We start from the raw sequence: 223,159 nt of genomic DNA, 5'->3' as shown, positions 1-223,159 counted from the left end.
AGATCATCTGCTTTTCGCGGCGGCGGCCGGTTTCTTCCATCGCGCGCTTCATCGAGCCGGTGACCTGGTCGGCATAGAGGATGACCTTGCCGTCGACGTTACGCGCGGCGCGGCCGATCGTCTGGATCAGCGATGTCTCGGATCGCAGGAAACCTTCCTTGTCGGCGTCGAGGATGGCAACGAAGCCGCATTCGGGAATGTCGAGGCCCTCGCGCAGCAAGTTGATGCCGACGAGCACGTCGAAGGCGCCGAGGCGGAGGTCGCGGAGGATCTCTATGCGCTCCAACGTGTCGATGTCGGAGTGCATGTAGCGGACGCGCACGCCCTGCTCATGCAGATATTCTGTGAGGTCTTCGGCCATGCGCTTAGTCAGCACGGTGCACAGCGTGCGATAGCCCTTGGCGGCGGTTTCGCGGATCTCGCCGAGCACGTCGTCGACCTGGGTGCGGGCTGAGCGGACCTCGACCGGCGGGTCGATCAGGCCCGTAGGCCGGATCACCTGTTCGGCGAAGACGCCGCCGGACTGTTCCATCTCCCAGCTGCCGGGGGTGGCCGAAACGGCGATGGTGTCGGGGCGCATGGCGTCCCATTCCTCGAAGCGCAGCGGCCGGTTGTCCATGCAGGAGGGCAGGCGGAAGCCGTATTCGGCCAGCGTCGCCTTACGCCGGAAGTCGCCGCGGTACATGCCGCCGATCTGCGGCACGGTGACATGGCTTTCGTCGATGAAGACGAGGGCGTTGTCGGGGATATATTCGAACAGCGTCGGCGGCGGATCGCCGGGGTCGCGGCCGGTGAGATAACGAGAATAGTTCTCAATGCCCTGGCAGGAGCCGGTGGCTTCGAGCATTTCGATATCGTAGCGCGTGCGCTGCTCCAGGCGCTGGGCTTCCAGCAGGCGGCCGGCCTTCTCAAGCTCGGCAAGGCGAAGCCTGAGCTCCTCCTTGATCGACTTGATGGCGCCATTCAGCGTCGGGCGCGGCGTGACATAGTGCGAATTGGCGTAGATCTTCACCGATTTCAGATCGCCGACCTTCTGGCCGGTGAGCGGATCGAACTCGGTGATGGCGTCGATCTCGTCGCCGAACATCGAGATGCGCCAGGCGGCATCTTCAAGGTGGGCGGGGAAGAGTTCGATCGTGTCGCCGCGCACCCGGAAGCTGCCGCGGGTGAAATCCATGTCGCGGCGCTTATATTGCTGGGCGACGAGGTCGGCCAGCAGCTGGCGCTGGTCCAGCCGGTCACCGACCGACATCTGGAAGGTCATCGCGGTATAGGTCTCGACCGAGCCGATACCGTAGATGCAGGAGACCGAGGCGACGATAATGCAATCGTCGCGTTCGAGCAGCGAGCGCGTCGCCGAGTGGCGCATGCGGTCGATCTGCTCGTTGATCGAACTTTCCTTCTCGATATAGGTGTCGGAGCGCGGCACATAGGCTTCCGGCTGGTAATAATCGTAGTAGGAAACGAAATATTCCACCGCGTTGTCGGGGAAGAAATTCTTGAATTCCGAATAGAGCTGGGCGGCCAGCGTCTTGTTCGGCGCCAGGATGACGGCCGGGCGCTGCGTCGCCTCGATCACCTTGGCCATGGTGAAGGTCTTGCCGGAGCCGGTGACGCCGAGCAGCACCTGGCTGCGGTCGCCATTCTCCAGCCCTTCGACGAGATCGCGGATAGCTGTGGGTTGATCGCCGGCCGGCTCGTAATCCGACTTCATCAGGATGCGGATGCCGCCTTCCGACTTGTCCGGCCGGGCCGGGCGGTGCGGCGTCCAGATCTTGCCGTTCTTATGCAGCGGGTTGCCGCTCTCGATCAGCGCCGACAGCGCCTCGACGGTGGCAGTGACGGCGGTGCCGGCCTGCAGCGACGAGGCTTCCTCCAGCGTCGTATTCATGCCCGCTACGGGGTTGAGGCCTGCGGCCGCGCGCGTCTTCGGGTCGGTCGAGCCGCCCATCGAAGTGCCACGCGCCGATTTCGAAGCCGCGATTTCCACCTTCTTGCGGTGCTTGCCGGCCTTTGAGGCGATCTGGCGCTGGGTCTCGACGCCCGACGCTTCGGCATCAGCCTCCAGCTGCTTGACCCAGTCGGCCACGGAGCCGGACACGGGAGCGCCCTCGAAGGACGACTGCGGGGCTTCCTCGAAGCCATTCGGGGCGGGGGATTTCTTCGGAGATTTGGCCATGGCGGGAATATGGAGAGAGTCAGCGCGAAAGGGAAGAGGGAAAGAGTACAAAAGGGAAACGAATGAATCGTTCGGATTGGCGAATAATGTTCGGCGCGGAATGTCGGCAAAGAGTCTGCAATGCGGTTTCCGGAGTGAATCAATAAAAGTCTGTGGTTGAAAGACGGATCATCTCCCGCGATGAGGGCGGCAATGTTACAGCTATTGCGGGAATTGGGGACCATTCATGAAAAAGATCATTATCGCATTTGCGGCGACGGCGGCACTCGCCGGCTGCGCCAAACGTCCTGACGCTATTGTGCAGGTCGACATTCCAATGGCGGCTTATACGAACCTTAGCTGCGAAGCTCTCGCCGCCGAACTGAAAAAGGAGAGAGCCAAGCTGGACGACTTGTCGAAGCAGCAGATCAGCGCGGCGAACGGCGATGCCTTCGGCGTCTTTCTTGTCGGCGTCCCCATCGGCAGCGTTGCCGGGGGAGACAAGGAAGGCGAAATTGCTGCATCAAAGGGTAAGGTCTCCGCCATGCAGTCCGCCGGCATGAGCAAGGGCTGCAAGCTGCCCGCCTGAAAGGGCGGCGGCGCTCAGGATGAGGCTTTCTTGGGTTCCGACGATCATCTCAAGGTCTCTCTTGAGCGCTGGCGCGGCATTCCCGCCGATCCTCATCCTGAAGGCGCACGCCCAATCGGGCGGAGCCTCAAAAGACGCGCCGCAACGCTTCTCCTTGCATCCTTCCCATGTCGGCGTATCGCCCCTTCCAATAGTGATACCATCCGGACCCACACTGGAACCGAGATCGGGCTTCCGCAGTTATTCCTGGTCAATTCACCTTCAGGTGCTACTGCCATTAGCGATCATTCCGCGTTCTGGAAAAAAACGATCTCGATCGATCTTGATGCCGGCGAACGGCTGGTTCTCCGCTCACCGCAGGACGCGCTTTATGCACTCGTCTCCGACTGGCCGATCCATGACGGCGTTCATCAGCAAAGAGCCATCGATTTCTGTCGTGCCTGGCTTGCCGGGCGGATGCCGGCCGAGACGGTGCGGCAGGCTTTTATCCTCGCAGCGTTGGAAGCGGGCGTGCCAATCGCCGATGATGAGAACGGGGCCGCAAGTTCCGTTTCAAACCCTCCGGTATAAGTCGAGCGACGCAGCCATATCCACTGTCATGCAGTCACATGCGCAGGTTCAATAATATTCATTTTCGCGTATTGCAAATATTGTTCCCGCTGTGTTTGTAAGAATGCGCAGCGTTTATTACGCTCCGATTCTTGGAGATCCAACTGAATGAAAATAAAAGTCCTTGCTTGCGCTGCCTTCCTGATGCTCGCCGGCTGCAATGCCCAGGTGTCGCAATCCGTTGCCGATTCCCAGCGGCCTCCCTCGAATGACGTCCGGCAGAACTTCATCAACCTCATCTTCAAGAGAAGTTATAGACACGAAGCGGGAGAAGTCGTCTGGGCCCGGATTTCGAGCGTTGTGCTGCTTGATCCCGAGAAGAAGATCTATGCCTACTGTGTCCGCGTGGTGCCCAAACGCAGCTGGGGAGACTGGGCCTATCTCGGCATCTCTTTCACGGATAGCCAAATCCTAGGCGGGACCGCGAACGATAATCGCTGCAAAGACAAGCGGCTGCGCTACTACCCGTTTCCCGAGCTGACCGGCATGAAGACCTGACCCAGGACGAGGGCTCGGGTTGAGTCGCCGTTCCAGGCATTGTTGAGTGGCGGCGCGATTTGCCCCAGCGTTGTGCGAGCGCTGTCCATCCGGAAAGTTCAGTCCATCGATTTTCGTAGAGGAAGATCCAGCCGAATGAAAAGCAAATTCCTTGTCTGCGCTGCCCTGCTGGCGCTGGCTGGCTGCCAGGCGCCGGTTCCGCAATCCGTTGCAGATTCCCAGCGGCCGCCTTCCAGCGTAATTCGGCGCGAGCACGTCGATGTGCTGCAGGGAACCATTAAGCCGGGGAACTTCGTAAAGGCCGAGATTTCGAGCGTGGTTCTGCTGAATCCGGAAAAGCAGATATATGCTTATTGCACGCGCACGACGGAACGCAGCAATCCGAATTGGTCCTATATCGGCCTGAGCTTGCAACACGACTTGATAGTGGACTTGAAAAAGAACGACTATCGCTGCCATGACAAGCGGCTGCGTTACTATGATTTTCCTGAATTACGGAACATGAAGTACTGAGGCAGAGGCGGGCTTTTGCCAACCGCGCCGGTCCCCTTCGGGATGCCGTCAGAAGCGGACCGCACCCCGCAGTCCGCGTAACGACGATGACCGGTGCCTCGGACCCGCTCAACCCGCGAGGACCATTCTCACACCTTGCTCACGCGAACACGGCTTCCCTGGAATCATCCATTGTCGACGCCCTGCAGTACCATACGAGCACGACGACCGACCCAATGGGAACTAATAGTGCAAGAAGCTGCCACCATCCGCTTCGGTTGATGTCGTGAAGGCGTCGGGCGGCCACGGCGATCCACGGAAGAAACGTGGCCAGCGACCAGATCCGGTTCAAGGTTTGGCTCCGATCCACGACAAGCAAAGCGATGGCGACGAGAGAGACAAAGAGTGCCGAATACCAGAATTCCGATCGGCTCGCTCTGCCGTTGAAGTTCACATAGTTCTTGAAATAGCTTCCAATCGCCTGGCCGAAACCCATGGCCGGCGGCCGGCCGCCGAAGCGGTTCGGCCCAACCAGCGGTTTTCTGAAAACGAAGAACAATGGCACGCCGAACAGGATCAAGACGATCAACCAGTGAAACAGAGAAAAACTGCCCATGAGAAACCCCAGCTGTTAAACGGCTTAGAGATAAGCGATGTTTGTTTCCGGAGGATTAACCGGCTGGTAATCGAATATGTTTCGCAATCACAGCGTGAGAAACTGCAGCCGCCATGTCGGCGGCGGGATGATGCTTTGAGCGGGCCGCAATCGCCGTCGCTCAGTGCTTGGCCAGCACACGTGCCTGCACCGGCTGCTCGATGCCCTTCAGGGCCAACATGCGGGTTTCGGCGCCTGCCGCGAGGTCGGGGGCCTTCGCGGCCGTTTCTGCCGAGATCAGGATCTCGCCGGCGGCGGCATGGGATTCGAGCCTGGCGGCTTGGTTGACGACGCCGCCGATGGCGGTGAAATCGCTGCGGAAGGTCGAGAATTCGCCGATCTGCACCTCGCCGGAATGGATGCCGACGCCGACGCCGAGGGTGCGGCCGGGTAGGGCCTCGAGCGCCAGGCCATTCAGCGCCGCGGCGCAGTTGCGCTGGATCTCCTGGGCAGCCAGGATCGCGGCGCTGGCGTGATTTTTGCTGACAATGGGAAAATTGAAGATCGCCATCAGGCCGTCGCCCATCTGCTTGTTGACGATGCCGTCATGCGCCCAGATCGCCTGGGCGCAGCGATCCTGGAACAGGCTGACGATCTCGCTCAGCTGCACCGCCTCGATGCGCTCCGACAGGTCCGTGAATCCCCTGATATCGGCAAACAGGATGGTGGCGTCGACGGTGATCTGGCGCTGCTTCTTGACGTACTGGAAAGAGCGTTCGCAGATCGTGCAGATATCGGGGTTCATCTTGCTGCGGGTGATGCCGAAGGCGCGGAAAGGAAGCGCGAGCGGGCCGCCGATCGGGATCGGCATATGCATCTGATCCCAGCAGCCGCGGCAGATCCTGGCGGTGCCGTGCCTGGCCGGCTCACTGGAAGAGGCTGTCGTCATATCGAACAATCCGTCGCCTGATAGCCAAAAAACGAGCTTCCGATACTCGCCTGCTTTTGGCAACTCTCTCCCGATCAAACCGGCTGCGATGGTTTGAAGTATTTCGGCGGGCGCGATTCTGGTCGCCCAGATCGCTGCCAAGCCGAATGTCATCGGTTACAGTCGATTGAGCCAGATCGAAGAAAAGGGCACGCGCGTTTTCAGCCGGACTGACGAAACGCTGCCTCATTAAGGCTATTACCGGCGGGAAGCGATCTGCAGCGCCATATGAAACAAGATTTTGCCAATCGATGCGCGCCGGCTGGGCTGGTCGCGCTGCGAGGGTGGCTTGCGCTAACGCTAGCCAATCACTTCGTTGCCGGCGGCCGGATCGGCGGCGCCGACCGGGGGAATTACGGTCACACTTGTTACTCCCACTGTCCGATCTCCGATGCGAAACTATCTCCGATCAATGCGCGATGAACCGGTTTCGCCAACGGAGCGCGGGAATTCGCCTCAAAGAGGAGATCGACGCAATGACTGCAACAACGGAGAATGGAAAAGGTGGGCAGGCGATGCACAAGCCCGCGGTCGTCTCGCAGCAGGCCTGGGAAGTGGCTCGTAGGGAACTTCTGGTGAAGGAGAAGGCCCATACCCGCGCTCGCGATGCGCTTGCCGCCGAGCGGCGGCGCATGCCCTGGGTGGTCGTGGAAGAGAATTATGTCTTCGAAGGGACTGAGGGAAGGGTAAGCCTGCTCGATCTGTTTGCAGGCCGGCACCAGTTGATCGTCTACCGCGCTTTCTACGAGCCAGGCGTCTTCGGTTGGCCCGAGCACGCCTGCCGAGGCTGCTCGATGGTGGCCGATCAGGTCGCCCACGTCGCCCATCTCAACGCCCGCGACACGACGCTGGTTTTCGCCTCACGCGCACCGCAGGCCGATATTGCCCGGCTGAAAGCGCGGATGGGCTGGACGATGCCGTGGGTGACGATCGCAGACAGTTTCGACAAGGATTTCGGCGTCGACGAGTGGCACGGCACCAACGTGTTCTACCGCGACGGCGAGCGCATCTTCCGCACCTATTTCATCAACAACCGCGGCGACGAGCAGATGGGCGGCACCTGGAACTATCTCGACATCACGCCGCTCGGCCGCCAGGAAGTCTGGGAGGATTCGCCGGAGGGTTATCCCCAGACAGCGACCTACAAGTGGTGGAACTGGAACGACGCTTATGTCGCCGACGCCGAGCCCGACAAGAAGTGGGTCGAGGTCTCCGATGCCGGCGAGGCGGCTTTCCGGGCCGAGGGTGCAAACGAGAAATCGTGACGAGAGGGCAATTGCCTTGCCGGCCTTGGATAGCAGCCGGCAAGGCGGGGGCTGATGACCGGATTTCAACCGGCTCGGCCGAAGTTCGACCGGGCGGCGTCCGAGGTCTTGAAGGAAATTCAATGCAGAGTGGAAACATTCTGGAACCAGCCGCGTTGTAGCCGTTGCCGGCGGTGTGCCCCCGCGGCCGGATAAGGAGGCTTATTCATGAAGGTCATGATCGTTGAAGATGAGAATATTATCGCTCTGGAGCTGGAACGCATTGCGCAAGAGGCTGGACACCAGACTGTCGGGCCGCTTTCGACGGTGGAGCAAGCTCTAGCCTACGCTCCGAGAAGCGATGTAGCGCTCGTCGATCTCAGCCTTTCCGACGGGCTGAGCGGCGCCCAGCTTGCGCGCCGGCTGATCGATCGCTTCGGCGTGGACGTTATTTTCGTGACCGGTAGTCCCGAGAGTGTCGGCAACGGTATCGCTGGAGCGCTCGACGTGATCTCCAAGCCTTTCACCGACGAAAGGATTGTCAGCGCGCTCTCGCGAGCAGAGGCGGCCCGACGCAAAGATTTTGACAGCAGCAGGGCAGCGATCTGATAAAAAGGAGATTGACGTCGTGCACGTCGCTGGACCCTTCCAGGGAGATCATCCGGATGAGGCACATACTCCTTGCCATTCTCTTCACCCTCACGGCCTGCGCCAACGCGGAAGGCCCTCAACCTCTTTCGGGTAGCCTGACCTCTGGCGGAAAGGTCGTTCACTCACCCTATCGACCGGGGACTGTGGTCAAAAATACCTTTCTCGGCCAATTCGGTTATCGTGTATTCGAGACCTATGTGGTTCAACCGGATGGCACACTCAAGCTTACGTCGCAGAGCACAGGCCCGGATTTCCTCTGGCAATGAAGGGGGCCTCGGCTGCGGTCGCGCAGCGAAGGAGCACCTCGGCGACGAGTTTCATCGTGGCGTCCGGCGTGATCTCAAGCGGCGCGCTCAGGCTGTTATCAATTCGCTCGCCGCTTTCGCTTTCATTCCTGCACATTTGAATGTTGCACTGCGACAAAATTTTCGTCTATACCCCAGGCATTCACCACGGACCCGGTGAGACCCCGGGTGGCTCTTCTGGCCGCCGATCCGCCAGACAACGCAAACCTGCACGCCATCACGCGACCGCTCGGCAGAGCGTGTCGGGCCATGCTTTGCGAGACTCCATCCCATGCTGCTTTCCTCTATCCGTCGCGATTGGGCCGCCAATCCCATGCGCGAAATGCTTGCCGGGGCGGTGGCGACCTTCGCCCTGATCCCCGAGGTCATCGCCTTTTCATTCGTGGCGGGGGTCGATCCAGAAGTCGGCCTGTTCGCCTCCTTCGTCATCGGCATCGTCATTGCGTTTACCGGCGGGCGCCCGGCGATGATTTCAGCGGCGGCCGGGTCGGTCGCACTGGTGGCGGCACCGCTGGTGCACGCCCATGGACTGCCCTATCTGTTCGCGGCCGGGCTGCTGGCGGGGCTGCTGCAGATCGGGTTCGGCCTGCTGCGGCTCGGCGTGCTGATGCGCTTCGTCTCCAAATCCGTGCGCACCGGTTTCGTCAATGCGCTTGCCATCCTGATCTTTGCCGCGCAGATGCCGCACATTATCGGCGCCGGCTGGATGGAATATGCCGTGCTGGGCGCCGGGCTTGCGATCATCTATCTGACGCCGCGGATCACTACGGCGATCCCGTCGCCGCTGATCTGCGTCCTGATCCTGACCGTCGCCTCGGTGTCTTCAGGGCTTCCCGTTCTCACCGTCGCCGATCTCGGCAGGCTGCCGGATTCGCTTCCGGTGTTCGCCTTGCCGGCGGTGCCGCTGACGCTGGAAACCCTGCGGATCATCGCCGGCCCCGCACTGGCCATCGCCATGGTCGGGCTGCTGGAATCGATGATGACCGCGAGCGTCGTCGACGATCTGACGGATACGCCGAGTTCGAAAAACCGCGAATGCACCGGTCTCGGTCTCGCCAATGCGGCCGCGAGCCTGTTCGGCGGCATCGCCGGCTGCGGCATGATCGGCCAGACGGTGAGCAACGTGAAATATGGCGGGCGCGGCCGGCTCTCGACGCTGTTTGCCGGCGCGTTCCTGCTGATCCTGATGGTGCTCCTGAAGCCATGGGTTTCCGAGGTTCCGGTCGCGGCGCTGGTGGCGATCATGGTGATGGTCTCGATCGACACCTTCGACTGGTCGTCGCTCCGGGCCGTGGTGGTCCATCCTCGGATGTCGAGCGCCGTCATGGTGGCGACCGTCGTGGTCACCGTCTTCACCGCCAATCTGGCGCTGGGCGTGACGGTCGGGGTACTGCTCAGCGGCGTGTTCTTCACCTTCAAGGTCGCCCGCCTGCTGCGCATCGATGTCGCGCCCGATCAATCCGCCGGACGGCGCGCCTATCGCGTGTCGGGCCAAGTGTTTTTTGCCTCCGCCGATGTCTTCGTCGACGCCTTCGACGTTCAGGACGCGATCGGCAAGACCGTGCTGATCGACGTCTCCGAGGCGCATTTCTGGGATATCACCGCCGTCGCAGCGCTCGACAAGGTCGTGCAGCGATTCAAGGCACATGGCATCGCCGTTGAGGTCGCAGGCCTCAATCAGGCGAGTGCAACCTTGATAGAAAGCCTCGACGGCAAGGTGGTGCTGAAGGAAGTGTAACGGGGCTACCGCTATATGATGGCGAAGTCGTCGCTGCCATCGGCTCCCGCGTTCAACCGTCTGGCGGCGAGTTCGATAAAGGTCTTGACCAGAGGCGGCAGGTGCCGGCTGCTCGGATAGACGACGTGCAGGCCGCCGACTGGGGTCGTGTAGCCGTCGAGAACGCGGCACAGCCGCCCATCCCTGATATAGGCGTTTGCGACCCCATGGGGCAGTCGGGCGATGCCGTAACCGGCGATCGCCGCGGCCATGACCGCCTGCATTTCATTGGCGGCGAAGCGCCCCGAGACCGGGATCGTTTCCTGTCCGTGCGGGCCTTCGAGCAGCCATTGCGCATGGGTGGATTGGCCGGCGATAACGCAGTCGTGGCGGACGAGATCTGCCGGGCGATCGGGCGCGCCGCAGCGGGCGAGATAGTCGGGGCTCGCGCAGAGCAAGCGATGGGTAGAGCCGAGCTTGCGGGCGATCAGCGTCGAATCCTCCAGAATGCCGGTGCGGAAGGCGAGGTCTATGCCGTTTTCGACGAGATTCAGCCTGTCGTCGGTCAGCCGCAATTCGACCCTCGACTTCGGGTAGGTCGTCAGAAGGTCGAAGATCGCGTCCTGCAGGAAGTGGCCGCCGAAGCCGACCGGCGCCGATATGCGGATCGTGCCGGCGGGCTCCGCCCTTGCCTCCGCAAGACGCAGGTTGGCGCCTTCGATCGTGCGGAGCGCCTGGCTGCTTTCCTCGTAATAGAGGCGGCCGGCATCCGTCGGGCTGAGGCTGCGGGTCGTGCGCTGCAGCAGGCGCAGGCCGAGTTCGCGCTCGAGAGCGGCAATGCGTCGGCTGACTGTTGTCTTCGGCATGCCGAGCAGGCGCGCCGCGGCGGTGAAGCTGCCGGCCTCGATGACGCGGGCGAAGATCATGATATCGTTGAGGTCGAGCATTGTAGCCTGATATGGTACGATGTTTCCCAATTATAGGCCATTATGGTCCAATGCAACAGGCCCTAACTTTGCTCCATCAGTCACAAGCAAGGAGCAGACAGATGAACAACACACGAAACGTTCTGGTTGCCGGCGCCACCGGCCAGCAGGGCGGCGCGGTCGTTCGCGCCCTGATCGCGCGGGGACACCGTGTCAAGGCGATCTCACGCAAGCCGGACAGCGATGGCGCAAAGCGGCTGGCCGCGGCTGGGGTCGAGGTCGTCGCCGGCGATCTCAACGATGGCGCATCCGTGGCGAGGGCGGTTGAGGGCGTCGATACGATGTTCCTGATGGGCGATAGCTACGAGGCCGGGACGGAGGCGGAAACGCGCCAGGGCATCACCGTGGCCGATGCGGCAAAGGCCGCCGGCATCGGTCACCTGATCTATTCCTCCGTTGGCGATGCGGACAAGAAAACCGGCATTCCGCATTTCGACAGCAAGTACCTCGTCGAAAAGCATATCGCAGGCCTCGGCATTCCCTATACGATCAGCGCGCCCGTCGCCTTCATGGAAAATACGGTGGCGCCCTGGGCGATCGACGGGTTGCGCCAGGGCGTCTACGCCGCTGCCCTGCCGCCGACCCGCCCGCTGCAGCAGATCACCATCAAGGACATCGGCGCTTTCGTTGCAGCACTGGCCGAGCGGCGCGAACAGGTGTTCGGCAAGCGTTTCGATATTGCCGGTGACGAATTGTCTGGCGAGCAGCAGGCGAAGATCCTGTCCGAGACGCTCGATCGGCCGATACGCTACCAGGAGTTGCCGATCGCCGCCATGCGGCAGCAGAGCGAGGACGCGGCGCTGATGTTCGAATGGTTCGACCGCACCGGCTACGACGCCGACATCGCTGCCCTGCGCCGCGATTTCCCTGATGTCGGCTGGCACAGCTATGCCGATTGGGCGCGGGGCTTCGACTGGAGCGTTCTCGGCAAGGCATCCGCCTGATACACTCCCCGTCGTCCCCGGCCTGAACCGGGGACGACGGGGAGCCCGACCCGCCTTGCGCAAGGCGACGGATCGCTCGGCTCCAAGGCGATAGACCATCGTTGTTGAAGAGGGAGGTTTCGATGCCGTCGAGTTTCAATGTCGAAAGTGCGGATGGTTATGAGCGGCTGATGGGGCGCTGGAGCAAGAGGCTGGCGCCGCTGCTGATCGATTTCGCCGGATTGGCGGACGGGGATCGCGTGCTGGATGTCGGCTGCGGCACAGGCAGCCTGACTTTTGCGCTGGCGGGAAGACCGGGCTTGAAGGAGATCGCCGCGATCGATTATTCGCCGGTTTTTGTCGAGGCGGCGACACGGCGCAATACCGATCCGCGGATCGCGATCCGGCAGGCGGATGCCTGCGCGCTGCCCTTTGAGGATAACCGCTTCGACCGGGCGATCTCGTTGCTCGTGCTGCATTTCGTGCCGGAGGCGGGCAAGGCTGTTTCGGAAATGGCCCGTGTCGTGCGCCCGGGCGGTGTGGTTGCCGCCGCCGTCTGGGACCATTACGGTGGCATGCCGATCATGCGGATGATGTGGGACACGGCTGTCATGCTCGACGAGGACGCGCTGCCGCTGCGTCGCAAATACTGCTTCCAGCCGATGATGCGGCCGGGGGAGATGAAGCAGAGTTTTGTCAGTCAAGGCCTCGTCGACGTCGAGGAGACGTCGCTGCTGATCCGGATGGAATACGGCTCCTTCGAGGACTATTGGGGGCCGATCGCCGCTGGCGAGGGGCCGCTCGGCAAATATGTCGCCGGGCTGGACCCGGCCAAGCGAAAGGCAGTCGATGCGGCCGTCAGGGCGGCATATGAAGCCGGCGAGCCGGATGGGCCGCGGTCGTTTGCGTCGGTGGCGTGGGCGTGCCGGGGCAGGGTTGTTTGAGTGACGTTGCGGATGCTCCGAGGCTCCTCATCCGAAGGGCGAGACGGGTGCTCCGGCGGCTGATGGATGCAAGAAGCAATGTTGCGGCGCGTACTTCGAGGCTCCGCCCTGTCGGGCTGCGGACCTCAGCATGAGGGGGATTGGTGGGTGCCGCCCCGCGGACAAGGAGCGCCGGGAGGTGCTCCCGCCACCGGACCGCCGCTCTTAATCACGACAAACGTGATGGAACTCGGTCAGCATCGCTGCCGTTGTTTCCGCTGTCTCCGATTGCGAATGTGCTTTCCCGCAACCGCAGCCCTGACAGCCGCAACCCGCCCGTTTTGGGCACCCCTTCCGACGGCATCCGGAATTGCCCGCCTCGCCGCCGCTTTCGGACGGAGGAATATCAGATGTCCGCTTTGGAAAGCCTGCGCCGGCTGACGCCGCAGCAGCGTAACACCGTCATCGCCAGCTATCTCGGCTGGACGCTCGACGCCTTCGATTTCTTCATTCTCGTCTTCGTTCTTAAATATATCGCCGAGGAATTCCATACCGACGTCCCCGCCGTCTCGGTGGCGATCTTCCTGACGCTCGCCATGCGGGCGCTCGGCGCACTGATCTTCGGACTGGCGGCCGATCGATACGGCCGGCGCATCACGCTGATGGCCGACGTGCTGCTCTATTCGCTGTTCGAATTCCTCACCGGCTTTTCCACCGGCCTCACCATGTTCCTGGTTCTCCGAGCACTCTATGGCATTGCTATGGGCGGTGAGTGGGGCGTCGGCGCCTCGCTGGTCATGGAGACGGTGCCGGAGGAAAGCCGCGGCATCGTCTCAGGCATCCTGCAGGCGGGTTATCCCTCGGGCTATCTGATCGCCTCGATCGTGTTTTTCCTGCTCTTTCCCGTCATCGGCTGGCGCGGCATGTTCTTCATCGGCGCGGCTCCGGCGCTGCTCGTGCTCTACATCCGGCGGAATGTCGAGGAGAGTCCCGCCTTTCTGAGACGGCAGGCCGAGGGGCGCCCGCCGTTCCTGACAGTGCTGCGCGAAAATATCCCGCTGTTCATCTGGGCGGTGCTCTTGATGACGGCGTTCAACTTTTTCAGCCACGGCACGCAGGATATCTACCCGACCTTCCTCGAAAGCCAGCGCAACTATTCGAGCTATACGGTTGGCGCCATTGCCATCGTCTACAATATCGGCGCGATCTGCGGCGGCCTGTTCTTCGGGGCGCTGTCGCAGCGGATCGGCCGCAAGCGGGCGATCGTCACTGCCGCGCTGATCGCCGTGCCGGTGGCCCCGCTCTGGGCCTATGCGCCGGGGCCGGTGCTGCTCGCCATCGGTGCTTTCCTCATGCAGTTCTTCGTGCAGGGCGCCTGGGGCATCGTGCCGGTGCATCTGAACGAGCTGTCGCCGGACGAGGTGCGCGGCACCTTCCCGGGCTTCGCCTATCAGCTTGGCAACCTGCTGGCCTCCGGCAATGCGACGCTGCAGGCGGGCCTCGCCGCCCGCTGGGATGGCGATTACGCCTATGCGCTGCTGATCGTCGCGGCGGTGGTGGCGCTCGCCGTCGCCCTGCTCGCCGGCTTTGGCTACGAGAAAAAGGATGTGCGCTTCGGCATGGAGGAAGCCAAGGAGCCGCATGGCGCGATGCGAATCTAGCGCTGCCGGCGGTTACAGAGGCCGGCGGCTGATGTCGCCGGTCTTTGCTCATGGCCTACCGGCCATGGCCAGTGCTGGAAAACGTGCCGGCTATCCGCCTCGTCTCTGCCGCATGAGACGATCGGTCCGAGCCTCGGGGGCTTGCCGTCGAATGGCGGCGTGCTAGGTAGAGCTCGCCGGTATCGAACCGGATCGACCGTTTCCTCCACAGCCCGAGTTACTCCATGTCCTTTTCTCCCGCCGCCCTTTGGCCTGTCATCATGCTGTTTGCCTCCAACATCTTCATGACCTTTGCCTGGTATGGCCATCTCAAGCACAAGAGCAGCGCCATCTTCCTTGCCATCCTCGTCAGCTGGGGCATCGCCTTCTTCGAATATTGCCTGGCAGTGCCGGCCAACCGTATCGGCTCGGCGGTCTATACGACGGCGCAGTTGAAGACGATGCAGGAGGTGATCACGCTGTTGGTCTTTGCCGGCTTTTCGATCTTTTGGCTCGGCGAGAACCTGACCTGGAATCACGCGATCGGCTTTGCGCTTATCGCAATTGGAGCATCCTTCATCTTTCGGGCGTAAATTGTAGTTTTTTCAACAGATTACAAATCGTCCATGTCTGGATATCGCCACATTTCCTACAGATTGCCGTCGCAATCGGCTGGCAGCCTGTCACTCTTTATTGATCAGGAGTTGACCGGCCATGAGCCTCTCTTTCCCGACGATGGCTGCGATCCGGTTCGGCTATGGGTTCCGGCCGGGCGAGACGCCGCCGCAGAACAAGGACGAGCTGATCGGTCAGCTTGGCAAGGGCGTGGCGGCGACGCCGGACTTTCCGCTCGGCGGTCCCGACATGCGCCATCGCGCGATCCTCAGCCTGCAGGAGCAGCTGAGGCAGATCCGCGAGGACGCCAAGACGGTGACCGACGACCCAGCGCGGCGCGAGATGCGAAAGGGCGTGCAGCACCAGGCGCAGCAGCAGTTCCAGCATGATGCGAACCTGCGGCTGATGCAGGCGGTGCTGTCGCCCTACGGCTTCTACGAGCGGCTTTCGACCTTCTGGAACGATCATTTCTCCACCAGCGCCAATAAGAGCCTGCCGATGCGCCTCATCGTGCCGCTCTATGAGACCGAGGCGATCCGGCCGTTTATCGCAGGCAAGTTCGGTGATCTGTTGCGCAGCGCCACGGCCCATCCGGCCATGCTGATCTATCTCGACCAGGCGGATTCGCTCGGGCCGGATTCGGCCGGCGGTATCAAGCGCAACAAGGGGCTGAACGAAAATCTCGGCCGCGAACTGCTGGAGTTGCACACGCTCGGCGCCGGCAGCGGCTACAGCCAGGCCGATGTGACGGCGGCGGCCATGGTGCTAACGGGGCTCACCATCGACCGCAAGGAGATGGACATCGCCTTTCGGCCGAATATTTCCGAGCCCGGCCTGCATGAGGTGCTCGGCGTCAGCTATGGCGGGCGCAAGCGCTCGCGAGACGATTATCTCGATATGCTCGACGATCTTTCCGTCCATCCGAAGACGGCGGCGCATATCAGCCGCAAGCTGGCAGTGCATTTCGTCTCCGACCAGCCCGACGAGGGCATGGTGTCCAACATGGCGACCGTCTGGAAGAAGACGGATGGCGATCTCACCGCCGTCTACACCGCCATGCTCGACCATCCCGCCGCCTGGCAGAACGAGGGCGCCAAGGCGCGACAGCCCTTCGACTACGTCGTTGCGGGTCTCAGGGCGCTGAATGCGGGGCCGGTCAACGGCGTCGTCGGCAGCTTCCTGGCGGCAAACCAGCAGGGCACTGAGGAGGGTGACATGGCGACCAATACGCCCGGCATGGTGGGATCGCCTGTGACCACGGATCCTGCCGGCGAGGCGAGGGACAAGCGTCTCAAGGCCTTCCGGACGGCGCGGGCGCTGGGGCAGGGGGCGCTGAAGCGCATGGGACAGCCGACCTGGCTGCCGCCGAGCCCAGCCGGCTTCGAGGAAGGTTTTTCCGCCTGGATCACAGGCAGCCAGCTCGCCGAGCGACTGGCTTGGGCAAGACGCGCTTCTGCACAGTTCGGCCGCGACAAGGATCCGCGCGAATTCCTGAAGTCGACGCTTGCCGATGCTGCGCGCGACGAGACGATCCGCGTGGTGTCGCAGGCGCCGAACAAGATCAGCGGCCTGACGCTGGTGCTGGCATCGCCTGAATTCAACCGCCGATAGGAGACTTTCGCCATGACGCTGTCGATGAACCGGATCTCGCTTTCCCGCCGCGGTTTTCTGACCTCAGCCTGCTGTCTCGCTGCCGCTCCCGTCTTCACCCCGGTCACCTTCGCGGCGATGCCCGGTGACAACCGCTTCGTCACTATCGTGCTGCGCGGTGCAATGGACGGGCTGGATCTGGTGCAGCCCTATGGCGATGCCGGCTTTGCCGCGCTCCGGCCGACCTTGGCGCTGACGCCCGATACAGGGCTTCTCGACCTCGATGGACATTTCGGTCTTAATCCCGCCGCCGCCGATCTGATGCCGCTGTGGAAGGGCCGGGAACTCGCCTTCGTGCAGGCGGTGTCGACGCCCTATCGCGACCAGCGCAGCCATTTCGACGGTCAGGATATGCTGGAATCGGGCGGTGAACATGTCGCCGAGGAAAAGACCGGCTGGCTGAACCGGGCACTCGCGGTCATTCCGCGCTCGGATGCGCGCAAGGCGATCGACGTCAACACCTCGACCGAGCTGATCCTCTCCGGGCCGAACGACGTCGATGTCTGGGCGTCGGATTCCAATCTGGCGCCGGCGCGCGACGAGATGCAGTTCCTGGCGCGGCTCTATGCCGGCGATCCGCCGTTTGCCGCGGCACTTGCCGAGGCGACGCGGGCCGACGCCGCGTCGATGATGGTCGAGCCGGATGGCCAGCGCGGCGAGAAGGTTGCCGATGTGGCGGCGCTCGCCGCCAACATGCTGAAGGGCGATTACCGCATCGCCAGTTTCTCGATCACCGGCTGGGATACGCATATCGGCCAGGCCAGCCAGTTCAAGCGGCCGGCACAGGATCTCGCCCAGGCGATCAACACGTTGAAGACGACGCTCGGGCCTGTGATCTGGTCAAAGACCGTGGTGCTCGCCATGACAGAATTCGGACGCACCGCCCGCCAGAACGGCTCCGCCGGCACCGACCACGGTACCGGTGGCTGTGCGCTGCTGGCGGGCGGCGCGATCAACGGCGGCCGCATTCTCGGCAAGTGGCCCGGCATCGGCGACGGCCAGCTGCTCGACGACCGGGACCTGATGCCGACCGCCGACGTGCGCGAGGTGGCGGCGGCGATGCTCTATCGGCAGTTCGATGTCGGCGTGGACGATCTGACGGGGAAGATCTTTCCGGGTTTGGGGTTTGATAAGGGATCGCAGTTTTTGAGAGGGTGAATGGGCTGCTCTCTGTTCTCCCCAGCGGGGAGAAGGTGGCCCGAAGGGTCGGATGAGGGGGCCGCGCGGTACACCATTCATTGCCCTTCGCTTGCGCTCCGGGCATTCGCGGCCTTGCCGCTCACCCCCTCATCTGGCCTGATGGGCATCTTCTTCTCGCTGGGGAGAAGAGGGAGCAAGCCGCTGCCCGGCCCTTCGCTTGGGCTCAGGGCGTTCGTCGCTGCAATCGATTCACTGGATCGATTGCTCGGGCTGCGCCCGATCGCTCCTCACCCCAGCACATCATAGAGCCGGAAGATGAAACTGACCTGATAGACCAGGTTGGCGATGATGAAGCCGGTGTGGAAGCGGCGGTTGGGTGTCCAGGCGGCGAGGACGCACAGCAGGATGTAGACGATGTTGCGGGCGGGATATTCCCAGCCGAGCGAGAGGATGCGTTCCGGCCCCTTGATCGCCGTGTCGAGGATATCGACGGCATAGATCAGGCCGAGGATGCCGAAGAACCATTTGCGCCGGGAAATGAAATACTCCTCGTAGCCGCCATATTCATCGAGGCTCGCCGGGAAGAGCAGGGCGCAGAGCAGGAAGAACAGGCTGCAGAAGCAGACGAGGAACAGATAGATGCCGAAGCCGATCGCAGGCACGGCCTGCAGGCGATATTCCCACCACCAGATGTGAATGATGAAGAGGAAAAGGGAGAGCGCCCAGCCGAGATGGACGGCATAGACTTTCGCCTTGCCGGGATGCTGGACGATGCCGGCAACGCCGGTCAGCAGCCTGGCAAGCGAAAGGCTGATGACCATGCCCATCACCACCTTGATGTGAAGGAAGACTTCCGGCGAGGTGACCGTTTCCATGCCTTATCCCTCGGTTTCGAGAGTGTTACTCCTCGGGGACGGCCTTCGGTTTGCCCTCTTCGTCGAGCGCCACCATGATGAATGTGGCGGCGGTAACCTTCTCCATCTTGGCGTAACGGGCACGATGCGCCCAAGCTTCGACGATCAGCGTGATCGAGGTGCGGCCGACGCGCTCGATGTCGGTGTAGACCGACAGCGTGTCGCCGATCTTGACGGGCAGTTCGAAGGCCATCTCCTTGACGGCGGCGGTGACGACGCGGCCCCTGGCGCGCTCGGCGGCGCGGATACCCGATGCAAGGTCCATCTGCGCCATGACCCAGCCGCCGAAGATATCGCCGGCGGGGTTGGCATCACCCGGCATGGCGAGCGTGCGCAGCGTCAGTTCGCCTCTCGGCTTGGCGGCATCGGTCATCAAAAGTTCTCCATCTGGTGCGGGTCATAGACCGGCGATTCACTGATGAGTACCCTAGTGCAAAGGCTGGAGGCTGTAAAAGACTGCCGGACCAGGTCCTTGGGGTAGACGGCGGCCGAAAGATGCCGAACCGGGCACAGATCAAAATTCCATTCAATTTCAATTGGTTGAATATTAAAGCCAATACCTCCCTTACGTTATTTAATTGTCTTCTAATCAAACTTTACGCTCCAGTAATTCTGATGGGCCAGTATGTGAACGATTTCACATAGAAGACTCGCCGGGAACCTCATGCGCAACATCAAGATTTCCACACGCCTTTACTGCCTCGTCGGCTTCACGCTTGCCGTGCTCGCAGCAACGATGGTGTTCTTTCTGAACTATTCCTATTCCGAGCTTCAAGCGGAGCGGAAGGCGGGGTTGGAGAAGATGGAGGCGACGGCGATCGGCATCTTCGACAAATATTACAAGATGGAGCAGGCGGGCACGATGACCCGCGAGCAGGCTCAGGCGGCAGCCAAGGACGTGATCGGCGCGATGCGCTACGGCGCCGACGGCTATTTCTGGATCAACGACATGCATCCCACCATGGTGATGCATCCGATCAAGCCGGCACTGAATGGCACCGACATTTCGCAGATGAAGGATCCGAACGGCAAGTTCCTGTTCGTCGAATTCGTCAACAAGGTGAAGAAGGACGGCAAGGGCTTCGTCGATTATTACTGGCCGAAGCCGGGCGCCGACGAGCCGGTGCTGAAATATTCCTATGTCGCCGGCTTCGAGCCCTGGGGCTGGATCGTCGGCACCGGCGTCTATGCCGACGACCTTGCCGCCCTCTATCGCCAGAATGCGATCTGGGCGGCGGTGCTCTGCCTGCTCGGTGCAGCCGCCACGATTGCCATCGCCTATGCCATCGTGCGCAGCGTCACCGTGCCGATCGCCCGGCTGAAGACGGCAATGAATGCGATCGCCGCCGAGGAAGCATCGGTGGAGATCGCCGGCAGCGATCGTCGCGACGAAATCGGCCAGATGGCCAAGGCGCTGCTGGTGCTGCGCGATTCCGTCGACGAGCGCAGCGCGCTGCGCGGCCGGGAAGACGAAAGGCAGCGGCAGATCGAGGACGAGCGCCGCGGCAACGAGGCGAGCCTGCGTTCGGCTTCCGAGCGGCAGACACTCGCGATGCAGGCGCTCGGCGTCGGCCTGGAAAAGCTTGCGGGCGGCGACCTGACGGTTGCGATCGGCGATATCGGCGAGGATTACGCCAAGCTGAGGGGTGACTTCAACGCCGCCGTCGATGCGCTGAACGGCGTCATCCACGCGATCGCCGAATCGAGCCGCGTCGTCAACGACAGCGCTTCCGATATCAGCGAAGCAACCGGCAACCTGTCGAAGCGGACGGAACAGCAGGCGGCGGCCCTTGAAGAGACGGCGGCAGCGCTCGACGAGATCACCGCCACGGTCAAGACGGCATCCGAGCGGGCGAACGAGGCGCGCGAGATGGTGGCCGAGACCAAGGCGAGCGCCGGACGCTCCGGCGAGATCGTCCGCAATGCGGTAACGGCGATGGGCCGGATCGAGGAATCTTCGAGCCGGATCAACCAGATCATCTCGGTTATCGACGAGATCGCCTTTCAAACGAACCTGCTGGCGCTCAATGCCGGCGTCGAGGCGGCGCGGGCAGGCGAGGCGGGCCGCGGCTTTGCCGTCGTCGCGCAGGAAGTGCGCGAACTCGCCCAGCGTTCGGCCAATGCGGCTAAGGAGATCAAGGAACTGATCAGCCGGTCGGCGACGGAGGTCGAGGGCGGGGTGGCACTGGTGCGCTCGACGGGCGAGGCGCTGCTGGAGATCGAGTCGCTGGTCAACAAGGTCAACGACCACGTCGCGTCGATCGCTACGGCGGCACGCGAGCAGTCGACCGGGCTGAACGAGATCAACGGCTCCGTCAACCATATGGATCAGATGACGCAGCAGAATGCCGCAATGGTCGAGGAGACGACGGCGGCAAGCCGCACGCTGGCCGACGAAAGTACCCAGCTGAAGACGCTTCTTTCGAATTTCCGGCTGCGCGGAGCAGGGCAATCGCCTGGAGCCCGGTACACACGGGCAGCGTGAGTTAAACGACAGATCAAAGGCCCCGAAAGCGGCCTTTTTCATCTCCGTCGCGTTCAGATTGTGCCGGTAAGTTTTCATTCACCGTTTTTAATTAAAATTGGAGTGAGTTTTTTCTGTCACTGCCCAGTCGGCCTGCGGAAGCGATAAGAGTATGGCGTTTGTTTCCTTTCCTCGGCGATCCCTTTTGCCCCTGCTGCTCTCGGCGACGCTGACGACCTGTTCGATCAGCGACGGGCTGGTGCCGCCGGCCAATGTCGACAGCGGCACCAGAGTCAGCTCGATCTCGCCCGCACGGGCGCCGGCGGCACGCATGGCGCCCTCGGTGCGCATGGCGCCGGTGGAAAGTCAGGCCTCCTATCCCGTTTCCAATGCGCCGGTCGGCAATAGCCAGGGCTCGGTCGATTACCTCAATACGCCGAACCTTGCCGGCACCGGTCATGCCGCGCCCTCCCAACCGGCGGCGCGCGGGGGGCGGCTGCCGATGATCGACAGCGATGAGGCGCTGGCGGCGGGCCAGCCGAGCGGCAACTGGGGCGGCACGCAGAACCTTGCGATCCCTTCCGGTGGCGTCAATATGGATGACGAACTTGGAGCAGAGCCGGTCGTCGGGTTGGCGCAGGAACAACAGCAGCAGATCGCCGAGGGCAATGCGACCGAGCCCGTCGTTGACGGCATCGGCACCGATAGTCCTAAGCAGGTGAACCAGCCGCTACGCCAGCCCGCACCGCAGCCGATGCCGCAGCCGGCGGCACAGGCACAGATGAGCCGGGCGCCTGCCTGGAACGACGGCAGCCCTGTGGTGGCGCCGGCACGCGTTCCGGAAGAGGACGAAAGCGAAGAGGTCGCGATGTTGCGGCCGAACAATCCGATGATGAGCGAACCGGCCGCACCCGTCGATCCCAGCGTCATGCCGACCTCCGAGCTTGCCTGCCGGCGCGAGCTGAAGCGCATGGGCGTGCTCTTCGACGAGAAGCCGCCGATCTCGAACGGGCCGGCCTGCCAGGTGCCCTATCCGGTATCGCTGAAGGGGCTTTCCGGCAGTATCGGTGTCAAGCCGGCGGTAACGCTGAACTGTCAGGTGACGCTCGCCTTCGCCAAATGGGTGAAGAACGAGTTGGCGCCGTCAGCCCGCTACCGCTACTGGAGCGGCATCAGGACGATCCAGCCTCTTGGCGGCTATTCCTGCCGCCGCATGAACAACAGCCGGCAGCGATACAATCCGATGTCTGAACACGCCCGCGGCAATGCCATCGACGTCGGCAAGTTCGTGCTGAAGAACGGCCATGAGATCGATGTGCGCAAAAAGGGCCTGTTCTCGCTGCGCGAGGGTCGGCTCTTGAAGGCGGTGCGCACTGACAGCTGCCGCTATTTCAACACCGTGCTCGGGCCCGGCAGCAACCCGGAGCACTGGAACCACTTCCACTTCGACCTTCGTTCCCGCAAGAGCGGCAAGGTCTATTGCGACTAATATCTGTCCCCTTGAACCGTGCGGCGCGGGTGCGGCTGTGGTCGCGGCAAATAGGCCTGCTGGCAGAAAATGGTTCATCCTGGCCGCCCGGCGCGCTATAGATTGCCGGGCGGATTGCCGTTTGAGAGTTAGATCCATGAGCTATGATTTCCATGTCGGCCAGAAGGTCGTGTGCATCAATGATACCTTCAAACACGTCAGCATCGACCAGCTCATCCGCAAAGGCGAGATCTATACGATCCGCTGGGTGGGGGAATATACCCATTATGTCGACGGCACATTCATCGGGGTGAAGCTCGCGGAAATCCATCGCGGCAATGACGACGGGCCGGAAGGTTACGGCGCGGCCGACATGCCTTATCGCGCGACGCGCTTCCGGCCGCTGGTGAAGGACAAGATCGCATCACTGCGCAAGCTGCTCGCCCCGACGCCCGATGCACCGGCGGAGCCAGAGGAAAAGGTCAGGAATAAAGAGAAGGCCTGAGGGCCGCTCCTGTACCGGCCTGTCGCCATCTTGAAAGGTGGTGATCCGATCAGACTGGCTTCCTGCTGAGGAACAGGCCGGTCTCCCTGCTGACATCGAGTGCGCCGCTGCCTTGCCTGAAGGCATCGGCGATCGCTTGGCGGAAGCGGGTGAGTTGAGGCTCGCCGGCGCCTTCGCCGGGCGGATAGGAGGTGAGGGCCAGGAAGACATCTTCGGACTCGGTAATCCGCATGCTTGCCGGATACTGCAACATGGCGACGTTTCCGAATTGCGTCCGCATCATTTGCTCGGCTGCGTCATATCCAAAGGCTACGGCGGCCGGATCGGTCGGCGCGCTGCCGAAGACGGTCGTCAGGCGATAGATCTCGCGCATATTGCCGATGCCGTTGGTGGTGACCGCGAGAAAGCCGCCCGGTTTCAAGACCCTTGCCATCTCCGCGATGCCGGCGGCCGGGTCGGGCAGGTGATAGAGCATATGCATGGCGATCACCAGATCGAAGGCGCCGTCTTCGAAGGGAAGTGCGGCGGCATCGGCCCGGCAGCCTCGAACGGAGCTGAAGGGCAGCGCGCTGCAGCGCGCCACTGCCTCATCGACCATGCCTGACGAAAGGTCGGTCAGCGTCACAAGCAGATCCTCCGGCAGCAGACTTGCCGTTGCCGCCCAGAACCATGCCGGCCCGCAGCCGACGTCGAGTACGCGATCTCCAGGTTTCAGGGGCAACTGCCCGGCAACCCACGGAAACCAGCCGGTTTTGGCGATGGTATATTCGGTATGGAGTCTGGCGCGGGCGGCGAGCTTGCGGCTGTCGCCATACTGCACGGCATTGCCTTCGGCTATGGAGGACATCTCAATTCTCCGTCTTCCTCGTCAAGTCCCGGGGCCTTAAGGCAGAGCCTATAGAGGGCTTCATTCCCGGACAAGACGCGACTATGCGCCGCTTGGGCCTGCCTGCACGGCAGGCTCAAGCCCTATGGGGAGATAATAAATCGCATCCGATTAAATCGGAATGGTGTTGACATCAAAATCGGCTCGGCGTATTGGAGCGCATCCGATTAAATCGGATGCGCTAAAAATATCAAACCGGAAGGATACGACAATGACTGAGAAGCTTCTTTTCGCCGGCAGGACCCATATCGCCGGCGGCCGCAACGGCTATGCACGCAGCAGCGACGGCACGCTCGACATCAAGCTGCCGCAGCCGCATCCGGCGGCCGAAAACCTGTTCGGCGCCGCCTGGTCGGCCTGCTATATTGGCGCCATCGAACTCGCCGCCGCGCAGCGGAAGATCACCTTGCCAGCCGGTCCCGAGGTCGATGCAGAGATCACGCTCAACGGCGATAACGGCTCGTACTTCCTGCGCGCACGGCTCAATGTCAGCCTGGCAGACATCGATCGCGGGATCGCGCAGGAGTTGATCGAGGCGGCCCACGGCATCTGCCCTTATTCCAAGGCGGTCCACGGCAATATCGACGTCGAAACCAGGCTCGTCTGAACGGGAAGGGCCGGCTTCGCGCCGTCACCTTCAAGCGGGGGTCTGCCGATTGGCGGCAGACCCGTTTCTGAGCCAGCAGTCCAACCTGCCGATCCGGAGGATGCGCCATGATCAACAGCCAGGCCGAGCCGCACCAAGCCTATGACGAGTTTTCGCTTGTGCTCGATCCCGATGTCTACGAGCCGTTGCCTGACGATTGGCTGATCGGCATCACCGACGTCGTCAGCTCGACCGCGGCAATCCGATCGGGGCGCTATGAAGACGTCAACTATGCCGGCGCATCGATCATCGCCGCTCTCGGCAATGCCTGGGGTTCGTTCGATTTTCCCTTTGTGTTTCGCGGAGACGGAGCAGCCTTCGCCTTGCCGGAAAACGGCATCATGGCCGCGACATCGGCCTTGCGTGATGTCGCGGGCTTTGCCAAAGCCGAGCTTCATCTCGACCTGCGTGTCGGGCTCGTCACCGTCGGCGAAATCCGCGCGAACGGGCGCGACGTCAGGATCGCGCGCTATGCCGCTTCCGAGAGTGCGACCTATGCGATGTTTGCCGGAGGCGGGCTCAAATGGGCGGAACAGCAGCTCAAGAAGGGACGCCTTCTGGTCAAGCCCGGCCGTTATGCGATGAAGCCTGACCTGACGGGCTTGAGCTGCGACTGGGCACCGTTCCCGAGCCAGCGCGGCGAGATACTATCGTTGTTGGTCGAGCCGCGCGACCAGACGCGCCCGGAAGTCTTTGCGGCGCTGGCGAAACGCGTACTCGCGGTTTTCGACGCCGCGCCGCGCCGGTCTCATCCGCTGTCCGGAGGGACGAATATGGCAAGAGAAAAGCAGGTCAGCGCGAAACGCTGGTCGGACGTTGCCTCCAATTCGGATTTCCGCAAGTTCGACGACGGCCTGCGCCTGACGCTGGACTGCGCGCCGGAGCAGATCGACAGTGTCGAAGCCATGCTCATTGCGGCCCGGGCACGCGGCGAGATTGATTTCGGTCTGCACCGCCAGTCTCACGCGCTGATGACCTGCCTCGTGCCATCGGGCCGGCCGGATTCGCATCTGCATTTCCTCGATGGAATGGGCGGCGGTTACGCGAAAGCGGCCGAGATGATGGAGGAGGGCGCACTTGCGGAGGTGGCGCGGTCGTGCCCGTTGTAGGCTGGGGTTCGCACTACTTGTCCTCCTTCATTCCGGTGCTTGTCATAGGAATCCAGTGCGCCCAAGTCCTTGGGCGCGGGAGAATATTAAAGGTAAAAAGGAGTCGTTCACCGCGCGGACGCGCGGTGGCTGGATTCCTGTGACGAGCACAGGAATAAGGAGGGTGGGAATGCACTCTCCTTCATCGTGTCTTGCGGGTCACTCCCGCCTGAGCAGCTTTAGGAGCATTTCACCAAGCTGAGGCGGCGCCAGTTCCGCTTCGCATTCTATCTCCGCGGCGGTAAACCATCTGAGCGCCGTGTGTTCATCGCCGATAAGTCGCGGAGAGCCCTGCCATCGGTCGACGTGATAGACATGGAAGATGGCGGATGCCCCAGGCGGGCTTTCCGAAACGAACTTTCCGGCAAACAGCCAGCGCTGCGGCGTCACGCCGATTTCTTCCAGCAATTCGCGGCGCAGTGCGGTCTCGGCATCTTCGCCGTCTTCGACGTGACCGCCCGGCAGGCTCCACCGATCCGGGTGCGTCCTGCGCTCCGAACTTCGCCTGGCGAGAAGAACGCTGCCATTCCCGATCAATGCGCCGATCGCGATCTCGGGCATGTCACCGAATGTCGACATGTGTCGCGATCATGGTTTTTGCGCCCGCGCCCGCAGCAGGTTGTCGCGCAGCCGCGTCACCGATTTCTGCACGATGGGGAAATCGTCGCCGAGGCCGACGGCGTCGATCAGGACAGAGCCGGGATCGGTGTCGAGAAGATCGCGCCCCGCCGGCGTCAGGCTGACACGCACTTGGCGTTCGTCGGCGGGGTCGCGATGACGGGTGATAAAGCCCGAGGACTCCAGCTTCTTGAGAATGGGCGTCAGCGTGTTGGATTCGAGGAACAGTTTTTCCCCCAGCATACTCACCGTCTGATCGTCATCCTCCGAGAGGGCCACCATGGCGATATATTGGGTATAGGTCAGGCCCAGTGCGTCCAGGACCGGCTTGTAGGCGCGGCCGAAGGCGAGATTGGCCGAATAGATCGCGAAGCACAGGAAAGTCGAAAGCTTACGGCGGTCCGCACCTGGGGCGGCGGGTGCAGGCATCTCGGGCTTTTTCGCGGTTTTGGTGGTGGGCATAGGAATCCTATCGACGCTCTGGTTGCTTACGAATACATATATATCGCATCCGATTAAATCGCAATGTATATCCGGCTGCTTTTCTGACAGTATATCCGGCCGTCGCCCCGGCTTCCGGAGCGGCGGCCAGCGTCGGCGTCCTACGGGTTAACTGAACTTCTCCGTCGTATCGGCCTTGCCGAATACCCAATAGCCGGATGCCTTGATCCAGCTCAGCGGGTAGCCCCGTTCCAGCAGATGGGCGCGGATCTCGCGTGTCACCGAGGCTTCCGCCGCGACCCAGACGAAGGTTTCCGGCTTGATGTCGATCATGCTCAACAGTTTAAGCAGTGCCGCGGCATCGGTTGCCTCGGAGAGAGGCCGGTGCGCCCAATGGATATCAAGGTCCGCTCGGGTCTCGAAGCTCTGCTCTTCCAGCGGGCCGGTGACGGCGGCGATCGCGGTGATGGCAGTTTCGGCCGCACTCTCCTCGATCCGGCGGCCGATCGCCGGCAGCGCGGTCTCGTCGCCGATCAGCAACCATCGCGTCACCGCCTTCGAAACCACGGCGGAGCCCCTTGGCCCGCCGATCTCGAGCCGGTCGCCTGGGCGTGCGCCGATCGCCCATTGCGTGACCGGACCTCCCTCGTGCAAGGCGAAGTCAATGGTCAATCTGCGCGCGGCATTGTCATAGCGGCGCGGCGTGTAATCCCGGCGCTCTTCTCCGCCATCGGCGGCGGGAACAAAGATCTTGATGTGGTCGTCGGGCGCAAGGCTGGTGAAATCGGCGAGATCGTCGCCGCTCAATGCGATGCGGCGCATGCCGGGGGTGATGTCGATGACGCTTTCGACCGTTAGGGTGCGCCGCCGCGTGTCGTGACGCACCCGCTCGATGCCGGGGGCCGGTGAAGTCTGCTCTTTGAATTGATTGTTATCCATGTGTCCTCATGAGCTTTTGAAACTCGATCCGCAGGACACAGTCGCGCAGATCGAAGCCGCAAAGCCGTTCGATCATACGCGTTGAGTGACGTTAACGCTTACGTGGCTGGGTGACCCGGCCATTGACGGGTTTGATGTAGCGGAGCGCGGCGGCATGTGCAACCGCAGCGAGGCCGCAAAACCCGATGATTGCCGAACTTTAACTTTTCGCAGCCCGTTCGGTCGGGCAATGTCGGCCAACAATCGAGACAGAAGGGCGGGCCGATGGACAACAGGATCGAGGAAGTGCTCGATATCTATCACAGCATGATCGAGACGGAGCGCAACAGCCCGCGCGAGCTGCCTCCCGGCGGCCGCGACGGAGGGCAGGACCAGCGGCTGCGCGCGGTCGGGCCGGAGACCGGGCAGTTCATCAACATCCTCGCCAGGAGCCTCAGGGCGCCGACCATTCTCGAACTTGGCACCTCCTTCGGCTATTCGGGGATATGGCTGGCGGAAGCCGCCCGCGCTTCAGGCGGCCGGCTGATCACCATGGAAATGCACGATTACAAGTCGGCCTATGCGCGCGATATGGCCGTCAAGGCGGGCCTTGCCGACCATGTCGAGTTCAAAGTCGGCGACGCCGTCCAGATGATCGACGCGCTTTCTGAGGGCATCGACTTCGTGCTCGTGGATCTCTGGAAGGATCTCTACCTTCCCTGCCTCGAGGCCTTCTATCCCAAGCTCAATTCGGGCGCGATCATCGTCGCCGACAATATGATCCGGCCCGGGGGCGAGGATGTAAGGCGCTACGGCGAAGCCATCCGCGCCAGGCCGGGAATCTCAAGCGTGCTGCTGCCGGTTGGCAGCGGACTTGAGGTCAGCCGTTTCGACCGCGGTTGAAGGCGGGCGATCACGAGAATCCGGTGCATCCAACTCCTTAGGCGAGGGCGTATCGTGGGATTGCACCGTGTTTTGTCGACCTCGTAACCGCACACATATTGCCGCTCATTGCTACTTTTGAATGCGGCACAAAAGATGACACGTTTGAAGCTCATTTCCGACATTTTCCCGATCGAAGCTCCGCGCCATTGAGACTTGGGGAGATGTGATGTCGGGCATTCTTATCGCCACCCTGTTGGCAACGGTTTCAGCAAAGATTCCCGCCGGATTATCTGGCGGTGACGTTCTCTATTCTGATTGCAGCGGGTCCCGGCAGTTTGTCGTCGGGTATGTTGCCGGCTGGTTGGACAAATGGAATAGTGACGAGTATCTCGCCCGTCGCATTTTTACCGAGGCCGCTCCCACACCCAGCAGGATGGTGAACTCGGCGCATTTTGCAATCGCCGTTGGAGTTAACGTCTGCATTCCAACCGGGGCCACGGCGGAAGCGATCGGCAATGCGCTATGCACGTTCCTCGAAGAAAATCCCGGCATACGCGAGGCGACGGGCGACGAGCTGATGATGACCTTGGCTCACTATAAATACCACTGCCCGATCCCTTAGGGGAATTCACATCGGCTTATTGGCCTGCGGGCGCATGAGCGCTGCTGGTGAGAGCGGGTGGGCAAGTGCCGCCACATCGTCTTGCGCGCCGGGCGCTTTCACGCGACAAAGTCCGGATGAGCATTCCCATAACCCATCCCTTCTCCTTCGATCCGACCTACGGCATGCGGCTCGAGGAACTCCTTGCGGTCGAGCCGCCGGAGGAGCCTCATGGTTTCGACGCATTCTGGAAGGCACGCTATCAAAAGGCGCTGACGGTCGATCCGCAGCCGGTTCTTTCCCGGAGCCAGCTCACCCATCCCGATTGGCACGTGCTCGACCTCGTCTATCTCTCTACGAATGCGTTCCGGATCGGCGGCTGGCTGCTCCTGCCGCGCGGCGGGCAGGTGCGGCGCGGTCTCGTCGTCGGCCATGGTTACGGCGGGCGCGACCGGCCGGATTTCGACCTGCCGGTCGAGGAAACGGCGCTGATCTTTCCCTGCTGCCGCGGGCTGTCGCTCAGCGCCCATCCGCCGATTTCGCAGAATCCTTCCTGGCACGTGCTGCACGAAATCGACAAGAAGGACTCCTATATCATCGGCGGCTGCGTCGAGGATATCTGGCTTGCCGTCTCGACGCTCGCAGCTCTCTATCCCTGGCTCTCGGGGCATATCGGTTATAGCGGCATCAGCTTCGGCGGCGGTATCGGAGCGATGGCGATCGCTTATGATCCGCGCATCGACCGCGGGCATCTCGCACTTCCAAGCTTCGGGCACCAGCCGCTGCGCCTCGAACTGCCGAGCGTCGGCAGTGCGCAAGGAGTGCAGGAATATCAGGCGGAACATGAAAACGTGCTGGAGACGCTGCGCTTCTTCGATGCGGCGACGGCCGCGCGGCGGATCAGGGTGCCGATGCTGACGGCGGTGGCGCTTTTCGATCCTTCGGTCGCGCCGCCCTGCCAGTTCGCTGTCGCCAATTCGATACCGAAATTCAATGAAATCTTCATCCTGGACGCCGGGCATTTCGACTACCCTGGAAGTGCTGAGCAAGAAGCGGTGCTCCGCGACGAGATCGGACAGTTCTTCAGGGTGCCATGAACCGCGAATATCTGCGCTGGTACAGTCAGCGTCTGCATCGAGACATGGAGATGCTGGTGTTCGGCCATGCCGGCGCAAAGGTGCCGGTCTTTCCGACGCGGGAAGGGCGCTTTTTCGAATATGAACAGCTCGGTCTGGTCGCAAGCCTTGCAGACAAGCTGCAGGCCGGTCATCTCCAGCTTTATTGCATCGAGGGACTGGCAACCGAGAGCCTTTACGGCTTCTACCGCCATCCGGCCGATCGCATCCGCCGGCATGCCGCTTTGGAGGATTATATCCTCAACGAGGTGCTGCCGCTGATGGCGGCGAAGAACCCGCATGACTGGACCATCGTGCAGCACGGATGCAGCCTCGGCGCCTTCCAGGCGGCAAGCCTCGTCTTCCGCCACCCGCATCTCTTCCGCAAGCTTGTCGCCTTTTCCGGGCGCTACGATCTGACGATGAAGGTAGAATCCTTCCGCGACCTGTTTGATGTCTATTACGACGTCGGCGTCTATTTCCACACGCCGATGCATTTCCTGCCCGGTCTCGGCGGCGACTGGCGGCTCGACAGGCTGCGCGACGCGACATCGTTCTCACCATCGGCGATGCTGATCCTTTTCTCGACAACAACCGGCATCTCAGTCGGCTGCTCGCGGACAAGAATGTCGGTCATCAGCTGCATGTGTGGGATGGTCGCGCCCACCGTGCCGGCGCATGGCGGAAGATGGCAGCGCTTTACCTCTGACGCCTGGGGAACTTTTACGGCCAATTTAGAGCTGCGGTCGCCACCGGGGCATCCCACAGCGCGATCTCCTCGTTGGTCAGGAGGGCGAGGGTGATGGACAGGCCCTGCATGTCGAGCGAAGTGACATAGGTTCCCACAAGCGAGCGCTCGATCGAGATGCCTCTTTCCTCGATAAAGCGGCGGGCGCCGTTGTAGGCCAGGTAGAGTTCGGCCGGCGGCGTGCCGCCGAGGCCGTTGACGAAGAGCAGTGCCCTTGCGTGAGGCGCTGCCGCGATGTCGCCGGCGATCGTCTCGCAGAGATGGCCGATGATGGCGTCGGAGGCTGCGAAGGGCTGCCTGGCATGGCCGGGCTCGCCATGGATGCCGACGCCCATTTCCATCTCGCCAGGCCCGAGCGCAAACGTCGTGCGCTCGGTCTGCGGCACCGTCACGCCGTTCAGCGCCACACCCATCGAGCGGATGCGGGTATTCAACCCCTCGCCAAGCTGCTTCAACTCGGCCAGCGGCATGCCGCGCTCGGCCGCTGCACCCAAGAGCTTTTCGACGATCAGTGTTCCGGCGACGCCGCGTCGGCCTCTGCCTTCGCCGATCCGCGACGTTTCGATGTCGTCGCTGACGACGACCATGTCGATGTTGTGGCGGTCGCCGGCCATCTCGATCGCCATTTCGAAATTCATCAGATCGCCGTCATAGTTCTTGACCACGAGCAGGCAGCCGGCGCCGGTATCGGCCTCTTCGATGGCGGCGATGATCTGGCTCGGTGTCGGAGAGGTGAAGATATGGCCGACGCACGCGGCATCCAGCATGCCTTGGCCGACGAAGCCGATATGCATCGGCTCATGGCCGGCGCCGCCGCCTGATATGAGAGCCACCTTGCCAGGGGTGAGATGGCGGCGGCGGATGCATCTGCGCTCATGCCCGAACACCACGAAGGCCTCATGGGCGCGCACGAAGCCTTCGACGCTTTCGGCGACCATGGATTCCGCAGTGTTCATGAACTTCTTCATCAAGCCCCTCCCAAGGCCAAAGGCATTACGTTACGTCAACCTGCTCACCACTACTCACTCGCCCCTGAAATCGCGACGATCTTCTGCACCAGATCGGAGATCGCCTCTTCCAGCAGCCGATTCTTCCTGTCGTCACCGAAGTCGGGCACCATTAGCGACAGGTGTCGCAATTTCTCGGAATGGCCGAGATCCGGCAACTTGCCGGGATGGGCGGCCTGATAGGCTTCGAGAAAGCGCTCCTCTTCGGCAGCGCTAAAATGGCAGACGCGGACGATGGTCGCGAGATGGCGCGCCGGCAGCGGCGTTGCATAGGTCGGGCTGGTGATCTGGGTGACGAAGCTGCGATGTTTTCCAAGCGCCGTCGCCAGGCGCTGACGCGTGCCCGATGGCCTGTTGTCGATGATCTGCGCCAGAATGGACTTGTAGGCGATAATGGCGTCTTCGGTGTCTTCGCGCGCCATCCTATTCTCCGGCTGCCTTTGTGCCATCGGCGTTGAGGCCGATGATCGCCGATCTTATCGCGGGACGCCGGGCCGGCGCCACGGAAAAATGCCGAAGGCCGGCGGCGAGCAGCCCTGGCAGATAGCTGGGATTGCCGGCCATGTCGCCGCAGATACTGGTGGGCTTGCCGGCGGCAAGCTTCACAGCCTGAGCAATCAGCCGGAGCACGGCGGGTGCGGTCTTGCCGGCATCGGCATCGATGTCGTCGCGCGTGGAGGCGGCAAGATACTGCGTGAGATCGTTGGTTCCGAACGAGAAGAACGCCGCCGCGCCGAACGTGTCGAGCATCAATGCGGCTGATGGCACCTCCACCATCATGCCGATCGGCGGCATCCGGTGGGGAAGCGCACGGCGGCCAAGCTTTTCGGCTTCCTCGCGGAATAGCTCGCGCATCCTGTCGACCTCATCAGGGAAGGTCACCATCGGCAGCATCACCGACAGCCTGCCGAAGACGGCGGCGCGCAGTAGGGCGCGGGCCTGGACGCGGGCAATTTCCGGCTGGGCAAGCAGCAGCCGGATACCACGCAGACCCGAGGCGGCGAGAGCCGGCAGGTCTTCCGAGCCGGCGAGCGGCTTGTCGCCGCCGATATCGAGCATGCGGATCGTTACCGGCTTTTCGCCCGCCTGCTCCAGCACGCGGCGATAGATTGCCAGCTGTCGTTCCTCGTTGGCGGCATCGGCGACCGAGGCAACTGAAAACTCCGAGCGCATCAGACCGACGCCTGCCGTTGCCGGATCGAGCGCGCCGATCTCGGCAGGATCGTTGATGTTGATGGAGAGCAGGATCGGGACGCCATCCGCCGTGCGTAGCTCGCCGCTTGCTGTTTGCGTGTCGGTGGCAGGAGTTCGTGCGGGCGCCGGCAAGGGGATCAGCATGCCGCCGGCCTTCAGGACGACCGTGCCGGCATCGCCATCCACGCGAACGGGATCTCCATCTGCTGCCGAAAAGCGGCCCGTGCCGACCACCATCGGCACTGATTTCGCCCTGGCAAGCAGGGCGACGTGGCCGGCGGTGCTGCCTGCAAACAGCGCGATGCCGCCGCCTTTCGACCAGTCATGGGCGAGAAAGCGGCTCGGCTCCATATCCTTCCCAACGAAGACCGAGCCGGGCGGGAAATCGGCGATCGGGGTGCCGGCGAGCGCCCCGAGCACGCGGTTCTTGATGTCGAGAATATCGACGGCGCGTGCCCGCATTTGTTCTTCGTCGGCCGCTTCGAGTTCACCGATATAGGCGTCGAGGGTGGCGACCCAGGCGAAGACGACATTCTCGTCGGCCTCCATGCGCGCGCCCGTCGCTTCCGCGATCGTCGGATCGCGCAGCACCTCGATCTGGAAATCGATGATATCCCGGCTTTCGGCATCGGCTCCATCGGCAAGGTGCTCGAGTTCGCCGATCGAGATGTCGATCGCCTTCTCCAGCGCGCTGTATCCACCGACGGCTCGGGATGCAGGGGCGGCGTCCGGCCGCTCGGCAGCGGAAGGAGCCCTCGGCTCCTCCGCGAGAAAGGCCGGGCCGGATGCGATGCCCGGGGATGCGCTCTTCGCTTTCAGTCTAAGCGGTTCGGCCATGCTTCTTTTCCTCATCGAAGTTGCGCTCGATGAGTTCCTTCAGCGCGCGGATCGCCTCTTCGGCGAGAATGCCGTCGGCGCGGATCCTGAGGATCGAACCTTTACGGATTCTCGCGCCCATGATCTTGATGATGCTCTTGCCGTTCAGCCAGATATCGCTGCCGTTGACGGCGACCTCGATCGAACAGGGGAAGGACTTGGCAAGCCGCGTGAAGGTGACGGAGGGGCGGGCGTGCAGCCCGACACCGTGCTTGACTTCCACCTCCGTCTGGCAATTCACGTGCAATGGATCGGGCTCCTGTTTTTCACTACGCAATCCTGGTGTCATCAGGGGGACAGTTCCTCGGCTGTGGCGACGACCTTGGCCAGCGACGCGCCCCCCGACGCCTCGGCAGCAGCGATGACGGCGCCTTCGACGAGCGGCGCGTTGCATATGGAGACGAGGGCCGAGCGGGGAAGGCCTAGCATTTCGATCGCCATCTCGCTGTTGGTTTCGGCGCCGCCGAGGTCGACGAAGACGGCGACGCCGGCCTCGGACCAGGCGGCCTCGATCGCTCTCAGGATGCCGCCGGCATCGGTCCCGAGATCGCCATGGACATTGCCGCCGGACCAAGAGAGCGGCACGCTGTCGCCCACCATCTGCCTGACCATGTCGGCGATACCCCTTGCCACCAGCGGCGAGTGGGAGACGATCACGATACCCACATTTGCGGTCTTTCCATTCATTGCGGACGATGCTCCCCGAGATAGCGGCAGATTGCCGTGGTCAGCAGCGCGCAGCTCGACGCGCCGGGATCGACATGGCCGATCGAGCGGTCACCGAGATAGGCGGCGCGCCCGCGCATCGCCTTCATCGCGGCGGTTCTGTTGGCCGAGCGTTCGGCCTTGCGGGCGACGTCACCGAGTGGAGACCTCTTCGCTAACGCGGCATGCACGGGATAGAGCACGTCGAGCAGGGTCTTGTCGCCGGCATGCGCCCGACCGCGTCCCGCGACGGCGTCGATAGCCTGCTTCAGCACCAGCGAAAAATCGGCCGTCTCGTCGCTTTTGCGAAGCTCGCGACCGATCTCCATCAGCAGCGTGCCGTAGAGCGGCCCGGCCGCTCCGCCGACATTCATCACCAGCGTCAGGCCGATCTTTTCCATGGCGTCGGGGAAGGGCAGGCTGGACAGGCTTTCGCCTTCGGCGCTGACTGCCTCGCAGCCGCGCCGCATATTGGTTCCGTGATCGCCATCGCCGATGGCGCGATCGAGCGCGCAGAGGTGATCGCTGTTTGCCGCGATCGTCGCGCGGCACACCTCGATCAATCCTGCCACAAGCACCGGTTCCGCCTGCACTGTCATCCTCCCTGTCGCCGCATCTCCCGTGCGGCTCTCAAACTTTACTCAGGTCAGGCGAGGCTGGCCACCACCCCGAACGCGCCGGCAACCGCGACGGCGCCGGGATCGGCGACGCCCGCCAGATCTCTTTCGCCGATATAGGAGGCGCGCCCGGCTCTCGCCTTCGTCATCGTCTTCGTCGACTCGGCGCCTGATGCCGCAGCCTTTGCCGCCGCAGCGACATCGCCCGACGCGAGCGCCTGCAGGGCGGGCGACAGCGCATCGACCATCGTCCGGTCGCCGACTCCGGCGCCCCCATAGAACGTCATCCTGTCGAGCCCTGCAAGGAGAGCGGCGGCGAATTCGGCCTTGTCAGCCATCGCCTTTGCCGCCGCGGTGAAGAAGATCGATAGCAGCACGCCGCTCGACCCGCCCATGCTGGTGCCGAGGATATCGCCGAGCGAGGCGAGCGTTGCCGCCGGACGATCTAGCGGCAGCGTGTCGAGGCGGGCAAGCACGCTGCGGGCGCCCGCCGACACTGTCGAGCCGGTATCGCCGTCGCCGACGCGGCCGTCCAGCCTGTTGAGTTCGCTTTCCTGCGAGATCAGATGCTCGCAGAGCGCCGTGATCAAGCGACGGTTGCGCGTGTTTTCCCCGGCTGCGGCCGCGCCATTCATGCCGGCCGGCGTTCTCGGTGCGGCGATGATGTTGATCTCGTGGCGTTCGACGGCAGGCATCCAGGCATGCGGTTCCACCGCCGCCGTCAGCGCAGCCTCGCGAACGTCATCCAGCCGGATCAGCGACAGCGAGAAGCCGTTCATATTGAGCGCGGTCATCATCGGCGCCGGCCCGATGATCAGTCGGACGTGACGGCCAAGCCGCGAGGACAGCACGGCATTTGCGATGACCGCCATTTCGAGCGGCGGCACGGCGCCGAGATTGTTGACGAGGAGGGCGTGGCTTACCCCTTCGCGCAACGTCGGCGACAGGCGGGCCACCATGGTGGCGACGATATCGGCGACCGGCTGCAGCGTGATGCGCTCGATGCCAGGTTCGCCGTGGATGCCGAGGCCGAGTTCGCCCTCGTCGGCTCCGAGACGGTCCTCATGCGCCTGGCCGGGCACGCTGCAAGTGGAGAGCGACATGCCAAGCGAAATGATGTCGCCTGCGGCACTAGCGGCATAGGTTGCGACCGTCTTCAGGTCCTCGCCCCTTTCGGCGTGATAGCCTGCGATCTTGTGGACGAATAGCGTGCCGGCCACGCCGCGCGGCTGGTTGATGCCGGGGATAGCGATGTCGTCGGCGACGATGACCATCTCGACATCGAAGCCTTCGGCGCGCGCCTTTTCGGCGGCGAGGCCGAAATTCAGGCGGTCGCCGGTATAGTTTTTGACGATCAGCAGGGCGCCCTTTTCGCCGGCGACGGCGCGGATCGCCGTCAGCACGGCATCGACACTCGGCGAGGCGAAGATTTCGCCGGAGACGGCAGCCGTTAGCATGCCCTTACCGACGAAGCCGGCATGGGAGGGCTCATGACCGGCGCCGCCGCCTGATATGATCGCCACCTTCGACTTGTCCCAGTCGGCGCGCAGGATCACCTTGATGTCGGGATAGCTGTCGAGGCGGGCAAGACGGCCAGCACCGCTCGTCAGAAGCAGACCGTCCAAGGCTTCGGTGACGATGTTTTCCCTGCGGTTGAAGAAATGTTTCATCGATTGACACCCGTCTGTTTGTTTTTCATGCCATCACCACGTCTGTTTGCCGGTCAGGAAAGGCGCTGTCCACTCGCGTCGAAATAAAGCGGATCGCGCAGCGTCAGGCTGATCCGGTCGCCCGGTGCGATCGCCAGATATGGATCTGCAAGTGTGACGAGCTTGTGATCCCGCGCAGGCTGTTTGGGATCGGCAACCCTGATGTGCAGGTGGTTCTGGTCGCCGAGATGCTCGATCCAGTCGATCTCGGCATTGGCATCCTTGCCGACGATTATGTCGAGATGTTCGGTGCGGGCGCCGACTGTCTTCGTGCCGGCCGGCGGCCGGCCGCCCGGCAGGAGGTCCGCCGGCAGAAGGTTGATGTGCGGCTGGCCGAGGCGGGCGGCGACGTGCAGATTGGCGGGATTGCCATAGATCTCGCGCGGTGTTCCGACTTGCATCAGCCGGCCCTCGGCGACGATGCCGATCCGGTCGGCCATGGTCATGGCTTCCACCTGGTCATGGGTGACATAGAGCAGCGTCGAGCCGAGTTCCTTCTGGATGCGCTTCAGTTCCAGGCGCAGTTCGGCGCGCAGCTTCGCATCGAGCGAGGACAAGGGTTCATCCATCAGATAGATCGCCGGCCGGCGCACCAATGCCCGTCCGATCGCGACACGCTGCATCTCGCCGCCGGAAAGCCTGGTCGAGCGGTTCTCCAGCTTGTGGTCGATCCTGACCATGCGGGCGACCTCGCGGACGCGCCGGTCGATCTCCATCGCACTCAGCTTGCGGACCGGCGCCTTCAGCGGGAAGGCGAGGTTCTCGTAAACCGTCATGTGCGGATAGAGCGAATATTGCTGGAAGACGAAGGCAACGTCACGCTCGGCGGGTGCTTCCGCGGCGACATCGCGGCCGCCGATCTCGATGCGGCCGCTATCCGGCCTTTCCAGGCCGGCGATCAGCCGTAGCGTCGTGGTCTTGCCGGCGCCTGTAGGACCGAGCAGCACGACGAATTCGCCGTCGCGGATCGACAGATCGAGATCCGATAGAGCCTGGGTGTCGCCGAAGCGCTTGTTAAGTTTTCTGAGGACGACATCAGCCATGCCGGGTCTCCTGATAGAGCTGGGACGGCACCGCGCGGCCCGACGTGCAATCGAAGAGCGCGAGTTTCAACGGGTTGAATTCGAGGCCGACTGTCTCGCCGATCCGGAAGCTGCGATTGGCGGGAACGCGGGCCTTGATCAGGCCGCCCTGGGTTTCCACGGCCACGACCTGGTTGGTGCCGAGATATTCGCTGCCGTAGATGGCGCCGCGGAGCGCCGAGGCGTCGCTGAATCGGATATGCTCCGGCCGCACGCCGAGCGCGAGCTCGCTTTGGGCCATGTCCTGATGGATCTCCGGAACGGCGACATCGACGCCGTCGAGCAGGATGGAGCGGTCACCGCTTTTCAGTCCCGAGGTGAAGCGCATGAAGTTCATCGGCGGTGAGCCGATGAAATCGGCGACATACATGGTCGCGGGCTTGGCGTAGATTTCCTGCGGCGTGCCGAACTGCTCGATGATGCCATGGTTCATGACGGCAATCTTGTCGGCCATCGCCATCGCCTCGTGCTGGTCGTGAGTGACGTAGACGGTCGTGGCATGGATGCGGTTGTGCAGTTCGCGTAGCTCGTGGACCATGATTTCGCGGAACTCGGCGTCGAGCGTGCCGAGCGGCTCGTCCATCAGGAAGCATTTCGGGCGCCGGACGATGGCGCGGCCGAGCGCCACGCGCTGCCGGTCGCCGCCGGCGAGACCGGAGACCGAGCGGTTGAGAATATGGTCGATCTGCAGCAGGCGAGCGGTCTCTTCGACGCGCTGGCGGATTTCGGCCTTGGGCATGCCCTGCGACAGCAAGGGGAAGCCGATATTCTTGCGCACGTTCATATGCGGGTAGAGTGCGAAGAGCTGGAAGACGAAGGCGATGTCACGGGCGCTGGCGCGGTTGAACGTAACATCCTCGCCGTCGAGATAGATCTTGCCACTGCTCGGCAGCTCGAGGCCGGCGATCATGCGAAGCGTCGTCGTTTTGCCGCAGCCTGATGGACCGAGCAGCGCCAGGAATTCACCGTCATGAACGGTGAAGCTCGAATCCTGCACGGCGACGAAACTGCCGAACTCCTTGCGGAGATTTTCGATCCGGATATCCGCCATGATTTACTCCGGGAATTTCGAGACGATGATGAACATGACGGTGCCCGCAAGGAGGGTGACCAGCGAATAGGTGTAAAGCACCAGCAGGAAGGGCTGGAACAGCATCAGGAAGCCGAGCCCGATCAGAACGGTTGCGATGCTCTCCATCGGGCCGCGGCGCAGGAAGAATGGTCGTTTCGAGCGGGCAGGGGTGCGTGTTTCGATCAGGTGGGTCATTTGCGGACGGCTCCGAAGGTGATGCCGCGCAGCAGCTGCTTGCGCAATAAAATGGTGAAGACGAGGATCGGGATCAGGAAGATCGTCGTGCCGGCGGCGACGGCCGGCCAGTCCTGCCCGCCTTCGCCGATTATCGTCGGGATGAAGGGCGGTGCGGTCTGGGCCTCGCCCGAGGTCAGCAGGGCGGCGAAGGCATATTCGTTCCAGGCAAAGATCAGGCAGAAGATCGCGGTCGCGGCGATGCCGGTGGTTGCCTGCGGCAGCACGACCTTGCGGAAGGCCTGCAGCCTCGTATAGCCGTCGATCATCGCCGCTTCCTCGTATTCGCGCGGGATCTCGTCGATAAAACCCTTGAGCAGCCAGACGGCGAGCGAGACGTTGACGGCGGTATAGAGCAGGATCATGCCCACGGCCGTGTCCGACAAGCCGAGTTCGCGATACATCAGGTAGATCGGGATGGCGACGGCAATCGGCGGCATCATGCGCGTCGACAGGATGAAGAACAACAGGTCGTCGGCAAGCGGGACCTTGAAGCGCGAGAAGCCATAGGCGGCAAGCGTTCCGAGTAAGACCGCCAGGAAGGTGGAGCCGAAGGCGATCACCAGCGAATTGATGAAGCGCGGCAGGAAATTCGACGGACCTGCGATCACCATGTTGCGCTTGCGGGTCACCTCATCACAGGTGCCGACCGGCGCCGGCAGCGAGGCGATATAGTCGGGCGTCTGCCGCGTACGCGTGGTGAACAGGTTGCAATAACCTTCGAGCGATGGCGTGAAGACGATCTTCGGCGGATAGCTGATCGAATCCGGCGGAGACTTGATGCTGGTCAGGAAGATCCAGACGAGCGGAATGAGGGTGATCAGCGCATAGAGGACGACAATCGTGCCGGCGATACGCTTGCTTGAACGGCTCGGTGCGACGACCGAATGGGCTGAGTTGGCGGCGCTCATCGTTGCTTCACCCTATTCAATGCCTTGACATAGATGTTGGCGAGCCCGAACACCGCGACGAAGAGGATGATGGCGAAGGCCGAGGCCCGGCCGGTCGCCCAGCTTTCGAAGGCAGCGCGCTTCAGCGTGATCGAGGCGACTTCGGTGACCGAGCCCGGCCCGCCACCGGTGAGCAGCGTCACCATGTCGAACATCTTGAAATTCTCGATGCCGCGGAAGAGCACGGCGAGCATGATGAAGGGCAGCGCCATCGGCACGGTGATCGACCAGAACTGGCGCCACGGCGAGGCGCGGTCGACCTCGGCCGCCTCGTAGATATAGTCGGGAATCGAGCGCAGGCCGGCGAGGCAGATCAGCATCACATAAGGCGTCCACATCCAGGTATCGACGATGATGATCGCCCAGGGCGCCAGAGTGACATTGCCAAGCATCTGGATATCGGAGGTCGGAATGCCTGATACCAGCGAGACGGCATAGGCGAAGAGACCGATTTGCGGCTCGTAGAGAAAGCGCCAGAAATTGCCGACGACGGCGGGCGACAGCATCATCGGGATCAGGATGATCGTTGTCCAGAAGGCATGGCCGCGGAACTTGCGGTCGATCAGATAGGCAAGGCTGAAGCCGATCACCGTTTGCAGGAGGATGGTCCAGAAGACGAAATGCGCGGTGGTCTGCATCGCCTGCCAGATATCGGGGTCGTTCAGCACGCGCTGGTAATTTCCAAAGCCAACACCCTGGACCGGCGCATTCGGCCGGTTGGCGCGGTAATTGGTGAAGGAGAGATAGATTGCCCAGATCAGCGGGAAGATGTTGATCGCCAGCAGTAGGATGATGGCAGGCGCGATGAACAGCCAGGCGATGGCCCTGTCGGAGAGGCCGCGGACGCGCCGGGCGACCGAGACCGGCGTTGCCCTTGCTGTCGCATCGACTGCATTCTCGACGATGGAGGAATGGGAAATGGTCAATTTTTCACCCGGTCTATTGGGATATGGAAGATCTGGCGGCCCGGCTCGTCTGCCGATCCGGGCCGCCACCCTGGTGAGGATGGCGCGCAGAGGGGTGCCGCCTGTTCCTTCGTCCGGCACTAGATCTTGCCGTCGTCCTTAAAGACGTCGCTCCAGTCCTTCACCAAGCCGTCGAGCGCTTCCTTGGCGGTGCCGTTGCCGGCAACCACGTAGTTATGGACGCGCTTCTGCATAGCTTGCAGCAGCGAGGCGTAGCTCGGCTCGGCCCAGAAGTCCTTGACGATCGCCATCGAGTCCAGGAAGGCCTGGGCATAGGGCTGGCTCTTGGCAAAATCCGGCGCATTGACCACGGAGTTCAGGCAGGAGAACCCGCCGAGCTCCCACCATTTGGCTTGCACATCGGGCTGTGCGAACCACTTGATGTATTGCAGGGCGGCGTCGCGTTTGTCGGAGTAAGAGACCACCGAGATTCCCTGGCCGCCAAGCTGGGCGAAATGCGCCTTTTCAGCAGGATTGGGGAAGAAGCCGATCCTGTCGCCGCCGACCTTCTCGTCCTTGTAGAGGCCGGGCCAGGTGAAGGCGAAGTTCATCTGCATGGCGACTTGGCCGGATTTGAAGGCGTCGGCGGATTCGACCATGTAGACGTTGGAGCTGCCGGGCGGTGTGCAGCAATCATAGAGCGACTTGTAGAATTCGAGACCCTTGACCGCGTCGGCCGAGTTTACAAAGCCCTCCATGTCATAAGGCTTCTTCGGGTTCTCGTACTGGAAGCCCCAGTCGTAAAGGACGTTGGTCACGCCCATGGTGATGCCTTCGGAGCCGCGCTCGGTATAGATCGAGGCGCCGTAGACGGTCTTGCCGTCGATCTCACGCTTCTGGAAGAACTCGGCGATCTGCTTCAGTTCGTCGTAGGTCTTCGGAGCTGCGAGATCGCGACCGTATTTCGCTTTGAATTCCTTCTGCAGTTCCGGCTTCTCGAACCAGTCCTTGCGGTAGGTCCAGCCGACGACATCGCCCATGGCAGGCAGTGCCCAGTAGTTCGGCGTGTTCTTCGGCCATTCCGAATAGCCGACGACCGTCGCCGGCACGAAGTCATCCATCTTGATGCCTTCCTTGTCGAAGAAGTCGTTGAGCTTGACGTAGTGGCCGTTCTCGGCCGAGCCGCCAATCCACTGGCTGTCGCCGATGATGAGGTCGCAGAGCTTGCCATGGGAATTCAGCTCGTTGAGGAAGCGGTCGGCATAACTCGTCCAGGGAACGAATTCGAACTTCATCTGCGTGCCAGTCTTGGCGGTGAAGTCCTTCGACAGCTCGACCAGCGCATTTGCGGGGTCCCAGGCGGCCCAGCACAGCGTCAGTTCCTCAGCTTTGGCGAGATTGGGCAATGCCGACGACATGACGAGTGCCGCAGCCAGCCCCAAAAGGGCTTTCGATGTTTTCTGCATAAGTTCCTCCCAGAACCAATGCCGGCTCCCCGCCGGCGTCGCATGTTCACCCATTTTAGAGAATGCTCACATGAACTCCTCAATCATCATGTTTAGCAATATGTTTAGTGATAGCACTTTATATAAACATTGCAAGCGCCAATCGTTGCTGCACCCAACAGGCCGCTCGCCAAGTGGGTAACGACTTCGCGGACTAATCTCGGCGCTTCCCCGAATTTGGTTTGCGAGAGTACCGATACGGAGAAATCTGACCTCGATGCGAGATGGGCCGCAGGATATGGACCTCGGTGCCGTTCCTGTTTTCCCGGGAGCGGTTCAAACTTGGCCTCGCTCCGGCGGGGCCTTTTTCTTAAAGTCGCGCCGCCCGCCGCGTCGGGAATATTCCCGCGCAGTGCGAGATTTAGCCTTTCCGGCCGCGCGCAACGAGCGTATGCAGCCATTGCGCGGCGCTTTTCCGCGTTCTCTCGCGCGGCAGATCTCCGATCGGCTTCCTTCCCGTTTTCCTGCCGCGGTATCCAAACTTTCATTGGCAGATCGATGACGACGGCAGAGACGAGCGAGAACGGGCAGGAGGCGGCAAGCGGCCGCCAGGCGAAGATCGTGGCGCTTGTCGTTGCCGTTTCCTTCTTCATGCAGATCCTCGACGGCACGATCGTCGCCACCTCGCTGCCGCAGATGGCGGCAAGCTTTAATGTCCAGCCGGTGTCGATGAGCATCGGCATCACCGTTTACATGCTGACGATGGCCGCCTTCATTCCATTGTCGGGCTGGCTCGGCGACAGGTTCGGTGCGCGCCGTATCTTCCTGATGTCGATCGCCGTCTTTACCGCCGCCTCTCTGTTTTGCGGTCTGTCCGGCAGTCTTACGGAATTTGTGCTGTGGCGGGCCCTCCAAGGCGCGGGCAGCGCGCTGATGACGCCGGTCGGGCGCATCATCGTGCTCAAGAACGCCCGCAAATCCGAACTCGTCCAGGCGATTGCGCTGATCACCTGGCCGGCGCTGACCGCACCCGTGATCGGCCCGGTGCTCGGCGGCTTCATCACCACCTATGCCAGCTGGCACTGGAACTTCCTCATCAACATCCCGGTCGGCATTCTCGGCATGGCGCTGGTGCTGCGCTTCGTGCCGGAGCAGCGCGAGACAGATCCCGGCCGGTTGGATTTCGCCGGCTTCGTTCTGAGTGCTGCAGGGTTGACCTTCCTGCTTGCCGCCCTGGAGCTTTCGGTCAAATGGGACGGCGGGCTTTTCCCCGTCATATCAATGCTCGCCGCCGGCATCGTGCTGTCTGTGATGGCGACCCGGCATTTCCTCGCTGTCGACAATCCGCTGCTCGACCTTTCAGCCTTCCGCGTCCAGACCTTCTCGATGTCGACGCTGTCGGCTGGCACGGCCTGCAGGGTGGCGATCAACGCGACGCCGTTCCTGCTGCCGCTCCTGTTCCAGCTCGGTTTCGGGCTGAGTTCGATTGCTGCCGGCACCTATCTGCTCGTCTATTTCCTCGGCAATCTCGGCATGAAGACGGTGACGACACCGCTGCTGCGATTCTTCGGCTTCCGCGTCGTGCTGGTGTTCAACGGGCTGATTGCGGCACTTTCAATCGCCGCCTGCGGTTTCCTCACGCCGGGTACACCGCAGTTTTTCATCCATGCGCTGCTTTTTCTTGCCGGCCTGTCGCGGTCGATGGAATTCACCGCGCTGAACACACTGGCCTTTGCCGATATCGGTCCGGCGCAGCGAAGCTCGGCCTCGACGCTGTCGAGCATGCTGCAGCAGGTGTCGATGCTGCTCGGCGTCGCCGTTGCGGCGGCCGTGCTGAATATCACCTCGGCCCTCAGGGGCGCCGATAATCCCGTTCTTGCCGATTTCCGCTGGGCCTTCGTCGTGGTCGGCGCGATCGGCGTCATGTCGTCGCTGCGCTTCCTGCAATTGCCGGCGGAGGCAGGCGCCGAAGTGTCCGGCCATCGGAAATTCCAGAGGAATTAGCCCGCCGGCGGAACCAATCGGGCCGCTCGGCGTTTCAGCGTTTCATTTCAGGTTTTCCGTTTCCAATCTCCTTGAACGGCTCCATGGGAACCTCCTCCAGGTCAGGTCGTGTTCTGAAAATGCCGGCTTCCAGCCATCCTCCTTCCGCGCCGCCTGCAAGAAGGGCGAGGGATAGCCGCTGTTTACCGCAGGCGGCCGATGCAATACCACATTGCTACGCGGACGACTCGGACGCTTGCGGGCGGTCGTCGCTGCGAGAGAAAGCCGGGAGATGGAATGAGCACTTCTAGCGGCGATGCGGATGCCCTGATCCGCATCCTCTATATCGATGACGACGAGGGACTCGCCCTCTTGATGCAGAAGAACCTCGGCCGGCGCGGCTTTTCGGTCGAATGGGCCGAGAGCGGTGCTGCCGGCCTTGCGAGACTCGGCAAAGGCGGCATCGACGCCGTGGTGCTCGATCATGTTCTGGCCGGCGAGACCGGACTCGACATACTGCCCTGCATCACGGCGCTGCCGGATCATCCGCCGGTCATCTATGCGACGGGTTCGGATGATACCAGCATCGCCGTCGCGGCGCTGAAAGCCGGCGCCGACGATTATATGCTCAAGGGGATCTCGGCCGATTATTTCGACCTGCTCGCCGCTGCCCTCGAACAGGCGCTGGAGCGGGCGCGCTTTCGCCGCGAGACGGCGCAGGCGCAGGAGGTGATCCGCCAGCAGCGCGACCTTGCCGAGATGCTGCTTGCCGAGGTCAATCACCGCATCGCCAACAGTCTCGGCCTTGTCGGCGCGCTGATCCGCATGCAATCCTCGATGACCAAGGACCAGGTGGCGATCGATGCGCTGCACGAAACCCAGATGCGCATCAACGCCATCGCCAGCGTGCACCGCCGGCTCTATACCAACCGGCAGGTCGGCTCGGTGCAGGTGGATGAATATCTGAACAGCCTGCTCACCGAACTCGAAGCCTCGGTGCGCGATGACAAACGGCCGCACCGCATCGTGCTCACCGCTGGGCCCGTCAATCTGGCGACCGACAAGGTGATCACGCTCGGCCTGATCGTCAGCGAGCTCGTCACCAATGCCTTCAAATACGCCTATCCCGACGGCGTGCCGGGCGAAATCCGCGTCGTTGTCGATCAGACGGATGAGGCGTTGAGGGTCATCGTCGAAGACGATGGGGCGGGATTCGATCCGGAGAGCCCGGCGAGGGGAACCGGGCTCGGCACGCGGATATTGACGGCCATGGCTGCGAGCTTGAAATCGGATTTTGCCTATGACCCCGGGCATGATGGGACAAAGGCGACGCTGGTGTTTTCGTTGAGTGAGGGGAAGTAGATAGACGTGGGTGGCTGGAAGTAGGAAGGTCTGCTGTATGGATCATGCCGCACACTATGATCCCTTCTCTGCAATGGCTTACCGACGCCGCATTATCGAACATAACGCTAGGTGAAGCGAACATGACGACGATCCGTACGCCGAGGGAAGTCTATGATTTCTGGTTCGTCCGATGCGGCCGGGAGCTGTGGTTTCGCCCGCCGCCGGAGCTCGACGTCGAGATCCGCGAAGGCTTCCGAGAGACGCATCTGACTCTTGCCGCGGGCATCAGTGATGAATGGCGGGCGGATGCCGAGAGCCGGCTCGCGGCCGTCATCGTGCTCGACCAGTTTCCCCGCAATATTTATCGCGGCACGCCTCTCGCCTTCGCAACCGACGGGCTGGCGCTTCGGGAGGCCAAGCTCGCCCTTGCCGTCGGCGCCGACCAGGTGGTCGAGACCGCCTGCCGCACCTTCTTCTATCTGCCGTTAGAACATGCCGAAGACCTTGGTGAGCAGCAACGTTCGGTGGCATTGTTCGCCGCGCTCGGCGATGAGGAATATCTGGATTATGCGATCCGCCATCGCGACATAATCGCCGCCTATGGCCGCTTTCCGCACCGCAATGCCATGCTCGGACGGGAATCGACGGCTGGGGAACGCGATTATCTCTCCAAGCCCGGGGCCGGCTTCTAAACCTTTCCAGGAGCTTCCGCCTTTCTGTCGCCTTTCTTTGCTAGGAAAAGCTGGAACTCCATCCCGACGACAACCTTTCCGGAGGCGCTTTTGCGGCTGAGGTCCATCCTGCTTCGCACCATTCTTCTCGTGACGCTGGCGCTCGCCGGCGCGCATTTCAAGGGTGCCGCAGCCTTCGCGCAGGAAGCGCAGACGCAGGCGGCCGTGCCGGCGCCTGTCGATACGCCGTTCGACCAGGCGGCGAAAGAGATCGACAAGGCGAAGGTCCAACTGACGGCGCTTCAGGACGGCGTCAAGCAGAATGCCGACAATGACGATGCGCTGGTTGGGCTCGCGACCAAGGCCGACGAGCTCAGCCGCGCCGTCATCACCATATCGGTCAATCTCAGGCCGCGTTTCGACCAGATAAAGAACCGGCTTGCCGAGATCGGCGATCCGCCGAAGGACGGGCAGCCTCCCGAAGCCGAGATCGTCACCCAGGAGCGCAATACGCTCGCTGCCGAGCGGGCGCAGATCAATGCGGTGACAGGCGACGCCGAAAACCTGTCGATCGCGGTGACGAAGCTCGTCAACCAGATCATCGAGATGCGGCGGCAGCTGTTTGCCGATACGCTTTTCAAGCGGACCGAGGTCTCCGCTTCGGTGATCGACGATGCGGCTGGCGCCTTCGTGCACGAGATCAGCGAATTCTCGCAGGCTCTGTCGAGCTGGGCCGTCTTCGTCTGGAAATTCAAGCGTTTTCCGATGTTTGCCGCGATCTTCCTGTCGCTCGCCTCAGCGCTCATCCTGCTTTCCGGCAGCTACCGGCTGTTCGGCGCGTATCTACGCCGCGATGAGGCGGTCGAGGAGCCATCCTATATCGGCCGGTTGTCGATCGCCTTCTGGTCGACCCTGATCCGTACGCTGGCGCTCTCGGTGCTGCTCGTCACCTCGTTCTTCTTCCTGAACGGCTTCAACGTGCTGAGGCCGGATATCGCGCCGGTCATCGGCGCGCTGTTCGGGACAATCGGGCTCGTCTATTTCGTCGGCCGCTTCGTCAACGCCATCTTCGCGCCGCGTGAGCCGCGCTGGCGGCTTGTGCGGCTTTCCAATCTCGGCGCCCGCTCGATCGGCTATTGCCTGCTGGCGATGGCTGTGGTCAACGGGCTCGACTATCTGTTCGGCACCGTCAGCGAGGCGATGGGCTCGCCGCTGGTGCTGACCGTGATCAGAAGCCTGTTTGCGGCGCTGATCATCGGCATGATCCTGATCACGGTCTCCTTCGGCAAGCCGATGCTGGCGAGGAACGGCGATCCCGACGCGCCGGGAAGGCATTGGCCGCGCGGCATGGCGATCATCCTGCGGGTCGTCGGCGCCAGTCTCATCATCGCCGCGCTGACAGGGTATGTCGGGCTCGCGCGCTTCGTCGCCACGCAGCTCATCATCACCGGTGCTGTTGTCGCCACCATGTATGTCGGCCTGCTTTCCGGCAAGGCGATTTCAAGGCAGGAAAGCTTTGGCGATACCTTCTTTGCCCGCTTCCTGACACGCCGCTTCAATCTGGGGCCGGTGGCGATTGACCAGGCCGGCCTGCTCGTCGGCCTTGCCATCTATGCCGTGGCGCTGATCGTCGGCGTCCCGCTGATCCTGCTGCTCTGGGGCTTTCATGTGCAGGATCTGCAGATCATCGCCTATAGGCTGTTTACCGAGGTCAGGCTCGGCGGCATCAGCATCTCCCTGCTCGGCATCTGCACCGGCATCCTGCTGTTTGCCGGCGTCTACCTGCTGACACGCTGGCTGCAGCGCTGGCTCGACGGAAATGTGATGGCAAGAAGCCATGTCGATCTCGGCGTGCGCAATTCGGTCAAGACGGGCATCGGCTATCTCGGCGTCGGCATCGCCGCGATCATCGGCGTCTCGGCCGCCGGCATCGATCTGTCGAGCTTCGCGCTCGTCGCCTCGGCGCTCTCTGTCGGTATCGGTTTCGGCCTGCAGAACATCGTTTCCAACTTCGTCTCCGGCCTGATCCTGCTCGTCGAGCGGCCGTTCAAGGTCGGCGACCACGTCGTCTCGGGCACGGCCGAAGGCATCGTCAAGCGCATCTCGGTGCGCGCCACCGAGATCGAGACTTTCCGCAAGCAGTCGATCATCGTGCCGAATTCGGAGCTGATCAACGGCCTGGTCGGCAACTGGACGCATCGTAACAAGATCGGCCGCTCGGAAATTCCGGTTTCCGTCAGCTACAATGCCGATCCGCAGCAGGTGATGGATATACTGCTGGAACTGACGGCGAAGATACCGCTGGTCATGCGCAATCCCGAGCCGCACGTCGAATTCCTGCGCTTCGGACCCTATTCGCTTGATTTCGAGTTGCGCTTCTTCCTCGCCGACATGGGCGACGGCATGACGGTGCGCAACAATCTCAGGATCGAGATTCTCCGGCGTTTCAAGGCCGAAGGCATCGAGATCCCGCTGCCGCAGAGCGACCTCACCATCCATCGCGATGCTCCGCCTGTCCTTGCCAATGCCGTCAAGGAGCGGACGGACGGCCGGGACACTCCAAAGAACAAGCCCATCGAGGAAGAGGAGCGGCCGGTGCGGCAGCTGCGCGGGCGGACGGCGGATGGCAGCTTGAAGAGCTGAACGGCTCATTCAGCCATCATTCACAGGTCTATGTGCATGATCTCCACCATCGGGATCGCTGCCGAGGGCAGCACCGGTCGTTCGAGGGGAGGGCGCGCCCGCGCCGCCGCACATGATGGCAAGGTTTGCCGCCGTTTTGCTTGTCCCGCTGCTTGCCGCGCCCGCGGTTCAGGCGGCATCCATCACCAACACCGATCCGGCTGCAGTGGTGCTTGTCATCACCGAGAGCGGCCAGCGCGTCGAGGTCGTGGTCGATGCCGGTGCTTCGGAGAACCTCTGCGCTTCCGGCTGTTTCATGACGACGCCCGACGGCGACCGCATCGGGCTTGACGGCGGCGAGACGATCGACATTGTCAAGGGCTCGGCCGTGGTGAAGTAAGCGGGATCAGACGATCCGCTTGCCCTTGGCGTCGAGCACTTTCTCGCCGTCTTCCTTGGTGAAGGCGCCTTTGTGCGTCTCAGGCAGGATTTCCAGTACCAGCTCGGAGGGGCGCGACAGGTGGCGCTTAAGCAGAAATTCCTCACCAGACCGGCGCGCCTCCCGGCATTGCGGCGTGCCGCCAGTCGATCTCTCGAATTCCAGCAGGCCTTCCAGCACATTGATGGTGCTGGCGAAAGGGGAGCGGTAGGAGCCGTCGACCCGCAAGCAGTTCCAGCCGCCGTCGTCGAGACGCTCGCCGGTCAGCCTGTCGACAATTGGCGAGACATCGATGCCGAAATAAGCGCCGTCGGCGATCGTGCGGCGGTTGATGCATTCTTCGACTTCGCCCTGCCAATAGGGCTGGCCGTCTTCTTCCCAACGGGCGTTGGTGCCGATCAATTCGACGCTGCGCCTGGCCTGCCCGCAGGCGGGATCGAGACCGAATTCCCTGAGTTGCGACAGCGAAAAGCTCGTGGCCGTCCATGGCTGGCCGTGCTCGCGCCATTCCTGGGGATCGAAACCGGCGGCAGGAAGGCGCCGCCCGCCCATTGCCCGTCCTCGTCCCGGCAGGCAAGCAGCCTGGCGCCCCAGCCCTCGGTCTCCACCTGGCCCGCTCGGCCATCCATTCCCGCTCCGGGGCGTCCAGCAGGCCGCGCATCACCTGCCACCGGATCGACGGGTCGGAATCGATCAGCCATTCGATCACCGGGTCGGATTGGGTCATGGGCAAGCCTCGTCGGCGGGTCGGTCGTAACCCTGTTTAAAAATGCTTCGGCGGCGCGCTGCCAGCCGATGGGCGCGCGTAAGTGGCGTCTTACCCGCGTGATCGGCCCGTCCTTCGAGGCTGCAGCCTCCGTTTCGCGGCTGATTTCTTAATCATATCTGCAAGAAGTCGGAGGTGGCCCTATCAGGCCGCTTCTTCGTTTCACATCCGGACGCGCCGATTAATAATTACTCAAATCAATTGATGTACCAAATTGATCCGGGGACAGATTTTACATCAAAGGTTTGCTATGGCGTTTCTAGGTATTTCGGGGATGCAATATTCCGGGGAAATGTTTGCTGGTGCGCGTATTATTGTCGCGGAAGATTCCAACGTATTCACCTCGATGATCAGCAAACGCCTCAAGGAGCTGTTCGACATTGACGTCGAGATCTGCCGCAGCTTCGAGGATCTGCAGTTTTCCTACGACAAGTCTTCCGATCCGATCACGCTGGCAATCTCGAACATCAACCTGCCCGGCGCCGAAAACGGCGAAGCGCTTGAATATCTGGTCGATCTTTCCATCCCGACCATCGTCTTTACCGGCACCTTCCACGACGGCATGCGCGACAAGCTGATGGCCAAGGACATTGTCGACTATATCCTCAAGGACAATATCTTCGCCGTCGACCTTCTGGCGGAATCGATTTGCCGGTTCCTGACCAATCATCGTCACCACGTGCTGATCGTCGACGACAGCGCCACGGCCCGCGCGCTGCTGTCGAGCCGGCTGAAACGCTATAATTTCCGCGTCAGCACCGCCGAGAACGGCGCCAAGGCATTGGAGATCCTGAAGGCCAACCGCGATATCGGCCTGATGATCACCGATTACAACATGCCCGACATCGACGGCTTCGAGCTGACGCGGCGCATCCGCTCGAATATCGGCTCGCATGAGTTGCGCATCATCGGCGTTTCCTCCTCCTCGAACCGGTTGCTTTCCGCGCGTTTCCTGAAGGCCGGTGGCAATGATTTCATGCTGCGCCCCTTCATCGACGAGGAGTTCTATTGCCGCGTCAACCAGAACCTCGATACGCTGTTGCAAATCCAGTCGATGCGCAGGGAGCGGGCGGTTGCCTGACGGCCCTTCCAGTATCGATATCGCCAGCGAGGCGGAGATGATGGTCGCAGACCGTCATCGAATTTCTGCAATTACAAGTAACGCCGTCATTTGTCCCCTTCACGCGCGCAGGCCCCTCGGTTATCGTCCGCCGCGCCGGGGAGAGGGCCGAGTCGAGGCCATCGGACGCATGGGGGATTAGCGGCTGTGGCTTTTCAAGCGGATTTTCAGCGAGATGGCATCGGGCTCCGCTCAGGCGGGCTCAAAATACTTCTGGTTGAAGATTCCCGGATGTTTTCCGCTGTGCTCTGCCATCGGTTCCAGACGGAGCTCGGCCTTGCAGTCAAGTCCTGCCCGTCGTTGAAGGCTCTTCGCGAGGAACTTGCCGAGGACGGTCACGGCTATACCATGGCCGTCGTCGATCTAAACCTGCCGGATTCGCCCTATGGCGAAGCGCTTGACTGCACGATCGAGCACGATATCCCGGCGATCGTCTTCACCGCGACATTCGATCTCAACACGCGCAACAGGATCATGGAGCGCAATGTCATCGATTACGTGCTGAAGGACAATGAATTCGCGCTCGACAATCTGGTTGCCACCGTCCGGCGGGCGATCTCCAACCGCAAGACGCGGGTGCTCGTTGTCGATGATGTCGTCTCGGCGCGGCAGGTGCTGGTCGACCTGCTGAAGGCGCAGCAATATCTCGTCGTCGAGGCAAATTCGGGGCTCGAGGCACTGGCAGCACTCGAGGCTTACAGCGATATCGAGCTCGTCGTCACCGACCACCATATGCCCGACATGAGCGGCTACGAGCTGACGCGGCGTATCCGCCACCGCTTCGGATCGGACAGGCTGCGCGTCATCGGTGTTTCCGCCTCCAATGACCGCATGCTGTCTGCCAGTTTCCTCAAGGCCGGCGCCAGCGATTTCGTCTACCGGCCCTTCGTCGCCGAGGAATTGCAGTGCCGCATCGCCAACAATGCGGAAACGCTGGCGCAGATGCGGCAGCTGAGGGCGGCGGCGGCGTGCGACTACCTGACCGGCCTCTACAACCGCCGCTATTTCTACGACAACGGCCCGAAGCTGGTGAATGAGTGTCTGCGGCTGAAAGTGCCGAGTTCCGTGGCCATTCTCGATATCGACCATTTCAAGCGGCTGAACGATACCTACGGCCACGAGATCGGTGACAAGGTGCTGAAGGCTGTCGCGAACAGGCTGTTCACGATCTTCGACGGCAGCGACAATCTGCTCTCGCGGCTTGGCGGCGAGGAATTCGCCATCCTTTTCCCACAGATGGATTCCCTTGCCGCGACCAAGCTTTGCGACGAGATCCGCTCGGACATTTCCCGGCTGAAGGTCACCGCCGACGACGAGGAACTCGGCGTCACGATTTCGATCGGCATTGCCGAAATCGAAGGCTACGAAACTTTCGAGAACTACCTCAACGCCGCCGACCAGTTCCTCTATATGGCCAAGCACAGAGGCCGCAACCAGGTCTATTCCGACGCCAGGATGACGGAAGAAGCGGCGCAATAAGCTATTCAGGCGAAGCGCCGCCCTAATGTCAGGCGGCGCGCTCTTTCAAACTCTCAGGCAGCGACCGCCTGCTGGCGCGCGGTCGCCATGGTCATCTTGCGCTCGGCGCGCTCCTGCTGCGGCGAGCGATGGTAGAGTTCGCGATAACACTTGGAGAAATGCGAGGCCGAGACGAAACCGCAGGCAACCGCGACCTCGACGACGGGCATCGAGGATTGCACCAGAAGATGGCGGGCGCGATCGAGGCGGATTTCGAGATAGTAGCGGGCCGGCGAGCGGCCCATCTCCTGGCGGAACAGCCGTTCGATCTGGCGGCGGGAGAGGCCGGCACCATCGGCGATCTCGATCAGCGACAGCGGCTCGGCCAGATTGCCTTCCATCAGCTCGATGATCGACAGTACCTTGGCGTTCTGCACGCCGAGGCGGGCGCGCAGCGGCAGGCGCTGGCGGTCGTGCGGGTTGCGCACGCGGTCGGTCAGGTGCTGTTCGCAGATACGGTTGACGAGGCTTTCGCCGAAATCCTCGCCGACGAGGTTCAGCATCATGTCGAGCGAGGCGGTGCCGCCGGCGCAGGTATAGAGATTGCCGTCGATCTCGTAGAGATCGGCATAGACTTCAGCCTGCGGAAAGGCTTCCGAAAAGCCCGGCAGGTTTTCCCAGTGAATGGCGCAGCGCTTGCCGTTCAGAAGGCCGGCCTGGGCCAGCACATGCGCGCCCGTACAGAGGCTGCCGACGGCAACGCCGCGATTGTAGCACTCACGCAGCCAGGCATTGACCGACTTGTTGTTGAACTGCTCGACATCGATGCCGGAACAGACAAGCACCATGCCCGGCCGGTTTTCGCCGCCGAGATGGCGGCGCTCTTCGGCGAGCGAGGAATTGGCCTCGACGCCGATGCCGCAGGAGGAATAGACCTTCTCCCCGTCGAGGGAGGCGAGCCGCCAGGTATAGGCCTGGTAGCCGAGCATGCGATTGGCGATGCGCAAGGTGTCCACGGCCGCCGAAAAGGGCAGCATGGTGAATTGCGGTACCATAAAGAAGACCAGCGAACGCTTCTTGATCTGCATCCTGTTCATAGCGAAATCCATGCTCGAGGGGCGATGATACATTCGTTGCGCGGAATGCGTCGCGCCGATGTCCTGAAAGCGACACTGGCATGGAAAAATGCGGCCGGGAAGAGCAAATATGCGACATTGGTCGCGATCTAGTCAGTCAAACCGCCCGGAGGGCTGAGGATGGGACAAAGATCGGGCTGACGGGCGACTGACATTCAAGCCTGAAAACGGCCTGGGAATGGGCGGTCAGGCCGCGAAAAAGGCGGCGTTGCGTGATGCAGACGCCGCCCTCATCTTGAGAGGAATGTCGCATTCATTACATGGTCCGGTGTTTGTTGTCGTCCGTGCTCGGCCAGCCAATATCCTTGCGAATGTCGAAGGGCATCGCTTCGATTTCACGGGCGGTCCGCCAGCGGGTCCAGGCAAGCACGAGCTTGCGAGCATAATTTGCCAGATCGAAGCGGCCTGCGCCGGAGGTGAAGGGCTTGCCGCCACCGCGATAGGTGAGCGTGGTCATTTTCCGGTTCCTTTCTTAGGTCAGGGACATGGTCATCGATGGGAGGTTCGTCCATGTCCATGATGCCAATATGGCCTCTGGGAACCCATCATTCAAACGAATAGAGTTTATGGATAACATCAGAGATATTGAATGATCATTGCGCCGCTGCCGGGTTTTCTTGAGTCGCTGGATTGATCCCGGCCAGCATAATTCCGGCTGCGGCAAGACGCATCGGAACCATGTCCGCTCCACGTCGTTGCCGCTTCGTAGCAATGACGCAAAGGAGGAAACGATGATTTCCGCAGACCAGATCCGAGAACATATGGAAGTGCGGGCTGCCGACGGCACCCATATGGGGACGGTCGATCATCTCGACGGTCCCACCCGCATCAAGCTGACGAAGACCGACTCGGAAGACGGCAAACACCACCTGATCCCGATCGATTGGGTCGATCACGTCGACGCACATGTTCACCTGTCGAAGAATGCCAGGGATGTCCGCAGCCAGTGGGCCACCATCAACTGACGAGCAATCGGCTGCGGCTTCGGCCGCAGCCCCATATCAAGGGAACACATATGTCCAAACAATTGAAAAAGGGCGACGAAGTAAGCTGGGATACCAGCCAGGGAGAGACCGAAGGCAAGGTGGTGAAGAAGCAGACCAGCCCCACGAAGATCAAAAGTCACCAGGTGAAGGCATCGGCGGCGGAGCCGCAATATATCGTCGAGAGCGATAAATCGGGAAAACGCGCCGCGCACAAGCCAGACCAACTGAGGAAGCTTTAAAGGGCTGCTGATCCCAACGAGAAGGAGATCGATATGCCAGCCAAGTCCAAGGCCCAGCAGAAGGCGGCGGGTGCCGCACTCTCGGCCAAGCGCGGCGATACGCCCAAGAAAGAGCTCAAGGGTGCCTCGAAGCAGATGGAGGAATCCATGAGCGAGAAGCAGCTGGAGGAGTTCGCCTCCACCAAAAGAAAGGGTAAACCGGAGCACGCCTCCAAATAGGTCGAAGAACAGCGGCAGCGATGGCGGGGGTCGTCCTGTTCACGTCGTCGTCGAATGCATCGAGAAATTCGCGACCTCGTGCGTCTCGGAGACGGCGAAAAGGATTGCGCGTGCTGATGCATCCGGATCTTTCGCCAGCCAGCGCAATTCGAACGTCACGCCGATGCGGCCGTCTTCGGCCTGTCCCAGCGAAACGAACAATGCGCTGCACTCAACAGAGTCCAGCACAGCTGACAGGTCGGGAATATTGGAGCTCGAGCCATAGACGACGAGTGTCGCCTTGCGTTCGCAGCGCAGCCAACTGTCCAGGCGTTTCAGTGGCGACAGCACGATGAAGGCAACGACCGTCGCCACTGTGCCGGTGACGACCTGGCCGCCGCCGAAACAGAGGCCGACGACCGTCATGAACCACAAGGTTGCCGCCGTGGTGACGCCGGTCATCATGTCGCCGCGCCTGAGGATTGCTCCGCCGCCGATAAAGCCAACGCCTGTGAGGACGCCGAGCGGAAAACGCAGCACGTCCATCTGCGTGAAGAAACTCAGGGTTTTTCCGTAGGTCGAGAGTAGCAGGTTCGCCTGGACCATTGCGATGCAGGCGGCAAGCGCCACCAGGATCGTGGTCCTGAAGCCTGCGGCGTGGCCGCCGCGCTCGCGATCGAGGCCGATAAGGCCGGCGGCAATCACCGTCAGCATGATGCGCGCGGCGATATCCCACCAGCTCGGCGTCAGCGGCATGGCGTCGGTCAGGAGCGAAGGCATGCCGGGCTCCAGGCTTCGTCTCGCCCTTTACGCTGCTCGTCGGGCATTCGATCCTCCTCAGCCTCGATGCATCAGGGTCTAAACGCCATACGGCGCAGGACGTTTCCGTTGCGCCGCGGCCGCCAGGTCGAGATTGGCGGTTCGGTGGCAGCCGGTGTATGTATGGTTTCAAATATGGGCAGTTCGCCCGTCAACCAAAGGGCGTTGCGCCCAAAACGGAGTATAGAATTGGCTGTCGCCTTCACCAAGGAAGAGAGTTTCGAAACCGCTTCGGAAACCCTGCTGCCCGATCGTCCGGTTTCGCCGCATCTGAACCTGGTCACGGAGGCCGGGCTCACGGCTCTGGAATGGCAGTTCCGGCAAGCTCGCGAGGCTTATGATGCAGCGAGCACAATCGATGACGTGAACGAACGGCGGCGGCAGGCTGCAGGTCCCTTGCGCGACCTGCGCTACCTCGCGGTAAGGCTACGCACCGCCCAACTTATGGCCGATCCTGCGTCAACCGACACTGTTGCCTTTGGCAGCACGGTGACCTTCAGCCGTGACGACGGGCGCGTGCAGACCTATCGGATCGTCGGCGAGGATGAGGCCGATCCCAAGGCCGGATCGATTTCCTATGTCTCGCCGGTGGCGCGGTTGCTGATGGGCCGGGCTGTCGGCGACGTGGTGGAAACGGGCGGCCAGGAACTTGAGATCATCACTATCGCATAGGACGCGATCTCTAAGTGGTGTCGGATTCAGCGACACGCAATTATTGTTATAAAAATGGTACTGCTTGGTACTTTATTTATGAGGCATTTACCAATCGTGACTTAGAAGGTGACATTCCATCATCGAAAGTCATGCTTATGGTCAGCGCAATTTCCAGTTCTGCATCCACCATTCTGAGTTCAGCCGCTTCAACCTCGTCTTCCAGTTCATCGAATCAACTTGCTTCTCTCGAGGCGCAGCTTGCCGAAAAGCAGGCAGCCCTGTCGCAGACAAAGGACGAGAAAGAGAAAGCCACAATCGAAAAATCCATCGAGACGCTGGAAGCCAAGATTGCCAAGCTCGAAGCGTCCGAGAGCAGCAAGGCCGAGGCGTCTGCCGGATCGAAGCCCGCCGCCGAGGCTCCGCAGGAGCTTGCCGGCGAAAGCGACCGTATCGGCACGAAGAATTTCGACGAGACCAGCGAGTTCGGCAGCCGCACCGCTTACGTTTGATCGCAATAGAGGCGGCGCTTCGCCACAGTGACGACTTCGCGCGTCAGCTCCGCCAGGCGGTCGGCGGCGAGGCGGTTGATCTGCCAATAGAGTGGAATATCCAGCGGTGTACCGGGAACGAGTTCCACAAGCCGACCTGAGGCGAAATGTTCGCGGGTCAGCTGAATCGGGTTCATCCCCCAGCCCATACCCGAAAGGGCGGCCTCGACGAAGCTTTGCGTCGAGGGCAGCCAGTGGGTGGGGTGATCGAGATCCTGTCCGAAGGTCTGCCTTATCCAGCCGCTCTGCAACCTGTCCTTCTGATTGAAGGTCAGCGTCGGCGCATTGCGGATCGCCTCGGCGGTAACGCCATCAGGAAAGTGGCGCGCAACGAAATCGGGGCTCGCCGTGGCGTGATAGCGGAGAATGCCGAGTTCGAAGCGACGGCATCCCCTGATCGGCTTTTCCAGACTGGTGACGGCGGCGATCACCCGTCCGCGCTCAAGCCATTCGGCGGTGTGATCCTGGTCGTCGACGGCGATGTTCAGGAGGTAGGACGCGTTCTTCGCGAAATTCGCCATGGCCTCGACGAACCACGTTCCGAGACTATCGGCATTGGTGGCGATCTGAAGGGTGACCCGCTGGCGCGGCTCGTCGGGATCAAAGAGCGCCGGCAACTGCCCGAGGAGTTCGGCCTCCAACATGCCGACATTCTCCATGTGACGACAGAGCCATTCTCCTTTTTCCGTTGCCGTGCAGGGCGTGCCTCTGACGATGAGCACGGTGCCAAGACGCTCTTCGAGTTGCTTCACGCGCTGCGAAATCGCCGATGGCGTGACGTTGAGGATGGTCGCGGCGCGTTCAAAGCTGCCGGTCTGGACAACGCTTGCGACCGCGCGCAGGGCGGGATAATCGAGCATGGATTAGTTTTTCTTAATTGGGATAAGTTGGATTAATTAGTCTAATTCGCGGAATGGCGATAGCCCACCGTTACCGAAGTGAGGGTGTTCGCCGAAGCAATGAATTTTTCGATCTATGCCACCGGCCTGATGATGGGCCTCAGCTTGATTGTCGCAATCGGTGCGCAGAACGCTTTCATCCTGCGCCAGGGTCTGCGCAATGAACATGTTTTCGCCGTCTGTCTCGCCTGCGCGCTCTCAGATGCCGTGCTGATCGTGCTCGGCGTGACCAGCCTGCAGCAGATCGCCCGGTTCATGCCTTGGCTCGATCCGGTCATGCGTTATGGAGGGGCGGCGTTTCTCGCCTGGTATGGCACGAAAAGCCTCTATTCCGCCTTTCGGTCATCCGCTACCCTCTCGGCGGCAGAAGCCAAGACTTCAAGCTTTCGCCAGACGCTCGCAACCTGCCTCGCGCTCACCTGGCTGAATCCGCACGTCTATCTCGATACGGTCGTGCTGCTCGGCACGATCTCGACGCGTTACCCCGAACAGCAGGCTTCGTTTGCCGCGGGAGCGGTAACGGGTTCCTTCCTGTTCTTCTTCTCTCTCGGATATGGCGCGACATGGCTGCGGCCGATTTTCTCGAAACCGTCGTCCTGGCGGATGGTGGAAACAGTCGTCGCTTTCACCATGTGGATCATCGCCTTCAAGCTGCTCGGCGGGATGTAGACGACTCAACGGTCGGCTTTACGCACGGTGACGAATTGGCGAGCCGTCCTTGCGGTTCCTGTTCAGCAGACCCGTGCGCAGACCAAGTCAGAACCTGCGACAAATTGCAAGCTCTGCGCGTCTGAAAAAAGCGGCGCTGGCGGCGCGCCTTATGCGCGGCTCGGTGATTCTACGATCCTCAGCGCCCGCTTCGGCCGAGCGGCCCTGTTCACAAGCGGCGGCTCCATTTCACGCTGACAATCGGCCATCAGGTGCGACGGAAATCGCTTCAATTCCCGCAACGCATGCTCGTGGTTCGCATCTCTGCGCCGGCGCGACTTGAATGCGGAAAGAGCCTGTACGATATTCCATGTGCTTGATTGTGCCATGTTCGGCCTCCTTTGCTTGCTTTAGCCTCCGATACCCAGAATATGAGTGCCGATTGACATTCAATCAAACAAAATGATATGGGGTTATAAATCAGAAAAATTGAAAGATGCGACGATGAGCCTTCCCTTTCGCCGTCCCATTCCTTTGCTTGACAACGATGTACTGCGAACCTTCGTGGCCATCGCCGAGACAGGCAATTTTTCGACTGCCGCTGAGGCGGTCTTCCGTACGCCTTCGGCGGTGTCGATGCAGATCAAGAAGCTCGAGGAACAGCTGGGCGCAACACTGTTTTTGCGTGACGCGCGCTCGGTATCGCTGACGCGCCACGGCGAGATGCTGCTGTCTTACGCCCGCAACATCCTGGCACTGTCGAACGAGGCGGTGTCGCGCTTCATCATGCCGGAGCTCAGCGGTGTCGTCAGGCTCGGCGCGCCGGAGGATATCGGTGAGCGGCTGCTCCCGAGCATCCTGAAGAGTTTCGCTGAAAGTTATCCCGGCATCATGGTCGATGTGACGATTGACATGAGCATTGGGCTGAAAAAGCGCATGGAGGAGCAGCGGCTCGACCTGGCCTTGATCAACTGTGCGACGCGGCCGTTCCCGACAGGTGGCGAGGTGGTGTTCCGCGAGCGGCTGGTCTGGGCCGGCGCCAGGTGCGGTTCGGCGCATCGCCGCGATCCACTGCCGATCTCGATCTGGGAGGACGGCTGCATCTGGCGCCAGGAGGCGCTCTCCCAACTCGAACGCAATAAACGGCACTATCGCGTCGCCTATCTCAGCGGCCACACCATGGCACAACGCGCCGCCGTGCTCTCCGATCTGGCCATTGCGCCGCTGCCGCTATCCTATGTCAATGAAGACATGGCGATCCTGGGCCCGCAGGAAGGCCTGCCGGAACTCGGCGCTTTCGATATCCGCCTGCTGACCGCCTCGCAAGTATCAGGGCCGATCGAGACGGTAGCCGACAGCATTCGTGGCGCCTTTGCCGAGAGAGCGAAGGCGGTTGCTGCCTGACGATCTCTTTCCAGCGTTGAACCTTTTGTCCCCTTGTGCGTTATCGGCGCGAACGGCATAAGTCCCGTTCGGGGTTGATTTCAAACAAGGATATTCGAAATGACGACAACGGCCAAAATCGCCGCAGCCTTGATGGTTCTTCTGGCGCTCTCCTCCTGCGGCAACACGATCCGCGGCATAGGAAAAGATACCGCAAACACCGTGAACGCCACGCAGGACGCCGGCCGCTCGGTTGACCGCGCTGCGAAGAAATAACGGCCGTTCGATTCCTGCGGGAATCGGCCGATCAAGTCCTGCCCGGGAACCGGATCAAATGTTGACCGGGCCGGATCAAGAGTTGACCGGGGGATAAGCCTTTTCCAGGCCGCCGGATCGGTCAAGACCGGTCCGGAAGGCTTGGTAGGCCGGATGCTGGCTGGAGCGGGCGGTTTCCATCAGCCGGATCTGCAGCCGATCCGGTGCTTGAGTTCCGAGCCACAGGCCGAGATTTTCGAGCTTCAGCGAGTTTAGAAAACGCGAACCGGCGGCGAGATCGAGATGGCGGCGCAGGCCGTCAAGCAGGTTGTCGTCCTGAGCGACATTTTCCATGAGCAGCGTCAGATATGACTTATCCGTTTCCGACAGCGCGGCGAGCTTTTCCGCAACGGTATCGCGGTCGGGAAAGGGAACATTGCCATTCATGTCGAATCGTCCGGTCGTTGATCGTCTCCTGCCGTTATAAGCTCGCCTTGACCTTCTCGGCTACATCGGCCGGAACCCATTTCATCCACAGACCCTCGTAATTGCGAAGGAAATGGATGGCGGCATCCTCGTTGCTTTCGTGGTTTTCGTCTTGCCAGGCGAGAACCTGGTTGATCGTCTGATTGTCCCATTTGCGGGTTTTGAGATAGGTGGTGACAGGTCCGGAGCGGCTGGCAAAAGACCTGGTCATCAAGGTGAAGGCGCGCGAGACCGGGTAGGAATTGACTTCCGGCCTCAAGCAGCCGGCAACCGCCGTGCAGCGGTCCCACTCTGTCTTGTTGTGGCCGACGCCGAAGCTCAGCCGCGTCATGTCGTATTTACCGAGGACGGCCGTTGGCGCCCAATAGTATCCGAGCCAGCCGACCTTGTTTTCGAAGGCGCGAGCAATCGAGGCATCGAGCCGTTCGGGGCTGCCGGTTTCGACGAGTTCGAAGCTCTTCTTGTCCGCGGCAAGCGCCTTGAACAGGTTGGTGGTCGATATCTGGCAGCTCCAGTCGGCGGGACAATTGTAGACCGCGCCCTTCGACACATCGTCCTCGGCGGGGAACAGTTCGGGATGTTTCAGCGCATCTTCGACCGACCGGATGTCGGGATTGGCGTCGGCAATGAATTTCGGGATCCACCAGCCCTCGACCGCACCGTCGGCCAGGATCTCGGCTCCCTGCACCAGCCGTCCGGCGTTGACGGCCTGATCAAGCAAGGCTCTGACGGAATTGATCCAATATTCAGAGGCGATGTCCGGAGTGCCTTTCTCGTTCATCGAGGCGAAGGTCGGCAGCGTGTCGCCGTCGACGATGGTGACCGAGCAGCCGTAGCCCTTTTCCAGGATGATCTTGTCGAAATTCGCCGCAATACCGGCTGAGGCCCATTTCATCTCGGCGATCGAAACCTTGCCGCACTCTGCGGCTTCGGCCGGCGCAACGGTAGAAAGAGCCGCGGCAAAGACGGCTGGAATCAGAATCGTCTTCATCGTCATTCCCCGAATTCTTCTTTACAGCGCCGCGTCTTTTCAGACGCGCTAAGGATGCTGGGAGACATCTACCGATGCGCAGCCGGGGGCGGAAATCAGCGACAAGTTTCTCCGGCGCCCAAAAGGAAATGCCGCGATCCCGCGACAAACGTTTTCCGCTTCATGGGCGCCTTCGTCCTTGCGGCTCCGGCAGCTTATCGCAGGTCATGGCTCGAAAATGGCGTTTTTGGGAAGCCTACGCGTTCGCTCGCAGAAATCAACCGTCTTCTGCTGATGGTTGCGGGACTAAATGATTGAATTCGATGAATTTATCTCAATATCCCGAAAATGGCGCCTTTAAGCAGTTTGCACGCCCTTGGCGATCGCCGGTGGGGCTTCGGCAGAAATTTCGGCGAGAAAGTCAAAAAAAGTCAAAATTAACATTTGCGTAAGGCTTCAATAACTCTCCGGTAAGAATGTGCCGTTATCAGTTGGGTCGTGGCGGCAATGACCGCCGCTTCCCCGGTTCAGGTAGTGCGTACCGGGGAAAGCGAGCTTCGCCGTGTAGGGGCGAAGACGCCTGAGTTTTCGGCAAACCGCGCAGAGCCAAGGCCATGCGCGGTTTTCGCGTTTCTGCGGGACGCTTGAGCAGGGTCAAGTCCTGACTCAGAACACGTCTTGACCGAGGGCACGCCTTGACCCGGGATCGTCGCCCATTGTAGGCCTCGCCTCAGCGAAAGGCGGCCAGTATGGCAAGAGCGATCATGCTGCAGGGAACCGGCTCGGATGTCGGCAAGACGGTGCTGGTCGCCGGCCTTTGCCGGCTGGCGGCCAATCGCGGGCTTGCCGTCCGGCCATTCAAGCCGCAGAACATGTCGAACAATGCGGCGGTTGCCGATGACGGCGGCGAAATCGGCCGGGCGCAGTGGCTGCAATCGCTGGCGGCGCGCACGCAGTCCTCGGTGCACATGAACCCGGTGCTGCTCAAGCCGCAATCGGAGAATGGCAGTCAGATCATCGTGCAGGGCAGGGTGTTCGGACAGGCGAAAGGGCGGGATTATCAGCGGCTGAAGCCGCAGCTGCTCGGCGCAGTGCTCGAAAGCTTCGAAAAAGTCGCTGCGGGCGCCGATCTCGTCATCGTCGAGGGTGCCGGATCGCCGGCCGAGATCAATCTCAGGGCCGGCGATATCGCCAATATGGGTTTTGCGACCCGGGCCGGCGTGCCTGTCGTGCTCGTCGGCGATATCGACCGCGGCGGCGTCATCGCCTCGTTGGTCGGCACGCATGCGATTCTCGATCACGGGGACCGGGCGATGATCGCGGGCTATATCATCAACAAGTTCCGCGGCGACATCTCGCTGTTCGACGACGGCATCTGCGCTATCGAAGGCTTTACCGGCTGGCCGTGTTTCGGCGTCGTGCCGTGGCTGCCGGGTGCGGCGCGCCTGCCGGCCGAAGATTCGGTCGTGCTCGAACGGCTGGCGAAGGGCAGGGCCGGGGCGCTGAAGATCGCCGTGCCGGTGCTGCCGCGCATCGCCAATTTCGACGATCTCGACCCGCTGCGGGCCGAGGCGGACGTCGAACTGGTCTTCGTGCGATCGGGCGAACGGCTGCCTGCCGATGCGAGCCTCGTCATTCTTCCCGGCTCGAAAGCGACGATATCGGATCTCGCCGATTTCAGGGCTGAAGGCTGGGACCGCGATCTCCATATGCATGTCAGACGCGGCGGCCGAGTGATCGGCATTTGCGGCGGCTACCAGATGCTCGGACGCACGGTGCACGATCCGCTCGGTCTCGAGGGCGGGACACTCGAGACGCCGGGGCTTGCGCTGCTCGACGTCGAGACCGAGATGGCGCCTGAAAAAACCGTGCGCAACAGCCATGCCCGCTCGACTGAATACGACGTGCCGCTTGCCGGCTACCAGATCCACCTCGGCATCACCCACGGCCCGGATTGCGACCGGCCTTCGGCGATTATCGACGGCGCACCCGACGGGGCGCTTTCGGCCGATGGCCGGATCATGGGCACCTATCTGCACGGGCTCTTCGGCAGCGACGCCTATCGCGCCCTGCTGCTTCAAAGCTTTGGGCTCTCGGGGGAGCAGAGGAATTACCGCGAGAGCGTCGAGCGGGCGCTGGATGAAATCGCGAGTGACCTGGAGAAGCATCTCGATGCGCGCTGGCTTGCGGGGTTGCTGGGGTAGGGATGGATGTGCGCTAGGCGGGGGATTGCCGCGCTGCCTTGCTCCCGCTGGGAGCACGTCCCCTACCGTATGTTCGGATGATCTGTGGTGCTTAACCTCTCCTCCTTCATTCCTGTGACAAGCGCAGGAATGAAGGAGGATGAGAGTTGGGGCGCTATCGAAATGCTCAAGCAGCGACCTGCGCCCCACCGTCTGCCACTCCACTCTTGCCAAATTAGTTGACTGAGTCCATTAATTCTCTCCCCACGAGAATTCGGTCGAGAGCATAAACCATGAGCGTAATGGATAGATTTTCACTGGCTGGTCAGGTGGCGCTCGTGACCGGGGGCGGCCGCGGTCTGGGCTTCGAGATGGCGCGCGTGCTTGCCGAGGCCGGCGCGCATGTCATCATCACCGGACGGACGGCGGCGACGCTGGACCAGGCCGTAAGAACGCTGCGTGCGGCGGGCGGCTCGGCGGAGGCTGCCGTGTTCGACATCGCCGACCGCGAGGCCCAGCGTTCTGTGATGGCCGATATCGAAAAAGTCCACGGCCGTCTCGATATTCTGATCAACAATGTCGGCGCCCGCGACAGGCGGCCGCTGACCGAATTCGACGATGAGGCCATCATCGAGCTGCTGCACACCGATCTGGCCGCGGCAATGATGCTTTCGCGCGATGCCGCGGTGCTGATGAAGCGGCGCAATTATGGCCGCCTGATCGCGGTGACCTCGATCAGCGGTCATGTCGTCATGCCCGGCGACTGCGTCTATCCGGCTGCCAAGCAGGGTCTGACCGGACTGATGCGCGGCATGGCGGTCGAATTCGGCCCTTACGGCATCACCAGCAACGCGATCGCACCCGGCTGGTTCGCCACGGAGACGAACGCGGCAATGGCCGCGAATGAGGAATTGATGCCCTTCGTGCGCCAGCGCATCCCGGTCCAACGCTGGGGACGCCCGGACGAGATCGCCGGTGCAGCACTGTTTCTTGCAAGCGGCGCCGCCTCCTTTGTCAACGGCCACGTATTGACCGTCGACGGCGGCATGACGGTCCGGATGTGAGGACGATACCCGCCGGTGTTGTGCCGGCTTCGGATGAAATGACTTGCCGTTGATAACGGCTGGAAATATCGGTTTGGCGCGACTATCAATTGATAGGGCGGCAGCCGGTTCGGCATCGCCGCCCATTTGCCCGATTTGCCGTCATAAGGTTGCGCCGGCTTATGTGGAGGTTCGGAAATTAACGGTCATATTCAGTGGATTATAGAGCAGGGAATCACCAGCGAGCATATTGGCGACCTCGTTTCCGGCCTGTGTAAGCGGCTGATCGCGGACGGGTTTCCGATCTGGCGGGCGAGTATCAGAATGCCGTCCCTGCATCCGATGTATCGCGGCGTCGCGGCCAATTTCATGCGGGGCGGTGAGACCGTCCTTGAAAATGCCGAGCACGGCAGTGCGACGGAGCGTGACTTCGAGAAGACGCCGATCTTTTACCTTTTGAGCCGCGGCGAAAGAACGGGGCGATGGAATTTGGCGAGGGGCGAGGGTCTCGATTATACCGAGCTCAACGAATTCGCGCTTTCCGGGGGCACGGATCACGTGATTAGCCTGTTCGAATTCCCGAAGGAAGTCGCGTTGCGCGGGCTCGGTTTCTCGCTGACGAGCGATGCGCCGGGCGGATTTTCCGATGATCAACTGGCGATCGTCGCAGCGCTATTCCCGGCACTCGGACTGGCGGCCTACCGCGTGGCGGTTTCGAAGACGGCGAGCGATATCCTCGCGGTCTATACCGGCGCTAGGACGAGTGCGCGCATCCTTGCCGGCGAAACCCGCAGAGGAATGGGCGGTTCCATCGATGCCGCCATCCTACTGGCCGACCTTCGCAATTTCACGGCCTTGACCGAGGTCTATCAGCCCGCGGAGATCGTCGGGTTTCTCAACGAGCATTTCGAGCTGATCGACCGGCATGTCGAGGAAAATTCCGGCGAGATCCTCAAGTTCATGGGCGACAGTGTACTGGCGATCTTTCCGACTGAGGCGGAGGATCCGCAAAAGGCCTGCAGGGCAGCGTTGGCTTCGGCTCAGAATCTGCTGAAGGCCAACGAAGAGCTTAATCGCGAGCGGACACGCAACGGAGGCCCCGATATCGGCATCGATGTCGTGCTGCATCTCGGCGAGGTTTTCTACGGAAATGTCGGCGCCCACGGCCGGCTCGACTTCACGGTGATCGGCAGGGCTGTCAACGAAGCCTCGCGGCTGGAAAAGCTCTGCGGAATGCTCGAGCAGCACCTGCTGCTGTCGGAGAGCTTCGCGGCGACCTCAGCCGTCCCCTGCGAGTATCTCGGCTCTTTCGAATTGCGGGGCGTTTCGAAGAAGGCCGACGTCTTCCGGCTGGCCGGCGTCGCGTCATAACACCCCTTCAGATTTCGCCGGAGACTTCGCGACGGCGGCGGTCCAGTTCTTCGCTGTAGCGGCGCAGCGTATAGCTTTCGCTGAGCTGGCCGATCACCTTGCGCTCGATCAAATTGTTGACGACGGCGAGTGCTTCGCTTTCGCTCTTATCGAAGATCGCCGCCGCCTGCCTTGCGTTCATCTGTGGCTGCAGGAAATCGTTGCGGTAGTGGATGAAATCGGCAAGCGTCTTGCCCTCGTCCTGGGTGTCGGTCGGGTTGGCGTAGATCTCCGGCACCAGCACGAGGCCGACATATTTGTCGCTCTCCTCGACAAGGATGACACGCTGGGTCGAGCCGATTGGGAAGGCCTGCTTGAATTCCTCCAGCGAGATGCCAGCCCTTGCCGTCTTGACGTCCGCGCGCATCAGCTTGTCCACCGTCAGGTTGCGGATCCAGCCGACGTCATGGGCGCTGCGGATGCTTTCGCCGCGCAGGTGGAAGCGCCATGTGGCGAAGGAGTAGCCGAAGGTCGAGCGCACGACGAGCGAGGAGGTGATGACGGCGGCGAGCACCAGCGCGGTGATCGGGAAGTCGCCGGTGATTTCGAGCGCCAGGAAGGTCATCGTCAGCGGCCCGCCGATGACGGCGACGGCAAGCGAACTCATGCCGACCACGGCATAAATGACGGGCGTCAGCGTCGCATCGGCAAAATAGGGGCCGCAATAAGCAAAGAGCTTGCCGAGCAGGGCGCCCATGAACAGCGAGGCGAAGAACAGGCCGCCCCTGAAGCCCGAGCCGATCGAGATCGCCGAAGCCAAGGATTTCAACAGGAAGAGGCCGATCAGCGCCGGGATGGCGACGTCGCGGGAGAGGTTCAGATGCAACGCGCCATGGCCGGCCGAAAGCACCTGCGGCGAGATCATCGCCAGCAGCCCGACGATGATGCCGCCGAGGGCCGGGCGGAAGGGCGGGGCGATCGCGCTCTTGCGCGCCAGTTCTTCGACAAAGGCGACACCCTGCATGATCAGGATGCCGACGCCGGCTGAGACCGCGCCGAGCAGCAGCGCCGGGATATAATCGGCCGGCACGACCGCGCCGAAGCCGCCGATATCGATGGTGAAATCGCCGTGGGTGAGCAGCCTTGCGATCAGGGTGGAAACGAGGGCCGAAACCACCACAGGGGTCAGCGAGACGATCGTATAAGTGCCGATGATCAGTTCGAAGGCATAGAAGGCGCCGGTCAGCGGCGCGTTGAAGGCGGCGGCGATGGCGCCGGCTGCGCCGCAGCCGACGAGGACGCGGAGATCCGAGCGGCGAAGCTGCAGCTTCAGGCCGAGTTTCGAGGCGAGCCCTGCGGCAAGCTGGGTATAGCCGGCCTCCAGGCCGACGGAGGCGCCGAACCCGTTGGAGATCAGGTTCTGCACGGCGACGATAATGCTGTCAGTCAAGGACAGGCGGCCGCCATGCAGCGCATTGGCCTCGATCGGGTCGACCATCGGCTTCTTGCGGCGTTTGGCCAAAATGAAGAGCAACAGGCCGAGCAGGATGCCGCCGATGATCGGGGCGGTGAGCAGCAGCAGCTTGTCGTCGATCACCGACGAGCTCAACCTTTCGCTGTCGGCGATACCGAAGACCAACTGATGCAGTTCATTGGAGACGAAGCTCATGCCGGTCACGGCAAGACCGGAGGCAATGCCGACGACAGCGCCCGCCAGAGATAGACCGACTTCGCTGCGGCGGGTCAGCGCCCGCAGCCGCCCCGGATCGAAGAAAACACGCAGCGCTCGGAACCGGCGCCGATCCAATTTCATAAGCATGGCAAGACAACTAGGCAGGAAGAGGCCCGGTCAAGGGCGATGGCGAAGTCCGCTTGCAGCGCAATTGCGGCGAAAAGTCGGCGGGCGCGTCAAATATTTATGACGTAAGCCTCTGATAAATGACGATATTCCTGGTCGAGTAAGTCGTGTTCGGATGAGCGTGCCTGCCTTGCCGCCCACGGCCGACCGCCAAGGCCGGTTGACTTCACTCCTGAGCTTGCCTAACCATCCCTCAACGGATGGTCGCCAGACCATCCCACGCGGATGGTCATCTGATCATCCGCGGATATAACGGATGGTTCCGGATCGGCGTTACGCCTTCCGGATGAAAAGGGAATGTGACGGGGCGGACCCACACCGGGCGCCTTCATCACAGCCGACCCCGCGACTGTAGAGCGGTCAGGGTCTTCCATCCGGCATCGAGCCCTTCCTGCCCGCTTGCAATCGCGCAGGCGGGCGTGACGGGCGACATGCCGGAAAAGCCACTGGACATGCATGGTGATCAACCGGGGTCGGACGCCTCTATTTCTACGAATCGTCCACCTCTTCACCAATGCAGCCGGGAAGGCGAGGCAGATCCGCTGGCACGATCAGGGGCGACCGGTTTCCGGTCCGCCCCGATCGCGGCCGACAACCGCGAGCCAGGAGACCTGCCATTCGTGCCGGGCGAAAAGCCCAATCCTGGGCAAGAGACCCGCTGCCAGCACGGAGGTTGTTTTGGCTGAACGATTGAATTCGGCGTTGCCTCGTGGGGTACTGGAGCGCATTTCCCTCTCCTCCCTCATTCCTGTGCCCGTCACAGGAATCCAGTGCGACCAAGTCCTTGGGCGCGAGAGACTTACTTCCCGAATGAGAGTCATTTACGGCGCGGACGCGCCGTGGCTGGGTTCCTGTGACAGGCAAAGGAATGAGGGAGCGTGGTGGGGTGTCGCATTCTCCCAGCAGGCCGTCTGCGCATGACGACCGCTCTCTCCAATACCATTTTCATCCTCGGCGGCGCACGCTCCGGCAAATCCCGGTTTGCCGAAAACCTCGTCGTTGCAACCGGCCTCGATCGTCACTACGTCGCGACCGGCCGGGCGTGGGACGAGGAGATGCAGTCGCGGATTGCCCAGCACAGAGCCGATCGCGGCCCGTCATGGACGACGCATGAGGAACCGCTCGATCTCGTCGGCAGGCTCGCCGCCATCGACGGCGAGGGCCGGGTCGTGCTGATCGACTGCCTGACGCTCTGGGTCACCAATCTGATGATGGAGGAGCGCGATATGGCGGCGGATTTTTTGGCGCTCGCCGATTATTTGCCGCGGGCAAAGGCGCGGCTCGTTTTCGTGTCAAACGAGATCGGCCTCGGCATCGTGCCGGACAATCGTATGGCGCGGGATTTTCGCGATCATGCCGGCCGTCTCCACCAGATGATCGCGGCAAAGGCCGCCGAAGTCTATTTCATCGCGGCAGGCCTGCCGCTGAAAATGAAGGGTTAAATCCATGAACCAACAGAAGATTCCCGCAACCGTCATCACCGGTTTCCTCGGCGCCGGCAAGACGACGATGATCCGCAACCTGCTTACCAATGCCGGCGGTAAAAAGATCGCGCTGATCATCAATGAATTCGGCGATCTCGGTGTCGACGGCGAGGTGCTGAAGGGCTGCGGTGCGGAGAACTGCAGCGAGGACGATATCATCGAGCTCACCAATGGCTGCATCTGCTGCACCGTTGCCGACGATTTCATTCCGACGATGACGAAGCTCTTGGAACGTGAGCAGCGGCCCGACCATATCGTCATTGAAACCTCGGGCCTCGCTCTGCCGCAGCCGCTGGTCGCCGCCTTCAACTGGCCTGACATTCGCACCCAGGTGACCGTCGACGGCGTCATCACGGTGGTCGACAGTGCGGCTGTTGCCGCCGGCCGGTTCGCCGACGACCACGATGCCGTCGAGGCGGCGCGCAGCGAGGATGAATCGCTCGATCACGAGAGCCCGATCGAGGAACTGTTCGAGGATCAGCTCACCTGCGCCGATCTCATCGTGCTCAACAAGACCGACCTGATCGACGTGGCCGGCCTCGGCCGGGTGCGCGACGAGGTCGCCGCCCGCACCTCGCGCAAGCCGGTGATGATCGAGGCGAAAAACGGCGAGGTGCCGGCCGGCATCCTGCTTGGCCTCGGCATCGGCACGGAGGACGATATCGCCAACCGCAAGTCCCATCACGAACTGGAGCATGAGGACGGCACGCCGCACGATCATGACGAATTCGACAGCTTCGTCGTCGATCTCGGCCCGGTCGCCGATCCGGCCGGCTTCATCGAGGCGCTGAAGAGCATCATATCGGCCCATGACGTGCTGCGCCTCAAGGGCTTCGTCGATGTTTCGGGCAAGCCGATGCGCCTGCAGCTCCAGGCAGTCGGCAGCCGCATCGACCACTATTTCGATCGCGCCTGGGCGCCTGGGGAAAACCGCGGCACGCGCCTCGTCGTCATTGGTCTGCATGAGATGGATCAGGGTGCGGTGAGAGCGGCGATCGAGGCGCTGGCGTAGGCCCATGCATCTGCTTCTGGCCCAGCAGGGAACGATCAGCGACGGCGAAGAGGCGATCGATCTCGGTCAGACGCCGGGCGATATCCTGTTTCTGTCGGCCGCCGACAGCGAGCTTGCGGCGATCGCGGCCGCCCATCGCGCCTGCGGTGGGCCGCATTCGCTGCGGCTTGCCAGCCTGATGAGCCTCAAGCACCCGATGTCGGTCGATACCTATGTCGAGCGCACGGCGCGGCACGCCAGGCTCATCATCGTCCGTGCGCTCGGCGGCGCCAGCTATTTCCGCTATGCGCTGGAGGCGCTGCATGCTGCAGCGTCCCGCGCCGGCGCGCAGATTGCGGTGCTGCCGGGTGATGCCAGGTCGGATGCGGGGCTGGTACCCTTCTCGAACATCGAGGTCGACGATCTCGATGCGCTCTGGGCCTATCTCATCGAGGGCGGCGAGGCCAATGGGCGCGCCTTTCTCGATTATGCCGCGGCGATGCTGTCGGGCGCGGAGAAGCCCGCGCCGGCGGTACCGTTGATGAAGGCGGGGATCTGGTGGCCGGGGCGAGGGCTGATCGGGGTCGAGGAGTGGCGGCGGGTGACAGAGAAGGTGGCGGTGGAGCCAATCGTCGCCATCAGCTTCTACCGAGCGCTCGTGCAGAGCGGCGAGACCAAGCCGATCGAAGCGCTGATCGAAGCCTTGCAGGCGCACGGTCTCCGGCCGCTGCCGGTCTTTGCCTATAGCCTCAAGGACCCCGTTTCGACCGGCATTATCGAGAGCGTGTTCTCAGTACTGAAACCCGATGTCGTGATCAACACGACCGGCTTTGCCGTCTCCGCGCCTGGTGCCGACCGGCAGCCGACGGTGCTGGAGGCGAATGGGGCGGTGGTGCTGCAGGCGATCTTGTCTGCGTCCTCCAAGGAAGCGTGGGCGGCCTCCTCGCAAGGCCTGTCGGCGCGCGATCTCGGCATGAACGTGGCGCTGCCCGAAGTCGACGGCCGGGTGCTGGCGCGGGCGGTCTCCTTCAAGACGGCGGCGCGTTACGATGCAGCCGTCGAGACCAACATTGTCGCCAGCGAACCGGATGCCGGCCGGGTGCGCTATACGGCGGAACTGGCCGCCAATTGGGCGCGGCTGCGCGCTACTCCGGCTCGCGACCGGCGCATCGCGCTCGTGATGGCGAACTATCCGAATCGCGACGGCCGGCTCGGCAACGGGGTTGGCCTGGATACGCCGGCCGGCAGCATCGAGGTGCTTCGGGCGATGGCGGCAGCGGGTTATCCGCTCGCCGATATTCCGGCCGATGGCGACGCGCTGATCCGGCATCTGATGCAAGGGCCGACCAATTCAGGTCATGACGGCAGGGTCATTCGCGAGACCCTTTCCCTGAGTCTCTACAACGGCTTCCTGGATACTCTTCCTAATAAGATTCAGGATGAGGTGAGGGCCCGCTGGGGCGATCCCGAGAACGATCCGTATTTTCTCGACGGCGTCTTCGCCCTGCCTTTCGCCCGCTTCGGTAGCGTCCTCGTCGGCATTCAGCCGGCGCGCGGTTATAATATCGATCCGAAGGAGAGCTATCATTCGCCGGATCTCGTGCCGCCGCACGGTTATCTTGCCTTCTATGCTTTCCTGCGGCGCGCGTTCGGCGCCGATGCCGTCATCCACATGGGCAAACACGGCAATCTCGAATGGCTGCCGGGCAAGGCGCTGGCGCTATCGGAGGAGTGTTATCCCGAGGCGATCCTCGGGCCGCTGCCGCATCTCTATCCCTTCATCGTCAACGACCCGGGCGAGGGCACGCAGGCCAAGCGCCGGACTGCCGCCGTCATCATCGATCATCTGACGCCGCCTTTGACGCGGGCCGAGAGCTATGGGCCACTCAAGGATCTGGAAGCGCTGGTCGACGAATATTACGAGGCCTCCGGCAGTGATCCCCGCCGCATTCGCCTGCTCAGCCGGCAGATCCTCGATCTGGTGACCGATATCGGCCTCGACCGGGATGCCGGTATAAAGAGCGGCGAAAGCGAAGGCGAAGCGCTGAAGAAGCTCGACGCCTATCTCTGCGACCTCAAGGAAATGCAGATTCGGGATGGGCTGCATGTGTTCGGGGTGTCGCCGGAGGGGCGGTTGCTGACAGATCTCACCGTGGCGCTGGCGCGGGTGCCGCGCGGGCTGGGCGAGGGCGGTGATGCGAGCTTGCAGCGGGTGATCGCGGCGGATGCGGGGATGGGCAATGTGCCTGGGGCACCCCCCTCTGTCCTGCCGGACATCTCCCCCACAAGGGGGGAGATTGAATCGGAGCGCCGGCCTCCCCAAACAATCGATATAGAGCGATTGTCTTACTCCTTGCCGATCTCCCCCCTTGTGGGGAAGATGTCCGGCAGGACAGAGAGGGGTAACTCCACGTTCGACCCTCTCGACTGCGACATGGCCACCCCCTGGACCAGAACACGTCCCGCCATCCTCGCCGACGTTCTCGATGCACCCTGGCGCACCAATGGCGACGCCGTCGAGCGCGTCGAACTGCTGGCAGCGAAGTTCGTTTCCGGCGAAATGGAGTGCCCAGCAGAGTGGAAGGCTACGCAGGCTGTACTCTCCGAGATCGAAACCCGCCTCAAGCCCTCCATCCTCGCCTGCGGCCCCGCCGAAATTCACGGTCTACTCAACGGGCTCGACGGTCGCTTCGTCGCACCTGGCCCATCCGGCGCGCCAACACGCGGGCGGCCCGACGTGCTGCCCACGGGCCGAAATTTCTATTCGGTCGACAGCCGCGCAGTGCCGACACCGGCCGCTTACGAACTCGGCAAGAAATCCGCCGAGCTGCTGGTGCGCCGCTATGTGCAGGATCACGGCGAATGGCCTGTTTCCCTGGGGCTGACGGCATGGGGAACGTCGAATATGCGCACCGGCGGCGACGATATCGCCCAGGCGCTGGCGCTGATTGGCGTCAAGCCGCTCTGGGACATGAGTTCTCGCCGCGTTACCGGCTATGAAATCATACCGCAAGCCATGCTCGGGCGGCCGCGTGTCGACGTGACACTCCGCATCTCCGGCTTCTTCCGCGACGCTTTTCCCGAGCAGATCGCTCTGTTCGACAAGGCGGTCCGCGCCGTCGGCGCGCTTGAAGAGGACGAGGCCGACAATCCGATCGCAACGCGCATGCGCGGCGAGGCGGCAAGGCTTGCGGCTGCCGGCCTCGACGCCGCCGCGGCGAAACGTCGGGCGGGCTACCGGATTTTCGGCTCGAAGCCCGGCGCCTACGGCGCCGGATTGCAGGCGCTGATCGACGAAAAGGGTTGGGAGCGACGCGCCGATCTCGCCGAGGCCTATCTCGTCTGGGGCAGTTATGCCTATGGCGCCGGTGAGGAGGGCAAGGCCGAACGCGGCCTGTTCGAGGAGCGGCTGCGCTCGGTGCAGGCCGTCGTTCAGAACCAGGACAATCGCGAGCACGACCTGCTCGACAGCGATGACTACTACCAGTTCGAGGGCGGCATGGCGGCGGCGGCCGAGGCGCTCAGCGGCGCGCGCCCCTCGATCTACCACAATGATCATTCGAGGCCGGAGCGGCCGGTGATCCGTTCGCTGGAGGAAGAGATCGGTCGCGTCGTGCGCGGACGCGTCGTCAATCCCAAATGGATATCCGGCGTCATGCGCCACGGCTACAAGGGTGCGGCCGAAATTGCCGCCACCGTCGACTATCTCTTCGCCTTCGCGGCGACGACGGGCGCGGTCGGTGCGCATCATTTCGAGGCAGTCTACCAGGCTTTCGTCACCGATCCGGCTGTGCGTAGCTTCATGACGGAAAAGAACCCGGCGGCATTCGACGAGATGACAGCGCGGCTGCGCGAGGCGATCGACCGCAGCCTCTGGACGCCGCGCAGCAATTCGGCCCGGTTCGACCTGGCCAAACCACAGAATGAGGTGAACCGATGAGTGACGAAATCCCGGACAACGAAACGGGCAAGGATGATGCGCGCCACGCCGAGAAGATGGCGAAGAAGAAGGCCGCGCGCGACAAGATCATGGCGACCAAGACCGACGGCAAGGGGCTGATCATCGTCCATACCGGCAAGGGCAAGGGCAAATCATCCGCCGCCTTCGGCATGATCTTTCGCCACATCGCCCATGGTAAACCCTCGGCCGTCGTGCAGTTCATCAAGGGCGCGATGTGGACCGGCGAGCGCGATCTGATCGAGAAGCATTTCTCCGATCTCTGCCAGTTCCACACCATGGGTGAGGGGTTCACCTGGGAAACGCAGGACCGCGCCCGCGACGTTGCCGCCGCCTCGGCTGCCTGGGAAAAGGCCAAGGAACTGATCCGCGACGAGCGCAATTCCATGGTGCTGCTCGACGAGATCAACATCGCGCTGCGCTACGACTATCTCGACATCAACGAAGTCGTCGCCTTCCTGACGACCGAGAAGCCCGCCATGACGCATGTGGTGCTGACGGGGCGCAACGCTAGGGAAGAACTGATCGAGATCGCGGATCTGGTGACCGAGATGGAGCTTGTCAAACATCCTTTCCGCTCCGGCATCAAGGGGCAGCCGGGGGTAGAATTCTAGGCATCAGTTGAGGGAAAGGCCGCGCAGGATCGCGGCTGTTTCCTCATCCGCCGGGAAGAAGGATTCCACGGCCAGTTCCGACAGAGTGATGTCGACGGGCGTGCCGAAGACTGTGGTCGTCGAGATCAGGGATAGCGGGCCGGCCTTGGTCGAAAGCTTCAGCGGAACGGCGATGCCGGCGTGGTCGCTATGCGCGTCGTTCGCCGCTTCGGGCACCGGATAGGACAGCAGTTCTTTCAGCAGCCTTTCCAATACCGGATCGCCCGAGGCCGATATTTGCTGGCGCAGCCGGTCGATAAGGTGGGCGCGCCATTCCGGGAGGTTTGCAATGCGGGGCGCCAGTCCTTGCGGGTGCAGGCTGAGGCGCAGCACATTGACCGGCGGTTCCAGCAGGGACGGATCGGCAATGCCCGAGATGAGCGGCGCCAGCGCCGCGTTGGCGGCAATCAGCGTCCAGTGGCGGTCGATCGCGAGCGCCGGGAAAGGCTGATGGGCTTTCAACACCATGTCGATGGCGCGGCGCGCCGGTTCCAAGGCGGGATCGTCGAGTGCGCGCTCGATAAAGACGGGAGCGAAACCCGCTGCGAGCAGCAGCGGGTTCCGGTCGCGGAGCGGCACGCCGAGGCGTTCGGCAAGATGCAGCAGCATGTCGCGGCTCGGCGTCGAGCGCCCGCTCTCGATGAAGCTCAGATGCCGCTGCGAGATATCGGCCTCCAGCGCCAGGTCGAGCTGGCTCATCCGGCGGCGCTGGCGCCATTCGCGCAAATGATCGCCAAGAGAGCGGGCGGTCGGCGCCATCAGGCGGCTTCCGGCAACTGGTCGATGAAGCCGCGGACGGATTTCAGCTTGCCACCCTCAAGCTCGGCAAAATCCGTGCCCTTGATCAGTGCTTCGCCATTGGCAGGCCCGAGGCCCCAGGAGAAACGCAGATTGTCGCCATAGCCGTCAGCCGTGCCGATCAGTTCGAAACGAAAACCGGGAAAGCGGTTCTGCACGGCCTCCACCAGCGAATTGATCTGCTCGTGGCCTTCGCCGCACATCAGCGGATCGACGTAGGTTGCGGCTTCCACCCAGCTCTCGGCGATGAGAGCGCGGCGGTGAGCCGCATCCGTCTCGTTCCAGACGGCGAGGTAGCGCTCGGCATTGCTGTTTGCGTCGTTCATCGGGTCATCTCCTTTTGATCGCCCGTTCACTCCAGGCAGCGCGATCATGCGGGAAGGCGATGCGGCCTATCAATTACGTCAGAGGTAATGGAGGCGGTCAAATATTTAGGCTAAACGCCGAGCCAGACGCGCAGCGGATTTGCCGGATCGGCGAGCAGTTTGACTGCAAGGGCGACGCAGACGATGACGAGCAGCGGCTTGATGAGCTTTGCGCCGATACGCATGGCGAGCCGCGAACCGAGCTGCGCGCCGAGGAATTGGCAGACGCCCATCAACAGGCCGATCTTCCACAGTATTGCGCCGAAACTTGCGAAGACGATCAGCGCGCCGAAATTCGAGCCGAGATTGAGAAGCTTGGTGTGCGCCGTCGCCTTCAACACGCCGAAGCCGGCGAGGGTGACGAAGGCGAGCATGAAGAAGGAACCGGTGCCGGGGCCGAAGACACCGTCATAGAAGCCGATAGCCGGGACCAGTGTGAGGCCGAAGGCGAAGGGCGTGATGCGGCGATGGGTATCGACGTCGTTGAGGTTCGGTTTGACGGCAAAGAAGATCGCGATCGACAGCAGCAACACCGGCATGATCGCCTGCAGCACTTGTCCGGGCACGATCGTGGCAAGAGCGGCGCCGAGCGCCCCGCCCATGACCGCCATCAGCGCCATCGGCAATTGTTCGCGAAGCTGCACGTGGCCCTTGCGGGCATAAGCGAGCGTTGCCGAGGCTGCGCCGAAGATCGACTGCACCTTGTTGGTGCCGAGCGTCTGCAGCGGCGGAATGCCGGCAATCAGCATGGCGGGAACGCTGATGAGACCGCCGCCGCCGGCGATCGAATCGACGAAGCCGGCAAAGAAGGCAGCCGCGCAGAGCAGCAGAAGCAGATGAGGAGCAATGTCAGGCAAGACGGTATTCCGGAAGAGCTTTCGGGTGGCCTTGTTGCATTTCCGATCCCAAGCTGCAATGGCTGCCAGAGCATGATGCCGACAAGCAGGAGCGGTTTTCCAACGGCATCATCTTCTCTGACACGGCAGAGCGCATTCGACGGCTTCCATGAGTGATATTTTCTTCGATACGGCACGGCGCCACGTGCTCGGGCTCGGCTGCGAGCGCGGGACGCCCTATGCGGAAGTTCTGGCGCTGGCCATTACGGCGCTGGATGCGGCCGGTATCGGCGGGCCGGAGCTTGCTGCTATCGCTTCCATCGACAGCCGCCGGCGGGAGGCGGCAATCCTAGCCGTTGCCGAGCATTTTTCCGTGCCGGCGTTGTTCTTCGATGCGCCGCGGCTGGAAGCGGAAACGCCGCGGCTCAAAAATCCCTCCGAGATCGTCTTTGCCCGCGTCGGCTGTCACGGCGTGGCGGAATCGGCGGCACTTGCGGCCATTGGCCCGGATGCGGAGCTCTTGCTCGGCAAAATCAAATCCGCGCATACGACGGCGGCGATTGCCCGCATCGGGTTGCAGAAAGACTGACGGGCGTTATGTTGGCGACAATTCGCAGCGCCGTCCGGCAGCTCGCGGTTTGCATATAAAGGATATTCCATGCACAAGGTCATTTATGACACGGATCCGGGCGTCGACGACGCCATGGCGCTTCTTTTCCTGCACCGCCATCCCGAAATCGATCTGATCGGTATCACCACCGTTTTCGGCAATGCCTCGGTCGAGACGACAACGCGCAATGCGCTTTTCCTCAAGCGCGAATGGAATATCGCAGCGCCGGTTGCCAAGGGCGCCAGCGTCACCATCGATCCCTCGCGCGCCGAGCGGGAATGGCCGGCGATGGTGCATGGCGACAACGGCCTCGGCGATATCGAGGTGCCGGAAAAGATTGATGTGGCACTCGATCCGCGTCCGGCGCATCGCTTCATCATCGACACCGTCCGCGCCAACCCAGGGGAAGTGCGCCTCGTCGCTGTCGGCCGGATGACCAATCTGGCACGGGCGCTGAAGGAAGACCCGGAGATTGCGGGGCTGGTCAAGGACGTCGTCATCATGGGCGGCAATTTCTATGTGCCGGGCAATGTCTCGCCGGTCGCCGAGGCCAATATCCACGGTGATCCCGAAGCGGCCGACATCGTCATGACCGCGCCCTGGAAGGTCGCCGTCATCGGCCTCGACGTCACCTCGATCACCACGATGAGCCGGAGCTATCTCGGCGAGATGGCTGCCAAGGGCGACGAGGCTGTAAAGCTGCTCGACGCACTGTCGCAGTCCTATATCGATTTCTACAAGCATGCGGTCGAAGACGGCATGATGGTGCATGATAGCTGCGCTGCGGTCTATGTCGTGGCGCCGGAATTGTTCTCGTCGATATCGGGTGCGGTGCGCGTCGTGTGCGGCGGCATTGCCCACGGCCAGACAATCATCAAGCCGGACGGTCGCCGTTTCCCGCCGGGCGACTGGGATGGCCTGCCGAGCCAGATCGTCTGCACCGGTATCGAATCGGAGAAAGTCATCGACCTTATCCGCAAGGCGCTGCTTCGCGTTTGAGCGACTGGGAGTCCGGCTGCGTCGCGGCCGGCTTTTGCGATCATATGATAATATATTCATATTGTTATTCGGATTTTCGGAGAATTCGAATCCGCTTTCTCGTAAAGTGAGTCATGGTCATCTCAGCAACTTCAAGTGAGGCGGGGCAGGCGGCGTTGACCTTGCTCCTCGCTGGGCCTAGATCAACAAAATGTTGAATAGCCAACTCTCTCATCTTCCGGCGCTGGAGCCGGGCAGCGTCTGGCTCGTCGGGGCCGGCCCCGGTGATCCCGGGCTGTTGACGCTGCTGGCTGCCAAGGGACTTTCCGAGGCTGATGTCATCGTGCACGACGCGCTCGTCAACGAGGAATGTCTGGCGCTGGCGCGGCAGGAGGCGGTGGTGGAATTTGCGGGAAAACGCGGCGGCAAGCCTTCGGCGAAACAGCGCGACATCTCGCTACGGCTGGTGGAGCTGGCGCGGGCCGGCAAGCGAGTGCTGCGGCTAAAAGGCGGCGACCCCTTCGTCTTCGGCCGTGGCGGCGAGGAGGCGCTGACGCTGGTCGAGCACAACATCCCCTTCCGCATCGTGCCCGGCATCACCGCCGGCATCGGTGGGCTTGCCTATGCCGGCATTCCGGTGACACATCGCGACATCAACCATGCCGTCACCTTCCTCACCGGCCATGATTCCTCCGGCATTGTGCCCGACAGGATCAATTGGGAGGCGATCGGCCGGGGTTCACCTGTCATCGTCATGTATATGGCGATGAAACATATTGCCGAGATCAGCGCCCGGTTGATCGCCGCCGGCCGGCCGCCGTCCGAACCCGTTGCCTTCGTCTGCAACGCCGCCACCGGCCGGCAGCAGGTGCTGGAAACGACGCTTGGCGACGCGCCCGAGACAGTCGCCGCCTCCGGGCTCGAGCCGCCAGCGGTGGTCGTCGTCGGCGAGGTGGTGCGGCTCAGAGCCTCACTCGACTGGCTCGGCGCCCTGGCGGGCCGGCGCCTGCAATCCGATCCATTTCGCCGGTCCGGCCAGGTGCTGATATGAGCGGCCTCCTGATCGCAGCCCCTTCCTCCGGCGCCGGCAAGACGACGGTGACGCTCGGGCTGCTGAGGGCGCTGCGCCGACGCGGCGTTGCGGTGGCACCCGGCAAGGCCGGGCCGGATTACATCGATCCCGCTTTCCATGCGGCGGCAAGCGGCACGCCTTGCCTGAATTTCGATCCCTGGGCGATGCGACCGGAACTGATCTCGGCCAATTCAGCCCTTCACCGCTCCGGCGACCGCATCCTCGTCATCGAGGCGATGATGGGACTTTTCGACGGAGCGGCCGACGGAAAGGGGACGGCGGCCGATCTTGCCGCCCAGCTCGGCCTCTCCGTGGTGCTGGTCGTCGATGCCTCGCGCATGTCGCAATCGGTGGCGCCGCTGGTATCAGGATTCGCCGGCTTTCGCGCCGATGTCCGCGTTGCCGGCGTCATCCTCAACAAGGTCGGCAGCGAACGGCATGAGGCGATGCTGCGCCACGCGCTCGAAGCGATCCGCATGCCTGTTGTCGCCGTGATCGCCAGCGACAAGACGCTTGCCTTGCCGGAGCGCCATCTCGGCCTCGTCCAGGCCGGTGAACATGCGACGCTTGAGAATTTCATCGACCACGCGGCGGACGCCGTTTCCGAGGAATGCAATTTCGAATTCCTGCTGCGCATCGCAAGGCAGGGGCTCAACCGGCCTTCTGCCGCCAATATCGATCGGCTGATGCCGATCGGCGCCCGCATCGCCGTGGCGCGCGATGTCGCCTTCGCCTTTTCTTACGAGCATATGCTGCTGGGGTGGCGCCGCCGCGGGGCCGATATTTCCTTCTTCTCGCCGCTCGCCGACGAGGCGCCGGCCGGCAACGCCGATGCGATCTATCTGCCGGGCGGTTATCCCGAGCTGCATGCGGGACGGCTCTCCCAAGCGCAGAATTTCCGCGCCGGCATGCTCGATGCGGCGGCGCGCGGCATCAGGATCTACGGCGAGTGCGGCGGCTACATGGTGCTCGGCGATGGGCTGATCGATGCCGAGGGCAAGCGCCATGAAATGCTCGGCCTGCTGCCTGTTGTCACCAGCTATGCCGACCGCCGGCGTCATCTCGGCTATCGCCGTGTGACACCGCTCGACGGCGCCTTCTTCGCGCGGACGATGACGGCGCATGAATTCCACTATTCCAGCGTTGTTTCCGAGGGCGAGGGAAAGCGGCTGTTTGCCGCACAGGACGCTTTGGGAACCGATCTCGGTGCTGTCGGGCTCCGGCGCGGCCAGGTAGCTGGCTCCTACATGCATCTGATCGATCTTGCGAGAGCGGCCGCGTGAGCGCGCCGATCGCCCACGGCGGCGGCATTACCGCCGCAGCCGCTGCTTTCGGCGGCAGGCCGGAAGACTGGCTCGACCTTTCCACTGGCATCAACCCCTGTCCCGTCGCCCTGCCTGACATCCCGGCAATGGCCTGGCACCGTCTGCCGGACAGGCATCTCGTCGACGAGGCAAGATTTGCGGCGCGCGATCATTATGGCAGCGGAGCGATTCTGCCGCTGCCGGTGCCCGGGACGCAATCCGTGATCCAGCTCCTGCCGCGCTTGCTTCGACAGGGAGGCCGGGGCGCCGCGACGGACGACAGGGTCGCCGTGACGGACAATAGGATTGCCGTGGTGTCGCCGACTTACGGCGAATATGCGCGCGCCTTCGGCTCGGCCGGTTTTGTCGTCGATGCGGTCGATGATATTGCTGCGATCGGCGGTGAACACAGGCTTGCGGTCGTCGTCAATCCGAACAATCCGGACGGCAGGGTCTGGTCGGCCGAAACGCTGATTGCCCTGCACGACAGGATGAAGGCGGCAGGCGGGATTCTCGTCGTCGACGAGGCCTTCGGTGATGCCGATCCGGCGCGGAGCCTTGCAGCCCACGCGCAAGAGCTCTCCAACCTGATCATTTTCCGCTCCTTCGGGAAGTTTTTCGGGCTTGCCGGCCTGCGGCTCGGTTTTGCAATCGCGCGCGAGGATATTCTGGCTCGTATCGAGGACTGGCTTGGCCCTTGGGCGGTCTCCGGCCCGGCGCTGTCGCTGGCCGCCTCGCTGTTTCGCTCCGACGTCTCCGCGATCCGCCACTCTCTCGATAAACGTAGCGCCGCGCTGCAGGCGACGCTGACTTCGGCCGGGTTGAGGATCAGGGGAGGAACGGCATTGTTCACCCTTGCCGCCGATAGCAGGGCGAGCGACATTTACACGCATCTTTGCCGGCATCATATTCTCGTCCGCAAGTTCGATTATGCGCCGGATTGGCTGCGGTTCGGCTTGACGCCCGATCCGGCGGCGGACAGGCGGCTTGGCGAAGCCCTTCAGGGATTTGAGCGATGACGATCGACGAAAACCTTCTTGTGCTGCTTCTGGCGCTGCTGCTCGACCGGATCGCCGGCGATCCGCAGTGGCTGTGGTCACGCGTGCCGCATCCCGTCGTCATGTTCGGCGCGGCGATTTCCTATGCCGACCAGCAGCTCAATCCCTCAAGCCTTACGGGCTCCCAGCGCCGGATGAACGGCGTCGCGGCAATCCTGGCGCTGCTGCTGCTGTCGATCGCCGCGGGCTTCGTGTTCGATCGGTTCTTCGCGCTCTTCGGCCTTGCCGGCCTCGTGCTGGAGGCCGGTCTGGTGGCGATTTTCCTGGCGCAGAAGAGCCTTGCCGATCATGTCGCGGCCGTCGCGACCGCCTTGCGCGGCGAAGGGCTTGTCGGCGGCCGGAACGCTGTCTCCCGCATCGTCGGCCGCGATCCCGAAACGCTCGACGAGCCGGCCGTCTGCCGCGCGGCGATCGAAAGCCTTGCGGAAAATTTCTCCGACGGCGTCGTGGCGCCGGCCCTATGCTATGCCATCTTCGGCCTCCCGGGCCTGCTTGCCTATAAGATGCTGAACACGGCCGATTCGATGATCGGCCACAGATCGGAAAAATACATCGATTTCGGCTGGGCCGCTGCCCGGCTCGACGATATCGTCAACTGGCCGGCCGCGCGGCTCTCCATCCTGCTGATCGCCGCCGGGGCCTGGATCCGGCGCGGCATGAGCCCCTGCCGCGAGGCGATCCGCGTGGCGATGCGCGACGGCGGCCTGCACCGCTCGCCGAATTCCGGCAGGCCGGAGGCGGCCATGGCCGGCGCCCTCAATGTCCAGCTCGCCGGCCCGCGCATCTATGGCGGTGTCGTCGTGACGGAGCCGATGATCAACAACCCGGGGCGGGACGTCGCCACCGCCGCGGATATTGAAGACGGCGTGTCGGTGTTCTATGCCAGCTGCATGGTGCTCACCGGTCTGATCTTCGGGTTGTTTCTGTGTTTTCTGTAGGGCGCCACGCAGCGCGTCCACGCCCCGGTGGACAGCTCCGCCGCAAAGGTTTATGCGAAGCGCCTCATATCTCATCAGACCGGAAGCAGAGCGATGACAGTTCAGGTTGAATTACCGTGCCCGAAGTGCAAGAGCACCAAGATGAAGTTCGAGCGGCCCGAAATCCGGGAGACCGATATCATTACCTGTGCCGCCTGCGGTCACAATCTCGGCACGATGGCCTCTATCCGCGAGAAGATGAACAAGGCCTATCAGCGCGTCAGCCGGCCTGCGGCCGGGCGCAAGCTCCAGTAGGTGAGTTGCTCACGGCTTAAACGTGTTAAAATTGTGATTACCATTCGGATTAAAGCAATATAGAAAGTATTGGCTTAGTCTCTCTGTCGTGAGGGCGCAATAAACTGCGCGGGTGCGAAGAGGGGCTATCATGAAGACGATCTTGGCGGCTGCGGCCGCAAGTTTATTGCTGCAGTTTTTTCCCGTTGCCGCCGAGGCAGCAATGCTGGTTGCCAATATCAGCATCGGCAAGCAGACGATGACCGTCACCGAGAACGGCTTCGTCAAGTATCGCTGGAAGGTTTCGACCGCACGCAACGGCTACGTCACGCCCACCGGTTCGTGGAGCGCCAAGTGGCTGTCGCGCGATCATCGTTCCCGGAAATACGACAATGCGCCGATGCCCTACGCTGTGTTCTTCAACGGCGGTTACGCCGTTCACGCCACTTTCGACCTGAAGCGCCTGGGCCGGCCGGCCTCGCATGGCTGCGTCCGCCTGCATCCCGACAATGCGGCCGAGTTCTTCTCGCTGGCGCGTCAGGCCGGCCTTGCCAATACCCGTGTGGTGATTACGCGCTGATTTTCTTTTCCAGCTCATCCATGCCGGGGACGACGATATGCCGGATGTTCTCGATGCGGATGACTCCCTCTTTGCGCAGCCGGGTCAACTGGCGGCTGACGGTTTCGATCGTCAGCCCGAGAAAATCGGCGATCTCGGCGCGCGATAGCGGCAGATCGAAGGCGGTGCTGGTGGCCGTTTGCGGCTCGGCATGCGTGGCGATGAGGTGGAGCAGGCTTGCGACCTTCTCCTCGGCGGTGCGCCGGCCGAGCGTCAGCATCCATTCGCGCGCGGCATCCAGCTCCTTCAGTGCCTGATCGTGGAGGCTGCGCTGCAATTCCCTAGTCTCTGATATCATGCGGTCGAGCAAGTTGCGGGGGAAGACGCAGATTTCGGCATCGGTCGCAGCCTCGGCCGACAGCGTGCTCTCGCGCACGAAAGGCCTGCCGACGAAATCTGGGGCGAATTGCAGGCCGACGATCTGCTGGCGACCGTCCGGCATCACCTTGCAGAGCTTCACCACCCCGCGCATGATGTTCGAATAGAAAGAGCTTTCCGACCCTTGAGCGACGATCTCAGAGCCCGCATCGACCTTGCGGCGCAGCGAATGGCGGCCGAGCTCTCGCAACTGGCTGCTCGACAAGGCGCCACAGACGACGCCGTGCCGGGCCTGGCAGGAACGGCAAGCGACGGGCGTGCCGGCCTCGGAAACCTTACTGCGTGCGACGTCCATTTCCTGATCCCTTCGAAATCCGGATGCACCCGGCATGCCCGGGCATGGCTGGCTCTTCCGAGACGATTACGCCGCGATTGCGAGTTGGTTCGGCTAGCCCGATTTCTTCCCGCGTCGCTTGATGATTATCAAATTTTCGGGCTTGCGATTTGATCCAGATCAAGTGTCCGGGCTTGCGGCTCCGGCCGGGGGCGCTTGCTTCGAGGCGAGGCCGTACGCGGCTTTGATTCGGATGCTTGTTGCGCCGTCGGCGCAGGGGCTGCAGCGGCATCGCCCCGCCTCGGGTGACGGGAACGGCCTGCATTCCATTGCTGTTTAGGCAACACCCGGCCGGCAAATTGCCGCAACGCCGGGACGAAAGCATTGGCTTTTGAAATGGATTTGCCTATGAGGAGGTTTAAATCGTCATTTCATGAGGTACAGCGCGTGACCGCTACATTCGATAAAGTTGCCGACATTATTGCAGAAACCAGCGAGATCGACCGCGCGACGATCACGCCGGAGAGCCATACGATCGACGACCTCGGTATCGACAGCCTCGATTTCCTCGACATCGTCTTTGCGATCGACAAGGAATTCGGCATCAAGATTCCGCTCGAAAAGTGGACGCAGGAAGTCAACGAGGGCAAGGTTTCCACCGAAGAATATTTCGTGCTGAAGAACCTCTGCGCCAAAATCGACGAGCTCAAAGCAGCCAAGGCCTGAGGACATAACCGTCTTTTTTTGAGCGCCCTGCCGCCTGACTATGGCGGCTGGGCGGTTTCGTTCCTAACTAGGCGTCACCGGCGGGCGGATCTGGCCTGTCGGGCCGGAGGATCCGAATGCTGCTGGAATATTTCCAGATGATTGACCGCGTCGAAGCGGTGGACCTGAAAAAGGGCACGCTGAACGCGCGATCCGTCGTGCCGGCCAAGAGCCCTGTCTTCGAGGGTCATTTTCCCGGCATGCCGCTCGTTCCCGGTGTGCTGTTGATCGAGACCATGGCGCAGGCCTCCGGCATGCTGGTGCTTGCCGTCACCAACTTCGCCGCCATGCCTTTCCTGATGTCAGTCGACGGCGCCAAGATGCGCACGTTCGTCGAGCCGGAAGCCGTGCTCGACATCGAGGCGGTGCTTGAGCACGACGGTTCGGGTTTCGCGGTTACCAAGGCTAAAATCACCAGCGCCGGCAAGAAGGTCTGTGATGCGCAGCTGAAGCTTCGCACCATGCCGTTTTCCGAAGTGCCGCTCGGCGATATCGTCAAAAAACGTGCCGGCGAGATCGGGCTTCTCGAAGCGATCGCGGCGCAGGGAGTGGTTGGATGAGCAAGGCTGCAAACGACGTCGTCATCTCAGGCATCGGCATCGTCACCTGTCAGGGCGTCGGTAAGGATGCGCATATCGCGCTGCTTTCGGCGGCAAGCGCGCCGAAGGCGATCGTCGAGACTGAGAAGTTCAAGCCCTATCCGGTGCATCCGCTGCCCGAAATCGACTGGTCGCAGCAGATCGCCAAGCGTGGCGACCAGCGCCAGATGGAGAACTGGCAGCGCATCGGCGTCTTCGCCGCAGGCTTGGCACTCGACGATGCCGGCTTCAAAGACAATCTCGAGGCCTGTGGCACGATGGACATGATCGTAGCGGCCGGCGGCGGCGAGCGCGACATCAATGTCGATACGCTGATTGTCGACGAGGCGCTGAAGCGCAACGACCGCGAATTGCTGCTGAACGAGAAGCTGACGACAGAGCTCAGGCCGACGCTGTTCCTCGCCCAGCTTTCCAACCTGCTCGCCGGCAACATCTCGATCGTGCATAAGGTCACCGGCTCGTCGCGTACCTTCATGGGCGAGGAAGCGGCAGGGATTTCAGCCGTCGAGACCGCCTTCTATCGCATCAAATCAGGCGAATCCTCGCATGCGCTGGTCGGCGGCGCCTTCGCAGCGGAGCGGCCGGATATGATCCTGCTCACCGAAGCGATCGGCGCCCATGCGCGCGGCGACTGGGTGCCGCTCTGGTCGCGCAAATCAAGCGACGGCGGCGGCATGATCACTGGTTCGGCCGGCGCCTTCCTGGTGCTGGAATCGCGCCAGCATGCGGAAGCGCGCGGCGCGCATATCTATGCTGTCATCGATGCGGTCGAGGGCGACCGCGGCAACCGCAATGCCGGCAATCTCGAGGTCCGGCTGGAGCGGCTTTTAGCACCCGCCACCGGGCTTGCCGCCGAAAGCACGGCGATCTTTTCCGGCTCGACCGGCATGCACGATCTTGCCGCTCGCGAGCGGGCAGTGCTCGAACATCAATTGCCCGGTGTTGCGATCCGTGGCTTTGGCGGCGTCACCGGCCATACGATCGAGACGCAGTTCACGCTGGGTCTGGCGCTTGCAGCGCTTGCCGTCGACGGCAAGGCCAAGGTTCCGGCCTTCGATGCTGGCCATGAGGCGCCGATGCGGGCAGGCGCCACCGCCGCCGTCGTGACCGCGGTCGGACACCAGCGCGGCGAGGGCGTTGCCGTCCTTTCCGCAAATGCGTGAGGAGTGAAAGATATGACAGCTTCCGCTTACAGGGATCACCTCGGCCGTCCGATCGTGGCCGTGACCGGCATGGGTATCATCACCTCGCTCGGTCAAGGCCTCAGCGACAACTGGGCAGCGCTTTCGTCAGGCACCTCGGGCATCCACGAGATCAACCGTTTCCCGACCGAAGGATTGTCGACGCGGATCGCCGGCACCGTCGATTTCATCGGCATCCCGGCCCCGAATGCCGTCGAGCGCTCCTACGCCTTCGCCCGCGAAACGACGATCGAGGCGCTTGCCGATGCCGGCCTTTCCGGCGATTTCAATGGCCCGCTTTTCCTCGCCGCTCCGCCGATCGAGCCGGAATGGAGCGCCCGTTTCGAGCTTGCCGACCGTTCGCCGGCCTCCGAGCATCCTGGTGATGCTTATGAACGTTTCCTGACGGCGTTGCGTCAACGGCCAGATCCGGCCTTCCATGAGGCGGCCCTGTTTGGCGCCATTTCGGAGCGGCTTGCCGACCGCTTCGGCACGCGCGGCCTTCCGGTCACGCTGTCGACGGCCTGCGCCTCCGGCGTCACGGCGATCCAGCTCGGCATCGAGGCGATCCGCCAGGGCCGCACCGATCGCGCCCTGACGGTTGCAACCGACGGCTCTCTCAGCGCCGAAGCGCTGATCCGCTTCTCGCTGCTGTCGGCCCTTTCGACGCAGAACGATCCGCCGACCAAGGCATCCAAGCCGTTCAGCAAGGATCGCGACGGTTTCGTCATCGCCGAAGGTGCGGCGACGCTGGTGCTGGAATCGCTGGAAGCGGCGGTTGCCCGCGGCGCCAAGGTGCTCGGCATCATGAAGGGCGCCGGCGACAAGGCCGACAGCTTCCACCGCACCCGCTCCTCGCCGGACGGCGGCCCGGCGATCGCGACGATCCGCGCGGCCCTTGCCGATGCCGGCATCGACGAAAGCGGCATCGGCTACATCAACGCGCACGGCACCTCGACGCCGGAGAACGACAAGATGGAATATGGGGCGATGTCGGCCGTCTTCGGCGAGCGGCTCGTCGGCATTCCGGTTTCCTCGAACAAGTCGATGATCGGCCATACGTTGACGGCGGCGGGCGCCGTCGAGGCGGTGTTCTCGCTGCAGACGATGCTGACAGGGACGCTGCCGCCGACGATCAACTACACCAATCCCGATCCGTCGATCGTTCTCGATGTCGTGCCGAACAAAAAGCGGGAAGCGCAGGTTTCCGCCGTGCTTTCCAACTCCTTCGGCTTCGGCGGGCAGAATGCCAGCCTTGTCATGGCGCTCGAACCGGCTTAAGCGGTTCCCGACACATTTTTTGAGATGAGATGAAGCCTACAGCATCGGCCCGAAAATCGGGCGATTTTCGGAAAGCCTGATGCGTAGATTTAAAGAGTTAGAGCGTCCTTTGTGCGTCCGAACGGACGCACGGCGTTCTAACGGCGAGGGATTTTGCCATGCGCGCTTTGCAACTGATCGATGACCGCAAGCTTGAGATCACCGACCTGCCGGAACCGGATGCGCCTGCCGCCGGTGAGGTGACGCTGCGCGTCAAGGCGGTGGCGCTCAACCATATCGACGTCTGGGGCTGGCGCGGCATGGCATTCGCCAAGCGCAAGATGCCGCTGGTCATCGGTGCGGAGGCTTCCGGCGTCGTGGAAGCGATCGGCCCGGGTGTCGCCAACGTGCTGCCGGGACAGCTCGTTTCCATCTACGGTGCGCGCACCTGCGGCCTCTGCCGCCCCTGCCGCGAAGGCCGCGACAATCTCTGCGAACATGTCTCCGGCGTGCACGGCTTCCATCTCGACGGCTTTGCGCAGGAGAAGGTCAACCTTCCCGCGCGGCTGCTGGTGCCGGCTCCTCCCGGCGTCGACGCGATCGGCGCGGCACTCGCTCCCGTCACCTTCGGCACGGTCGAGCACATGCTGTTCGACAATGCCAAGCTTGAACCTGGCGAAACGATCCTCGTCCATGCCGGCGGCTCCGGCATCGGCACGGCAGCGATCCAGCTTGCCAAGAAAATCGGCTGCACCGTCATCACCACGGTCGGTTCGGACGACAAGATCGAAAAGGCCAAGGCGCTCGGTGCCGATCATGTCATCAACTACCGCACGGACCGCTTCGAGGGCGTGGTGCGCAAGCTCACCAAGAAGAAGGGCGTCGACGTCGTCTTCGAACATGTCGGCAAGGATACCTGGGCGGGTTCGATGCTCTGCATGAAGCGCGGCGGGCGGCTCGTCACCTGCGGCTCTACCTCGGGTGTTTCCACGGATATGAACCTGATGATGCTGTTCCAGCAGCAGCTGAAGCTTTTCGGCTCCTTCGGCTGCCGCATGGAGAACATGGCGGATGCGATGCAGAAGATGGGCCGTGGACTCGTCCATCCCGTCATCGATACCGAGGTCAGCTTCAGCGATATCGATCGGGCGCTGGAGCGGATGGAATCGCGCCAGATCTTCGGCAAGATCATTCTGAAAATGGATTGAGCCCCAAGTGAAGCTCCTCATCACCCGGATCGTTCTGGCGCTCAGGCACTTCCAGCAATGGCTGGTGGCGCAGGTGATGTTCGGCTTTCTGAATGTGCTGAAGCTGTTTCCGGCTGATGGCGCGATTCGCTTCGCCGACAGTATGACGCGCCGACTCGGCCAGCGGACGCGCCGCCACAAGCTGATGCTCGTCAATCTGCGCAACGCCTTCCCTGAGAAAAGCCAAGCTGAGATCGAAGAGATCGCGCTCGCAAGCTGGGGCAATATGGGCCGGCTGGCGGCCGAATACGTCTTCCTCGACCAGCTGTTCGACTATGATCCCGCAAATGCCGAGCCGGGCAGGGTGGAGGTGTCGGGCATCCCGATCTTTCTCGATCTGCGCGACAATCCGCGCCCCTTCATCGTCTTTACCGGCCATACCGCCAATTTCGAGCTGCTGCCGGTGGCCGGTGCCGCCTTCGGGCTTCATGTGACCGTGTTGTTTCGGCCGCCGAACAATCCCTATGTCGCCAAGAAGGTCTTCGATTTCAGGAGCGCGCGGATGGGCAAGCTGGTGCCGTCGCATGCCGGCTCCTCCTTCGCGCTCGCCCGTCAGCTGGAAGTCGGCCAAGGCGTGGGCGTGCTCGTCGACCAGAAATTTGGCAAGGGGCTGAAGGGCACCTTCTTCGGGCGCGACGTCAAGACCAATCCGCTGCTGCCGAAGCTGGTGCGCCAGTTCGACTGCGAGGTCTATCCGGCGCGCTGCATCCGGCTGCCAGGCAACCGCTATCGGCTGGAAATCGAGCCGCGGCTGGAAATGCCCCGCGACGCCAAAGGCAATCTCGACCTGCCGGCTGCCGCGCAGCTGCTCAACGACAAGGTGGAAAGCTGGGTTCGGGAATATCCGGAACAGTGGCTCTGGTATCACGACCGCTGGCAGATCAAGCAGACGCTCAGCTCCTAAAGCGCGACGCGATCTATCGGATTCGCTCTCGCGCGTCAGTTCTTTGTTTTGGTGCATGTCGTTATCTGCAAAACCGCGACACGCTTTTGCGCGACATGCTTTCAGAATATCCACCCCCAATTATCAGCGGTGAAAAGCGGCAATGGTCTCGGATTGAAACTGAGTGCATTTTTATGTTACCCGTCACTACCAAGACGCGAATAATGTCTACCGAAGGGCGCATTTTTCGAAATGTGCAGCCATAATAGGTCTCGGACCGTCTCTTGGGCCAATGGGAGTTGGGCGTCTTGCTGGAGCTTTTTCGAGCTTTTTCCTTGCGTTGCACGCAGATAGAGGAAGCCATACGCCTGGGTGATGATCAGCGCGTCACGGCGCTCGACGGCCATGTCGAGCCGCTGGTCGAGGCAATCCTCGCCCATCAAGCGGTCAATCTGCTCGAAGTCTACATGCAGCTGCAGTTTGTGACTCATCTCATCGGCCAAGACGCCGACGACAGCGCCAGCGTCACCGAGCACACGACGGTGCTTTCCTACCTGCTTGACCGCTATTTCGGCACGCATGGCCCGGACTGGCGCGTGCCGTCGCCGCAGGACGTGCGCATCGAGCCACCGCCGGCCTATGTGCCTGATACCGACAATGGTCAGTTTCTCAATTCGGCAATCCTCGAAAGCCTACCGGACCGGGTGGTGGTGCTGACCAGGGACTATCGCTTCCTCTATTCCAATCCAGCCAACTGCGCCTATCTCAACAAGAAGCCGATGGAACTCATCGGCCGCCATCTTTCCGAATTCATCGGAGAGGAGCTGTTTGCCGCGTGCGCCAAATACAAGCTCGACGACTGCTTTGCCGGTGAGCAGATCGACTACGCCTATGAGTGTCCGAACGGTAGCGGCGGACCGGGGCAAGTGCGCTGTCGCATGTCGCCGCTACGCGATGTCGGCGGTACGGTGATTGGCGCGCTGCTCGTCATGGAGGATATCGAGCCACAGCAGCCAACTGGCTGATCAATAGCTGGCCGCGACTAGCCAGGCACCTTCAGGCAGTCGCCCAGACGGCGAGTTCATATCCGTCGCGGTCGAGGAAATGGAAGCGGCGGCCTCCGGGAAAATCGGTGATCGGCCGGACGATGGTGCCGCCGGCTCTCTCGACCGACGTCAGCACCTCTTCGAGATCCCTGGCGTAGACGACAACCAGCGGGCCACCCGGTCGAACGGGGCCGAAATCGGTGAAGCCGCCCTTCAGCCGGCCATCGTCGAATTCGCAGTAATTGGGGCCGTAATCGGTGAAACGCCAGCCGAAGGCCGAGCCGTAAAAGGCTTTGGCGGCGGCGATGTCGGCAACGTTGAATTCGACATAATCGATGCGGCGATCGTGGTTTTCTGACTTCTCGGACATCTATCTCTCCATCAGGGCTTTCAGCATGGCGAGATCCTTCTCGACATGGGCGGCATCGGCTGAGAACTGCGCATCGGTCATGCCGGGCAGGCGCAACAGCGTGAACATGACCTCGCAGCCGTCGCCGTTCGGCACGATGCGCAGCGCATTATAGACCCGGAGACCAGATTCGATCGTCACCGTGTGGTCGATCACGCCGAATTCATTGGTCTGCACGAAGCTCACTTTAACGGTGCCAAGCGCGCCATGGGCAATCCAGTCAGCGCCGTTCGGCTCGAGGCCGCTCGCAAGGCCAGAGGCCCAGAGCGGCATGTTCTCCGGCTTGCCGGCGAAATCATAGACGTCGCGCCAGTCGCGCTCGATTGATTGGTGGATGATTTTCGCGGGCATCGTCGACATGGCTTGCAGGTCCTCGATATTGGGTCTTGCTGTCATAACAGGCCGATCCGCGGCGTCTTGAACAAAACGGTCAGCCCGGCCTTTTCGGCATGCTGAGTTGGCCAAGAATGGCGCTAGGTGTCAGGCCCGAGAGCTCGCCGACCTCGCGCGTCATGTGAGCCTGGTCGGCAAAGCCCGCTTCGAGTGCAAGATGGGCAAGCGGTATCGTGCCTGTCCTGCGGCAGAGGTCGAGGAAACGCTGGAACCGACGGATCCGTTCCAGCGTCTTGGCGCCATAGCCGAAATGGTGGTGACAGCGGCGGCGCAGCTGCCTTTCGCTCATGTCGAGCCGGCCGAGCAGCCCGGACGCCGGGCGGCGGCCGTCGGCAGCGGCGAAGATCACGGCGGCATCCTCAGCGGGTTCGTCCGCATCGCGCACGGCCTCTTCGAGCAGGCGGCCGAATAGCGCCATGGCATCGGCTGGATCGGGGCAATCGCCAAGCCGTGCCTCGAATTCGGCCGCGTGCTCCCAGCCGATGTCGGCAAGCGGCACCGAACAGCCGACCAGCGCCGAGAGCGGCGTCTTCAGCCAGGGTGCCGCGGCGCCCGGCGCAAAACGTGCGCCGATGACCGTGGTGCCCGGCCGGAGAGTGGGAAAGGCCGCCGTCCTGTCGGGCCCGGCGACTGCCAGCCGGCCATCGATCCAGAGGAGGTCGCAATAGCCGTCCGGCACGATCGCCACCTTTGCCGGCGGTCCGTCATGGAGCGCATGCGACCAGAACCGGTTGAAATGGCGTCGCAGCGCCGGCGGCGGCGCATATTCGCGGTAGCGGCCGGCACGGGCAGCGAGCAGCGCCGTATCTTTTCGTCTTTCCGGTGCCAAGACAGTATCTCCCGAAACGCCGATGATACCATCAGATAGGGCATCAAGGGCAGGTCGTGCGAAAACTTGGTTGCCGATGAGCCGGCGCAAGTGGTTGTCGGACAAGTCGGGATATTGCAAGCGTCATTTCATTGCTTTTGCGAACCGATTAGACCCTTGCGAGACTTGCCGTTTGACCGAGACAGTGCCACAACACCGGTCCAAATGACACATCGGAGGTTTGTCGTGGAAAAGGCAGAAATCGGACTGATCGGTCTTGCGGTCATGGGCTCCAACCTGGCGCTCAACATCGCGGAGAAAGGCAATAAAATTGCGGTCTTCAACCGTACGCCTGAGAAAACCGACGAATTCTACGAAAGCGCCGGCGATCTGAAAAAGCAGATTATTCCCTGCAAGACGATCGAAGAGTTCGTCGATGCAATCCGGCCGCCGCGCCCGATCATCATCATGATCAAGGCGGGGGATGCCGTCGATCAGCAGATGGAGGCGTTGCGCCCGCATCTGTCCAAGGGCGACATCATGATCGATGCCGGCAACGCCAATTTCCGCGATACCGTCGCGCGCTTCGACCGCCTCAAGGACACTGATCTCACCTTCATCGGCATGGGTGTTTCCGGTGGCGAAGAAGGTGCGCGCCATGGCCCGTCGATCATGGTCGGCGGCACGGAAGACTCCTGGAAGCGCGTCGAGAAGGTGCTGACCTCGATTGCCGCCCGCTACAATGACGAACCCTGCGTCGCCTGGCTTGGCAATGACGGCGCCGGTCATTTCGTCAAGACCATCCATAACGGCATCGAATATGCCGACATGCAGATGATCGCCGAAATCTACGGCATCCTGCGCGACGGCCTCGGCAAGAGTGCCTCCGACATCTCCGGCATCTTCGGGGAATGGAACAAGGGCCGGCTGAACTCCTACCTGATCGAGATTTCCGAGAAGGTGCTTGCGGCGACCGATCCGGTTTCCGGCGGCCCGATGGTCGACATGATCCTCGACAAGGCCGGCCAGAAGGGCACCGGCAAATGGTCGGCGATCGAAGCGCAGAACATGGGCATTCCGGCAACGGCAATCGAAGCCGCGGTCGCCGCCCGCAGCCTCTCCTCGATGAAGTCGCAGCGCGAAGCGGCGGAAAAGATCTTCGGCACGCAGGCCGTTTCTTTCCCGATCGCTTACGGTCCCGAGCTGAACAAGGATCTGGAACTGGCGCTCTTTGCCGCCAAGATCGGCGCCTATGCGCAGGGCTTCGCGGTGATGGCGGAAGCCTCGCGTGAGTTCAACTGGTCGCTGCCGATGCCGACCATTGCCAGGATCTGGCGCGCCGGCTGCATCATCCGCTCGCAGTTCCTCGATGAGATCACCTCGGCCTTCACCAAGGCCCCGGACGCTGCGAACCTGATCGTCACGCCGGCCTTCTCAGACATGGTCAAGGAATCGATCCCGGCGCTGCGCCGCGTCGTCGCGGCCGCCATCTCGGCCGGCCTGCCGGTGCCGGCGCTGACCTCGGCGCTCACCTATTTCGACGCCTACCGCCAGGGCAGGGGCACGGCAAACCTCATCCAGGCGCAGCGCGATTTCTTCGGCGCCCACGGCTTCGATCGCCTGGACGGCAAGGATTTCCACCACGGCCCCTGGGGCAGCGGTGCGGCGAGCTTCTAAGGTTTGCCGAGAAGAGATCGAGGAAGAGTCCGGCCGTTGCGTCGGGCTTTTTCACAGCCCACAGCCGCCCGGCACCAGTCTTGATCCGGCGTTCGCCGCGGAATTCCGGTGTTTTCCAGCGCTGGATGGGGCTGTATCCGCATTCCCCATCCAGTGCCCATCGGCCCGGCTAGATCGGTTGACCGACGTCGATGCGGTTGCCGTCGGGATCTTCGAACACAAAGGCCCGCAATCCGTAGTCCTTGTCCTGAAGGCTTTTGATGATCCTCAGCCCATATTGTCGGCAAAGCGCATGCAGTGCGTCGACATCGTCCACGATCAAATGCGCGACATTGAAGTCCGCAGCCTTGTGGTTCGGCTGCAAGGTGAGATGCAGCTCGCCCTGATCGCGCTTCAGGATCATAAAGCCGACAGGATTTCCGTTCTCGAATATTTTCTTGAAGCCGAGGACATTGGCGTAAAAGTCGTAGGCCTTGGTCATGTCCTTGACTGGCAGCATGGCGGCAATTCGTCCGAAACGAACACCGTGATCGGCGATATCATTCATCGCAGAACCTCTGATTGCGAAGACGCACACAGCCTCCGGACGGTGCCGGCAGAGATGTTACGCTCCGATGTTTCGATCAGCAGGACGGTGCCCACGGGCCTTAGTATATATCCTCGGATAATCTCCGGCGGAAGAGGGCAACGGATTCCCGCAGGATTCTCTCGGATCTACGACATTTCGTTTCAATGGGGTAAGACACTGCTTGCGCGAGACAACACGCCTGGGAATTGACAAAGATGCTCATCCGAATCGAGACGCCTGATGATATCGACGCGATCCATGATCTGACATCGATTGCTTTTGAGCCGATGGCTTACAGCGACGGCACGGAAGCGGCGATCATTGGGAGGCTTCGCGCCAGCGGCGATCTGACGGTGTCGCTGGTTGCCGAAGAGGACGGCGAGATTCTCGGGCATGTCGCGTTTTCGCCGGTAACGATCGACGGCATCGATGCGGGTTGGTTCGGGCTCGGCCCGATCTCGGTCAAGCCGGACAGGCAGCGGCAGGGCATCGGCAAGGCGCTGATCGCCAGCGGGCTGGAATTGCTGGAGCAGATGGGTGCCAGCGGATGCGCGCTGATCGGCAATCCCGACGTCTATCGCGGCGCGGGCTTCAGCAGCGACGGGAGACTCAGCTATCACGATCTCGATACGCGGCTCGTCCAACACATTGTCCTCCACGGGCCGGCGCCGAGCGGTACGCTTCGGTTCGCTCCGGCGTTCGAAAGCTAGATGTTCAACAGAAGGCGATGACATGTCCGGAACCGGCGCGATCACTCTCCGAACCGAGCGGCCAATTCTCCGGAAACCCGAGATCGATGATTTCGAAGCCTATGCGCGGCTGATGGCTTCGCCGCGGTCGGCCGGAATGGGCGGCCCGTTCGATCTCAGGGCCGCGTGGGGGATGTTCTGCCACGACGTGGCGCTCTGGCAGCTTTTCGGGCATGGGGCTTTGATGATCGCGCTTGCCGAGAGCGGCGAATGCGTCGGTCAGGTGGGGATCAATCATGGGCCGCTCTTTCCGGAAAAGGAACTGGGGTGGTTCGTCTATGAGGGCCATGAGGGCAGGGGTTATGCGACCGAGGCGGCCCTGGCGCTGCGGGACTGGGCCTTTTCGCTGGTAAGCTATATCGCTCCCGGCAATGCCGCATCCGTTGCCGTTGCGGAGCGGCTTGGGGCGCGTCTCGATCCCGCAGCGCCCCGAACCGTTCCTGCCGATCTTGTCTATCGTCACTCGGCCTCGTGAGATCAAGTTCGCAGGCGTAAGGCGGTTGACGGACGTCTCAATCCTTACATCTTGATAGGTCAGGATCGGGCTCTGCAAGAGATGGGCTGCCGGATGACGGACGCGAAGCGTGAACATTGGGACGAGGTCTATCGCACGAAAGCGGCCGACAGCGTCAGCTGGTATCAGCAGACGCCCGGGCCTTCGTTGCATGTGCTCGATGAGCTGCAACTGCCGGCCTCGGCTTCGCTGATCGATGTGGGGGGCGGGGCATCGAGCCTTGTCGACCGTCTCGTCGAGCGCGGCTGGTCCGATCTCACCGTGCTCGATATAGCCGCGCCGGCGCTCGACGTCGCCAAGGCGCGGCTCGGGGACGAAGCCGTTCGAATCACCTGGTTGGTTGCCGACGTCACCGCATGGAAACCTGACCGCCGGTACGATGTATGGCACGACCGGGCCGTTTTTCACTTCCTGACCGATCCCGGGCGGCGGCTGGCCTATCGCCATGCGCTCGAAACCGGTACGGAGCTGGGAAGCATCATGATCATCGCGACCTTCGCGCCGGACGGGCCGGAGCGGTGCAGCGGTCTGCCGGTCCAGCGTTACGACGCGGCAGCGCTTGCGACCGAATTTTCGTCCGCCTTCGCGCTCGAACGCGAGTGGCGTGAGGAGCACACGACACCCGGCGGCGGCCGGCAGTCGTTTCAGTGGTGTGTCTTTCGCCGGCGCTGAGAAAGCGGACGGAGCGGTTACTTTGCTTCCAAGCGATCGAGGATGAAATCCGCCCGTTCAGCAACCGCGATTTTCGGCAGCGTGACGACGTCGTAGCCAAGCGTTGGGTAGATCGCGGCAAGCCGGCTATATTCTGCGACCGCCTCGTCAAAGCCGTGGCGGCGCTCGGGGTCGGTGAGATAGATTTCCGGCCATGGCGGGGTGATAAAGACCCTGGTGTTATAGCGGTGGAAAGCGCTCAATTTTTCCAGGATCGGTTCTCCGGTCAGGTGCTGAAGCGCCGACGCGGCATCGATCAGCCCACGATCGAAAAAGGTCCAGCCGGCCTGCCCGCGCGCCGCCGCGTGGTCGGCCGCCGCCATCTCGATCGCGCGGCGGGCGAAGGCCGCGATGTCGATCCAGGGCAGGGCCGCGCCGTCGCCTTCGAGCTCCTGCTTGACGATCCGTCGGCCAGGCTCTTCGACGATCGCATGACCGCGACGGCCGAGTTCAGCAAGCAGGGTCGACTTTCCGCCGCCGGAACATCCGGAAATGAGCACCAACCTGTTCATGATTTAGCCGGCCCGGCCCGCGCGCGCCACGCCATGTTCCACCAGCCGGTCGATGACTTCGGCATAGCTGATGCCGCTTGCCGCCATCGCCTTGGAATACATGCTGATATCGGTGAAGCCGGGGATGGTGTTGAGCTCATTGATGACGAAGCGCATATCCGAGGTCAGGAAGAAATCGACGCGCGCCATTCCATCGCAGCCAACGGCCCGGAAGGCTTCTGCCGCTGCGTCGCGCATGGCGGCTTCGACCTCGGCCGGCAGCTCGGCCGGCACCTTCAGCGCCGCGCCGTTCTCGTCGATATATTTGGCATCGTAATTGTAGAAGCCGTGGCTTTCCGCCGGGACGATCTCGCCGGGGCGTGAAACGAAAAGCTTTCCAGCCGCATCCTCCAGCACGCTGAATTCGATCTCGCGGCCGGTAATAAACTCCTCGGCGAGCAGGGTGCGATCGTGGCGGAAGGCTTCGGCAAGAGCGCCTGCGAATTCTTGGCTGGCATGAACCTTGGCGACGCCGATCGACGATCCCTGGCGCGCCGGCTTGATGAACAGCGGCAGGCCGAGTTCGTTCTCGAGCGCTGCGAGCGACGGGGTCGTCCCTTCATGGATCGTCACGGCGCGGGCGACCGGTAGGCCGGCCGCCCTGAGCAGCCGCTTGGCGATCTCTTTATCGAGCGCTGCGGCCGAGCCGAGGATGCCGCAGCCTGCAAGCGGCACACGCGCCACCTGCGCCACCCCCTGTACCGATCCGTCTTCGCCATGGAGGCCGTGCAGCACGGGAAACAGCATGTCGATCGCCGCCAACTCATGCGGTGCGCCATTAGCAGGGATCGCCATTACCCGGCCGCAGCCGCCCGGCACGAGGCAGATTTCCGTGCCCGATGAAGGTGTCGCCAAGGCGCCGTCCACGAAGCTGCTCGTGAGCCACCGCCCCTCGCGGGTGATGAAAATAGGAAAGGCGTCATACTTCTCGGGCTTGAGCGCACCCATGACGTTGGCTGCTGAGAGCACGGACACCTCGTGCTCGGCCGAGCGGCCGCCGAAAAGCACGGCGATGCGCAGCCTGTTGGGGGAAGGGGTCATGTAAGCCTCCGGAAGGGTCAGGTTTTGAAAGGGTCAGGCGTCGACAGATATGCCGCGATTGGCGAAGAAACGGTCGAAGACGGCAAGCGGCAGCGTCACATCAGCCTGGCTTGCCTCGTCATGGCCGGACGGGTTGTGGAAGCGGATCGCCTCGTCGCTCGCCGCCGTCACCAGCACCAGATGACCGCCCTTCGACGGCGGCTGGCGCTCTGGCCAGCGGATGCCCGAATGCACAGAGGCGATAAAGAAGCGCCGCTTTGATAGAAGCTCTGGAATGGCAGACGTCTCGACGCCTGTCACCGTCTCCGCGCTCAGCGCGAATCGGTCGGCAGCAAAGCGGACGAAGGGTGCGTAGATCAGCCCCTTGATCGAAGCATCGATCTCGTCGACGACATAACCGCCATAGGCCGTGCAGGCGCGGGCAAGCTCAAGGGTCGGATGGATCTCACCGCGGGCGGCAAGGATCATCTTCAGGCAGGCCATGCCGCAGACATTGACTGCCCAGCGTGCATATTCCTCGATCGTCGCGGCGCCGGAATGGCGCCAGAGCGGATCGCCGAGCAGGGCCTGCGCCCCCTCGGCAAGCACCGGCAGCGTCATGCCGGGTGTTTCCCATTGGCTGAAATAGGGCACGCCGCTCTGCTGCTGCATTCTGTCGATATCCCCGTGGCTCGCTGCGAGATGGCGGGCAATCTTGGCTTTTTTTCGAGCGTGCCGAGGAATGTGGAGGAGGGCTGACCGGGCCTCCTGGTCGGCCTCACGCCGATATTTGACGATGAGTGAAAGCTCTTCATTTGAGTCTGGCGGCGGTCGCGTTTGCGCCAATTGTTGATATTGCGATCGCCTTCAAAGCCGATAGTATCCGTAGCATTCTACGTCTGCCCCAAGCCGAGGAGCACATGATGCGGGACGATGAAGCCAACCCTAGTCTTGCTCTTGGCCTTTACAGGTCAGCGTACTTGTTGGCTTTATCGTCATTGTCACATATTTCTTCTGGGAGATGTTCAGCGCGACCGCTGCCGTTAATCGGCTTTCAGTTGCAGCAAACAATTTCCACTACATTGAGCGGTGTGATTCCAACGGCAATCTGATTGACACAGGCGAACCTAACTGCGTTGATCTGGGTGATTATCTGCTCATAAATGGCCCTGTTCTCAAGGCTCTTCGAAGAGCATGTGCCTATGGTTCAACACCGGCTATGCTGATCCTTGAGAAAGGCAAAGCGTCGAGAATCGACATCGCTCGTGTGGAAAAGTCCTTGGCTTGGCGAGTGACAAACAAAGTAACCGGCCCCTGCTAACCGCCTACCACAGCACGACGGAATCAAACTTCAATCCTTCCGCAATGACTGCCTCGGGCCGAAAGCGGCTAGCGGCTTTTACTGGCTAGCGGGGTGGCAATATACACCGCGCCACGCCGCAGGTCTTCACTCCCATGCGCCATCACCCTATCTTTCAGCCTCCGGCCAGATCGGCTGGCTGATGCTCTGCAGCAGTTCCGGTTCGACGCCGTCGATGCGGGCGATGACGGCTTTGGCCATTTCGCGGCCGGCCTGACGCACGTCTTCCTGGACGGTGATGATCTCCGGGCGGATCCAGTTGAGGATCGGCACCGATTGCTTGGATACCATGTCGAGGTCGCGGCCGAGCGCCTTGCCGGCGGCCTCGATGCCGGCATTGACGGCGATCGCCGCGCTGCCGGCCGAACAGACGATGCCGTCAGGGGCATTGGGTGAGCGCATCATCACCTCGACGACGTCGCGAATGTCGGCGAGTGGCGCGTCACTGTTGACGCGCAGCGGCACTTCCTCGGCGCCGTAATCATGCAGGCCGGTCTGAAAGCCGATGCGGATATGGGCGTAATAGGTGAGCTTGCTCGGCGGCTGCAGCAGGGCGATGCGCCGCCGGCCGCGTTTGACGAGCCGTTCCACCGCCTGGTGGGCGAAGGCTTCGTTGTTGAAGTCATGGAAAGGATGTGTGAGACCGGCGTCGGTGCGCCCATGGGTGGCGAAGGGCATGCCGCGCTCGGTCAGCAGCCGCACGCGCGGATCGTCCGGCTCGATGCGCGAGATGATGACGCCATCGGCCGAGCCGGTATCGAGGATATAGCGCACCGGCAGCATCGGATCCTTGCTGTGGGAGTGCGGCGTAACGACAATATGATAGGGCGTGCCGGACAGGACCTCGGAGATGCCGAAGACCATCTGGCTCGAAAAGCCCATGATCTCCTCGTCGATGCTGAGGACCAGGGCAATGACGTTGGTCTTGCCGGTGCGCAGGCGTACGCCGGCCCTGTTTGGCTGGTAACCGAGCTGGCGGGCGACCATGCGCACCCGCTCTTTGGTTTCCGCCCCGATGTCGGGCGCATCCTTCAGGGCGCGTGACACTGTCGTCACGCCGAGCCCGGTCATGAAGGCGATCGTCTTCAACGTCGGGCGTTCGCGCGCCGCTGGCGATGCTGCTTGCCCGAAATTTCCCTTGTTTTCCATCCCTGCAGGCCTGCCTCGCGCGAATTGGTGTCGCTTATAGAGGCTTTTTCAGGCGCCGTAAGCCCGCCGCCTGCCGAAATCGCGCCTCCCTAAGAAGCGCAATCTGTAACGATACAGTTGAAATGTCGAGGATTTTTTCCTGTGTGCATTGCGGCATTGTGTGCATAGGTTGAATCCACGGCTCATGCCCTGATTTTTTGCACTTGCGAAATGGATGCGGCGGAATTTAATACAACTATTCAGAATTTACTGTGTATTATCAATTTTTTAAATTGAAAGTGCATGTGCGAGATCGTTCGCCTGAATGCCCGTTCGGTGGGGATGGTCGGGCCGCCAGGAAACATGCACAAGTAGTAATTCCCATTGTCGCGGAAAAATTTGAAGGCGGGCGGTTGCGTGCTGAAATCGATTGATCTAAGTTTTTCCGGCAACGTTTCAGTGAGGGAGGAAAACTCATGAAAATTCGTATTATGGCGGCTCTGCTTGCCGCTTCGGTCGCGCTTCCGCTCGGCGCCGCCAATGCTACCGATCTCGAAGTCACGCATTGGTGGACATCAGGCGGCGAATCGGCTGCTGTGGCCGAGCTGGCGAAGGCGTTCGACGCGACCGGCAATCACTGGGTCGACGGCGCGATCGCCGGTTCCGGCGGCACCGCCCGTCCGATCATGATCAGCCGCATCACCGGCGGCGACCCGATGGGCGCCACCCAGTTCAACCATGGCCGCCAGGCTGAGGAGCTCGTTCAGGCTGGCCTGATGCGCGACCTGACCGACGTAGCGACTGCCGAGCACTGGAAAGACATCATCCGCCCGGCGAGCCTGCTCGATTCCTGCACGATCGACGGCAAGATCTATTGCGCTCCGGTCAACATCCACTCCTGGCAGTGGCTGTGGCTGTCGAATGCCGCCTTCAAGAAGGCCGGCGTCGAGGTTCCGAAGAACTGGGACGAGTTCGTCGCCGCCGCTCCGGCCCTCGAAAAGGCCGGCATCATTCCGCTCGCAGTCGGCGGCCAGCCGTGGCAGGCGACAGGCGCCTTCGACGTGCTGATGGTCGCCGTCGCCGGCAAGGATACCTTCAACAAGGTTTTCAAGGACAAGGATGCGGAAGTTGCCGCCGGTCCTGAAATCGCCAAGGTGTTCAAGGCCGCCGACGATGCGCGGCGTATGGCCAAAGGCAGCAACGTCCAGGACTGGAACCAGGCCACTAACCTCGTCATCACAGGCAAGGCCGGCGGTCAGATCATGGGCGACTGGGCGCAGGGTGAATTCGCGCTCGCCGGTCAGAAGGCCGGAACCGACTACACATGCCTGCCGGGCCTCGGCGTGAACGAGATCATCTCGACCGGCGGCGATGCCTTCTACTTCCCGCTGCTGAAGGACGAGGAAAAGTCCAAGGCGCAGGCCGTGCTTGCCAAGACCCTGCTCGATCCCAAGACCCAGGTTGCCTTCAATCTGAAAAAGGGCTCGCTGCCGGTTCGCGGCGATGTCGATCTCGCCGCCGCAAACGACTGCATGAAGAAGGGTCTCGACATCCTCGCCAAGGGCAACGTGATCCAAGGTACCGACCAGCTGCTTTCGGCCGACAGCCAGAAGCAGAAGGAAGACCTCTTCTCCGAATTCTTCGCCAACCCGTCGATGACGCCGGAGGACGCTCAGAAGCGTTTCGCCAAAATCATCGCTTCGGCTGACTGATCGGTAGATTCGCTGCCTTTGCGATCCGGCTCTTGAGGAGCCGGATCGTCCCCCGGACCAATGGTCCGGCCGGCGGCGTGTCTCCGGCATTCCGGCGAATCCCGGGACAGGATGGCAAACGCTGCCAACCCGTTCTGCTACGGGTCGCAGCTGCGAATTGAGGAGAAGTGTTCATGACGGGTCAAGCGCAAGCAGGCCGGCCAATCAAGTTACTGCGCAATCTGAATGCCAAGATTGCGTCCATTCCGATGATCCTGACAGCGCTGGTGATCTTTGTCGGCGGCACGTTCTGGACGGTCTTTTATTCCTTCACCAATTCCAAGCTCCTTCCGCGGTTGAGCTTTGTCGGCATCGATCAGTACGAGCGCCTCTGGGCGGCACCCCGCTGGGTGACGGCGATCGAGAACCTGGCTCTCTACGGCGTGCTCTCGCTGATCTTCAGCCTGGTCATCGGTTTCATGCTCGCCGCGCTGATGGACCAGAAGATCCGTTTCGAAAACACCTTCCGCACCATCTTCCTCTATCCCTTCGCGCTGTCCTTCATCGTGACGGGCCTTGTCTGGCAATGGGTTCTGAACCCCGATTTCGGCATTCAGTCGGTCGTGCGTTCGATGGGCTGGACGAGCTTCACCTTCAATCCGCTCTATACGCCTGAAATCGTCATCTACGGCATTCTGATCGCCGCGCTCTGGCAGGGAACGGGCCTCGTCATGTGCCTGATGCTTGCCGGCCTGCGCGGCATCGACGAGGACATCTGGAAAGCGGCGCGCGTCGACGGTATCCCGATGTGGAAGACCTATCTATTCATCGTGATCCCGATGATGCGGCCGGTGTTCATCACCACAATCGTCATCATCGCCTCCGGCATCGTCAAGGTCTACGACCTCGTGGTGGCGCAGACATCGGGTGGGCCGGGCATTTCCTCGGAAGTGCCGGCGAAATACGTCTACGACTACATGTTCCAGGCGCAGAACCTGGGGCAGGGCTTTGCTGCCTCGACCATGATGCTCGTCACCGTCGCGATCATCATCGTTCCGTGGGCCTATCTCGAATTCGGCGGAGGGCGCAAGCGTGGCTGATGTAGGAACTCTCAACACCACCGTTGCCGGTATCGATGCCGTCGCACCGAGACTCGGCGAAGGCCCGAGCGGCGCGAAGCCGCGCCCGGCGCTGTCGTCGCGCAACATCATGCTCTACGGAACGCTGACCATCGCGGCGCTCTATTATCTGCTGCCGCTCTACGTGATGGTCGTGACGTCGCTGAAGGGCATGCCGGAAATCCGCCTCGGCAATATCTTCTCGCCACCGATGGAAATCACCTTCGAGCCCTGGGTGAAGGCCTGGGCGGAGGCCTGCACAGGCTTGAACTGTGATGGCCTGTCACGCGGTTTCTGGAACTCGGTGCGCATCACCGTGCCGTCGGTCATCATCTCGATCGCCATTGCCTCGGTGAACGGTTATGCGCTGGCAAACTGGCGCTTCAAGGGGTCAGAGCTGTTCTTCTCGATCCTCATCATCGGGGCGTTCATTCCCTATCAGGTGATGATCTATCCAATCGTCATCATCCTGCGCGAAATCGGCATTTACGGCACGCTGACCGGCCTTGTTATCGTGCATTCGATCTTCGGCATGCCGATCCTGACACTGCTGTTCCGCAATTATTTCGTGTCGCTGCCGGAAGAACTGTTCAAGGCAGCGCGTGTCGACGGCGCGGGCTTCTGGCAGATCTTCCTTAAGATCATGCTGCCCATGTCGCTGCCGATCTTCGTCGTCGCGATGATCCTGCAGGTGACCGGCATCTGGAACGACTTCCTGTTCGGCGTGGTCTTCACCCGGCCGGATACCTATCCGATGACCGTGCAGCTCAATAACATCGTCAATTCCGTCCAGGGCGTGAAGGAATACAACGTCAACATGGCGGCAACGATCCTCACCGGTCTCGTGCCGCTCATCGTCTACTTCGTGTCGGGACGGCTTTTCGTCCGCGGCATCGCCGCTGGCGCAGTGAAGGGTTGATCCCATGAACGTGAATTCAAGTGTCTCCAACTCAAGCGTTTCCATCAAGGATCTGTCGCTGAATTTCGGCGCGGTGAGCGTGCTGAAAGATCTCAACCTCGACATCAACGACGGCGAGTTCCTGGTGCTGCTCGGCTCGTCCGGCTGCGGCAAGTCGACCTTGCTGAATTGCATCGCCGGCCTGCTCGATGCCTCTGAAGGGCAGATCTTCATCAAGGGCAAGAACGTCACCTGGGAGGAGCCGAAGGACCGCGGCATCGGCATGGTGTTCCAGTCCTATGCGCTTTATCCGCAGATGACGGTCGAGAAGAATCTGTCCTTCGGCCTTCGCGTTGCCAAGGTGCCGCAGGCCGAGATCGACAAGCGGGTGGCACGTGCCTCCGAAATCCTGCAGATTCAGCCACTGCTGAAGCGCAAGCCGGCTGAGCTTTCCGGCGGCCAGCGCCAGCGCGTGGCGATCGGCCGGGCACTGGTGCGCGATGTCGACGTCTTCCTGTTCGACGAGCCGCTGTCCAACCTCGACGCTAAGCTGCGCTCGGAGTTGCGCGTCGAAATCAAGCGCCTGCACCAGTCGCTGAAGAACACGATGATCTACGTCACCCATGACCAGATCGAGGCGCTGACGCTTGCCGACCGCATCGCCATCATGAAGAGCGGCATCATTCAGCAGCTCGATGATCCGACGACGATCTACAACAGGCCGCGCAATCTCTTCGTCGCCGGCTTCATCGGCTCGCCGTCGATGAATTTCCTGCGCGGCGAACTGGTCAAATCAGGCGACGGCATTGCCTTTTCCGCCAACGGCGTCATTTTCTCGCTCGCTGCCTACGACGCCAATGAGGTGCTGCAGCCCGGCCGCAAGGTGGTGCTCGGCGTTCGCCCAGAGCATATCAAGGTCAACGAGAATGTCGGCGGCGAAGAGCATGACGCGACCGTCGATATCGAGGAGCCGATGGGTGCGGACAATCTCCTGTGGTTGAAACATGCCGGTCACACGATGTCGGTACGCGTCAACGGTGCGCGCCGCTTCAACGTCGGAGCCAAGGTAAAGCTGAGCTTCGACATGACGGTGGCTTCGGTGTTCGACGCCGAGAGTGAGCTGCGTCTCTAAGGAAATTTGCGGGCGGGCCGGAGATCGGGCCGCCTGCCTGCTGTAGGGCTGTTTGTATGAATTCTACCAACGCTCCACCCTCCCTGAGGCCGGCGCCAGCTTGGCAAGAGGCTAACTTCGCTCTCCGTCATCCTCGGGCTTGACCCGAGGACCCATGCCGAGGCTGCCGATTGATGCCGAGTGGATGCTCGGGTCAAGCCCGAGCATGACGGGGAAGAAGGGTCACAACGAACGACAATGGCCGGACGGCGATCATGCGCCGTCCATTTCAAAACCGTAATTCGGAAACGACATCGTGACGCATTCATCGACCAACCCCAATATCGACCTTTCCGGTTCGTGGCAGCTCGCCTCCGTCGATGGCGAGATTCGAACCGCGATCATGCTGCCGGGCGACATACATACGGCGCTCCACCGGGCAGGGCTGATCCCCGATCCCTATTTCGGCCGCAACGAGGAAAAGGTGCAGTGGGTCGCCGAGCGTGAATGGGCGGTGGAGCGCAGCTTCACGCTGCAGGAGGTCGACGGCGACTGGTATCTGGATATCGACTACCTCGATACGGTCGCCAGCGTCCACGTCAACGGCTTCCTGGCGCTCGAAGCCGACAACAGCTTCCGCCGCTACCGGCCCGATGTGTCCAGCATGCTGAAATCTGGCGACAATGTCATCCGCATTGTCTTCGACTCCAACCCCGCCGTCGGGGCCGAGCGGCAGAAGAAGCAGCCCTTCTATATCCCCTACAGCACGGGCAATTCGCCGATCCCGGATGGCAACATGCTGCGCAAGCCGCAATGCCATTTCGGCTGGGACTGGAATATCGCCATTGCGCCGTTCGGGCTTTACGGCACGATCGCGCTGAAAAAGCTCGAGACCGCGCGCATCGAACATGTCGTCACCCGCCAGACGCATAATTTTGACGGTTCGGTCGATCTGACGGTGACGGCGACGCTCTATTCCAAGGGGCCGAGTATTGCGCAGGTCTATTTCGATCTCGATGGCGAGCGCGTGCGCCTCGATGTCGGCGTCCATGGCGAGACCCATGTCAACCATCTCTTCCATATCGACAATCCGCGGCTATGGTGGCCTTCCGGCAGCGGCGAGCAGGCGCTCTATAGCCTGTCCGTCGAATTGCCGACGGATGAGGTGACGAAGCAGATCGGTCTTCGCACCATCGAGCTGATTACCACGCCGGATGCATCAGGCAGCCGCTTCGCCTTCAAGGTCAACGGCCGCGAGATCTTCTGCCGCGGCGCCAACTGGATCCCGGCCGACGCGCTGTTTTCGCTGTCTTCGCCTGAAAAGACCGAAGATCTGCTGCAATCGGCCGTAGCCGCCAACATGAACATGATCCGCGTCTGGGGCGGCGGCTTTTACGAGCAGGATCATTTTTACGATTTGTGCGACCGGCTGGGCCTGATGGTCTGGCAGGACTTCATGTTCGCCTGCAACCTCTATCCCTCGACCGAGGACTTCCTCGACAATGTGGCTGTTGAGGTCGACTACCAAGTGCGCCGGCTTTCCTCACATCCCTCGATCGCGCTCTGGTGCGGCGACAACGAGCTTGTGGGAGCGCTCACCTGGTTCGAGGAATCACGGAAAGACCGCGACCGCTATCTCGTCTCCTACGACCGCCTCAACCGGACGATCGAGCAGGCGGTGAAGAAGGCGCTGCCCGGCGCGCTCTGGTGGCCGTCGAGCCCGGCATCGGGTTATCTTGATTTCGGCGATGCGTGGCATGCCGACGGCTCAGGCGACATGCACTACTGGTCGGTCTGGCACGAGAACAAGTCGTTCGACAATTACCGCTCGGTGCGGCCGCGCTTCTGCTCGGAATTCGGCTTCCAGTCCTATACCTCGCTGCCCGTCATCAAGACCTATGCCGAGGAGAAGGACATGAACGTCGCTTCACCCGTTATGGAACTGCACCAGAAGAATGCCGGCGGCAACGAGCGTATCGCCGGCACGATGTTCCGTTATTTCCGTTTCCCCAAGGATTTTCCGAATTTCGTCTATCTCTCCCAGATCCAGCAGGGCCTCGCCATCAAGACGGCGGTGGAATATTGGCGGTCGCTCAAACCCCATTGCATGGGCACGATCTACTGGCAGCTCAACGACACCTGGCCGGTCGCCTCCTGGTCCAGCCTCGACTATGGCGGCCGCTGGAAGGCGATGCATTATCTCGTCAAGCGCTTCTTCCAGCCGGTCGCGGTCGCAGCCATTCCTTCCGAGGACGGCAAGACGATCCGCCTCTCGCTGGTCAACGACACGCTTGAAGATATCAGCATCGATCTTTCGATCTCGGCTCTGACCATGAAGGGCGAGCGCCTGCACCTGAAGGACGTGCAAGCCGTGTGCTCGCCGGATGCGGCGGTGACGGCTGCGAGCATCGACGTCTACGAAATTCCCGCCGACACGCTGCTTGCCTGGCATTTCACCGCGTCGAACGGCATGGGCGGCGAGGGGCATTATGTCAACGGCACCTATAAGGCGCTGGAATTGCAGCCTTCGGGCCTGACCGCCACTCACGAATATGTCGAGGAGAGTGGCGCGATCGATATCAACGTCACCGCGAGGGGACTTGCGCTCTTTGTGATGATCGAGACCGGTACGGACGGCAAATATTCCGACAATGCCTTCGACCTTGCAGCCGGCGAGAGCCGCCGCATCACCTTTACTCCGGCACGGCCGCTTGATCGCGGCGCGCTTCCGGAGTTCCGGTTCTACGACCTGCATTCCTGCCAATCGGCGGATTGATCCTTCCCAAGCATGGGCACGAGGCCCGAGGAGAATATGATGACGAAACTCAGCTACCAACTGTACAGCGCGCGCAACTTCCAGCCTTATTCGGCGATTTTCGAAAAGCTCGGCAAGGCGGGTTATGCCGAAGTCGAGGGCTTCGGCGGCATTTATGCCGATCTCGACGATGCGGGGCTGAAGAGCCTTCGCGCCGATCTCGACAAGAACGGCCTGGTGATGGCGACCGGCCATTTCAGCCCTGATTTCCTGGAAAAGGACGTGCAGAAGTCGCTGAACATTGCCAAGATTCTCGGCATTGATTCCATCTATGCGCCGCATCTGGCCGCTGAGCAGCGCCCTACCGACGCTGCCGGCTGGGTCGCCTTCGGCAAACACCTGCAGCAGATGAGCAAGCCGTACAAGGAAGCCGGCTACGAATTCGGCTGGCACAATCACGATTTCGAATTCGTCAAGCTGGCCGACGGCTCGCTGCCGATCGAGCGCCTCTTCGAGGGGGCGCCTGATATTTCCTGGGAAGCCGATATCGCCTGGGTCATTCGCGGCAATGCCGATCCTTTCGCCTGGATCGAAAAGCTTGGCTCGCGTATCACTGCCGTGCATGTCAAGGACATCGCGCCGGCTGGCGAGGCCAAGGACGAAGACGGCTGGGCCGATGTCGGCCACGGCAAGGTGGAATGGGGCAAGCTGATGACGGCCCTGCGCGCCACCAAGGCGAAGCACTTCGTCGTCGAACATGACAATCCCAAAGATATCGACCGCAACATCAGCCGCTCGATTGCATCCTTCCAGACTTATTGAGGCACATCATGACCAGGGAACTTGGCGTCGGCATCATCGGATGCGGCAACATCTCCACCACCTACTTTTCGCTGGCACCGCTCTTCAAGGGGCTGAAGGTGCTGGCCTGCGCCGATATCAACGTGCAGGCGGCCGAGGCGCGCGCCAAGGAATATGGCGTCAAGGCGCAGACGATCGACGCGCTTCTCGCCAATGACGAGATCGACGTCGTCGTCAACCTTACGATCCCGGATGCGCATTTCCGGGTGTCGAAGTCGATCCTCGAGGCTGGAAAACACGTCTATTCCGAAAAGCCGCTGGTGCTTTCGCTTGAGGAGGGTGAAGAGCTTCGCCACATCGCTAGGGAAAAGAACCTTGCCGTCGGCTGCGCGCCGGACACCTTCCTCGGCGGCGCCCATCAGCTCGCCCGCAAGTTCATCGACGACGGCGGCATCGGCCGGGTGACGTCGGGCGCCTGCTACGTGATGAGCCCCGGCATGGAGATGTGGCATCCGAACCCGGATTTCTTCTTCCTGCCGGGCGGCGGCCCGATCCTCGATCTCGGCCCCTATTACATCGCCAATCTGATCAACCTGATCGGTCCGGTGAAACGCGTCGGCGCCATGACCTCGATGGCGTCGCCGACCCGCACCATCACCAGTGAGCCGCGCAATGGCGAGATCATCCCTGTGAAGACACCGACGACGATCCAGGCGCTGCTCGAATTCGTCAGCGGCGCCACCGTGACGCTGTCGGCGAGTTGGGACGTCTGGTCGCATCGCCATGCCAATATGGAGCTCTACGGCACCGACGGCTCGCTCTACGTGCCGGATCCGAACTTCTTCGGCGGCACGGTCGAGGCAAGCGGCCGCGACAAGAACATCAAGCCGCTCGATGACTGGGAGCATCCATTCGGCAAGATCAATCAGGAAAACCCGAACGGAGCGCGCGCCAACTACCGCACCGCCGGCCTTGCCGACATGGCGATGGCGCTGATCGAAGGCCGCGACGCGCGCTGCTCGCTCGACCGCACGCTGCACGGGGTCGACGTCATGACCTCGATCCTGAAATCGGGCGAGGACGGGCGTTTCATCGACCTCACCACGACCTGCACGCAGCCGGCCGCTCTCGGCATCGAGGAGGCGCAGGCGCTGTTGAGATAGCGGAGCTCGCGTCGTACGCTTGCCGTATCGGCGCGGTTGTTTCAATAGTTTCGTCATGCTCGGGCTTGTCCCGAGCATCTACAACGTTCTGTTGGCAGATCCTCGGCACAAAGGCCGAGGATTGACGGCGGAGATGTTTAAGCCTTCGGCCGCCGTTAAGCGCGGGTAAGAAGGAGAGGCGCCTTTAGATAGGTTCAGGAGACCTTCAGATGAGCTGGCAACCAGCCGCAGACCGCTATTCGAAAATGAAATATAACCGCACGCGTCGTTCCGGCCTGAAGCTGCCGGCCGTTTCCCTTGGCCTCTGGCATAATTTCGGCGGCGACACACCGCATGACCGCAAGATCGACATGTGCCGCACGGCCTTCGACCTCGGCATCACCCATTTCGATCTCGCCAACAATTACGGCCCGCCGCCCGGCAGCGCCGAGACTGCCTTCGGCGAGATCCTGCGCACCGAATTTTCCGGACTTCGCGACGAGCTGATCATTTCCTCCAAGGCCGGTTACGACATGTGGCCGGGGCCTTATGGCGAATGGGGCAGCCGAAAATACGTGATCGCTTCCTGCGACCAGAGCCTGAAGCGCATGGGCCTCGACTATGTCGACATCTTCTATTCCCACCGTTTCGATCCTGACACGCCGCTGGAAGAGACCTGCGGCGCGCTCGATCATATCGTCCGCTCCGGCCGAGCGCTCTATGTCGGCATCTCCTCCTACAATTCGCAGCGTACGCGCGAAGCGGCCGCCATCCTCAAGGAACTCGGCACACCCTGTCTGATCCACCAGCCGAGTTATTCGATGCTCAACCGCTGGGTCGAGGATGACAGTCTGCTCGACGCGCTCGACGAGGTCGGCATGGGCTCGATCGTGTTCTCGCCGCTTGCCCAGGGCATGCTGACGACGAAGTATCTCGACGGTATCCCGGTCGACAGCCGCGCGGCGCAAAACCATTTTCTAAAGCGCGACTTCATCCGTCCCTCGATCATCGACAATATAAAGAAGCTCAACGACATCGCCGAGAAGCGCGGTCAGACGCTGGCGCAGATGGCAATCGCCTGGGTGCTGCGCGGCGGACGCGTGACCTCGGCGCTGATCGGCGCCAGCCGCTCATCGCAGATCGTCGATTGCGTCAAGGCGCTGGATAATTTGGAATTCACGGCCGAGGAGCTTGCGGAGATTGATGTTTATGCCCGGGAGGCTGATATCAATCTGTGGGCGAAGTCGGCGGAGCGGGAGTAGGGAAGGTCGGGGCAATTAAGACCCGGAGTTCGGCACAGAGATCCAGCCAGCCCAAGTCCATGGGGTGAAAGGATTCTTTCGCCGCGCAGACGCGCGGCGGCTGGATTCCTGTGACAAGCACAGGAATGTGGGCGAGACGTGAGATATCTCGGCCCCGTAGCTGACGTACGTACCACAATAATAGCTAGGAGGAGGCCTTCATGATCCGCAATCCCATCCTGCCCGGGTTCAACCCCGATCCGTCAATCTGCCGCGTCGGCGCGGATTATTACATCGCCACCTCGACCTTCGAATGGTATCCCGGCGTGCAGATCCACCATTCGCGCGACCTGGTGAACTGGACGCTGGTGCGGCGGCCGCTGGAGCGCCGATCGCAGCTCGACATGCGCGGCAATCCCGACAGCTGCGGCATCTGGGCGCCGTGCCTTTCCTATGCCGACGGGCAATTCTGGCTCGTCTATACCGACGTCAAGCGCTTCGATGGCAGTTTCAAGGATGCACCGAACTATATCGTCACCGCGCCCTCGATCGAGGCCGAATGGTCCGATCCCGTCTATGTCAATTCCTCCGGCTTCGATCCCTCGCTGTTCCATGACGAAGACGGCCGCAAGTGGTTCGTCAACATGCAATGGAACCACCGCACCGAAAGCTATGGCGGCTCGCCGAAGTCGCCGGCCTTCGACGGCATCCTGCTGCAGGAATGGGACCCGGCGACCAAGGCGCTGAAAGGCCCGATCAAGAATATCTTTGCCGGCAGTCCGCTCGGCCTCGTCGAAGGCCCGCATCTCTTCAAGAAGAACGGCTGGTATTATCTGACGACCGCCGAGGGTGGTACGGGCTACGACCACGCCGTCACCATGGCGCGCTCGCGCCGCATCGAAGGGCCTTATGAGATGCATCCGAACATGCATCTCATCACCTCCAAGGATCATCCCGGCGCGGTGCTGCAACGGGCAGGACACGGCCAATATGTCGAGACGCCGGAGGGTGAGGCCTATCACACCCATCTCTGCGGCCGACCGCTGCCGCCGAAGCGGCGCTGCACGCTGGGGCGGGAGACGAGCCTGCAGAAATGCGTCTGGGGCGATGACGACTGGCTCTATCTCGAAAATGGCACCTCGGTGCCCGATGTCGATGTGCCCGGCCTCTTCGGCGCCGTGCCTGCGGAAAAGCCGATGCGCAGCGAATACAGCTTCGACGGCGGCACGCTGCCGGCCGATTTCCAATGGCTGCGCACGCCCGAGCCCGAGCGCATTTTCAACCTGACGGACCGCCCCGGCCATCTCAGGCTGATTGCCCGCGAAAGTATCGGCTCCTGGTTCGAGCAGTCGCTGGTCGCCCGTCGGCAGGAGCATCACAGCTTCCGCGCCGAGACCGTTGTCGAGTTCGCGCCCGACACCTATCAGCAGGTCGCGGGGCTGACGCATTATTACAACCGCCATAAATTCCACGCCGTTGCCGTGACGCTGCACGAAACACTCGGCCGCTGCGTGACGATCCTCTCCTGCAATGGCGATTATCCGAACGGACGCCTCAGCTTCCCCGCCGAAAGCGGTGTGGCGATCGCTGCTGAGGGCCGTGTCCAGCTCGCCATGGAAATTCGCGAGAACGATCTGCAATTCTTCTGGCAGACCGAGGGCAAGGGCGCTTGGCAGCCGATCGGCCCGATCCTCGACGCCGGCATGATTTCCGACGAGGGCGGACGCGGCGAACATGGCTCCTTCACCGGCTCCTTCACCGGTGTGTTTGCCTTCGATACGTCGGGACGCGGGAAGATCGCGGATTTCGACTGGTTCAACTATGACGAATTGTGAGGGAGCACTGCTCACCGCCCGCCCACGCCTTTGAAGTTTCGACCTGCCAAAAAGAAAGCCGGCGCAGGGCCGGCTAAGACGAACGCGGCTGAACAGGGGATGCTGGCCGGTTCCAAGCACTTCGTGACTGAACAATAACTTTCACTACATGCCGAGGCAGCGGAAAATGGGTGCAACGAGAACACCCGAAGACGGCTCCGCAAGGAATGGGCGGCGGGGCGGATGCCGGTGCTGGCCTCGGTTCCTTTATCGGGCACGAAGATCACCGGATGATGACATCGACGGCGGCTATATTTCTTTTCACCGGAACGGGGCGGCTCTCGCAAAAGATCCGACGCCAGTGGGCAGCCGTGTGTTGGCAAGGCGCGAATGCAGTGTTCACGTTCCCAAGGATGTCAAAGCGTCATGAAGGCATTATATAGCGGGCCGAAATACTTCGATAATCCTCAAGAGTAACGCATGGCCCCCATCATTTCCGTTCAGAATCTTACCAAGACCTACGCCAATGGGTTCGAGGCGCTGAAAGGCATCAACCTCGACGTCGAAAAGGGTGAGATCCTGGCGCTGCTCGGGCCGAACGGCGCGGGCAAGACGACGTTGATTTCGATCATCTGCGGCATTGCTAATCCGAGCGGCGGCAAGGTGCTGGTCGCCGGCCACGATGTCGTCAAGGATTTCCGCGCCACACGCGGGATGATCGGGCTGGTGCCGCAGGAACTGACCACCGATCAGTTCGAGACGGTGTTCAATACGGTGAGCTTTTCGCGCGGGCTGCACGGCAAGAAGGCCAATCCCGCCCATATCGAGAAAGTGCTGCGCGCGCTTTCTCTCTGGGACAAGAAGGACAATATGCTGCGCCAGCTCTCCGGCGGCATGAAACGGCGTGTGCTGATCGCCAAGGCGCTCTCACATGAGCCGGATATCCTTTTCCTCGACGAACCCACAGCCGGTGTCGATGTGACGTTGCGCAAGGACATGTGGAATGTCGTTCAGGAGCTTCGGGCCTCGGGCGTTACCATCATCCTGACCACCCATTATATCGAGGAGGCCGAGGAAATTGCCGACCGCGTCGGCGTGATCAACGGCGGGCAATTGCTGCTCGTCGAAGACAAGGCGGCTTTGATGGCAAAGCTCGGCCGCAAGCAGCTCATCCTCGATCTCACCGAACCGCTCGAACGGCTTCCGGATTGTTTTACCGGCAACGGGTTGACGCTGGAAGCCGGCGGCGGCCGGCTGACTTACGATTTTGACGCCGACAACGAGCAGGAAAGCATTGCGGCGCTGCTGACCCGGCTGGGTGAAAACAATATCCATTTCAAAGATCTCTCGACGCGGCAGAGTTCGCTCGAAGACATCTTCGTGGCGCTGGTAGGAGCGGACAAATGAACGTCGAGGCGATCAAATCGATCTATTTCTTCGAGATGGCGCGCACGCGCCGCACGCTGCTGCAGAGCGTCATCTCGCCCGTCATCTCGACCTCGCTCTATTTCATCGTCTTCGGTGCGGCTGTGGGATCGCGTATCCAGGAGGTGGAGGGCGTGTCCTACGGCGCCTTTATCACGCCGGGCCTGATCATGCTGACGCTGCTTGGCCAGTGCATCAGCAACGGTTCCTTCGGCATTTATTTTCCGAAATTCACCGGCACGATCTACGAAGTGCTCTCCGCGCCGGTGGCGATGACCGAGATCCTGCTCGGTTACGTCGGGGCCGCCGCCACCAAGGGCATGATCATCGGCTTCATCATCCTGCTTACGGCCAATCTCTTCGTCGACGTCAGGATCGAGCATCCCTTCATGATGATCCTGTTCTTCTTGCTGACGGCCGTCACCTTCAGTCTGTTCGGCTTTATGATCGGCATCTGGGCCGGCAATTTCGAGCAGCTGAACCTCATTCCCATGCTGGTCGTGCCGCCGCTGACCTTCCTCGGCGGCAGCTTCTATTCTGTCAATATGCTGCCGCCCTTCTGGCAGGCGGTCAGCCATCTCAACCCGGTGCTCTATCTCGTCAGCGGCTTCCGCTGGAGTTTTTACGGGATCGCCGACGTCAACCCGGCGATTAGCCTGGCGATGATCACGGTGTTCCTGGCGATATGCCTTGGCACGCTCGGCTGGATCTTCAAGACCGGCTACCGGCTGCGCAATTGATCGTTTCCTGAACAGCATCATCGGGAAAGCCGATGATGCTATCGGTTTCTTCCGTTTTTCTTCTGCTTCGAGTCGAGGCATCTGCTCTCCCATTCAAATGGAGATGCGAGATGACTACAATCAAGATCGAAGGTGCGAAGGTGTTGATCGTCGGCGGCAGCTCGGGCATGGGGTTCGCGCTTGCCAGGCGCCTGCTCGATGAGGGCGCCTCGGTGACGATCGCGGGGCGCAGTCAAGAGAGGCTTGCGGCAGCTTGCCGCCAGCTCGGCGACAACCCGAAACTTGGAACCCACGCTTTCGACATATCGCAGGAGGAGGAAGTCGCGGCACTCTTTCGCATCACCGGGGCGGTCGACCATATCGTCAGCACGGCCGCCGATATTGAAGGCGCCTATCAATTGCTGCCGTCGATCGAGCTTGCCGCGGCGCAGCGCGTGGTCGCGAGCAAATTTTACGGGCCGCTGCTGCTGGCGAAATACGGCGCCGACCACCTGCCGCCGTCGGGATCGATCACCTTTACCTCTGGAGTCGCTGCCTATCGACCGGCAGCGCGCGGATCGGTGGTCGCCGCCGTCAATGCGGCGCTTGAAGGTCTGGTCAGGGCGCTCGCCGTCGAATTGGCGCCAATCCGTATCAATGCCGTGTCACCGGGATGGGTGGATACGCCGATCTGGAGCTTCGTTGCTGGGGACGCCAAGCAGGCAACGCTGGATGCGATGGCGCAGCGCCTGCCCACCGGACGTGTCGGCCAGCCGGAGGATATCGCCGATGCGATCCGCTTCCTGATCGGCAACGGTTTCACCACAGGCACTATCCTGCATGTCGAAGGCGGGCATCGGCTGGTCTGAGGGGCAAAAGTTCTTCGCTGGCCGATTGCAGGAGGAGAGCGAGCGTCGGCGGCTGCACGCGCCGGCGCCGCCACATCATCACCAGCGAAGCGGTGGGCGGTTCGCCCGGCCACGGCAATTCGACGACATCGCTGCGCCCAGCGTCCGGGCCGACTGCAATACGCGGGACGAGGCCGTAACCGGCGCCCGATGCAACGAGCCGGATGATCGTCGCGATACTGTCAGCTTCCGTTACGATGGGCGGCGCAGTCACGCCCGCCTCTGCAAAGGCTGTATCGAACAGGTGGCGATAGACGCAACCGGTTTCGGTCGCGACAAAGGGCGCCATGCTCAGCGCCGCAAGGCTTTCAAATGACGGGACCTGCGAATCGCGGCCCGTGATCAACACCAGCGGTTCGATGGAGATGCGGCGCGTCGCAAAGCGTTCGTCCTGCTCACCGCGATCGAAGGTGAAGGCGACGTCAATCGAGCCGTGCCGCAATTGGGCAAGCAGCTCGCCGCTGCCGCCAATCTTGAGTTTGAGAACGAGGCCGGGGTTTTGCCTGCGGAAGAGAGAGAGCCAGGGTGCCAACCTTTCGGCGGCGATGGTTTCGAGCGTGCCCAGGAAGATGGACTGCTCGCTTCTGCCGGCTGCAGCATAGACGGCGGCCTTTGCCTCGTCATTCAGCGCCAGGATCTCCTCCGCATAGGCTTTTAGCGCCGCACCTGCCGGCGTCGGGGCGACACCCTGGCGGGAGCGGAGAAAGAGTTCCACGCCAAGCTCTTCCTCCAGCGCCTGTATCTGGTCGCTGAGGCTCGATTGGGCGAGGTTGACCTCGGCGGCGGCGCGGGTGAGATTTTGATGCCGTATCACTGCGAGGAATGTCTTTAATTGTCGTGGATTCATCTCAAGCTCCGCTGGTCGCGCAGGCGCCTTGACGCAGGATATCAACAAAGCGGAACCTGCTGCAACGCGGGAGCATTTTTGGCGACGAAGGGCCCGCCTGTGTTGTGCCCTTTCCGCTCAGGCGCTGCTGACCAGCAAAGCACCCGACAGGATGAGGAGGGTGCCGGCGACGAGCCTCACAATGTCGAGTTCGGCAGCTTCGCCGAGAAACGCAGCGCCGATTGCCAGCGTCACCAGCACGTTGCAGCTCCAGATGGGCGCGAGTTTCGACACCGGGACGCCATAAGCGAAGAGCGCGAAGCTGATGAGGCCGGTGCCGACGGCGAAGCAGGCGCCGGCGGTGGCGGCAAAACCGAGGCCTTCGGCGGTCCAGGGGGCAGGGCGCCAGATCAGCGCGGCAATCAGGCCGGCAAGCGCGCAGGCGGCGCCGAAGGCGATCAGATAGACGGCGGATCCGGTCGCGGCGGTGGCGCTCTGCTTCTGGAAGATAGCGGTGATGCCCCAGAAAATGGCGGGCAGAATACCGCCGATGATGATCGGCCAGAGTGAATTCATCGCGAAACTCCTGTCGCACCCATGGGTCAGGGCCTTTGCCGCAGGCCAAGGCCGGTCGAGCATGCGGGGTGCCACCAGACTAGGAGTTTCTTTTTGCTCTTTGTGGTCTTGTTGTTGCGCCTGAAGGTGACAGATGCGAACGCTGCCGTAAAGCCGTGCCGACTGCGGATCGCGAGCGCTGCGGCTCAGTCGCGCATGCGCAATTCGTCGGTCTGCATCTGCAGGGAGCCGAGCGTTTCCAGGAAGCTCATGCCGAGCAGGCTCTGGTCGAGCCGGCCGTCCTCGGCGACGCTGGCTGCGACATTGTTGCGGACGATCGGGCCGATTGCCACCTGGTCGAGCGTGACGGGTGCTGCGCGGCTGCGGCCGTTGGCGGTCATGACAGTCATCGAATAGCTGAGGCCGGAGAGGTCGATGCCGATCCGCTCGGCATCTTCGTGGGACAGCGCCACCATGCTGGCGCCGGTGTCGACGAGCATCTCGATCGTTTGGCCGTTGACGGCGACATCGGCTTCGAAATGGCCATTCAGCAGCTTGTGCAGGATGATCTCCTGGCCGCCTTCGCTTGTGGTGGCGACGACGGCGCGGCCGGGAACGAGGCCGGCGAGCAGCCGGTTGCCGACGCCGAGCGCTTCCTGACGATAGAGATAGACGGTCACGAGCGCCAGGATGATCACCAGCCAGATTATCATCTGGCGCATCGTCTCACTAACGCTGTTCCGGCGCGCCCAGATGCCGGCCGACAGCATCAGCGCGATCGGCAGCAGATAGACGACGCGGACGAAGTCATCGCTCTGCAGGCCGAGGATCCGGCTGCTGTCATTGTTGACGATCAGCACCGCAAGGCCGATGCCTATCACGACGAGGAAGACGGTCAAACGGATCATGAAGGTCGCTCCGGCCCGCTGGCGTGGCCTGTTTTCATGTCGTTCGATAGCGCAGCGGCGCCCGCAAGCCTTGCCGGCAGCAAGGCCATGATCCGTCTCCGCTCGATGTCGGAGTAGCTCATCCAGCTGCCGATTTCCTGAAGAGTCCGGCCGCATCCGGCGCAAAATCCGGTGGCGGAAACCATGGAGCAGACGTGAATGCAGGGTGTTTGCATGAAGGACATATCGGAGTTTCAAAGAGCCGTGGCAAGGGCGCAAAGCGTGGCGATCTCGCAAATTTGCTGCGTCGCGCCCAGCGTGTCGCCGGTGTGGCCGGCAAGCTTGCGGCGGATGAAAGCGGTAAAGGCAAGCGCAGCGATGCCGGTGGCAAGCAGGCTAGCGACCAGCGGACGCAGGCCGAGGGCAGGCCAGATCAGAAGCGCTGCGACAAGGCCGGCCGAGGCGAGGGCAAACTGCATTGCCGCCTCATCCGGCTGGCCGGTAGAGGCGGCGACGCCATCGGCCTTAGCCGGCGGCAGCCGCTGCCAGTGCCAGGCGATGGCGCCGCGGCTGAGTGCTGCGACGGCGGGAATGGCAAGGGCTGAAGTGAGCGGCGAGGCGTGGCGGGCGATGGCGGCAAGTGCTGCCGCGCGGATCGCGAAGGAGAGGACCAGCGCGATCGCGCCGTAGCTGCCGATCCGGCTGTCCTTCATGATCTCGAGGCTTTGCTCGCGGCTCTTGCCACCGCCGATGCCGTCGGCAGTATCGGCCAGGCCGTCCTCGTGCAGTGCGCCGGTGACGACAGCCTGGGTGGACAGCGCGATCAGGGCAGCCATCAGCGGATCGGCGCGCAGCCCCAGAAGGAGGAGCAGGGCGAGTGCGGGAACAAGGCCGATGACGATGCCGGCGAAGGGAAAGGCGCGCACCAGCCGGCCGAGCCTGCCGTCGTAGGTTTTGAACAGCGATGGCGGCATGGGAATGCGGCTGAGGAAGGCGACGGCGCGGGCGGTATCGACCGCATGGTCCTTGATCTTCATTCTGCTTCGTTCTGTCCAAGGTTTCGGCTTTTGGCCCCGGCTTATGGTCGCGGCGGCGCTTTTGCTGTTGTTCGCCCCGGCTGGCCGCTTTAAGAGGGTTGCGACCCGCAAAGAAGCTGATTTGCCCGACGCAAACAAGTGGTTTGCGTGAAAACAAGAATACCCGGATTCATAGGAAAGCCGCACAGATGAGCGTTTCAGGCCTGCCGTTCGACGATTTCCGTACCCTGCTCCGCGACCTGCCGGGGCCGGATGCCCGTGCGCTGGTGGCCGCACGCGAACGCGACGCGCAACTGACCAAGCCTCCGGGCGCGCTCGGACGGCTTGAAGAAATCGCATTCTGGCTTGCCGCCTGGACTGGCCGCCCCCCTGCCGTCAACCGGCCGCTGGTGGCGATCTTCGCCGGCAATCACGGCGTCACCAGGCAGGGAATCACACCCTTTCCGCCGGCCGTGACACAGCAGATGGTCGAGAACTTTGCAGCCGGCGGCGCTGCGATCAATCAGATCTGCGTCGCTTACGATCTCGGGCTGAAGGTTTTCGATCTGGCGCTCGATTATCCCACCGGCGACATCACCGAGGAGGCAGCTCTTTCCGAGCGCGATTGCGCCGCGACTATGGCCTTCGGCATGGAGGCAATCGCCGGCGGCACCGACCTGCTCTGCATCGGCGAAATGGGCATCGGCAATACGACGATTGCCGCGGCGATCAACTATGCGCTCTATGGCGGTTCGGCACGGGACTGGGTCGGACCCGGCACCGGTTCGCAAGGCGAGATGCTGGAGCGCAAGGTCGCGGCGGTGGAAAAGGCCGTGGAACTCCACGGCGATCATCTCGACGATCCCCTGGAAATCATGCGCCGGCTCGGCGGCCGTGAGATTGCGGCGATGGCCGGCGCCATCCTTGCCGCCCGCATGGAGCGCATCCCGGTGCTGATCGACGGTTACGTCGCAACCGCCGCTGCGGCGATCCTCAAAGCCGCCAATCCATCTGCGCTCGACCATTGCCTGATCGGCCACGTCTCCGCCGAGCCCGGACATCTGCGCGCGATCGAGATGCTCGGCAAGACGCCGCTTCTGGCGCTTGGCATGCGGCTCGGCGAAGGTACCGGGGCGGCACTCGCCGCCGGCATCGTCAAAGCAGCCGCTGCCTGCCATTCCGGCATGGCGACCTTTGCCCAGGCCGGCGTGACCAACAAAGACTGACGCCGCGGTCGGCGCCGCCTAAAGCGCGTCGCGTCAAACTCGATGCATGCGACCTGCTTTAGCTCTTTGTTTTTACGCATGTCGTTGCCGCAAAACCGCTGCACGCTTTTGCGCGACATGCTTTATCCGCACGCGGCTTCGCTTGCGCCGCCCAGATGGATTCGGTATCTGCGTATTCGGTCATCAAGCGGGGCGGCAAAGCCTTTCCCGGTCTGCAAGAGGAGAGGGGCGCCTTGACGAAGCGTGCGGTGACGAAAGAGACCGGATTTCGGCATTTCACCGCCGCCGCCAGCTATTCCTGGGCAGGCTTCCTGCGCGTTCTGAGAGAAGCAGCCTTCCGCCAGGAACTCGGTTTCTTCGTCGTTTCGATCGCGGCGCTGGCGCTGGTCGGGGCGACCGCCGGCGAGATCGTCGTAGCGGTGGTTCTGTTTCTCGGGCTGTTTTCGATGGAGGCAATGAATACCGCTGTCGAGGAGGTGATCGACCGGATTTCGCCGGAGATTTCGATCGTCGGCAAACATGCCAAGGATCTCGGCTCCTTCGCGGTGAGCTGCATGATTGCCGCCTGCTGCCTCTATCTCGGCTTCGTCCTCGGCAAACATATCTTCTTTGGATCCGCATGATGTCGTCCGAAAACCGCTCACACTTTTCGGCATCATGCTTTAGCTGAATCAGGCAAAACTCTTGCGCTTGCGCGCGACCGCCTGAGCCTCTTCCACGGCCGGCAGGCTCTGCAGCACGCGCTTGGCCGGCAGGATGGCGATGACCTCGGTGCCTTCGCGCAGCTTCGACTTCAGCAGGAATTGTCCGTCATGCTTGGCAAGGATCGCCTGGACGATCGGCAGGCCGAGGCCGGTGCCCTGTTCGGCGCTCTTGATGGCGATCGAGCCTTGGCCGAAGGCCGACAGGACGACGGGAATTTCCTCTTCCGGAATACCGGGGCCGTTGTCCTTGATGGAGATGTACTGTCCGCCGCCGGCGGTCCAGCCGACCTTGACGTGAATTTCGCCGCCCTGCGGCGTGAACTTGACCGCATTAGAGAGAAGGTTGAGCACCACCTGGCGCATAGACTTTTCATCCGCCCAGATGGCCGGCAACTGACGTTCGAATTGATCCGAAATGGCGATGTTCTTGGCGCGGGCCCGCAGCTGGACCATGCCGATGCAATCTTCGGTGATATCGAGAAGCGAGATCGCCTCCTCGCTGAGCTCGTATTTGCCGGCCTCGATGCGGGAGAGGTCGAGGATCTCGTTGATGAGATCGAGTAGATGCTGGCCGGAGCGGTGGATATCGCCGGCATATTCCTTGTAGGTCGGATTGGCGAGCGGCCCCATGACTTCCGCCGACATCACCTCGGAGAAGCCGAGGATGGCGTTGAGCGGGGTCCTGAGCTCGTGCGACATGGAGGCAAGGAAGCGGGACTTGGCGAGGTTTGCCTCTTCGGCGCGGCGACGCGCCTCGTCCGACATCGATTTCGCCACTTCAAGTTCGGCGATCAGGTCGTCCTTCTCCGACTGGTAGGAAAGGATCCTGAGGTTCGACTTGAACAGCCGATCGCTGATATAGTTGAAGAAGACGAGGGTACTGGTGAAGAGCCCCGTCAGGCTGATTTCGAGGAGATCGCGCGACAGGCCGCTCTTGGCGGCAAGCGCCAGGATCGCCGGCGAGAAGGCGACAAGCACGGCGGGCGTCAGCATGAAATTGGACATCGCCGTGACGGAGAGCGCGATCAGCAGCGTCGCGCCCTTATAAAGGATGAAGCTGGACGGCTCGCAGGTGTCGCAGCCCTGCAGCGCGAAGACCGCCCAGCAGCAGCCGAGCAGGAACTGGCCGAGCAGCAGCAGGCGGCGCCATTTGCGGGCGCTCTCCGGGGTGATTTCCTGCCGGCGCGCGCGCCGGGCAAGCAGGATATTGCCGGTTTGACAGGTGAGCGTCAGCAGCGCCCAGAAGAGCAACTGCGTATCTTCAGTGATATAGACGCCAAGCGCGGTGATGAGGACGATGAAGAGCGGCATGATCGTCGCGCCCTGCAGCATCGACGCTACATACATCTTGAGCACGTCACGATCGAAGGAAGAATTGGACGCATGGCCGGACTGAAGACGTTCGCGCGTTTGCCGCACGGCCTTGGAAACGGCCTTGTTGCGGTGGCTGCGCGACCTGTCGACGATAATCTTGTCGGTCGATGTGCTGACGCCGGTACTCATGTGCACGTTGAAACTTCATCCCAGGGTGGATAAGAGCTTAACCGGCAATTCTTAAGAAGATGTTTGCCATCTTTGCCAAGGATTTGTTTTTTAAGGAGGCGAAAGCGTGACACGGAGCCTGCGCCTGATTCGCGACGGCGTGACCGCTTTTGCTCTGCTGGCGCTCCTGGCGCTGATCGCCGCCAAGTTCAACGATGCAGCAAAAATTGAGCATGCGGGCGCTTTCCATGCTGCCGATGGCGACAGTCTAAGCTTGGGAGATGTACGTTTGCGCCTTGAAGGCATCGATGCACCGGAGCTTAACCAAAGCTGCGAGCGGGCGGGACATGCCTGGGCCTGCGGGCGGGCGGCGCGCGAGGCGCTGCAAGGCATGGTCGTGGCATCGGGAACGCTTTGCCAGGGGAGCCGGCGCGACCGCTACGACAGGCTGCTCGTCATCTGCCGGAGCGGGACGGGCGGCGACATCAACGCGGCTATGGTGCGCCGGGGCATGGCCATCGCCTATGGCGGTCATGGCAGGGAGGAGGCCGAGGCGAGGGCTGCCAAGGCGGGCCTCTGGGCCGGAACTTTCGAGCGGCCGCGCGATGTGCGCGACCATGCGCGCCAGAGTTCCGATTTCCACGGCCCGCTACGCTTCATCAGGCGGATCGTCGGATGGGAGTGAAGCGATGAGCGACGAAGCCAGGCTGGAGATGCTGCGGCTGGAGATCGCCTCCTGCCGCATCTGTCGTGACGCGCCGGCAAAAGGCCTTGCATATCGGCTGCCGCACGAGCCACGGCCTGTGGCTGTGATTTCGTCGAACGCACGCATCCTGATCGCCGGGCAGGCGCCCGGGCTCCGAGTGCATGAGAGCGGCCTGCCGTTCGACGATGCTTCGGGCGACCGGCTGCGGACATGGCTCGGCGTTGACAGGGCAAGCTTTTACGACCGCGATCGATTCGCCATCGTGCCGATGGGTTTCTGCTTTCCCGGCTATGACGACAAGGGTGCAGATCTGCCGCCGCGTCGCGAATGCGCGCCGTTGTGGCGGGAAAAGGTGATTGCGGCCATGCCGCAGATCGAACTGGTGCTGGTCATCGGCCAATATGCGCAGGCCTGGCACATGGAGGGCGAAAGGCGGGGCAATATGACCGAAACGGTGCGGGCATGGCGGGACGCTCTTCTGTCTAACCGGTCACCGGCGGTGCTGCCGCTGCCGCATCCGAGTTGGCGCAACAGCGGGTGGCTGAAGCGCAATCCATGGTTCGAGAAGGAATTGCTCCCAGTCCTGCAGGATCGAACGAAAATGCTGCTTTCCTGAAACAAAATTCTTTTCGTCGTGCGGAATCGCGTTATACAAAGAAAATAATTCGAAAGGACTGTTGCGCGAATGGACCGCCTCGACCGAAAAATACTGCGTCTGCTGCAAGAAGATTCGACCCTTGCCGTGGCCGATCTCGCCAAAAAAGTCGGGCTTTCGACGACGCCATGCTGGCGGCGCATCCAGAAAATGGAAGAAGACGGCGTCATCAAGCGCCGGGTCGCCATCCTCGATCCGGAGAAGGTCAACACCAAGGTCACCGTGTTCGTGTCGATTCGCACGGCCACCCATTCGATCGAGTGGCTGCGGCGCTTTTCCGAAGTGGTCGCCGAATTCCCCGAAGTGGTGGAATTCTATCGGATGAGCGGAGATGTCGACTATCTCTTGCGAGTCGTCGTGCCCGATATTGCCGCTTATGATGCCTTTTATAAGCGGATGATCGCCAAGATCGAGATTCGCGACGTCTCCTCCGCCTTTGCGATGGAGCAGATCAAGTATTCGACGCAACTGCCGCTCGACTACATGATTCTCGACAATGCCAAATCCAACGAGGATTGAAATCGCCGTGCGGCCTTGCAGCCGCACGGTCCAGAGACGCGAAGAGTGTGCTGTCTCGGTCGATTCCGCCACATTCTGATTTCACGGATCCGGCAAGGGTAGCAGCGGAATGTCATCCTGACTGCAAAAAAGCCCAGGAAATAGCGAAAAAACGCTCGAATCCCACCAAGATTCCGAAAAAATACATAGCCTGGTAAGGAATACGGCGCTATGTTGAACACAGCCAACGAGCGCTATGTCATTATTTCGTCTCATTGGTATCGAATTCAGGACACCATGTTCCAAACCGCTGCCTTGTATGTGTTGATTAGCCGGCGGTAGAGTTTATGCACTTCACCAATAATGTTCGACGGGGGTCGAACGGTGAAGATTTGACAAATGGGGTATAGCATTTGCGGCTTGCGATGGAGGATTTCCGTCGCGGAGCCGCTTGGTGTGTTTTTCTCTCTATATAATTGAAATTGTTGTATAAAAATCACGCTGTTGGGGAAAGTTGCTTTGCGGCAGCCATCCGGCGTGTATCAAGAATTGCTTGATAAAGCTTGGTATGTGATGACGGTTTGGCGGTTCGATCGATCCGCACGCCGAGATGGCTGTTCAAACTGGGCCGGCTTCAAATCGACTACCCGATTGGAAGCCAGCCCCGATCGACAAAGGAATGGATTGGTAAATGAACATCAGAATGGTTTTGCTTGCATCAGCAGCAGCGTTTGCTGCATCGACGCCGGTTCTTGCAGCTGACGCTATCGTTGCTGCTGAGCCGGAACCGGTTGAATATGTTCGCGTCTGCGACGCTTACGGCACCGGCTATTTCTACATCCCGGGCACCGAAACCTGCCTCAAGATCGAAGGCTACATCCGTTTCCAGGTCGACGTTGGTGATCAGCCGCTCAATGGCTCGGTCAGCAACGATTCGGATTGGGATGCCAAGACCCGCGGTCAGGTTCAGTTCACGGCCAAGAGCGACACCGAGTATGGTCCGCTGACCGGCGTCATCGTCATGCAGTTCAATGCTGACAACGCCTCGGATCAGGACGCCATCCTCGACTCCGCTTACCTCGACGTCGCGGGCTTCCGCGCCGGTCTGTTCTACAGCTGGTGGGACGATGGTCTCTCGGGTGAAACCGACGACATCGGCTCGATCGTAACGCTGCACAACTCCCTCCGCTATCAGTACGAAAGCGGCACCTTCTACGCCGGCATCAGCGTCGACGAACTGGAAGACGGCTTCTACAAGACGGACGAAGAGCCGAACAACGTCGGCGTTGCCTTCGGCGTTGGCGGCACTGCCGGCGCGTTCAGCTACCAGATCACCGGCGGCTGGGACTTCGACAACGAAGACGGCGCTGTCCGTGCAATGGGTACGGTTGAAATCGGTCCCGGTACGCTCGGCCTCGCTGCCGTATACTCTTCCGGCCCGAACTCCTACTACTCCGCAGCTGAATGGGCTGTCGCTGCCGAATACGCTATCAAGGCAACCGACAAGCTCAAGATCACTCCTGGCGTCCAGTACTACGGTGACTACTACGTTGCTGGCGACGACTTCAGCGATGGCGATGCCTGGAAGGTCGGTCTGACGGTTGATTACCAGATCGTCGACAACTTCTACGCCAAGGCTTCGGTTCAGTACCTCGATCCGGAAGATGCAGACGACTCCACTTCGGGCTACTTCCGCCTGCAGCGTTCGTTCTAATCTGCCTATTGATGCTCCCGGTCTTCGGGCCGGGAGCACTTCAAATCAGTTTCTGATCCGAGTGACCTCCGATCAGCTACGGGGACGAGTCCGGTCTTCCCTGCCGGGCCGTCCTTGCAGCGTTTTTACGCACAGTCCTCCGGCAGTCTTTCAGCACAGCCTTTCAGGTGAACCGAAGCGGTATGCTGCATATTGCACGGCGGCTTCTTGCCAGCATTGCCTCTCGAGGCACTCCCATTTTCAATTTTCAAGTGAGCTGGATTGATCGATAGCATCATCGGCTCCAACCGGCGCGCCGACCTCATCAACGAACGGATCGATCTTGATGTGAGGGCGACCAACGAGCCTGACGATGCGCAAGCTCGACCGGGCGCGGCGCATCCTGGTCGCAAGTCCCTCGCTGGTCGAGCGTACCGGCGGTTTGAATTGCGTGGAAAAGCTCGCCGACCTTCCGACGTTGGCAATGACGTCATGGGTGTCCTTTCATGGTTGGGAATTGATCGCTCCGAATGACGCCAAACGAGTGATTCGGCATCAGCCGCGGCTCACCTGCCGCAGCATGACCGCCATCCTCGACGCGGCCCGGGCGGGTCTCGGCTTCGGGCTTTTGTTCGAAAGCGCCTGCGAGGCCGATCTCCAGGCCGGCAAGCTGGTGCGGGTGCTGCCGGATTGGCAGTCGGAGGAGAGCCCTTTTATATTGTCTTCACGACCGCCAAGGGCATGCCGCCGGCAGCGCGAGTGTTGATCGATTTCCTCGTCGAAAAATCCCGACAGCATTAGTGAAGCGGCATTGACGAACAAGGGCCTTCGCCTCGAAACCGGAATGCGCTTATTTCAGCCGTGCCAGCAGCTTTTCGCCAGTCAGTTCCTTGACGGCATCCTTGCCGATCCAGCGGGCGGTTTTGTCAGGGCTTTCCGCCAGCCCCTTGGCATGGGCGAGGGCGGGTGAATGGCAGGCGAGATTGCGCTTGCCGATACTGCGGAGTGCCCAATTGACCGCCTTGCGCACGAAGTTTCGAGGGTCGGTGGCATGAGCCTTGATCAGCGGCAGCCAGGCAAGGATGGTCGTGTCGGGTTCGTTCTTGCGATGGACGGCGGCGCCTGCAATCATGGCGAAGGCAGTGCGCCTGACGAATTCACGCTCGTCGTCGGCGAATTCTGAGATGAGTGCGTCCAGTCCGGCCTCGACGAAGAGATCGGCGGCGCAATCGACGATCTCCCAGGAATTGAAATCATTGGCCCAATTCCGGGCTTCTTCCGCCGTCAGCCGTTTCGGCTCGGCAGTGCAGAGGGCGAGCAGGCGGGCTTCACGGATATCGCTTCGCCAGAGTTCGATCGCTCTGGCGTGATTCTTCTTCGCCAGTCTGACGACCGCCCTGATATCGGGATTGGAGATGCCGAGGGCGTGTGTGGTCACGATGCCGAAGCGCGCCATGCCGGCGACGTTCTCCTCCGAACGCAGCGTTTCGAGATGCGCGATCAGTTCTGCCGCATCGGAGGAGGCGTCAATCATTTTTCGAGACGTGCAAGCAATGAGGATGTATCCCAGCGATTGCCGCCCATCGCCTGGACGTCGCCGTAGAACTGGTCGACGACGGCGGTAACCGGCAGCTTGGCGCCGTTGCGGCGGGCTTCGGTGAGCACGATACCGAGATCCTTGCGCATCCAGTCGACCGCGAAGCCGAAATCATATTTGCCGGCGTTCATGGTCTTGTGGCGGTTTTCCATCTGCCAGGAGCCGGCCGCCCCCTTGGAGATCACCTCGACGACCTTTTCGATATCAAGGCCGGCGCGCTTGCCGAAATGCAGCCCTTCGGCAAGCCCCTGGACGAGGCCGGCGATGCAGATCTGGTTGACCATCTTGGTTAACTGGCCAGAGCCTGCCGGTCCCATCAGACCGACCATGCGGGCATAGGCGTCGATGACGGGCCTGGCACGATCGAAGACGGCCTCGTCGCCGCCGCACATCACGGTCAGGACGCCGTTTTCAGCGCCGGCCTGGCCGCCGGAAACGGGAGCATCGATGAAATCGACGCCTTTTTCCTTTGCTGCGGCATAAAGTTCGCGCGCAACCTCGGCGCTGGCGGTGGTGTTGTCGATCAGCACCGACCCCGGCCTCATGCCGTGCAGGACGCCGCTTTCGCCCGATGTCACCGACCGGAGATCTTCGTCATTGCCGACGCAGACGAAGACGAAATCGGCGTCCGCGGCAGCCTCGGCCGGCGTGGTGGCGGATTTGCCGGAGAATTTTTCTGCCCAGGCGACGGCTTTTTCGGCCGTACGATTATAGACGGTGACATCGTGGCCGCCCTTCGTCTTCAGATGACCGGCCATGGGAAAACCCATTACGCCGAGACCGATGAATGCGACTTTAGTCATATGTCCTGTCCTTATCCGGAGTGCGAGACCCTGAGGATTAACCGAAACGGCCGGGCCAGAAAAGCCGTGAAGACGGAGTTCCTTGCGATAGACGGATATGAGGCTGGTCGCCGTTCGCCTCAGCCCTAAATGGAGATCAGGCAAATGTTTCCGGGGGTGACATGCGCGAAACTCCGACGATCGAGCCGCGGCGCAAAGGCCGCAGTGGAATGCAGTCGATGCTTATTCCATCGCAGCAGATGGTCGCAGAGCAGATTCGATCGGCACAGCAAGGTGTTTTCACCGAGCTTGGCGTCCTTCGCCGCCGCCTCGCTGCCGAATACGGGGCGGACGCCTGTTGTCCCGTTACCGTGGAGCGACATCTGCGCGCGATTGCCGATCTGTCTTTCCTCGCCCTACAAAAGGGAGAACCGGTTTCAATGGTCACGCCCTATTGGCGCATGGTCGATCCCATGAGCCTCTTGGCAACGCGTCTTGCGGGTGGGGCGGGCTTTATCCGGGAGCGGCTGGCCGCCGAACGTCAAGAAGGATAGCGGCGGAAGGCTGCTATCAGCAGGCGTTTGCCGGCAAGCGACGGAACTGGGAAAATTATTCCCCCAAGCGGACAACAATGGCAAGTTGATATTGTCGATATAATTTATAGTCTATGCCAGTATTCCGACGAGCGATGGCTCAAGGCATCCGGCCGCGCCATCGATCGACAGGTATTTCAGATGTTCACGCGCAGATGAGCCCGGCATTCCCCTCCCGCCGCACCGCCATCCTCCCAGGCCGGCGCACGTTCTGCACGCTTGCCAAGGGCCAGCTAAACCGCGCGGGCCGACTTTCGAATTTCACAGCAAAGGACCGTTTCCATGACCGCCACATCCGATCCCATCAACTTCCTCTGGTTCATCCCGACGTCGGGCGACGGCACCTATCTCGGTTCCGCCGATCTTAATCGCGCGCCCGAAATCGGCTATCTCACGCAGATCGCCCAGGCTGTCGATCGTCTCGGCTATTCCGGCGTGCTGCTGCCGACCGGGGTTGCCTGCGAGGAGTCCTTCGTGACGGCGGCGGCGCTCGCGGCTAAGACCGACAAACTGCAGTTCCTGGTGGCGATCCGCCCGGGCACGGCCTCACCGGCTTATTACGCGCGTCTGGCGACGACGCTCGACCGCATTTCCAACGGCCGCCTGCTGCTTAATATCGTTGTTGGTGGCAGTCCGGCAGAGCTTGCCGGTGATGGCATCCATCTCGAGCATGACGAGCGTTATGCCCATGCCGAGGAGTTTTTCACCGTCTTTGAGGAACTGCTTGACAAGGGCACGGCAAGTTTCGACGGCAAATATATCAAGGCGACCAATGCGCGCCTCGGCTTTCCCTCGGTGCAGAACCCGCGTCCGCCGCTCTATTTCGGCGGCTCGTCGGATGCCGGCATCGATTTCTCGGTCGGCCGCGTCGACAAGTATCTAACCTGGGGCGAGCCGCCGGCGCAAGTGGCCGAAAAGGTCGCCAAGGTGCGCAAGGCCGCCGCCGAGCGCGGCCGCGAGGTGAGCTTCGGCATCCGCCTGCACTTCATCGTGCGCGAAACCGACGAGGAGGCATGGGAGGCGGCGGAACGGCTGATCCGTCATCTCGACGACGATACGATCCGCGAGGCGCAGGAGCGCTTCGTTCATGAGTCGGACTCGGTCGGCCAGAAGCGGATGGCTGCCCTTCACGGCGGCCGCCGCGACAAACTTGAGGTCTCGCCGAATCTTTGGGCCGGCGTCGGCCTGGTTCGCGCTGGTGCGGGCACGGCGCTTGTGGGCTCGCCGAAGACGGTGGCCGCACGCCTTGCCGAATATCAGGACATCGGCATCGATACGGTCATCGGCTCCGGTTATCCGCACCTGGAAGAAGCCTATCGCGTCGCCGAGCTGCTCTTCCCCGAACTCGGCATTACCCGCGAGCAGCAGCGCCTGGCCTTCAACAACGAGTTCGGCCGCAAGCAGGTTTTCGCAGGCGGCAGCCATGGCGGCAATCTGAAGGTCGTTTCCGGTTCCTGAGGTCGAACGAAGCGGGTAAGTCCGACATCGCCGGAAGCCGCTCGCGGCTTTTGGCGTCCTGTTGCCAACTGACGTGCAGGTGTATGTGGCTATGCCCACTTCGGCTCCTCGTGCCAGCCTAGCGGAAATCGTCCCGGCGCGCGTGAGCTAGCGGAGACGCGTCGATGTATAGTCAATGAGCTATGTTTAAATCGCTGACGGTTTTTTCTCCAGCGGCGAGTTCGTTGCGGGCTCTGGTCAGCAAGCTCACCTATTCAGTGTTTTTCGTTTTAGCCCTTGACTAACGCATACCTGCGTAGCTATACGTTAATCCATAGCTGAATAGGTATTGATCTAAAATGTCCGATGTTCAAGACACGCTGTTCAAAACGCTCGCTGATCCGACCCGGCGGGCTCTGTTCGAGCGGTTGTGCCGGGAAGGGGAGAAGACGGTCGGGGCTCTGACGGCCCGGGCCGGGGTCTCGCAGCCGGTCGTCTCAAAACATCTCGGCATATTGAAGCAGGCCGGATTGGTACGCGACCGCCACGAGGGCCGCCAGACGCATTATAGCGCGCAGCTCGGTGCGCTTGCTCCGCTGGTCGACTGGACCAGCGAGATGGCCGGGTTCTGGCAAAACCGCTTCAACGATCTCGAAGATTTGCTGAAAAGGATGGATCAATGACCGACATATCGACAGAAACGCGCTCCGTCGTCATCGAACGGGAAATCCCTTTTCCTTCGGAAAAGATCTGGCGGGCGCTCACGCAGCCGCACCTGATCCAGGAGTGGCTGATGAAAAGCGACTTCAAGCCGGCCGTTGATCATCGCTTCAGCTTCAACGCTGATTGGGGTTCGGTCGACTGCAAGGTTCTGGAGGTCGAGCCGAACAAGACCCTGTCCTATAGCTGGGATGCCTACGGTCTTGAAAGCACCGTCACCTGGACTCTCACTCCGACCGGTACGGGCACGCATCTGCGCATGGAGCAGTCGGGTTTCCGGCCGGATCAGCGGCAGGCTTACGGCGGCGCCAGGAGCGGGTGGACGCAGTTCCTTGCAAATCTGGAGCAGGTGCTGGCGCGAATGGAGTGAGGCCGCCCGTCGCTTCGGCTGATGCAAACGGGGGGAGGTCCCATTGAACCGGAACAGCTGGTTGCGTCAGCGCCACCGGTGGCTGTCCGTTGCCTTTACCGTGGCGGTTATTGTCAATATTATCGCCATGGTACAGGAGAAATCGACCGTCTGGGGCGGCGTCTTGGCATCGCTGCCGCTTGGCCTGCTATTGCTGACCGGTCCTTACCTCTTCCCGCTGCCTTATGCTGCCAGATGGCGTGGGAGATAGGAGTGACGCAATGGCCGGCAAGACGTCCAAGACCCAGGTGACACTCACCGAGAAGACCGCCGCCAAGCCGGCCGCTGCAGAGCCGACCCTTCTTTCGGGCGGCAATCCGCAGATCGCCAAGGGTTACGGCGAAGCTCCGGTGCAGGCCTATATCGCCGCGATGCCGGGCTGGAAAAGCGATGTCGGGCGCCGCCTCGATGCACTGATCACGCGTACCGTGCCCAACGTGCATAAGGCAGTCAAATGGAACTCGCCGTTCTACGGCATCGAAGGGCAGGGCTGGTTCCTCGGCATTCATTGCTTCACGAAATACGTCAAGGTGGCATTCTTCCGGGGTGCGTCGCTGCAGCCTCTGCCGCCCGGCTATTCCAAGCAGAAGGAAGTCCGCTACCTCGATATCCGCGAGGACGACGAAATCGATGACGCCCAGCTTGCCGCCTGGGTGGAGCAGGCCAGCCAACTGCCCGGCGAACGGATGTAACAACGAATACCCCTCGCATGAGGGCGGGAGGAACTATGAAGAAAGCGACAGCAGCCATGAAGACGAGGGATTCCGGGGACGCAAATGGGGGAGCCTCGCCGTCTCAACTGATCGACGCGAGGATCAAGGAACTCGGCGATTGGCGCGGCGAAATGCTCGCCCGAATCCGTGCGCTCATCAAGCAGGCCGAGCCCGAGGTGGTCGAGGAATGGAAGTGGCGAGGGGTTCCGGTGTGGGAGCGTTCCGGCATCATCTGCACCGGCGAGACCTATAAGAACGCGGTGAAGCTGACCTTCGCCAAGGGCGCCTCTTTGCAGGACCCCTCGGGTCTCTTCAATTCCAGCCTCGACGGCAACACGAGGCGGGCCATCGATTTCCATGAGGGCGACGAGATCGACGAGGAGGCGTTGAAGACGCTCTTTCGCGCCGCCGCAGCCTTGAATATGTCAGCAAAGGCCGCCGCCTCCGGGAAGAAATCGTCGTGATTAGCAGAAAAGCGAAAATGCTCTAAAACGCGTCGCATCAAACTTGATTCATGCGACGCGCTTTAGCTCTTTGTTTTGATGCATGTCGCTATCCCGGAACCGCTGCACACTTCCGGGCGACATGCATCAGTGGATCGGGTTCGCCTCGCGCTCTAGGAAGAGTTCCAGATTGTCGAGGCCGATTTCCGTGCCCTGGAGGCGTGCGCCGTTGTCGGCGTAGCCGTCGAGAAAGACCACCTGTTCAGTAAAGATCATCCTGGTGCCCTCGGGGTCGGCTTCGAAGGCGACGGTGGCGAGCGAGGCGGAGATACGCCTTTCACCGAGCTTCATCTCATAGGCATAGATGATGCGGACATCGGGCACGATATCGATGTAATGGGCGTCAAAAGCATGCAAAAGTCCGTCGGTATCGGCGACATGATTCCGCTCGGTGCCACCGGGACGGAAGTCGAGTCCGTATTCCAGCGGCGCCCATTCGCCGTGGCAGGCGAACCATTGGCGCTTGGCCTCCGGTATCGACCAGGCGCGGAAGACGCGGGCGACCGGCGCCTTCAGGCGCCGCTCGATGACGAGGGTGGTGTGTTCGGCGGATCGTGTTGTCATTCGGAAAAGGTCTCCGGCTCTTCGGCGAGATATTGATCCAGCCTGTCGAAGGTAGCGTTCCAGCGGCTCTTTCGCTGTTCCACCCAGCGCTCGACGGCGGCAAGCGCGCCCTGCTGCAGGCGGTAGGTTCGCACCCGGCCGGATTTTTCGGAGAGTACGAGGCCGCTTTCCTCCAGCACCTGCAGATGTTTCATTACCGTCGGCAGGGCAACCGCAAGCGGCGCGGCCAGCTCGGTGACGGAAGCCGGGCCGCGGCCGAGGCGGTCGATCATGCCGCGGCGGCTGCGATCGGAAAGCGCGTGGAACATGCGGTCGAGACCCGCCTGGCCGTCAATCATCCCGCGGCATCCCGGAAGCGGATGGGCAGCCTGTCATGGTAGGGATAGAACTTGAAATAGGGGCGGGCCTCTTCCAGCGCCCTTGCAAAGGATGGGCGGGCGAGCAGCCGGTCGTAGTAGGCGCGAAGCTTCGGCTGCTCCTCTAAAAACGGGACCAGCGTCTCGGCGTAGAAGAGGGCGGGTGCTGCGCCGCAATCGGCCATGGTGAAGGCCTCGCCCGAGATCCATGAGCTCTCCGAGAGCTGTTTTTCGATCATCGCATAGGCGGTGGCAAGCGTTGCCTTGCAGCCGGCCACCTCTGTCTCGTCCTCCTTGCCCTCGGGGCGCCGGCGATTGCTGACGATGGTCTGCATCGGCGCCTGGACATAATTGTCGAAGAAGCGATCCCAGAGGCGGACCTGCAGTGCCCGGTCGATTTCCAGCGGCAGCAGGGAAACGGGGCCGGGATAATAGTGATCGAGATATTCGATGATGATCGACGTCTCGGGAACCGTGCTGTCGCGCGCTTCGTCCCGCAGCAGCGGCATCTTGCCGATCGGCCAGAAGCGGAAAAGATCAGCGCGCGAGGTCTCGTCGGAGAGATCGACGAGGCGGTTTTCGAAGGGTGTGCCGTTCTCGTAAAGCGCGATCAGCACTTTGTGGCAGAAGGAGGCGAGCGGATGCCCATAGAACACGAGCGACATGCGGCGACCTTTCCTGTTAGGCGGAAACTTTACCGACCGACTAAGTATCAGGTCGGAAAGGAATGCGCAACAGATAGTTCGTCGATCGTGAAACTATTGTATCAACCGATATATCTCGCGATCACCAGATGGCCGGGCGTTGGCTGGCCGTCTTCCATGCGCACGTTGATATCCGATATCTCGACGAGTTCGAAACCGGTAGCCGCCAGGCGTTCTTTCACATAGGCGTCGGCATGGGCGAAGCGCTGGTGTGGGCCGACCATGTAGGCGCGGCCTGCAAGGGTCTCCTCCGGCAGGGTTTCCGAGGAGAAGATGAACAGGCCGCCGGAGGTCAGGTTCTCGGCTGCGCCGAAGAACAGCGGTTCGAGCGCGCCGAGATAGGGCAGCACGTCGGTGGCCGTGATGATGTCGAAGGCTTCCTCATCATTGTCGTCGAGGAAGTCCTCGACCTCGGCGACGAAGAGCGTCTCGTAGAGATCCTTCTCATGGGCGATCTCGACCATCTTCTCCGAAATGTCGAGCCCAGTCATATCCGCGCAGAGGTCGCGCAGCGCGCCGCCGGTGAGGCCCGTGCCGCAGCCGAGATCGAGCAGCCGCTTGAACGGCCCGAGCTTCAGCGCCTGCAGCCGCTGGCGCACCAGCATCGGCACGTGATAGCCGAGCTGCTCGACGAGCACGTCTTCGAAAACCTCGGCATGCTGGTCGAACAAGGTCTCGATATAGGCGTCCGGCGCCCTGACCGGCGTCTCGCCCCGACCCATCGCGGCGATGCGCACCGCTGCACCGCCGTGGTCGTCGGGATCGATCGCCAGGACCTCCTCATAGGCTGCAACGGCCGCGTCGACATCGCCGGCCTTTTCCAGCGCCAGAGCGCGGTTATAGGCCTCGCCAAGGGCTTCTTCGTCGATCTTCTTTGCCATAACAGTCCGCCGTCCTTTTGTTTCACGCATGCGTCTAAGGCGGCTTTCGATGTTTTGCAATGGCGTGGCTGTGGGCGCAGAATGGCCAAAAACAAGACGAAGGGAGGAAAAGCCATGAAATCGGAGCAAGAACGGACGTCATCGGTGTTGGAAGGAGAGGCTGCGCGGGCGTTGCTGCTGCCTGGTACGCCGGGCGAGATTACCAATACGCTCAGCCATTATTACCGCGGCGAACTCGGACGGATGACGAGCTGGCGCGACCGCATCGACCGGACATCCAATTGGGCGATCACCGTGGTGGCGGCGCTGCTTTCGGTGTCGCTGTCGACGCCGACCTCGCATCACGGCGTTCTGCTGTTCGGGATGATGCTGGTGACGCTGCTTCTGATTATCGAGGCGCGGCGCTACCGCTTCTTCGACATCTACCGCGCCCGCATCCGCCAGATCGAGCGCAGCTATTTTGCGCAGATTCTGGCGCCAGACGCGGGGGCCGGCAGAGAATGGGCCGCGGTGGTCGCCAGCAGCCTGCGCAAACCGCGTTTCCTGCTCAGCTATCGGGACGCGATGCACCGCCGGCTCAAACGCAATTACGTCTGGATGTATTCCATCCTGTTTCTTGCTTGGTGCCTGAAGATCTCGACGCCGAAACTGCAGACGGAGGGCATGCCGGCGCTGCAGGCGCAGTCCTGGACCTATGTCATCGACAATGCCGTGCTGGGGCCCATTCCAGGCCTTGCGGTCATTGTCATCGTTGCCGTCTTCTACCTCGGCATCCTCTGTTTTGCGCTCAGCCCAGTCCGCGACCAAGGCGAATTCGGCCATGGCGAGGCGCATGTCTGATGCTGCGCAAGCCGGATCAGTGCAGGATGAACTCTCCCTTCAGCGCCCGCCACTCGGTTGCCGAGATCAGCTTGCGGTGGATGTAGCGCACCGAGTGCAGCGGTCCGTCGAGCTTTTCTTCCCAGAATTTCAGGAATCCGCGCATTTCGGGGAAATCGGGGGCGAGATCATATTCCTGCCAGACATAAGTCTGCAGAATTGCCGGATGATCCGGCAGGTGGTAGAGGATCTGGGCGGTCGTCAGACCATAGCCCTGCAGTTGTTTTTCCATGTCCTTGTGCATCGTGTTCACTTCTTCTCGTCCCCACTCGCGCGCTTATTAGCGCTACATGATATGGAAACATGCGAGTGGTTAACGGAAGCTTTACAGATACTTCATAAAAGGACAATTTATTTTTGATATCAATGGCTTGGCAGCATCTCTCCGAGAGTGCTGCCAAGCCGGACCGCAGGGGTCAGCGCTTGAGATGCCGGGTCAGGCGGCGTTCGATCCAGGCCCAGAGATGGCGCAGCGCTTCGACGATGGCGAGGTAGAAGATCGCCGCCCAGAGATAGGTCTGGTAATCGAAGGTGCGGGAGAAGGCGTAGCGGGTTTCGCCCATCAGGTCGAGCACGGTGATGATGGCGACAACAGCCGAACCCTTGATTAAAAGGATGATCTCGTTGCCGTAGGGGCGAAGGGCGACGATGAGAGCCTGCGGCAGGACGATCTTGCGGAAGGCGATGAACCTGTGGATGCCAAGGGCCGCGGCCGCTTCGTGCTGTCCGTGCGGCACGCTTTCGACAGCGCCGCGAAGGATTTCCGCTTGGTAGGCCGCGGTATTGATGGTCATGGCAAAAAGGCCGCAATACCAGGCTTCGCGGAAGAACCACCAGATGCCGACGGCCTCAAGCTGCGGGCGGAATACGCCGAGGCCGTAATAGACCAGGAACAGCTGGGCAAGCAGCGGCGTGCCGCGGAAGAAATAGATGTAGCCATAGGCGAGCGCATTCAGCACCCGGTTCTTCGACATGCGCGCCGCCGCAAGCGGCAGCGACAGAACTGCGCCGCAGATGACGGAAATGAAAACGAGGCTCAGCGTGACCCAGAGGCCGTGGAGGTAACGCGGTCCGTAGCGAGCGAATTTTTCCGGATCCCAGCCGTTTATCACGGAGATCATCAGCAAAGCGCCGAATACCGCCCAGAAGGCGACGAGAATATAACCGGCGATGCGCGCCGGCGTGACCGGCTTCATCACTTCGCGCGGTGCGGGCTGCGGCGGGATCAGCGTTTCGGCGTAGCTCATCGGCGGATCTCCGAACGCTTGGCCCAGCGCTCGACATAGACGAGCAGAAAGGAGGAGAGGATGGCCAGCACCAGATAAAGGCAGCAGGCCAGGCCATAGAAGAAGAAGGGTTCCTTGGTCACGCGCACCGCGACGCTCGTCTGGCGCAGGATATCGGCAAGGCTGATGATCGAGACGTAGGAGGTGTCCTTCAGGAGCACCATCCAGAGGTTCGTCAGGCCTGGCAACGCGATGCGCACCAGCTGCGGCAAGATGATGAGACGTAGCGTTCGGCCGTGATGCAGGCCAAGCGAGTCGCCGGCTTCATATTGTCCCTTGGGAATGGCGCGAAAGGCCGAGAGCAGAACTTCCGAACAGTAGGCTGAAAAAACGACCGAAAGCGCGATGACGCCGGCGAGGAAGGCGTTGATCTCGACCGGCGGTCCGTCATAGCCGACGAAGGTCAGCAGAGACTGGATGAGCATCTGCATGCCGTAATAGATGATGAAGAGCGTCAGGAGCTCCGGCAGGCCGCGGAAGATGGTCGTGTAGATGCCTGCCGCCAGCCGCAGCGCTTTTTCTTCCGACTGCTGGCCGAGCGCCACCAGGAAGCCGATGGCGAGGCCGATCGGCAGGGTGACGATCGCCACCGAAACGGTAACCTGCAGGCCAAGTGCGATCTCGTCGCCCCAGCCGGTGTCGCTACAGGCAAGGATCGTCGACTGACCGAGCCAGGTGAAGATGCCGACGGGTCCGCACAGCGGATCCAAAATGTGCACAAGTGCGCTCCAGAAGGAGCCGAGCGCGGAAAATAATCCGCCCATGCGTGAATTCCCCTCACGGCTTTTGCCGTTTTGATCTTGCCATCTTTGTCAAACAAAAATGGCGGAAGAGCAAGCCTTCCGCCATTACCTTGACTGGCCAGATAGCGAATTTCTTATTCGCCGTAAACGTCGAAGTCGAAGTACTTGTCCTGGATCTTCTTGTATTCACCGCTGGCGCGGATCGCAGCAATTGCCGTGTTCAGCTTTTCCTTGAGCGGATCGCCCTTACGGATGGCAATGCCTGCGCCGTTGCCGTTGATTTCCTTGTCGACCGGCAGGGTCGTCAGGATCTTGCAGCAGGCGCCGGCGTCGGATTTGACCCATTCGGAGAGAACGACGACGTCGTCGATGACGGCGTCGACACGGCCGCTGGAGACGTCGAGCTTGTATTCGTCAGCCGTCGGATAGAGCTTCAGCTCAGTATCGGCGAGGTGCTTCTCGGCGTAGTTGGCATGCGTCGTCGAGGTCTGTGCGCCGATCACCTTGCCTTTGAGGCCGGCAACGTCGGTGATCTTCGAATCCTTCGGCACGGCGATGGCCGGCGGGGTGTTGTAGTACTTGTTGGAGAAGTCGACGAGCTTCAGGCGCTCCGGCGTGATCGACATGGAGGAAACGATCATGTCGAACTTCTTGGCGTTAAGCGCCGGGATGATGCCGTCCCAGTCGGTGCTGACGAAGGAGCATTCGGCCTTCATCTCGGCACAAAGCGCCTTGGTGATGTCGATGTCGAAGCCCTGGATCGTGCCGCTGGCGTCGACGAACTCGAAGGGCGGATAGGTCGAATCGGTGCCGATCACATACTTCTCGCCATCGGCCATGGCCGAGCCGGCGAAAAGGGACATCGCCGCGATCGAGGCTGCCGCGAAAATACGGGTGGAGATATGCATGAGGATCCTCTCTGTTGGTAGCCGCCGCTCTTTTTCTCGTGGGCTGACGGCTGCAGTTCAACGGTCCGAGACCGCCTTGCGGCGATAATCAGACTTTTTTTCATGGAATTGCAACACAAATCCCATCGCAATTGGGCGGTGCAAATTGCAGTCGAGATGAACGTCGGCAGACTGCAACATTCACGCGAGGTTAATCTGCAGCTTCCTAGAACCGGAACAAATCGGCGGCTCGGCGATTGCCATTTCGCCGTTTCGCCTCATTGCGACGCTAGGGGCGGAAGCTGGGCCTGTCGGCCTTCAGGAAGCTCAAACAGGATCGAGGAAACCCGATGGGCATGAAATCAAGATTGTTCGCAAGCGCGGCTTTTCCGCTGCTTTCCCTCTCGCTGGCGTTCCAGCCTGCATCGGCAATGGCTGCCGTGCGCGACGTCGCGACGCAGGCTCAGGCCGTGCGGCAAGTCGAACAGGGCGGTTTCGAGGTGGCCCAGGATGCGCCACAGGATGCGCCTTCCGATGAGGAGTTGCTGAAGAAGAAGCGCAAGCAGAAGGAAGAAGCTCCAGCCGAAAAGGCACCGGCCGCCGAGCAGCCGAAGGAGGCGCCCGCCGAAAAGCCGAAGGCTGAGCGCAAGGAGGCGCCGGCGCCTGAACCCAAGGCTCCTGAACCCAAGGCAGAGCCGGAAGCGCCGAAGGAAAAACCTGCGCCGCAGGCCGAAAGCAAACCCGAGCGGAAAGCCAAGCAGGAAGCCCAGCCCGAGGTCAAGCCGGAGGCCGCGCCTCAGCCGGAGCAGCCTGTAACGCAGGAGAAGCCGAGGAAGCCGAAGAAGCAGGCCGAGCCGGAGGCTCAGCCGCAGCCCGAACAGCAGCCGGCGGCAAAGGAAGCGCAGCCGGACACGGAGCAGGCGCAGCCGGAAGCCAAGCCGGAAGGCGGCAAGCGCGCCAAAGGGCAGGACAAGGCCCTAGGCAAGGATAAAGGCAAGGGCAAGGCCGAGACTGGTGCTCCCGAAGCCGTGACGCCAGCCGAGGAGCAGGCAAAGCCCGAAGTCAAGCCGGAGGCAAAACCCGCCGCCGAAGCACCGGTGGAGAAGAAGCCGGTAAAGGGCGAAGCCGCAGCACCCGCGGAGAAGCCGGCTGAAGGCAAGGCAACTGAAGATAAGGCAACTGAAGGCAAGGCGACCGAAGATAAAGCGGCGGCACCAGAAGCCGTACCCGCCGAAAAGCCAAAGGACGGCACCGCGGCAAAGCCTGCCGGCGAACAGCCCGCCGGCGCGCAGCCGGCCGCGCCGGCGACCGACACTGCTCAGCCGCTGCCGGATGCCAGCGGCGGCCAGCAGGTCGAGCAGGCCATTCCGGCGCCGGAAAAGGTTTCGCCCGAAGAGCTGGAGCGCCGCAAGAAGATTGCCGCGGATCCGGCCAAGAGCAACGAGACCGTCGTGCTGCCAGTCGAGAACGGTGCGGCCGTGCTCGACAGCGACAAGGATGCCGACCGCAGCAAGGGCCGCGAAGGCCGCCGCGACCGCGACAAGATGCGCGCCGAGACCCAGGAGGTGAAGGTGCCGACCTCGGATGCCGATGCGCAGGCCGCCAGCGGCGCCAAGGCGGCGCCGACGATCAAGCTTGAAGCGGTGACCAGCGAGAAGGGCAGAAAGCTCGATGCGCGGCCGCAATTCGTCCGTCCCGACGGTGCGCGCGTCGACGATAGCACCGACGACAATCGTGTGATCATCCAGTACGACAATCGGGTGATCGTGCGTGGCGACGACGACAGGCGGTTCCTGCGCGACGGCGAACGGCCGAGCTACGAGGAACTGTCGGGTGATCGCTACCGCGAGACAATCACGCGGCCGGAGGGTTATCGTATCGTGACAATCCGCAACCGCTATGGCGACATCATTCAGCGGTCGCGCGTCGACGCCCGCGGGCGCGAGCATGTGCTCTATTATTCGCAGGACCTCTACGACGATCCGGACCGCGACTATTTCGAGGATCCGGGCGCCGACCTGCCGCCGATGCGGCTGCGCGTACCGCTCAACGATTACATCATCGATACTCGCAGCGACCCGGACCGGGATTATTACGAGTTCCTGAGCGAGCCGCCCGTCGAGCCGGTGGAGCGTGTCTACTCGCTTGACGAGGTAAAGTATTCGGCCCGTATCCGCGACAAGGTGCGCCGCATCGACCTCGACACGATCACCTTCGCGACCGGCAGCGCCGATATCCCGATGACCCAAGCGCGTACCCTGCGCAAGGTTGCCGACGCGATCAGCCAGGTGCTGAAAAAGGATCCGAGCGAAACCTTCCTGATTGAGGGTCACACGGATGCCGTGGGAACCGATCAGAGCAACCTGGTCCTTTCCGACCAGCGGGCGGAATCGGTCGCGAACGTGCTCTCCGACGTCTACGGCATCCCGCCGGAGAACTTGGCGACCCAGGGCTATGGCGAGCAATATCTGAAGGTCAACACGTCAGGCCCCGAACAGGAAAACCGCCGCGTCACCATCCGCCGGGTGACGGCGCTGGTTCGGCCGGTGGCTGCCAACCAGTAAATATCGTTGCCCCTCTCCATTATGGGGAGGGGCATTTTATGGCCTTTTCCTTCTTCTCGGCGGGGCGAAGGCGGCCGTCGATGATCTGCTGCCCCCATCCCGCCGGTCCTACTCGCCGGCTTTCCTGGCCGCCTTTTCGATGATGTCGGCGACCTTCTCTGCTTGGGACGCGAAGACGGCGTGGCTTGCCTTGATCTCGGTCACCTCGCTGCCGGCCCGTTTTGCCATCTCGCGTTCCAGGTCGGGGTTGATGGCGCGATCCTCCGTGGCGACGATCGACCAGCTCGGTTTTGTCCGCCATGCCGGCTCGGCGCTTTTGGCGGAGAACGCCTGCTTCGAGGCGAAGACCTGTGACCTTGCTAGGAAGTCGGCTTCGGCTTTCGGCAGGTCGGCAGCGAAATCCGCGGCGAAGGCTGCGGGGTCGAGATAGAGATACTTACCGTCCTTGGTTTCCTTAATATCCATGCTGCCGGCGGGCTTGGAGCTCGCAAGGCTCAGCAGGCTTTCGCCCTTGTCGGGCTGGAAGGCCGCGACATAGACGAGGCCTGCGACATTGGGGTCGTTGCCGGCTTCGGTAATCACCATGCCGCCATAGCTGTGGCCGACGAGCAGGCTCGGTCCGTCCTGGAGGTCGAGAACCCGCTTCGTCGCTGCCACATCGTCGTCGAGCGAGGTGATGGGCTCCTGGACGATGCTGATGTTGAAGCCGCGTTTCTGGAGAATCTCCGTCGCCTTGCGCCATCCCGACCCGTCGGCGAGCGCGCCGTGCACGATCACGATGTTTTTAACGGCGGCAGCCTCTGCTGCGAAAGCGATGACGGTGGTGGCGAAGGCAAGGGCTGCCGTGAAGAGAAGACGTCTGTTCATGGGTATCACTCCTTTGGTCGTTGTCGAGGATCGGAACTGATCAGTCTGCAGGTCAGCCGAAAGTGAAGGCGTAGGCCTGCACTCCGGGATCGAGGAAGCGGATCTGGAAGTTGCGGGCGCCGACCGTGCCGGACTGGCGCACCAGCTGGTAAAGCCTGGTCGCCGTCACCGTGCCGTTGCCGTCGGCACCGATGTCCGAGCCGTGGTCCGGCCCCGGCGCCTTGCCATCGACCGTCACCTGGAAGCGGATCGGTTTGCCGTCGGCGCCAGGCCCCAGGACAAGATGCAGGTCGCGGGCGCTAAAGCGATACGTGATGCCGCCGCCGGCCTCATCAAGCCTCGCCTCATCCTTGCCGACAGTCCAGGTTCCGGACAGGCCCCAGCCGTTGAGGCCGGGTTCGGCGATCGAATAATTCTGCGGCGCGTCGGCCTGCAGTCCCTCGGGCGAGGCAAAATTCGCTGCCTGTTCGTAGCCGAGATAGGTTTCGCCGGAGCGGATATTGCCAAGGTCCGGACCGGCTTCCACGCCCTTGGCATCCGGTGCGACCGCCGTACTTGACGTCATCTGGCCGCCGGCTTCGCGCAGCAGGTCCTGAATGGCTTTTTCGGTCCTGCCATAATTGCCTTCGCCGAAATGGTGGTAGCGGATCTGGCCCTCGGCATCGATGAGATAGCCGGCCGGCCAGTAGCTGTTTTCGAAGGCGCGCCAGATTTTGTAGTCATTGTCGATCGCGACCGGATAGCCGATCTCGAAGTCACTGAGCGCCTTCTTGACGTTGTCGAGCTTCTTCTCGAAGGCAAATTCCGGGGCGTGGACGCCGATCACCACGAGGCCCTGATCGGCGTATTTTTCCGCCCAGGCTTTGACATAGGGGATCGTGCGAATGCAGTTGATGCAGGAATAGGTCCAGAAGTCGACGAGCACCACTTTGCCCCGCAGCTGCTCGGTGGTCAGCGGCTTGGAGTTCAGCCATTCGACGGCGCCGTCGAGCGAGGGCGCATAACCTTCGACGGGCAGATCGCTGCGGAAGGGCTTTTTCGCGTCTGCGATCAGCACGTCGTTGCTGGCGACCTCGGCGGAGGCGCCGGCGGGCTTGGCATGCAGCCTGTCGAGCACGGCCTGCTCCAGCGAGGCGGTGCTCGCATAGGAAAGCCGCGATAGCAGACTGGTGTCGAGGCCGAGGGCGATGACGGCAACGCCAGCGAGTACCGCAGCACCGAGACCTTGGCGAATCCGGTCGCCGAAGCCGAGCGAGCGTTTCATGGCGGCGAATATCCTGCCGCCGACAAGCAGGGCGACCGCGAGCGAAGACGCGGCACCGGCGGCATAGGCGGCCAGCAGGAAGGTGGTCTGCAGGTTGGCGCCCTGCAGGGCGGCGCCTGTGAGAACAAGGCCGAGGATCGGCCCGGCGCAGGGCGCCCAGAGCAGGCCGGTGGCGACGCCCAGGATGAGGGCGCTCTTGACCGTCGGCGCGGCGCGTCCACCGCCGTTGGCGTTCAGGAGATTGTTGCCGAGATCGACGATCGGCCGGGCAAGGGTGCTGGCGAAGCGCGGCGACAGCAGGCTGGCTCCGAAGAGCGCCAGCAGGACGATAGCGGCGAGGCGGCCATATTCATTGGCGCGGATGGCCCAGCTGCCGCCGACCGCGGCCAGCGTGGCGACCAGCGCGAAGGTGGCGGCCATCCCCGCCAGCATCGGCAGCGTGCTCTTGACGAAGGGCTGCCCGGCACGGGCGAAGACGAAGGGGAGGATCGGCAGGATACACGGGCTGAGGATCGTCAGCGCGCCTCCGAGATAGGCAATGATCAGAAGTGTCATCATCGTTTCCTTTGAAACCGATTGATCGGGCTCTGGACGGCGATGGGCCTGAACCAGCAACGACGGGGATATGGCCGGGTCGACGTATCCCGGATGTGTCCGACTTCGCGGGAAAATGTACCGAAGTGTTGCTGATGGGAGATCGCGATACAGAGCGACACAAACCGGGGTCGCAGCAACCGCCAGCGGTGAAAACGGCGCGATTGTATCGGAATGTATCCCGGCGGCCGGAAGCTACATCAGCATTCAATAATGATTGCTCATGACATATCGCTGATACAAGTGGAACGTCTTTTGAGGACGTGATTCATTCGACAGGAGAGACCGATGTCAGAGCAAATCAACCATCACCGCCGCCGCTTCTTCGGCATGACGGCAATCGCCCTTGCGGCCGTCGAATTCGGCGTGGCCGGCACGGCCGTTGCTCAGTCGGCGCTGCCGGCCGTGAAGGCCGGAACCAATACGTCTTTCGAAGCGCTGAAGCGGGTGAATGCCGGGGTGCTCGATATTGGTTATGCCGAGGCGGGCAGCGCGGATGGCCCGGTTGTGCTGCTGCTGCACGGGTGGCCCTATGACATCTACAGTTTCGTCGATGTCGCGCCGCTGCTGGCCTCGGCGGGCTACAGGGTGATCGTGCCTTATCTGCGCGGTTACGGCACGACCCGGTTTCTGGACCAGGCAACGGCGCGCAATGGCCAGCCGTCGGCGCTGGCTGCCGATATGATTGCGCTCATGGATGCGCTCGATATCGAAAAGGCGGTCGTTGCCGGTTATGACTGGGGCGGGCGGACGGCAAACATTATGGCGGCATTGTGGCCGGAACGCTGCAAGGCGATGGTCTCGGTGAGCGGCTATCTGATCGGCAGCCAGGAGGCCAATTTGAAACCGCTGCCGCCGAAGGCTGAGCTGGCCTGGTGGTATCAGTTCTATTTTGCAACCGAACGCGGGCGCCTGGGTTACGAGAGCAATACCCATGATTTCGCAAAGCTCATCTGGCAGACGGCTTCGCCGAAGTGGAATTTCGACGATGCGACTTTCGACAGGTCGGCGGCCGCCTTCGACAATCCCGACCATGTCGCGATCGTCATTCACAATTATCGCTGGCGCCTGGGGCTTGCCGAAGGCGAGGCGAAATACGATGCCTATGAGAAGACGCTCGCCGCATTGCCGATGATCTCCGTGCCGACGATCACCATGGAGGGGGATGCAAACGGTGCGCCGCATCCGGAGCCCTCGGCCTATGCCGGAAAATTCTCCGGCCGATACGAGCATCGGACGATTAGCGGCGGCATCGGCCACAACCTGCCGCAGGAAGCGCCGCAGGCCTTTGCGCAGGCGGTCATCGACGTGGACCGCTTCTGATCGATGAGGCCGGCCGCAGAGCCTCGTTGCTTGGGCCGGCGGAATATGCGTAGGTCGCGTCAGCCGCCTCGATATCGAGGAGGAGGGCGCGGCCGCTTCTATCGGTAAGGGAACAGGAACATATGGATCATGTCGATCACATCCTGGTCGTCGACGACGATCGCGAAATCCGCGAGCTGGTTTCGGGCTATCTGCAGAAGAATGGCCTGAGGACCAGCACTGCTGCGGACGGGCGCCAGATGCGCAACTTTCTCGAAGCCAACGCCGTCGACCTGATCGTGCTCGACGTGATGATGCCGGGCGACGACGGGCTGGTGCTGTGCCGCGAACTGCGCGCCGGCCGGCACAAGGCGATCCCGATCCTGATGCTGACGGCCCGCACCGACGAGATGGACCGGATCCTCGGATTGGAAATGGGCGCCGACGACTATCTCGCCAAGCCCTTTGCCGCGCGCGAGCTGCTCGCCCGCATCAAGGCGGTGCTGCGGCGCACGCGCATGCTGCCGCCCAACCTGCAGATCAGCGAGGCCGGGCAGTTGCTGAGCTTCGGCGACTGGCGGCTCGACACGGTCGCCCGGCATCTTCTCGACAAGGAGGGGACTGCGATCGCACTCAGCGGCGCCGAGTACCGGCTGCTTCGCGTCTTCATCGATCATCCGCAGCGGGTTCTCAATCGCGACCAGCTTCTGAGCCTGACGCAGGGCCGCGATGCCGATCTCTTCGATCGTTCGATCGATCTCCTGGTCAGCCGCCTGCGGCAGCGGCTGGGCGACGATGCGCGAGAACCGACCTACATCAAGACGGTGCGCAGCGAAGGCTATGTATTTTCCGTTCCGGTCGAAATCACGGAGCTGCGCCAATGAGGGCGATCCCATGGTTCTCGGGTTTGATCTGGCCGAGGACGTTGCGGTCGCGAATCTTCTTGATCCTTTTGATCGGTCTCGCCCTTGCCTACGGGCTGTCCTTCAGCGTGCTCTATATGGAGCGCACCATGTCGGCCAAGGCGGTGATGCTCGGCACGCTGGAGAATGATGTCGCAACGTCTATCGCCGTTCTCGACCGGCTTCCGCCGGGCGAGCGCGGCGATCTCCTCGATCGGCTGAGCCGCGGCAATTACCGCTTCGTGCTCGGGCCCGGACTTCCCGGCGTGCCCGACACGTCAAGCAAAGGGGCCGAGATATCGGGCAAGATCGAGGAGGCGATCGGGCATCGCTTTCCGATCAGCATCGAACGGATTCCGGGTGCGGTGAACCGATTGCAGGCGCATCTGACGCTGAGCGACGGAAGCCCGCTGACGATCGACGTCACGCCGAAGGGCGTCATGCCGATCGCCGGATGGCTGCCCTATGTCTTCGTCATCCAGATGCTGCTGCTCATCCTCTGCACCTGGTTCGCGGTTCGCCAGGCGATCCGGCCGCTGGGTGCGCTTGCGGCCGCGGCCGATGCCCTCGACCCCAACAAGGACGGTCCTGCTTTGACCGAGGCCGGTCCGAGCGAGGTCGCGCATGCGGTGAGGGCATTCAATGCGATGCGGGAGCGGATCGCCCATTACCTCGAAGAGCGCGTGCAGATACTGGCGGCCATCTCGCACGATCTGCAGACGCCGATCACCCGCATGCGGCTGCGCGCCGATATGGCGGAGGATTCACCCGAAAAGGAAAAGCTGGTGCATGATCTCGGCGAGATTCAGCGCCTCGTCCAGGACGGTATAGCCTATGCGCGCAGCGCCCACGGCAGCGGCGAGAAGAATGCCCGCATCGATCTCGCCTCGTTCATCGACAGCATATCCTATGACTATCAGGACACCGGAAAGGCGGTGACCGTCGTCGGGCTGGTTCAGGGCGCCGCCTTGACCAAGCCGCATGCCCTTCGCCGCATCCTGTCGAATTTCATCGACAATGCGTTGAAGTTTGCGGGTGCTGCCGAAATCAGCGTCGAGCACAATGCGGAAAACAATGTCGTCATCACCGTGATGGATCGGGGGCCTGGAATTCCTGAAGACATGCTCGAAGCCGCCATGCAGCCGTTCTTCCGGCTGGAGCAATCCCGCAACCGGGAGACGGGCGGCACGGGTCTTGGTCTTGCGATCGCCCAACAACTGACGGCCAAGATCGGCGGATCGCTCCGGCTCTACAATCGCGCCGGCGGCGGGCTGGCGGCGGAAGTCACCCTTCGGTGATGCTGGCCTGCCGGAAAAATTTCCGGCGGTTTGTATGGGATAATGTCCTGGATGCCGGATGCTACGTTTTGTGACATTTCGGCCGATTTCGGAAACATGCCGGATATAACAGTCGGTCAAACCTCACTCCGTTCAACCCGATCGCCTGAGGCGATCCGATCGCGAGTAGCGACCGAGACAAGGAGTGTTTCCATGACCAAGATCGACAAGGTTCTTTATACCGGCAAGACCCGCACCACCGGTGGGCGCGACGGCGCTTCGCAGAGCGATGACGGAGAGCTAAATATCAAGCTCTCGCCGCCCGGCAGCGCGCGGCCGGGCACCAATCCCGAACAGCTTTTCGCCGCCGGCTGGTCGGCCTGCTTCATCGGCGCAATCGGCATAGCCGCAGGCAAGCTGAAGGTCGGGCTTCCGGCGGAGACCGCGGTGAATGCCGAGGTCGATCTCGGATCGACCGACGGCGGGTATTTCCTGCAAGCCCGCCTCAATGTCAGCTTGCCTAGCATCGAAGCGGATGTCGCGAAGGCGCTGGTGGATGAGGCGCACCGGACCTGCCCCTATTCGAAGGCCACGCGCGGCAATATCCATGTCGAATTGATCGTTGTCTGACGGATAGCGACCGATCGGCCTCGCCGATGGAGGTTTTGATGCGATTGATGATCATCTGCATTCTGGGCGCGACGGTCTTCGCCGCGCCCTGCATCTACGACGTAAGTTCGCGGGAGCCTTCGCCGCTCGCCGGCCTTGTGACGGCGGCGTCCACGGTTTCCTCTTCAGGCCATCAGGGAGAAAGACAGTGAAACTCTATCAGAACGAAATTTCCTCGGCGACCTCAAGAGTTCGGATCGCGCTCGCCCTTAAGGGGCTGACGGCCGAGGTGCTGCCGATCTCCATTCTCGGCGAAGAGGCCGAGAGCCGGCAGGCCGGATATCGCAGCGTCAATCCGCAAGGGCTGGTGCCGGCCTTGCTGACGGATGATGGCGTTCTCATCACCCAGTCGCTGGCGATCGTCGAATATCTCGACGAGGTCCAGCCGCAACCGGCCCTGCTGCCCGACACAGCGGAGGGCCGGGCGCTGGCGCGGTCGATCGCCCTGGCGATCGCCGCCGAGATCCATGCGCTGCTGCCGCCGCGGATCGGGCTGCATCTCAAAACGACCTTCCAGGCCAATGCCGATGCCATCGCCGGCTGGAGCCGCCATTGGGTCGGCGAGGGAATGGCGGCTGTGGAGACGATGATTGCCGGCCGGAGGCCGGGCGCCTTCGCCGTCGGCGACCGGCCTGGCGTTGCCGATATCTTTCTCTTCCCGCAGGCGATCAGCGCCCGACGCATGGGCTTCGATCTCGCCCGGTGGCCCAGTATTGCCGAGATTGTCGGCAGGCTCGAGACAATCCCGGCTTTCCAGGAGAACGCGCCGGCGCCGAGACGATGACGCGATGAAGAAGCGGCCGCAAACGATGGCGGCCGCTTCTGTTCTCAGCGGTTGACCCTTGCCTGCAGATGCGCGGGATAACGATCGCCTTTCACCTTGATGGTGGCGAGCGCGCTTTCAATATTGCCGAGATCCTCAACAGTAAGTTCGACCTCGGCGGCTGCGATGTTCTCGTCAAGCCGATGCAGTTTGGTGGTGCCGGGGATCGGTACGATCCAGGGTTTCTGCGCCAGCAGCCAGGCGAGCGCCACCTGGGCCGGGGTGACCTTCTTGTGCGCAGCGATCTCTGCGAGGAGATCGACGAGCACCTGGTTGGCCTTTCGCGCGTCTGCCGAAAACCGCGGAACGATGTTGCGAAAGTCCTTGCTGTCGAAGGTTGTGGTTTCGCTGATCGCGCCGGTGAGGAAGCCCTTGCCGAGCGGACTAAACGGCACGAAGCCGATTCCGAGTTCCTCCAGCACCGGCAGGATCTCTTGCTCGGGCTCGCGCCACCAGAGCGAATATTCGCTCTGCAGCGCCGTCACAGGCTGGACGGCATGGGCGCGCCGGATCGTCTGGGCGCCGGCTTCGGAGAGCCCGAAATGCCGGACCTTGCCTTCCGCGATCAACGCCTTGACCGTGCCGGCGACGTCCTCGATCGGAACATCCGGATCGACGCGATGCTGGTAGAACAGATCGATGACATCGGTCTTCAAGCGCTTCAGCGCCTGGTGGGCCACCGCGCGGATCTGTTCCGGGCGGCTGTTCATGCCGCTCTGGCCACCATTGGCATCGAAGTTAAAACCGAATTTTGTGGCGATCACCACCTCGTTGCGAAAGGGGGCAAGCGCCTCTCCCAGAAGCTCTTCGTTCTTGTAGGGGCCATAGGCCTCGGCCGTGTCGAAGAGGTTCACGCCGCGTTCGAATGCCCGCTGGATTAGTGCTGTCGCTTCCTGAATACCTGTCGCCGGGCCATAACCGTAACTCAGCCCCATGCAGCCGAGACCGATGGCCGAGACATGAAGTCCGCTCTTTCCAAGCTCACGTTTCTGCATAGAAGTTTCCTTTTCTAACCTTGGTATTGCGTGTCGGTGACATGCTCCAGCCAGTCGACAACCTTGCCATCGAGCTGTTCCTGGATGGCGATATGGGTCATCGCCGTCGTCGGCGATGCGCCGTGCCAATGGCGTTCACCCGGGGCGAACCAGACGACGTCGCCGGCGCGGATCTTCTCGACGGGGCCGCCCTCGCGCTGCACGCGACCGCAACCCGACGTGACGATCAGCGTCTGGCCGAGCGGATGGGTGTGCCAGGCGGTGCGGGCTCCGGGCTCGAAGGTGACGCTGGCGCCGGCCGCACGTGCGGGGCTGGTCACGGCAAACAGCGGGTCGACACGCACGCTGCCGGTAAACCAATCGGCTGGTCCGTTTGCCGAAGGTTGCGAACCGCTTCGCTTGATATCCATTCTTGTCTTCCTTTCGATGTCGGGCTTTCGATGTCGGGGTGGACATGTCCACTCGAGTGAAAAGGTATTTAGGGCGTGCGCCTGATCGCGATTAGATGGTATAAACGGCAAGAACCCATGAGAAAGTTTCATAAATGCCGCGCCCCGCCGTCAACGACCTCATCGCCTTCCTCGCCGTTGCACGCGCACAGAGCTTCACAAAGGCGGCGGGTAAGCTGGGTGTGTCGCAATCGGCACTCAGCCACACCATCCGCGGGCTCGAGGAGCGACTTGGACTGCGATTGCTGACACGCACGACCCGCAGCGTCGCGCCGACAGAGGCCGGCGAACGCCTGCTCGTCTCCATCGGGCCGCGCCTCGACGAGATCGAGAGCGAGCTGGCCGCCTTAAGCGCGTTTCGGGAGAAGCCGGCAGGCACCATTCGCATCAATGCGGGCGAGCATGCGGCCAATGCCGTCCTTTGGCCCGCCTTGGCAAAGCTCCTGCCTGAATATCCCGATATCAATGTCGAAATCATCGTCGACTACGGTCTGACCGACATCGTCGCGGAGCGCTACGATGCAGGGGTGCGGCTTGGAGAACAGGTAGCGAAGGACATGATTGCGGTGCGCATCGGCCCCGACATGCGCATGGCCGTAGTCGGCGCTCCCGCCTATTTCGACACCAGGCCGAAGGCGCTGACGCCGCAGGACCTTACAGATCACAATTGCATCAATCTGCGCCTGCCGACCTATGGCAGCGTTTATGCATGGGAGTTCGAAAAGGACGGGCGCGAGCTCAGAGTTCGGGTCGAAGGGCAATTGGTTTTCAACAATATAGCGCTGCGGCTGAACGCAGTACTGGCAGGTCTGGGGCTGGCATACATGCCGGAGAACTTGGTCGAGGCGCATCTGGCCGATGGACGACTGGTGCGCGTCCTCGAGGATTGGTGCCCGCCGTTTTCCGGCTACCATCTCTACTATCCGAGCCGCCGGCATACGTCGCCGGCATTTGCCCTCGTCGTCGATGCACTTCGCTATCGAGCATAAGCGCTCGCCGTTTCGCACCGCCCGGACAGGCATATATCCGAACCACTGGTGATCGGCTCTTGGCGGAAGCGAAATCATGCCTGCCAGTGATTTGACATTCCTTCGTTCGCCGCTAATTCACACTTGAAATTGAAGGAAACAGTGAATGAATACTGCGGCACCTGCCACGAAAGCCCGGACCGGCGTGTCCGGTTTGGATACAGTTCTGGCCGGGGGGCTTTCGCCGGGGCACGTTTTCCTCCTGGAGGGAAATCCGGGAGCTGGCAAAACGACGATTGCGCTGCAGTTCCTGATCGAAGGTGCACGGCTCGGCGAGCAGGGGCTCTACATCACCCTTTCGGAAACCGAGAGCGAACTTCGGGCCGGTGCCGCATCTCACGGCATGGTGATCGATGGCAATATCGAGGTCTTCGAGGTCGTGCCTCCGGAAAGCCTGCTGGATGCCGACCAGCAGCAGAGCCTGCTTTATTCGTCGGATCTTGAACTCGGAGAGACGACAAAGGAAATCTTTGCCGCTTTCGAGCGGATTAAGCCACGTCGCGTGGTTCTCGATAGTCTGTCGGAGATAAGGTTGCTCGCGCAAAGTTCACTGCGCTACCGCCGCCAGATCCTGGCGCTCAAACATTATTTTGCCCGACAAGGCGCGACAGTGCTTCTGCTCGATGATCTGACGTCCGAGGTGCTCGACAAGACAGTGCACAGCGTCGTGCACGGCGTCATCCATCTCGAAGAGATGGCACCGAGCTACGGCTCCGAACGCCGACGTCTGAGGGTCATAAAATATCGCGGACAGGCCTTCCGCGGCGGCTATCACGATTTCATCATCCAGACTGGTGGCGTTATCGTCTTTCCGCGGCTCGTCGCCGCCGAACACAGGTCGAATTACGCCCGTGATCAGATTTCCTGCAATATTCCAGAACTGGACCTTCTTTTAGGAGGTGGCCTTGAGCGAGGTTCCAGTACGCTCATCCTTGGTCCTGCCGGCACCGGCAAAAGCACGTTTTCGTTTCAATTCCTGATGGCTGCGGTTGCGCGCGGCGAGAAAGTGGCGGCCTTCATTTTTGACGAGGAGCTGGGCCTGCTCTTCACGCGGCTGAAGGCGCTCGGAATGGATCTCGAAGCCATGCGAAACGCGGGCTATATTCACATCGAACAGCTCGATGCCGCCGAACTGTCGCCGGGCGAATTCGCCCACCGCGTGCGCAATTGCGTCGACAAGTCGGATGCGAAAACCGTCATCATCGACAGTATCAACGGTTATCAGGCTTCGATGCCGGATGAGAATTCGTTAATTCTTCATATGCATGAGTTGCTGCAATATTTGAACAGGCAAGGCGCCAACACCTTCCTCACCGTTGCCCAGCACGGCTTGGTCGGTGATATGAAGGCGCCCGTCGACGTCACCTATCTCGCCGACACCGTCATTCTGCTGCGCTACTTCGAGGCTGCGGGAAAGGTGCGGCGTGCGGTCTCGGTGATCAAGAAGAGGACCGGCTTTCACGAGGATACCATCCGGGAATATCGTATCGACGGTTCCGGCCTGAGGTTAGGTGATCCTCTCGTGGGGTTCCAGGGCGTGCTTCGCGGCGTTCCCGAATTTGTCACGACCTCAACGCCGCTCCTCGCGACCGATGGCGGGGATAGCGGCAATTCCTAATTCCGGCAAACCGAAAGCATTGATCTACACGCCTGCCGGTCGCGATGCCTGGGTGGCGAGATCGTTGGTCGATGAGGCCGGATTGGCATCGATTGCTGCCACTGACCTGCCTATGTTCGCGTCATTGCTCAGCGATGACATTGCGCTTGGCGTGCTGACGGAAGAGGCCGTTCGCTCAAGCGATCTCAAGCCGATTGCCGCTTGGGTTTCGGCCCAACCGAGCTGGTCGGACCTGCCGTTCATCGTCCTCACTCAACGCGGTGGAGGACCTGAGCGAAATCCCGCCGCTGCCAGGCTTTCCGAGGTTCTTGGCAACGTCACATTCCTGGAAAGGCCGTTCCATGCGACCTCCTTCATCAGCGTTGCCCGGACCGCATTGAAGGGGCGCCTGCGCCAATATGAAGCGCGAGCCCGGCTCGAGGCTCTGGGCGAGGGAGAACGACGGTTGCAGACGGCGCTTGCCGCCGGTCGTCTCGGGGCGTGGGAGCTGGAGCTGTCCTCGATGGCCCTGTCTGCTTCGGCGACCTGCAAAGCGGTCTTCGGCCGAGGGCCGGATGACGATGTCACGCGCGACGATCTGATCGCAAGCATCCACCCCGACGACCGGGATAGTGTGCTGGCACGCCTGCGCCAGACGATCGATACTGGACGCGACTATTCGATCGAGCACAGGACGATCTGGCCGGATGGATCGCTGCATTGGACCGAGGTCCACGCGCAGCTCTATTCCGACAGATATGGTTCCGCCAGGAAACTCGTCGGCGTCTGCTCCGATACCACCGTCCGCAAGACCATCGAGGAAAATCTGAAACGGCTCAATGAGAACCTCGAAGAGCGTGTGAGGGAACGGACCAAAGAGGTCAACGCCGCTCACCAGACTCTGCTCGAGGAAGTCGCCCAGCGTGAAAGAGCCGAGGAGCAGCTTCGCCAATCGCAGAAGATGGAGGCGATCGGCCAACTGACCGGCGGCGTCGCACACGATTTCAACAATCTGCTGATGGTCGTTCTCGGAAATCTGGAGTTGCTCGGCAAGCATGTTGCCGGAGATGGCAAGGCGACGCGTCTGGTCGACGGGGCGATTCAGGGCGCGCGGCGCGGGGCGGCGCTGACGCAGCGGCTGCTGGCTTTTGCCAGACAGCAGGATCTGCAGGTCAAGCCCGTCGATCTGGCCGAGCTGGTCTCCGGCATGAACGACCTGTTGCGGCGTTCGGTCGGACCCTCGATCAGCATCGAAACCAACCTGCCGGCGACGCTGCCGCCGGCGCTGGTCGATGCGAACCAGCTGGAATTGGCGCTACTCAATCTTGCGGTCAATGCCCGCGATGCGATGCCGGATGGCGGGACGCTGTCCATATCGCTGCGTGATGCGCAGGTGGCCGGCGATGACGGCATTCTCGACAAGGGCGCCTATCTGGTGTTGGCGGTGGCCGACAGCGGCACCGGCATGGACGCGGAGACGCTGAAGAAGGCAATAGATCCGTTTTTCTCGACCAAGGAACTCGGAAAAGGCACGGGCCTCGGCTTATCGATGATCCACGGACTTTCCGTTCAGCTGAATGGCGCACTTCGGCTGACAAGCGAACTTGGAGTCGGAACGACCGCTGAATTGTGGCTTCCGGCGACCGAACGGCGCCCCGAGCGGGCGATCGAAGCCGAACTGCCCGTTCCCCAAGCTGCATCCAGACTTAAGATCCTGCTCGTCGATGACGATGCTTTGATCGCCATGAGTTCGGTCGACATGCTTGAAGATCTTGGCCACGAGGTCGTCGAAGCAAACTCCGGCGCGCAGGCGCTGGAACTGATCAGCAGCGGTCAGCATTTCGACCTTGTCATAACCGACTATTCGATGCCTGGTATGACCGGCGCACAGCTTGCCCGGGCCGCACGGGACATTCATCCGGCGTTGCCGATCGTGCTGGCGACAGGTTACGCCGATCTTCCTGCCGGCACCGATATAGATCTTCCGAGATTGGCAAAGCCCTATGATCAGTCTCAACTCGCCAAGGAAATCGCCAAGGCGATGGCAAGCGAAACGGCTCCGCTTCTTAGATCCGGCGGCGACGCAGGTGGTTCAAAGCTTCGCCTGTCCAAGGCCAACGGTGCCGGCGATGAAATCGGCGATGGCGCCTGTGTCGTCTAGATCGAAGACCGGCAGGGCTGTATCCGTAACGGCGTGATCGGCGGCGATGGCGCAGATATGGGGATCGCTCGACGCCAGCGGCTGGCGATTGGCGGCTTCCAGCCGGCGGGCCTCGATCTTCGGGATCGGCTCGCGCTTGTAGCCTTCGATCAGCACGAGATCGCAGGGCGCAAGACGCGCAAGGATCTCCTCGAATTCCGGTTCGGGCGCGCCGCGCAGCTCATGCATGATGGCGTAGCGGGTGCCGGAGACGATGGTGACCTCATGGGCGCCGGCCTCGCGGTGGCGGTAGCTGTCGGCGCCGACCTTGTCGATATCGAAATCATGATGGGCATGCTTGATCGTCGAGATCCGGTAGCCACGGCGGGTGAATTCCGTCACCAGCCGGACGGCGAGCCCCGTCTTGCCCGAGTTCTTCCAGCCGGCGATGCCGAAGATTTTGGGTGCGGTCATGCGCGAAGGGCCTCCAACCAGCGTTCGGCTTCGACGAGATCATCCGGCGTGTTGATGTTGAAGAAAGGATCGAGCAGGCTGGCGCGGGTCGGATGCAGCGGAAATGATACTTCCGTAACGTCATGCCGTGACAGGAAGTCACGCACGCGGCGCTTTTCGTCGGTGACGATCCAGGCTTCGAGGTCGGCGGCGAGTATCGCCGGCCAGAGCCCAAAGACGGGATGGCTGCGGCCCTCGGAGGCGGCGATGGCGATCTGCGACGGGCGCTCGAGCGCTGCCGCCAGCCGGGCGACGAGATCGGCCGGGAAGAACGGGCAATCCACCGAGACGGTGACGACATGGGTGATCCCGGGAAGGCCGGCAGCATAGACCATCGCCGCATGGATGCCGGCCAATGGCCCGGCCTTGCCGGGAAAATGGTCGGGGACTGCAGGCACATCCTCGGCGGTGGCATCGGCATTGACGGCAACAGAGAGGACTTGCTGCGAGAAGCGGGTCAGGACATGTCGGAGCAGGCTTTCGGCCCCGAGCATTGCGCCCGCCTTGTCGCTGCCCATTCGCTGCGAGCGGCCGCCGGCCAGCACGACGCCTGCTATATCGGATCTGCCGAGCGAGAATTCAGTCATCATCCTACCTCAAACCGGTGAGCGCGGCGCAGATTCCTGCGCGATCGGCGGCACGCGGCGCTTGGCTTCACGATAGAACGTATAGAGGCCAGAAGCGATGACGATCGCAGCACCCACAAGCATCCAGCTGTCAGGCACTTCGGCAAAGAAGAAGAAGCCGAGCAGCGAGGAAAAGATGAGGCTCGTATAGCGAAACGGCGCGACGAAGGAAATTTCGCCGGTGCGCATGGCGAGGATGACCGACTGGTAGCCAACGAGCACAAGCACCGAGGCAAGCAGAAGATGACCGAGCGACGTGGCGCTGACCGGTTGCCAGCCGCCGAGCACCGGGATGAGCAAAGCGCCGAAAAAGGAGATGGAGATGGCGGTGATGACGGTGATCATCAGCGAGGGAATCTCCGGATCGATCGAGCGGGTGGCGAGATCGCGGCCGGCCGTCGTCAGCACCGCGCCGACGCAGAGCAGGGCGGCAGCGGTGAATCCTTCCGGACCTGGGCGAATGATGATCATCACGCCGACCAGGCCGACAAGGATCGCCGACCAGCGCCGCCAGCCGACGGGCTCATTGAAGAAAAGCGCAGCGCCGAAGGTGACGACCAGCGGCAGCGACTGCAGGATCGCCGAGGCATTGGCGATCGGCATCATGCCGAGCGCGGTGATATAAGTGACGGCGGAGAACATCTCGCAGACGATGCGGTGGATGATGATCGGCTTCAGCACGACGCGCCAGGAGCGCAGAGCGCCCATTTTCCAGGCGATCAGATAGACGAGCAAGCTGGTGAAGAGGCCGCGCAGGCACATGATTTCGCCGGCGTTCATGGAGGCGATCACCGATTTGGAGAGAGCGTCGCTCGCGGAAAACCCGGCCATCGCCATGCTCATATAGATGGCGCCCTCAGTATTGCGTGACCGCGGCATGAAGAGATTCCCTTACGTGTGCGTCCCTTCTTAATCGGGAAGAACAATCAAGGGAATCGGATGAATGTCACACGCTGGATAAATCGATGGTGCAGCGCACAATGGCGCTGACGCTGCGGCAGCTGCGTATGTGGAAAGTCCGGCAAGGCGGCGTTTTGCAACGCGAATTTCGATATTCCGATGCGGCGTCGAGGCTTTTGTCCGCTGCTGCGAGGGGCTGATCGTTGGCCGAAAGCATCGGCTGTCGGCGGTTTTCGTTTGTCCGCGCGGGAAACGGGTGGCTGCATCGCCCGATGTTTGAGATTCCGGATGCCTCGACAATTGAGGAGAAACGGACATGAGACTTCTGAACGACAAGGTCGCGATCATCACCGGCGCAAGCTCCGGCATTGGCCGCGCCGCGGCGAAACTCTTTGCACGGGAGGGCGCCAAGCTCGTGGTCACCGGAAGGCGACAAGAGGCGCTCGACGCCGTCGTCGCCGAAATCGAGGCGGAGGGTGGGCAGGCCGTCGCAATATCGGGCGACATCAGGGACGAGGGGCTGCAGGCCAGGCTTAGTGAAACGGCTGTCTCCCGCTTCGGCGGACTCGACATCGGTTTCAACAATGCCGGCATTCTCGGCGAGATGGGGCCGGTGGCGGAACTGTCGCCGGAGGGCTGGCGCGAGACGATCGAGACCAATCTCACCGCGGCCTTCGTCGGCGCCAAATACCAGTCGGCAGCGATGGGAAAAGGCGGCGGATCGCTGATCTTCACCTCCACCTTCGTCGGCCACACCGCCGGCATGCCGGGCATGGCCGCCTATGCGGCGAGCAAGGCGGGGTTGATCGGCTTCGTTCAGGTGCTCGCCGCCGAACTCGGCCGGCGGAACATCCGCGTCAACGCCCTGCTGCCCGGCGGCACTGACACGCCGGCCAGCATCACCAACGCGCCTGACGCGACCGAGGAACTGCTCGCCTTCGTCGAGGGGCTGCATGCGCTGAAGCGCATGGCGCAGCCGGAAGAGATCGCCAATGCGGCGCTCTTCCTTGCGTCTGATCTGTCGAGCTTCGTGACGGGGACGGCGATGCTCGCCGATGGTGGGGTTTCGATCAGCCGGACGTAGGATGGGCGAGGGCGGGATCGGCAGCCTATGGCCGCGGACCTGTTGAAATCCATCCGCCACCGATGGCCATGCGCCGCGGGGCTATTGTCGCAACCAGAGACGAATCGTCCTTTAAGCGGCATCGAAACGCGCGGCCGAGCGTGCAATTCATTTGGCGCCGCCAATTCGCGAGAAAGCGGCCAGAACAGTGCGCTCGGACTGCATCAGATACGCCTCAAGTGCCGCGGAGGCTTCGGCCGTCATCCCTGCCTCAAGCTTTTCAAGGATTGCCGCATTAAGATCGACGTAGGGAGCGTGCAACAGCTCGGGATCGGAGAGCAGGCCGAAGCTGAGGCGCAGCTCTGCGGCGATCTGCGCATAGAAGGTGTTCAGACGGTGACTGTCGGCGAGATCTACGATCGCCGCGTGAAAGACCATGTTCTCACTGCCGACCATACCCCAATCCTTGGCCTCGCGCGCGAGCTTGGCACGCGTGACTGCCGCGCGCATTCGTGCCACCGCCGGATGGTTGGGATACGCCTTGGCGAGCGCCTGGCATTCGATCACACGGCGCACGCGATAGATGTCGATGATCGAGGCCATACTGGGTGTGGCGACAAAAACGCCGCGATTGGGCTCGTGCCGCAAGAGCCCTTCTTTTGTCAGAAGCCGGAATGCCTCACGCAAAGAGTTGCGCGACACATCCAGACCGGCACTTAGCGCTGTCTCGGAAAGGCGCTGGCCCGGCTTCAATTCGCCAGCAATCAGTTTGTCGCGGATTTCCTCCGCCAGGCGCGGCGCGAGCGCCGATGTGATATTTTGTTCGACCATCAAATCCCCTAATGCACAGACACGAGTGAAACCTCCGCGCCCTTGCGCACCGGTATAGCGGTTTGCATCTCCGGGAGCCATAAGAGGAGTGGCTTGACCACGCGGACTGGGGCAACGCCAGACGCCGTACATGGCCCCTCGGGCAGACAGAAAGTGAAAGCCCCCGCAACCCGTTCCTTATCGTTGATGCACGAAAGGAGGCAAGAGCCACTTCGGATGTGGCCGGAACTTGCAACAATAAAGGACACCTGGTCCAAGTGCGTTTGTTGCGGCCGAATTGCAGTTATTTGGTAGAACGATACAGCAAAATCGTTGAACAATCTTGACAGAATTGTAAAACGTGTCACCGTGATGCTGTCAACAAACCTAGGCAGCCCGCCGAGATCTCGGCGTCGGCCTGCACATAAGGAGGGGTTCATGGAACAGTCAGCAATTTCAATGACAACCGTTGCGCCGGCGCGGATGTCGGCCAAGTCGCGCCGCGCTGCGCTCGTGGCGGCCATCTTCCTGATGGCCACGTCTGCCATCGGTCCGGGCTTCATCACCCAGACGGCGACGTTCACAACAAAACTCGGTGCGGCCTTCGCCTTCGCGATCCTCGCCTCTATCCTGATCGATTTCGTCGTTCAGCTGAATATCTGGCGGATCGTCACGCTGACGAAGATGCGGGCTTCCGACCTCGCCAACGCCGCCCTCCCGGGCTCCGGCTATCTGCTCGCAATTCTCGTCATCGTCGGCGGATTATTCTTCAACATCGGCAACATCGGCGGCACAGGCCTCGGCATCAATGCGATGATCGGCCTTGATCCGAAGCTTGGCGGGGCGATCAGCGCGCTGCTTTCGATCGGCATCTTCCTGTCGAAGCGTGCCGGCATGGCGATCGATCGCTTCATTGTCCTGGCCGGTATCCTGATGATCGCCTTGACGGTCTATGTTGCCTTCGCATCGGCGCCGCCGGTTGGCGACGCGCTGTTCCAGACCTTTCTGCCGTCCACCATCGATTTCGCTACCATCACCACCATCGTCGGCGGCACGGTCGGGGGCTATATCACCTATTCCGGCGCCCACCGACTGCTCGACAAGGGCACGGTCGGCATCGAGAATCTCGGTGCGGTCAACCGTGCAGCGCTGACGGGCATCGCTGTCACCGGCCTCATGCGCTACGTGCTTTTCCTGGCCGTCCTCGGCGTGGTTGCGGGCGGAGCCGTCATCGATGTTTCCGGCGCGGGTGCGAATCCGGCTGCCCAGGCTTTCCAGGCCGCCACTGGCAACATTGGCCTGCGCATCTTCGGCGTCATCTTCTGGGCTGCTGCGATCACCTCAGTCATCGGTGCCGCTTACACGTCGGTCTCGTTCGTCACGATTTTCAAGAGAGACATCACCGAACGGGCCCGCAGCATCGCGACTGTCATCTTCATTGCCGTGTCGCTGTTCTTCTACGTGATCATCACCACGCCGCCGGCACAGATGCTGGTCTTCGTCGGGGGGCTGAACGGCCTGATTCTGCCGATCGGCCTGTCGATCTTCATCTATGCGGCCTGGGCCCGGTCCGACCTGATGGGAGGCTATCGGTATCCGCGTTGGCTGCTGGTGCTCGGCGTACTGGTCTGCGCACTGACCTGGTACATGGGCTACAAGTCGATCGGCCCGATCTTCGCGCTGCTTGCCGCGTAACGCGGGACGAGGAGGGCGCGGGCGCCTTTGCGCCCGGGCCCCGCTCTGACTTTTTGAATCAATCACGCTTTCGGTTCCGGACAGCCCGGCCTACATCGTTCGTGATTCACAGGGAGATCTGACATGACTGCCATCGATCTGAACAGCGATCTCGGCGAAAGCTACGGCGCCTGGGGCATGGGCGACGACGCGGCTATGCTGGCCATCGTCTCCAGCGCCAATATCGCCTGCGGCTTCCATGCCGGCGATCCGCTCGGCATTCTGAAGACTGTCAAAGCCGCCGCTGAAAGGGGCGTTTCGGTCGGAGCCCATGTTTCCTATCCCGACCGAGTCGGCTTCGGACGGCGCGACATGGGCGTCACCAGCCCGGAACTGACCGCCGACGTCATTTATCAGATCGGCGCGCTGAAAGGCGTCGCCGCTGCTGCGGGCGTCGTAGTCGGCTACGTTAAGCCGCACGGCGCGCTCTACAACCGCATTGCCCACGATCCAATACAGGGCCAGGCGGTGATCGACGGCATCAAGGCGATCGATCCGGACCTGGTTCTAATGGGCCTGGCCGGAGCACCCATCCTCAAACTCGCGCACAAATCCGGCCTCAAGACCGTGGCCGAGGCCTTCGCCGACCGCGCCTATACGGCCGGCGGGGAACTCGTTTCGCGTCGTGAACCGGGCGCGGTTCTGCACGACACAACCGTGATCGCCCGTCGCATGCTGCAACTTGCTCACGAGGGTACGATCGAAGCGATCGACGGCTCGACCATCAAGGTCGATGCTCAGTCGATCTGCGTCCATGGCGACAGCCCCGGTGCGGTCGCGATCGCCCAGGCGATTCGTCAGGCCTTTGAGACCGACGGGATCACCGTTCGCTCGTTCCTGGCGGCGTGAGCAAACATTTGGAGGAAACCATGATTGCGATTGAGAACCTTGGTCACATCGATGCCGAAGCGGCGCGCCTCGCGCGCCGGCGCTATCGGGCCGGTAATGCCGAGCCGACGTCGGGTGTGGCGCCGGGATTTACCCAGGCAAACATGATCGTCCTGCCGCGCGACTGGGCCTTCGATTTCCTGCTCTTTGCGCAGCGCAATCCGAAGGCCTGCCCATTGCTCGACGTTTCCGATCCCGGCTCGCACATGACGCTTCTGGCTCCGGGGGCCGATCTTCGCACGGATCTGCCGCTCTATCGCATCTGGCGCGACGGCAAGCTCGCCGAGGAAATCGCGGATGCGACGACGGCCTGGGCGGAACGCCCCGACCTCGTCAGCTTCCTCATCGGATGCAGCTTCACCTTCGAAACGTCGATGGCCGAGGCGGGCATCGAGATCCGGCATATCACCGACAAGTCGAACGTTCCGATGTATCTGACCAACCGCGCCTGCCGCCCGGCAGGCCGGCTGCGCGGCAACCTGGTCGTATCGATGAGGCCGATCAAGGCGAGCCGCGTCGCCGATGCCGCGACCATCTCCGGTCGCTTCCCGGCGGTGCACGGCGCACCTGTCCATATCGGCGCGCCGGAAGAAATCGGCATCCGAGACCTGTCGAAGCCGGAATTCGGCGAGCCGGTGCGTATCGAGCCTGGTGAAATCCCGGTGTTCTGGGCCTGCGGCGTGACCCCGCAGGCCGCCGTGATGGCATCCGGCGTGCCCTTTGCCATCACCCATGCGCCGGGGCATATGTTCATCACCGACATTCCCGACACCGCCTATCACGCCTGAGGATCCGATGCGCTTCCTGCCCGTCAACCTGACGACCCTTCTGGTCGAACTCGACGATCTCGACCAGACGCTGGCGCTGTTTGCTTCGCTCGAAACCGATCCGGTGGAGGGCATCGAAGAGATAGTGCCGGCCGCACGCACGCTGATGATCGGCTTTCGCGCAGAAAGGCTCACCGCGGAACGGCTTGCCGGCGAGATCGCCACCCGCGACCTTTCGGCCCGCATCGCGCCGTCCGACCAGCTCGTCGAAATCCCGGTTCACTATGACGGCGAAGACCTTGCCGATGTGGCGCAACTGACCGGTCTGTCAGTCGAAGAGGTCATCCGTCGTCACACCGAGAGCACCTTCACCGTCGCCTTCTGCGGCTTTGCCCCCGGTTTCGGTTATCTTGTCGGTGGTGATCCCGCGCTGCATGTGCCGCGGCGCCAAAGCCCGCGGACTCGGATTCCGGCGGGATCGGTCGCTCTTGCTGGCGCCTTTTCCGGCGTCTATCCGCAGGCAAGTCCCGGCGGCTGGCAGATCATCGGCACGACGTTGGAAAAAATGTGGGACCTGTCGCGCGATCCGCCGGCCTTGTTCCAGCCCGGCTACCGGGTGCGCTTCTTCGATCTCGAAAAGCGGACGGTTGCGATTTCCACTCTGGCGACGAAGGTCGCAGATGCGGGCCCGGCCGAGGTCTCCGGCGGGGCTGTCACACTAAAGGTCCTGGCCGCACCCATGCCGGCACTGTTTCAGGATCTCGGCCGCTTCGGCAAGACCGGCCAGGGCGTGTCCTCCTCAGGCGCGCTCGATCGACGGGCACTCAAGGCGGCCAACCGTGTGGTCGGCAATGCTGCCGGCACCCCGTGCCTCGAAATCACCCTCGGCGGATTTTCTTTCGAGGCGTCGGGCCGGACGGTGATGGCACTGACCGGCGCGCCCTGTCCGATATCGATCCGCGATGCCTCAGGGCGCACCATTGCCGCCGAAACCTATCGGCCCATCTCGCTGGAGCCCGGCGATGTGGTGACGCTCGGCCATGCGCCGCGCGGCATGCGAAGCTATTTGTCGATCCGCGGCGGTCTCACTGTCGAGCCGGTGCTCGGCAGCGCCTCGACCGATACGCTTGCCTTCATCGGCCCGGACCCGGTCACGGCAGGGACGATCTTGACACTGCAAACGGCGACGCAGTCTCTCGGCAGCGTATCGCTTTCCGAAGCGCCGGCCTTCGCGTTTCCGGCTTCCGGCGAGATCGTGACGCTCGACGTGATCATGGGACCGCGCAGCGACTGGTTCACCGAGGCCGCCATCACCAGTTTCTCGGGTCAACTCTGGCAGGTGACCCCGCAGTCCAACCGTGTCGGTATCCGTCTTTCCGGCGACATCGCCATCGAGCGTAAGGACAAGACGGAGCTGCCGAGCGAGGGAACCGCAACCGGCGCGATCCAGGTGCCGCATAGCGGCCAGCCGGTGCTTTTCCTTGCGGACCATCCGTTGACCGGCGGTTACCCGGTCATCGGCACGGTCGCCGAATATCATCTCGATCTCGCCGGGCAGATCCCGGTCAATGCCCAGATACGCTTCCGGCCCGTGACGAGGTTTGCCGATGTTCGGCCGCACGTGCCCGACACCAAAGCCCGGCCGCCAAGAAATAAGTGAGGAGACATCCATGCAGAAAGTCCTGATCGCCAACCGAGGCGAGATTGCGGTGCGCATCATCCGGGCTTGTCGCGACCACGGCCTGCAATCGGTCGCCGTCTATGCCGATCCGGACATGGATGCGCTCTTCGTCAAGCTGGCGGACGAAGCCTACGGGCTCTCCGGCAGCCGTCCGGCGGAAACCTATCTCGATATCGACAAGCTGATCGACATTGCCAAACGTTCGGGCGCCGACGCCGTTCATCCCGGCTACGGGTTCCTGTCCGAGCGTGCGGAGTTCGCCCGAGCCGTCATCGATGCAGGCCTCATCTGGATCGGACCGGATCCGCATGTCATCGAAGCCCTTGGCGACAAGGTCGAGGCCCGGCGCATTGCGCTGAGTGTCGGTGCGCCTCTCGTCGCTGGCAGTGACGGTCCGGTCGAGACCGCTGCGGAAGTCACCGCCTTTGCTGAAAAACACGGTCTGCCCGTTGCCATCAAGGCGGCGCATGGGGGCGGCGGACGCGGCCTGAAGGTCGCCTGGAAGATGGAGGAGGTGGCGGAACTCTACGAATCCGCCGTGCGTGAGGCCAAGGCCGCCTTCGGCCGCGGCGAGTGTTTCCTCGAACGCTTCCTCGATCGTCCGCGCCACATCGAGGCGCAGGTGCTGGCTGACAAACATGGCAATGTGCTGGTTCTCGGCACCCGTGACTGCTCGCTACAGCGGCGCAACCAGAAGCTCGTCGAGGAGGCGCCGGCACCGTTTCTTTCCGACGCTCAGCGCCAGTCGATCCACGACGCCGCGAAGAAGATCTGTGCGGCGGCCGGCTACTCGGGGGCGGGAACGGTCGAGTTCCTGCTCGGTGTCGACGGTACGATCTCCTTCCTCGAAGTGAACACGCGCCTTCAGGTCGAGCATCCGGTAACCGAGGAGACGACCGGCATCGATCTCGTGATCGAGCAGTTCCGCATCGCCGATGGCCTGCCGTTGCGCGTCACCGAAACGCCTGCCCCGCGTGGCCACTCGATCGAGTTCCGTATCAACGCCGAAGATCCCGGCCGTGGCTTCTTGCCGACACCCGGCGCGATCACGGCTTTCGACGCGCCCTCCGGTCCCGGCATCCGTCTCGACACCGGTGTCGGCGTGGGCTCGACCGTTCCCGGCACCTTCGATTCGCTGATGGCGAAGCTGATCGTCACGGGCAGTACCCGTGAGGAGGCGTTGAGCCGCGCCCGCCGTGCCCTCAAGGAGTTCAGGATCGAGGGCGTCGCAACGGTCCTTCCCTTCCACCGCGCCGCGATCGAGACAGAAGAATTCATCGGCGAGACAGGATTCAAGGTGCACACGCGCTGGATCGAGACCGGCTTCGCCGATCGGCTTTCGGCCGTCGCCCGGCCCGAGCCGGTTGCCGATGGCCACCTGATCCGCACCCACGTCGAGATCGATGGTAAGCGACATGAACTCGGCATTCCCGCGGCGCTCCTTGCCGGTCTCGGCGGACTTGCAGGCGCGGGTAGTGGAGGTGCGACAGCGGCAAGGACCGACGACGCGGCGACCATAACCGCACCGATTTCCGGCACGCTGCAGGCGTTCAAGGTCGAAGATGGCGCGGAGGTTGTTGCCGGTGATCTCATCGCCGTCATGGAGGCGATGAAGATGGAAACCCAGGTCACGGCATCGCGGGCAGGCAAGATTCGGATCAAGGTAGAAGTTGGCGGATATCTTCAGGCGGGAGCGGAAATCGCCCGCTTCGAGGAGCCGGTGTCCTCCGCTCCACCTACGACATGATCAACCCGCCATCGACATTGATCGTCTGGCCGGTGATGTAGGCGGCGTCGTCGCTGGCGAGGAAGGTGACCAGTCCGGCGACGTCTTCGCCGGAGCCGGCGCGTTTCATCGGGATGCCTTCGACCCATTCCTTCATCAGTTCGCCGGGGGCGTAGTTGCCAAGCAGCTTGCCCCAGGCTTGGTCGTTATAGGCCCACATGTCGGTTTCGATGATGCCGGGGCAGAAAGCGTTGACGGTGATGTTTTCGGTCGCGACTTCCTTGGCCAGGCTCTGGGTGATGCCGACGACACCCATTTTCGAGGCGGCATAATGCGGCGTAAAAATGAAGCCGTCGCGGGCCTGGCCGGAGGCGGTGTTGATGATGCGGCCGCCGCGCTTGTGCTTGCGCATGCGCGATATCGCCTCTTGAGCGCAGAGGAAGACGCCCTTGGTGTTGACGGCCATGACCTTGTCCCACTCGTTCTCGGTCAAGTCCTCGACGCGGGCGATGGTGATGACGCCGGCATTTTGGATCGAGACGTCGACAGAGCCGAATTCCGTCTCGGCCGCATCGTAGAGGGCGATGACGCTTGTTTTGTCGGTAACGTCGCCGATGAAGGAGATTGCCTTGCCGCCTTCGGCCCGGATCTGCTCGGCAACGCCGTGGACCAGATCCTCGTTGGCCGAAACGACAAGGTTGGCGCCTTCGCGGGCAAAACGCCTGGCGATGGCCGCGCCGATGCCGCGGCTGCCTCCGGTAATGACGACAGTCTTTTGCTCAAAGCGTTTCATGCTCTTTCCTTCGCGGTATCGTCGATAAACAGCAAATCTGGATGCCTGCCTTACGGTCATTGTTGAAGCTCAAGCGGCTGCGACAGCCGTTCGATCAGCGCGAAGGGCGGGCAGGCGGCGATATCGCGCGCCGTCTGGCCCGTTGCTCCCTTCAGCGCCTCGGTCTCAGCCAGGGAGGAAGCGAGACCGGTTCACTTTCTGTCGCCGGCAATGCGTCTTCTTATCCATCACCAGCAGCAGAAACCGCCGTCGACGAGAAGATCGACGCCGGTGACGAAACTTGCCGCAGTCGACAGAAGGAACACCGCCGGACCGACCATCTCGTCGACCGCTGCCATGCGCTGCATCGGCGTCTGCTCTTCGAAGAGCTTGGTCTGATGAACCATCTCCGGACGGGTGTTCATGGGCGTCGCCGTGTATCCGGGGGAAATGGTGTTGACGCGAATGCCGCGGTCGACCCATTCCATCGCCATAGACTTCGACATATGGATCACGCCCGCCTTAGAGGCGTTGTAATGCGCCTGGTTCAGCCCCCGGTTGACGATCACACCCGACATGGAAGCAATGTTGACGATGGAGCCGCGTCCATTCTTCAGCATGGCGCGAGCCTCGGCCTGGCAGGAAAGGAAGATGCCTTTCAGGTTGATATCCATCAACGTCTGATATTGATCCTCCTCCATCTCCTCCGCCGGGTTCGCGTTGGCGATGCCTGCCGCGTTGACGGCAAGCGTCAAGGTGCCGAGATCGGCTTCGGTACGTGCGACTGCATCTCCAAGGGAAGATTTGTTCGTAACATCAGCCGCGATCTGGATCGAGCGGCGGCCGGCGACGCTGATATGTTCAGCCGTCCTGGCCAATCCGTCGTCGCTCCGACGGTCGAGCAGGGCCACGTCGGCGCCGCATTGCGCAAGCCCGATGGCAATGCGCTGCCCGATGCCGCTTCCGGCCCCGGTGACGATGGCAACCTGGCCGCTGAGATCGAAAAGCTTCGGGGCGTTCAGAGTGATGTCGGACACCGCTCTTCCTTTCTCTATCTGTTTAGATGGTAGCTAGCTCCATGACCGAGACGTCATTTGCCTGGCCACGATCGAGGATCCCCGCCTGCTTGCCTTGGGCAAGCACGAGAATGCGGTTGGAGACTCCGAGAACTTCCTCGAGGTCCGAGCTTACGACGATGACCGCCACGCCCTGTTTGGCAAGATTGACGATGATGTCGTAGATGCCTGCGCGAGCGCCGACATCGATGCCTCTCGTCGGTTCGTCGAGCACGACGACTTTGGGATCACGCATGAGCCACTTCGCGATCACGACCTTCTGCTGGTTGCCGCCCGAAAGGTCGGAGGCGTACTGCTCCGCACGGCCCTTGACGCCGAACTTGGCAACTGCCTTTTGCGCAAACGAGCGCTTGACGCTCGGCGTAATCCAACCGCCGCCCAGTTTGTCGAGATTGGCGTAGATAATGTTCTCGCTGATCCGGTGCCCGACCACCAGGCCCTGTTCCTTGCGGTCTTCCGGAACCATCACGATGCCCTTGGCGATCGCGTCCGCCGGATCGCGCAGCCTGAGTTCCTCGCCTTCCAGCTTGATCGAACCGGCACTGATCGGATCTGCGCCCGAAATCGCACGCACCAGTTCGGTGCGGCCGGCGCCGACCAAGCCGGCTATCCCGAGAATTTCACCGGCCCGCACCTCGAAGGTAACGTCTCGGAACGAGTTGTCGGGCGAGCTCAGCCCGGACACCTGCAGGACTGGACGGTCTGTCGGAACGGGCAGGGTGGGGAACAAGCGGTCAAGCGGGCGTCCGACCATGCTCTCGATAATCGTTCGCACCGGGGTCGCGCTGTCCGAGAATTCCTGCACCCGCTCCCCGTCGCGAAGAACGACGATCCGGTTGGTTATCTGCTTGATCTCTTCCATGCGGTGGGAAATGTAGACGATGCCTACGCCTTCCGAGCGAAGCTTGCGAACCTGTTCGAAGAGGGCTTCCGTCTCCGCGCCGCCAAGCGCGGCTGTCGGCTCATCGAGGATCAAGAGCTTTGCGTCGAGAGCCAGCGCCTTGGCGATCTCGATGAGCTGCTGATTTGCTGTGGAAAGGCCGGCGACCGTTCGCGTTGCCGGGATGTGAAGGTTCAAGCGAGCGAGCTGATCCTGGGCCCGGCGAACCATTTGGGCACGGTCGACGACGCCGTTCTTCATTGGCCAGCGTCCGATGAAGACGTTTTCGGCGATCGACAGCTGCGGCAGAAGCTGCAGTTCCTGATGGATCAGCACAACGCCCTTGTCGATCGCTTCCCTGGGGGTGGCCGGGGCATAAGGCTGCCCCAGCCATGTCATTGATCCTTCGGACGGTGTGCGTGACCCGGCGATGATGCCGGACAGGGTCGACTTGCCCGCTCCGTTTTCGCCGAGAAGTGCAACCACTTCGCCAGGATAAACGTCCAAGCTGACATCCTTCAGCACCTGGAGCGGCCCGTACCACTTGGATATGCCCCTCAGGGAAAGAACCGGATCTGTCATTGGCACACCTCCTCAAGACCTCGACTTCATTACGGGTGGTTGGCGATGAAGCCTGCCACGTTTTCCTTGGTTGTCAGCGTGGCATCGAGGAGCTGGACCGGGGGCACTTTTTCTCCGGCGACAAGCTTGGCGGCATTTTCAACCGCGTCACGGCCCATCTTCTGCGTCTGCTGTGTCGCAGTGACGTTGAAGACGCCCTTGCTGAGGGCTTCGAGAGCTGCAGTGTCGCCATCGAAGCCGCCAACGACGATCTTCTGCGACGGATTGGCGACCTTGATCGCCTGCGCGGCGCCAAGTGCAAGACCGTCGGCCTGGGCGAACACGATCGAAACGTCGGGGTTTGCCTGCAGCATGTTCTGCATGATCTGGAAGCCTTCGTCCTGGCTCCAGATGTTGGAGAACTGCTCAGCGACAACTTTCACGTCAGGATAGGCCTTGAGGGATTCAGCGCAGCCCTTCGAGCGATCGACTTCCGGCGTCGTGCCCTTCTGGCCGTGGATGATGACCATCTTCCCCTTGCCGCCGGCTTCCTTCAGAATGTAGTCGCACACTGCCTTGGCAGAGGCGACGGAATCCGTTGCGAGGAAGGTGTCGCCCGGTGCACCCTCGGCGTTGCGGTCGACGTTGACGACCGGGATGCCGGCGCTCTTGGCCAGCTTGACCGGAACGGTCGCAGCGGCCGCACCGGCCGGAATGTAGATCAGCGCGTCGATTTTCTGGGTCAGAAGATCCTGGATCTGGTTGACCTGCGTCGGTCCGTCGCCTTTTGCGTCGACCGTGATGACTTCGATGCCGCGCTTCTTGGCTTCGGCCTCGACCGATTGCTTGATCTGGTTGAAGAAGTTTGCCTGAAGATTGGCAACGGCCAGGCCGAGCTTCTTCAGTTCCGCAGCGTGTACGGGACCGAGCATGAGGCCGAGCAGGGCGGCAGACGCGAGCATGGTGCGCGCTATTTTCATTGTATTTCCTCCGTTGTTTGATGGGACCCTCGGGTATGTCCTCCCCCTTGGGTTATTGATCCGCCCCAAACGTTCGGGGCGGAATTCCAGGTCCGCCAATGCGGCGGACCACGCTCGTCAGGCGCGACGCCTGCGAATGGTTTCCGCGCCGACCGCGAGCACGATGACGATGCCGATGATCACCTGCTGAAGGAACGGCGAGACGTTGAGAAGATTGAGCCCGTTGCGAAGCACACCGATGATAAGAACGCCGATCAGCGTTCCCCCGATGCCGCCGGCGCCGCCGGAGAGCGACGTGCCGCCGATGACAACAGCGGCGATGGTGTCCAGCTCATAGCCGAGACCGCTGGATGGCTGGACGGAATCCAGCCGAGCGGCGAGCACGATGCCAGCAAGCCCCGCAAGGACGGCACTGACGACATAGACTGATATCGTCACGAGCGGGACGTTGATCCCGGCCAGGCGTGCGACTTCCGGATTTCCGCCCACCGCATAAAGCATGCGCCCTTCGGAGCGGAAGTGCAGGAACAGCCATGCCGCAAGAACAACCGCAAGCATCAAAAATACCGTGGCCGTCATGACGCCGAAATGGCGGTCGATTGCCAGCATCATGAACCAATCGGGGAATCCGACGATCTGCTGGCCATCGGTGATCATGTTTGCAACGCCGCGAGCCGCGGACATCATCGCAAGCGTGGCAATGAAGGCCGGTACCCTGAATTGCGTCACCAGAAGTCCGACGATCAGGCCGGAGACTGCCGATGCGATCAGCGCAGAGGCGATCCCGATGGGCAGCGGCAGACCGGCGACATTGGCGGTCCAGCCCATGACCATCATCGCCAGGGCAAGCGCCGAGCCGACGGAGAGATCAATGCCGCCGATCAGGATGACGAAGGTCATTCCGACCGCCATGATGCCGAGAACGGTGATCTGGTCGAGGATGTTGAGGCCGTTTCGAACCGAAAGAAACGTGTCGGTGCTCAGGCTCAGAAAGACGCACAGCGCGAGCAGTCCGACGAGCGGACCGGTTGCTCCCTTGAGCTTGCTCAGCCAGGCTCCGGACGAAAGCCTGTGTTCATTGATATCGAGCGCCACCATTGCTCCTCCCTATATGCCTAGGCTTGTATCCGATATTCGTGCAAGCAAGAATAATTATTCACACTTGTTGGAAAATTCATTAACAAGTTGCTTTCCGGCTGTCAACAAGATTTCCTCGGGCGTCCGCTGTCATTGCATTGTATAAGGGGCTTGACTAATCAGCTTCTTGTGCAAAAATATTGATAAGTGAATATTTATGCACACATGAGGAACCCATGGATACGATAGAACTTGAGCGCATCGCCCGCGAGATCCGATTGCGCGATCTCCAGGCGGTCTTTGAAGCGGGCGCCGGCCATATTGGCGGGGAGATGTCGGTGATCGACATTTTGACGGCGCTCTATTTTCGTGTCCTGAATGTCTGGCCCGATCAGCCGAAACACCCCGACCGCGACAGGTTCGTCCTTTCAAAGGGACATACGGCATGCGCTCTCTATGTGACGCTCGCAAAACGCGGCTTCATTCCGGAGGAGGAGGTCTCCACCTTTCTGCAGCCGCATTCGAGGCTGAACGGGCATCCGAATTGCAACAAGGTTCCCGGCGTCGAAACCAATACCGGGCCGCTGGGCCACGGTCTTCCGGTGGCCGTCGGAATGGCGAAAGCCGCCAAACTCTCAGGCGCAAAATTTCATACCTATGTCGCCACCGGCGACGGTGAGATGCAGGAGGGTTCCAACTGGGAAGCGATCATGGCGGCCGCCCAGTTCAAACTCGACAACTTGACCCTGGTCATCGATCACAACAGGTTCCAGCAGGGTGCGGCGCTCGCCGAAACCAATGATCTCGCTCCGCTTCGCCCGAAGCTCGAGGCCTTCGATTGGGAGGTCACCGAGATCAACGGAAACGCCATGAGCGAAGTCGTTCCGGCTCTCGAACACCGGGGAGCAAGACCGCATTGCATCGTCGCCCATACCAACAAGGGCCATGGAATTTCGTTCATGCAGGACCGGGTCGACTGGCACCACAAGGTGCCGAGCAAGGAACAGTACGAAATCGCATTGGCAGAACTGTCGGAGGCACTGTAATGAACGCGTCAGTAAACCCACCCAAGCTCTATGATTGCCGCGACGCATTTGCCTCTACGCTTGAGCGGCTGGCAGCCGAAAACGACACGATCGTTGCCGTCTGCAACGACTCCGTCGGCTCTTCGAAGCTCGGCGGCTTCAAGGCGAAGTTTGGAGAGCGCCTCGTCAATGTTGGTATTGCCGAGCAGAACATGGTTGGCGTTGCAGCAGGCCTGGCCAACGGCGGACGTCTTCCATTCGTATGTGCCGCTGCTCCGTTTCTCACAGGGCGGTCGCTGGAGCAGATCAAGGCCGATATTTCCTACTCGAATGCCAACGTCAAGCTGGTGGGAATTTCTTCCGGAATGGCATATGGCGAACTCGGTCCGACACATCACTCGATCGAAGACTTCGCCTGGACGCGGGTCCTGCCCAACCTTCCGGTCATTGCGCCCTGTGACCGCATCGAAACCGCCGCTGCCGTTGCGTGGGCCGCGACCTATAACGGGCCCTGTTTCCTGCGTCTGTCGCGCGTTGGCGTGCCCGATCTGCTTCCGGAGGGTCACAGGTTCGAACTCGGCAAGGCAAATCTCCTTCGCCAAGGTTCCGACGTCACGCTTATCGCCAACGGCACTTTGACTCATCGCATTGTGAAGGCGGCCGAAATCCTCGCGGATCGCGGCATCAATGCCAGGGTTCTGAACCTTGCGACGGTTCGTCCAATCGACGAGGAGGCTATCATCGCCGCGGCTAGGGAAACCGGAGCGATCGTCACGGCCGAGGAGCATTCTATCTTCGGCGGGCTCGGTTCCGCGGTCGCCGAAGTGGTGGTCGACAATGCTCCAGTGCCGATGAAGCGTCTCGGCGTTCCTGGCATTTACGCCCCGACCGGTTCGGCAGAGTTCCTGCTCGACGAGTTCGGGATGGCGCCGGCTGCCATCGCCGACGCCGCGCAGTCGCTAATCAGGCGCAAATAATTGGGATCACGTGACCGGCGGGGACGCTTTTGTCGTCCCGGCGGTGACCTGATCCGGAGAGGATAGAATGCGGACAATTCTGGCAATCGACCAGGGCACGACCAATTCAAAGGCCGTTCTCGTTTCCGAAAAGGGAGAAATCGTCGGCAGAGGTTCGGCTCGCGTCGGCATCTCCTATCCGAAGCCGGGCTGGGTCGAACAGGACCCGCGCAGGCTCTACGCCTCGGTCTGCGAAGCAGTCGACGCCTGCCTGAAGGCCGCCGGCCCGGATGTGGTGATCGAGGCCGTGGCCATTTCCAACCAGCGTGAATCCGTCACTGCCTGGGACGCCGAAATGGGAGATGCGCTTGGACCGTTGGTCAGCTGGCAGTGCCGCCGAACGGCGCCCGATTGCGAACGACTCATTGCCGAGGGCCACCTCGACCGGGTGCAGGCGCTCACGGGCCTGCCCTTGGATCCGATGTTTCCGGGTTCCAAGTTTCGGTGGCTGCTCGACCGTGTTCCGGCCGGGCGATCGGTGCGACTGGGAACGGTGGACAGCTGGCTCGTCCACTGCCTGACCGGCGGGCGCCGGCATGTCTGCGACGCTTCGAATGCCGCCAGGAGCCAATTGTTCGATCTGCGGGAGCAGAGATGGAGCGAGGAGCTTGGCGAGATCTTCGGCGTCGATATCGCGCTCCTTCCCGAGGTGCTCGACAGTTCTGCCGATTTCGGTAGAACGCAGGGATTGCCGGGGGTGGCGGATGGCACGCCGATCATGGCCGCGATCGGCGACAGCCACGCTGCCCTGTTCGGGCACGGCGCTTTCAAGCCGGGCGACGGCAAGGTGACCTTCGGAACCGGCTCTTCCATTATGACGACGCTTGCGCAATATATTCCTCCACGCAACGGTGTCACAACCACCGTCGCGTGGCGTATCGGGGGAAAGCCGACCTTCGCTTTCGAAGGCAATATTCTGGTCTGCGCCGCCAGTCTTCCCTGGATGGCTGATATTCTTGGCCTTGCCGATGTGGCGGCGCTTGTCGAACTTGCGGAAAGTGCTGCGCCGGGCGGACCCGGGTTCGTGCCGGCATTCGTGGGACTGGGGGCGCCTTACTGGAATTCCGACGCCCGTGCCCTGTTCTCCCAGATCACCTTCAATACAACGCGGGCGCAAATGGCGCGGTCGGTCACCGATTCCATCGCCTTGCAGGTGCATGACGTGATCGCGGCCATGCGGGCGCAGAGCGGCGGTGCGCTCGGTGCGCTCTATGTGGATGGCGGACCGAGCCAGAACCGCTTCCTGATGCAATGTGTCTCCAACCTCATCGACCATCCCGTGATCCAATGCGAAGCACCCGAGGCATCGGCTTTGGGTGCTGCTTACCTGGCGGGACTGGCACTCGGCTTGTGGACCGATCTCCAGGTGGTCGCGAGGCTGCCGCGAAACACCCAAACCATAGAGCCGCAACCCATGGATCGAGCGGGGCTTCTCGATGCCTGGAATGATGCGCTCGCCCGCTCGACGTCCCGCGAAACACAGGCTAAAGGTGAATAAAAATTCACTCTGGGATTAGCAATGACTCGGCTCAACGAACTCCGCCTCATTTCAAGGGTCGCCCAGATGTACCACATCGAGGGGCGGCGGCAGGCCGAGATCGCACAGCACCTTCGCCTGTCGCAGGCGACGGTGTCGCGCATGCTCAAGCGTGCCGAGGCTGAAGATATCGTGCGAACCAGCGTCATCCCTCCCGTCGGCACCTACAGCGAACTCGAGAGCGCGCTTCGCGAGAAATACGATCTGCCGGAGGCGATCGTCGTCGAGTGCACGGAAGATCGGGACGGCGCCATCATGGCCCGCATTGGCGAGGCAGCGGCGCATCTCCTCGAGGTGACGCTTGCGCCGGGGGAGATCATCGGCGTTTCCAGCTGGAGCCAGACCATTTTCAAGATGGTCGAGAACATTCATCCGCAGAAGAGCGCTCAGGTGAAATATGTCGTCCAGACGCTTGGAGGCATGGGTGACCCTTCCGTGCAGACGCATGCCACGCAGCTGACCACGCGGCTTGCGCGCCTGACCGGCGCCGAGCCGAAACTGCTCCCGGTGCAGGGCGTGACGTCATCCCGAGAGGCAAAACTTCTGATGCAGGCCGATCCGTATGTTCGCGAGACGATGGACCTGTTCGGCAGCATAACGCTCGCGATCGTCGGAATCGGAGCCGTCGAACCGTCCGAACTTCTCGCACGGTCCGGCAACATCTTTTCATCTCGGGAACTCTCCGATCTTGCGGAAGCGGGCGCCGTCGGCGACATCTCGCTGCGCTTCTTCGATAAAAACGGCAAGCCGGTCAAGACGCCCCTGGACGACCGGGTCATAGGACTTCCGCTTGAGGATCTCGAGCGGGTGGAGCGGGTTATCGCTCTTGCTGGTGGATCGAAAAAGACCGACGCAATCGCCGGTGCGTTGCGCGTGGGGGTCATCGACATGCTTGTTACGGACAAGTTTACGGCGCAGCGATTGATCGACTGATTGATTGATGAGGTCGGAAGGATCCTGCCGCTCCGTCGTTTCTGGGCTTTTCAGGATGGTTGTGCCTGGGCGGGAGCGCCCGCCTCGTCCTTCGAGGCTTCGCCCTATGGGCTACACATCTCAGGATGGGGCTCTCTTGGGTGTTGGCACTTCAGGATGAGGGCTGATCGATGTGCCGTGCGTTCAATGGGCTGATTGGTGTGCTTTGCTCGTAACTTCGCTCGACGGCAGAAAATCTAGCGCAGGTATTAACCCACTCTCCGTCATTCCTGTGCTCGTCACAGGAATCCAGTGCGCCCAAGTCTTTGGGCGCGGGAAACCCTTCGCTTGGGCTCAGGGCGTTCGACGCTGCGATCGATTCACTGGATCGATCGCTCCCGCTTCGCGGGACCGCGTCTCACCCGCCGGTGACACTCATATGCCGCGCCACGGCCGGGCGATTGTGGGTGCGGTCGATGATGAAATCATGGCCCTTCGGTTTGCGGGTGATGGCTTCGTCGATGGCAGCTTGGAGGAGGGCGTCGTCTTCGGTGGCGCGGAGTGCTGCGCGCAGATCGGCGGCGTCGTTCTGGCCGAGGCACATAAAGAGCGTGCCGGTGCAGGTGAGACGGACGCGGTTACAGCTCTCGCAGAAATTATGGGTCATCGGCGTGATGAAGCCGAGGCGCCCCCCGGTCTCCGTGACCCTGACGTAACGGGCCGGGCCGCCGGTCTGGTAGTCGATGTCGGTAAGCGTGAACTGCTTTTCCAGATCGGCGCGAAGCTCGGAGAGCGGCAGGTACTGGTCGGTGCGGTCCTCGTCGATCTCGCCCATCGGCATGGTTTCGATGACGGTGAGGTCCATGCCGCGGCCATGGGCGAAGCGCAGGAGTTCGGGCATCTCGGAGTCGTTGAAATCCTTGAGCGCCACGGCGTTGAGCTTGATCTTCAGCCCGGCCTTTTGAGCGGCATCGATGCCTTCCATGACCTTGGCGAAATCGCCCCAGCGGGTGATCTTGCGGAATTTGTCGGGGTCGAGCGTATCGAGCGAGACGTTGATGCGGCGCACGCCGCACTCATAAAGCTCCTCGGCATGGCGGGAGAGCTGCGAGCCGTTGGTGGTCAGCGTCAGCTCGTCGAGGCCGGAACCGATCTTTTCGCCGAGCTGGCGCACAAGATACATGATGTTCTTGCGCACCAGCGGCTCGCCGCCGGTCAGCCGGATTTTCCTCACGCCTTTGGTGATAAAGGCGGAACAGAGCCGGTCGAGCTCTTCCAGCGTCAACAGATCCTTCTTCGGCAGGAAGGTCATATTCTCCGCCATGCAATAGGTGCAGCGGAAATCGCAGCGATCGGTGACGGAGACGCGGAGATAGGTGACTGCCCGGCCGAAAGGGTCGATCATCGGATTTGCATCCGCCGTGAGCGGCGACGCGTTGCCTATCGTTCCGACTCTCGTATTCACCAATTCCTCCGCGAGCGAACCTGAAGCGCGCCAGACCTGCCTGTTTTCAAGCGATATCTTCCTATGTGTGCATATGTGATTGCGCCGTCAAGGGAAACGGATTTCGCACACGCTAATTTGCGCTTGCCTCGAAAAAGGCGAACGCCTACTGCTCCAGAGGAAAGAGGGTGATAGAGATGAGCGATATCTGGCCGAGCGAACTTCGCGTTTCGAAAGACCGGCAGAGGCTGGCGATAACCTTCGACGATGGCCAGAGCTTCGACCTGTCGGCCGAACTCTTGCGCGTGCTGTCGCCGTCGGCCGAGGTGCAGGGCCACGGGCCGGGGCAGCGGGTGACGGTGCCGGGCAAGCGCAACGTCGCGATCATCTCGATGACGCCGACCGGCAATTATGCCGTCAGGATCGGCTTCGACGACATGCACGATACCGGCATCTACACCTGGACCTATCTGCGCGAACTCGGCGAAAGGGGCGCCGAGCTGTTTTCGGCCTATGAGGATGAACTCAGGGAAAAGGGCATGAACCGCGACACGGCGGAAAAGCCGCGCTGAACTTCACATAACCAGCCATCGGGGGGCCATATGGCGAAAACGAACGGAAAGAACTGGCTGCGCGCCAAGGGGAGTGCGGCCGGCAGCAAGGTGACCTTCCTCGAACTGTTCTTCGACCTGGTCTTCGTCTTTTCGATCTCGCAGCTTTCGCATGCGCTTGCCGCCCATTATACGCCGCTCGGTGCTGCCGAAGCGGCGCTGATGACCTTTGCCGTCTGGTGGGTTTGGATTTTCACCGCCTGGGTGACCAACTGGCTCGATCCCGACAAGATGCCGGTGCGCGGCATGCTGGTGGCGCTGATGATGCTCGGGCTGCTGCTGTCGGCCTCCATTCCCGAGGCCTTCGGCGACAAAGGGCTGCTGTTTGCCGGCGCCTATGTGGCGATGCAGGTCGGACGCTCGTTGTTTACCACCTATGCAATGACGCGCGTCGACCGCGCCAATACGCTGAATTTCGTCCGCATCACCACCTGGCTCGTGGTGGCCGCCGTCTTCTGGATCGCCGGCGGGTTGCTGGAGCATGAAGCCCGGCTGATCGCCTGGGTGATCGCGCTGGCGATCGAATATATCGGGCCGGCCGCGGGCTTTGCCGTGCCCGGGCTCGGCCGCTCGAAGCCGAGCGACTGGGACGTTTCCGGCGCCCACATGGCCGAGCGCTGCGCGCTGTTCGTCATCATCTGCCTCGGCGAGGCGATCCTGGTTTCCGGCCGCACCTTTTCGGAGCTGCCGGTTTCGGGGCTGACCGGCATCGTCTTCGTCACCGGTTTCATCGGCACCGTCGCCATGTGGTGGCTTTATTTTCGCTTCGGCCATGGGCGCGCCGCCCATCGCATCGAGCATGAGGCGACGCCGGGGGCGTTGGCGCGGCTTGCCTTCACCTATGGGCATATCCCGATCCTGGCCGGCATCATCGTCCATGCGGTGGCCGTCGAGTTCATGTTCTCGCATCCGCATGAGACGGGCGATCTCGGCATCGCTGCGGCGGTGCTCGGCGGCTCCGGCCTGTTCCTCATCGGTAATCTCTGGTTCAAGGGCGCGACGAGCGGGCAGCTGCCGCTGTCGCATCTTGCCGGTCTGGTGCTGCTGATCCTGCTTGCCTTCGCGGCACCCTTCCTCGAAATCTATCTGCTGGGCATTCTGGCGACGCTGGTGCTGATCGTCGTCGCCGCCTGGGAATACCGCTCGCTGAGCGGTGCATCGCCGGCGCCGACGCTGCATTGATCATCAGTCGTCGTCGCTGAGATCCTTGAGCAGCGTGGCTATGATGCGCTCCATCGAGGTGGCCGTCGCCATGCATTGTTCGATCGGCTCGTCGGAGAGCGTGCGTTCGATAAGATCGGTCTGGATCGCCATCGCCGCCTCGGTCAGCCGGCGGCCCTCCGCAGTGAGATAAAGGCGCAGCACGCGTTTGTCGCGCGCGTCGCCGCGCCGCTCGATCAGCTCCCGTTTTTCCATCTGCGGCAAGAGCATGCTCATATTGGAGCGGCCAACCAACAGCTTGCGCGCCAGCTCCTGCTGCGAGATGCCTTCGAAACGGTAGAGATTGACGAGAATATCGAGGTGCGGCGGCTTGATATCGAGATCGGCCAGCGAGCGCGTCAGCGACTGCTGCATCAGCTGGCAGGCGCGCGCCACCGCGATCCAGCTGCGAAAACGCGGATGATCCCAGGGAAGGGATTGATTTTTGTTCATCGTTGTACTTTATTGTTCAGTGTTGAACAGTCTTTTGGATTCTCACTATGGCAAATTTTGCGCTTGAGGTCACCCGCCTGGGTTTTTCGGCTCTGCAGGCGATTTCGCCCGATCTGGCGGGCAGGGCGGCGTTCCGGCTGTTCTGCCGCACCCCTTCGCCGCGGCCGAAGGGAGCAAGGGCGAAGGCGGCGCATGCCGCGGGCGCGGCCCGGCTGGCAGGCGCCGAACGCTTCACTCTCAAGATCGCAGCCGGGGCGAAAGCGCATGCCTATCGGCTGAATGGCGGGGCGCTGGGAAAACGCCAGCGTTTGCTGGTGACACATGGCTGGGGCTCGAGCGCCGAATATATGGCTGAGGTGGTTTCGATGCTTGTGGCAACCGGCGCGGAGGTGGTGGCGCTCGATTTTCCCGGTCACGGGCGCGCCGGCGGGCGTTTCCTGCATATGGGCCTTGCGGTCGGAGCGATCGCCGCGGCCGAGCAGCGGTTCGGCGCCTTCGATGCGGTTATCGGCCATTCCTTCGGCGGTGCGGCGCTGATGGTGTCAGCGGCGGGCTTGCTGCCCGCGGTGGCGCCTGTTGCCTGCGAGCGGCTGGTGCTGATCGGCGCGCCAAGCGAGATGGCCTGGCTGTTTGTCGATTTCGGCCGGATGATCGGCCTTCACCCGGCCGCGCAAGCGGTGCTGGAGGATGAAGTCCATCGCGTCACCGGCCGGAGACTTGAGGAGTTCGAGGCGCGCGATACGCTGGGCGCAATCGGCCGGCCGGTGCTCGTCATCCATGCCGAGGACGACAAGGAGGTGCCGCCGACCCATGCGTTCCTGATCCCTGGCTCGAACACGACGATGCGCATCAACGGCCGCGGCGTCGTCTCGGATGACGAGGCGTTGCTTGCAAGCTTCGAGATGGACGGCAAACATCCGCGCACCGTCATCGTCATCTCGATCGACGAGGTCTATTTCCAGTGCGCGCGCGCCGTGATGCGGGCCGAACTGTGGAATGCCGAACATTTCGCCGATCCTGCAAGGCTGCCCACGCCCGGCCAGATGCTGAAGGCCGCGGTCGGCGATTTCGACCAGGAAACCTACGACCGGGAATGGCCCGGCCGCGCGGCGAAGACGATGTGGTAAAACCGCCGCGGAGTGGAACGGCCGTCAGGTCTTGTAGATCAGCCAGCTCTTGGTGAAATCCTTCTGCATGCCGTCCTGATAGAGGATCGTGCAGTTGCGGCCGGCATTCTTGGCGCCGTAAAGGGCGATGTCGGTCTTGCTGTAGAGTTCGCCGGCATCCTCGGCGCTGGAGGCCATGCAGATGCCGATCGAGACGGTGATCGGCCCGTAGTTGACCCGCGTGCGGGAATTCTTGAACGGGGTCGTTTCCAGCGTGCGGCGGATGCGCTCGGCGATTGCCGTGATTTCCTCGGGCGTATTGCCGTCGATGATGAGGGCGAATTCCTCGCCGCCGGCACGGGCGACGAAGACATCGCGCCGGACGTTGCTGCGGATGACGGAGGCGACGGTGGCAAGGATCTTGTCGCCGACGGGATGGCCGTAGGTGTCGTTGATCTTCTTGAAGTTGTCGATGTCGGCGAGCAGCAGGGCCGTCACGGGCCGCATGCCGGGATTGTTGAAAACGGCGGCGAGGCGCTCGTCGAAGGCGCGGCGGTTGGAAAGGCGCGTCAGCGAATCGGTGTTGGCGATGCGTTTGTATTCGTCCAGTTCCTTGCGGACCTGGTCCATCTCCTGCGAGCGTTGGACGACGTCCTCGACGGTGCGTTCGCCGTGCGCCATGGTGTCGCCGGTCGCCTGGCTCAAAAGTTCGATGGCGTTTTCGATCAGCTCGACGCTGGCATTGCTCTTGGAGGTGATGCGCTTATGGGTCTCGCCGAGCAGCCTGGTATAGCTTTCGAGCGAACTCTGCTCCTGTTTCAGGATCCGCAGCAGGCCGTCGAGTTCGCCTGATATGCGGGTATGGGCGTCATCGACGACGCGGACCGGGCTGCTGGTGAAATATTGCGCGCCAAGCGCGTCAAGTTCGGCCTGCGTCGCCTGGCTGCCGAGCGCGGAAAGCTCGCGGGTGAGCGCCGGATTGGAACCGATATAGGCCTCGTAGAAGAGTTCGTAATTGCGCGGTATCGGCGCAACGCCCATCGAGCGCATGGCATAGGTGATCTGGCCCGCAACATCGGGAACCTGCACCTTGGGCGCGACAGCCGTATTCATCCGGCGAACTCCTCATATATTCAAAGGCAATATTCTATTTGGTAGCTTAAATTTCTTGGGAAAAGATTAAAGCGATATATACCAAATACTACATACGACAATTGCCCCATGGGTCAATACTTCTTGCAGGCCTATGATTCTGCACGGAAAAACGTATCTTTGGCGAGACAGTGCATACTCATTGTGTGAGAACGCTGTCTGAAAAACTTACAGTTATTCTCTGCCGGAGATCGTCTTCGACTTGTCGATATCAGCCCAGGTTCAATTCCTGGAAGAAATCATTGCCCTTATCGTCGATGACGATGAAGGCGGGAAAGTCTTCGACGTCGATCTTCCACACCGCTTCCATGCCGAGTTCGGGATATTCGAAGACTTCGACCTTACGGATGCAGTCCTGGGCGAGGCGGGCGGCAGGGCCGCCGATCGAGCCGAGGTAGAAGCCGCCGTGTTTCTTGCAGGCCTCGCGCACCGCCCGTGACCGGTTGCCCTTGGCGAGCATCACCATCGAGCCGCCGAAGGACTGGAACTGGTCGACGTAACTGTCCATGCGGCCGGCCGTCGTCGGGCCGAAGGAGCCGGAGGCGTAGCCGGCGGGCGTCTTGGCCGGACCGGCGTAGTAGACCGGATGGTTTTTCAGGTAATCGGGCATGCCTTCGCCCTTTTCCAGCCGCTCGCGGATCTTGGCATGCGCCAGGTCGCGGGCGACGATGATCGTGCCTGTCAAGGACAGGCGCGTCTTGACCGGATGTCGCGACAGTTCGGCAAGCACCTCGGCCATCGGCCGGTTGAGATCGATACGCACAGTCGATTCCGACAGCTTCGCCTCATCGATCTCGGGCATGTATTTCGACGGATCGGTTTCGAGCTGCTCGATGAAGATGCCGTCGCGGGTGATTTTGCCCTTGGCCTGGCGGTCAGCGGAACAGGAGACGCCGAGGCCGATCGGCAGCGAAGCGCCATGGCGGGGCAGGCGGATGACACGCACATCATGACAGAAATACTTGCCGCCGAACTGGGCGCCGACGCCCATCTGCTGCGTCAGTCTGTGGATTTCCTTCTCCATCTCGAGATCGCGGAAGGCGTGGCCGCTTTCCGAACCTTCGGTCGGCAGCTCGTCGAGATAGCGGGTCGAGGCGAGCTTGACGGTCTTCAGGTTCATCTCGGCCGAGGTGCCGCCGATGACGATCGCTAGATGATAGGGCGGACAGGCTGCCGTCCCTAATGTCAGGATCTTCTCCTTAAGGAAGTCGATCATCCGGTCATGCGTCAAAAGCGAGGGCGTGCCCTGGTACAGAAAGGTCTTGTTGGCCGAGCCGCCGCCCTTGGCGACGAAGAGGAATTCATAGGCGTCGGTCCCTTCCTCGTAGATGTCGATCTGCGCCGGCAGGTTATTGCGGGTGTTCTTCTCCTCGAACATTTTCACCGGCGCGAGCTGCGAATAACGCAGGTTCTTCTTCTCATAGGCATCAATGACGCCGCGGGCGAGGGCGGCGCCATCGCCGCCTTCGGTCCAGACCCTGCGACCCTTCTTGCCCATGATGATCGCCGTGCCGGTATCCTGGCACATCGGCAACACGCCGCCGGCAGCAATATTGGCATTCTTCAGGAGGTCGTAGGCGACGAAGCGGTCATTGTCGGTCGCCTCGGGGTCGTCGAGGATCGAGGCGAGCTGCTTCAGATGGCCGGGGCGCAGCAGGTGGTTGATGTCGGCAAAGGCCGTTTCGGCGAGCAGGCGGATGCCTTCCGGCTCGACGGTCAGGATGTCTTGGCCCTTGAAGCTATCGACCGACACATGATCGCTACTGATCTTGCGATAGGGCGTGGTGTCCTTGCCGAGCGGGAAGAGATCGTCAGCCATCGAAGTGACCTTTCTGGTGGGCGCGTCGCTAAAATTGGAACCGATCTAAATCCCCTGTCGGGCAAAAGCAATCTGCATGCGGCGGAGTTTGGCGTTGCGGCCATGTCGTGCTGCATTTTGCCGTCGGGATGTCACACGCGGCAGGCGAGTAAAAGAAAGGCGAGATCGACATTTGTCGCGGCCGTTCAGGTTGCCTCCAGATCAAGTCCGGTTCATATTCCCGCAGCGTTAACCTGCCGGGGCTTCCAATGCCAAATGCAAAGCCAACTGCTGTCGACGACCTACTCGTTTTTTTCGAACATGACTGGATCAGGGGCGATCTGCTGCGCCTCGCCAGCGATCCCGAAGGAGCGGAGATGTATGCGCGCTTCGTCAATGGCGTGCGTATCGACGCCAAACATGGGCCTGACCATGAAACGATCATTGAAGGCAAGTACGGAACCTTCAAGGTGAAACCTGACGGTCACTTCACGTACGAGCTGGACTACACTCTCGACGTGGTGAAGAATTTAGGGAAATACGATCAGCTCATCGAGACGCTGAGCTACAAGATGTCCGATGGCTCCGGGGGCACGGACCTCGGCGTGCTGACGCTGGCGATCGACGGCGTCAACGAAGGCGAAAAATACCACGAGGTCCTGGATTTTGACGACATGGGCGTCACGTCGAGGGCGGATAATTTCTTCCTTCCCGACTATCGGGGCTTTGCGCTCTCCGTGAACGACAGTCAGGAGCTGACGCTTCTGAACGGCATCGTCTACGATACCATCCCGGGCGTCGACGCCATCACCGAGGACGGCTTCAGCGATACCGTGCTATCCCCGGGCTCGCTGCCGGTGACCTTGAAAATGGTCGATGGCGGGGAGTTTACCTTTCAGGGCGTCTCGATCGCCGAACTGTCTGCATTGCCCTTTCACCTGACGCTGACCGCCATGAATGATGGCCAGATCGTCTATCAGCAGGAGTTCGAGGTCACCGATCCCAATCTTACGGTCGAGATCGAAGACATTGAAGAAATCCGTTTCGATTTCATGGGCAATTCGGTGGTGATGGACAATTTTTCGCTGTTGGTGTGAGGTTTGCAGGGCTGTGGGTTGCCGCGGCAGGCGGATGCGGGTCTGTCCGCGTTGGTGAAAAATTCAGCAGAACGGCTACCCCAACCTCCCTCATTCCTGTCAGGAGCACAGGAATGAGGGAGGGGGCGGTGGGCGGTACTCCCCAAGGTCCTACTTCGGGCCGATCATCGTTTCCGGGCGGACAATCGCATCGTAATCCTCCGCCGAGACCAGTCCGCTGGCGAGGGCTTCTTCCTTCAGCGTCGTGCCATTCTTATGCGCGGCCTTGGCGATCTTGGCGGCGGCGTCGTAGCCGATCTTCGGGGCGAGCGCGGTTACCAGCATCAGCGAGCGGTCGAGGCCGGCCTTGATGTTGTCCTCGCGCGCCTCGATGCCGACGACGCAATTGTCGGTGAAAGAGACGGCGGCGTCGGCCAGCAGCTGCACCGATTGCAGGAAATTATAGGCCATCATCGGATTGTAGACGTTGAGCTCGAAATGGCCCTGGCTGTCGGCGAAGGTCAGCGCGGCATGATTGCCGAAGATGTGGATGCAGACCTGCGTCAGCGCCTCGCACTGGGTCGGGTTGACCTTGCCGGGCATGATCGAGGAGCCGGGTTCGTTTTCCGGCAGCGCCAGTTCGCCGAGGCCGGCGCGCGGGCCGGAGCCGAGCAGGCGGATGTCGTTGGCGATCTTGAAGAGGGCGGCGGCCGCCGCATTGATGGCGCCATGGGAAAAGACCATGCTGTCATGCGAGGCGAGCGCCTCGAACTTGTTCGGCGCGGTGACGAAGGGCAGGGCCGTTATGGCTGCGATTTCTTCGGCCACCTTCTCGGCGAAACCGAGTGGCGCATTGAGGCCGGTGCCGACGGCGGTGCCGCCCTGGGCGAGTTCGCAAAGGCCGGGCAGGGTCATTTCGATGCGCTTGATGGCCGAGCCGACCTGGGCGGCATAACCCGAGAATTCCTGGCCGAGCGTCAGCGGTGTGGCATCCTGGGTGTGGGTACGGCCGATCTTGATGATGTGGCTGAATTCGGTGACCTTCATGTCGAGGGCGGCATGCAGGTGCTTCAGGGACGGCAGCAGGTGATGAGCGATCCGTTCGGCGCAGGCGATGTGCATCGCCGTCGGGTAGGTGTCGTTCGACGACTGGCTCATATTGACGTGATCGTTCGGATGCACCGGCTTCTTGGAACCCATGACGCCGCCAAGCATTTCTATGGCACGATTGGAGATCACCTCATTGGCATTCATGTTGGACTGCGTGCCCGAACCGGTCTGCCAGACGACAAGCGGAAAATGCTCGTCGAGCTTGCCGTCGATCACTTCCTGGGCGGCGTCGACGATTGCCTTGCCAAGCGCAGGGTCGAGCTGGCCGAGCGACATGTTGGCGCGGGCGGCGGCCTGCTTGACGATGCCGAGCGCACGCACGATCGACAGCGGCTGCTTTTCCCAGCCGATCTTGAAATTGCCGAGCGAACGCTCGGCCTGGGCGCCCCAATATCGGTCGGCGGCGACGTCGATCGGGCCAAAAGTATCGGTTTCGGTGCGGGTTGCGGTCATCGGCCTTGCCTTCCCTTTACATGCTGTTTTCGGTCATCTGAGAAAGATGAGGTCTTATAGGTGGGAACGTCCGACAAGAAAACCGGACCCCCATGCGAAATATTGAAATCCAAAGTCATGTTTGGATGGGTTGTGGTGCGTGCTTTTTCGGCCACTTTGAAAATTTTATGCGTCCGGGCGATTTCGTCCCACTGGCCCGGATGCGAAAATTCGGTAAAAAATTAACTAATAATTTCATAATTTTGTGTGAACTTCGGCGCGGCGCCGCGCAGGATCTCCGTCACACAGAATTGAGTCCGCCGGCGCTGGCGGCGCAGGCCGGTTTCTGATCAATGAGCCGGACGCTGAGTTTCGCGGGATTTGAGCTGAGAACAGCATGACACCGGGACTGGAAGATATATGACGTTCGTTTTGAAAAGCGCGGCATCCGCATTGGCAATTTCCTGCGGCGTGGCGGTTATGAGTGCCGCACCCGCGCATGCTTATACTTTGATGGACATGCTGCGCGGCGACAGGCAGCGGACCCAAAGCACCATCTTCATGGATCAGGCGCCCGGCCGTCCGGTGCCGCGCGGCGCCGACGGCGGCTCGCTCGGCGGGCTCGATCCGGAAGCGCCGCTGCCGAAGGTGAGCGGCCCGCGTTACTACACCTATAAGACAGAGACGCTGCAGTTCGTCGACACCAGCAGGTTTGCCGATCCCGTCGTCACCGGCGCGGTCGCCGATGTTTCGGCAAGCGGCGATGCCAGCGCCGAACCCGCAGTCCAGCGCCGCTTCCTGGCGCAGGCCAAGGTGCGCGCCAATGCGGACGTTGCGAAGGTGCTCGAAGCCTATTACGGCGACAGCCGCAATCCGCTTGTCTGGGTCGATGGCAACCAGATCAACGACCGCGCGAAGTCGGCGATGGCGACACTTGCCGATGCGGCTTCCGTCGGTCTCGATCCTGCCGATTATACGGTCCAGACACCGGCGATTGACCCGGCCAATCCCGATCCCGCCTTCCGCGACCGGGCACTGACGCAGTTTGAGCTCGAACTCTCGGCCAAGGTGCTGGCTTTCGTGCAGGACACCGTGCGTGGCCGCATCGATCCGAACAAGATCTCCGGCTATCATGACTTTCAGCGCAAGGCGGTCAATCTGACGTCGGTGCTGAAGCTTGCCCGCATGAGCCCCGATGTCGGCGCCTACATCGCCAGCCGTTCGCCCGATAGTGCTCAATTTGAGGCGCTGAAGGCGGAGCTTGCCAAGCTTCGCGCCGCCGACGGCGGCAATGAGGAGCGAATCGTCGTTTCGCTCGACAAGCTGCTGAAGCCTGGCGACAGCTCGCCCGAGATTGCCAATATCGTCAAGGCGATCGGCAAGCATGGGTCCGAAACGCTGAAGACCGATCACGCGGCAACGCTTGCCGCTTACGCAGGCAGCACCGACTATTCGCCCGATATCGTCTCGCTGGTCGAGGCCTTCCAGCAAGAGCGCGGACTGAAGGCCGATGGCGTCATCGGCCAGGCGACCGTGCGGGCCATGACCGGTGGCGATACCAATGCCTCGAAGATCGACAAGCTCGTCGTCGCCATGGAGCAGGCGCGCTGGCTGCCGGAGGATCTTGGTTCCCGCTACGTGATGATCAACCAGCCGGCCTTCATGGTCTATTACCACAATGACGGCAAGGAACAGCTGTCAATGCGCGTCGTTGTCGGCGGCAAGAACAATCAAACCTATTTCTTCGACGACGAGATCGAGACGGTGGAGTTCAACCCGTTCTGGGGCGTGCCGCAGTCGATCATCATCAACGAGATGTTGCCGAAGCTGCGTTCGGATCCGAACTATCTCGACCAGCTCGGCTATGAAGTCGAGGTGAACGGCCATGCCGTCGCCTCGTCGAGCGTCGATTGGTACGGCTCGACCAATAATGTCTCGGTGCGCCAGCCGCCGAGCAGCGACAATGCGCTCGGCGAACTGAAGATCCTGTTCCCGAACAGCCACGCGATCTACATGCACGACACGCCGTCGAAAAACTTCTTCAAGCGCGATATGCGGGCTTTGAGCCACGGCTGCGTGCGCCTTGCCAATCCGCGTGCTATGGCAGCTGCCGTGCTCGGCACGACGGTCGACGACGTCGCCAAGCAGATCGCCACCGGGCAGAACCATGCCGTGAAGGTGCCGCAGAAGATCCCGGTCTACGTTTCCTATTTCACCGCCTGGCCGAACAAGGACGGCGTGGTGGAATATTTCGACGATGTCTATGGCCGCGACGGCTATGTCGACAAGGCCTTCGACGCGACGACAAAGGCGCGTGGCGCGCAGATTTGACGCAGGGTCTAGCGGGTTATGGAATGGGCGGTCTCCGGGCCGCCCGTTTTGTTTTGGGAGTGAGGAGTAGGGGAGTGCTGCGCTTGGCAGACTGGCGCCCAAAACTCGCCCCTCATTCCTGTGCTCGTCACAGGAATCCAGCAGCCGCGTGTCTACGTGGCGGGGAATTGCAGCCCCGTCGACAAATGGTGCCATTGCAGAAGCAATGTCGTCTTCAAGTGATGGATGCTGGTCTCAATTTAAGGGTCTTTTCGGCTTGCGGACGCAAGCCGGCTGGATTCCTGTGACAAGCACAGGAATGAGGGACGGAGAGGACAAATGAGCGGACTCCTCAGACCGCGACCTTCACCGCATACTCCCGCAGCAGCCGCTCCACCAGTTCCGGCGTCAGCTCATCGTAATGGGTGATGATCATATCGGGATCCAGGTTGGAAACCGGCACGTCCGAATATCCAAAAGGCACGGCGATCGACGGTACGGCAGCGTTCTTCGCCACGGCGATGTCGTTGATGCTGTCGCCGATCATCACGGTGCGGGTGATGTCGCCGCCGGCGCGGTCGATGGTGCCGGTGAGGTGGCGGGCGTCGGGCTTGCGCACGGGGAAGCTGTCGCCGCCGGTGATGGCATCGAAATAGCTGACGAGGTCGAGTTTTTCGAGCAGGCCGAGCGCCAGGCTTTCCATCTTGTTGGTGCAGACGGCGAGGCGGTAACCGGCAAATTTAAGCCGGTCCATCGCGGCGACGAGGCCGGGATAGGGTTCGGTGCAGCCGGGCATGTTGCCGGCGTAATGGGCGACGAAGCGCTCGACCAGGGGCGGCAGGGCGTCGCTTTCGAGCGGATGGCCGCGCAGCCGGCAGGCGCGTTCGATCATTACGCGCGCGCCGTGGCCGACGAGATGGGTGAGGTCGTCATAGCTGACCGGGTCGAGGCCAAGGGCTGAGATCGTATGATTGAGGCTCTCGACAAGATCCGTATGGGTATCGAGAAGGGTACCGTCGAGATCGAAGACGATGAGTGCCGGGCGGGCGTGGGAAAGGGTCAAGGCTTGTCTCTTTGCGCAATGGGTCGTTCTGGAGAAAAGTCGTCCTGAGGCACGACAGGTTTCCCCTGGGAACGACAGGTCGGCTCCGGAACGATGGATCATCCCAGAGGTAGGCGATCGCGCGGCGGAAAGCAACGTTAGGATGCCGGCCGGGAAGGCCGCAGGCATTTGTTTCGGCTTTTCATTTTCCGTGATGATTTTGACTTTCGTTTGCCAGGCGAGCCGTGTAAACAGCACATCCAACGCAATAATTCGGAGTTGGCGGCGCATGGATGCCCGCGAAATGAAGATAAAGGCCGCCGCAGCCGCACTCGCCCATGTCGAAGACGGAATGCGCCTCGGCATCGGCACGGGCAGCACAGCGGAAGAATTCGTTCGCCTGTTGGCGGAGAAAGTCGCAAGCGGCTTCAAGGTCGAAGGCGTTCCGACGTCAGAAAGAACGGCGCGGCTGTGCGTCGAGCTCGGCGTGCCGCTGAAGTCGCTCGATGAACTGCCGGCACTCGACCTGACGATCGACGGCGCCGACGAGGTCGATCCGTCGCTCAGATTGATCAAGGGCGGCGGCGGCGCGTTGCTGCGCGAAAAGATCGTCGCGGCCGCTTCCGAGCGGATGATCGTCATTGCCGACGAGAGCAAGCTTGTGGAAACGCTCGGCGCCTACGCGCTGCCGATTGAGGTCAATCCGTTCGGGCTCGTCTCGACACGGATCGCGATCGAGAAGGTCGCGGCCCGGCTCGGCCTTTCCGGCGACCTCAGTCTGCGCCAATCCGGTGACGGAGAGTTTACCACGGATGGCGGCCATCACATTATCGATGCATCTTTTGGCCGCATTCCTGATGCAGAGGCGCTTTCGAGCGAGCTGAATTCCATACCCGGCGTCGTCGAACACGGGCTCTTTATCAATATGGCGGCACTTGCAATCATTGCCGGTCCTGCGGGTGCGCGCACGCTGCAGGCAAACAGATAACAGGAGCGTACACACATGATGAACATTGCAGGTCTTGGCCGTTTTGCCGCTGCGACCATCGTTCTTTCCGGGCTTGCCTTCGGCTCTGCCGTCAAGGCGCAGGAGGTCTCCGAGGAGCAACTGAAGGCCTCTCGCGCGGCGATCGACGCCATCGGCGCCACCGCCCAGTTCGACAACATTTTGCCCGGTCTTGCCGAGCGCCTGAAGGCCGGCCTGATCCAGGATTCGCCGAACTACCAGGACATCATTTCGTCGACGGTCGACGCGCAGGCGCTGGCGCTGGCGCCGCGCCGCGGCGATCTGGAGAAGGAGGCGGCGCTCACCTATGCCAAGACCTTCACCGCCGACGAACTGAAGGCGATCGCCGACTTCTATAATTCCGACGTCGGCAAGAAGCTGCTGCGCGACGGCCCGGTTGCCTCGCGCGAGACGGCGAAGGCTGCCGACATCTGGGCGCAGGGCATTTCTCGCGACCTGGAAAAGCAGAGCAATGCCGAACTCTCCAAGGTCATCAAGGCACCGCCGCCGGCAACCGACAGCCCGGTGGCTCCGGCACCCGCTCCGGCCCCGGCTGCCCAGAAGTAAAGGCTGCCTCCGCAGATTTGCAAAAGCCCGGCATCGTCCGGGCTTTTTTGCTATGATGGATGCGGCAATACTGATGAGGCTTTGGCGAGGCAACATGTCTGCTCATTACGAGGGCTTGCAGGTGCGAGTATCAGGTAGGGTCCAAGGGGTCGGATTCCGCATGTGGGCGCGCGATGAGGCGTTGCGGCTCGGGCTCACAGGCTGGGTGCGCAATGAAGCGGACGGATCGGTCACCGCTTTGATCGCAGGATCCGATACCGCCATCTCGACAATGATCGATCGTTTCGGCCGCGGGCCTGCGGGAGCATCGGTTTCCGGCGTCGAGTCGGAAGCGACCCAGCTTGCGGAAATGCCGACGGATTTCCGCATCACCGCTTGAAAGCGGCAAACCGCCAGGAGATGGCGCTCTGTGAGCGCCGGACCCTCAGCCCCAATCCTTCGAGCTCTTGGCCAATTGCCATACGCCCGTTTCATCCGGCTCAACGCGCTTGTTGCCGCGATAGAAGATCGGCAGTCCTGTTTTCTTGTCCATCGCAAAGCGGCTCGGCGCGTATTTTTCGTTCTCGTGGCCTTGGATGGCGAGGCCGAGCGCTTCCTTGAATTTGCCAGCCTTGCAGAGGTTGGCGAAGAGAGTTTGATCCATCTTTTGCTCCGGCTTCTTTTTTACAGCGTGGATTTGCCTGCCAGCCTCAGGCGGTCGGGTCAACCGTTTGCCGGGAAAATTCGGGCGAGAGGAACGGGATGATGCAGGAGCGGGCTTTTGTTTTCAGGGCGATCACCCCTATATCAGGAACATCCTTCCAGCGATTCCCTTCCGGAGCTCCTCATGTCTTCCTACGACTACGACCTCTTCGTCATTGGCGGCGGTTCCGGAGGCGTGCGCGGCGCGCGTGTCGCTGCCTCGCTCGGCAAAAAGGTGGCGATCGCGGAGGAATACCGCTACGGCGGCACCTGCGTCATCCGCGGCTGCGTGCCGAAGAAGCTGTTCGTCTATGCTTCGCAGTTCCATGAGCATTTCGAGGATGCGGCCGGCTTCGGCTGGACGGTCGGCGAAAGCAGCTTCGACTGGAAGAAGTTGGTGGCGGCCAAGGGTGCGGAAATTGCCCGGCTGGAAGGCCTCTACAAGAAGGGCCTTGCCGGCGCCAATGCCGAGATCCTGGAAACGCGCGCCGAACTCGTCGACGCCCATACGGTGCGGCTTGTGAAAACTGGCCAGACGGTGACGGCAAAGACGATCGTGATTGCCACCGGCGGGCGGCCGAACCCGCATGCAGCCCTTCCCGGCCACGAGCTCTGCATCTCCTCCAACGAGGCCTTTCATCTCGAAGAGCTACCGAAATCGATCGTCATCGCTGGCGGCGGTTATATTGCCGTCGAGTTCGCCAATATCTTTCATGGCCTCGGCGTCGAGACGACGCTGATTTATCGTGGCGCCGAGATCCTGTCGCGCTTCGACGAGGATCTGAGGCGCGGGCTGCATGAGGCGATGGTCGCCAAGGGCATCCGCATCCTTTGCCACGACATGCTGCAGAAGGTTTCGAAGGGCGAGGGCGGGCTCGTTCTGGAGACGCTGAACAGCGGCACGCTGCAGGCCGGCGTCGTCATGCTGGCGCTCGGGCGCGATCCGAACACCGAAGGCCTCGGCCTCGAGGCGGCCGGCGTTGCGATCGACGAGCGCGGCGCGATTATCGTCGACGACTATTCCCGCACCAATGTCGAGAACATCTACGCGCTCGGCGATGTCACCAACCGGGTACAGCTGACGCCGGTGGCGATCCACGAGGCGATGTGCTTCATCGAGACCGAGTACAAGAACAATCCGACCCGGCCGGACTACGAGCTGATCCCCACCGCCGTCTTCTCGCAGCCGGAGATCGGCACCGTCGGTCTTTCAGAAGAAGAGGCGGGCAAGCGTTACGGTGAGCTCGAGGTTTATCGGGCTCAGTTCCGGCCGTTGAAGGCGACGCTTTCCGGCCGCGCCGAGCGGATGATCATGAAGCTGATCGTCGATGCGGGAAGCCGCAAGGTAGTGGGCGCCCATATCCTTGGCCATGATGCCGGCGAGATGGCGCAGCTGCTCGGGGTCACGCTGAAGGCCGGCTGCACTAAGGACGACTTCGACCAGACCATGGCGCTGCACCCGACTGCGGCCGAAGAGCTCGTCACCATGTATGCTCCTAGCTATCGGGTCCGTGACGGGCAGCGCGTCTGAGTCATCCGTGTGCGCTTAAAGCGCGTCGCATCAAACGTGATTCATGCGACGTGCTTTAGCTCTTTGTTTTGATGCATGTCGTTATCCCGGAACCGCTGTGCACTTCCGGGCGACATGCATTAGCTGGTAATGCGAGGCGCGCGAATGACCTTGAGGAATAGCGCCTTCATCGCATCGGCGATACCTTCCGTCGGCGTCACCTCGAAATAGAGGCCGGGCGAGGCGCATTCCTGCATCTTCGTCGGGATCTGGCTCTGGAAGGGGCTGATCCAGGTATTGTACCAGCTGTTCTTCGGCAGAGGTAGATAAGTGGTGTAGAGCACCGCAATCCTGATGCCCTTGTCCTTCAGCGGTTTGCAGAAGGAAGTGTCGATTGGCTCCTGGCAGCGGTTGCCGGTCAGTTTCTTGGTGCAGCCTTTCGGCTTTTCGCTGTCGCCGACGCCGTCCGAGACGAAGAACAGGATCTTCTGCGGTGTCGTGGCGGTGCTGCCGTCGCCGGGGGTGGTGATAATGTCTTTCATCTGCGTCAGCGCGTTGTCGAAGCTCGTCTGCTGGTCGTTATTGTAGCCCTGCTTCGGGATGGTCATCAGATCGACCGCGTCAGTGTAGGTGCCTACCTTGTCGAGGTCGTCCGTCGGGTCCGATATCGTGGTCAGATTGGCGTCTTCGGCCTTGGTGCCGAAGGTATAGACTCCCATGCGGAACTGGTTGGTGGAAACGCGCGTCGACTTCGCGGTCAGCGTCAGCTCCTTCGTCGCTTGGCGCACGACATCGATGCGCATGCTGACTCCGAGCTTCTTGGCAAGGTTGTAGTAGTTGTTTTTATTTTCCGTTTCGTGGCAGGCGAAAGCGCAGCTATCGCTGGTGTTCTTTTCCATCGTCGCGACGTCTTTCGCCGTGGCGCCGACGCCCATCGATGGCGTGTTGTCGAGCAGGATGTAGAAATCCATGAACGATGCGGTCAGATATTCGGCGGTTGCCGTGCCGGAGATGGTGATCGAATCCTTGCCGAGAACGCGCATGAAGGTGGTCGGCACAACCGCGGTGAAGGAAACCTGTGAATTCAGCTTGTTGGCGGTCTTGGTAACGTCGATGCCGAGATCGACATTAACATCCGACAGTTCTCCCGATACCTGCGACAGGAAGATGCTGCGGGCGTCGGTCTTGCCGAGAGAGATCGTGCCATTGCCGCTCATGGTCATGGCGGCGGCGACCGCGCCAGATTTTTCGGCGATCGAGCCGACGGCGGCGGCATCGGCGGCAGCAAAGAGCTGCGTGCGTAGGCTCATGGCGTGGGCGAAATCCACCGCCATGCCTGCCATGCCGAGGAGCGGCACCATCAGCAACGCCGTCATGATGCCGAAATTGCCCGAACGATCCGATATGAATCCCGGCGGAAGGATCGCCATGATGTGTCCCCGATGTTGAAACTCTTCCCGGTTCTACATTCAAAGTCTAAAATATGGGGAAACCGACGTGGTATATGCCGGTTTAACGATGGAAACGGGGATTTTTGCTACCTGTATGCGAGCGTTGGTCGATGGCGGTAGCGTGGCATGGAGCATCGGGGCGATTGGCCTTTGCAAGCCCGATCTAAAGGGCTATAAGCCGCCGCAATCAAGGACAGGTACATCCCAGGGACGGGTGTGAATGAGGTGAGTGACATGGCAGAGAATTGGACCCCGAGCAGCTGGCGGCAGAAACCGATCCTGCAGGTTCCCGAATATCCGGATGCAGCCGCTTTGGCGGCAACGGAGGCCACGCTCGCCAGCTATCCGCCGCTGGTTTTTGCCGGTGAGGCGCGCCGCCTGAAGAAGCATCTCGCCAATGTCGCAGACGGAAACGGCTTCCTGCTGCAGGGCGGTGACTGCGCCGAGAGCTTCGCCGAACACGGCGCCGACAATATCCGCGACTTCTTCCGCGCCTTCCTGCAGATGGCCGTCGTGCTGACCTTCGGCGCGCAGCTGCCCGTCGTCAAGGTCGGCCGCATCGCCGGCCAGTTCGCCAAGCCGCGTTCGTCGAACGTCGAGAAGCAGGGCGACGTGACGCTGCCGGCCTATCGCGGCGACATCATCAACGGCATCGAGTTCACCGAAGAGTCGCGCATTCCGAACCCGGAGCGTCAGGCCATGGCTTACCGCCAGTCGGCCGCAACGCTGAACCTTCTGCGCGCCTTTGCGATGGGCGGTTACGCCAACCTCGAAAACGTGCATCAGTGGATGCTCGGTTTCGTCAAGGACAGCCCGCAGGGCGAGCGTTACCGCAAACTTGCCGACCGCATCAGCGAAACCATGGATTTCATGAAGGCGATCGGCATCACCTCGGAAAACCACCCGAGTCTGCGCGAGACTGATTTCTTCACCAGCCATGAGGCGCTGCTGCTCGGCTACGAGGAGGCGCTGACCCGCGTCGATTCCACCTCCGGCGACTGGTATGCCACATCAGGCCACATGATCTGGATCGGTGACCGCACGCGCCAGGCCGACCATGCACATATCGAATATTGCCGCGGCATCAAGAACCCGATCGGTCTGAAATGCGGCCCGTCGCTGCAGGCCGACGATCTGTTGCAGCTAATCGATATTCTCAATCCGGCGAACGAAGCCGGCCGCCTGACGCTGATCTGCCGCTTCGGCCATGAGAAGGTCGCTGAAAACCTGCCGCGGCTGATCCGCGCCGTCGAACGCGAGGGCCGCAAGGTGGTGTGGTCCTGCGACCCGATGCACGGCAACACGATCACGCTCAACAACTACAAGACCCGTCCTTTCGAACGGATTCTGTCGGAAGTCGAAAGCTTCTTCCAGATCCACCGCGCCGAAGGCACGCATCCCGGCGGCATCCATGTCGAAATGACCGGCAAGGACGTGACGGAATGCACCGGTGGCGCCCGCGCCGTCACCGCCGACGATCTGCAGGACCGCTACCACACCCATTGCGATCCGCGCCTCAACTCCGACCAGGCGCTCGAGCTCGCCTTCCTGCTTGCCGAGCGCATGAAGGGCGGACGCGACGAGAAGCGTATGGTCGCTCACGGCTGAGACCAGCCCGATACGGATGAAGAAAACCCGGCGTGATGCCGGGTTTTTTATTGCCTTCAAATGCTGGCTTGGACGCTATGGAGATTGGCATAGATGCCGTCTTGCGCCATCAGCTGGTCATGGGTCCCCTGTTCGACGATGCCCTCTGCCGTCAGAACCAGGATGCGGTCGGCATGGCGGACGGTCGACAGGCGATGAGCGATGACCAGGGTGGTCCGGCCATTCGCCAGGCTCAGCAGCGCCTGCTGCACCGCCCGTTCACTCTCATTGTCGAGCGCGCTGGTCGCTTCGTCGAAAATCAGGATCTCCGGATCCTTGAGGAAGGCGCGGGCAATGGTGAGGCGCTGGCGCTGCCCGCCCGAGAGCTTGACGCCGCGCTGGCCGATATCGGTGTCATAGCCTTGAGGCAGGGCCATGATGAAGTCGTGCGCATTGGCGGCGCGGGCCGCCGCCTCCAGCTCCGCATCGCCGGCATCGGGCCTGCCGTAGCGAAGGTTCTCCGCCACGGTGCCGGCAAAGAGATAGACATCCTGCTGCACCACCCCGACATGGCGCCGCAGCGAGGCCAGCGTCACATCGCGGATATCAGTGCCGTCAATGCGGATCGCTCCGGCCTCGACATCGTAGAAGCGCGGTATGAGCGCGCAAAGCGTACTCTTGCCGACCCCTGAAGGACCGACGAGGGCAACGAACTCGCCGGGCGCGATGGTGAGGGAAAGCCGCTCCAGCACGCGCGGGCCATCGGCCTCGTAACCGAAGGCGACGTTGGAGAAACTGATCTCTCCCCTCGGCGCCGGCATCGGCCGGGCGGCGGGCCGATCGGTGATATCAGGGTCGATCTCCAGGATTTCCATCGCCCGGATGAAACCGGTGTAGCCTTCCTGCCAGAGACGCACGAAATTGGCGAGCCGCTGGACCGGATCGACAAGCACGGCAACGCAGAGCAGAAAGGTCAGCATATCCGGGACGGTCAGGTCCGCTGTCAGGATACGCAGGCCTCCGACGACGATCACCAGTATGGTGACGAGCTGGGCGAAGGTTTCCGTGCCGACCGAAAACCATGCCTCGCTGCGGTAGCCGTCGGCGCGGCTTTGCAGGAAGCGCCGGTTCTGCTCGGCGAAGCGTTCCCTTTCCAGCGCCTCGTTGGCGAAGGACTGGACGACGCGGATGCCGGCGAGCGCATCCTCGACCCGCTCGTTCACGACGGCGATCTGATGCTTGCTGGCTTCCAGTGCGCGGTTCATGCGCCGGTTGAAATAGAGCGCATAGATCACCGCGACAGGGGTCAGCAGCAGGATAAGGCCGGCCAGCGGCGGATCGATGAAGAACAGTACCAGCATGGCGCCGCCATATTTCAGCACAGCGATGGAGAGGTCCTCGGGTCCGTGATGGAAGAGCTCGCCCAGCCATAGGGAGTCGTTGGTGATACGGCTCATCAGCTGGCCGGTGCGCTGGCGGTCGTAGAAGCTGAAGGAGAGCTGCTGGTAGTGTTCGAAGAGTTCCTGCCGCACCGTCGCTTCGATACGGGCGCCCATGACGTGGCCGCGATAATCGACGAAGAAGATGGCGGCGATCTGGACCGCCAGGACGGCCAGCATGATGCCGCCCATCCCCAGCATCTGGGCAAAGGCCTCCGGGGCGTTAGGCAGAGCCATAAGACGGCTGGTGACGATATTGGCGCAGAGCGGCAGGGCGAGCGCCGTACCGGCGACGAGGATGGCGCACAGCAGATCCGCCAGCAGCAAAGGCAGATGCGGGCGATAATAGGAGAGAAATTTTCGCATACGCGACCAACGCCGACCGCGGTCGACGGTTGGATCGTCCAGAAAGAATTTCAGGAAGGCGTTATGGCGTCGCGAGCTTTTCCTCGCGCGGGAGAACCGAATATTCATGAGGCAGAATGTCCCTGTGGGCGATGTTTCCTTTCTGTTTGGACAGGGTCGCTCTCATGTCAGTCTCCCAGAGGTTGAATGAAATTGGAGCTGCAGTATCGCCGACTACAGCGACTGATTCAATGCCGGCATGTGACGGGATGGGCGGGTGTTGTCGACAAGCAACAGCGGTGACCGCAACAACTGGACACCGGCAACGCCTGCGAGCGTCAAGATTTCTGATGATTTTGTTGAACGGAATGGATTTGACGGCAATCGCGATCGGCGGCAAGTGTCACTCATAAAAGGGGAGAGCGATCATGACCGAACGGCATACAGGCGGCTGTCTTTGCGGCGCCGTGCGATATTCGATTGGGGCGAAGCCTGGACCCGTTGTCGGCTGCCATTGTTCGCAATGCCGCCGGCAGACCGGGTTCTATTATGCTGCGGTCAATGTGCCGCGCACGGCCCTTTCGGTGGAAGATGCCGGCGCGATCCGCTGGTATCGGTCGAGCGCCGAAGCCCAGCGCGGCTTCTGCTCGAATTGCGGTTCGGCGCTGTTCTGGCAAGGAGACCAATCGCCGGAGGTTTCCGTCATGGCCGGAACTTTCGATGAACCGAGCGGCCTTGCCTTCAGCCATCACATCTACTGCGCCGACAAGGGCGATTTCTATGAGATCACCGATGGCCTGCCGCAATATGACAGGTATCCGGTCTAAAGCGCGTCGCGATCTTTCAGATACGCTCCTCGGGCTTTAGTTTCTTGTTTTTACGCACGTCGTTGCGGCGAAACGCCTAGCGGCTTGCCCGGGGAAAACCGCTTCGCGCTTTGCCTGGGAAATCCGCTGCACAGTTTTGCGCGACATGCTTTAGCCCCTGGCGGCAAGATCGGCGCTGAGGCGGGCGACGTCCTCGCGAAGCGCCGTAAGCTCGGTCAGCACGCGCATGTCGATCTTCTGGTGCAGGGAGAGCACTTCGAGCTCGGCCTTGAGATTGACTTCGTAATCCTTGGCGGCTTCGAAGCGGTCGCGTTCGGCTTGGCGGTTCTGCGACATCATGATGATCGGCGCCTGGATGGCGGCGAGCATCGACAGGATCAGATTGAGGAAAACAAAGGGGTAGGGGTCGAAAGCGCCTGTTGCCAGGATGATGGTATTGATCAGCGTCCAGACCACAAGGAAGGCCAGGAAGGCGAGGATGAACGACCAGGAACCGCCGACGCGGGCGATGCCGTCGGCGACACGCTCACCGAACGAGGACTCGGCGGAAAGAGCGGCGTTGACATCGGTCGAGATGACTTTGCGCGCGTGCGCCTTTGCCAGCACGCGTTTTTCAATATCGCCGAGTTCGTCGGCCGGCTTGTCGAAATGATGGTGCATGAAGTTCGAAAGATTAGACATGGCCTGTTTCCGGTGCCCGTTATCGATGCAGTCGCTGTCGGGCGCAGTATTCCGCTCCTCCGGCAAATTGCAATGCGTGTCTATGCCGCGAGGCGGTTGCGTGTCCGTTCACAAAAATTTCGTCGCCGCAAGGTGCGGCTTTTGCCGCGGACATGTTGCGGTTGCGGAAGGTGCAGGCTAAATAAATGACATGACACAGGAAAACGCTCTTTCTGATATCTTCCGCATTGCCATCGGCCAGCTCAACCCGACGGTTGGCGATGTCGCCGGCAATCTCGCCAAGGCACGCGAAGCGCGCGCCGATGCGGCTCGCGAAGGGGCGCATCTGCTCGTTCTGACCGAGCTTTTCATCTCCGGCTATCCGCCTGAAGATCTGGTGCTGAAGCCGGCCTTCATCCGCGCCTGCTGGAAAGCTGTGGAGAATCTTGCCGCCGACACTGCCGATGGCGGGCCAGGTGTTCTCATTGGTTTTCCCCGGCAGGACGAGACCGGACGCTACAATTCCGTCGCCGTGCTCGACGGCGGCACGGTGATCGCGGTGCGCGACAAGATCGATCTGCCGAACTACGGCGAATTCGACGAGAAGCGCGTTTTCAACCAGGGCGCCATGCCGGGGCCGGTGAATTTCCGCGGCGTGCGCATCGGCATTCCGATCTGCGAGGATATCTGGGGCGACCTCGGCGTCTGCGAGACGCTGGCCGAAAGCGGGGCCGAGATTCTGCTGTCGCCGAACGGTTCGCCCTATTATCGAGGCAAGGTCGATATCCGCCATCAGGTGGTGTTGAAGCAGGTGATCGAGACCGGCCTGCCGCTGGTCTATGCCGCCCAGCTCGGCGGCCAGGACGAACTGGTATTTGATGGCGCCAGTTTCGCCTTCAATGCCGACAAGTCGCTCGCCTTCCAGATGAGCCAGTTCGAGACCGCGCTGGCGGTGACGACATGGAAGCGCGGCGAAACCGGCTGGCATTGCGCCGAAGGGCCGATGGCGCATATTCCTGAAGGCGAGGAGGCCGACTACCGCGCCTGCCTGCTCGGCTTTCGCGACTACGTCAACAAGAACGGCTTCAAGACGGTGGTGCTCGGCCTTTCCGGCGGCATCGACTCGGCGATCTGCACGGCAATCGCCGTCGATGCGCTGGGTGAGGAGCGGGTGCGCACCGTCATGCTGCCCTACCGCTACACATCGGAAGACTCGTTGAAGGACGCGGCCGATTGCGCAAAGGCGCTCGGCTGCCGCTATGACATCGTGCCGATCGAGCAGCCGGTGACGGGCTTCAGCAGCGCGCTGTCCGATCTCTTCGCGGGCACGGAGAGCGGCATCACCGAGGAGAACCTGCAGAGCCGGGCGCGCGGCGTCATCCTGATGGCGATCTCCAACAAGTTCGGCGCGATGGTGGTGACGACGGGTAACAAATCGGAAATGTCGGTCGGCTACGCCACGCTTTACGGCGACATGAACGGCGGCTTCAATCCGATCAAGGACCTCTACAAGATGCAGGTCTATGCGCTGGCCCGCTGGCGCAACGAGAATGTGCCGCCAAGTGCGCTGGGGCCGTCGGGCGAGGTGATCCCGAACAATATCATCGACAAGGCGCCGTCGGCCGAACTGCGTCCCGACCAGAAGGATCAGGATTCGCTGCCGCCCTATCCGGTGCTCGACGATATTCTCGAATGCCTGGTTGAGAAGGAGATGGCGGTCGAGGAGATCGTCGCGCGCGGCCATGATGTGGCGACCGTCCATCGCATCGAGCACCTGCTCTATCTCGCCGAATACAAGCGGCGGCAATCGGCGCCGGGCGTGAAGATCACCAAAAAGAATTTCGGGCGTGATCGGCGCTATCCGATCACCAACCGGTTCCGGGATCGCTAGCGCTGTCGGGATTGCTGACGCTATCGCTCTAGAAATGCGAGGGAGGAAACATGCGCAGCTCGGTCGAGATCTACAATGTCAGGACGGGCAGAGCTCGCGAGGTTTGGCAGACGGACAAGCTCGTCGAGGCGCCGAACTTCTCGCCCGACGGTTCCTACCTGCTCTTGAACGGCGACGGGCTGCTCTGGCGACTGCCGCTCGATGGCGGCGAAGTCGTCAAGGTCGATACCGGCTTTGCCGTCAACTGCAACAATGATCACGGCATTTCACCCGATGGCACCGAGATCGTCATTTCTGATAAGACCGAATTCGGCAAGTCGACGATCTATATCCTGCCCATCGAAGGCGGCAAGCCGCGGCTCGTCACCGAGAACCAGCCGTCCTACTGGCACGGCTGGTCGCCCGATGGCCGCCAGCTTGCCTATTGCGGCATCCGCGACGATCTCTTCGACATCTATACGATCTCCGTCGACGGCGGCGCCGAGACGCGGCTGACGCATGGCGAGGGCCGCAATGACGGGCCGGATTATTCCGCTGACGGACAATGGATCTATTTCAATTCCAGCCGCACGGGGCTGATGCAGATCTGGCGCATCCACCCCGATGGCAGCGGGCTGGAGCAGGTGACGTCGGACAATCAGGGTAACTGGTTCGCCCATCCATCGCCCAGCAATGACAAGGTTCTGCTCCTGTCCTATGACCCCTCGGTTTTCGACCATCCGCGCGATCTCGACGTGCGGCTGCGGCTGATGGACATGGATGGCGGCAATCTCAAGACGTTGTTCGAGCTGTTCGGCGGGCAGGGCACGATCAACGTGCCCTGCTGGTCACCAGACGGTGACGAGTTTGCCTATGTGCGCTATTTCCCGGCGAGATCTTGAGAGCGGCGCACCGCCATTTTTTTATGGGGTGGTGGTGGCCTGTCTGGCACGATTGAACCTTGTGCGCCTGACTAACTTGACGCGACGTCCGGCACATAGTTGCCGGTTTGGTTGCGCCTAGCGCTTCATTTGTCACTCCTCGATACATCCATAAATTCAACTTGACCGCGACCACCGAACGCCACTGAGAGAAAAATGGGATCTGCCGAAAGCGGTTTCTTAACCTCGCACCCCACGTAAAAGCTCACGTTTGCAAGCCGCTCGGTTTCTGACACTTCGATTCTGGAACAACTCGCATATCGTATTCGATCCATTTCTTGGGATTCAGCAAGGTATTTATTTAATATATCCCTCGTCTGCTCTTCCGGGCTCTTGTGTGACTGGAGAGTTTCTCCATAGGAGTATATAAAAAGTATAGAAATTGTACAGAATAATACTATGGGACGACTTAGTATTGTAACAAAACGAAACTTCATCTTGCACCTATGGGCGCGGCTGTTGCGACGATATGCATTTTCCCAAAGCTCTGATCTAATCCTCAAGTCAACTCGCTTAGGGCTGGCGGGCGGCCACTATTTGATGATGGGGAGCGGGGGGCAGTTGATCCGCGGACTCTATCAATACCCGTAAGGCATTTTGTCGGCCGTACTTGCGCCGAATTCTCCGCAGTAAGCTTTCCGGGCCTCGTAATCGCCAATGTATTCGCCAGCGGAATTGTCGTGACAATTCGAGATCATGGCATCGGCGGCAAGGCCCGACCAAACTATCGCGATAACGAAGACAATCAGGCATGACAGGCAAAATCCGCCCAGAATTTTCAACAAGCGCATCGGTAGCCCCGTTGTCTAGCTAAACGTGTTTATGGGGTCCTTTCAATTGAGCAAGGCCGCTTCTAGCACGATGTAGCCGATCCTTTGATGATGGGGCAGTGGGTTTGTGCGTTTTCTATAGCACCTTCGCCACTCTGACATGCTAATCGGCCTAGATAGACCCAGCTAACAGCGTTTCAAATAGGAACTTACTCAATCGTGCGTAAAGTATTGATCGCGACCTTAGCCTTCATGATCTGCTGCCCTGTTCTACTGTTTATCACGTTTCCGGTCGAGTATCTTCGGAGGCTCGGAAAATACGAGCACTCTCATGCTCTCAATCGGATGGCGGTCCCGATCGCCAGATTCTATATACAGAATGATATGAGATATGCTTGCGGTAACGAGACGTACTTCAGGAATTATAATGCCATGAGCTTTTTCGATGACCTGCCGCTTTCGCCGGACGAGGAGATCATGCTTCAGTCACAGGACAAGATTGCACTCCTGTTTTTGAGTGACGTCGTTTATGACGATAATGAATATCTCGACTCTATTCGAATCGTGACCGCTTATAATATGGTCGTCGCCTCTAAGTGCCTGCACAGGCGCACGTCGTGAAAAGCCCTCACCGGCGGACGCGGTCGAAGTGCTGGCTTCCTATAGCCTGGTCAAACCGGAACCATGGGGCGGCTTCTGGACCGATGAGGGCCTGCATCTTTTGGACGAAGATTGACCTGCGAATGGGCGGCGGGATATCTGCCCGCCGCGATTGATAGAGCCGCTCAGGCCGCGACGGCGGCCTTGCGACGATCGCGGACGGCGTGGGCCAGATTATCGAGCACGTCGACCGACATGTCCCAGTCGATGCAGCCGTCGGTGATGGACTGGCCGTAGACCAGCGGTTTGCCTGGCACGAGATCCTGGCGGCCGGCGACGAGGTTGCTCTCGATCATCATGCCCTTGATGTGGCGGTTGCCGGCGGCGATCTGCGAGGCCACGGATTTGACGACGCGCGGCTGGTTCATCGGATCCTTGCTGCTGTTGGCATGGCTGGCATCGATCAGGATGCGTGGGGTCACACCCAGTTTGACGGCTTCGCCCACGACAGCTTCGACATTGGCTGCTTCATAGTTCGGCTGTTTGCCGCCACGCAGGATGATGTGGCAGTCCTCATTGCCCTTCGTCGAGGCAATGGCGGCTTGCCCGTCCTTGGTGACGGCGGGGAAATGATGCGGCTGCGAGGCGGCTAGGATGGCGTCGAGCGCGACACGGACGCCGCCGTCAGTGCCGTTCTTGAAGCCGATCGGGCAGGAGATGCCGGAAGCGAGCTGGCGATGGATCTGGCTTTCCGTCGTGCGGGCGCCGATCGCGCCCCAACTGACGAGGTCGGCAATGTATTGCGGCGTGATCGTCTCGAGGAATTCGACGCCGGCGGGCAGCCCCATGGCGTTGACGTCGAGCAGCAGGCGCCTGGCAATCCGAAGCCCCTCCTCGATGCGGTAGCTGCCATCGAGATGCGGGTCGTTCATCAAGCCCTTCCAGCCGACCGTAGTGCGAGGCTTTTCGAAATAGACGCGCATGACGATTTCGAGATCGCTGGAGAAGCGCTGCCGCTGTTCCGCCAGCCGCTCGGCATATTCGCGTGCCGCAGCAGGATCATGGATGGAGCAAGGGCCGATGACGACGATCAGGCGGTCGTCTTCTCCCTCGAGAATCTTATGGATCGCATGGCGGTTGCTGGTTACCGTCTCGCTGACGGCAACGGTTCGGGGGATTTCCGCGATGATATCAGCGGGTTTGGTCAGCGGTGTGATCTCGAGGATGCGGAGATCGTCAATGGTATCGGACACGGTATGGCTCCTGTTTGGTCATACCGTGCGGAACAAAAAAGCCGCCAGGTAGACTAGCGGCTGTTCGGGTTGTCGTCGCGTCGACTTCAGTTACGCATAGACCCGCATCCGCTGGGAGCAGCGGTACAAATAAAATCGCGAGGCGTAGATCGAAGTGGTCGACATCGGGCGTGTGTATCGTCGCGGCAGCATTTTGTCACGCAGAATTTGCGGCTTAAAAACCAGGGCGCGGTACCCTTCCCGCAGGGAGCAGAAAGCATATCGCCCAAAAGCGCGGGGCTTCAGGGCGATATGAAGGAGAAGCCGAGATCAGAGGGCGTCGACGTTCACGCCGACGGTGATGGCGCCGATCGGCGTTCCCTTGTCATCGGAAATCGTGACGCTTGCCTGCGACTGCAGCGCCTGGGTCGATTCGTCCTTTTCGATATCGTCGACGAAGACGGCGTCCTTGCCGGCGCCGAAGGATTTCTGGAACTTGCCTTCGTCGCCCTGCCAGTAGTCGGAGGTGGGATCGCTTTGGCCGACATTCAGCCCCTTTGCATCCATGACGAAGATCTCGGCAATCTTGCCATTGGAGGCAGCCTTCTTTTCCTGAAGGAATTTCGACAGCGCATTGCCGAGCACGCCGTCAATCATCGAATGGTCGGAACCATCGACCTCGGCGCGCCACTTCTTGTCGAGGGCGTCGATATCGGCCTGGCCCAGATTGGCGTTTGCGGCATTCTGCGCCTTGATGGCCTCGATGATAACCGGATCGTTCAGCCAGGGCTTTATGTCGCTTGTCACGTAGTCGGAGATCGGGGCGAGCTTCGCATCCTGCGCCATGGATACGCCCATAGGCACGGCGACTGCGGTGCAGGCCAAAAGAAATGCGGTCACGACTTTCTTCATAACTGTTCCCTTCCCGATTTTTGGGGTGTTGAGGATTGAAAGCTTATTGAACGACGTTTGCGTCAGAACTCTTCCCAGGCATCGGGAGAAGCGGCGATGGCGGTGTTGCCCGCATGCCGCTGCGACAAGGCCCTCTGTTCCGGACGAGATTGACGAACGGGTTGAGTGGCTTTGGGCTGGCTGGCGGCAGAGGCTGCGACAGTGAACCTGCCGGCCGAATCCTGCAGAAGGCGTCCCTGTGTGCGCAGCTCCTGGCAGGCCGCGTTGGTCTCTTCGACCATTGCCGCGTTCTGCTGGGTGGCCTGATCCATCTGGTTGATGGCGCCATTGATTTCCTGCAGGCCGGTCGCCTGTTCGCGATAGGACTGGACGATGGAAGCGATGCTGTCGCTGATGCGGTTGATCTGCTCTTCGATCTTCAAGAGGGCATCGCCGGTTTCGTTCACCAGCCCGACGCCGGCTGCCACTTCCTGGCCGGAGACGCTGATCAGGTTTTTGATTTCCTTCGCCGCATTGGCGGACCGCTGGGCAAGTTCCCGCACTTCCTGTGCGACGACGGCAAAACCCTTGCCGGCTTCGCCAGCACGCGCCGCCTCGACGCCAGCGTTCAGCGCCAGCAGGTTGGTCTGGAAGGCGATTTCATCGATGACGCCGATGATGCGGCCGATCTGGCTCGACGAGGTCTGGATCCTGTCCATCGCTCCGATCGCGTCGCGTACCACGGTCGCCGAGACATGCGCGCTGCGCTTCGTTTCCTCGACCAGCTTCCCGGCACTCTCAGCCCGTTGCGATGACATTCTGACCGTGGTGGTCACCTCATCCAATGCGGCGGCGGTCTGTTCCAAGGCTGCTGCCTGCTGCTCGGTCCGCCTGGCGAGCTGATCGGCGGAGGAGGCAAGCTCGCTCGATCCTCCTTCCACTGCGACTGAAGCGATCTTGATCTCGGTCAATGCGGCCGCAACCGCTTCGACCATGCGGTTGAAATCCTGCCGCAGTTTATCGAATTCAGGACCGAGATCGGCGAGGTGTATCGAGAAGTCGCCGGCGGCGAGCTTTTCCAATTCATTTGCGAGCGCTGTCATGACCTGCCGCTGAGCATTGCTGGCTTCCTCCGTCAAGGATGCGTTGCGCGCCCGTTCGGCGTCGAATGAGGCGCTCTGCTCGGCCGCGGCCTGCTCTCTTTCGACCTTGGCAATCGCCTCGTTGCGGAAGACTTCCAAGGCACGTGCGAGGAAACCGATCTCGTCGCCGTTTTCCCTGTAGGTAACGGGAGAGGCCAGATCGCCTTTCTGCAGCGCGCTGATCCGCTCGCTGAGAACCCTGAGGGGGCGGCCGACGAGGCTGCGCATGGCGAGAAGAAAGGCGACAACGGCGATGGCGGTGATGACGAACTGCGTCAGCAGCGAAATCAGGACCTTCTGCTTGACTTCGGCAGCGATTTTTTCGACCGACCAGTTGGTGACGACGTAGCCGGTCGCCTTGCCTGATTTATCCAACGGAAGCGGCGCAATGATCGTAACAACGCCGGCAGATATTCCGCTGTCATCGATCGTCGTTTTCTCAGGCTTGGTGCTGAGGCTCTTTGCGAGATCGGCGGGTGCCGGCAAACCGCTGATGCCGTCACGTGTCCACGTATCGACGGCGGCAGGTTCGGCGTTGAAGGCGGCAAACTGCACAAGATCAAGCGAGGGGTCGTCGCGGTAAAGCGAATAGGCGTCGCGCACAGCATTCGCCTTGCCCCATTTCACGCCGCCGGCGGCCAGAGACGCAAACTGCTCCACATCCTTGGACCAGTTCGCCTTGGCGCCATCGATCAACGCCCTGGTTTCGTACATCCAGGTGTAGGTGGCAAAGGCGGAGATGCCGCAAAGGTTGACGGTCACGATAATCGCCGCCAGCTTGGCTGTCAGAGGCATCGTTTTCAAAAAATGGAACATGCCGCGGGGGCCTCGAAACGCGGGCTCGGTCAGATATGTTTCCGACCAGCCTATCAATACAGGCATCCACGCCGGCGGTCGCAGCATGAGCACTCATGCCCATGTCCCCTGTGCGACCCAAAACGCGCAAACGCAGTCTGTCTTCGATGTGTGAAGAAATCATAAAGTGGAATGGGATAGCGAAACGGCGGCCAGCGGGATCAAGGGCTGTTTTCCGCCATGGCCTCTTCCGGCTCGGCCTGGCGGTGCTTGCGGCGGCGCGTCGTCAGTTCGGCGCCGGCATCGCGCGGCAGGCGCAGGAAGGTGATGCAGGCCAGCGCCGAAATCGCCGAGACGCTGAAGAAGGCGGTGTGAAAATCCGAGACCAGAAGCCTGCCGCCGTGGAGGCTGCTCGAAATTTCGAGGATGCCGCCGGCGATCGCCACACCCATTGCCATGGATATACGCTGGGCAACGGCGTTGATCGCGGTCGCCTGGCTGCTGTCGGCCTCACCGACATCGCCGAAGGCCATGGCGTTGACGCCTGAGAAGGCCATGGAGCGGAACAGGCCGCCGATCAGCAGGCAGGCCATGATCAGCGGCAGCGGCGTCTCCCTGGTAAAAAGGCCGTTGATGCCGAGGAAGATTGCCGCCAGCAAGGTGGTGATCGATATCACGGTGCGGAAACCGAAGGCATTGAAGGTGCGCGAAGCGGCAAATTTCGACCCCATGGAGCCGAGCGCGCTGACGAAGGTGACCGAGCCCGATTGCAGCGGCGTCAGGCCGAAGCCGAGCTGCAGCATCAGCGGCATCAGGAAGGGCAGGGCGCCGAGGCCCATGCGGAAATTCGAGGCGCCGAGGATCGCCGCCCGGAACATCGGATAACGGAACATTTTCGGATCGAGCAGCGGATAGGGCGCGCGGCGGGCATGCAGGAGATAGAGGAGGCCGGCAAGGATGCCGACGGCCACCGTGACATAGCCGTAGATGACAGGCACGGCCGGCAGGCTGATCACCGACAGGCCGAAGACGAAGCCAGAAAAGCCGATGCCGCAAAGGAAGAAGCCCGGAAAATCCATCGGCCGTGGACTGCGAGGCTCGACCGCCGGCAGGAAACGCGTGACGAGGATGATGCCGAGCACGCCGATCGGGACATTGATCCAGAAGATCCAGTGCCAGGTGAGATAGGTGGTGAGGAAACCACCGATCGGCGGCCCCATGATCGGGCCGATCAGCGCGGGGATGGTCAGCCAGGCCATGGCATCGACGAGTTCGTGGCGCGGCGTTCCCCGGACCAGCAGCAGACGGCTGACCGGCGTCATCATCGAGCCGCCGGCGCCCTGGATCAGCCGCGCGACGACGAAGGCCGCAATCGAATTGGAAAAGGCGCAGGCGACTGAGCCGATCATGAAGACGAAGATCGCCATACGGAAGATGTTGCGCGCGCCGAAACGATCCGACATCCAGCCGCTGATCGGGATGAAGATCGCCAGTGCCACGAGATAGCTGGTGACGGCAAGCTTCAGCGCGATCGGCGAGGTGCCGATATCGGCTGCGATCGCCGGCAGGCTGGTGGCGATGACGGTCGAATCCATCTGTTCCATGAACAGGGCGACCGCAAGGATCATGGGTGTCAGGCGGGGCACGGGCAACTGGGTGCAAAGAGGAAAATTGCGGCGCCACAGGCGTCGGTTAGGATCTGTTCGGTTCTACGGCAGCGATGCACACCTGTCCACGCGATCGATGTCACATACGGGTGAATGCGGCATGAGGCCGCTTGCCGCAGGGCCGGTTTGCTGAAATAGATGCGCCGTCAGGTGCCCGCTTTTCAAGCGGGAGAATCGGGAATTCGGTGCGAGACCGAAACGTGCCCAACGCTGTAAGGCCGACGTTTGCCGCTTTATCATGCCACTGGCTTTCGCCGGGAAGGCTGCGGCAGACGGATGACGCCAAGTCAGAAGACCGGCCTGGCAAGATAGACCCAACCCGCGCGGACGGCGGGCGGTTGCGTTGTTGGGGATTTGACGATGCGACCCTTTGATGAGGATGCCCTGTCCGTGGCGTCCGGTTTTTCCTTGGCCGAACGCGAGGCCGTCTATCACGCGATCATGACGCGGCGCGACGTTCGCAGCCAGTTCCTGCCCGAGCCCTTGCCCGACGACGTGGTGGAACGGCTGCTGACCGCCGCGCACCACGCACCCTCCGTCGGCTTCATGCAGCCGTGGAATTTCATTCTGGTGAGAAGTCCAACGGTGCGAGCGCGCATCCGCGATGCCTTTGCCAAGGCCAACGAGGAAGCGGCATTGATGTTTGAGGGCGAGCGGCGGCAGGTCTATCGCTCCCTCAAGCTGGAAGGCATCGTGGAGGCGCCGCTCGGTATCTGCGTAACCTGCGATCCCACCCGCAGCGGCAGCGTGGTGCTGGGGCGCACGCACAATCCGCGAATGGACAGCTATTCGACAGTCTGCGCCATCCAGAATCTCTGGCTGGCGGCCCGCGCCGAAGGGATCGGCATTGGCTGGGTCAGCATCTTTCACGAAGCCGACCTGAAGACCATTCTCGGCATCCCCGAGCATATCGAAGCGGTTGCCTGGCTCTGCGCCGGTTTCGTCGACCGGCTCTACGACCAGCCGGAACTCTCGGTCAAAGGCTGGCGGCAGCGGCTACCGCTTGAGGAACTCGTCTTCCACGATGGCTGGGGAAGGAACGAGAGGTAGCGATCACTGCTGCTGCGGCTGCGGGCCAGGTGCGGCAGGATTGGCAAGGTCGATCGAGCCCTGGTCGCCGGCGAGGAATTGCGGGCCGACCTGGCGGACCTTGTTCTGCGTGGGGTCGTAGGGACGCTCTGGAACCGATGGCTGCGGCGCGGCGGCGGCCGCTGTATCCTTCGCCGGCGGATTGGTGCGGATGGTGGTGATCGAGCCCTGTGGCGGCGGCTGGCTTATCGCCTGCTTGCCGCGCATCTCGTCGTAATAGGCGGTGAGATTGCAGGCACAGGCGTTTTTCTCGCCGGGCGCGCGGCTTTTGTAAGCGAAGGCGTTCTTCATGGCGCTGTAGGGCGTGCCGGTTGCGACCGAGATCATGTTCGAGGCTTCCGTGCTCGTCACGTCGCGATAGAAAAGCTGGGTTTCGATGCCGGGGCACATCTTGGCGCAGGTCTGGGCGTCGCGGCCGAAATCGACCGAGGTGGTGTTTGAACTGATCGGGAAGAAGCCGCCGTCACAGCTGCGCACGCAGATGGTGCTGACCGGCGACAGCATATCGGCCCGCGGCAGGCCGTAGCGCGGATCGGCCTCTTTGCCGCCGAGCGGAATGAAAGTGTCCGAACGCATCGCCTGCTCCTCGACGCTCGGGGCAGGGTCGTTGGCATTGCGCTCGGAAGGCGCATAGAAGTTCTCGCTGTTGCAGCCGTTGCTGTCGAGCGCGGCCATCAGTTCGCGGCGGTCGTCATCGGCGCCGTTCCGGCCGGCCAGCTCGTTGCGGCGGTCCTGGAGATAAGCGATATTGTCGATCATCCGGCCTTCGGCCTGCGACAGCTCGGTGCAATAATCGGCATTCTCGCCGCCGATCACCACCATGCTGCCCGAGGTGCAGCCGTAGTTGCGCAGATCGTTACGCACCTTGCGAAGCTCGAGGTTCTGCTCGGCCATGGCACTGGCATATTGGCGTGCTTCCGGGCCGTTGCCATTGCCGATCGAGCGCGGCAGGTCGGCGAGACGGCCGCGCAGGTCCTCACAGATGGCATTGGTCTGCGCGACGGCGGGCGCTGCGAAGGCGAGGAGAAGGGCGAGAGACAGGTTTCGGCGTTTCACGGCGTCGTCCCGGAATGAGCAAACGGTCGGTGGGTCGAATGCGACTTCAATCGGCCGCGCGTTTTCCCTTAACGGATTTCTCTTAATAAGCTCAAAGAAAATATTAGCGTATTTTCCTGATCTTATCCAGCAATCGCCAGAGACGCGGTGAAAATGACAAGCATCCCCGACGAGATCCCTTCCTTTGCACCGACATCAGGCGTGACGGAAGCCCAACACGGCCTTCACCTCTTCGCGGACGGTTGTTATGAGCCCGGTTCCGGGCATGGAGGCTGGTCGTTTGTCGCTTATCGCGATGCGGTGGAAATCGCCTCCGACTTCGGTGGCGTCGACGATTCCAGCAATAATGCCATGGAATTGACCGCCGTTCTCAGGGCCGCCATGTGGATCAACAGCCAAACAGCCGGAGAACCCGCGATCATCTGGTCCGATTCCGTCTATGCCGTCAAAGGCTGCAACAGCCGCCGACATATCTGGAAGAACAACGGCTGGAAGAAAAGCAGCCCGAATGGACATGGGCGACGGCGAACGATCGACAATGCGGACCTCTGGAAAGCCGTCGATCTTCAGCTATCCCAAAACGCCCTGGTGACCATTGCCTGGTGCAAGGGACATTCGGGGATTGCCGGCAACGAGCGCGCGGACGCGCTCGCGGATAGGGGACGCCTGTCGATAGCCGATGGCTGACGTTGGCGGCAACCGGCTTACGCCGGCTGCGATGCCTCGACGACGGCGAGGGCGGCCATGTTGACGACGCCGCGGGAGGTGACTGAAGGCGCCAGGATGTGGGCGGGCAGGGCGGTGCCGAGCAGGATCGGGCCGACATGCAGGCCGTCCGTCATCGACTTGACCACGCCGAGCGTGATGTTGGCGGCGTCGAGATTTGGGAAGACCAGCAGGTTCGCCTCGTCGTGCAATGTCGTATCCGGCATGACGCGTTTGCGCAGTGCTTCGGTGATGGCGCTTTCGCCATGCATTTCGCCGTCGACCTCAAGATCGGGGGCAGTCTCGCGCACGAGCTGCAGGGCGTTGCGCATCTTCGTGGCGCTCTCGGATTCGCGCGAGCCGAAGTTGGAATGCGAGACGAGGGCGGCGCGCGGGGTGATGCCGAAACGGCGAATTTCCTCGGCCGCCAGCACCGTTGCCTCGGCAACCTCCTCGGCGCTCGGATTGAAGGTGACGTAGGTGTCGGTGAAGAAGGTGGCGCCGCGCTGCGAGATCATCAGGCTGAGGGCGGAGAAATCGCGGACATTCTTGCGTTTGCCGATGATCTGACGGACGTCGCGCAGATGTTTTTCATAGCGGCCTTCCAGACCGCAGATCAGCGCATCGGCTTCGCCGCGCCTCAGCGCCAGTGCGCCGATGACGGTGGTGTTGGTGCGCACGATGGTGCGGGCGGCTTCGGGAATGACGCCGCGGCGGCCAACGAGGGAGAAATACAGATCGACATATTCGCGGAAGCGCGGATCGTCTTCCGGGTTGATGACTTCGAAATCCTGCAGCGGCCGGATACGCAGACCGTAGCGCTTCAGGCGCGTCTCGATGACCTGCGGGCGGCCGATGAGGATCGGGTCGGCAAGGCCTTCCTCCAGCAGCACCTGGGCGGCGCGCAGCACACGCTCATCCTCGCCCTCGGAGAAGATGACGCGCTTGCGCTCGGCGGCCTTGGCCGCGGTGAAGATCGGCTTCATGACGAAGCCGGAGCGGAAGACGAAGCGGTTCAACTGGTCGAGATAGGCGTCGAAATCCTGGATCGGGCGGCGCGCCACGCCGCTCTGTTCGGCGGCCTTGGCAACGGCAGGCGCGATGCGCAGGATCAGGCGCGGATCGAAGGGCGAGGGGATCAGGTAATCCGGGCCGAAGACCGGGGTTTCGCCGGAATAGGCGCGGGCGGCGACGTCGGACGGCTCTTCGCGGGCAAGGGCTGCGATGGCGCGCACGGCCGCCATCTTCATTTCCTCGTTGATCGTCTCGGCGCCGCAATCGAGCGCGCCGCGGAAGATATAGGGGAAGCAGAGGACGTTGTTGACCTGGTTGGCGAAATCCGAGCGGCCGGTGCAGATCATCGCGTCGGGGCGAGCGGCACGGGCAAGACCAGGCATGATTTCGGGCGTCGGATTGGCGAGCGCCATGATCAGCGGCTTGTCGGCCATCTGCGCCAGCAGCTCCGGCTTCAGCACGCCGGCGGCCGACAGGCCGAGGAAGACGTCGGCGCCGCCGATATTTTCGGCGAGCGTGCGCGTGTCGCTCTTCTGGGCGTAGACGGATTTCCATTCGTCCATCAGCTCGGTGCGGCCCTCATAGACGAGGCCTTCGAGATCGTGGACCCAGATGTTTTCGCGTTTTGCGCCGAGAATGACCAGCAGGTTGAGGCAGGCAAGGGCGGCGGCCCCGGCGCCGGAGGCGACGATCTTGACGTTCTCGATCGCCTTGCCGGCAAGTTCCAGCCCGTTCAGGATCGCGGCGGCGACGATGATCGCCGTGCCGTGCTGGTCGTCGTGAAAGACCGGGATCTTCATCTTCTCGCGCAGGCGTCGCTCGACCTCGAAACATTCCGGCGCCTTGATGTCTTCGAGATTGATGCCGCCGAAGGTCGGCTCCAGCGAGCTGACGGTCGAGACCATCTGCTCGACGCTTGCCGCGTCGATCTCGATATCGAAGACATCGATGCCGGCGAACTTCTTGAAGAGCACGGCCTTGCCCTCCATCACCGGCTTCGAGGCCAGCGGACCGATATTTCCGAGGCCGAGCACGGCGGTGCCGTTGGAGATGACGGCGACGAGATTGGCGCGCGAGGTATATTCAGCCGCCATCTCAGGATTGTCGCGGATGGCAAGGCAAGGGGCGGCAACGCCCGGCGAATAGGCGAGCGCCAGGTCGCGCTGGTTGCCGAGCGGCTTGGTTGCCTGGATCTCCAGCTTGCCGGGACGGGGATAGCGGTGGAAAAACAGCGCCTGCTCGTCGAGATCGCCGCTTGTCAGGTTCTTGTCCGTCTTGGATTTTTCCTGGTTATCCATTGCCGCCTCCGTGCACGTCTTTTTGGGAGTTCCCTCCATACATCAATCGGATACGGGCGACAGTATGGAAATGGGGGATGGGCGAAGTTTTCGAGAAGTGGGCGCCCGGTGGCTTCAGGCGATTAGCTAATCCTTTTGGAAAACTTGTTTGGCGATCACCGCAGGCGCAATATGCCGCCGCGACGGTGCGGGGCGCCGGTCGCATGGAGGAAATCATGGACAATTTGAACCTGACGACCCTGCAAAAGGGGCAGACGATGGTCAATGATGTGGCCATTGATGCATTTTCTGCCGGATTTCGCGGCAAGCTCCTAACCGGCAAGGATCTGGATTACAACGAGGCGCGGTCGATCTGGAATGCGATGATCGACCGGCGGCCCGGGCTTATCGCGCGTTGCGCCGGTGCTGCAGATGTCATGCGCGCGGTGCGGTTTGCCCGCGACAACAATCTTCTCGTTTCGGTGCGCGGCGGTGGGCACGGCATTGCCGGCAACGCGGTCTGCGAGGGCGGCGTCGTCATCGACCTGTCGGCGATGAAATCGGTGCGGGTCGACCCGGAGACGCGCCGCGCCAGGATCGAGCCGGGGGCAACGCTTGCCGATGTCGACCAGGAAACGCTGGCCTTCGGGCTGGTGCTGCCGACCGGCATCAATTCCACCACCGGCATCGCCGGCCTGACGCTTGGCGGCGGCTTTGGCTGGCTGACCCGCAAATTCGGGCTGACGATCGACAATCTGGTCTCGGTCGATGTGGTGACGGCCGATGGGGAACTGGTCAAGGCGAGCGAGACGGAAAGGCCGGACCTCTTCTGGGCCTTGCGCGGCGGCGGCGGCAATTTCGGTGTCGTCACCTCCTTCGAGTTTCAGCTGAACCCGCTGCATTCCGATGTTCTTGCCGGGCTGGTCGTACATCCCTTCGCTGACGCGGAGAGAGTGCTGCGGGAATATCGGCAGGCGCTGGAAGCCGCACCCGATGAACTGACCTGCTGGGTGGTGATGCGCCAGGCGCCGCCGCTGCCCTTCCTTCCGGCCGAGTGGCACGGCAAGGAGGTCGTGGTGCTCGCCATGTGCTATTGCGGAGATATCGCGGCGGGAGAAAAAGCGACGGAAAGATTGCGAGCGATCGGAAAGCCGATTGCCGATGTCGTCGGTCCGGTGCCGTTCACCGGCTGGCAGCAGGCATTCGATCCGTTGCTGACGCCAGGTGCGCGCAATTACTGGAAGAGCCAGGATTTCGCCTCGCTTTCGGATGCGGCGATCGAGGTGCTGCTCAACGCCGTGCGCAAGCTGCCGGGACCGGAATGCGAGATATTCGTCGGCCATGTCGGTGGCGCGGCCGGCCGTATTGCCACCGAGGCCACCGCATTTCCGCAGCGCAGTTCGCATTTCGTCATGAACGTGCATGCGCGCTGGCGGGAGGCCGGGATGGATGCAAATTGCACCGGCTGGGCGCGCGAACTTTTCGAGGCAACCAAGCCGCATGCCGTGGGAACCGCCTATATCAACTTCATGCCTGATGACGAGGCCGATCGGGTGGAAATGGCCTATGGCGCCAATTACGCCCGGCTTGCCGAAATCAAGCGGCGTTATGATCCTGACAATCTGTTCCGGATGAATCAGAACGTCAAACCGATGGCGGCTGTGCGAGCTGCGTGAGTGGATCGAAACGGAACTTGGCTGCAGTGAAAACCCCTCCCGACAAGGGAGGGGCTTGATGCTGCTGCCGATGCTTTGCATTCGTCCCTTTGTGGGTCTATCCCTCAGGTTTCGGCGCGATCGTCACGTCGGCGCCATAGGCATCGCGCAGTTCATTTTCCTGTCCCGGCTGCCGGTCGGCCGCCTGATGCAGCAGGATCGACTCGTATCCTTGCAGGCGCGTCCCCTTGATCAGTGTGATATCGGCATTTCCGGGGTTGTCGGAACGCTCGAACCACTCGACGGGGCGGTGGAGAAAATTCATTTCGACTGCCCGATTGGTGACGCCATGGCCGACGATCACGACGTTGTGGCTGCTGTTTTCGGCGTCGCGCATGACGGTCTGCAGGAAGAGGCGCACCCGCTGGGCCACATCCGCCCGGCTCTCGCCATCCGGCGGCCGCGCGTAGAACTTGCCGCTGTTGCTGCGCAGCCTCGCCCATTTTTCGAATTCTTCGGGGAATTTCTGCTTCTGTTCGGCATGGTCATAGATTTCGGTGAAAAGACCGAAATCCTGCTCGCGCAGCAGGTAATCCTCCCGGATCTCGCCGATGAAGCTTTCCGGCAAGGCTGTCAGCAAGGCATCCTTGCTCTGCCGTGTCCTGAGGAATGGTGAGTACCAGATCTGCAGCTTGCCGAAATCGGCGCGTGGCAATGCCTTCAGATAGGAGGCGATGGCGCTGCCGGCTTCGACCGCCTGACGGTGGCCCCACTGTGTCAGCGGCACGTTGTGATCACCGAATTGGCGATAGGCCTGTTCGTTGAGGTTGCCGAGAGATTCGCCGTGGCGAACGAGAAAGAGGCGCATCAGCCATCCCGCAGTGTCGGATCTGGAATCGCCGCCATCATGAACGTGCCCGATGGAGAGGGCAACATCGCCACCGCGCCGGCTTTTCCGCAACCTGTCATCTTCCTGAAACACGAGTCTGGTTTTGGAAGGCTAGATGAAAGATGGGGCATGAGCGACGCTCGTGATAGACATGATGGAACCCAGACATTTCCGCACGCTCTTCATTTCCGATGTCCATCTCGGCTCGAAGGCCGCGAAGGCTGATTTCCTCCTGGATTTCCTGCGCCACCACGAGGCCGATACGATCGTGCTCGTCGGCGACATCGTCGACGGCTGGCGCCTGAAGCGCAGCTGGTACTGGCCGCAGGTCTGCAACGACGTGGTCCAGAAGCTGTTGCGCAAGGCGCGCAAGGGCACGCGCGTCGTCTATATTCCCGGCAATCACGACGAATTTCTGCGCGACTTCCCGGGCATGCATTTCGGCGGCATCGAGGTTGTCGAGCGCATGATGCATAACGGCGCCGACGGCAAGAAATATCTGATCCTGCACGGCGACGAATTCGACGTCGTCGTCCGCAACGCCCGCCTGCTCGCCTATCTCGGCGACTGGGCCTACGATACGGCGATCCGCATCAACCTCCTGCTCGCGGCCGTGCGCCGCCGCCTCGGTATGCCCTATTGGTCGTTTTCGGCCTGGGCGAAGCTGCAGGTCAAACATGCCGTCAACTTCATCGGCGAGTTCGAGCGCGTCGTGGCGGAGGAAGCTCGCAAAAACGGCGCCGACGGTGTCATCTGCGGACACATCCATCACGCCATCATCCAGGACATGGACGGCATCCGCTACATCAATACGGGCGATTGGGTGGAAAGCTGCACGGCGGTCGCCGAACATGAGGATGGCGCCTTCGAACTGATCACCTGGCGAGCGCTCGCCAGCAGCGTGCCGACGCTTTCCGCCATTGAAATGCACGATGAAGGCGAACTGGCCCCGCAGGCGGCCTGATTTCGGCATCGGCGCGTCCGCACTCCACCGACTTACCCGTTACCGTCGGGCGACAGGCTGTATTTATTTTCTAAAACGTTTCAGTAGGGCTATTTCTCGCAATAGGCGCCTCCAGGGTGGTGTGTTAGGACAACGACCAGTTTCCTTCAGGTCCACCAATGATTCCCGCCCAACATTCCCCGAGTGAGGGAGCGCCCCCGCGCTTCCGGCTGCTCAGCGCGCTTTCCTATTGCGCACCGCTGCTCGTCAACGGCATCGTTCTGCCGTTCTTTCCGGTCTGGCTTGCGACCCACAGTTTCAGCGACCACGAGATCGGCATCATCCTTGCCATACCGATGGTGGTGCGCGTGCTGGTGGCGCCCGTCGTCGCGATGATTGCCGACCGTCTGAAGGAGCGCGCCGACGTGCTGCTCTGGTCAGGCAGCCTGTCGCTGCTGACGGCTATCGCGCTTTTCTGGACGACGAGCTTCTGGCCGGTGACGATCGTCTATGCGCTGCAGGGCGCCACCTTCGCGCCCTATGTGCCCGTCGTCGAATCGATCGTCATTTCGGGTGTGCGCCGCTGGGGGCTCGATTACGGATCGATGCGCGTCTGGGGCTCTATTGCCTTCATCGTCTCGACGCTGGTCGGTGGCCAACTGATCAGCCGGTGGGGCGGCGGATTGGTGCTCGATGTCATGGTGTTCGGCTTTGCCATGACGGTCGTCATGGCGATCTTCTGTCCGCGCATCGGGCCGACGCGGCGGCGTGGCCAGCCGATCAACATTCCGGCCGCCACCGGCAGCGGACTGCGCGAGCCGCATTTGCTGCTGCTCTTGATCGGTGTCGCCATCCAGCAGTCGAGCCATGCAGTGCTCAACGCGTTCTCGTCGATCTATTGGCATCATCTCGGCTTTTCCGGCACGGAGGTCGGCTTGCTCTGGAGCGCCGGCGTTGCTTCCGAGGTGACGGTGTTCTTCCTGTCGAAACGTCTCAACCGGCGCTTCGACGCTTGGACGCTGATCCGCTTCGGCTGTGCCGTCAGCGTCTGCCGCTGGATCCTGTTTCCCATGAATGCGGGGTTTGCCGGGTTTTTCCTGCTGCAGTGTTTCCACGGCTTCACCTATGCCTTCGTCCATACCGGCGTGCAGCGGCGGATCATGGCGACGGTGCAGGAGACGCAGGAATCCTCGGCGCAAGGCGCCTACTTCTTCTATGTCGGCATGGCGATGGCGCTGATGACGCTGGCGTCGGGTTATCTCTATGCCTGGCTCGGCGTCGTCAGCTATTACGTCATGGCGCTGGTCGCGTTTACCGGCCTCGGCCTCGTCATATCGGCCTATTACCTTCAGCCCCAGAGCGTGCTTTCGGGCGGAAAGACCAGGGAAGCGGCGTAGCGCAGGCCGGGTTCGCGGTCGCGGGCAAGCAGCAGCGGGCCGTCGAGATCGACGAAATCGGCATTCTGGGCGAGCAGCACCGCCGGCGCCATGGCAAGCGAGGTGCCGACCATGCAGCCGATCATGATGCTGAAACCAAGCCGCTCAGCTTCCGCCTTCATCGCCAGGGCTTCCGTCAGGCCGCCTGTCTTGTCGAGCTTGATGTTGATCGCGTCATAGCGGTCGGCAAGGCTCGCAAGATCGCCGGTATGGTGGACACTTTCGTCGGCGCAGACGAGGAGCGGGCGGCGTATTTCAGCAAGCAGTGCGTCGCGGCCGGCCGGCAGCGGCTGCTCGACCAGAGCCACACCGGCTTGCGCCGCGATATCAAGATGACGTTCCAACACCGCTTCCGGCCAGCCCTCATTGGCGTCAAGGATGATTGTGGCATCGGGCGCGGCGGCGCAGACGGCGCGGATGCGGCTTTCATCGTCGCCGGTGCCGACCTTGACCTTGAGCAGCGAGCGGCCGGCATGTTCACGCGCCTTTGCGGCCATCACCTCCGGTTCCCCGAGCGAAATGGTATAGGCGGTGGTGAGTGGCTTCAGATCGGCAAGGCCGAGGCGGGTCGCAACGCTTTCACCCGTTCGTTTGGCCTCGAGGTCCCAAAGGGCGCAATCGACGGCATTGCGGGCAGCGCCAGGCGGCATCGCCGACAACAGGTCGCGGCGTGAGATCCCGGCCTCGACCAGCGGACGCGCGGCTTCGATCTGGGCGAACACGCTCTCCATGGTCTCGCCGTAGCGGCGATAAGGCACGCATTCGCCAAGCCCCCGCGCAGCGTCTTCGGCGAGCGTACAGGTAATCACCTCGGCCTCGGTCTTGGCGCCGCGCGAGATAGTGAAGGCTCCGGCAATCGGAAAGGAATTCATCTGGATATTGAGGGTGCGCGGCATTATTGCTGTCCTGTGAGCATGGAAATCGCACGTTGCTTCTGTATATTGACGCGCCGGGCGGCAAAGGATCCGCCGAGTCGGCAATGTCGCCCTTAAGCCTTGAAAGACATAAGTATCTTGAACGCCGAAAATCGCAACGTTGCCTCACTTGA

Annotated in this window: 221 protein-coding genes, 4 pseudogenes, 2 riboswitches and 1 other annotated feature (2 of these 228 only partly in view); of the genes and pseudogenes, 133 read left to right on the top strand and 92 right to left on the bottom strand. The window is 61.8% G+C overall.

Annotation, left to right across the window (positions count from 1 at the left end; translation table 11 throughout):
- A protein-coding gene (gene uvrB, locus OS035_RS10360) for an excinuclease ABC subunit UvrB (RefSeq protein ID WP_331813656.1) crosses the window boundary here: on the bottom strand, nt 1–2,179 show its 5' portion. Its footprint begins 770 nt before the window's first position; the window shows 2,179 of its 2,949 coding nt (coding positions 1–2,179); the start codon lies at nt 2,177–2,179; its stop codon lies beyond the left edge, outside the window.
- Nucleotides 2,180–2,405: 226 nt separating this feature from the next.
- On the opposite strand from uvrB, the gene OS035_RS10355 reads away from it, so the two are divergent.
- From OS035_RS10355 to OS035_RS10340, 4 genes are all read left to right on the top strand, one after another.
- Entirely contained in the window at nt 2,406–2,747 is a 342-nt protein-coding gene (locus OS035_RS10355) for a lipoprotein (protein ID WP_183779455.1), read from the top strand.
- A gap of 30 nt (nt 2,748–2,777) precedes the next feature.
- Nucleotides 2,778–3,317 (top strand): DUF982 domain-containing protein, encoded by a 540-nt coding sequence (locus tag OS035_RS10350; RefSeq protein WP_331813655.1) that lies wholly within the window; start codon nt 2,778–2,780, stop codon nt 3,315–3,317.
- Between the two features lie 147 nt (nt 3,318–3,464).
- Nucleotides 3,465–3,854, top strand: a complete 390-nt coding sequence (locus OS035_RS10345) for a hypothetical protein (protein ID WP_183779453.1) — start codon at nt 3,465–3,467, stop codon at nt 3,852–3,854.
- A 135-nt stretch (nt 3,855–3,989) separates the two neighbouring features.
- Nucleotides 3,990–4,367, top strand: a complete 378-nt coding sequence (locus OS035_RS10340) for a hypothetical protein (RefSeq protein ID WP_183779451.1) — start codon at nt 3,990–3,992, stop codon at nt 4,365–4,367.
- Nucleotides 4,368–4,506: 139 nt separating this feature from the next.
- Here OS035_RS10340 and OS035_RS10335 read toward each other — a convergent pair whose 3' ends face one another.
- Together OS035_RS10335 and OS035_RS10330 are read right to left on the bottom strand one after the other, a co-directional pair.
- On the bottom strand, nt 4,507–4,962 hold the full coding sequence (locus OS035_RS10335; protein WP_183779449.1) for a DUF805 domain-containing protein: 456 nt from the start codon (nt 4,960–4,962) through the stop codon (nt 4,507–4,509).
- A gap of 160 nt (nt 4,963–5,122) precedes the next feature.
- Complete coding sequence (locus tag OS035_RS10330; RefSeq protein WP_310807713.1) at nt 5,123–5,890, bottom strand: adenylate/guanylate cyclase domain-containing protein; 768 nt, start codon at nt 5,888–5,890, stop codon at nt 5,123–5,125.
- A gap of 515 nt (nt 5,891–6,405) precedes the next feature.
- On the opposite strand from OS035_RS10330, the gene OS035_RS10325 reads away from it, so the two are divergent.
- From OS035_RS10325 to OS035_RS10310, 4 genes are all read left to right on the top strand, one after another.
- Nucleotides 6,406–7,194, top strand: coding sequence for a DUF899 domain-containing protein (locus OS035_RS10325; protein ID WP_331813654.1), 789 nt, complete (start codon nt 6,406–6,408; stop codon nt 7,192–7,194).
- Between the two features lie 207 nt (nt 7,195–7,401).
- Nucleotides 7,402–7,782, top strand: a complete 381-nt coding sequence (locus OS035_RS10320; RefSeq protein ID WP_097625865.1) for a response regulator — start codon at nt 7,402–7,404, stop codon at nt 7,780–7,782.
- 56 nt (nt 7,783–7,838) lie between these two features.
- Nucleotides 7,839–8,090: a hypothetical protein gene (locus tag OS035_RS10315; protein ID WP_331813653.1), complete on the top strand. Its 252-nt coding sequence runs from the start codon at nt 7,839–7,841 to the stop codon at nt 8,088–8,090.
- A 185-nt stretch (nt 8,091–8,275) separates the two neighbouring features.
- Nucleotides 8,276–8,331 (top strand) — a sequence feature (sul1 is cis-regulatory element that is thought to sense ions involved in sulfur or methionine metabolism; They are found in Alphaproteobacteria).
- A 69-nt stretch (nt 8,332–8,400) separates the two neighbouring features.
- Nucleotides 8,401–9,867, top strand: coding sequence for a SulP family inorganic anion transporter (locus tag OS035_RS10310; protein WP_097625863.1), 1,467 nt, complete (start codon nt 8,401–8,403; stop codon nt 9,865–9,867).
- An 11-nt stretch (nt 9,868–9,878) separates the two neighbouring features.
- On the opposite strand, the gene OS035_RS10305 is transcribed toward OS035_RS10310, so the two are convergent.
- Complete coding sequence (locus OS035_RS10305) at nt 9,879–10,793, bottom strand: LysR family transcriptional regulator (RefSeq protein WP_183779441.1); 915 nt, start codon at nt 10,791–10,793, stop codon at nt 9,879–9,881.
- 101 nt (nt 10,794–10,894) lie between these two features.
- Between OS035_RS10305 and OS035_RS10300 the strand changes: the two genes are divergently transcribed.
- The 6 genes from OS035_RS10300 (at nt 10,895) to OS035_RS10275 (ending at nt 17,741) form a co-directional block, all read left to right on the top strand.
- Complete coding sequence (locus tag OS035_RS10300) at nt 10,895–11,776, top strand: NmrA/HSCARG family protein (RefSeq protein ID WP_331813652.1); 882 nt, start codon at nt 10,895–10,897, stop codon at nt 11,774–11,776.
- Between the two features lie 122 nt (nt 11,777–11,898).
- Nucleotides 11,899–12,699: a class I SAM-dependent methyltransferase gene (locus tag OS035_RS10295; protein WP_183855137.1), complete on the top strand. Its 801-nt coding sequence runs from the start codon at nt 11,899–11,901 to the stop codon at nt 12,697–12,699.
- Nucleotides 12,700–13,088: 389 nt separating this feature from the next.
- Nucleotides 13,089–14,339: an MFS transporter gene (locus OS035_RS10290; protein ID WP_097625859.1), complete on the top strand. Its 1,251-nt coding sequence runs from the start codon at nt 13,089–13,091 to the stop codon at nt 14,337–14,339.
- A gap of 224 nt (nt 14,340–14,563) precedes the next feature.
- The gene (locus tag OS035_RS10285; RefSeq protein ID WP_097625858.1) at nt 14,564–14,911 is read left to right on the top strand and encodes a DMT family protein; all 348 of its coding nucleotides are present in this window, start codon (nt 14,564–14,566) and stop codon (nt 14,909–14,911) included.
- 121 nt (nt 14,912–15,032) lie between these two features.
- A complete protein-coding gene (locus OS035_RS10280; RefSeq protein ID WP_331813651.1) occupies nt 15,033–16,544 on the top strand; it encodes a DUF1800 domain-containing protein in 1,512 nt (503 codons plus the stop codon).
- Between the two features lie 12 nt (nt 16,545–16,556).
- Complete coding sequence (locus OS035_RS10275) at nt 16,557–17,741, top strand: DUF1501 domain-containing protein (RefSeq protein ID WP_331813650.1); 1,185 nt, start codon at nt 16,557–16,559, stop codon at nt 17,739–17,741.
- A 269-nt stretch (nt 17,742–18,010) separates the two neighbouring features.
- On the opposite strand, the gene OS035_RS10270 is transcribed toward OS035_RS10275, so the two are convergent.
- Both OS035_RS10270 and OS035_RS10265 read right to left on the bottom strand, forming a co-directional pair.
- Nucleotides 18,011–18,598 (bottom strand): hypothetical protein, encoded by a 588-nt coding sequence (locus OS035_RS10270; RefSeq protein WP_183779431.1) that lies wholly within the window; start codon nt 18,596–18,598, stop codon nt 18,011–18,013.
- A 25-nt stretch (nt 18,599–18,623) separates the two neighbouring features.
- On the bottom strand, nt 18,624–19,010 hold the full coding sequence (locus OS035_RS10265; RefSeq protein ID WP_097625854.1) for an acyl-CoA thioesterase: 387 nt from the start codon (nt 19,008–19,010) through the stop codon (nt 18,624–18,626).
- Nucleotides 19,011–19,301: 291 nt separating this feature from the next.
- Here OS035_RS10265 and OS035_RS10260 point away from each other — a divergent pair, with 291 nt between their 5' ends.
- The 3 genes from OS035_RS10260 to OS035_RS10250 all read left to right on the top strand — a co-directional run bounded on the left by OS035_RS10260 (nt 19,302) and on the right by OS035_RS10250 (nt 23,074).
- Nucleotides 19,302–21,122, top strand: coding sequence for a methyl-accepting chemotaxis protein (locus tag OS035_RS10260; RefSeq protein ID WP_183779428.1), 1,821 nt, complete (start codon nt 19,302–19,304; stop codon nt 21,120–21,122).
- 151 nt (nt 21,123–21,273) lie between these two features.
- Nucleotides 21,274–22,590, top strand: coding sequence for an extensin-like domain-containing protein (locus OS035_RS10255; protein WP_183855135.1), 1,317 nt, complete (start codon nt 21,274–21,276; stop codon nt 22,588–22,590).
- 136 nt (nt 22,591–22,726) lie between these two features.
- Nucleotides 22,727–23,074 carry a CAP-Gly domain protein gene (locus OS035_RS10250; protein ID WP_097625851.1) on the top strand — a complete coding sequence of 116 codons (348 nt, stop codon included), beginning with the start codon at nt 22,727–22,729 and terminating at the stop codon, nt 23,072–23,074.
- 49 nt (nt 23,075–23,123) lie between these two features.
- Here the strand turns inward: OS035_RS10250 and OS035_RS10245 are convergent, their stop codons facing one another.
- Nucleotides 23,124–23,921 carry a class I SAM-dependent methyltransferase gene (locus OS035_RS10245; protein WP_331813649.1) on the bottom strand — a complete coding sequence of 266 codons (798 nt, stop codon included), beginning with the start codon at nt 23,919–23,921 and terminating at the stop codon, nt 23,124–23,126.
- 250 nt (nt 23,922–24,171) lie between these two features.
- Between OS035_RS10245 and OS035_RS10240 the strand changes: the two genes are divergently transcribed.
- Nucleotides 24,172–24,567 (top strand): Ohr family peroxiredoxin, encoded by a 396-nt coding sequence (locus tag OS035_RS10240; protein WP_097625849.1) that lies wholly within the window; start codon nt 24,172–24,174, stop codon nt 24,565–24,567.
- 107 nt (nt 24,568–24,674) lie between these two features.
- The gene (locus tag OS035_RS10235) at nt 24,675–25,715 is read left to right on the top strand and encodes a DUF3095 family protein (RefSeq protein WP_331813648.1); all 1,041 of its coding nucleotides are present in this window, start codon (nt 24,675–24,677) and stop codon (nt 25,713–25,715) included.
- A 198-nt stretch (nt 25,716–25,913) separates the two neighbouring features.
- Here OS035_RS10235 and OS035_RS10230 read toward each other — a convergent pair whose 3' ends face one another.
- From OS035_RS10230 to OS035_RS10220, 3 genes are all read right to left on the bottom strand, one after another.
- Nucleotides 25,914–26,315, bottom strand: coding sequence for an NUDIX hydrolase (locus OS035_RS10230; protein ID WP_097626054.1), 402 nt, complete (start codon nt 26,313–26,315; stop codon nt 25,914–25,916).
- Between the two features lie 27 nt (nt 26,316–26,342).
- Complete coding sequence (locus OS035_RS10225) at nt 26,343–26,834, bottom strand: MarR family winged helix-turn-helix transcriptional regulator (protein ID WP_331813647.1); 492 nt, start codon at nt 26,832–26,834, stop codon at nt 26,343–26,345.
- 147 nt (nt 26,835–26,981) lie between these two features.
- Nucleotides 26,982–27,752 (bottom strand): siderophore-interacting protein, encoded by a 771-nt coding sequence (locus OS035_RS10220; RefSeq protein WP_097625846.1) that lies wholly within the window; start codon nt 27,750–27,752, stop codon nt 26,982–26,984.
- Between the two features lie 264 nt (nt 27,753–28,016).
- Here OS035_RS10220 and OS035_RS10215 point away from each other — a divergent pair, with 264 nt between their 5' ends.
- The 4 genes and pseudogenes from OS035_RS10215 (at nt 28,017) to OS035_RS10200 (ending at nt 31,041) form a co-directional block, all read left to right on the top strand.
- Entirely contained in the window at nt 28,017–28,634 is a 618-nt protein-coding gene (locus OS035_RS10215) for an O-methyltransferase (protein ID WP_183779414.1), read from the top strand.
- Between the two features lie 208 nt (nt 28,635–28,842).
- Nucleotides 28,843–29,238, top strand: a complete 396-nt coding sequence (locus OS035_RS10210; RefSeq protein ID WP_097625844.1) for a Rap1a/Tai family immunity protein — start codon at nt 28,843–28,845, stop codon at nt 29,236–29,238.
- 116 nt (nt 29,239–29,354) lie between these two features.
- Nucleotides 29,355–30,314: an acetylxylan esterase gene (locus OS035_RS10205; RefSeq protein WP_183779412.1), complete on the top strand. Its 960-nt coding sequence runs from the start codon at nt 29,355–29,357 to the stop codon at nt 30,312–30,314.
- Nucleotides 30,311–31,041, top strand: a pseudogene (locus OS035_RS10200) (esterase family protein). The gene OS035_RS10205 and the pseudogene OS035_RS10200 overlap by 4 nt, the downstream one beginning before the upstream one ends.
- A gap of 14 nt (nt 31,042–31,055) precedes the next feature.
- Here OS035_RS10200 and OS035_RS10195 read toward each other — a convergent pair.
- From OS035_RS10195 to OS035_RS10135, 13 genes are all read right to left on the bottom strand, one after another.
- On the bottom strand, nt 31,056–32,048 hold the full coding sequence (locus OS035_RS10195) for a dihydroxyacetone kinase subunit DhaK (protein WP_331813646.1): 993 nt from the start codon (nt 32,046–32,048) through the stop codon (nt 31,056–31,058).
- Between the two features lie 50 nt (nt 32,049–32,098).
- A complete protein-coding gene (locus OS035_RS10190) occupies nt 32,099–32,509 on the bottom strand; it encodes a hypothetical protein (RefSeq protein ID WP_097625841.1) in 411 nt (136 codons plus the stop codon).
- A 1-nt stretch (nt 32,510) separates the two neighbouring features.
- Nucleotides 32,511–34,118: a putative PEP-binding protein gene (locus tag OS035_RS10185; RefSeq protein ID WP_331813645.1), complete on the bottom strand. Its 1,608-nt coding sequence runs from the start codon at nt 34,116–34,118 to the stop codon at nt 32,511–32,513.
- Nucleotides 34,102–34,446 carry an HPr family phosphocarrier protein gene (locus OS035_RS10180; protein WP_097625839.1) on the bottom strand — a complete coding sequence of 115 codons (345 nt, stop codon included), beginning with the start codon at nt 34,444–34,446 and terminating at the stop codon, nt 34,102–34,104. Before OS035_RS10180 ends, OS035_RS10185 begins: the two co-directional genes overlap by 17 nt.
- Nucleotides 34,446–34,844, bottom strand: coding sequence for a dihydroxyacetone kinase phosphoryl donor subunit DhaM (gene dhaM, locus OS035_RS10175; protein WP_097625838.1), 399 nt, complete (start codon nt 34,842–34,844; stop codon nt 34,446–34,448). Before dhaM ends, OS035_RS10180 begins: the two co-directional genes overlap by 1 nt.
- On the bottom strand, nt 34,841–35,461 hold the full coding sequence (gene dhaL / locus OS035_RS10170; protein ID WP_331813644.1) for a dihydroxyacetone kinase subunit DhaL: 621 nt from the start codon (nt 35,459–35,461) through the stop codon (nt 34,841–34,843). Before dhaL ends, dhaM begins: the two co-directional genes overlap by 4 nt.
- 47 nt (nt 35,462–35,508) lie before the next feature.
- Nucleotides 35,509–37,149, bottom strand: a complete 1,641-nt coding sequence (locus tag OS035_RS10165) for a dihydroxyacetone kinase subunit DhaK (RefSeq protein WP_183779408.1) — start codon at nt 37,147–37,149, stop codon at nt 35,509–35,511.
- A 53-nt stretch (nt 37,150–37,202) separates the two neighbouring features.
- Nucleotides 37,203–38,231, bottom strand: a complete 1,029-nt coding sequence (locus OS035_RS10160; RefSeq protein WP_183779406.1) for an ABC transporter ATP-binding protein — start codon at nt 38,229–38,231, stop codon at nt 37,203–37,205.
- Nucleotides 38,224–39,321, bottom strand: a complete 1,098-nt coding sequence (locus tag OS035_RS10155; RefSeq protein WP_097625834.1) for an ABC transporter ATP-binding protein — start codon at nt 39,319–39,321, stop codon at nt 38,224–38,226. Before OS035_RS10155 ends, OS035_RS10160 begins: the two co-directional genes overlap by 8 nt.
- A 3-nt stretch (nt 39,322–39,324) precedes the next feature.
- Entirely contained in the window at nt 39,325–39,537 is a 213-nt protein-coding gene (locus tag OS035_RS10150; RefSeq protein ID WP_097625833.1) for a hypothetical protein, read from the bottom strand.
- The gene (locus tag OS035_RS10145) at nt 39,534–40,487 is read right to left on the bottom strand and encodes a carbohydrate ABC transporter permease (RefSeq protein ID WP_183779404.1); all 954 of its coding nucleotides are present in this window, start codon (nt 40,485–40,487) and stop codon (nt 39,534–39,536) included. Before OS035_RS10145 ends, OS035_RS10150 begins: the two co-directional genes overlap by 4 nt.
- Nucleotides 40,484–41,452: a carbohydrate ABC transporter permease gene (locus OS035_RS10140; protein ID WP_183779402.1), complete on the bottom strand. Its 969-nt coding sequence runs from the start codon at nt 41,450–41,452 to the stop codon at nt 40,484–40,486. The genes OS035_RS10145 and OS035_RS10140 overlap by 4 nt, the downstream gene beginning before the upstream one ends.
- Nucleotides 41,453–41,571: 119 nt before the next feature.
- A complete protein-coding gene (locus OS035_RS10135; protein ID WP_097625830.1) occupies nt 41,572–42,897 on the bottom strand; it encodes an ABC transporter substrate-binding protein in 1,326 nt (441 codons plus the stop codon).
- A 537-nt stretch (nt 42,898–43,434) separates the two neighbouring features.
- Here OS035_RS10135 and OS035_RS10130 point away from each other — a divergent pair.
- The 5 genes from OS035_RS10130 to OS035_RS10110 all read left to right on the top strand — a co-directional run bounded on the left by OS035_RS10130 (nt 43,435) and on the right by OS035_RS10110 (nt 49,896).
- Complete coding sequence (locus tag OS035_RS10130; RefSeq protein ID WP_097625829.1) at nt 43,435–44,880, top strand: MFS transporter; 1,446 nt, start codon at nt 43,435–43,437, stop codon at nt 44,878–44,880.
- 276 nt (nt 44,881–45,156) lie between these two features.
- On the top strand, nt 45,157–46,221 hold the full coding sequence (locus OS035_RS10125; RefSeq protein ID WP_097625828.1) for a sensor histidine kinase: 1,065 nt from the start codon (nt 45,157–45,159) through the stop codon (nt 46,219–46,221).
- A 122-nt stretch (nt 46,222–46,343) separates the two neighbouring features.
- Nucleotides 46,344–46,895 (top strand): DUF924 family protein, encoded by a 552-nt coding sequence (locus tag OS035_RS10120; protein ID WP_097625827.1) that lies wholly within the window; start codon nt 46,344–46,346, stop codon nt 46,893–46,895.
- A 90-nt stretch (nt 46,896–46,985) separates the two neighbouring features.
- Nucleotides 46,986–49,517: a mechanosensitive ion channel family protein gene (locus tag OS035_RS10115; RefSeq protein ID WP_097625826.1), complete on the top strand. Its 2,532-nt coding sequence runs from the start codon at nt 46,986–46,988 to the stop codon at nt 49,515–49,517.
- Nucleotides 49,518–49,629: 112 nt separating this feature from the next.
- The gene (locus tag OS035_RS10110) at nt 49,630–49,896 is read left to right on the top strand and encodes a hypothetical protein (protein ID WP_097625825.1); all 267 of its coding nucleotides are present in this window, start codon (nt 49,630–49,632) and stop codon (nt 49,894–49,896) included.
- A gap of 6 nt (nt 49,897–49,902) precedes the next feature.
- Here the strand turns inward: OS035_RS10110 and OS035_RS10105 are convergent, their stop codons facing one another.
- Nucleotides 49,903–50,487 (bottom strand): hypothetical protein, encoded by a 585-nt coding sequence (locus OS035_RS10105; protein ID WP_331813643.1) that lies wholly within the window; start codon nt 50,485–50,487, stop codon nt 49,903–49,905.
- A gap of 464 nt (nt 50,488–50,951) precedes the next feature.
- Here OS035_RS10105 and OS035_RS10100 point away from each other — a divergent pair, with 464 nt between their 5' ends.
- Both OS035_RS10100 and OS035_RS10095 read left to right on the top strand, forming a co-directional pair.
- Nucleotides 50,952–51,782 carry a response regulator gene (locus OS035_RS10100; protein ID WP_003593930.1) on the top strand — a complete coding sequence of 277 codons (831 nt, stop codon included), beginning with the start codon at nt 50,952–50,954 and terminating at the stop codon, nt 51,780–51,782.
- A 186-nt stretch (nt 51,783–51,968) separates the two neighbouring features.
- The gene (locus tag OS035_RS10095; RefSeq protein ID WP_097625824.1) at nt 51,969–53,300 is read left to right on the top strand and encodes a diguanylate cyclase; all 1,332 of its coding nucleotides are present in this window, start codon (nt 51,969–51,971) and stop codon (nt 53,298–53,300) included.
- Nucleotides 53,301–53,353: 53 nt separating this feature from the next.
- Here OS035_RS10095 and OS035_RS10090 read toward each other — a convergent pair whose 3' ends face one another.
- Complete coding sequence (locus OS035_RS10090; protein WP_003564299.1) at nt 53,354–54,376, bottom strand: GlxA family transcriptional regulator; 1,023 nt, start codon at nt 54,374–54,376, stop codon at nt 53,354–53,356.
- Nucleotides 54,377–54,671: 295 nt separating this feature from the next.
- Complete coding sequence (locus OS035_RS10085; protein WP_003593933.1) at nt 54,672–54,872, bottom strand: hypothetical protein; 201 nt, start codon at nt 54,870–54,872, stop codon at nt 54,672–54,674.
- Between the two features lie 274 nt (nt 54,873–55,146).
- Here OS035_RS10085 and OS035_RS10080 point away from each other — a divergent pair, with 274 nt between their 5' ends.
- The 3 genes from OS035_RS10080 to OS035_RS10070 are packed head-to-tail and all read left to right on the top strand — an operon-like array spanning nt 55,147 to nt 55,859.
- On the top strand, nt 55,147–55,380 hold the full coding sequence (locus OS035_RS10080) for a DUF2171 domain-containing protein (protein ID WP_012557983.1): 234 nt from the start codon (nt 55,147–55,149) through the stop codon (nt 55,378–55,380).
- Nucleotides 55,381–55,430: 50 nt separating this feature from the next.
- Nucleotides 55,431–55,640, top strand: coding sequence for a DUF2945 domain-containing protein (locus OS035_RS10075; RefSeq protein ID WP_097625823.1), 210 nt, complete (start codon nt 55,431–55,433; stop codon nt 55,638–55,640).
- A gap of 33 nt (nt 55,641–55,673) precedes the next feature.
- Nucleotides 55,674–55,859, top strand: a complete 186-nt coding sequence (locus OS035_RS10070) for a DUF3008 family protein (protein ID WP_097625822.1) — start codon at nt 55,674–55,676, stop codon at nt 55,857–55,859.
- 39 nt (nt 55,860–55,898) lie between these two features.
- Here the strand turns inward: OS035_RS10070 and OS035_RS10065 are convergent, their stop codons facing one another.
- On the bottom strand, nt 55,899–56,618 hold the full coding sequence (locus tag OS035_RS10065) for an MgtC/SapB family protein (RefSeq protein ID WP_097625821.1): 720 nt from the start codon (nt 56,616–56,618) through the stop codon (nt 55,899–55,901).
- Between the two features lie 228 nt (nt 56,619–56,846).
- Between OS035_RS10065 and greA the strand changes: the two genes are divergently transcribed.
- Nucleotides 56,847–57,329, top strand: coding sequence for a transcription elongation factor GreA (gene greA, locus OS035_RS10060; RefSeq protein WP_097625820.1), 483 nt, complete (start codon nt 56,847–56,849; stop codon nt 57,327–57,329).
- A gap of 131 nt (nt 57,330–57,460) precedes the next feature.
- Nucleotides 57,461–57,820, top strand: a complete 360-nt coding sequence (locus OS035_RS10055; protein WP_097625819.1) for a hypothetical protein — start codon at nt 57,461–57,463, stop codon at nt 57,818–57,820.
- Here the strand turns inward: OS035_RS10055 and OS035_RS10050 are convergent.
- The gene (locus OS035_RS10050) at nt 57,811–58,719 is read right to left on the bottom strand and encodes a LysR family transcriptional regulator ArgP (protein ID WP_331813642.1); all 909 of its coding nucleotides are present in this window, start codon (nt 58,717–58,719) and stop codon (nt 57,811–57,813) included. The genes OS035_RS10055 and OS035_RS10050 overlap by 10 nt on opposite strands.
- Before the next feature lie 99 nt (nt 58,720–58,818).
- Here OS035_RS10050 and OS035_RS10045 point away from each other — a divergent pair, with 99 nt between their 5' ends.
- Nucleotides 58,819–59,427 carry a LysE/ArgO family amino acid transporter gene (locus OS035_RS10045; protein ID WP_097626053.1) on the top strand — a complete coding sequence of 203 codons (609 nt, stop codon included), beginning with the start codon at nt 58,819–58,821 and terminating at the stop codon, nt 59,425–59,427.
- Between the two features lie 149 nt (nt 59,428–59,576).
- On the opposite strand, the gene OS035_RS10040 is transcribed toward OS035_RS10045, so the two are convergent.
- Nucleotides 59,577–59,795 carry a hypothetical protein gene (locus OS035_RS10040; protein ID WP_097625817.1) on the bottom strand — a complete coding sequence of 73 codons (219 nt, stop codon included), beginning with the start codon at nt 59,793–59,795 and terminating at the stop codon, nt 59,577–59,579.
- Between the two features lie 73 nt (nt 59,796–59,868).
- Here OS035_RS10040 and OS035_RS10035 point away from each other — a divergent pair, with 73 nt between their 5' ends.
- Nucleotides 59,869–60,810 carry a LysR family transcriptional regulator gene (locus tag OS035_RS10035; RefSeq protein WP_172643288.1) on the top strand — a complete coding sequence of 314 codons (942 nt, stop codon included), beginning with the start codon at nt 59,869–59,871 and terminating at the stop codon, nt 60,808–60,810.
- A gap of 99 nt (nt 60,811–60,909) precedes the next feature.
- On the top strand, nt 60,910–61,065 hold the full coding sequence (locus OS035_RS10030) for a hypothetical protein (protein WP_003540537.1): 156 nt from the start codon (nt 60,910–60,912) through the stop codon (nt 61,063–61,065).
- Between the two features lie 75 nt (nt 61,066–61,140).
- Here the strand turns inward: OS035_RS10030 and OS035_RS10025 are convergent, their stop codons facing one another.
- Together OS035_RS10025 and OS035_RS10020 are read right to left on the bottom strand one after the other, a co-directional pair.
- Nucleotides 61,141–61,491, bottom strand: a complete 351-nt coding sequence (locus OS035_RS10025) for a hypothetical protein (protein ID WP_331813641.1) — start codon at nt 61,489–61,491, stop codon at nt 61,141–61,143.
- Nucleotides 61,492–61,525: 34 nt separating this feature from the next.
- Nucleotides 61,526–62,527, bottom strand: coding sequence for a glycine betaine ABC transporter substrate-binding protein (locus OS035_RS10020; protein WP_179867119.1), 1,002 nt, complete (start codon nt 62,525–62,527; stop codon nt 61,526–61,528).
- Nucleotides 62,528–63,249: 722 nt separating this feature from the next.
- Between OS035_RS10020 and OS035_RS10015 the strand changes: the two genes are divergently transcribed.
- From OS035_RS10015 to OS035_RS10005, 3 genes are all read left to right on the top strand, one after another.
- The gene (locus OS035_RS10015; RefSeq protein ID WP_310804934.1) at nt 63,250–64,704 is read left to right on the top strand and encodes a cobyric acid synthase; all 1,455 of its coding nucleotides are present in this window, start codon (nt 63,250–63,252) and stop codon (nt 64,702–64,704) included.
- 272 nt (nt 64,705–64,976) lie between these two features.
- Entirely contained in the window at nt 64,977–65,747 is a 771-nt protein-coding gene (locus tag OS035_RS10010) for an SDR family oxidoreductase (RefSeq protein WP_310804933.1), read from the top strand.
- A gap of 261 nt (nt 65,748–66,008) precedes the next feature.
- Nucleotides 66,009–67,097, top strand: a complete 1,089-nt coding sequence (locus OS035_RS10005; RefSeq protein WP_310805238.1) for an adenylate/guanylate cyclase domain-containing protein — start codon at nt 66,009–66,011, stop codon at nt 67,095–67,097.
- 7 nt (nt 67,098–67,104) lie between these two features.
- On the opposite strand, the gene OS035_RS10000 is transcribed toward OS035_RS10005, so the two are convergent.
- Nucleotides 67,105–68,895, bottom strand: coding sequence for a chloride channel protein (locus OS035_RS10000; protein WP_310804932.1), 1,791 nt, complete (start codon nt 68,893–68,895; stop codon nt 67,105–67,107).
- Nucleotides 68,896–69,174: 279 nt separating this feature from the next.
- Nucleotides 69,175–69,567, top strand: a riboswitch (cobalamin riboswitch).
- Between the two features lie 284 nt (nt 69,568–69,851).
- On the opposite strand from OS035_RS10000, the gene cobU reads away from it, so the two are divergent.
- Genes cobU through cobO form a run of 4 tightly spaced genes read left to right on the top strand, consistent with a single transcriptional unit; the run spans nt 69,852 to nt 75,981 of the window.
- Nucleotides 69,852–70,376, top strand: a complete 525-nt coding sequence (gene cobU / locus OS035_RS09995; protein ID WP_183779398.1) for a bifunctional adenosylcobinamide kinase/adenosylcobinamide-phosphate guanylyltransferase — start codon at nt 69,852–69,854, stop codon at nt 70,374–70,376.
- Nucleotides 70,377–70,380: 4 nt separating this feature from the next.
- A complete protein-coding gene (gene cobW, locus OS035_RS09990; protein WP_310804931.1) occupies nt 70,381–71,430 on the top strand; it encodes a cobalamin biosynthesis protein CobW in 1,050 nt (349 codons plus the stop codon).
- Nucleotides 71,431–71,434: 4 nt separating this feature from the next.
- Entirely contained in the window at nt 71,435–75,349 is a 3,915-nt protein-coding gene (cobN, locus tag OS035_RS09985; RefSeq protein WP_310804930.1) for a cobaltochelatase subunit CobN, read from the top strand.
- Nucleotides 75,346–75,981: a cob(I)yrinic acid a,c-diamide adenosyltransferase gene (gene cobO, locus OS035_RS09980; RefSeq protein WP_310804929.1), complete on the top strand. Its 636-nt coding sequence runs from the start codon at nt 75,346–75,348 to the stop codon at nt 75,979–75,981. The genes cobN and cobO overlap by 4 nt, the downstream gene beginning before the upstream one ends.
- A 3-nt stretch (nt 75,982–75,984) precedes the next feature.
- Here the strand turns inward: cobO and OS035_RS09975 are convergent, their stop codons facing one another.
- From OS035_RS09975 to OS035_RS09965, 3 genes are all read right to left on the bottom strand, one after another.
- Entirely contained in the window at nt 75,985–76,779 is a 795-nt protein-coding gene (locus tag OS035_RS09975) for a helix-turn-helix domain-containing protein (protein ID WP_331813640.1), read from the bottom strand.
- Nucleotides 76,779–77,144, bottom strand: coding sequence for a nuclear transport factor 2 family protein (locus OS035_RS09970; protein WP_097625805.1), 366 nt, complete (start codon nt 77,142–77,144; stop codon nt 76,779–76,781). The genes OS035_RS09975 and OS035_RS09970 overlap by 1 nt, the downstream gene beginning before the upstream one ends.
- A 110-nt stretch (nt 77,145–77,254) precedes the next feature.
- Nucleotides 77,255–78,040 carry a TSUP family transporter gene (locus OS035_RS09965; RefSeq protein ID WP_097625804.1) on the bottom strand — a complete coding sequence of 262 codons (786 nt, stop codon included), beginning with the start codon at nt 78,038–78,040 and terminating at the stop codon, nt 77,255–77,257.
- A 148-nt stretch (nt 78,041–78,188) separates the two neighbouring features.
- Between OS035_RS09965 and OS035_RS09960 the strand changes: the two genes are divergently transcribed.
- The 8 genes from OS035_RS09960 to OS035_RS09925 all read left to right on the top strand — a co-directional run bounded on the left by OS035_RS09960 (nt 78,189) and on the right by OS035_RS09925 (nt 84,832).
- The gene (locus tag OS035_RS09960) at nt 78,189–78,608 is read left to right on the top strand and encodes a cobalamin biosynthesis protein (protein WP_310804927.1); all 420 of its coding nucleotides are present in this window, start codon (nt 78,189–78,191) and stop codon (nt 78,606–78,608) included.
- A gap of 69 nt (nt 78,609–78,677) precedes the next feature.
- Nucleotides 78,678–79,628, top strand: coding sequence for a nucleoside hydrolase (locus OS035_RS09955; protein WP_310804926.1), 951 nt, complete (start codon nt 78,678–78,680; stop codon nt 79,626–79,628).
- Nucleotides 79,629–79,818: 190 nt separating this feature from the next.
- Nucleotides 79,819–80,658, top strand: a complete 840-nt coding sequence (gene cobA / locus OS035_RS09950) for a uroporphyrinogen-III C-methyltransferase (protein WP_183779384.1) — start codon at nt 79,819–79,821, stop codon at nt 80,656–80,658.
- The gene (locus tag OS035_RS09945; protein WP_183779382.1) at nt 80,655–81,962 is read left to right on the top strand and encodes a cobyrinate a,c-diamide synthase; all 1,308 of its coding nucleotides are present in this window, start codon (nt 80,655–80,657) and stop codon (nt 81,960–81,962) included. The genes cobA and OS035_RS09945 overlap by 4 nt, the downstream gene beginning before the upstream one ends.
- Complete coding sequence (gene cobD / locus OS035_RS09940; RefSeq protein WP_310804924.1) at nt 81,959–83,002, top strand: threonine-phosphate decarboxylase CobD; 1,044 nt, start codon at nt 81,959–81,961, stop codon at nt 83,000–83,002. Before OS035_RS09945 ends, cobD begins: the two co-directional genes overlap by 4 nt.
- Nucleotides 82,999–83,979, top strand: coding sequence for an adenosylcobinamide-phosphate synthase CbiB (gene cbiB / locus OS035_RS09935; protein WP_310804923.1), 981 nt, complete (start codon nt 82,999–83,001; stop codon nt 83,977–83,979). Before cobD ends, cbiB begins: the two co-directional genes overlap by 4 nt.
- A 93-nt stretch (nt 83,980–84,072) precedes the next feature.
- Nucleotides 84,073–84,273 (top strand): ECs_2282 family putative zinc-binding protein, encoded by a 201-nt coding sequence (locus tag OS035_RS09930; RefSeq protein ID WP_003594021.1) that lies wholly within the window; start codon nt 84,073–84,075, stop codon nt 84,271–84,273.
- 130 nt (nt 84,274–84,403) lie between these two features.
- Entirely contained in the window at nt 84,404–84,832 is a 429-nt protein-coding gene (locus OS035_RS09925; protein ID WP_097625797.1) for a L,D-transpeptidase, read from the top strand.
- On the opposite strand, the gene OS035_RS09920 is transcribed toward OS035_RS09925, so the two are convergent.
- The gene (locus OS035_RS09920; protein WP_183779376.1) at nt 84,822–85,544 is read right to left on the bottom strand and encodes a Crp/Fnr family transcriptional regulator; all 723 of its coding nucleotides are present in this window, start codon (nt 85,542–85,544) and stop codon (nt 84,822–84,824) included. The two genes, OS035_RS09925 and OS035_RS09920, sit on opposite strands and share 11 nt — an antisense overlap.
- A 426-nt stretch (nt 85,545–85,970) precedes the next feature.
- Here OS035_RS09920 and OS035_RS09915 point away from each other — a divergent pair, with 426 nt between their 5' ends.
- The 7 genes from OS035_RS09915 to OS035_RS09885 all read left to right on the top strand — a co-directional run bounded on the left by OS035_RS09915 (nt 85,971) and on the right by OS035_RS09885 (nt 92,483).
- Nucleotides 85,971–86,249: an acyl carrier protein gene (locus OS035_RS09915; RefSeq protein WP_003540486.1), complete on the top strand. Its 279-nt coding sequence runs from the start codon at nt 85,971–85,973 to the stop codon at nt 86,247–86,249.
- Nucleotides 86,250–86,365: 116 nt separating this feature from the next.
- On the top strand, nt 86,366–86,848 hold the full coding sequence (locus OS035_RS09910; protein ID WP_097625795.1) for a 3-hydroxyacyl-ACP dehydratase FabZ family protein: 483 nt from the start codon (nt 86,366–86,368) through the stop codon (nt 86,846–86,848).
- The gene (locus OS035_RS09905; RefSeq protein WP_183779374.1) at nt 86,845–88,050 is read left to right on the top strand and encodes a beta-ketoacyl-ACP synthase; all 1,206 of its coding nucleotides are present in this window, start codon (nt 86,845–86,847) and stop codon (nt 88,048–88,050) included. Before OS035_RS09910 ends, OS035_RS09905 begins: the two co-directional genes overlap by 4 nt.
- A gap of 12 nt (nt 88,051–88,062) precedes the next feature.
- Complete coding sequence (locus OS035_RS09900) at nt 88,063–89,349, top strand: beta-ketoacyl-ACP synthase (RefSeq protein ID WP_012557954.1); 1,287 nt, start codon at nt 88,063–88,065, stop codon at nt 89,347–89,349.
- 158 nt (nt 89,350–89,507) lie between these two features.
- On the top strand, nt 89,508–90,536 hold the full coding sequence (locus OS035_RS09895) for a zinc-binding dehydrogenase (RefSeq protein ID WP_097625793.1): 1,029 nt from the start codon (nt 89,508–89,510) through the stop codon (nt 90,534–90,536).
- Between the two features lie 7 nt (nt 90,537–90,543).
- Nucleotides 90,544–91,479, top strand: coding sequence for a lipid A biosynthesis lauroyl acyltransferase (locus tag OS035_RS09890; RefSeq protein WP_183779373.1), 936 nt, complete (start codon nt 90,544–90,546; stop codon nt 91,477–91,479).
- A gap of 287 nt (nt 91,480–91,766) precedes the next feature.
- Nucleotides 91,767–92,483, top strand: a complete 717-nt coding sequence (locus OS035_RS09885; protein ID WP_183855082.1) for a PAS domain-containing protein — start codon at nt 91,767–91,769, stop codon at nt 92,481–92,483.
- Nucleotides 92,484–92,514: 31 nt separating this feature from the next.
- On the opposite strand, the gene OS035_RS09880 is transcribed toward OS035_RS09885, so the two are convergent.
- From OS035_RS09880 to OS035_RS09870, 3 genes are all read right to left on the bottom strand, one after another.
- Complete coding sequence (locus tag OS035_RS09880) at nt 92,515–92,874, bottom strand: VOC family protein (protein WP_003594033.1); 360 nt, start codon at nt 92,872–92,874, stop codon at nt 92,515–92,517.
- Entirely contained in the window at nt 92,875–93,273 is a 399-nt protein-coding gene (locus tag OS035_RS09875) for a polyketide cyclase (RefSeq protein ID WP_097625791.1), read from the bottom strand.
- Nucleotides 93,274–93,343: 70 nt separating this feature from the next.
- On the bottom strand, nt 93,344–94,135 hold the full coding sequence (locus OS035_RS09870) for a helix-turn-helix domain-containing protein (RefSeq protein ID WP_183779369.1): 792 nt from the start codon (nt 94,133–94,135) through the stop codon (nt 93,344–93,346).
- 204 nt (nt 94,136–94,339) lie between these two features.
- On the opposite strand from OS035_RS09870, the gene gndA reads away from it, so the two are divergent.
- Nucleotides 94,340–95,791, top strand: a complete 1,452-nt coding sequence (gene gndA, locus OS035_RS09865; RefSeq protein ID WP_179610373.1) for an NADP-dependent phosphogluconate dehydrogenase — start codon at nt 94,340–94,342, stop codon at nt 95,789–95,791.
- Between the two features lie 169 nt (nt 95,792–95,960).
- Here gndA and OS035_RS09860 read toward each other — a convergent pair whose 3' ends face one another.
- On the bottom strand, nt 95,961–96,338 hold the full coding sequence (locus tag OS035_RS09860; RefSeq protein ID WP_183779367.1) for a VOC family protein: 378 nt from the start codon (nt 96,336–96,338) through the stop codon (nt 95,961–95,963).
- Between the two features lie 236 nt (nt 96,339–96,574).
- Here OS035_RS09860 and OS035_RS09855 point away from each other — a divergent pair, with 236 nt between their 5' ends.
- The 3 genes from OS035_RS09855 (at nt 96,575) to OS035_RS09845 (ending at nt 98,294) form a co-directional block, all read left to right on the top strand.
- A complete protein-coding gene (locus tag OS035_RS09855; protein WP_183779365.1) occupies nt 96,575–97,069 on the top strand; it encodes a GNAT family N-acetyltransferase in 495 nt (164 codons plus the stop codon).
- Between the two features lie 22 nt (nt 97,070–97,091).
- Complete coding sequence (locus tag OS035_RS09850) at nt 97,092–97,583, top strand: GNAT family N-acetyltransferase (protein WP_183779363.1); 492 nt, start codon at nt 97,092–97,094, stop codon at nt 97,581–97,583.
- A gap of 93 nt (nt 97,584–97,676) precedes the next feature.
- Nucleotides 97,677–98,294: a class I SAM-dependent methyltransferase gene (locus OS035_RS09845; protein WP_183779361.1), complete on the top strand. Its 618-nt coding sequence runs from the start codon at nt 97,677–97,679 to the stop codon at nt 98,292–98,294.
- 17 nt (nt 98,295–98,311) lie between these two features.
- Here the strand turns inward: OS035_RS09845 and OS035_RS09840 are convergent, their stop codons facing one another.
- The 4 genes from OS035_RS09840 to OS035_RS09825 all read right to left on the bottom strand — a co-directional run bounded on the left by OS035_RS09840 (nt 98,312) and on the right by OS035_RS09825 (nt 102,413).
- Nucleotides 98,312–98,845 carry an AAA family ATPase gene (locus OS035_RS09840; protein ID WP_097625786.1) on the bottom strand — a complete coding sequence of 178 codons (534 nt, stop codon included), beginning with the start codon at nt 98,843–98,845 and terminating at the stop codon, nt 98,312–98,314.
- Between the two features lie 3 nt (nt 98,846–98,848).
- Nucleotides 98,849–99,925, bottom strand: a complete 1,077-nt coding sequence (locus OS035_RS09835) for a D-alanine--D-alanine ligase family protein (protein ID WP_097625785.1) — start codon at nt 99,923–99,925, stop codon at nt 98,849–98,851.
- 33 nt (nt 99,926–99,958) lie between these two features.
- Entirely contained in the window at nt 99,959–100,576 is a 618-nt protein-coding gene (locus OS035_RS09830; RefSeq protein ID WP_183779359.1) for a C39 family peptidase, read from the bottom strand.
- Nucleotides 100,577–101,372: 796 nt separating this feature from the next.
- Nucleotides 101,373–102,413 (bottom strand): LacI family transcriptional regulator, encoded by a 1,041-nt coding sequence (locus OS035_RS09825; protein WP_097625783.1) that lies wholly within the window; start codon nt 102,411–102,413, stop codon nt 101,373–101,375.
- A gap of 455 nt (nt 102,414–102,868) precedes the next feature.
- On the opposite strand from OS035_RS09825, the gene OS035_RS09820 reads away from it, so the two are divergent.
- The 12 genes from OS035_RS09820 to OS035_RS09765 all read left to right on the top strand — a co-directional run bounded on the left by OS035_RS09820 (nt 102,869) and on the right by OS035_RS09765 (nt 117,976).
- Complete coding sequence (locus tag OS035_RS09820) at nt 102,869–104,104, top strand: ABC transporter substrate-binding protein (RefSeq protein ID WP_097625782.1); 1,236 nt, start codon at nt 102,869–102,871, stop codon at nt 104,102–104,104.
- Between the two features lie 173 nt (nt 104,105–104,277).
- The gene (locus OS035_RS09815; RefSeq protein ID WP_097625781.1) at nt 104,278–105,183 is read left to right on the top strand and encodes a carbohydrate ABC transporter permease; all 906 of its coding nucleotides are present in this window, start codon (nt 104,278–104,280) and stop codon (nt 105,181–105,183) included.
- Nucleotides 105,176–106,120 carry a carbohydrate ABC transporter permease gene (locus OS035_RS09810; RefSeq protein ID WP_003594053.1) on the top strand — a complete coding sequence of 315 codons (945 nt, stop codon included), beginning with the start codon at nt 105,176–105,178 and terminating at the stop codon, nt 106,118–106,120. Before OS035_RS09815 ends, OS035_RS09810 begins: the two co-directional genes overlap by 8 nt.
- A gap of 4 nt (nt 106,121–106,124) precedes the next feature.
- Entirely contained in the window at nt 106,125–107,231 is a 1,107-nt protein-coding gene (locus OS035_RS09805) for an ABC transporter ATP-binding protein (RefSeq protein WP_097625780.1), read from the top strand.
- Nucleotides 107,232–107,526: 295 nt separating this feature from the next.
- The gene (locus tag OS035_RS09800; RefSeq protein ID WP_183779357.1) at nt 107,527–109,986 is read left to right on the top strand and encodes a beta-mannosidase; all 2,460 of its coding nucleotides are present in this window, start codon (nt 107,527–107,529) and stop codon (nt 109,984–109,986) included.
- A gap of 39 nt (nt 109,987–110,025) precedes the next feature.
- Nucleotides 110,026–110,787 (top strand): sugar phosphate isomerase/epimerase family protein, encoded by a 762-nt coding sequence (locus tag OS035_RS09795; RefSeq protein WP_097625778.1) that lies wholly within the window; start codon nt 110,026–110,028, stop codon nt 110,785–110,787.
- 8 nt (nt 110,788–110,795) lie between these two features.
- Nucleotides 110,796–111,929: a Gfo/Idh/MocA family protein gene (locus tag OS035_RS09790; protein WP_097625777.1), complete on the top strand. Its 1,134-nt coding sequence runs from the start codon at nt 110,796–110,798 to the stop codon at nt 111,927–111,929.
- 209 nt (nt 111,930–112,138) lie between these two features.
- Nucleotides 112,139–113,170: an L-glyceraldehyde 3-phosphate reductase gene (mgrA, locus tag OS035_RS09785; protein ID WP_097625776.1), complete on the top strand. Its 1,032-nt coding sequence runs from the start codon at nt 112,139–112,141 to the stop codon at nt 113,168–113,170.
- Nucleotides 113,171–113,370: 200 nt separating this feature from the next.
- Nucleotides 113,371–114,984 (top strand): glycoside hydrolase family 43 protein, encoded by a 1,614-nt coding sequence (locus OS035_RS09780; protein WP_097625775.1) that lies wholly within the window; start codon nt 113,371–113,373, stop codon nt 114,982–114,984.
- A gap of 459 nt (nt 114,985–115,443) precedes the next feature.
- The gene (locus tag OS035_RS09775) at nt 115,444–116,370 is read left to right on the top strand and encodes an ABC transporter ATP-binding protein (RefSeq protein ID WP_097625773.1); all 927 of its coding nucleotides are present in this window, start codon (nt 115,444–115,446) and stop codon (nt 116,368–116,370) included.
- On the top strand, nt 116,367–117,128 hold the full coding sequence (locus OS035_RS09770) for an ABC transporter permease (RefSeq protein WP_012557935.1): 762 nt from the start codon (nt 116,367–116,369) through the stop codon (nt 117,126–117,128). The genes OS035_RS09775 and OS035_RS09770 overlap by 4 nt, the downstream gene beginning before the upstream one ends.
- A 110-nt stretch (nt 117,129–117,238) precedes the next feature.
- Nucleotides 117,239–117,976: an SDR family oxidoreductase gene (locus OS035_RS09765; RefSeq protein ID WP_097625772.1), complete on the top strand. Its 738-nt coding sequence runs from the start codon at nt 117,239–117,241 to the stop codon at nt 117,974–117,976.
- On the opposite strand, the gene OS035_RS09760 is transcribed toward OS035_RS09765, so the two are convergent.
- From OS035_RS09760 to OS035_RS09740, 5 genes are all read right to left on the bottom strand, one after another.
- Complete coding sequence (locus OS035_RS09760) at nt 117,939–118,862, bottom strand: LysR family transcriptional regulator (protein ID WP_097625771.1); 924 nt, start codon at nt 118,860–118,862, stop codon at nt 117,939–117,941. The two genes, OS035_RS09765 and OS035_RS09760, sit on opposite strands and share 38 nt — an antisense overlap.
- Nucleotides 118,863–118,979: 117 nt before the next feature.
- Nucleotides 118,980–119,417, bottom strand: a complete 438-nt coding sequence (locus OS035_RS09755; RefSeq protein WP_097625770.1) for an EamA family transporter — start codon at nt 119,415–119,417, stop codon at nt 118,980–118,982.
- Nucleotides 119,418–119,602: 185 nt separating this feature from the next.
- Complete coding sequence (locus tag OS035_RS09750; RefSeq protein ID WP_331813639.1) at nt 119,603–120,304, bottom strand: TIGR02281 family clan AA aspartic protease; 702 nt, start codon at nt 120,302–120,304, stop codon at nt 119,603–119,605.
- On the bottom strand, nt 120,301–120,519 hold the full coding sequence (locus OS035_RS09745; protein ID WP_097626050.1) for a DUF1289 domain-containing protein: 219 nt from the start codon (nt 120,517–120,519) through the stop codon (nt 120,301–120,303). Before OS035_RS09745 ends, OS035_RS09750 begins: the two co-directional genes overlap by 4 nt.
- 18 nt (nt 120,520–120,537) lie before the next feature.
- A complete protein-coding gene (locus OS035_RS09740; RefSeq protein ID WP_097625768.1) occupies nt 120,538–121,320 on the bottom strand; it encodes an adenosylcobinamide-GDP ribazoletransferase in 783 nt (260 codons plus the stop codon).
- A 188-nt stretch (nt 121,321–121,508) separates the two neighbouring features.
- Between OS035_RS09740 and cobT the strand changes: the two genes are divergently transcribed.
- A complete protein-coding gene (cobT, locus tag OS035_RS09735) occupies nt 121,509–122,525 on the top strand; it encodes a nicotinate-nucleotide--dimethylbenzimidazole phosphoribosyltransferase (protein ID WP_097625767.1) in 1,017 nt (338 codons plus the stop codon).
- A 233-nt stretch (nt 122,526–122,758) separates the two neighbouring features.
- Nucleotides 122,759–123,148 carry a diacylglycerol kinase gene (locus OS035_RS09730; protein ID WP_097626049.1) on the top strand — a complete coding sequence of 130 codons (390 nt, stop codon included), beginning with the start codon at nt 122,759–122,761 and terminating at the stop codon, nt 123,146–123,148.
- Nucleotides 123,149–123,196: 48 nt separating this feature from the next.
- On the opposite strand, the gene OS035_RS09725 is transcribed toward OS035_RS09730, so the two are convergent.
- On the bottom strand, nt 123,197–124,732 hold the full coding sequence (locus OS035_RS09725; protein ID WP_097625766.1) for a sensor histidine kinase: 1,536 nt from the start codon (nt 124,730–124,732) through the stop codon (nt 123,197–123,199).
- Nucleotides 124,733–124,838: 106 nt separating this feature from the next.
- On the opposite strand from OS035_RS09725, the gene OS035_RS09720 reads away from it, so the two are divergent.
- The 5 genes and pseudogenes from OS035_RS09720 to OS035_RS09700 all read left to right on the top strand — a co-directional run.
- Entirely contained in the window at nt 124,839–125,396 is a 558-nt protein-coding gene (locus OS035_RS09720) for a thermonuclease family protein (RefSeq protein WP_331813638.1), read from the top strand.
- A 4-nt stretch (nt 125,397–125,400) separates the two neighbouring features.
- Nucleotides 125,401–126,033 (top strand): uracil-DNA glycosylase family protein, encoded by a 633-nt coding sequence (locus OS035_RS09715; protein WP_097625764.1) that lies wholly within the window; start codon nt 125,401–125,403, stop codon nt 126,031–126,033.
- Nucleotides 126,034–126,102: 69 nt separating this feature from the next.
- Entirely contained in the window at nt 126,103–126,591 is a 489-nt protein-coding gene (locus OS035_RS09710) for an Lrp/AsnC family transcriptional regulator (RefSeq protein WP_003540387.1), read from the top strand.
- Between the two features lie 670 nt (nt 126,592–127,261).
- On the top strand, nt 127,262–128,284 hold the full coding sequence (locus OS035_RS09705) for a porin (protein WP_222134663.1): 1,023 nt from the start codon (nt 127,262–127,264) through the stop codon (nt 128,282–128,284).
- Between the two features lie 273 nt (nt 128,285–128,557).
- Nucleotides 128,558–129,064 (top strand): annotated as a pseudogene (locus tag OS035_RS09700) (LysR substrate-binding domain-containing protein); the annotation flags it as partial.
- 49 nt (nt 129,065–129,113) lie between these two features.
- Here OS035_RS09700 and OS035_RS09695 read toward each other — a convergent pair.
- Together OS035_RS09695 and OS035_RS09690 are read right to left on the bottom strand one after the other, a co-directional pair.
- Entirely contained in the window at nt 129,114–129,797 is a 684-nt protein-coding gene (locus OS035_RS09695; protein ID WP_097628490.1) for a DNA alkylation repair protein, read from the bottom strand.
- The gene (locus OS035_RS09690) at nt 129,794–130,663 is read right to left on the bottom strand and encodes an NAD(P)-dependent oxidoreductase (RefSeq protein WP_097628491.1); all 870 of its coding nucleotides are present in this window, start codon (nt 130,661–130,663) and stop codon (nt 129,794–129,796) included. The genes OS035_RS09695 and OS035_RS09690 overlap by 4 nt, the downstream gene beginning before the upstream one ends.
- Before the next feature lie 161 nt (nt 130,664–130,824).
- Here OS035_RS09690 and OS035_RS09685 point away from each other — a divergent pair, with 161 nt between their 5' ends.
- The 7 genes from OS035_RS09685 to OS035_RS09655 all read left to right on the top strand — a co-directional run bounded on the left by OS035_RS09685 (nt 130,825) and on the right by OS035_RS09655 (nt 134,978).
- Nucleotides 130,825–131,196: a hypothetical protein gene (locus tag OS035_RS09685; protein ID WP_097628492.1), complete on the top strand. Its 372-nt coding sequence runs from the start codon at nt 130,825–130,827 to the stop codon at nt 131,194–131,196.
- A gap of 321 nt (nt 131,197–131,517) precedes the next feature.
- Entirely contained in the window at nt 131,518–132,693 is a 1,176-nt protein-coding gene (gene ssuD / locus OS035_RS09680; RefSeq protein ID WP_097628493.1) for an FMNH2-dependent alkanesulfonate monooxygenase, read from the top strand.
- Between the two features lie 338 nt (nt 132,694–133,031).
- The gene (locus OS035_RS09675; protein WP_097628494.1) at nt 133,032–133,355 is read left to right on the top strand and encodes an ArsR/SmtB family transcription factor; all 324 of its coding nucleotides are present in this window, start codon (nt 133,032–133,034) and stop codon (nt 133,353–133,355) included.
- Entirely contained in the window at nt 133,352–133,762 is a 411-nt protein-coding gene (locus OS035_RS09670) for an SRPBCC family protein (RefSeq protein ID WP_097628495.1), read from the top strand. The genes OS035_RS09675 and OS035_RS09670 overlap by 4 nt, the downstream gene beginning before the upstream one ends.
- 43 nt (nt 133,763–133,805) lie before the next feature.
- Nucleotides 133,806–134,012: a hypothetical protein gene (locus OS035_RS09665; protein WP_097628496.1), complete on the top strand. Its 207-nt coding sequence runs from the start codon at nt 133,806–133,808 to the stop codon at nt 134,010–134,012.
- 10 nt (nt 134,013–134,022) lie between these two features.
- Nucleotides 134,023–134,493 (top strand): DUF1801 domain-containing protein, encoded by a 471-nt coding sequence (locus tag OS035_RS09660; RefSeq protein ID WP_097628497.1) that lies wholly within the window; start codon nt 134,023–134,025, stop codon nt 134,491–134,493.
- 35 nt (nt 134,494–134,528) lie between these two features.
- Nucleotides 134,529–134,978 (top strand): DUF1801 domain-containing protein, encoded by a 450-nt coding sequence (locus OS035_RS09655; protein WP_097628498.1) that lies wholly within the window; start codon nt 134,529–134,531, stop codon nt 134,976–134,978.
- A gap of 126 nt (nt 134,979–135,104) precedes the next feature.
- On the opposite strand, the gene OS035_RS09650 is transcribed toward OS035_RS09655, so the two are convergent.
- From OS035_RS09650 to OS035_RS09635, 4 genes are all read right to left on the bottom strand, one after another.
- Nucleotides 135,105–135,581 (bottom strand): SRPBCC family protein, encoded by a 477-nt coding sequence (locus OS035_RS09650; protein WP_097628499.1) that lies wholly within the window; start codon nt 135,579–135,581, stop codon nt 135,105–135,107.
- Nucleotides 135,578–135,919, bottom strand: a complete 342-nt coding sequence (locus OS035_RS09645; RefSeq protein WP_097628500.1) for an ArsR/SmtB family transcription factor — start codon at nt 135,917–135,919, stop codon at nt 135,578–135,580. Before OS035_RS09645 ends, OS035_RS09650 begins: the two co-directional genes overlap by 4 nt.
- Complete coding sequence (locus OS035_RS09640; RefSeq protein ID WP_097628501.1) at nt 135,916–136,602, bottom strand: glutathione S-transferase family protein; 687 nt, start codon at nt 136,600–136,602, stop codon at nt 135,916–135,918. Before OS035_RS09640 ends, OS035_RS09645 begins: the two co-directional genes overlap by 4 nt.
- 101 nt (nt 136,603–136,703) lie before the next feature.
- Nucleotides 136,704–137,522, bottom strand: coding sequence for a class I SAM-dependent DNA methyltransferase (locus OS035_RS09635; RefSeq protein ID WP_097628502.1), 819 nt, complete (start codon nt 137,520–137,522; stop codon nt 136,704–136,706).
- A gap of 114 nt (nt 137,523–137,636) precedes the next feature.
- Here OS035_RS09635 and OS035_RS09630 point away from each other — a divergent pair, with 114 nt between their 5' ends.
- Complete coding sequence (locus OS035_RS09630) at nt 137,637–138,362, top strand: DUF2270 domain-containing protein (protein WP_097628503.1); 726 nt, start codon at nt 137,637–137,639, stop codon at nt 138,360–138,362.
- A 16-nt stretch (nt 138,363–138,378) separates the two neighbouring features.
- On the opposite strand, the gene OS035_RS09625 is transcribed toward OS035_RS09630, so the two are convergent.
- The 4 genes from OS035_RS09625 to OS035_RS09610 all read right to left on the bottom strand — a co-directional run bounded on the left by OS035_RS09625 (nt 138,379) and on the right by OS035_RS09610 (nt 141,338).
- Nucleotides 138,379–138,645 carry an usg protein gene (locus tag OS035_RS09625; RefSeq protein WP_003594110.1) on the bottom strand — a complete coding sequence of 89 codons (267 nt, stop codon included), beginning with the start codon at nt 138,643–138,645 and terminating at the stop codon, nt 138,379–138,381.
- A 172-nt stretch (nt 138,646–138,817) separates the two neighbouring features.
- Nucleotides 138,818–139,648 carry an ABC transporter permease gene (locus OS035_RS09620; protein ID WP_097628504.1) on the bottom strand — a complete coding sequence of 277 codons (831 nt, stop codon included), beginning with the start codon at nt 139,646–139,648 and terminating at the stop codon, nt 138,818–138,820.
- The gene (locus tag OS035_RS09615; protein WP_097628505.1) at nt 139,645–140,451 is read right to left on the bottom strand and encodes an ABC transporter permease; all 807 of its coding nucleotides are present in this window, start codon (nt 140,449–140,451) and stop codon (nt 139,645–139,647) included. The genes OS035_RS09620 and OS035_RS09615 overlap by 4 nt, the downstream gene beginning before the upstream one ends.
- A 113-nt stretch (nt 140,452–140,564) precedes the next feature.
- Entirely contained in the window at nt 140,565–141,338 is a 774-nt protein-coding gene (locus OS035_RS09610) for a transporter substrate-binding domain-containing protein (protein WP_003569151.1), read from the bottom strand.
- 329 nt (nt 141,339–141,667) lie between these two features.
- Between OS035_RS09610 and OS035_RS09605 the strand changes: the two genes are divergently transcribed.
- Nucleotides 141,668–143,881 (top strand): OmpA family protein, encoded by a 2,214-nt coding sequence (locus OS035_RS09605; RefSeq protein WP_097628506.1) that lies wholly within the window; start codon nt 141,668–141,670, stop codon nt 143,879–143,881.
- A gap of 108 nt (nt 143,882–143,989) precedes the next feature.
- Here the strand turns inward: OS035_RS09605 and OS035_RS09600 are convergent, their stop codons facing one another.
- Together OS035_RS09600 and OS035_RS09595 are read right to left on the bottom strand one after the other, a co-directional pair.
- On the bottom strand, nt 143,990–144,748 hold the full coding sequence (locus tag OS035_RS09600) for an alpha/beta fold hydrolase (protein WP_331813637.1): 759 nt from the start codon (nt 144,746–144,748) through the stop codon (nt 143,990–143,992).
- Nucleotides 144,749–144,800: 52 nt separating this feature from the next.
- Complete coding sequence (locus tag OS035_RS09595) at nt 144,801–146,567, bottom strand: cytochrome c biogenesis protein DipZ (RefSeq protein WP_097628508.1); 1,767 nt, start codon at nt 146,565–146,567, stop codon at nt 144,801–144,803.
- 327 nt (nt 146,568–146,894) lie between these two features.
- Here OS035_RS09595 and OS035_RS09590 point away from each other — a divergent pair, with 327 nt between their 5' ends.
- From OS035_RS09590 to maiA, 6 genes are all read left to right on the top strand, one after another.
- The gene (locus tag OS035_RS09590) at nt 146,895–147,929 is read left to right on the top strand and encodes an alpha/beta fold hydrolase (RefSeq protein ID WP_097628509.1); all 1,035 of its coding nucleotides are present in this window, start codon (nt 146,895–146,897) and stop codon (nt 147,927–147,929) included.
- A gap of 122 nt (nt 147,930–148,051) precedes the next feature.
- Entirely contained in the window at nt 148,052–148,792 is a 741-nt protein-coding gene (locus OS035_RS09585) for a response regulator (protein WP_183781936.1), read from the top strand.
- Nucleotides 148,789–150,108, top strand: coding sequence for an ATP-binding protein (locus OS035_RS09580; RefSeq protein ID WP_131711034.1), 1,320 nt, complete (start codon nt 148,789–148,791; stop codon nt 150,106–150,108). Before OS035_RS09585 ends, OS035_RS09580 begins: the two co-directional genes overlap by 4 nt.
- 192 nt (nt 150,109–150,300) lie before the next feature.
- Entirely contained in the window at nt 150,301–150,717 is a 417-nt protein-coding gene (locus OS035_RS09575; protein WP_331813636.1) for an organic hydroperoxide resistance protein, read from the top strand.
- 38 nt (nt 150,718–150,755) lie between these two features.
- Nucleotides 150,756–150,908, top strand: a complete 153-nt coding sequence (locus OS035_RS09570) for a hypothetical protein (RefSeq protein WP_165503901.1) — start codon at nt 150,756–150,758, stop codon at nt 150,906–150,908.
- Nucleotides 150,905–151,540 (top strand): maleylacetoacetate isomerase, encoded by a 636-nt coding sequence (gene maiA, locus OS035_RS09565; protein WP_131711032.1) that lies wholly within the window; start codon nt 150,905–150,907, stop codon nt 151,538–151,540. The genes OS035_RS09570 and maiA overlap by 4 nt, the downstream gene beginning before the upstream one ends.
- A gap of 44 nt (nt 151,541–151,584) precedes the next feature.
- Here maiA and OS035_RS09560 read toward each other — a convergent pair whose 3' ends face one another.
- Together OS035_RS09560 and OS035_RS09555 are read right to left on the bottom strand one after the other, a co-directional pair.
- Nucleotides 151,585–152,574 (bottom strand): aldo/keto reductase, encoded by a 990-nt coding sequence (locus OS035_RS09560; protein WP_131711031.1) that lies wholly within the window; start codon nt 152,572–152,574, stop codon nt 151,585–151,587.
- A gap of 14 nt (nt 152,575–152,588) precedes the next feature.
- Nucleotides 152,589–152,984, bottom strand: coding sequence for a (R)-mandelonitrile lyase (locus tag OS035_RS09555; RefSeq protein WP_097628515.1), 396 nt, complete (start codon nt 152,982–152,984; stop codon nt 152,589–152,591).
- Between the two features lie 134 nt (nt 152,985–153,118).
- Between OS035_RS09555 and OS035_RS09550 the strand changes: the two genes are divergently transcribed.
- The 3 genes from OS035_RS09550 (at nt 153,119) to OS035_RS09540 (ending at nt 157,809) form a co-directional block, all read left to right on the top strand.
- Entirely contained in the window at nt 153,119–154,012 is an 894-nt protein-coding gene (locus OS035_RS09550) for a LysR family transcriptional regulator (protein WP_097628516.1), read from the top strand.
- Between the two features lie 145 nt (nt 154,013–154,157).
- A complete protein-coding gene (locus OS035_RS09545) occupies nt 154,158–155,669 on the top strand; it encodes an ATPase domain-containing protein (RefSeq protein ID WP_097628517.1) in 1,512 nt (503 codons plus the stop codon).
- Nucleotides 155,644–157,809 (top strand): ATP-binding protein, encoded by a 2,166-nt coding sequence (locus OS035_RS09540; protein ID WP_131711030.1) that lies wholly within the window; start codon nt 155,644–155,646, stop codon nt 157,807–157,809. The genes OS035_RS09545 and OS035_RS09540 overlap by 26 nt, the downstream gene beginning before the upstream one ends.
- Here the strand turns inward: OS035_RS09540 and mobB are convergent.
- From mobB to OS035_RS09525, 3 genes are read right to left on the bottom strand one after another with little or no spacing between them, the layout of a single operon-like run.
- Nucleotides 157,741–158,262, bottom strand: coding sequence for a molybdopterin-guanine dinucleotide biosynthesis protein B (gene mobB, locus OS035_RS09535; protein ID WP_097628519.1), 522 nt, complete (start codon nt 158,260–158,262; stop codon nt 157,741–157,743). The two genes, OS035_RS09540 and mobB, sit on opposite strands and share 69 nt — an antisense overlap.
- The gene (gene mobA / locus OS035_RS09530; protein WP_331813635.1) at nt 158,259–158,888 is read right to left on the bottom strand and encodes a molybdenum cofactor guanylyltransferase MobA; all 630 of its coding nucleotides are present in this window, start codon (nt 158,886–158,888) and stop codon (nt 158,259–158,261) included. Before mobA ends, mobB begins: the two co-directional genes overlap by 4 nt.
- Nucleotides 158,889–158,897: 9 nt before the next feature.
- Entirely contained in the window at nt 158,898–159,806 is a 909-nt protein-coding gene (locus OS035_RS09525; protein WP_331813634.1) for a DMT family transporter, read from the bottom strand.
- 337 nt (nt 159,807–160,143) lie between these two features.
- Here OS035_RS09525 and OS035_RS09520 point away from each other — a divergent pair, with 337 nt between their 5' ends.
- Nucleotides 160,144–160,911 carry an SDR family oxidoreductase gene (locus OS035_RS09520; RefSeq protein WP_097628521.1) on the top strand — a complete coding sequence of 256 codons (768 nt, stop codon included), beginning with the start codon at nt 160,144–160,146 and terminating at the stop codon, nt 160,909–160,911.
- Nucleotides 160,912–161,058: 147 nt separating this feature from the next.
- On the opposite strand, the gene OS035_RS09515 is transcribed toward OS035_RS09520, so the two are convergent.
- Nucleotides 161,059–161,721, bottom strand: a complete 663-nt coding sequence (locus OS035_RS09515) for a GntR family transcriptional regulator (RefSeq protein ID WP_097628522.1) — start codon at nt 161,719–161,721, stop codon at nt 161,059–161,061.
- A 417-nt stretch (nt 161,722–162,138) separates the two neighbouring features.
- Here OS035_RS09515 and OS035_RS09510 point away from each other — a divergent pair, with 417 nt between their 5' ends.
- The 5 genes from OS035_RS09510 (at nt 162,139) to OS035_RS09490 (ending at nt 168,517) form a co-directional block, all read left to right on the top strand.
- Complete coding sequence (locus OS035_RS09510; RefSeq protein ID WP_097628523.1) at nt 162,139–163,395, top strand: NRAMP family divalent metal transporter; 1,257 nt, start codon at nt 162,139–162,141, stop codon at nt 163,393–163,395.
- Between the two features lie 123 nt (nt 163,396–163,518).
- Nucleotides 163,519–164,283, top strand: coding sequence for a LamB/YcsF family protein (locus OS035_RS09505; RefSeq protein ID WP_097628524.1), 765 nt, complete (start codon nt 163,519–163,521; stop codon nt 164,281–164,283).
- 20 nt (nt 164,284–164,303) lie between these two features.
- Entirely contained in the window at nt 164,304–165,110 is an 807-nt protein-coding gene (locus OS035_RS09500; protein WP_097628525.1) for a putative hydro-lyase, read from the top strand.
- Between the two features lie 7 nt (nt 165,111–165,117).
- Nucleotides 165,118–166,749: a 5-oxoprolinase/urea amidolyase family protein gene (locus OS035_RS09495; RefSeq protein WP_131711029.1), complete on the top strand. Its 1,632-nt coding sequence runs from the start codon at nt 165,118–165,120 to the stop codon at nt 166,747–166,749.
- Between the two features lie 10 nt (nt 166,750–166,759).
- Nucleotides 166,760–168,517, top strand: coding sequence for an acetyl/propionyl/methylcrotonyl-CoA carboxylase subunit alpha (locus OS035_RS09490; protein WP_097628527.1), 1,758 nt, complete (start codon nt 166,760–166,762; stop codon nt 168,515–168,517).
- On the opposite strand, the gene OS035_RS09485 is transcribed toward OS035_RS09490, so the two are convergent.
- The 5 genes from OS035_RS09485 to OS035_RS09465 all read right to left on the bottom strand — a co-directional run bounded on the left by OS035_RS09485 (nt 168,507) and on the right by OS035_RS09465 (nt 173,863).
- Nucleotides 168,507–169,289, bottom strand: coding sequence for a glucose 1-dehydrogenase (locus tag OS035_RS09485; protein WP_131711027.1), 783 nt, complete (start codon nt 169,287–169,289; stop codon nt 168,507–168,509). The genes OS035_RS09490 and OS035_RS09485 overlap by 11 nt on opposite strands.
- Before the next feature lie 227 nt (nt 169,290–169,516).
- Nucleotides 169,517–170,305, bottom strand: a complete 789-nt coding sequence (locus OS035_RS09480; protein WP_222134660.1) for an SDR family oxidoreductase — start codon at nt 170,303–170,305, stop codon at nt 169,517–169,519.
- Between the two features lie 22 nt (nt 170,306–170,327).
- Nucleotides 170,328–171,806 carry a sugar ABC transporter ATP-binding protein gene (locus OS035_RS09475; protein WP_131711025.1) on the bottom strand — a complete coding sequence of 493 codons (1,479 nt, stop codon included), beginning with the start codon at nt 171,804–171,806 and terminating at the stop codon, nt 170,328–170,330.
- Nucleotides 171,807–171,835: 29 nt separating this feature from the next.
- A complete protein-coding gene (locus tag OS035_RS09470) occupies nt 171,836–172,765 on the bottom strand; it encodes a sugar ABC transporter substrate-binding protein (protein WP_003540275.1) in 930 nt (309 codons plus the stop codon).
- A 117-nt stretch (nt 172,766–172,882) separates the two neighbouring features.
- The gene (locus OS035_RS09465) at nt 172,883–173,863 is read right to left on the bottom strand and encodes an ABC transporter permease (protein ID WP_131711024.1); all 981 of its coding nucleotides are present in this window, start codon (nt 173,861–173,863) and stop codon (nt 172,883–172,885) included.
- 215 nt (nt 173,864–174,078) lie between these two features.
- Here OS035_RS09465 and OS035_RS09460 point away from each other — a divergent pair, with 215 nt between their 5' ends.
- From OS035_RS09460 to OS035_RS09445, 4 genes are all read left to right on the top strand, one after another.
- Complete coding sequence (locus tag OS035_RS09460) at nt 174,079–174,888, top strand: transketolase (RefSeq protein ID WP_097628532.1); 810 nt, start codon at nt 174,079–174,081, stop codon at nt 174,886–174,888.
- A complete protein-coding gene (locus OS035_RS09455; RefSeq protein WP_097628533.1) occupies nt 174,888–175,844 on the top strand; it encodes a transketolase family protein in 957 nt (318 codons plus the stop codon). Before OS035_RS09460 ends, OS035_RS09455 begins: the two co-directional genes overlap by 1 nt.
- A 67-nt stretch (nt 175,845–175,911) precedes the next feature.
- Nucleotides 175,912–177,381: an FGGY family carbohydrate kinase gene (locus OS035_RS09450; RefSeq protein ID WP_131711023.1), complete on the top strand. Its 1,470-nt coding sequence runs from the start codon at nt 175,912–175,914 to the stop codon at nt 177,379–177,381.
- A 21-nt stretch (nt 177,382–177,402) separates the two neighbouring features.
- On the top strand, nt 177,403–178,353 hold the full coding sequence (locus OS035_RS09445; protein ID WP_054182988.1) for a sugar-binding transcriptional regulator: 951 nt from the start codon (nt 177,403–177,405) through the stop codon (nt 178,351–178,353).
- A gap of 397 nt (nt 178,354–178,750) precedes the next feature.
- On the opposite strand, the gene moaA is transcribed toward OS035_RS09445, so the two are convergent.
- Nucleotides 178,751–179,797 carry a GTP 3',8-cyclase MoaA gene (gene moaA / locus OS035_RS09440; RefSeq protein WP_131711022.1) on the bottom strand — a complete coding sequence of 349 codons (1,047 nt, stop codon included), beginning with the start codon at nt 179,795–179,797 and terminating at the stop codon, nt 178,751–178,753.
- A gap of 176 nt (nt 179,798–179,973) precedes the next feature.
- Here moaA and OS035_RS09435 point away from each other — a divergent pair, with 176 nt between their 5' ends.
- Both OS035_RS09435 and OS035_RS09430 read left to right on the top strand, forming a co-directional pair.
- Complete coding sequence (locus OS035_RS09435; protein WP_054182994.1) at nt 179,974–180,348, top strand: gamma-butyrobetaine hydroxylase-like domain-containing protein; 375 nt, start codon at nt 179,974–179,976, stop codon at nt 180,346–180,348.
- Between the two features lie 30 nt (nt 180,349–180,378).
- The gene (locus OS035_RS09430) at nt 180,379–181,569 is read left to right on the top strand and encodes a low temperature requirement protein A (RefSeq protein ID WP_131711021.1); all 1,191 of its coding nucleotides are present in this window, start codon (nt 180,379–180,381) and stop codon (nt 181,567–181,569) included.
- A 3-nt stretch (nt 181,570–181,572) separates the two neighbouring features.
- On the opposite strand, the gene OS035_RS09425 is transcribed toward OS035_RS09430, so the two are convergent.
- Nucleotides 181,573–182,040 carry a MarR family winged helix-turn-helix transcriptional regulator gene (locus OS035_RS09425; protein WP_097628537.1) on the bottom strand — a complete coding sequence of 156 codons (468 nt, stop codon included), beginning with the start codon at nt 182,038–182,040 and terminating at the stop codon, nt 181,573–181,575.
- Between the two features lie 47 nt (nt 182,041–182,087).
- On the opposite strand from OS035_RS09425, the pseudogene OS035_RS09420 reads away from it, so the two are divergent.
- Nucleotides 182,088–182,855: pseudogene (locus tag OS035_RS09420) on the top strand (alpha/beta hydrolase); the annotation flags it as partial.
- Nucleotides 182,856–183,167 (top strand): annotated as a pseudogene (locus OS035_RS09415) (pyridoxamine 5'-phosphate oxidase family protein); the annotation flags it as partial.
- 24 nt (nt 183,168–183,191) lie between these two features.
- Here OS035_RS09415 and OS035_RS09410 read toward each other — a convergent pair.
- The gene (locus tag OS035_RS09410) at nt 183,192–184,259 is read right to left on the bottom strand and encodes a GGDEF domain-containing protein (protein ID WP_097628540.1); all 1,068 of its coding nucleotides are present in this window, start codon (nt 184,257–184,259) and stop codon (nt 183,192–183,194) included.
- Nucleotides 184,260–184,509: 250 nt separating this feature from the next.
- On the bottom strand, nt 184,510–186,117 hold the full coding sequence (locus OS035_RS09405) for a fumarate hydratase (RefSeq protein WP_331813632.1): 1,608 nt from the start codon (nt 186,115–186,117) through the stop codon (nt 184,510–184,512).
- A 248-nt stretch (nt 186,118–186,365) separates the two neighbouring features.
- On the opposite strand from OS035_RS09405, the gene OS035_RS09400 reads away from it, so the two are divergent.
- Entirely contained in the window at nt 186,366–187,193 is an 828-nt protein-coding gene (locus tag OS035_RS09400; RefSeq protein WP_097628542.1) for a VCBS domain-containing protein, read from the top strand.
- 150 nt (nt 187,194–187,343) lie between these two features.
- Here the strand turns inward: OS035_RS09400 and fumC are convergent, their stop codons facing one another.
- Nucleotides 187,344–188,735 carry a class II fumarate hydratase gene (fumC, locus tag OS035_RS09395; RefSeq protein ID WP_097628543.1) on the bottom strand — a complete coding sequence of 464 codons (1,392 nt, stop codon included), beginning with the start codon at nt 188,733–188,735 and terminating at the stop codon, nt 187,344–187,346.
- A 92-nt stretch (nt 188,736–188,827) separates the two neighbouring features.
- Between fumC and OS035_RS09390 the strand changes: the two genes are divergently transcribed.
- Nucleotides 188,828–189,064 (top strand): hypothetical protein, encoded by a 237-nt coding sequence (locus OS035_RS09390; RefSeq protein WP_143541935.1) that lies wholly within the window; start codon nt 188,828–188,830, stop codon nt 189,062–189,064.
- 70 nt (nt 189,065–189,134) lie between these two features.
- The gene (locus OS035_RS09385; RefSeq protein ID WP_097628544.1) at nt 189,135–191,045 is read left to right on the top strand and encodes a L,D-transpeptidase family protein; all 1,911 of its coding nucleotides are present in this window, start codon (nt 189,135–189,137) and stop codon (nt 191,043–191,045) included.
- Between the two features lie 331 nt (nt 191,046–191,376).
- Here OS035_RS09385 and OS035_RS09380 read toward each other — a convergent pair whose 3' ends face one another.
- A complete protein-coding gene (locus OS035_RS09380; RefSeq protein WP_097628545.1) occupies nt 191,377–192,087 on the bottom strand; it encodes an HAD family hydrolase in 711 nt (236 codons plus the stop codon).
- A 268-nt stretch (nt 192,088–192,355) separates the two neighbouring features.
- Between OS035_RS09380 and rpiA the strand changes: the two genes are divergently transcribed.
- The 3 genes from rpiA (at nt 192,356) to OS035_RS09365 (ending at nt 194,018) form a co-directional block, all read left to right on the top strand.
- Nucleotides 192,356–193,054, top strand: coding sequence for a ribose-5-phosphate isomerase RpiA (gene rpiA, locus OS035_RS09375; RefSeq protein ID WP_097628546.1), 699 nt, complete (start codon nt 192,356–192,358; stop codon nt 193,052–193,054).
- A 15-nt stretch (nt 193,055–193,069) separates the two neighbouring features.
- Complete coding sequence (locus OS035_RS09370) at nt 193,070–193,639, top strand: DUF2059 domain-containing protein (protein ID WP_003579679.1); 570 nt, start codon at nt 193,070–193,072, stop codon at nt 193,637–193,639.
- Nucleotides 193,640–193,733: 94 nt separating this feature from the next.
- On the top strand, nt 193,734–194,018 hold the full coding sequence (locus OS035_RS09365; RefSeq protein WP_097628651.1) for an acylphosphatase: 285 nt from the start codon (nt 193,734–193,736) through the stop codon (nt 194,016–194,018).
- A 45-nt stretch (nt 194,019–194,063) separates the two neighbouring features.
- Here the strand turns inward: OS035_RS09365 and OS035_RS09360 are convergent, their stop codons facing one another.
- Nucleotides 194,064–194,282, bottom strand: coding sequence for a hypothetical protein (locus OS035_RS09360; RefSeq protein ID WP_003569075.1), 219 nt, complete (start codon nt 194,280–194,282; stop codon nt 194,064–194,066).
- 183 nt (nt 194,283–194,465) lie between these two features.
- On the opposite strand from OS035_RS09360, the gene gor reads away from it, so the two are divergent.
- Complete coding sequence (gene gor, locus OS035_RS09355) at nt 194,466–195,851, top strand: glutathione-disulfide reductase (protein WP_331813630.1); 1,386 nt, start codon at nt 194,466–194,468, stop codon at nt 195,849–195,851.
- Between the two features lie 119 nt (nt 195,852–195,970).
- On the opposite strand, the gene OS035_RS09350 is transcribed toward gor, so the two are convergent.
- Nucleotides 195,971–197,260, bottom strand: coding sequence for a vWA domain-containing protein (locus OS035_RS09350; RefSeq protein ID WP_097628548.1), 1,290 nt, complete (start codon nt 197,258–197,260; stop codon nt 195,971–195,973).
- Nucleotides 197,261–197,515: 255 nt separating this feature from the next.
- Between OS035_RS09350 and OS035_RS09345 the strand changes: the two genes are divergently transcribed.
- Nucleotides 197,516–198,889 carry a class II 3-deoxy-7-phosphoheptulonate synthase gene (locus OS035_RS09345; protein WP_097628549.1) on the top strand — a complete coding sequence of 458 codons (1,374 nt, stop codon included), beginning with the start codon at nt 197,516–197,518 and terminating at the stop codon, nt 198,887–198,889.
- A 56-nt stretch (nt 198,890–198,945) separates the two neighbouring features.
- Here the strand turns inward: OS035_RS09345 and OS035_RS09340 are convergent, their stop codons facing one another.
- A complete protein-coding gene (locus tag OS035_RS09340; RefSeq protein WP_331813629.1) occupies nt 198,946–200,781 on the bottom strand; it encodes an ABC transporter ATP-binding protein in 1,836 nt (611 codons plus the stop codon).
- 299 nt (nt 200,782–201,080) lie between these two features.
- Between OS035_RS09340 and OS035_RS09335 the strand changes: the two genes are divergently transcribed.
- Nucleotides 201,081–201,479, top strand: coding sequence for a GFA family protein (locus tag OS035_RS09335; RefSeq protein ID WP_097628551.1), 399 nt, complete (start codon nt 201,081–201,083; stop codon nt 201,477–201,479).
- A gap of 150 nt (nt 201,480–201,629) precedes the next feature.
- Here OS035_RS09335 and OS035_RS09330 read toward each other — a convergent pair whose 3' ends face one another.
- Entirely contained in the window at nt 201,630–202,160 is a 531-nt protein-coding gene (locus OS035_RS09330; RefSeq protein ID WP_064838705.1) for a DUF1003 domain-containing protein, read from the bottom strand.
- Between the two features lie 190 nt (nt 202,161–202,350).
- Between OS035_RS09330 and OS035_RS09325 the strand changes: the two genes are divergently transcribed.
- The gene (locus OS035_RS09325; RefSeq protein ID WP_097628552.1) at nt 202,351–204,030 is read left to right on the top strand and encodes an NAD+ synthase; all 1,680 of its coding nucleotides are present in this window, start codon (nt 202,351–202,353) and stop codon (nt 204,028–204,030) included.
- 50 nt (nt 204,031–204,080) lie between these two features.
- Nucleotides 204,081–204,911: a TolB family protein gene (locus tag OS035_RS09320; RefSeq protein WP_183781884.1), complete on the top strand. Its 831-nt coding sequence runs from the start codon at nt 204,081–204,083 to the stop codon at nt 204,909–204,911.
- Between the two features lie 617 nt (nt 204,912–205,528).
- On the opposite strand, the gene OS035_RS09315 is transcribed toward OS035_RS09320, so the two are convergent.
- Complete coding sequence (locus tag OS035_RS09315; protein WP_183781881.1) at nt 205,529–205,741, bottom strand: hypothetical protein; 213 nt, start codon at nt 205,739–205,741, stop codon at nt 205,529–205,531.
- A gap of 411 nt (nt 205,742–206,152) precedes the next feature.
- Between OS035_RS09315 and OS035_RS09310 the strand changes: the two genes are divergently transcribed.
- The gene (locus OS035_RS09310) at nt 206,153–206,341 is read left to right on the top strand and encodes a hypothetical protein (RefSeq protein ID WP_310806489.1); all 189 of its coding nucleotides are present in this window, start codon (nt 206,153–206,155) and stop codon (nt 206,339–206,341) included.
- Between the two features lie 164 nt (nt 206,342–206,505).
- Here OS035_RS09310 and OS035_RS09305 read toward each other — a convergent pair whose 3' ends face one another.
- The 4 genes from OS035_RS09305 to OS035_RS09290 form a co-directional block, all read right to left on the bottom strand.
- Nucleotides 206,506–207,573 (bottom strand): 3-deoxy-7-phosphoheptulonate synthase, encoded by a 1,068-nt coding sequence (locus tag OS035_RS09305; protein WP_331813628.1) that lies wholly within the window; start codon nt 207,571–207,573, stop codon nt 206,506–206,508.
- Between the two features lie 309 nt (nt 207,574–207,882).
- Nucleotides 207,883–208,464 (bottom strand): hypothetical protein, encoded by a 582-nt coding sequence (locus tag OS035_RS09300; RefSeq protein ID WP_097628556.1) that lies wholly within the window; start codon nt 208,462–208,464, stop codon nt 207,883–207,885.
- A gap of 62 nt (nt 208,465–208,526) precedes the next feature.
- Nucleotides 208,527–210,401, bottom strand: coding sequence for a methyl-accepting chemotaxis protein (locus OS035_RS09295; protein WP_097628557.1), 1,875 nt, complete (start codon nt 210,399–210,401; stop codon nt 208,527–208,529).
- A gap of 200 nt (nt 210,402–210,601) precedes the next feature.
- Entirely contained in the window at nt 210,602–212,008 is a 1,407-nt protein-coding gene (locus tag OS035_RS09290; protein ID WP_183781872.1) for an MFS transporter, read from the bottom strand.
- A gap of 170 nt (nt 212,009–212,178) precedes the next feature.
- Nucleotides 212,179–212,365: riboswitch (cobalamin riboswitch) on the top strand.
- A 42-nt stretch (nt 212,366–212,407) separates the two neighbouring features.
- Between OS035_RS09290 and bluB the strand changes: the two genes are divergently transcribed.
- Nucleotides 212,408–213,097 carry a 5,6-dimethylbenzimidazole synthase gene (bluB, locus tag OS035_RS09285; RefSeq protein WP_097628559.1) on the top strand — a complete coding sequence of 230 codons (690 nt, stop codon included), beginning with the start codon at nt 212,408–212,410 and terminating at the stop codon, nt 213,095–213,097.
- Between the two features lie 3 nt (nt 213,098–213,100).
- Here the strand turns inward: bluB and OS035_RS09280 are convergent, their stop codons facing one another.
- Entirely contained in the window at nt 213,101–214,192 is a 1,092-nt protein-coding gene (locus tag OS035_RS09280; RefSeq protein WP_097628560.1) for a DUF2865 domain-containing protein, read from the bottom strand.
- A 153-nt stretch (nt 214,193–214,345) separates the two neighbouring features.
- Between OS035_RS09280 and OS035_RS09275 the strand changes: the two genes are divergently transcribed.
- The gene (locus OS035_RS09275; protein WP_097628561.1) at nt 214,346–214,879 is read left to right on the top strand and encodes a ribonuclease H family protein; all 534 of its coding nucleotides are present in this window, start codon (nt 214,346–214,348) and stop codon (nt 214,877–214,879) included.
- A gap of 17 nt (nt 214,880–214,896) precedes the next feature.
- Here the strand turns inward: OS035_RS09275 and OS035_RS09270 are convergent, their stop codons facing one another.
- Nucleotides 214,897–217,209, bottom strand: a complete 2,313-nt coding sequence (locus OS035_RS09270; RefSeq protein WP_131711017.1) for an NADP-dependent malic enzyme — start codon at nt 217,207–217,209, stop codon at nt 214,897–214,899.
- A 215-nt stretch (nt 217,210–217,424) separates the two neighbouring features.
- Between OS035_RS09270 and OS035_RS09265 the strand changes: the two genes are divergently transcribed.
- Nucleotides 217,425–218,864, top strand: coding sequence for an FAD-binding oxidoreductase (locus OS035_RS09265; RefSeq protein WP_097628562.1), 1,440 nt, complete (start codon nt 217,425–217,427; stop codon nt 218,862–218,864).
- A 97-nt stretch (nt 218,865–218,961) separates the two neighbouring features.
- On the opposite strand, the gene OS035_RS09260 is transcribed toward OS035_RS09265, so the two are convergent.
- Nucleotides 218,962–219,711, bottom strand: coding sequence for a histidine phosphatase family protein (locus OS035_RS09260; RefSeq protein ID WP_097628652.1), 750 nt, complete (start codon nt 219,709–219,711; stop codon nt 218,962–218,964).
- 172 nt (nt 219,712–219,883) lie between these two features.
- On the opposite strand from OS035_RS09260, the gene OS035_RS09255 reads away from it, so the two are divergent.
- Nucleotides 219,884–220,696, top strand: coding sequence for a UDP-2,3-diacylglucosamine diphosphatase (locus OS035_RS09255; RefSeq protein WP_131711016.1), 813 nt, complete (start codon nt 219,884–219,886; stop codon nt 220,694–220,696).
- A 158-nt stretch (nt 220,697–220,854) separates the two neighbouring features.
- Nucleotides 220,855–222,072, top strand: coding sequence for an MFS transporter (locus OS035_RS09250; protein WP_097628564.1), 1,218 nt, complete (start codon nt 220,855–220,857; stop codon nt 222,070–222,072).
- On the opposite strand, the gene dgcA is transcribed toward OS035_RS09250, so the two are convergent.
- Complete coding sequence (gene dgcA, locus OS035_RS09245) at nt 222,024–223,007, bottom strand: N-acetyl-D-Glu racemase DgcA (RefSeq protein ID WP_131711015.1); 984 nt, start codon at nt 223,005–223,007, stop codon at nt 222,024–222,026. The genes OS035_RS09250 and dgcA overlap by 49 nt on opposite strands.
- Before the next feature lie 99 nt (nt 223,008–223,106).
- Here dgcA and OS035_RS09240 point away from each other — a divergent pair, with 99 nt between their 5' ends.
- On the top strand, nt 223,107–223,159 hold the start of the coding sequence (locus tag OS035_RS09240; RefSeq protein WP_179867166.1) for an ABC transporter permease. Its footprint extends 1,117 nt past the window's final position; the window shows 53 of its 1,170 coding nt (coding positions 1–53); the start codon lies at nt 223,107–223,109; its stop codon lies beyond the right edge, outside the window.

It is taken from the genome of Rhizobium sp. 268 (genome assembly GCF_036571585.1).
Classification (GTDB): Bacteria; Pseudomonadota; Alphaproteobacteria; order Rhizobiales; family Rhizobiaceae; genus Rhizobium; species Rhizobium redzepovicii.
This window is presented reverse-complemented; position numbering and strand designations above follow the sequence as displayed.

Bases quoted from the DNA above. Each gene is read 5' to 3' on its own strand.
- OS035_RS10355 (WP_183779455.1), top strand. From the start codon at position 2,406: ATGAAAAAGATCATTATCGCATTTGCGGCGACGGCGGCACTCGCCGGC.
- OS035_RS10345 (WP_183779453.1), top strand. From the start codon at position 3,465: ATGAAAATAAAAGTCCTTGCTTGCGCTGCCTTCCTGATGCTCGCCGGC.
- OS035_RS10340 (WP_183779451.1), top strand. From the start codon at position 3,990: ATGAAAAGCAAATTCCTTGTCTGCGCTGCCCTGCTGGCGCTGGCTGGC.
- OS035_RS10335 (WP_183779449.1), bottom strand. From the start codon at position 4,962: ATGGGCAGTTTTTCTCTGTTTCACTGGTTGATCGTCTTGATCCTGTTC.
- OS035_RS10330 (WP_310807713.1), bottom strand. From the start codon at position 5,890: ATGACGACAGCCTCTTCCAGTGAGCCGGCCAGGCACGGCACCGCCAGG.
- OS035_RS10325 (WP_331813654.1), top strand. From the start codon at position 6,406: ATGACTGCAACAACGGAGAATGGAAAAGGTGGGCAGGCGATGCACAAG.
- OS035_RS10320 (WP_097625865.1), top strand. From the start codon at position 7,402: ATGAAGGTCATGATCGTTGAAGATGAGAATATTATCGCTCTGGAGCTG.
- OS035_RS10315 (WP_331813653.1), top strand. From the start codon at position 7,839: ATGAGGCACATACTCCTTGCCATTCTCTTCACCCTCACGGCCTGCGCC.
- OS035_RS10310 (WP_097625863.1), top strand. From the start codon at position 8,401: ATGCTGCTTTCCTCTATCCGTCGCGATTGGGCCGCCAATCCCATGCGC.
- OS035_RS10305 (WP_183779441.1), bottom strand. From the start codon at position 10,793: ATGCTCGACCTCAACGATATCATGATCTTCGCCCGCGTCATCGAGGCC.
- OS035_RS10300 (WP_331813652.1), top strand. From the start codon at position 10,895: ATGAACAACACACGAAACGTTCTGGTTGCCGGCGCCACCGGCCAGCAG.
- OS035_RS10295 (WP_183855137.1), top strand. From the start codon at position 11,899: ATGCCGTCGAGTTTCAATGTCGAAAGTGCGGATGGTTATGAGCGGCTG.
- OS035_RS10290 (WP_097625859.1), top strand. From the start codon at position 13,089: ATGTCCGCTTTGGAAAGCCTGCGCCGGCTGACGCCGCAGCAGCGTAAC.
- OS035_RS10285 (WP_097625858.1), top strand. From the start codon at position 14,564: ATGTCCTTTTCTCCCGCCGCCCTTTGGCCTGTCATCATGCTGTTTGCC.
- OS035_RS10280 (WP_331813651.1), top strand. From the start codon at position 15,033: ATGAGCCTCTCTTTCCCGACGATGGCTGCGATCCGGTTCGGCTATGGG.
- OS035_RS10275 (WP_331813650.1), top strand. From the start codon at position 16,557: ATGACGCTGTCGATGAACCGGATCTCGCTTTCCCGCCGCGGTTTTCTG.
- OS035_RS10270 (WP_183779431.1), bottom strand. From the start codon at position 18,598: ATGGAAACGGTCACCTCGCCGGAAGTCTTCCTTCACATCAAGGTGGTG.
- OS035_RS10265 (WP_097625854.1), bottom strand. From the start codon at position 19,010: ATGACCGATGCCGCCAAGCCGAGAGGCGAACTGACGCTGCGCACGCTC.
- OS035_RS10260 (WP_183779428.1), top strand. From the start codon at position 19,302: ATGCGCAACATCAAGATTTCCACACGCCTTTACTGCCTCGTCGGCTTC.
- OS035_RS10255 (WP_183855135.1), top strand. From the start codon at position 21,274: ATGGCGTTTGTTTCCTTTCCTCGGCGATCCCTTTTGCCCCTGCTGCTC.
- OS035_RS10250 (WP_097625851.1), top strand. From the start codon at position 22,727: ATGAGCTATGATTTCCATGTCGGCCAGAAGGTCGTGTGCATCAATGAT.
- OS035_RS10245 (WP_331813649.1), bottom strand. From the start codon at position 23,921: ATGTCCTCCATAGCCGAAGGCAATGCCGTGCAGTATGGCGACAGCCGC.
- OS035_RS10240 (WP_097625849.1), top strand. From the start codon at position 24,172: ATGACTGAGAAGCTTCTTTTCGCCGGCAGGACCCATATCGCCGGCGGC.
- OS035_RS10235 (WP_331813648.1), top strand. From the start codon at position 24,675: ATGATCAACAGCCAGGCCGAGCCGCACCAAGCCTATGACGAGTTTTCG.
- OS035_RS10230 (WP_097626054.1), bottom strand. From the start codon at position 26,315: ATGCCCGAGATCGCGATCGGCGCATTGATCGGGAATGGCAGCGTTCTT.
- OS035_RS10225 (WP_331813647.1), bottom strand. From the start codon at position 26,834: ATGCCCACCACCAAAACCGCGAAAAAGCCCGAGATGCCTGCACCCGCC.
- OS035_RS10220 (WP_097625846.1), bottom strand. From the start codon at position 27,752: ATGGATAACAATCAATTCAAAGAGCAGACTTCACCGGCCCCCGGCATC.
- OS035_RS10215 (WP_183779414.1), top strand. From the start codon at position 28,017: ATGGACAACAGGATCGAGGAAGTGCTCGATATCTATCACAGCATGATC.
- OS035_RS10210 (WP_097625844.1), top strand. From the start codon at position 28,843: ATGTCGGGCATTCTTATCGCCACCCTGTTGGCAACGGTTTCAGCAAAG.
- OS035_RS10205 (WP_183779412.1), top strand. From the start codon at position 29,355: ATGAGCATTCCCATAACCCATCCCTTCTCCTTCGATCCGACCTACGGC.
- OS035_RS10195 (WP_331813646.1), bottom strand. From the start codon at position 32,048: ATGAAGAAGTTCATGAACACTGCGGAATCCATGGTCGCCGAAAGCGTC.
- OS035_RS10190 (WP_097625841.1), bottom strand. From the start codon at position 32,509: ATGGCGCGCGAAGACACCGAAGACGCCATTATCGCCTACAAGTCCATT.
- OS035_RS10185 (WP_331813645.1), bottom strand. From the start codon at position 34,118: ATGGCCGAACCGCTTAGACTGAAAGCGAAGAGCGCATCCCCGGGCATC.
- OS035_RS10180 (WP_097625839.1), bottom strand. From the start codon at position 34,446: ATGACACCAGGATTGCGTAGTGAAAAACAGGAGCCCGATCCATTGCAC.
- dhaM (WP_097625838.1), bottom strand. From the start codon at position 34,844: ATGAATGGAAAGACCGCAAATGTGGGTATCGTGATCGTCTCCCACTCG.
- dhaL (WP_331813644.1), bottom strand. From the start codon at position 35,461: ATGACAGTGCAGGCGGAACCGGTGCTTGTGGCAGGATTGATCGAGGTG.
- OS035_RS10165 (WP_183779408.1), bottom strand. From the start codon at position 37,149: ATGAAACATTTCTTCAACCGCAGGGAAAACATCGTCACCGAAGCCTTG.
- OS035_RS10160 (WP_183779406.1), bottom strand. From the start codon at position 38,231: ATGGCTGATGTCGTCCTCAGAAAACTTAACAAGCGCTTCGGCGACACC.
- OS035_RS10155 (WP_097625834.1), bottom strand. From the start codon at position 39,321: ATGGCGGATATCCGGATCGAAAATCTCCGCAAGGAGTTCGGCAGTTTC.
- OS035_RS10150 (WP_097625833.1), bottom strand. From the start codon at position 39,537: ATGACCCACCTGATCGAAACACGCACCCCTGCCCGCTCGAAACGACCA.
- OS035_RS10145 (WP_183779404.1), bottom strand. From the start codon at position 40,487: ATGAGCGCCGCCAACTCAGCCCATTCGGTCGTCGCACCGAGCCGTTCA.
- OS035_RS10135 (WP_097625830.1), bottom strand. From the start codon at position 42,897: ATGCAGAAAACATCGAAAGCCCTTTTGGGGCTGGCTGCGGCACTCGTC.
- OS035_RS10130 (WP_097625829.1), top strand. From the start codon at position 43,435: ATGACGACGGCAGAGACGAGCGAGAACGGGCAGGAGGCGGCAAGCGGC.
- OS035_RS10125 (WP_097625828.1), top strand. From the start codon at position 45,157: ATGAGCACTTCTAGCGGCGATGCGGATGCCCTGATCCGCATCCTCTAT.
- OS035_RS10120 (WP_097625827.1), top strand. From the start codon at position 46,344: ATGACGACGATCCGTACGCCGAGGGAAGTCTATGATTTCTGGTTCGTC.
- OS035_RS10110 (WP_097625825.1), top strand. From the start codon at position 49,630: ATGATGGCAAGGTTTGCCGCCGTTTTGCTTGTCCCGCTGCTTGCCGCG.
- OS035_RS10105 (WP_331813643.1), bottom strand. From the start codon at position 50,487: ATGGGCGGGCGGCGCCTTCCTGCCGCCGGTTTCGATCCCCAGGAATGG.
- OS035_RS10100 (WP_003593930.1), top strand. From the start codon at position 50,952: ATGGCGTTTCTAGGTATTTCGGGGATGCAATATTCCGGGGAAATGTTT.
- OS035_RS10090 (WP_003564299.1), bottom strand. From the start codon at position 54,376: ATGAACAGGATGCAGATCAAGAAGCGTTCGCTGGTCTTCTTTATGGTA.
- OS035_RS10085 (WP_003593933.1), bottom strand. From the start codon at position 54,872: ATGACCACGCTCACCTATCGCGGTGGCGGCAAGCCCTTCACCTCCGGC.
- OS035_RS10080 (WP_012557983.1), top strand. From the start codon at position 55,147: ATGATTTCCGCAGACCAGATCCGAGAACATATGGAAGTGCGGGCTGCC.
- OS035_RS10075 (WP_097625823.1), top strand. From the start codon at position 55,431: ATGTCCAAACAATTGAAAAAGGGCGACGAAGTAAGCTGGGATACCAGC.
- OS035_RS10070 (WP_097625822.1), top strand. From the start codon at position 55,674: ATGCCAGCCAAGTCCAAGGCCCAGCAGAAGGCGGCGGGTGCCGCACTC.
- OS035_RS10065 (WP_097625821.1), bottom strand. From the start codon at position 56,618: ATGCCTTCGCTCCTGACCGACGCCATGCCGCTGACGCCGAGCTGGTGG.
- OS035_RS10055 (WP_097625819.1), top strand. From the start codon at position 57,461: ATGCTTATGGTCAGCGCAATTTCCAGTTCTGCATCCACCATTCTGAGT.
- OS035_RS10050 (WP_331813642.1), bottom strand. From the start codon at position 58,719: ATGCTCGATTATCCCGCCCTGCGCGCGGTCGCAAGCGTTGTCCAGACC.
- OS035_RS10045 (WP_097626053.1), top strand. From the start codon at position 58,819: ATGAATTTTTCGATCTATGCCACCGGCCTGATGATGGGCCTCAGCTTG.
- OS035_RS10040 (WP_097625817.1), bottom strand. From the start codon at position 59,795: ATGGCACAATCAAGCACATGGAATATCGTACAGGCTCTTTCCGCATTC.
- OS035_RS10035 (WP_172643288.1), top strand. From the start codon at position 59,869: ATGATATGGGGTTATAAATCAGAAAAATTGAAAGATGCGACGATGAGC.
- OS035_RS10030 (WP_003540537.1), top strand. From the start codon at position 60,910: ATGACGACAACGGCCAAAATCGCCGCAGCCTTGATGGTTCTTCTGGCG.
- OS035_RS10025 (WP_331813641.1), bottom strand. From the start codon at position 61,491: ATGAATGGCAATGTTCCCTTTCCCGACCGCGATACCGTTGCGGAAAAG.
- OS035_RS10020 (WP_179867119.1), bottom strand. From the start codon at position 62,527: ATGACGATGAAGACGATTCTGATTCCAGCCGTCTTTGCCGCGGCTCTT.
- OS035_RS10015 (WP_310804934.1), top strand. From the start codon at position 63,250: ATGGCAAGAGCGATCATGCTGCAGGGAACCGGCTCGGATGTCGGCAAG.
- OS035_RS10010 (WP_310804933.1), top strand. From the start codon at position 64,977: ATGAGCGTAATGGATAGATTTTCACTGGCTGGTCAGGTGGCGCTCGTG.
- OS035_RS10000 (WP_310804932.1), bottom strand. From the start codon at position 68,895: ATGCTTATGAAATTGGATCGGCGCCGGTTCCGAGCGCTGCGTGTTTTC.
- cobU (WP_183779398.1), top strand. From the start codon at position 69,852: ATGACGACCGCTCTCTCCAATACCATTTTCATCCTCGGCGGCGCACGC.
- cobW (WP_310804931.1), top strand. From the start codon at position 70,381: ATGAACCAACAGAAGATTCCCGCAACCGTCATCACCGGTTTCCTCGGC.
- cobN (WP_310804930.1), top strand. From the start codon at position 71,435: ATGCATCTGCTTCTGGCCCAGCAGGGAACGATCAGCGACGGCGAAGAG.
- cobO (WP_310804929.1), top strand. From the start codon at position 75,346: ATGAGTGACGAAATCCCGGACAACGAAACGGGCAAGGATGATGCGCGC.
- OS035_RS09975 (WP_331813640.1), bottom strand. From the start codon at position 76,779: ATGGCGCCGACCGCCCGCTCTCTTGGCGATCATTTGCGCGAATGGCGC.
- OS035_RS09970 (WP_097625805.1), bottom strand. From the start codon at position 77,144: ATGAACGACGCAAACAGCAATGCCGAGCGCTACCTCGCCGTCTGGAAC.
- OS035_RS09960 (WP_310804927.1), top strand. From the start codon at position 78,189: ATGAGTGATATTTTCTTCGATACGGCACGGCGCCACGTGCTCGGGCTC.
- OS035_RS09955 (WP_310804926.1), top strand. From the start codon at position 78,678: ATGCACAAGGTCATTTATGACACGGATCCGGGCGTCGACGACGCCATG.
- cobA (WP_183779384.1), top strand. From the start codon at position 79,819: ATGTTGAATAGCCAACTCTCTCATCTTCCGGCGCTGGAGCCGGGCAGC.
- OS035_RS09945 (WP_183779382.1), top strand. From the start codon at position 80,655: ATGAGCGGCCTCCTGATCGCAGCCCCTTCCTCCGGCGCCGGCAAGACG.
- cbiB (WP_310804923.1), top strand. From the start codon at position 82,999: ATGACGATCGACGAAAACCTTCTTGTGCTGCTTCTGGCGCTGCTGCTC.
- OS035_RS09930 (WP_003594021.1), top strand. From the start codon at position 84,073: ATGACAGTTCAGGTTGAATTACCGTGCCCGAAGTGCAAGAGCACCAAG.
- OS035_RS09925 (WP_097625797.1), top strand. From the start codon at position 84,404: ATGAAGACGATCTTGGCGGCTGCGGCCGCAAGTTTATTGCTGCAGTTT.
- OS035_RS09920 (WP_183779376.1), bottom strand. From the start codon at position 85,544: ATGGACGTCGCACGCAGTAAGGTTTCCGAGGCCGGCACGCCCGTCGCT.
- OS035_RS09910 (WP_097625795.1), top strand. From the start codon at position 86,366: ATGCTGCTGGAATATTTCCAGATGATTGACCGCGTCGAAGCGGTGGAC.
- OS035_RS09905 (WP_183779374.1), top strand. From the start codon at position 86,845: ATGAGCAAGGCTGCAAACGACGTCGTCATCTCAGGCATCGGCATCGTC.
- OS035_RS09900 (WP_012557954.1), top strand. From the start codon at position 88,063: ATGACAGCTTCCGCTTACAGGGATCACCTCGGCCGTCCGATCGTGGCC.
- OS035_RS09895 (WP_097625793.1), top strand. From the start codon at position 89,508: ATGCGCGCTTTGCAACTGATCGATGACCGCAAGCTTGAGATCACCGAC.
- OS035_RS09880 (WP_003594033.1), bottom strand. From the start codon at position 92,874: ATGTCCGAGAAGTCAGAAAACCACGATCGCCGCATCGATTATGTCGAA.
- OS035_RS09875 (WP_097625791.1), bottom strand. From the start codon at position 93,273: ATGTCGACGATGCCCGCGAAAATCATCCACCAATCAATCGAGCGCGAC.
- gndA (WP_179610373.1), top strand. From the start codon at position 94,340: ATGACACATCGGAGGTTTGTCGTGGAAAAGGCAGAAATCGGACTGATC.
- OS035_RS09860 (WP_183779367.1), bottom strand. From the start codon at position 96,338: ATGAATGATATCGCCGATCACGGTGTTCGTTTCGGACGAATTGCCGCC.
- OS035_RS09855 (WP_183779365.1), top strand. From the start codon at position 96,575: ATGCTCATCCGAATCGAGACGCCTGATGATATCGACGCGATCCATGAT.
- OS035_RS09850 (WP_183779363.1), top strand. From the start codon at position 97,092: ATGTCCGGAACCGGCGCGATCACTCTCCGAACCGAGCGGCCAATTCTC.
- OS035_RS09845 (WP_183779361.1), top strand. From the start codon at position 97,677: ATGACGGACGCGAAGCGTGAACATTGGGACGAGGTCTATCGCACGAAA.
- OS035_RS09840 (WP_097625786.1), bottom strand. From the start codon at position 98,845: ATGAACAGGTTGGTGCTCATTTCCGGATGTTCCGGCGGCGGAAAGTCG.
- OS035_RS09835 (WP_097625785.1), bottom strand. From the start codon at position 99,925: ATGACCCCTTCCCCCAACAGGCTGCGCATCGCCGTGCTTTTCGGCGGC.
- OS035_RS09830 (WP_183779359.1), bottom strand. From the start codon at position 100,576: ATGCAGCAGCAGAGCGGCGTGCCCTATTTCAGCCAATGGGAAACACCC.
- OS035_RS09825 (WP_097625783.1), bottom strand. From the start codon at position 102,413: ATGGAAAACAAGGGAAATTTCGGGCAAGCAGCATCGCCAGCGGCGCGC.
- OS035_RS09820 (WP_097625782.1), top strand. From the start codon at position 102,869: ATGAAAATTCGTATTATGGCGGCTCTGCTTGCCGCTTCGGTCGCGCTT.
- OS035_RS09815 (WP_097625781.1), top strand. From the start codon at position 104,278: ATGACGGGTCAAGCGCAAGCAGGCCGGCCAATCAAGTTACTGCGCAAT.
- OS035_RS09805 (WP_097625780.1), top strand. From the start codon at position 106,125: ATGAACGTGAATTCAAGTGTCTCCAACTCAAGCGTTTCCATCAAGGAT.
- OS035_RS09795 (WP_097625778.1), top strand. From the start codon at position 110,026: ATGACGAAACTCAGCTACCAACTGTACAGCGCGCGCAACTTCCAGCCT.
- OS035_RS09790 (WP_097625777.1), top strand. From the start codon at position 110,796: ATGACCAGGGAACTTGGCGTCGGCATCATCGGATGCGGCAACATCTCC.
- mgrA (WP_097625776.1), top strand. From the start codon at position 112,139: ATGAGCTGGCAACCAGCCGCAGACCGCTATTCGAAAATGAAATATAAC.
- OS035_RS09780 (WP_097625775.1), top strand. From the start codon at position 113,371: ATGATCCGCAATCCCATCCTGCCCGGGTTCAACCCCGATCCGTCAATC.
- OS035_RS09775 (WP_097625773.1), top strand. From the start codon at position 115,444: ATGGCCCCCATCATTTCCGTTCAGAATCTTACCAAGACCTACGCCAAT.
- OS035_RS09770 (WP_012557935.1), top strand. From the start codon at position 116,367: ATGAACGTCGAGGCGATCAAATCGATCTATTTCTTCGAGATGGCGCGC.
- OS035_RS09765 (WP_097625772.1), top strand. From the start codon at position 117,239: ATGACTACAATCAAGATCGAAGGTGCGAAGGTGTTGATCGTCGGCGGC.
- OS035_RS09760 (WP_097625771.1), bottom strand. From the start codon at position 118,862: ATGAATCCACGACAATTAAAGACATTCCTCGCAGTGATACGGCATCAA.
- OS035_RS09755 (WP_097625770.1), bottom strand. From the start codon at position 119,417: ATGAATTCACTCTGGCCGATCATCATCGGCGGTATTCTGCCCGCCATT.
- OS035_RS09750 (WP_331813639.1), bottom strand. From the start codon at position 120,304: ATGATCCGTTTGACCGTCTTCCTCGTCGTGATAGGCATCGGCCTTGCG.
- OS035_RS09745 (WP_097626050.1), bottom strand. From the start codon at position 120,519: ATGCAAACACCCTGCATTCACGTCTGCTCCATGGTTTCCGCCACCGGA.
- OS035_RS09740 (WP_097625768.1), bottom strand. From the start codon at position 121,320: ATGAAGATCAAGGACCATGCGGTCGATACCGCCCGCGCCGTCGCCTTC.
- cobT (WP_097625767.1), top strand. From the start codon at position 121,509: ATGAGCGTTTCAGGCCTGCCGTTCGACGATTTCCGTACCCTGCTCCGC.
- OS035_RS09725 (WP_097625766.1), bottom strand. From the start codon at position 124,732: ATGAGTACCGGCGTCAGCACATCGACCGACAAGATTATCGTCGACAGG.
- OS035_RS09715 (WP_097625764.1), top strand. From the start codon at position 125,401: ATGAGCGACGAAGCCAGGCTGGAGATGCTGCGGCTGGAGATCGCCTCC.
- OS035_RS09710 (WP_003540387.1), top strand. From the start codon at position 126,103: ATGGACCGCCTCGACCGAAAAATACTGCGTCTGCTGCAAGAAGATTCG.
- OS035_RS09705 (WP_222134663.1), top strand. From the start codon at position 127,262: ATGAACATCAGAATGGTTTTGCTTGCATCAGCAGCAGCGTTTGCTGCA.
- OS035_RS09695 (WP_097628490.1), bottom strand. From the start codon at position 129,797: ATGATTGACGCCTCCTCCGATGCGGCAGAACTGATCGCGCATCTCGAA.
- OS035_RS09690 (WP_097628491.1), bottom strand. From the start codon at position 130,663: ATGACTAAAGTCGCATTCATCGGTCTCGGCGTAATGGGTTTTCCCATG.
- OS035_RS09685 (WP_097628492.1), top strand. From the start codon at position 130,825: ATGCGCGAAACTCCGACGATCGAGCCGCGGCGCAAAGGCCGCAGTGGA.
- ssuD (WP_097628493.1), top strand. From the start codon at position 131,518: ATGACCGCCACATCCGATCCCATCAACTTCCTCTGGTTCATCCCGACG.
- OS035_RS09675 (WP_097628494.1), top strand. From the start codon at position 133,032: ATGTCCGATGTTCAAGACACGCTGTTCAAAACGCTCGCTGATCCGACC.
- OS035_RS09670 (WP_097628495.1), top strand. From the start codon at position 133,352: ATGACCGACATATCGACAGAAACGCGCTCCGTCGTCATCGAACGGGAA.
- OS035_RS09660 (WP_097628497.1), top strand. From the start codon at position 134,023: ATGGCCGGCAAGACGTCCAAGACCCAGGTGACACTCACCGAGAAGACC.
- OS035_RS09655 (WP_097628498.1), top strand. From the start codon at position 134,529: ATGAAGAAAGCGACAGCAGCCATGAAGACGAGGGATTCCGGGGACGCA.
- OS035_RS09650 (WP_097628499.1), bottom strand. From the start codon at position 135,581: ATGACAACACGATCCGCCGAACACACCACCCTCGTCATCGAGCGGCGC.
- OS035_RS09645 (WP_097628500.1), bottom strand. From the start codon at position 135,919: ATGATTGACGGCCAGGCGGGTCTCGACCGCATGTTCCACGCGCTTTCC.
- OS035_RS09640 (WP_097628501.1), bottom strand. From the start codon at position 136,602: ATGTCGCTCGTGTTCTATGGGCATCCGCTCGCCTCCTTCTGCCACAAA.
- OS035_RS09635 (WP_097628502.1), bottom strand. From the start codon at position 137,522: ATGGCAAAGAAGATCGACGAAGAAGCCCTTGGCGAGGCCTATAACCGC.
- OS035_RS09630 (WP_097628503.1), top strand. From the start codon at position 137,637: ATGAAATCGGAGCAAGAACGGACGTCATCGGTGTTGGAAGGAGAGGCT.
- OS035_RS09625 (WP_003594110.1), bottom strand. From the start codon at position 138,645: ATGCACAAGGACATGGAAAAACAACTGCAGGGCTATGGTCTGACGACC.
- OS035_RS09620 (WP_097628504.1), bottom strand. From the start codon at position 139,648: ATGAGCTACGCCGAAACGCTGATCCCGCCGCAGCCCGCACCGCGCGAA.
- OS035_RS09615 (WP_097628505.1), bottom strand. From the start codon at position 140,451: ATGGGCGGATTATTTTCCGCGCTCGGCTCCTTCTGGAGCGCACTTGTG.
- OS035_RS09610 (WP_003569151.1), bottom strand. From the start codon at position 141,338: ATGCATATCTCCACCCGTATTTTCGCGGCAGCCTCGATCGCGGCGATG.
- OS035_RS09605 (WP_097628506.1), top strand. From the start codon at position 141,668: ATGGGCATGAAATCAAGATTGTTCGCAAGCGCGGCTTTTCCGCTGCTT.
- OS035_RS09600 (WP_331813637.1), bottom strand. From the start codon at position 144,748: ATGAACAGACGTCTTCTCTTCACGGCAGCCCTTGCCTTCGCCACCACC.
- OS035_RS09595 (WP_097628508.1), bottom strand. From the start codon at position 146,567: ATGACACTTCTGATCATTGCCTATCTCGGAGGCGCGCTGACGATCCTC.
- OS035_RS09590 (WP_097628509.1), top strand. From the start codon at position 146,895: ATGTCAGAGCAAATCAACCATCACCGCCGCCGCTTCTTCGGCATGACG.
- OS035_RS09585 (WP_183781936.1), top strand. From the start codon at position 148,052: ATGGATCATGTCGATCACATCCTGGTCGTCGACGACGATCGCGAAATC.
- OS035_RS09580 (WP_131711034.1), top strand. From the start codon at position 148,789: ATGAGGGCGATCCCATGGTTCTCGGGTTTGATCTGGCCGAGGACGTTG.
- OS035_RS09575 (WP_331813636.1), top strand. From the start codon at position 150,301: ATGACCAAGATCGACAAGGTTCTTTATACCGGCAAGACCCGCACCACC.
- OS035_RS09570 (WP_165503901.1), top strand. From the start codon at position 150,756: ATGCGATTGATGATCATCTGCATTCTGGGCGCGACGGTCTTCGCCGCG.
- OS035_RS09560 (WP_131711031.1), bottom strand. From the start codon at position 152,574: ATGCAGAAACGTGAGCTTGGAAAGAGCGGACTTCATGTCTCGGCCATC.
- OS035_RS09555 (WP_097628515.1), bottom strand. From the start codon at position 152,984: ATGGATATCAAGCGAAGCGGTTCGCAACCTTCGGCAAACGGACCAGCC.
- OS035_RS09550 (WP_097628516.1), top strand. From the start codon at position 153,119: ATGCCGCGCCCCGCCGTCAACGACCTCATCGCCTTCCTCGCCGTTGCA.
- OS035_RS09545 (WP_097628517.1), top strand. From the start codon at position 154,158: ATGAATACTGCGGCACCTGCCACGAAAGCCCGGACCGGCGTGTCCGGT.
- OS035_RS09540 (WP_131711030.1), top strand. From the start codon at position 155,644: ATGGCGGGGATAGCGGCAATTCCTAATTCCGGCAAACCGAAAGCATTG.
- mobB (WP_097628519.1), bottom strand. From the start codon at position 158,262: ATGACCGCACCCAAAATCTTCGGCATCGCCGGCTGGAAGAACTCGGGC.
- mobA (WP_331813635.1), bottom strand. From the start codon at position 158,888: ATGACTGAATTCTCGCTCGGCAGATCCGATATAGCAGGCGTCGTGCTG.
- OS035_RS09525 (WP_331813634.1), bottom strand. From the start codon at position 159,806: ATGCCGCGGTCACGCAATACTGAGGGCGCCATCTATATGAGCATGGCG.
- OS035_RS09520 (WP_097628521.1), top strand. From the start codon at position 160,144: ATGAGACTTCTGAACGACAAGGTCGCGATCATCACCGGCGCAAGCTCC.
- OS035_RS09515 (WP_097628522.1), bottom strand. From the start codon at position 161,721: ATGGTCGAACAAAATATCACATCGGCGCTCGCGCCGCGCCTGGCGGAG.
- OS035_RS09510 (WP_097628523.1), top strand. From the start codon at position 162,139: ATGGAACAGTCAGCAATTTCAATGACAACCGTTGCGCCGGCGCGGATG.
- OS035_RS09505 (WP_097628524.1), top strand. From the start codon at position 163,519: ATGACTGCCATCGATCTGAACAGCGATCTCGGCGAAAGCTACGGCGCC.
- OS035_RS09500 (WP_097628525.1), top strand. From the start codon at position 164,304: ATGATTGCGATTGAGAACCTTGGTCACATCGATGCCGAAGCGGCGCGC.
- OS035_RS09495 (WP_131711029.1), top strand. From the start codon at position 165,118: ATGCGCTTCCTGCCCGTCAACCTGACGACCCTTCTGGTCGAACTCGAC.
- OS035_RS09490 (WP_097628527.1), top strand. From the start codon at position 166,760: ATGCAGAAAGTCCTGATCGCCAACCGAGGCGAGATTGCGGTGCGCATC.
- OS035_RS09485 (WP_131711027.1), bottom strand. From the start codon at position 169,289: ATGAAACGCTTTGAGCAAAAGACTGTCGTCATTACCGGAGGCAGCCGC.
- OS035_RS09475 (WP_131711025.1), bottom strand. From the start codon at position 171,806: ATGACAGATCCGGTTCTTTCCCTGAGGGGCATATCCAAGTGGTACGGG.
- OS035_RS09470 (WP_003540275.1), bottom strand. From the start codon at position 172,765: ATGAAAATAGCGCGCACCATGCTCGCGTCTGCCGCCCTGCTCGGCCTC.
- OS035_RS09465 (WP_131711024.1), bottom strand. From the start codon at position 173,863: ATGGTGGCGCTCGATATCAATGAACACAGGCTTTCGTCCGGAGCCTGG.
- OS035_RS09460 (WP_097628532.1), top strand. From the start codon at position 174,079: ATGGATACGATAGAACTTGAGCGCATCGCCCGCGAGATCCGATTGCGC.
- OS035_RS09455 (WP_097628533.1), top strand. From the start codon at position 174,888: ATGAACGCGTCAGTAAACCCACCCAAGCTCTATGATTGCCGCGACGCA.
- OS035_RS09450 (WP_131711023.1), top strand. From the start codon at position 175,912: ATGCGGACAATTCTGGCAATCGACCAGGGCACGACCAATTCAAAGGCC.
- OS035_RS09445 (WP_054182988.1), top strand. From the start codon at position 177,403: ATGACTCGGCTCAACGAACTCCGCCTCATTTCAAGGGTCGCCCAGATG.
- OS035_RS09435 (WP_054182994.1), top strand. From the start codon at position 179,974: ATGAGCGATATCTGGCCGAGCGAACTTCGCGTTTCGAAAGACCGGCAG.
- OS035_RS09430 (WP_131711021.1), top strand. From the start codon at position 180,379: ATGGCGAAAACGAACGGAAAGAACTGGCTGCGCGCCAAGGGGAGTGCG.
- OS035_RS09425 (WP_097628537.1), bottom strand. From the start codon at position 182,040: ATGAACAAAAATCAATCCCTTCCCTGGGATCATCCGCGTTTTCGCAGC.
- OS035_RS09410 (WP_097628540.1), bottom strand. From the start codon at position 184,259: ATGAATACGGCTGTCGCGCCCAAGGTGCAGGTTCCCGATGTTGCGGGC.
- OS035_RS09405 (WP_331813632.1), bottom strand. From the start codon at position 186,117: ATGGCTGACGATCTCTTCCCGCTCGGCAAGGACACCACGCCCTATCGC.
- OS035_RS09400 (WP_097628542.1), top strand. From the start codon at position 186,366: ATGCCAAATGCAAAGCCAACTGCTGTCGACGACCTACTCGTTTTTTTC.
- fumC (WP_097628543.1), bottom strand. From the start codon at position 188,735: ATGACCGCAACCCGCACCGAAACCGATACTTTTGGCCCGATCGACGTC.
- OS035_RS09390 (WP_143541935.1), top strand. From the start codon at position 188,828: ATGCGAAATATTGAAATCCAAAGTCATGTTTGGATGGGTTGTGGTGCG.
- OS035_RS09385 (WP_097628544.1), top strand. From the start codon at position 189,135: ATGACGTTCGTTTTGAAAAGCGCGGCATCCGCATTGGCAATTTCCTGC.
- rpiA (WP_097628546.1), top strand. From the start codon at position 192,356: ATGGATGCCCGCGAAATGAAGATAAAGGCCGCCGCAGCCGCACTCGCC.
- OS035_RS09370 (WP_003579679.1), top strand. From the start codon at position 193,070: ATGATGAACATTGCAGGTCTTGGCCGTTTTGCCGCTGCGACCATCGTT.
- OS035_RS09365 (WP_097628651.1), top strand. From the start codon at position 193,734: ATGTCTGCTCATTACGAGGGCTTGCAGGTGCGAGTATCAGGTAGGGTC.
- OS035_RS09360 (WP_003569075.1), bottom strand. From the start codon at position 194,282: ATGGATCAAACTCTCTTCGCCAACCTCTGCAAGGCTGGCAAATTCAAG.
- gor (WP_331813630.1), top strand. From the start codon at position 194,466: ATGTCTTCCTACGACTACGACCTCTTCGTCATTGGCGGCGGTTCCGGA.
- OS035_RS09350 (WP_097628548.1), bottom strand. From the start codon at position 197,260: ATGGCGATCCTTCCGCCGGGATTCATATCGGATCGTTCGGGCAATTTC.
- OS035_RS09345 (WP_097628549.1), top strand. From the start codon at position 197,516: ATGGCAGAGAATTGGACCCCGAGCAGCTGGCGGCAGAAACCGATCCTG.
- OS035_RS09340 (WP_331813629.1), bottom strand. From the start codon at position 200,781: ATGAATATTCGGTTCTCCCGCGCGAGGAAAAGCTCGCGACGCCATAAC.
- OS035_RS09335 (WP_097628551.1), top strand. From the start codon at position 201,081: ATGACCGAACGGCATACAGGCGGCTGTCTTTGCGGCGCCGTGCGATAT.
- OS035_RS09330 (WP_064838705.1), bottom strand. From the start codon at position 202,160: ATGTCTAATCTTTCGAACTTCATGCACCATCATTTCGACAAGCCGGCC.
- OS035_RS09325 (WP_097628552.1), top strand. From the start codon at position 202,351: ATGACACAGGAAAACGCTCTTTCTGATATCTTCCGCATTGCCATCGGC.
- OS035_RS09320 (WP_183781884.1), top strand. From the start codon at position 204,081: ATGCGCAGCTCGGTCGAGATCTACAATGTCAGGACGGGCAGAGCTCGC.
- OS035_RS09315 (WP_183781881.1), bottom strand. From the start codon at position 205,741: ATGCGCTTGTTGAAAATTCTGGGCGGATTTTGCCTGTCATGCCTGATT.
- OS035_RS09310 (WP_310806489.1), top strand. From the start codon at position 206,153: ATGAGCTTTTTCGATGACCTGCCGCTTTCGCCGGACGAGGAGATCATG.
- OS035_RS09300 (WP_097628556.1), bottom strand. From the start codon at position 208,464: ATGAAGAAAGTCGTGACCGCATTTCTTTTGGCCTGCACCGCAGTCGCC.
- OS035_RS09295 (WP_097628557.1), bottom strand. From the start codon at position 210,401: ATGTTCCATTTTTTGAAAACGATGCCTCTGACAGCCAAGCTGGCGGCG.
- OS035_RS09290 (WP_183781872.1), bottom strand. From the start codon at position 212,008: ATGATCCTTGCGGTCGCCCTGTTCATGGAACAGATGGATTCGACCGTC.
- bluB (WP_097628559.1), top strand. From the start codon at position 212,408: ATGCGACCCTTTGATGAGGATGCCCTGTCCGTGGCGTCCGGTTTTTCC.
- OS035_RS09275 (WP_097628561.1), top strand. From the start codon at position 214,346: ATGACAAGCATCCCCGACGAGATCCCTTCCTTTGCACCGACATCAGGC.
- OS035_RS09270 (WP_131711017.1), bottom strand. From the start codon at position 217,209: ATGGATAACCAGGAAAAATCCAAGACGGACAAGAACCTGACAAGCGGC.
- OS035_RS09265 (WP_097628562.1), top strand. From the start codon at position 217,425: ATGGACAATTTGAACCTGACGACCCTGCAAAAGGGGCAGACGATGGTC.
- OS035_RS09260 (WP_097628652.1), bottom strand. From the start codon at position 219,711: ATGCGCCTCTTTCTCGTTCGCCACGGCGAATCTCTCGGCAACCTCAAC.
- OS035_RS09255 (WP_131711016.1), top strand. From the start codon at position 219,884: ATGATGGAACCCAGACATTTCCGCACGCTCTTCATTTCCGATGTCCAT.
- OS035_RS09250 (WP_097628564.1), top strand. From the start codon at position 220,855: ATGATTCCCGCCCAACATTCCCCGAGTGAGGGAGCGCCCCCGCGCTTC.
- dgcA (WP_131711015.1), bottom strand. From the start codon at position 223,007: ATGCCGCGCACCCTCAATATCCAGATGAATTCCTTTCCGATTGCCGGA.